The sequence below is a fragment of the Streptomyces sp. NPDC045998 genome, assembly GCF_056430285.1.
Map to the genome: position 1 here is coordinate 285,341 of NZ_JBWKLJ010000003.1, position 230,686 is coordinate 516,026.

The window sequence follows — 230,686 nt, forward strand, 5'->3', positions numbered from 1 at the left end:
GCAGCGGCCGACCGCAGCGCGTCGTGCACGGCGGGAGAGAGCGGGGCGGCGAGATCGGTGACGCCCGGCACGATGATCGTGTCCGCGCCCTGAAGGCCCTCTAGACCCCAGGGGGCGCGCAGGACGAAGGCTCCGGCGTCGACCTCGTCGCGCTCGGCGCACACCCGGACCTGGTAGCCGGGCCGCCCGTCCGGCAGGCGGGTCCGGGAGAAGACCTCGATCGGGGTGGACAGGTCGAACGGGATCACCCGATCCAACGCGAGAACGGCGACCGTATGCATGGCCGGTACCTGCCTCCCCATCAGCTTGACGGACCTGGGCCGCCCTTCCGGAAGCTCCATGTCATCGCAGTTCACGCCCTTCGAGAAGGTGTTGGCACTATTCCGTCGAAACGTGTCACCAGTGCCACTGGGCGAGGACCCGGGAAGCCGGTTGACTTCGGAGCATCGCCGGCCGGCCGCCTTCCGTCTTCGAAGGTCACCGGCGAACGCCAGGCCACCCCGGAGCAGCCGACGTGAAGGAAGAAGTCATCCCCTCATGAACCTCGTGTCACCGGTGATCGTCGGCATCATCTACTGCCTGCTGATGTCCCTGATCAGAGAACCGCACCGACGCCGCTTCAACGCGATCATGGTGGGCGGAGCCGGCGCTGCCTATCTGAGCGGGGGCGGATTCGGCCCGTGGGAGATCCCCTTCGTCGCACTCATGGCCTATGTCGCCTACCGCGGCCTGGACTCCTGGGCCTTCATCGGCGTCGGCTGGCTGCTCCACACGGCCTGGGACATGGCCCACCACCTCAAGGGCCATCCGATCCTGCCGTTCTACCACGACGCATCCCTGGCATGTGCCATCTGTGATCCGGTCATCGCCCTGTGGTGCTTCCGCGGAGGGCCTTCCCTGATCAAGGTCCGGAGGCTGCTCGGAGGCGGCGTGAAGAGGGTGTGGAACAAGTCCGAGCCGACCGGGAACTGAAGCTGCGAGCTCTCGGCTCATGCCCCCGGTCCCGATGACGAACAAGCTAAGGCCGCTGGTAGAACGGCCGCACTTTGTCCAGCATCCAGTCGCCCACCGGGTCCTGCGCGATGTCGAGCAGGACCAGGTTGACCGGCCAGGGCACCGCCACGCGGCCGAGCGCCCGGCCGAGGGCGTCCATCGGTACGGTGCGGTCCGCGCCCTCCCAGGAGGAGAGCTGGACGCCGACGAAGAGCGTGGGGGCGCCGCCCTCGATGGAGGCGAGGGCCCGGCGGGCGGTGAGCACGGTGCCGGTGGCCTCGAACTCGGCGGCCGCCGCGGCGAGGAAGTCGACCGGGTCCTCCTGCCAGTCGGGCTCGAACAGCCGCACCCGGGCGCCGCTCGCGGGCCCGTCCAGCGGCGTACGGCCCACCCGGCACAGCTCGGCGACGGCCGGAGGCGGCAGGGGTGCGCCCACGGCTCCGCCGGGGTTGACGGCGATGCCGAGCTGCGGGGGCAGACCGCGCGCGAACTCGACGGCGGGGGCGACGGTGTACGACATGTGGGGCCCGACGCACCGCAGGAACTGCTGCTCGGAACTGAAGACGGGGACGTACGCCTGGCCGTCCAGCTCCAGCGTGGGCAGGTCGAGGTCCGGGCTGTCGGGGCCGCCGCCCTTGGGGAGCGGGATCCACAGGGGGCTGCGGCCCAGGACCTCGACGAGCCGGGGTCCGGCGGCGGGGTTGCCGAGCGAGGCGGCGAGCACCTCTTCGAGCTCATTGGCCGGCCATGCGGTGTCCACTGGTGTCCCCTCGTCCTTCCCACCCGTGCGGCGCTTGTTCAGGGCACCCTAACCGCCCGGCTCAGCCGAACGTGATACGGGTCAGCGCCGTCGCCGCCGGCCGGTCGAGCAGGACGGCGGACGCGCAGCCGCCGGGCAGCACGCCCTTCTCGGCGTCCCGCACCAGCCGCCCCACCGCCCTGCGGTGCCGCGCGAAGGCGTATCCGGAGACGCCCCGGCCCCGCTCCCGCTGGCCCTCGCGGGCCGCCTGGGGTGTGACGTCCAGCAGGACCAGGTGCAGGGCGCGCCCGCGCCGCCGGGCCTCGCGGGCCAGCCAGCGCCGGACCCACGCCTGGGTGCCGCAGTCGTGGACGACGACGCTCTCGCCGGAGCGCAGGGCGCGCCGCAGGCCGGCGTAGTGGGCGATCCGGACGAGGGGGCGGTAGACCGCGTACGGCAGGAGGCGCGGCATGCGGCGCTCCCACCGCTCGCGGGCGTCCTGGGAATCTATGCCGCGTCCCTCGGCCGCGCGGGCGATCAGGGTGGACTTGCCGCTGCCGGGCAGGCCGGAGACGACCACCAGGTCGCCGGCGGCGAAGCCCAGCTCGCGCGGGCAGCGCCCGGCGCGGTCCCGCAGGTCGCGCAGCACGGGCGCGGGCGGGCGGGCGGGCGCGGGCACGGCGACCGCGCCCACACCGGTCACGGCGCCCGTCGCGGCGCCGCTCACCGCGCCGGGCACGGCGCCGGTCATCGCGCCGCTCACCGCACCGGTGGCCGCGCAGGCACCTGTCCGCTGGAACCTCATCGCGTACTCCCCCTGCTCGGGCTCGGCCTTCCCCGACCCTTGCCCAAGAAGTGTAAAGAAAGGGTAATAAGGCACAAGCGATTTGCCGATGAGACCCCGCGTGCAATGATGTGCGCGCCACCGCACGCAGGTGCGTACAACCGCATACCGGCCGCTTGAATCCGCGCGGGAGAGTCCCGGGTCCCGCCCGGGCGCCGAAGGAGCAAGTTCCTCCCTTGAATCTCTCAGGCCCCGTACCGCGTGGATGAGGCAGATCTGAAAAGCGGGCCGCCACGGCGGCTCCACCCAAGGTGCAAGCCGAAGGCCGTCCCCGTACGGTCACGGTGAACCTCTCAGGTTCCGATGACAGATGGGGAGGACCGTCTTCGAGCCATGCCCTGGGAGCCCTATCCATGAGCACTTCCCCCCGCCTCACCCCCCACCCGTCACCCGCCACCACCCCAGCGGAAGGCGCTTCGCGCCGCTCCCCCCTCCTGGCCGTGCATCGGGCGCTCGGCGCGACCATGACCGACTTCGCGGGCTGGGACATGCCGCTGCGGTACGGCAGCGAGCGCGACGAGCACAACGCCGTCCGCACGCAGGCCGGCCTCTTCGACCTGTCCCACATGGGCGAGATCACGGTCACGGGCCCGCAGGCCGCCGCCCTCCTCGACTTCGCGCTCGTCGGCAACATCGGCGGCGTCGGTGTCGGCCGCGCCCGCTACACCATGATCTGCCAGGAGGACGGCGGGATCCTCGACGACCTGATCGTGTACCGGCTCCAGGAGCAGGAGTACATGGTCGTCGCCAACGCCTCCAACGCCCAGGTGGTGCTGGACGCCCTCACCGAGCGGGCGGCGGGCTTCGACGCCGTCGTACGCGACGACCGGGACGCGTACGCCCTGATCGCGGTCCAGGGCCCGGAGTCCCCCGGCATCCTGAAGTCGCTCACCGACGCGGACCTGGACGGGCTGAAGTACTACGCGGGGCTGCCGGGCACCGTCGCGGGCGTGCCCGCGCTGATCGCCCGCACCGGCTACACGGGCGAGGACGGCTTCGAGCTGTTCGTGGAGCCTCAGCACGCGGAGAAGCTCTGGCAGGCGCTGACGGAGGCCGGCGCCCCGGCCGGCCTGATCCCCTGCGGCCTGTCCTGCCGCGACACGCTGCGCCTGGAGGCGGGCATGCCGCTGTACGGGCACGAGCTGACGACCGCCCTCACCCCCTTCGACGCGGGCCTCGGCCGGGTGGTCAAGTTCGAGAAGGAGGGCGACTTCGTGGGCCGGGAGGCGCTGGAGGCGGCCGCCGAGCGGGCGCAGATCGCCCCGCCGCGCAAGCTCGTCGGCCTGGTCGCCGAGGGCCGCCGTATCCCGCGCGCCGGGATGCGGGTGGTCTCCGAGGGCGAGGTCGTCGGCGAGGTCACCTCCGGCGCCCCGTCCCCGACGCTGGGCAAGCCGATCGCCATGGCGTACGTGGACGCCGCGTACGCCGCGCCGGGCACGGCGGGCGTCGGTGTCGACATCCGCGGTACCCATGAGCCGTACGAGGTCGTGGCGCTTCCGTTCTACAAGCGCCAGAAGTGACCTCCGGCCCCTTCCGGACCAGTCCCCCGTTCACCAGCACTCCCCCGCGTACAGGAGAATCCCAGTCATGAGCAACCCCCAGCAGCTGCGCTACAGCAAGGAGCACGAGTGGCTGTCGGCCGCCGAGGACGGCGTGTCGACGGTCGGCATCACGGAGCACGCGGCGAACGCGCTCGGCGACGTGGTGTTCGTCCAGCTCCCGGCGGTCGGCGAGACCGTGACCGCGAACGAGACCTGCGGTGAGCTGGAGTCGACCAAGTCCGTCAGCGACCTGTACTCGCCGGTGACCGGCGAGGTGACGGAGATCAACGAGGACGTCGTGGCCGACCCTTCGCTGGTGAACACCGCACCGTTCGAGGGCGGCTGGCTCTTCAAGGTACGCGTCGCGGAGGAGCCGGAGGGCCTGCTCTCCGCCGACGAGTACACCGAGTTCTCCGGCGAGTAAGGACCCCTTCCCGATGTCGCTTCTCAACACCCCTCTCCACGAGCTGGACCCGGACGTCGCCGCCGCCGTCGACGCCGAGCTCCACCGCCAGCAGTCCACCCTGGAAATGATCGCCTCGGAGAACTTCGCTCCGGTCGCGGTCATGGAGGCCCAGGGCTCGGTCCTGACCAACAAGTACGCCGAGGGCTACCCCGGCCGCCGCTACTACGGCGGCTGCGAGCACGTCGACGTGGTCGAGCAGATCGCCATCGACCGCATCAAGGCGCTCTTCGGCGCCGAGCACGCCAACGTGCAGCCGCACTCCGGCGCCCAGGCGAACGCCGCCGCGATGTTCGCGCTGCTCAAGCCGGGCGACACGATCATGGGTCTGAACCTCGCGCACGGCGGGCACCTGACCCACGGCATGAAGATCAACTTCTCCGGCAAGCTCTACAACGTCGTCGCGTACCACGTCGACGACAAGACCGGCCAGGTCGACATGGCCGAGGTCGAGCGCCTCGCCAAGGAGCACAAGCCGAAGCTGATCGTGGCCGGCTGGTCCGCCTACCCGCGCCAGCTGGACTTCGCCGCCTTCCGCCGCGTCGCGGACGAGGTCGGCGCGTACCTCATGGTCGACATGGCGCACTTCGCGGGCCTGGTCGCGGCCGGTCTGCACCCCTCGCCGGTGCCGCACGCCCACGTGGTCACGACGACGACGCACAAGACGCTGGGCGGCCCGCGCGGTGGTGTGATCCTGTCGACGGCCGAGCTCGCCAAGAAGATCAACTCCGCGGTCTTCCCCGGCCAGCAGGGCGGTCCGCTGGAGCACGTGATCGCCGCCAAGGCCGTGGCGTTCAAGGTCGCCGCGAGCGAGGAGTTCAAGGAGCGCCAGCAGCGCACCCTGGACGGCGCGCGCATCCTGGCCGAGCGCCTGGTCCAGCCGGACGTCACCGAGCACGGCGTCTCGGTCCTGACCGGCGGTACGGACGTGCACCTGGTCCTGGTCGACCTGCGCAACAGCGAGCTGGACGGCCAGCAGGCCGAGGACCGGCTCCACGAGGTCGGCATCACGGTCAACCGCAACGCCATCCCGAACGACCCCCGGCCCCCGATGGTCACCTCGGGCCTGCGGATCGGCACCCCGGCCCTGGCCACCCGCGGTTTCCAGGCCGAGGACTTCCGCGAGGTCGCCGACATCATCGCCGAGACGCTGAAGCCGGACTACGACGCGGCCGCGCTCAAGGCCCGGGTCACCGCGCTCGCCGAGAAGCACCCGCTTTACCCCGGTCTGTAAACTCTTCAAGCGTTACGTAACGTACGCAACAGACTGAACTGCGGGGCACCGCGCACACTGAACAGTGAGTGCGGTGCCCCGTCTCTTGCCCCCGCTCACGCCCCACCCGCCCCACCCCGCGTTGTCCCTGCACCACCCCGGCAGACAGCGACGTCTTCCACACAAGGAGTCCCCCGTGGCCATCTCGGTCTTCGACCTGTTCTCGATCGGCATCGGCCCGTCCAGCTCCCACACGGTCGGCCCCATGCGCGCCGCCCGGATGTTCGCCCGCCGGCTGAAGAACGAGGGCCTGCTCGCCCACACCGCCTCGATACGCGCCGAGCTGTACGGCTCCCTGGGCGCCACCGGCCACGGCCACGGCACCCCCAAGGCGGTCCTGCTGGGCCTGGAGGGCAACTCGCCGCGCACGGTGAACGTCGAGACCGCCGACGAGCAGGTGGAGCGGATCAAGAGCGGCGGGCGCATCAGCCTGCTGGGCGTCCACGAGATCGCCTTCGACTTCGACGCCGACCTGATCCTGCACCGCCGCAAGGCGCTGCCGTACCACGCCAACGGCATGACCCTGTGGGCGTACGACGCCGAGGGCGCGACGCTGCTGGAGAAGACGTACTACTCGGTGGGCGGCGGCTTCGTCGTCGACGAGGACGCGGTGGAGGGCGAGAACCCGATCGTCCCCGACGACACCGTGCTGAAGTACCCCTTCCGCACCGGTGACGAGCTGCTGCGCCTCACCAGGGAGACCGGCCTGTCGATCTCCGCGCTGATGCTGGAGAACGAGAAGGCCTGGCGCACCGAGGACGAGATCCGCGCGGGCCTGCTGGAGATCTGGCGCGTCATGCAGGCGTGCGTGGACCGCGGCATGTCCCGCGAGGGCATCCTGCCGGGCGGCCTGAAGGTGCGCCGCCGCGCCGCGAACACCGCGCGCAAGCTGCGCTCCGAGGGCGACGCGCAGGCCCTCTCCATGGAGTGGATCACGCTGTACGCGATGGCCGTGAACGAGGAGAACGCCGCGGGCGGCCGCGTCGTCACCGCGCCGACGAACGGCGCCGCCGGCATCATCCCGGCGGTCCTGCACTACTACATGAACTTCGTGCCGGGCGCCGACGAGGAGGGCGTGGTCCGCTTCCTGCTGGCGGCGGGCGCGATCGGCATGCTCTTCAAGGAGAACGCCTCCATCTCCGGCGCCGAGGTCGGCTGCCAGGGCGAGGTCGGTTCGGCCTGCTCGATGGCGGCCGGGGCGCTCGCCGAGGTGCTGGGCGGCAGCCCGGAGCAGGTGGAGAACGCCGCCGAGATCGGCATGGAGCACAACCTGGGCCTGACCTGCGACCCGGTGGGCGGCCTGGTCCAGATCCCGTGCATCGAGCGCAACGGCATGGCGGCGGTCAAGGCCGTGACGGCGGCGCGGATGGCGATGCGCGGCGACGGCAGCCACAAGGTCTCCCTGGACAAGGTCATCAAGACCATGAAGGAGACGGGCGCCGACATGTCGGTCAAGTACAAGGAGACCGCGCGCGGCGGCCTCGCGGTGAACATCATCGAGTGCTGAGCCGCGGGCCGGCCGCACGAGCGTGAGGGCCCCGGCCGGGGCCCTCACGGTCGTCATCCTCAGTTCACCGGCACGCAGTCGGTCTGGGGTGGCTGTTTTAGGCCACCTGTGATCACTGTTCCTCACTGCAGGGTGAGCCGGGTGCTGATCCAGTGCGGGTCGGGCACCACCGTCAGCAGCGCGGACACCACCACGACCCCCGCGAGCACCGCCAGCTCGGCGCGGGCGGGGCCCGTCGCGTCGCCGGCGTGCCGGGCCCGGCGGCGGAGCATGCGGCGGCGGGCGGTCAGCGCCAGGGCGCTCGCCACCGCGACCAGGGCGAGCTTGGCGATCAGCACCCTGCCGTACGCGCTGGAGAGCACGACGTCGGCGGGCAGGCGCCGCAGCGTGGAGCAGGTTCCGGTGGCGGCGAGCGCCGCGTAGAGCCAGCCGGCGAGGCGCGCGTATCGCGTCAGGGCCTCGCGGGCGCCCCGTACGCCGCCGCCGCGCAGGTGCGCCACGCGCAGCACGTACAGCAGACCGCCGACCCACAGGGACCCGGCGGTGAGGTGGACCACGGTGAGCGCCGTGCCGAGCTCGGGTGTGTACGGCTCCGGGTGCGCGCGCAGCGCTTCGGCGCCGATCACCAGGGCGAGCGGCACGAGCGCCCAGAGGGGCCGGGCGCGGACACGACCGGAGGCGGCGCAGGCGGCCGCCAGGGCGAAGCCGTTCGCCATGAGGAGCAGCAGCCCGCCCTCGCGGGTGCCGTACGCGGCGGTGAGGTCGAGGTCGCTCACCGCGGCCAGCAGCACGATCTGCCCGGCCGAGGCGGCGGCCCCGCCGAGCGCCGCCCACACCGCCCACGACCGGGGCCTGGGCCCCTCTCCGACGAGCCGGGCACCGGCGAGCTCTCCGAGGTGCACGGCGAGGGCGGCGAAGACGACGGCGCGCAGCAGGGTGGTGGCCCCGGGGGCCGGGATGCGCAGCTCTCCGGTGCCGTGCGCGGCGGCGCGGGCGCCGTACAGGGCGACCGCGAGCGCGACGAGCGTGCCCGCGCCGGCGAGGAGCGCCGTACGCGTACGGCGCCGCCCGGATCGCCGGACGGCGCCGTCGGGAGAGCGGACGGTCACGCCTTGTTGAGGTGCGCCCAGAACTCGTCGAAGGTGAGCAGGCCGTCGCCGTCGCCGTCCTGGTTGTTGATGACGGCCTGGGCGACCGTCTCGGTGACGTTGAAGTCGCCGAGCTGCGCCATGACGCTCTTGTACTCGGCGGCCGAGATCAGCCCGTCCCCGTTCACGTCGAACCGCTCGAATGCCTTGCGCGCCGACTCGATGTCCGCCACAGGTCCACCCCTTCTTGGTGCATAACTGACGCCGGTCAGATTATCGGGACGGCTCGTGCACCCGGTCCGGGGGCCGTACGGCACCATGGAACGCATGAACGACGCAGTGGCGGAGATCCTGGCGGCGGCGGCGCGCGGGCACTTCCCGCCGGCCGACGGCTCGGTGACGGTGGTCCCGCAGCCGAACGTCCGGGACGCCGGGGTGCTGGCCTTCACCGCGCACTCGGTGGTCTTCACGGAGGAGGATCCGGACTGGATCCGCGCCACCCTCGCGGCCACCGCGAGCGACCCGCTGGCCGCGACCATGAACCCGGTGTTCCTGGCGGCGGTCCTGGCCCGTACCGGCCGCCACATGAACACCGTCGACCTGCTGACGGTCGCCCCCGCCCTGCCCGGCGCCCCGGAGCTCGCCCTGCGGGAGATCGTCGACCCCGACCACCCCCGCGTCGCGCGCGCGTGGAAGTTCCGCGACGACGTACGCGTCTGGGCGGCCGACGGCGGCGTGGTGATTCTCGGGCGGGGTGTCGCCGGGCGCTGGGAGGCGGCGGTCGAGGTCGACGAGGAGGCGCGCGGCGGCGGCCTGGGCACGGCCCTCGCCGTCGCGGCCCGCCGTCTGGTGCCGGGCGCGGCGGTGTGGGCCCAGCAGTCGCCGGGCAACGCCCGCAGCGTGCGCGCCTTCCAGGCGGCGGGCTACCGCCCGGTCGGCTCGGAGGCGCTGTTCATCGCCGCCTGAGAGGCGGTCAGCGGAAGACGCCGGTGTGGCCGAGCGAGTAGCGGCCGGGCTGCGGGTAGACCGCCAGGCCGTGCGGGCCGCCGCCGACCGGGATGCGGGCGAGCTGCTTGCCGGTCGTCGTGTCGATCGCGTACACCTCGGAGTCGTACCGCCCGGACAGCCACAGCACCTTGCCGTCGGCGGAGACGCCGCCCATGTCGGGTGAGCCGCCGTCCGGCAGGTGCCACTTCTTGGTGAGCGTGCCGCGCGCGAAGTCGTAGACGGAGACGGAGCCCTCGCCCCGGTTGGAGACGTACATCTCCTTGGAGTCGCGCGAGACGTAGAGGCCGTGGCAGCCCTTGCCGGTCGGCAGCAGTTTCGGCGGGGCGAAGGTGTCGCCGTTCAGCACCCACATGCCGTGGGCCATCATGTCGGCGATGTAGAAGGTCTTGCCGTCCGGGGAGAGCTTCACGTCCTGCGGCATGGCGCCCCGGAAGGGCAGCCGCTGCTGGCCGATCACCTTCATCTTCTCGGTGTCGACCTTGAGGAGCTCGCCGGAGAACTCGCACGAGACGATGAAGTACCGGCCGTCGGCGGAGAAGTCGGCGTGGTTGACGCCGTAGCAGGAGACGGGCTCGGTGTGGACGCGCTCCATGGTGTGCGGGTCGCGGAAGACGAGCTCGCGGTCGAGGGAGGCCATGACGACGGCGTACTTGCCGTTCGGCGTGAAGTAGAGGTTGTACGGGTCGTGGACCTCGACCGGCTTGCCCGCGACGCCGGTGCGCGGGTCGATGGGGGTGAGGGTGTGGCCGCGGTTGTTGTTCACCCAGAGCGTCTTGAGGTCCCACGACGGCACGACGTGCTGCGGCTGGACGCCGACCTTGATCGTCTCGATGACCTTGTACGTCTTCGGGTCGATGACCGAGACCGTGTTGGAGTTCGTGTTGGGCACGTACACGCGGGACGGGAAGCCCTTGACCACCGGCGAGAGCCGGTTCGGGCGGTCGGCCGCGTAGACGTCCTTCGGGTCGAGGAGCGGCGGCATGCCGGGGAGTCCACCCGCGGCCTTCGCCTTCGCCTTGGCCTTCGGTACGGCGGCGGGCGGGGCGGCCTTCGTCGACCGCGCCTCGGTGCGGTCGGTGCCGGCGCCGGCACAGCCGGCGAGGGCCGCGAGCACGGCGAGCGCGGCGGCCGCGAGGAGGCTCTTCGATCGCTGCGAGAGGGTCGTCACGCGACATGTATGGCGCGGGCGGGGCGGGTCGTAACGATGGGGGAAAGCCGGGATGCGGGCGAGTCGCCGAGGAATCAAACAGCGTGACCCATATTTATTCATGGTTTGGAAGGCGGGTGGCCTACCTCACCTGCGTTTCCGTCGCCCGATGTCCCGATTTACACACTATTGGGCCGGTAGGGTCGTTTGGCGACAAGGCCCCCCGTCTGCCATAGTCGGTGCACACGACCCCCATTGACCCGGGCGAGGTCGCATACGCGCCGTGGGCACACCCCACTCCCCGTTCACGGCGCTCCACGAGAAAGCCCCCGCGGCGCCGCATCACGGCGCGAGGGGGCTTTCCTCGTGTGTGCTCGCGGTGCGCGCTCGCGGTGTTCACCGGTCCGAGACGCGCATCTCGAACCAGGTGGTCTTGCCGCGCGGGAGCAGGTCGACGCCCCACCGGTCGGAGAGCTTGTCGACGAGGAAGAGCCCGCGCCCACTGGTGTCCATCTCGCGCACCGGCATCAGACAGGGCAGCCCGCGCGAGGGGTCGCGGACCTCGATCCGGATCCAGCCGCGCCGCCGCAGCATCCGCAGGCCGAAGACGCGGGCCCCGGTGTGGCGGACGGCGTTGCCGACGAGTTCGGAGACGAGCAGGATCGCGTGCTCGGCGATCTGCGGGCCGAGCGCCCACTGCCGCAGGACGACGCACTGCGTGAGCCGGCGGGCCGTGGCCGCCGACTCCGGCAGGGACGGCAGCCGCACCTCGTCCTCCGTCGGATTGCCGAACAGCTCCAGCGCCTTGAGCGCCTCTTCGTCGTCCGCGACCGGCACCCACCGCGCGGCGGTGGCGCTGCCGCGCTGCCGTGGTTGCTCCACACCTTCCAACCCCGCCATGCCCCCATCATGGCCGCCCGGCCGCCGCCGCGGGGGCGTTCCCGGGGAATCGGTCCGTTCCCGGCGGCGACCCCGGAGACCACTCTTGGCATATGCCTTCGGCATAAAGATCTCCCATGTGGCGTGTGACCTGCGGTGACGCAGGTCACACCCGCCCGGCGAACGGGGCCCGGGGCATACCCCCGGGCCCGTCCACCTCTCCGTCAAACCACCCACACGGCTGACACGCGAGGCCCCGGAACGACGGCAGACCGCAACAGGCCTGTGCTCAGAGGAACTTGGCCTTACCGGGACCTTCCTCCACGAAGCTGCGCATACCGCGCTCCCGGTCCTCGGTGGCGAACAGCCCGGCGAACCAGTTGCGTTCGATGGTCAGGCCCGTGTCGATGTCCGTCTCCAGACCCGCGTCGACGGACTCCTTGGCGGCGCGCAGCGCCAGCGCCGGGCCCTGCGCGAGCTTCGCGGCCCACGCGTGCGCCTGCTCGTACACCTCGGCCGCGGGGACGACACGGTCCACGAGCCCGATCGCCAGCGCCTCGTCCGCCTTCACGTGACGGCCCGTGAAGATCAGGTCCTTGGCCTTCGACGGGCCGACGAGCCGGGCCAGGCGCTGTGTACCGCCCGCGCCCGGGATGAGGCCGAGCAGGATCTCGGGCTGGCCCAGCTTGGCGTTCTCGCCGGCGATCCGGAAGTCGGCGCACAGGGCCAGCTCGCAGCCGCCGCCGAGCGCGTACCCGGTGACGGCGGCGACGACGGGCTTGGGGATGCGGGCGACGGCCGTGAAGGAGTCCTGGAGGGCCTTGGAGCGCAGCACCATGGCCGCGTGGTCCATCGCCTGCATCTCCTTGATGTCCGCACCGGCCGCGAACACCTTCTCGCCGCCGTACAGCACCACCGCCCGCACGTCGTCGCGGCGGGCGGCCTCCTCCGCGAGCTCGCGCAGGCGGTCCTGCGTGGCGATGTCCAGCGCGTTCATCGGCGGGCGGTCCAGGCGGAGGGTGCCGACGCCTTCGGAGACTTCGAGTGTGACTGTCATGCAGGGAAGGTTAGTGCCCGTTAACGGCAAGGGGCCCGGTGCCGTCGGTCACTTCCGCGGCACCGGGCCCCAGGGGCGGGGGGTTACCCGATCGGGCTTACTTGATCCACTCCGACCAGGACATGTTCCAGCCGTTGAGGCCGTTGTCCGGCTTGATCTGCTTGTCCTTGGAGTTCTTCACGATGACCACGTCACCGATGAGGGAGTTGTCGTAGAACCAGGCCGCCGGGGTGTTCGGGTCGCCCGCGCCGCGTGCGTCGCGCAGACCCACGCAGCCGTGGCTGACGTTGGCCGAGCCGAAGGTGGAGCTGGACGCCCAGTAGTTGCCGTGGACGAAGGTGCCGGACGTCGACAGACGCATGGCGTGCGGCACGTCCTTGATGTCGTACTCGCCGCCGAAGCCCACGGTGGCGCCGTTCATCCGGGTCACCTTGTACTTCTCGCTGATGACCATCTGGCCGTTGTACGTCGTCGTCGACGGCGCGCCCGCGGTGATCGGGATGGTCTTGATGAGCTTGCCGTCGCGGACGACCTTCATGGTCTTCTCGCTCGCGTCGACCGTGGAGACCTGGCTGCGGCCGATGGTGAAGGTCACCGTCTTGGACTGCTTGCCGTACACGCCCGGGCGGCCCTCGACGCCGTCCAGGTCCAGCTTCACGGTCACCTTGGTGCCCGCGGCCCAGTAGTTCTCGGGACGGAAGTCGAGGCGGTCGTTGCCGAACCAGTGGCCCTCGATGGGCACGGACGGCACGGCGGTCACCTTGATGGCCTTCTCGACGGCCTCCGGGTTGGTGATGCCGCGGGTGAAGTTGATCGAGACCGGCATGCCGACGCCGACGGTCGAGCCGTCCTCCGGCGTGTAGTGGCCGATGAAGGTGTTCTTCGGGACGAGGGTGGTGAACGTGGTGTCCTTGGCGGACTCACGGCCGTCGGCGTCCTTGGCGATCGCGTGCACCTTGTACTTGGTGCCGGAGGCCAGGTGCCGGACCGGCTCCCAGCTGGTGCCGTCGGCGGCCAGCTTGCCCTCGACCTGGTTGCCCTTGGAGTCGGCGACCGTGACCGTGGTCAGCTTGCCCTTCTCGGCGGTGACCTTCAGGGCCCCGCTGGTGGCGACCGACGCGGCGCCGTCCTTGGGCGTGACGGTGACGACCGCCTGCGAGGCCGCGTTCCCCACCGCGGCCGCGTCCTGCTTCTTGTCCCCGCCCTTGCCGCCGCCGCTGTCGGAGCCGCCGCCCCCGCACGCCGTCGCCAGCAGCAGCAACGCCCCCATGAGGAGGGCCGTGCCCTTGCGCTTGCCCGTGCCCGTGCGGCGCGTGCCGCCCGCTCCGGCCGATGCCCCCGATATCGGCTGCCCGTTCACTGTGGTGTTCTCCCCTCGCACCGGCCTGGCACCGCCACGGCCCGCACCCCCGCGCGCTTCAACCGCGCGCACCGCGTTAGATAATCACATCGCGGGCACCACGAAGCGCCCTCGAATGTCACCGTTCAGTCCCAACTTGTCCAGGACGTGAACGGGCCATGCGGGGCGCGCTCGGGCGGTCGGGGGTGAAGTCGGGGGTGCGGGGAGCACTCAGGACAGCGCGGAGCCCGCCTTCCAGCGCTTCCAGTCCATGTTCCAGCCTCCCAGACCGTTGTGGGCGGCGACCGTGCGGTCGCGGGAGTTGACGACTTCCACCACGTCGCCGATCAGGGTGCGGTCGAAGAACCAGCCCGCCGGGGTGTCCGGACTGCCGCCCTTCACATCGCGCAGGCCCACGCAGCCGTGGCTGACGTTCGCCGCGCCGAACGTCGACGCCGGGGCCCAGTAGTTGCCGTGCAGGAAGGTCCCCGAGTCGGTCAGCCGCATCGCGTGCGGCACGTCCTTGATGTCGTACTCGCCCTTGCCGGTCTTCTTGTCCGTGAAACCGACCGTGGCGCCGTTCATCCGCGTCACGTCGAAGAGCTCGCTGACCACCATCTTGCCGTTGTACGTGGTCGTCTTGGGCGCCCCGGCCGTGATGGGCAGCGTGGTGACGAGCCGGCCGTCGCGCCGCACCTCCATGGTGTGCTCCTCGGCGTCCACCCGGGACACCTGGGAGCGGCCGATGGTGAAGCCCACCGTCTTGTGCTGGATGCCGTACACGCCGGGCGCCGCCTCGACGTCGCGCAGCCGCAGCTCGACGGTGACCCGCGTGCCCGGCTTCCAGTACGCGCGCGGCCGGAAGTCCAGCCGGTCCTTGCCGAACCAGTGGCCCGCCACCTCGACCGGCGGCCGGGCGGTGACCCGGATGGCCCGCTCGACGGCGGCGCGGTTCTCGATGGGGCGGTTGAAGCCGAAGGAGACGATCATCCCGGTGCCGACGACGGAGCGGTTCTCGGGCTTGAAGTAGCCGATGAAGCGGTGCTCGGGGACCAGGGTGGTGAAGGTGGAGTGCCGCGCCGAGCGACGGCCGTGCCCGTCCAGCGCGACGGCGTCCACGCTGTACTTGGCCGCCAGCTCCAGGCGCGTGCCGGGCGCGGGGCGCCAGCGCAGCCCGTCCTCGGAGAGCGAGCCGGGCACCTCGGCCGGCCGGTCGTCCTCGACCTTCCTCACCCGGACGCGCTCCAGCCGGCCGCTGGGCACGCGCACCTCCAGGCGGCCGTCCGGCGCGACGCCCTTGGCGCCGTCCTCCGGGGTCACCCGGATGGTGTCACCGGGCGCCCGGGCCTTGTCCCCGACGCCGAGGTCCAGCGAGGCGCCTGCGGTGCAGGCCGCCAGGCCCGCCACCAGCCCCGCCACCAGTCCTGCCCATGTCACGGCCGCGGCCGTGCCGAGCCCTGCCCGTCTCAGTACGTGTTTCACGATGCGCCCAACGAGTGCGGCCTCCAGGGGAAACGTCGGTGCGGGCCATGTTGGGAGCCGGGCCCTGCGGGCAGAACAGGTGGAGGACCATGTGCGGACGAGCCGCGGCCGGGACGCCGCGGCTCGTCCGCACATGGTCCGGAAGCCGGGGCGAGTGAGCCGAAAGGGCGTGGCGGTGTCGAAAGGGAGAACGCGCGGAGGTTCCGAGGAACGAGGAACCGAGCACGATCGACCGTCGACACCGTCTTAGGCGCCCTGGAGGAGAACCGAGCCCTTAAAAAAGGGGAGCCGCGGGAGGCCGCAGGTGTCGAGCGCAGCGGAGCAGGAGGCGGTGCGGCGTGCGCGGAGCGCGCACGGTGCGCCGCGAGTGGTACGCGAGCTGAACGGGCGCCATAGGACGGCCCCGGGGCCACCGGTGTGGCCGGGGGCGCCGACGCCGCTGGGGGCGCGGTTCCGGGTGGGGCCGGACGGCGTCGCCGGAACGAACTTCGCCCTGTGGGCGGGCGGCGCGGAGGCGGTGGAACTCTGCCTGTTCGACGAGGACGGCACGGAGCGGCGCTCCGCGCTGACCGAGCTGACCCACCAGATCTGGCACGGCTTCGTGCCGGGCGTACGGCCCGGGCAGCGGTACGGCTTCCGGGTGCACGGGCGCTGGGACCCGTGGACGGGGGCGCGCTGGAACCCGGCGAAGCTGCTGCTGGACCCGTACGCGCGCGCGGTGGACGGTGACTTCGCCCTGCCGGCGGAGGTGTACGGGCACGTACGGGACTGGCCGGACCAGCACGTCGCCGACACCGTGCGCGACGACCGCGACTCCGCGCCGCACGTCCCCAAGGGCGTGGTCGTCCACGATGACGACGACTGGGCGGACGACCGGCGGCCGAAGACGCCGTGGGCGGACTCGGTCATCTACGAGCTGCACGTGAAGGGCTTCACCCGGCGCCACCCGGGCATCCCGGAGGAGCTGCGCGGCACGTACGCGGGCCTCGCCCATCCGGCCGCGATCGAGCACCTCGTACGGCTCGGGGTGACGGCGGTGGAGCTGCTGCCGGTGCACCAGTTCGCGCACGAGGACCACCTGCTGCGGCGGGGGCTGCGGAACTACTGGGGCTACAACTCCATCGGCTACTTCGCGCCGCACGCCGCGTACAGCGCGTCCGGCACGGCCGGGCAGCAGGTCGGCGAGTTCAAGCGGATGGTGAAGGCGCTCCACGCCGCGGGCATCGAGGTCATCCTCGACGTGGTGTACAACCACACCGCCGAGGCGAGCGAGCTGGGCCCGATGCTGTCGCTGCGCGGCATCGACAACCGCGGCTACTACCGGCTGGCCGCCGACCCCCGCCGGTACGCCGACTACACGGGCTGCGGCAACACCCTCCACGTGGTGCAGCCGCACGTGCTGCGCCTGATCACCGACTCGCTGCGCTACTGGGTCACCGAGATGGGCGTGGACGGCTTCCGCTTCGACCTGGCGGCGGCGCTGGCCCGCTCCATGCACGACGTCGACATGCTGTCGCCGTTCCTCGCGACGATCGCCCAGGATCCGGTGCTGCGGCGGGTGAAGCTGATCGCCGAGCCGTGGGACGTGGGCAGCGGCGGCTACCAGGTGGGCGCCTTCCCGCCGCTGTGGGCGGAGTGGAACGACCGCTACCGGGACGCGGTGCGGGACTTCTGGCGCGGCGCCCTGCCGGACGTGCGGGAGATGGGCTACCGGCTGTCCGGGTCCAGCGACCTGTACGCGTGGGGCGGGCGGCGTCCGTACGCCTCCATCAACTTCGTCACCGCGCACGACGGCTTCACGCTGCGCGACCTCGTCTCGTACGAGCGGAAGCACAACGAGGCGAACGGCGAGGGCAACCGGGACGGCACGAACGACAACCGGTCCTGGAACTGCGGCGCGGAGGGCGAGACCGACGACGAGGGGGTCAACGCGCTGCGGCGCCGGCAGCTGCGGAACCTGCTCACCACGCTGCTGCTGTCGACGGGCGTGCCGATGCTGGTCGCGGGCGACGAGATGGGCCGTACGCAGGGGGGCAACAACAACGCCTACTGCCAGGACAACGAGCTCGGCTGGGTCGACTGGTCGCTGCCGGAGCAGCCGGGACCGCGCGGTCTGCTGGAGCTGACGACCCGGCTGCTGGAACTGCGCCACACCCATCCGGTGCTGCGGCGCCGGGCGTTCTTCTCGGGCCGGCCACAGGCGGCGGACGGGCTGCGGGACCTGGCGTGGTTCACCGCGCGGGGCGAGGAGATGACGGAGGGGGACTGGTACGCGCGGACCGCGACGATCGGCCTGTACCTGTCGGGCCGGGACATCCCGGGCCGCGACGCGCGCGGGGAGCCGGTCACCGACGACAGCTTCCTGGCGATCCTGCACGCGGCCGCCGACCCGCTGGACTTCCGGCTGCCCGGCCCGCCGTGGGCCGCGTCGTACGAGCTGGTGGTGGACACCTCGCGGGAGGACCAGGCGGAGGCGCCGGGGACGGTGCACGAGGGTGGCGGTGCCCTGACGGTCCCGCCGAGGTCGGTGCTGCTGCTGCGCGTCCGGGAGTGATGCGGAAGCAGGCCTGATCCAGGGCCGGTCGGCCGAAAACCAGGCGAGCGATGTCAGTGGTGAACCGTAGGCTCGGTGCTGATGGCTGACCATGAGACCAACCGTTCGAGCGTGCGCTCGTTGCTGCGCCTGTGGCCGTACGTGCGGCCGGTCCGGGCGCGGCTGTCCGTCGCCGCCCTCGTCGCCGTGGTGGCGTCCTGTCTGAGCCTGGTCATCCCGCTCGTCCTGAAGTGGATCGTGGACGGTCCGGTGACGGAGCGCGATCCGGACGGGGTGTGGCTGGGGGCCCTGGTGGTGCTGGGGCTCGGCATCGCGGAGGCCGCGCTGTTCGGGCTGCGGCGGTGGCTGGTGGCGCGGCCGCTGGCCGGGGTGGAGGCGGCGATGCGCGCCGACCTGTACCGGCATGTGCAGCGGCTGCCGGTGGCGTTCCACGACCGGTGGGCGTCGGGACAGCTGCTGTCGCGGGCGACGACGGACCTGTCGCTGCTGCGGATGTTCCTGGCGTTCCCGCTGACGTTCCTCTTCGTCAACGGCGTGACGGTGCTGGTGGGCTGCGCGGTGCTGCTGGCGCAGGACCTGGTGCTGGGGCTGGTGCTGCTGGTGCCGGTGGTGCCGCTGATCGTGGTGTGCGCGCTGTTCGAGACGCGGTACTCGGTCGCCGCGCGGCGCGCGCAGGACCAGGTGGGCGATCTGACGACGGTCGTCGAGGAGAGCGTGCTCGGCATCCGGGTGATCAAGGGCTTCGGGCGGCACCGCAGCCAGGCCCGGGCGTTCCGCGCGCTGGCGCGGCGGCTGCGCGGTACGGAGCTGGTCAAGGCACGGCTGCTGGCCGCCATCTGGGCCGTCATCACCGTCGTACCGGAGCTGGCGATCGGCGCGGCGCTGGTGCTGGGCAGCGTGCGGGTGGCGGACGGGGAGCTGTCGGCGGGGACGCTGGTGGCGTTCCTGTCGACGGCGCTGGCGCTGCGCTGGCCGGTGGAGTCGATCGGCTTCCTGCTGGCGATGAGCCAGGAGGCGGCGACGGCGTCGGACCGGTACTTCGAGGTGATGGACGAGCCCGAGGAGGACGGCGGCGGTGCCGCGCCGGCTTCCCCGTCGTCCGGGGGGCTGCGCTTCGAGAACGTCTCCTTCCGCTATCCGGACGCGCCGCCCGACGCACCGCCGGTGCTGGCCGGTGTCGACCTGTGGGTGCGGCCCGGCGAGACGATGGCGCTGGTCGGCGCGACCGGCTCCGGGAAGACCACGCTGACCGCGCTGGTGCCGAGGCTGCACGAGGTGACGGGCGGCCGCATCCTCCTCGACGGGGTCGAGGTGGCGGCCCTGCCCCGGGAGCGGCTGCGCGAGCTGGTGTCGGTCGCCTTCGAGGAGCCGACGCTCTTCTCGGCGACCGTCGGCGAGAACGTCCTGATGGGCGCCGGCCCGGCGGGCGCGGGCGAGGCCGAGCTGCGGCGGGCGCTGGAGGTGGCCCAGGCGGACTTCGTGGGCGCGCTGCCGCACGGCACCGCGACGCAGGTCGGCGAGCAGGGCCTGAGCCTGTCGGGCGGCCAGCGCCAGCGGCTGGCCCTGGCCCGGGCGGTGGTGGGCCGCCCGCGCTTCCTGGTGCTGGACGACCCGCTGTCCGCGCTGGACGTGCACACCGAGGGCCTGGTCGAGGCGGCCCTGCGCGAGGTCCTGCGCGACACGACGGCCCTGGTGGTGGCGCACCGGCCCTCCACGGTGCTGCTCGCCGACCGGGTGGCCCTGCTGTCGGAGGGCCGCGTCGCGGCGGTCGGCACGCACCAGGAGCTGCTGCGGACGAACGCGGAGTACGCGTGGCTGATGTCGGGTGCGGAGACGACGAGGGGCGGTACGCGGTGACGGAGACGGAGGCGGGCCTCGACGGCGCGAGGCCGGCGGACGGCACCCGCGAGGACGCGAAGGTCCCGGGGGCGGCCCCGGGGTCGGCACCGGCACCGTCGGCGCCCGGCGGCGGCGACGCGTTCGACCGGGACGCGCTGCCCGCCGCGCGCGGGGCGACGGGTGCGCTGCTGCGGTCGCTGCTGCGGCCGCTGCGCGGGCGGGTCGTGGTCGCCGCGCTGCTCCTGCTGGTGCAGCAGGCGGCCGTGCAGGCGGGACCGCTGCTCGTCGCGTACGCCATCGACACCGCCGTGCCGGCGCTGCGGCGCGAGGCGTACGGGCCGCTGGTCGCGGTCGGCGCCGGGTACGCGGCGTGCGCGGTGGGGGCCGGGCTGCTCCAGTACGCGTTCATCCGGGCGTCCGCCCGGGTCAACCAGGACGTGCTGCTGGACCTGCGGGGCCGGATCTTCCGGCACGCGCAGGCCCTGAGCGTCGACTTCCACGAGCGGTACACCTCGGGCCGCCTGATCTCGCGCGCCACGACCGACGTCGAGGCGCTGCGCGAACTGCTCAGCGAGGGGCTGCAGGAGCTGGTCGGCGTCCTCGTGTCCTTCGTCTCCATCGCGCTGCTGCTGCTCTGGCTGGACCTGGGCATGGGCGCCGTGGCCGTCGCCTCCTTCGTCCCGCTGTACCTGCTCGTACGGCTCTACCAGCGGCGCGCGGCGGTCGCGTTCAGCGCGCGGTCCACCGCGATCTCGTCGGTGATCGTGCAGTTCGCCGAGACGATGAACGGCATCCGGCCGGTGCGGGCGTTCCGCCGCGAGCGGGCCAACGACGCGCGCTTCGGTGAGCTGAACCACCGCCACGAGCGGCGCAACGGCGACGCGATCCTGGAGATGGCCCGCTATGTCGTCGGCTCGCGCCTGGTCGCCAACACGGCGGTCGCGGGCATGGTCCTGTGGGGCGCGTACCGGGTGGCGGACGGCACGCTGGCGCTGGGGGTGCTGGCGGCGGCCGTGCTGTACGTGCGCCGGCTGTACGACCCGATCGACCGGCTGGCGATGTTCCTGAACTCGTACCAGTCGGCGGCCGCGTCGCTGGAGAAGATCGCCGGGCTGCTCGCCCAGACCCCCACGGTCCCGGAGCCCGCCGCGCCGCGCGCCCTGCCGCCGTCGCGGTCGGAAAGCCCGGGCCGGGAGGTGGTCTTCGACGGCGTCCGGTTCGCGTACCGCACGGGCGGCGAGGTGCTGCCGCGCTTCGACCTGACGATCCCGGCGGGGCAGACGGTCGCGGTGGTCGGCGCGACGGGCGCGGGCAAGTCGACGCTCGCGAAGCTGCTGGCCCGCTTCTACGACCCGACGGACGGCCGGGTCCTCCTCGACGGCGTCGACCTGCGCCGGCTGGCCAACGCCGAGCTGCGGCGCGGCGTGGTGATGGTGACGCAGGAGGCGTTCCTGTTCTCCGGGACGGTCGCGGAGAACATCGCCCTGGGCCGCCCGGACGCGAGCCGCGAGGAGATCGAGCGGGCCGCGAAGGCGATCGGCGCCCACGACTTCATCGCGGCCCTGCCGGACGGCTACGACACCGACGTACGCAAGCGGGGCGGGCGCATCTCGGCGGGCCAGCGGCAGCTGGTCTCCTTCGCCCGCGCCCTGCTCGCCGACCCGGCGGTGCTGATCCTGGACGAGGCGACCAGCTCCCTCGACATCCCGGGCGAGCGGGCCGTGCAGCGCGCGATGGACACGGTGCTGAACGGCCGCACGGCGGTGGTGATCGCCCACCGCCTCTCCACGGTGGAGATCGCCGACCGCGTGCTGGTGATGGAGGCGGGCCGCATCGTGGAGGACGGCCCGCCGGCCGAACTCATCGCGGGCGAGGGCCGCTTCGCGGACCTGCACCGCGCGTGGCGGGACAGCGTGGTGGGGTGAAACCCTCTTAGAGGCGCGACACGTCGAAGGCCGAGGTGTGGGCGCTCGGGGTCGTGCCGGCCATGCCGCCGGGGGCGTAGAGACAGGTATGGGCGACGTCGTCGGAGCAGGGTGCGGCGGTGGCGCCGAAGCCGAAGCGCGCCTCCGGGAGGGACGGGACGGCCGACCAGCTGTTGGTGCGCGGGGCGAAGATCTCCGTGGTGGCGACCGCGGTCATCTGGGTGGAGGGCGACCCGCCGATGCCGTACACGCACGTGGTGCCGACCATCGAGGTGGAGCCCGGGCACGGGCCGGACGTCACGCCCATGGCGCGGCGGGCGGTCGGGGTCGAAGGGAGCTTCACCCAGGCGCGGGACTCGGGGTCGAAGACCTCGACGGTGCTCAGGGGCTCGGCGGTGTCGGCGCCGGTGCCGCCGACGGCGTACACGCAGGACGGCGCGGTGGAGATCACGGCGCGGGGGCAGGTCGCGGCGGTGACGCCCAGGCTGCGGCGGGGGCTGGGGAGCTGGGGCAGCGTCGTCCAGGTGTTGGTGGCGGGGCTGTACGCCTCGACGGTGGCGAGGGTGGTGACGGTGCTGCCGGAGCCGGTGCCGGGGACGTGGGCCCCCTGGCCGGAGCCGGTGCCGGTGCCCGGGGCGGGGTCCTTGTCCGGGGCCGGGTCCTTGGCGGACGCGGATGCCGGGGTCTTCGCGGGGGCCGTGCCCGTGCCGGTGCCCTTGGCGGCGGCCTGGGCCGCGGCGTGGCCGGCCGCGCTCGTGCCGCCGGCCGCCGACCCGCTGCGGGCCGCGCCGCCGACGGCGTACACGCACAGGCCGCGCAGGGACGTCTCGCCGGGCGGGCACGCTGCGGTCGCCGCGCCGAGGAAGGCGCGGGCGCTCTTCATCCCGGGGACGGTCGCCCATGTGTTGGTGGCCGGGCTGTACGCCTCGACCGTGGTGAGGGAGCCGCCGCCGTTGGTACCGCCGACCGCGTACACGCAGGTGCCGCGCAGCGCCTTGACGCCTCCGGGGCAGGGCGCGGTGGCGGCCGCGAGGCCGGAGCGGCCCACGGTCATCGAGGGCAGCTTCGCCCAGGTGCGCTTTTCGGGGCTGTACGCGTGGAGCGAGAGCGCCGCTTCGAGGGGGTGGCCGCCGACGACGTACACGCACTGGCCGTCCCCGAGGGCGCCGACGGCGTCGGGGCAGGGCGCCGTGGTGGTGCCGTGTCCCGTGCGGGCGAGCTTCATGTCGGGGACGGGCACCCAGTCGCCGCCGTCGGCGTGCGCCGGGGAAACGGAGGCGGTGAGCGCGGACGTCACGGCGGCGGCGAGGAGCCACCGCCGCCGACGCCGTCCGCTGGGCGTACGCCCGGGGCCTCTGGAGAAGATCCGCACCTTGATCCCTGCCTTCTGTTCCGACGTTCTGATGGGGCATTCGGGACCATTAAGACATCGCGCCCCCCGACACGCGGGGCGGGCGGCGACCGAACGACTGACGCGGTGCGGCCGGAAGACGGGCGGGGCGGAACGAGCCAGAGTTTCCGCCCGGCCACCCCCACGGGGGCGCGCACACCGGCGCGGGAGGCGCTCCAGGGCACGCGCCCCGGCGCTCCCGGCGCATCTGACGAAACGTCCGCTTAACGAACATGACGATGCGAGCAACGGACGATTTCCGGCCAAGTTGTTGACGCGGTCCTGACAGCAACCCCCCGCTGCTGCCACTCTTCCACCGTTCTTGCGCACAGCTGTTCGCCCCGCGGTCACCACCGCGTTCCGACCCGTTCCACCAGCTCTGTTTGCTCCGCCGAGCGGCCCACCCAGCCGCCCGTACCCCCCTCGCAAAAGGAGTCTGCGTGAGATCCACGCCAAGCCGTCGCGCCACCGCGACCGGTGCTCTCATCGCCGCCGCCATGCTCGCCGTGGGCGTGCAGACCGGTACCGCCGCCGCCGACGACGAGTGGGGCCCGGTCGCCCCGAAGGGCCAGGCCGCCGGCAAGGCCGACCCCGGCGCCCTGCCCGCCGACCTCTCCCCCGCCCAGCGCACCGCGCTGATACGCGCCGCCGACGCCGACAAGGCGGCCACCGCCAAGCAACTCGGCCTCGGCGCCCAGGAGAAGCTCGTCGTCCGCGACGTCGTCCAGGACCGCGACGGCACCACCCACACCCGTTACGAGCGCACCTACGGCGGGCTCCCGGTCCTCGGCGGCGACCTCGTCGTCACCGAGACGAAGGCGGGGAAGACGGAAGGCGTCAGCAAGGCGTCCCCGGCGCAGCTCAAGGGCGTCGACACCACCGCGGACGTCACCCCGGCCGCCGCCGAGAAGCAGGCGCTGGGCGCCGCCCGGGCGGAGGGCTCCAAGGCGACGGACGCCGAGCGCGCCCCGCGCAAGGTGGTCTGGATGGGCCAGGGCACGCCGGTCCTCGCGTACGAGACGGTCGTCGGCGGGCTCCAGCACGACGGCACCCCGAACGAGCTGCACGTCATCACCGACGCCACCACCGGCAAGAAGCTGTACGAGTGGCAGGCCGTGCACACCGGCACCGGCAACACCCAGTACAGCGGCCAGGTCACGCTGGGCACCGCGCCCTCGTACACGCTGACCGACACCGCGCGCGGCAACCACAAGACGTACAACCTCAACCGCGGCACCTCCGGCACCGGCACGCTCTTCTCCGGCGCCGACGACATCTGGGGCGACGGCACCCCGTCCAACCCGGAGACCGCGGGCGCCGACGCCCACTACGGCGCCGCGCTCACCTGGGACTACTACAAGAGCGTGCACGGCCGCAGCGGCATCAAGGGCGACGGCGTCGGCGCGTACTCCCGCGTCCACTACGGCAACGCCTACGTCAACGCCTTCTGGCAGGACAGCTGCTTCTGCATGACGTACGGCGACGGCGCCGCCAACGCCAAGCCGCTGACCTCGATCGACGTCGCCGCGCACGAGATGACGCACGGCGTCACCTCCAACACCGCGGGCCTGGTCTACAGCGGCGAGTCCGGCGGCCTCAACGAGGCGACCTCCGACATCTTCGCCGCCGCCGTCGAGTTCTACGCCAACAACCCGAAGGACCCGGGCGACTACCTCGTCGGCGAGAAGATCGACATCCGGGGCAACGGCACCCCGCTGCGCTACATGGACAAGCCGAGCAAGGACGGCTCGTCCAAGGACTACTGGTACTCCGGCATCGGCGGCGTGGACGTCCACTACTCCTCCGGCCCGGCGAACCACTGGTTCTACCTGCTCTCCGAGGGCAGCGGCGCCAAGACCGTCAACGGCGTGGCGTACGACTCGCCGACCTCCGACGGGCTCCCCGTCACCGGCATCGGCCGCGACAAGGCCGCGCTGATCTGGTACAAGGCGCTGACCACGAAGTTCAACTCGCGGACCGACTACGCGGGTGCCCGCGCCGGCACCGTCGCCGTCGCGACCGAGCTGTACGGCGCCGGCAGCGCCGAGGTGAAGGCCGTCGAGCACGCGTGGGCGGGCGTCAACGTCGGCTCGCGTCCCGGCGGCGGCGACCCGGGCACCGGCAAGGTCTTCGAGAACACCGCCGACGTCGCGATCCCCGACAACGGCGCGGCCGTCACCTCGGCCGTGAGCGTCACCGGCGTCGCGGGCAACGCGCCCGCCACCCTCAAGGTGGACGTGGACATCGTCCACACGTGGCGCGGTGACCTGGTCGTCGACCTGGTGGCCCCCGACGGCACGGCGTACCGGCTGAAGAACTCCAGCTCCTCCGACTCAGCCGACAACGTCAAGGCGACCTACACGGTCAACGCCTCCAGCGAGGTCGCCAACGGCAGCTGGAAGCTGCGCGTGCAGGACGTCGCCGCGCAGGACACCGGTTACATCAACAGCTGGAAGCTGACCTTCCCGTAAGCCCTGCCGAGCTTCGGCTCAGGAGTTGTCCGCGACCGCCCGGTGGTAGTCCGACTGCCACCGGGCGGTCGTGCACGTGTGGCGGTGGTAGACCAGCGGGGTGCGGTCGGGATGGTGGGCGCTGTGCAGGACGCGCCCCACCAGCAGGGTGTGGTCCCACACGTCGTAGCAGCTGTCGACGGCGCACACGACGCTGGCGGCGGCCCCGATCAGGACCGGCTGCCCCTGCTCGTACGCCCACGGCACCCCGTCGAAGCGGCGGCAGGGGGGCTCCTCGGCGAACCGGCGCGTCAGGTCGCGCTGTTCCCAGCTCAGCAGGTTGACGGCGAACCCGCCGGCGCGCCGGATCGCGCGGACGGTACGGCCGGTGGACGCCAGCGAGACCAGCAGGCTCGGCGGGCGCAGGGAGAGCGACAGGACGGCGCTGGCCGTGCAGCCGACGGGCCCGTGGCGGGAGCCGTCGGCGGCGTACGCGGCGTACGCGGTGACCACCGTGACCGAGGTGGGCATGTGGGCCATCGCGGCCCGGAAGGCCGCGGTGTCGGTCATGTGCCGCTCCCCGGCGGACCGTACGGCGCGAGCGCGGCCCGCAGCTCCTCCGGTACGGGAACGGGTCGTACGCCGCCGGCGCCGGTGCGGCGCGTGCAGGCCACGGTCTGGCCGCCGCGCGCGACGAGCTGGGGCACCGCGCCGTTGACGCGGTAGTAGTCGAAGCCCATGCTCACGCGGTGCTCGTCGGCCGCGGTCAGCGACATGCGCAGGGTGACCCGGTCGAGGGCGTACAGCTCGCTGAAGTACTCGCAGTGGCAGGACGCGGTCACCAGGGCGAGGTCGCCGTGCAGCGCCCGGAGCACCCCGGGAGCGTGCTCGGCGAGGAACCGCTCCCGGCAGTGGCCCTGCCAGCGCAGGTAGTTGGTGAAGTACACGTTGCCGACGAGGTTGGTCTCCTCGAAGGTGACGAGGTGTTCGTACGCGTACGTCCGCGTGCGGGTCTCGGTCGTCATCGGTTCTCCTCCGGTCCGCTCAGCACCGCCACCGCCACCGGCCGCCCGACGCCCGCCACCCGCACCACCGCCGAGGCGATCAGCGCGTCGCCCGAGCGCAGCAGCGCCCAGCCGCCGTCGAAGACCCCGCCGAGGGTGAGCGGCGCGCGCGCCGGGCGGCCCGCCTTGGCCAGGCACTCCGCGGCCGTCCACACCCGGGTGGCCGCCGCGTCGAAGGGCTCCCCGCACTGGTGGCGCAGTACGTCGGCCAGGGCCCGCTGCTCCGGGTCGAGGATCCGCCGCCACTCGCTCTCCGGGCGCGCCGCAACGGTCTCCCAGTCGCAGGCGAGGGGCCCCTTGGACGCCGCGTCCTCGACCTGGAGCACCCACCGGTCGCCGAGGTGGCTGCGGGAGACGCCGGGCTCCGGCGGGCGGGCCGACGCGGGGCCCGTCGCGGGGCGGATCGTCACGCCGAGGCGGCTGTCCAGGCCCAGCGCCGTGGTCGCCCGCTCCAGGAGCACCGCGAGGAGCGGGACCGGCCACGGGTGCTCGCCGCGCGGGAGCGGGCCGACGTCCCGCAGCCGCAGCCCGCGCCACCGCAGCACGGTGCGGCCCGAGGCGTCGAGGCCCTCCGCGTCCCACTCGTACGCGCCGTCCGCGGCGGAGCGTTCGGTGCCGCGGACCCGCTCCACCGGTCCCCCGCCGGGCCGGATCGTCAGCGACCCGGCGGCCACCGGCAGCAGCCTGCGGTGCGGTACGCACGCCTGGAGCGCGTGCAGGGAGGCGTCGTTGGTGGCCGGGTCGCCGAGCAGCGGGGCGGCGAACGGCGCCGCGAACCACGGGTCGTCCGCGCCCCGTTCCGGCGGTGCCAGCGTGGCGCGGCAGTCGCGCGCGGAGGGCGCCGCCAGGCCGCTGACCCTGCGGAAGCGCCCGGTGTGGAAGAAGAGCGGTCCGTACAGCTCGTCGGGGTGGAGGTCGCCCTCGGCGTCCGCGGGCGGGGCGGTCCGGTGTCCGTTCAGGGACGGTACGGCGAGGGGGAACACGGCACGGAAGTGGTCCACGCAGAAGTCGTCCTCGTCGCTGCGCAGCACCGTCTCCACGGCGTCCCCCCGGCGCAGGGCACACACCCGTACGGTGCGGGCGCCCTCCTCCGGCACGGTCACGGGGTGCGCCCACACGATGTCGCGCGCCTCGTACAGCGGTTGGCCGCCCGCCACCGCCGAGGCCGCCTGGGCCATGGCCTCCAGACCGAGGACGCCGGGGAGCCAGACCACCCCGTCCAGCCGGTGCCCGGCGAGGTGGCGGTCGGTGCCGCGCAGGTCGAGCCGCGCCTCGGCGACCAGTTCCACGGCCGGGTAGTGGACGCGTACCTCCTCCAGGAACCGCTGCGGAGGGCCCGCCGGTGCGGGGGCGGGTACGTCGCGTCCCAGCCGGCCGTGCACGGCGATCGCGGTCGGGGTCCGGGCGGCGAGGAGGCGCAGGAACAGGTCCGTGCCGGTCTCCGGGGCGATGGGCGTGACGCCCTCGCGCAGGAGGGAGTCCAGGACGCCGAGCCGTACGCCCATGCCGGTGCCGGTCCACACAGACCAGTCGATGGTCAGGACCCGGCAGGAGGCGGGCAGTGCGGCGGCCAGCCGCTCGGTCTCGGCGCGCAGCAGTCCGTTGGCGAGGGCGTAGTGGCTCTCGCCGGGCAGCCCGTACCGGCCGATCACCGAGCCGAAGCCGACCAGCACGCGCAACCGGTCCGTGGGCAGCGCCGCGAGGAGGTGGCGCAGGCCCGTCACCTTGGGCGCGAGGTGCGCCTCGACGCGCGCCTCGTCCAGGTCCGCGAAGCGGGCCGGTTCGTTGACGCCCGCGGCGTGCAGGACGCCGGTGACCGGGCGGCCGAGCCGCTCGGTGAGCCGGCGTACCGCTGCCGCCACGGCGGCGGCGTCGGCGAGGTCGGCCGCCTCGTACGCGGTGGTCACGCCCGCTTCCGCCAGCTCCGCGAGGCGCGTGCGCAAGGGCTCGTCGTCCTCCGGGCGGGCCCGGCCGAGCAGGGCGAGGCGCGCGCCGCAGGCCAGCGCCAGCGCCTTGGCGCAGGTGTGGCCGATGCCCTTGCCGCCGCCGCTGACGAGCAGCACGTCGTCGGGGCCCAGGGGCAGCGGGCGGGAGGGCCCGGGCTCGGGGAACCGAGCCACCTGCGCGACCGGGGTGTGGGGCCTGCCGCGTTCGTCCACGACCAGCTCCCGGTACCGGCCCGGCTCCGCGGCGGCCCAGCGGGCGGCGTGGCGCAGGCCGGCCGCGGTCGGCGGGACGCGCAACAGGGTGACGCCCAGGGCCGGGTGCTCCTTGTGGAGGCTGTGCGCGAAGCCCGTGAGCGCGGTGTCGTGCGCGACGACCACCAGCCGCCCGGTGGCCAGCGCGGCCCGGGCGGCGGCCAGCAGGCGGCCGACGGGTGGCGGGGCCGCGCCGGGGGGCGCGTACAGCAGCTCGGTGTCGGAGGCGGTCGCGGTGCCGGCGCCGGTGCCGGTGCCGGTGAAGACGCGCGGCGCCAGGGTGGCGAGGTCGCCTTCGCCGTCGCCTGCACCGAGGACGGTGAGACGCCATCCGGCGCCGGTGGGCTCCGGCGGGCCGTCGTGGAGGCGCCGCAACCGCTCGGTGAAGCACTCCACCCAGGTGTCCACGCCGGGGACGGTGGTGTCGGGCGCGCCCCCGGTGTCGGCGGCGGTGGCGGGCGGCAGGGCGTCGAGGGCCTCCACGAGGTCGCCCACGCGGGCGTCGGCCAGCGACAGCGGCGCGGCCGGGGGGCGGCGGCCCAGGCGGTGCGCGGCGGTCGCGGCGAGCTGGGTGACCGTCAGGGAGGTGAGGTGCAGGTCGGTCAGGAGCCGCGTCTCCATGCCGATGAGCTCGGGCTCCAGCTCGGTGGCCCGGGCGAGCAGGTCGCGTACGGCGGCGGCGGGCTCCTGGACCGCGGCCTCCCCCGCGCGCGGGGCCTGCGGGGACGGGGCCGTCACCACCGGCTCCGTCACCACCGGAGCCGCCGGGATGTCAGGGAGCGCCGGTGCCGCCGCGCAGGGGCTGCGCAGGAACGTCCGCTCCCTACCGAGGTCGATCGGCCGCGCCCCGCACCCGGCCGTCAGCGCGTCGGTCCGGGAAAGCGCGCCCGCCGCGAAGAGCGCGGCCACCGCGTCCGCCGTGTCGGCCGCGTCCGGGTCACCGGTCCCCACGGTGACGACCGGGACACCGCAGCCCTGGTCGGTGAGGAGCGAGGCGAGCCCCCGCCCGGGCCCGCAGGCGCAGAACAGGTCGGTGTCCGGGAGTACGCCGCCGACCGCGTCCCAGAACCGTACGGGTGCGGTGACCTGGTCGCACAGCAGCTCCACCAGGTCGTCGTCCGGGGTCAGCGCCCGCCCGTGCACGGTGGACAGCAGGCGGCGCGCCGGACGGCCGAAGTCCACGTCGGCCAGGGCGCGGCGCAGCGGCGGCACGCAGGGCAGGACCGCCGGGGAGTGGAAGCCGTGGGACACGGGGAGCGGGGTGTGGGCGATGCCGGCCCGTCCGGCGCGGGCCGCGACCTCGCGCAGCTCCTCCTCCGGCCCGGCGAGCACGACCGAGCGGGGGCCGTTGTACGCGGCGATGACCAGCCCGGTCCCGTCGCACAGGCCGAGCGCCGCGGAGGGTTCCGCGCGGAGGGCGAGCATCCCCGTTCCGGGTGCGCCGAGGGTCGCCATGAGCCGGCCCCGGGCGCGTACCAGACGGATGCTGTCCCGTACGGGGAGCGCGCCCGACCACACCAGCGCGGTGATCTCGCCCAGGCTGTGCCCGACGGCGGCCGCCGCCGTCACGCCGAGGGCGTCCAGCGCGCGCAGCCCGCGCAGGGCGGCGCGGTGGATCGCCGGCTGGGCGGTCCCGGTGGAGGCGGAGGACGCGGATGGCGCGCCCTGGCCGGGGAAGAGGAGCGTGACCCGGCCGCGTACGCCGTGCCCCAGCCATACGCCCGGCAGGTGCGTGAGGGAGCCGGGCGCGTCGGTGCCGGAGGCGAGGCGGGCGGCCGCCGAGGCGGCCCGCCGGGCCAGTTCGTCGGGGGTGGCGGCGACCACGGCGGCCCGGGCCGGACCGCCGGTCGTCACCGGGCGCCGCGCGAGCTGGGCCGCCAGGTCGTGCAGCTCCGCGAAGGAGAGCCGGGGGGCCGCCGTGGCGATGTCCTCGAACAGCGCGCGCAGCTCGCCCGGTTCGGCCGCCGTGGCGGCGATGACGGCGTGCTCGGGCGCCGGGCGGCGTACGCGTACGGGGCTGCGGGGGCCGCGGGGGGCGGGCAATGCCGGAGTGTCGGGCGCGGCGAGGACCACATGGGCGTTGATGCCGCCGAAGCCCATCGAGCTGACCCCGGCCAGCCGGGGGCCCTCCGGCCAGGGTTCGGCCCGGCGCAGCACGCGCAGCCGGGTTTCGCCCGACCGCAGCAGCGGGTGCGGGTCGCGGCATCCGGTGGTCGGGGGCAGCACCGCGGTGTGCAGGCTCATGGCCGCCTTGATGACGCCCGCCGCCCCGGCCGCCGCCTTGGTGTGGCCGATGTTCGCCTTGACCGTGGAGAGCGCGGCGCGGTGGCGGGCGCCCGCGCGCAGCGCCGCCAGGGCGCTGAGCTCCACCTCGTCGCCGACGCGCGTACCGGTGCCGTGGCCCTCGTGGAGGAGGACGTCGGCGGGGTCGGCGCCGGCCCGTTCGTACGCGCGGCGCAGCGCGAGGAGCTGCCCGTCCCGGTCGGGCCGGGTGATGCCCCCGGCGCCGTCGGAGGAGACGCCCCAGCCGCGGATCTCCGCGTACACGCGCAGCCCGGCGGCGCGCGCGTCGGCCGCCCGCATCAGCGCGAGCATGCCGCAGCCCTCGCCGGGCCAGAAGCCCGCCGACCGCTCGTCGTACACGCGCATCCGGTCGGCGGCGAGCGCGCCGGTCTTGGCGAAGCCCACCAGCTCGAAGGGGTCGAGGCTCAGGTCGACCCCGCCCGCCAGGCCGAAGTCGACGCTGTGGTCGCGCAGCGCGCGGCACAGCTCGACGACGGCGAGGAGGGAGGAGGCGCAGGCGCCGTCGACGGTGTGGCCGCCGCCGTGGAAGTCGAAGTGGTTGCAGATCCGGCCCGCGATGGTGGTGGACAGCGCCCCGGCGAGGGACTCCTCGGTCGTCGGCGGGAACGGCGCCAGGTAGTCGGCCGCGGCGCGGCGCAGCACCTCCTCCCGTACGTCACCGGGCAGTCGCGCGTCCGCCAGGGCGGCGGCGAGGACGCGGCGCACGTACGGCCAGCGCAGCCGCAGCGTCCCGGCGCGGGTGGCGTCGCCGGTGAGGCTGTTGCCGAGGATCACGCCGACGCGGTCGCGGGCCAGTCCGGCGCCGCCGGGGAAGCCGGCGTCCTCCAGGGCGCGGGCGGCGGTCTCCAGGGCGAGCCAGTGGGCGGGGTCCCCGGCCCGGAAGACCGGGCCGGGGATGCGGAACGCCGAGCGGTCGAAGGTCCAGCCCTCCAGGACGGCGGCGTACAGGCTGTACGTCTTGTCGGGGGCCGCCGGATCGGCGTCGTAGTAGTCGTCCGGGTCCATCCGCTCCGCGGGGAGGCGGCGGAACGCCCGGCGCTGCTCCAGGGCCATCTCCCAGAGCCGGTCGGGGCGTTCGGCGTCGGGGTAGCGGCAGGCCATGCCGACGATGGCGAGCGGGGGCGCGGTCTCGTCGGCGCCCTCCGTTGCGTACGGGCTCATCGTGTCTCCGGCTGGAGTGAGGGGCGGCCCTGCGCGGGGACGGAAGCGGACACGACAGGGGGGCCGGCGGCGGAGGCCCGCGGCAGCCGCTCGGCGGCAACCAGGACGACCGCCCGCAGCACGCATGTGATCACCAGCGCGAAGAACAGGCCGAAGACGATGTGGAAGTGGACGAGCACGCCGTACACGGCGGCCGTCGCCGCGCCGAAGACGGCCTGGTGGCGTGGGCGCCACGGGGTCGTACCCGGGTCGGTGATCATGTAGTTGGTGAAGAGCACGAACGCCACGCCCGTCATCGGCAGCAGCGCGCTCACCAGCGAGAGGTCGCCCAGGGACAGGGCCCAGCGGAGCACCGCCTGGGCGATGAATCCGCCGCACCAGGCGGCGATGAGCGGCATCTTGCCGGTCAGCTTGGCGTTGAGCATCGTCCCGGCCGCCAGCACCACCACCGGGATCAGCCAGTCCACCGGACCGGCCGTCCACTCGGTGAACTGGTAGGGCGGCGCGATCCCGACCCACGGGAAGAGCAGCAGGACGAGCACGATCCCGGTGTTGCTGGGGTTGAGCACGTGCCGGGCCCGCCCGGCGACGCGCACCCGGACGACGTACTTGCTCGCCACGCCCGCGACGGTGGCGAGCACCGTCGGCATCAGCCGGTCGTTGGCGTACAGCAGCATGGCGCACGCCAGGGCGGTGATGTAGGCGGGGAGCAGCAGGTCCACGACGGCCCCGGCGGAACCGGCGGCGTACCAGGGGCGCACGCCGCGGGCGTGGGCGTCGATGGCGCCGAGGACGCCTTCGGCGAGCAGGGCCGCGGCCACCGCGACGACGGGGGTGAGGTACGCCTGCTCGAAGCCGAGGACGGTGTGCCCGACCACCGTCAGGACGGTGATGGAGAGGCCGAACCGGCGCAGTGCGGCGCTGCGCGGGTCGTCCGGGCCGCCGAGCACGGAGCGCGCCGTGCGACCGAGCCGGGTTCCGATGCGGGTGCCGAGTCGGTTCATCGTGTCTCCTCGGTGAGAACCAGCTCGTGGTGGCCGGGCCGGAGGGTGGTGGTGCGGGTGTGGACGCGTCCCTGACCGTCGCGCCAGGTGAGGCGTACCGGCAGGGCGGTGGAGGGCGGGGTCTCGGCGGCGTCGCCGAGGCCGAAGGTGAGGTCGGGGGCGTTGACGCCGTTGTGGCCGTTGGCCGGGTACAGCTGCTCGGTGCGGACGGTGCCGTCGGGCAGCGTGACGGTGGCGGTGGCGCCGATGGCGGGCCGGTTCGGACCGCCGCCGTCGGCGGCCGGGAGGCGCAGCCGGAGCGCCAGGAAGGCGCCCGCGCGGCCGGTGTTGCGGTACATCACCGACGGCGCCCACTGGTTGGCGACGACGAAGTCGAGGCGGCCGTCGGAGTCCACGTCGCCGATCGCGAAGGCCCGGCTGACGGCGTCCGTGCCGACCCCGGCCTCCCGCGCCACGTCGGTGAAGCGGCCGTCGGCACCGCGTACGAAGAAGGTGTTGCGGTCGTGGCCGGACAGGTCGATGCCGGGCTTGAAGTGGGGCCAGAGCCGGGGGTTGTCCAGGATGAGGTCGTTGGACATGGCCGTCTCCTGCAGCTGCGCCCAGCGGTCGGTGTGTCCGGCGACGAAGCCCGTGGCGTGCATGATCTCGGGGCCGCCGTCGTTGTCGAAGTCGGCGGCCTTGACGTCCCAGGTCCAGCCGGTGCGGGACAGGCCCAGCGGCTCGCTGTCGTCGTCGTACGGGGCGGTGCCCCGGTGGAGCGCCCGCCCGGCGTCGCGGAGGGTGCCGGTGGCGGTGAAGGCGAAGTTGCTCTCGTGGAGGGCGTACGCCTCGCCGATGTTGCTGACCAGGATGTCGGGGACGCGGTCCGGGCCGAGGTGGGTGAAGGCGACGCCCATGCCCTTGAACGAGTCGCGGCCCAGCACCTTGGACTTGGGGGTGGTGGCGTGCCGCTGCCCGACGGCCTCGCGGAACCGGACGCGGCCCGGGGACGACTCGTTGACGAGCAGCTGGTCGGGCCCGAAGTCGTTGGCCACGTACAGCTCGGGGCGGTGGTCGCCGTCGAGGTCGTACGTGCCCAGGGCCAGGGTCCAGCCGCGCGCGGCGTCCGGCGCGAAGGCGTCGGGCACCTCGGTGAAGCGGGCGTCGGGGGCGGGGCCCCGGTCGGCGCCGGTGAAGCGCAGGAGGCGGTTGGTGCCGCCGTTGCGGGCGTTGGAGAGGGAGGCGTTCATCACCAGGTGGCGGGGCTGGTGGGCCTTGGGGTCCAGGACGCGGGCGCCGTCGGGGAAGTAGTTGCCGAAGACGAGGTCGAGGTGGCCGTCGCCGTCGTAGTCGCCGACGGTGGCGGCGTTGGTGTTCCACACGGCGCGCGGGCGGACGAGCTCGCGCGGGAGGAACGCCGCGGCGCTCGGCGGCCGGTCGGCGAGGCGCAGGAAGAGCACGGGCGAGCGGCCCCAGTAGTAGACGACCACGTCCTGCCGGCCGTCCTCGTTGAGGTCCGCCGGAAGGCAGCCCATGGGCGCGGCGTACGAGGGCAGGTCGCGCGCGGGCGGGCTGAGGGTGAAGGGGGCGTACCGCCGGCCGGTGCCGGGGGCCGGGCTGACGGTGACCGTGTCGGTGCGCGGGTCGACGAGGCACAGGTCGCGCGCGGCACTGCCGCCGTCCGCCGACCACAGGGCCACGCCGGCGCCCACGGAGGAGATCCACGACGGGATGTCGCGGTAGGCGGGGGCGACCGGCCGCAGGGCCCGGTCGGCGGGGTGGCGCGCGGGTGAGACGAGGTGCGGCGTGAAGGAGAACCGCTGGGCGAGGCGTTCGCGCATCGCCGGTGAGGCGTCCGGCGGCTGGGAGAGCTGCCACAGCAGCAGGCAGGTGAGGAGCGCGGCGACCCGCGCCAGGTTGCGGCGTACGAGGCTCACGAGGGGTGCGGGCATGGTCAGTGGTCTCCTCGGCGGCTGCGGAGGTACAGGTGGCGGATCCCGGCGCGCCAGCGCTGGTAGTCGCCGGTGCCGGTCGCGGCGGGGCCGAGGGCGGCACGGGAGCGGTCGGTCCACGCGGCCGCCTCCTCGGCGGTGGTGCCCGTCAGGACGCGTGCCGCCGCGCGGGTGTGGTCCGGGACGGTGCCGGAGACGTGGTGGGCCGCGCAGGCGAAGGCGGAGCCCTGGGCGAGGTCGGCGCGGTGGTCGCCGGCCGCTTGGGCGAGGCGGTGCAGCTCCGCGGGGGTGGCGCCGCCCGCGTAGGTGGCGGCGAGGCCGGCGCCGCTCCACAGGTCGCCGCGGCGGCCGGGCGCGAACTCGGCGATGCGCAGGGCGATGCCCTCGGGGTCGGCGCACTCGTGGAACCAGAGCGCGCGGCCCAGCCCCTGGTCCCGGATGGCGCGCTCGTCGGCGGTCAGGCCGCGCTCGACGTGCCGGCGCCCGATGACCCGGTCCGGGTGGAAGAACCCCTGGTGGAAGCCGTACCCGTCCCAGGCGAGCCACTGCTCGGGCGGCTGTGCGGCCGGGAGGCCGTTGCGGGGCCGCAGGCCCAGGCGCGCGTACGCCCATCCGGCGCCGACGTGCACGAGGTGCGGGTACGGGGCGGCGGGCCCGGACACGAGGGCGGCGAACCGGCGGCCGCGTGCGCCGGTGAGCAGGTCGAGGACGGAGCAGGCCATGCCGGCGCCTTCGTAGGCGAAGCCGCGCCGCTCGGGCGGGAGGCGCTCCACCTCGGCGGCCAGCTCGGCCGGGGTGCGGGTGTCGAGCGCGGCGTGGAAACCGGTGAGGAACGCCTGTCCGGCCGCCTGGAGGATGTCGCGGGCGGGTCCGGGTCGCAGGCGGAAGCGGCGTACGCCGAAGTCGACCTGCGCGGTGTCCTGGCGCAGCAGCGGGATGACGATGCGGCGCAGGGGGCGCGGCACCACGGGGGCGGCGCGGGGTGGCCGGGGCGGCGTCGCCTCCTCGGAGGCGGCGGTGTCCGGTCCGGGCGGCGAGGGAGGGGAGAACATGTCAGCCGGACTCCTGTTTCTCCTGCTTTCGCTGGGCTTTTCTCTGGGCGGTGAGGATCGCGCGTTCCATGAGGGCGGTGATCAGGTACGGCTTGGCGACGGCCTGGAAGTCCAGGTCCGGGCCGAGGTCCCGTACGGTGCCCTCCAGGACCAGCAGCGACAGGATCGGGAAGACGAACTGCGGGTCGGCGTACAGGCCGTGGCGGCGCTGGAGCGCGAACAGCCGGGCGGCGAAGGACATCAGGTCGAACGTGGCGGCGGTCGCGTCCCCGCGGGAGGCGATGAGCTCGGCGAGCTCGCGCCGGAAGCCCTCGGTGTCGGTGCGCGGCCCGGGGTGCGTGGTGGAGAGCACGATGTCGGCGCAGGTCCGGCCGTCCCCGGCTCCCATCGCCCCGAAGAAGTCGGTGAACTTCTCCCGGGCCTGTTCGGTCAGGCGCACGGTGAAGCCGGCGTCGACGACGGTCACCGCGCGGCCGGGCCCGCAGACGAGGTTGCCGGGGTGCAGGTCGCAGTGGACGAAGCCGTCGAGGAAGAGCATGTGGAAGGCGGCGCGCAGGGCTGTCACGGCGGCCTGCGCGCCGCCCGCTCTCCTCTCCCCGTCGTGCAGGTCGTCGAGGTACTCCATGACCAGGACGTCCGGTCCGCAGAGCTCGTCGTAGACCTCCGGGACGCGTACGTGCGGTTCCTCCGCGAGGTTCTCCCGCAGGAAGCGGAGGCTGCGCCGCTCGCGGTCGAAGTCGAGCTGCCCGCGCAGGGAGTCCGTCAGCTGCCGCACGATGTCCACCACCGGCACCCCGCGCAGGGGCGGCAGCGGCGCGACGAGCCGGGCGAGCGCCAGCATGATCGCCAGATCGGTGGTGAGCAGCCGGACGACGCCGGGGCGGCGGACCTTGAGCGCGGCGGTGCGGCCGTCGGCGAGCTCGGCGCGGTAGACGCAGGCGATGGTGCCCGCGGCGACCGGAGGACGGGTGGGCAGACCGGGATCGTCCTTCAGGGCGCGTCTCAGCGCGGGTGGGAAGCGGCGTGTCCCGTCCCCGAGGGGAAGGGGGGACACCTGGTCGTGGAGGGTGCTCAGCACCCGGGCGACATGACGGGGGACCACGTCGGCGCGGGTGCTGAGGATCTGGGCGGCCTTGACGAAGGCCGGCCCGAGTGCGGTCACCGTGGCGAGGAGCCAGGCGTCGCGCCGGGGCGCGAAGCGGCCTTTGCCCGGTGACAGGGAACAGCGCACGGCGATGAGGCCCAGAAGGGCCAGCCGGACCGTGAGGACGAGACAGGCGCGCACACTTCGTACGACGCCGGCGGTGAGCGTCACCTTGGGAATCCGGGCATGGCTCATCGGGGCACCCCGTGCTCGCTGTCGGTGGTGGCCGGTCGGTGCGTCGCTACCGGGCGGGGTAGTTCAGCCGCCGACCCGGACCGGGAACTTGTCGATCGTCGCGACGACCTGGTCGGTGTCCGGGTGGACGAGCTTGATCGGGTTCTCCAGCCGGTAGAAGTCCCCGTCCGGCGGGAACTTGCTGAGCTCCGGGCTCAGGAGCTTCGCGGGCTCCTTGGTCCGCAGGACCAGCGGCTCCGGCCGGGCTCCCTCGTTGGCGCCCTGGCCGGGGGGCCGCTCGACGGTCAGCTTGAACGACAGGAACATCACGGCGCTCAGCTTCGGCGGGAAGTGCTGGACGATGTTCAGGAGGCTGTCCGGCGTCGCCTCCATGTTCTCCTGCTCGATGGTGATCTTGCCGAGCTGCGGGTGGTCGGCCTCGACCTTGTGGCCGATGACCTTGAGCACGACGGCCTTGTGGGGCGGCTGGTCGGGGTGGGCCTCCACCCGGACCTTGATGCCGCCCTTGAACTCGACGTTCACCAGGGCGGTGCGGATCTTGAGCGGCACGTTGGCCGCGTAGCAACTGCAGGGGATTTCGGCGCCAACCGACGGCAGGATGGTGGTTGAGGGCACGGGAAGAACCTCCGAACGTTACTCGGGGAGTGGGCGATGTGCACTTACGACATTCCCGAGTGCCGCCATTCGGACCATTTTCACGGCCAAATTCACCCATCCGCGTGACGAACGCGAGAGGGGGCGGTAGTGCGCCGGTAGATTTCAGAGGGCGCGCGCAGAATTAGTGGTGATATTTACATACGAATTCCCTTTTGAATTGGCGAGAATACGCCAATTCAAAAGGGAATTCGGAACTCCGTGAGTTCAGCCCTCGTCCAGCCCCCGCCCCCGGGTCTCCGGGGCGAAGAACGTGAACGCCAGCGCCGCCGCGGCCAGCGGCGCCGCCGCGACGAGCGCCGTGACCTCCATCGGCGGGACGGCCGCGGCGGCCACCGACAGGGCGAGGATCAGCACCCCGCCCACCTTGCTCACCGCCGCCGCCCAGCCCGTTCCCCGCGCCCGCAGGGCCGTCGGGTACACCTCGGAGCTGTACGCGGCGACCACGGCCGCGGTCGCGCTGATGCCCCACAGCGGGACCAGGAGCAGCAGCCGCATCAGCGACGCGTTCCCGGCGACCTCCTCGCCCGCCGCCGCGAGCACCACCAGGGCGGCCGCCGCGGTGCCCGCGACGACGACCGCCGTGCGCCTGCTGCTCCACAGCCCGTACAGCAGCGCCGTCACCACGTTGAGCGGCAGGCTGATCAGGGCGCTGTCCCGCAGGACGCGGGCCGACGACGCCTCCAGGTAGCCGATCCGGGCCAGGTTGACGGGCAGCCACATCTGGAACCCGTACGTGAGCAGCCCGGCGCCCGCCGCGAGGACCGTCAGCACCGCCGTACGCCCGCCGAATCCCCGCTCCCACAGGCGCGCGTACCCGGGCCGGGGCCCGCCCTCCGCGCCCTCCGGCTCCGGCTCCGGCGAGGACTCCACCGGCACCAGCGCCGCGCCGTACCGCGCCAGCACCTCACGGGCCTTCTCGGCGCGTCCGGTGGCCAGCAGGAACCGCGGCGACTCCGGGATCCAGCGGTTCAGCACCAGCAGCGCCAGCCCAGTCGGCAGCCCCACCAGCCACAGCGCCCGCCACCCGAACTCCGGGGTGAGCACCGCCGCCAGCCAGCTCGTCAGGGCGTACGCGACCGTGACGTTCCCGCCGATCAGCACCATCAGCCAGCCGCGGTGCCGGCGCGGGACCGTCTCCGCGATCAGGGTGAAGGCGATCGGGATCATCCCGCCGGCCGCCGCGCCCATCACCAGGCACATCAGCACGTTCCACCAGAACCCCGGCATGGCCCCGCAGACCGACGTCGTGGCGAACAGCACCCCGGCCAGCAGGATCGCGTTGCGCCGGCCGATCCGGTCGCCCAGCCAGCCCCACACGAAGGAGCCCACCATGGTGCCGGTGATCCCGGCCAGCGGAAGCCAGGCCACCGGTACGCCGCCCCCAGGGCGCAGCGGCGACGCGAGACCGTACTCGGCGGCGACGCCGGGTACGACGAGCGACAGGGTGAGCGGCTTCATGACGTCGATCGTCACGGCGAGCGAGAGCACCACCAGCAGCGCGACGTGGGCGGGCCTCAGCGGGGCGTCGTCCTGCGGGCGCACCCGGACCGCGGAGACGGCGGCCTCCCGGCGCAGGGCCTCGTCTCGGGGCGGCCACAGCCCGGCGAGCACCGCCCCCACGCCGCCCACGATCAGCGCCATGCCCGCCACCATGGCCGGGTCCGGCGCCATGCCGGCCATCCGGTACCCCATATGACGGGAGGCCAGGAACATCGGCAGATGCAGCACCGTGCCGACCGTCCCGGCGGTCACCCCGAGCCAGAACAGGCCCGGGCGGGGAAATCCCCCTCCGCCCGCTCCCTTTCCCTTGCGCGGCACCCTTTCCATATCCGCCCCCTCCCCCGGCCCCGCCCCTGGTTCCTTCATGAATGCCCGGCACGCCCGCCGCCCATACCGCGCCGGAAAGCGATCCGCATATGAAAGGGAAAAAGGCCCGGCCGCACGGCGGGCGGCCGGGCCTCTTCTTCTCCGGCCGGCTCAGCGCATCAGCACGCCGGCGCCCTCCCCCGTCGTCTCCGTCGGCAGCGCCACCAGGCCCAGGTCCGCGCCCGCCGGCAGCAGCCGGTGCGCGGGCAGTATCCGCACGGTGTAGCCGAACGGGCCCGTACGGTCGAGGGTCAGCGGTCCCTCGTACACCCAGCGGCCCTGCTCGTCCGGCCCTCCGGACGGTTTGAGCGGCACCTTCTGGGCGTCGCGGAGCCGGTCGTCGGTGTCGACCCGGCCGGCGACCGCCTGCACCTCGACGTCCTCGGGCCGCAGGTCCCCGAGGGTCACCCGTACGCGCAGCGCGAGCGTGGCGCCGAGCTCGGCGGTGCCGTTGGCCTCGTCGACCTCCAGGTGGTCGACGGCGACGCGCGGCCACGCGGCGCGCACCCGCGCCTTCCAGGCGGCCAGTTCGCGTGCCGCGTCCTCGTCCAGCGCGCGGTGGGCCAGGGCGGCCGGGGTGTACAGCCGCTCCACGTACTCGCGCACCATGCGCCCCGCCAGCACCTTGGGGCCGAGGTTGGCGAGCGTACGGCGGACCATCTCGATCCACCGCTCCGGCAGCCCGTTGCCGCCGCGGTCGTAGAAGCGGGGGGCGACCCGCTGCTCGATCAGCTCGTACAGCGCGGCGGCCTCCAGGTCGTCGCGCCGGTCCTCGTCCGTCGTCGGGCCGTCGGCGGTGGGGATGGCCCAGCCGAAGTCCGGCTCGTACCACTCGTCCCACCAGCCGTCGAGCACGCTCAGGTTGAGGCAGCCGTTGAGCGCCGCCTTCATCCCCGACGTACCGCAGGCCTCCAGTGGCCGCAGCGGATTGTTCAGCCAGACGTCGCAGCCGGGGTAGAGCTTCTGCGCCATGCCCATCCCGTAGTCCGGCAGGAAGACGATGCGGTGGCGTACGCGCGGGTCGTCGGCGAACCGCACCAGCTCCCGCACCAGCCGCTTGCCGCCGTCGTCCGCCGGGTGGGCCTTGCCCGCCACCACGATCTGCACCGGCCGCTCCGGGTCCAGCAGCATCCGGGTCAGCCGCTCGCGGTCCCGCAGCATCAGCGTCAGCCGCTTGTACGACGGGACGCGGCGGGCGAAGCCGATGGTGAGCACGTCGGGGTCGAGCACGCCGTCGATCCAGCCGAGCTCCGCCGAGCCCGCGCCGCGCTGCCGCCAGGAGGCGCGCAGCCGGGTCCGTACCTCCGTCACCAGCTGTTCGCGCAGCTCGCGCCGCAGCTCCCAGATCTCGGCGTCGGCGATGTCGGCGACGGAGTCCCAGCGCTGCGAGCCGCCGACGCTCAGCGCGTCCTCGGCGCGCTGGGTGCCGATCTTGCGGGCGCCGAGCCGGAACACCTCGGGGGCGACCCAGGTCGGGGCGTGGACGCCGTTGGTGATGGAGGTGATGGGCACCTCCTCGGGGTCGAAGCCCGGCCACAGGCCCGCGAACATCTCGCGGCTGACGGCGCCGTGGAGCGTGGACACGCCGTTGGCGCGCTGGGCGAGGCGCAGGCCCATGACCGCCATGTTGAAGAGACCGGGCTCACCGCCCGGATAGGTCTCCCTGCCCAGCTGGAGGATCCGTTCGACGTCGATGCCCGGCAGCTCCGCGCCGTCGCCGAAGTGGCGGGCGACGAGGTCGCGGTCGAAACGGTCGATGCCGGCCGGGACGGGCGTGTGGGTGGTGAACACGGTCCCCGCGCGCACCGCCTCCAGCGCCGCGTCGAACTCCAGTCCCTTCCCGGTCAGTTCGCTGATGCGCTCCAGGCCGAGGAAGCCGGCGTGGCCCTCGTTGGTGTGGAAAACCTCGGGCTCCGGATGGCCGGTCAGCGCGCAGTACGCCCGGACGGCCCGTACTCCCCCTATCCCCAGCAGCATCTCCTGCAGCAGCCGGTGCTCGCTGCCTCCGCCGTACAGCCGGTCGGTGACGTCCCGCTCGGAGGTGCCGTTCTCCTCGACGTCCGAGTCGAGCATCAGCAGCGGTACGCGTCCGACGCGGGCGATCCAGACGTGCGCGTGCAGCCGGCGGCCGGCGGGCAGCGCGAGGGAGACGCGGACGGGGCAGCCGTTCTCCTGCCGCAGCAGGCTCAGCGGCAGCTCGTTGGGGTCGAGGAGCGGGTAGTGCTCCTGCTGCCAGCCGTCGCGGGAGAGGGACTGGCGGAAGTAGCCGTGGCGGTAGAGCAGCCCGACGCCGATCAGCGGGACGCCGAGGTCGGAGGCGGCCTTGAGGTGGTCCCCGGCGAGGATGCCGAGGCCGCCGGAGTACTGCGGCAGGGCCGCGGTGACGCCGAACTCCGGCGAGAAGTAGGCGACGGCGGCGGGGAGTTCGCCGTCCGAGGCGCCCTGGTGCTGCTGGTACCAGCGGCGGCCGTGCAGATAGTCGTCGAGGTCGTCGGCGGCGGCGGCCAGGCGGCGCAGGAACCGCCGGTCCCTGGCGAGCTCGGCGAGGCGCGCGGCGGGCACCGAGCCGAGCAGCCGTACGGGGTCGCCGCCGGCCGCCCGCCACCCGTCGGGGTCGACGGACTGGAACAGCTCGCGGGTCTCGGTGTGCCAGGACCAGCGCAGGTTGCGTGCGAGGTCGCTGAGGGGGCGCAGGGGTTCGGGGAGGACGGGGCGCACGGTGAATCGACGGATTGCCTTCACGTGTTCCACCTTCGCAGGGCAGGTACGTATCGGGGCGGACGCACCACGGTGTGCGTCCGCCTTCACCCTTCGACGGTAGTGGCACGGCGCCCCCGTCAACCACGGCGCACTCAGGGGAGCACGCTCACCGCCACCTCGTAGGGTGAGCCCGCGTTGACGGCCGCCGGGTCGAAAGCGCCGGTCAGGGCGTAGCGCGCGGCGATCTCGGCGCGCTCCTCCGGCGGGATGACGGTGTCGATGTCGGTGAAGCCGCCGGGCGCGCGCTGGTGGGCCAGGTTGATGACGACCTCGGGGCCCAGGCTGCGGTTGGCGCGCTGGAGCTCCGTCATGGCGGGACGCCGGTCCGCCTCGTAGGCGGCGAGGGCGTCGGCCGGGTCGCGGTACAGCGCCATGGCGTGCGCGAGGGCGCGGCCGTCGATGATGGACTGCGTCGCGCCGTTGGAGCCGATGGGGTACATGGCGTGGGCGGCGTCGCCGATCAGGGTGGTACGGCCGTGGCTCCAGCGGGGCAGGGGCTCGCGGTCGACCATGGGGTACTCGTAGGCGCCGTCGGAGGCGCGCAGGACGTCGGGGACGCTGACGCCGTCGAACTCCCAGCCCTCGTAGTGGTGGAGGAAGTCGCCCACCGGCACGGGCCGGTTCCAGTCGCCGCGTATCGCGTCCGTGCCCGCGGCACCGGCGATGCGGTCGGCGGGCATCGCCAGCGCCCAGTTGACGAGGACGTCCGGGCTGCGCAGGGTCGGCTCGGTCATCGGGTAGACGACGGCCTTCTGGCGGTCGTCGCCCGCGATGAGCATGAAGGAAGCGGTGTCCTTCGCCGCCATCGACGACACGCCGCGCCACACGAGCATGCCGTTCCACGGCGGCGCGCCCTCGCCCGGGTAGAGCGCGGCGCGGACCGCCGAGCGGATGCCGTCGGCGCCGATCAGGACGTCCGGTTCGAGCGAGGCGAGGCCGCGGGTGGCGCCGGTGCGGTGTTCGAGGCGGACGCGCGGGCGGCCGTCCGGGAGGAGCTCCAGGCCGGCGACGCGGACGCCGCCGACGATCGCGGCGGGGCCGAGCCGTTCCCGTACGGCCTCGGCGAGGACGAGCTGGAGGTGGCCGCGGTGGATCGACAGCTGGGGCCAGCGGTAGCCGGCGCGCAGGCCGCGGGGCTCGCGGGAGACGAGGCCGCCGGAGCGGTGGTAGTAGCGCAGCTCCCGGGTGCGTACGGCGTCGGTCTCCAGGCGGTCGAGGACGCCGAGCGCGTCGAGTTCGCGGACGGCGTTGGGCATGATGTTCAGCCCGGCGCCGACGGGGCGGATCTCGCGGGCGGCCTCGACGACGGTGACGCGCTGGAAGCCCGCGGCGTGCAGGGAGAGCGCGGCGGTGAGGCCGGCGACGCCGCCGCCGGCGATGAGTATGTGCGGGGTCATGGGGGGGCGCTCCTCTTACGCGGCCGGTGCGGGACGGTGCGGCGCGACGGCGGGCGCCGCGGCCGCGGGTGCGTTCGCCGCGGGCGCGGTGGCCGCGGGCGCGCCCGCCGCCCGCGGGGGTTGGACCGAGCGCCGCACCAGCGTCTCGTTGTCCCGGGTCAGGTCGAGGACCTCGCGCAGCAGCGCCACCGGGGCGCCGCCGCTGCCCTCGTCGTACAGCCGCAGCTCGTCGCTGTACGCCTTGCGCGCGATGCCGATGTGCCGGGCGCGGAACGTCTTGAGGATGCGCAGCACGCGGGCCAGCGAGCGGGCGGAGGCCATGAGCTGGGGCGGCAGCCGGTGCACGGTCTCCCAGCTCAGGGCGGCGGACAGCTTGCTGACGGCGGAGACGCCGCCCTTGTGGGCCGCGTAGAAGGCGCGCCAGGACGGCAGGCTGTACTGGACGGACTCGTCCAGGAAGGTGTCGTACGCCGGCTGGGAGCGGTCGCACTGCCAGAGCGTCAGGTCCACCAGCCACAGGGGGACCTGCGCGGCGGCGGGGCCGAGGTAGTCGCGGCCCGCGACGTCGATCTCCTCGAAGTAGGAGCGCAGCGTCTGGGCGAAGAAGGCGGGCGAGACGTTGGCGACGGTGAAGTCGATGGAGTCGACCATCGACTGGACGTGCTGTGCGGTGCGGTCCAGTGCGAGGGCGAAGCCCGGGTCGTACGGTTCCAGCCGGGCGAGCTGCGCGCAGGTGTCGAGCGCGGCGACGAGGCTGGGGAAGACCATCCGGACGGCCTCCTGGAGGTGGGCCTCCATCTCGTGGCCGGTGTACATCCGCTGGCGCCGGCCGAGCGGGTTCCAGGTGGTGTAGTGGTGCACGGTGTCGCGCGGGATCATGTCGGTGCGGCGGGCCAGCTCCTCCAGGACGGGCAGCGTCTCCGGCACGGCGGCGAGGGGTTCGGTGCCGTGACGTTTCAGCGAGCCGAGGAACATGCCGATGTCGCGCATCCCGGCGAGCGCCTCGACGACGCTCCATTCGGCGACCCGGTCGAGGTCGGGGATGAGCGCGCGCAGGGCGACGGTGAGCGCCGGGACGTCGGCGTCGCGGTTCATCGCGGGGAGCGCGGCGAGCAGCGCATCGGCGCCGAGTGGATCGGCCGCGCGTATCTCGGCTATGCGGTAGCGCGGTTCGGCGACGGTGTCCAGACCGGGCGCGACAAGGTCGTACAAGGTCAACGGGAAGCCCCCCTCGGGCAGTCTCGGGTCGGGGTGGTGGCGGGCCGCGTGGTCAGGCGGCCGCGCGGTTACCGCAGGTCACCCACCCGGTCCTGGCGTGGCGGCGCCGGTACGGGCGCGGGCGGGGTCAGCCGTACGGAGAGCAGTGCGGCCACCGCCGCGAAGGCGGCGCCGACGAGCAGGGCGGCCTGGAAGCCGGCCGTCTCGGCGGCGGGGGTCACCGCGCCGGACGCCGCCGTGCCCGTACGGGCGGTGGCGACGGCCACCAGGACGGCGAGGCCCAGGACGGAGCCGAACTGCTGGCTGGTGTTGATGAGCCCGGAGGCCAGGCCCGTCTCGGCGGGCGAGGCCTCGGCGGTGGCGGCCACGTTGGTGGTGACCATGACCAGCGGCAGGGCGACACCCAGCAGGAGGCTGGGTGCGAGGACGGTGGTGTAGAAGGTGCCGTCGGCGCTGAGGGCGAGGGCGAGCCACACCATGCCGGCGAGCAGGAGGACGAAGCCGAGGGTCGTGGCGGCGCGCAGGCCGAGGCGTCCGATGATCCGGCCCGTCTGCGGGGCGGTGACGACGACGACCACGGAGAGCGGCAGCAGCCCGAGCCCGCCGCCCAGCGGGGAGTGTTCCAGCACGCGCTGGAGGTACAGGCTCACCAGGAAGAACATCGGGAACAGCGCCATCTGGGCGAGCGCGCTGAGGCCGTTGGCGAGCCGCAGCGTGGGCCTCTTGAGCACGGCGGGCGGCACGAGCGGCCGCGCGATGCGGGTCTCCAGCACCGCGAAGGCGGCCAGCAGGACGAGCCCGGCCGCGCCCGCGGCGAGGCTGCGGCCGACGAGGGCGTACGCGACGAGGCCGAGGCCGCCGGTGGCGGTGAGCGCGCCGAGCAGGTCGAAGCCGCGTTCGGCGCCGCGTGTCCCGCCGTCGAGGAGGCGGAGCGCGAGGACCGCGAGGAGCCCGGCGACGGCGACGTTCAGCCAGAAGGTGGAGCGCCAGCCCAGCAGGTCGGTGAGGACTCCGCCGAGTACGGTGCCGAGCACCCCGCCGAGCCCGCCCATCGCGGCGAACGCGCCGAGCGCCTTGTGCCGCGCGGGCCCGTCCGGGAAGAGGATCAGCAGCAGCGCGAACGCGGCGGCGGCGGCGAGCGCGGCGCCGACGCCCTGCACGGCCCGCGCGGCGACGAGCGCCCCGGCCGACCCGGCGAGCGCGCCCACCGCGGAGGCGGCGGCGAGCAGCCCGAGCCCGGCGACGAACAGCCGCCGGTGGCCGAGCAGGTCGGCGGTGCGCCCGCCCAGGAGGAGCAGGCCGCCGAAGGTGATGAGGTAGGCGTTGGCGACCCACGACAGCCCGGCGGAGCCGGAGCCGAGGTCCTCGCCGATCGACGGCAGCGCCACGTTGACGATCGCCGTGTCCATGATCAGCAGCAACTGCGTGGCCGCGAGCAGCGCCAGCGCGCCGCGCAGCGGCCGCGTCCGGGTCCCGCTCACCGCTGCACCTCCCGCGCGACGCCGTGCCCCGCGCCCACGCCCGGGCGCGAAGCCGCCGGGACGGGCATCCCGGCACCGCGACCCCGGGCCACCCGGCGCGAAGCCGCCGGGACCGGCCGGGCGGCAGCGGGCCGCGCCGCGGGCGCCGAGCGCCGAGCGCAGCGCGACGGGCGCGGCACCGCCGCCCCGGCCGGGGGCGGGGCCGGGTCCGGGTACGGCCGCCGGGCGGCGGCCACCGCCACGGGAGCCGACGACGGGCACGAGGGGCGGGAAGGGCTCGAAGGGAGGGACGACCTCGGCGTCACTGGGACGCCTCCAGCCCGTAGCCGTCCAGGCAAGCCTGCGCCAGGGACTCGCACGCGGCGGTGTCGCCCTCCCAGGCCTGCTGCATCAGGTAGATGTGCGGCGCGCCGTGGTAGAAGCGCTCGTACTGCTCGTGGCGGCCGGCGAACTCCGAGCCCAGCGCGTCCCACGCCAGCTTCAGCAGCTTGATCCGCTCCTCGGCCGGGGTGCCGGGCGAGCGGATGTACTTGCGGACCAGCGGGCCGAGCTCCGGGTGGAGCAGGTCCTCGCCGGAGGCGGGGAGCTGGATGAGGCCGCCGCCCGCGAGGAGCTTGATGTCCTGGACGGTCTGCGGGTAGAGCTCGCCGGCCATGATGCGCTGCGCGAAGGAGATCTCCTTGCCCGGCATCACCCCGCCGCGCCCGCCGTCGACCTGTTCGTACGACGCCTCGGCGGCCAGCACGAACGCCTTCGCCTGCGCGACCCGCCCCATCAGCCGTCCGATCGCCTGGGTGACGGGCGGCAGCTGGTACGTGTTGTTGGCCTTGGTCAGCAGGATGGCGACGCCCGTCAGGAACTCGAGCTTGGTCCAGAAGCGGGTGGCCGCCTGGTGCACGAAGTTCAGGTAGGCGGGCGTCTGCCACCACATCCGGAACGACACGTCGACGTTCCGGTAGGCGAGCACCCGCTCCCAGGGCACGAAGACGTCGTCGCAGACCAGCAGCGCGTCGTTCTCGTCGAAGCGCGAGGAGAGCGGGTTGTCGAAGACGCTGCGCGCCTGCGCCTCGTAGGAGGTGCGGGAGAGGAACTTCAGCCCGGGGGTGTCGATCGGGATCGAGAAGCAGACGGCGTGCTCGACGTCCTGCGGGGCCAGCGGTTCGATGGTGCCGACGATGACCTCGTTGCCGAAGACGGCCGCGGTGCCGATCATCTTGGCGCCGCGCACCACGATCCCGCCGTCCTTCTCGGCGACGACCCGCACCACCAGGTCGTCCTCCTCCTGCTCGGAGGCCGACTTGGTGCGGTCGATCTGCGGGTTGGTGATGGTGAAGGTCGGGTACAGGTCGCCCTCGGCGAGCCGCCGGTGGTAGGCGAGGGCGGCGCCGGAGCCGTCGTACTCGTCCGTCGTGAAGAGCCCCGGCACCGCGGCGAAGCCGGCCGCGCCGCCGGCCATGTAGTCGGGCGTACGGCCCAGGAAGCCGAAGCTCGCCTCCGCCCACACCTTGTACGCCCGCCGGCGGGCCACGAGGTCCTCGTACGAACGCGGGATGGCGTACGCGCGGTGGACGCCGCCCTGGGTGAGGACGGGCGTGTGCTCGGAGTCGTTCGCCAGGTCGTACAACCGCGCGATCGACGCCGCGGTGTTACGGAAGGCGGGGTGCGAGGTGACGTCCTCCACCCGCTCGCCGTCGAGCCATATCTCGCGCCCGTCGCGCAGCGACGCCAGATAATCCTGACCGGACCTGGTCACCTGTTCTCCTCTTGCGTAACGGCATTGCCGCAGCAGAGCCTGTCTGGCCGTAACGGCCTGCGGCAATGAACGTCCGTCCAGCCGCACTTAAGAACCTGCCAGTGCCGTTGACCTCCATACCGGCTGGTATCCGGCTTATATCCCCCCACCGAACCGCCGATTTCACGCCTCCGTACCGTCGGGATCAGGCCGGTCACATCGGCCGTACGCGGGCCGTCTCACGCCGCCGTCGCACCCGAGCGGTACTCCCCCGGAGTCACGCCGAACCACTTGCGGAACGCGAGGTGGAAGCCGACCGCGCTCTGGTAGCCGACGCGCTGGGGGACGGCCGACTGCGGCAGTGACGTCTCGCCGAGGAGCCGCGCCGCCTCCTGCATCCGCCGCCCCGTCAGATGGCGGGCGGGGGCCTCGCCCACCAGCTCGCGGAAGGCGGCCGTGAAGGCCGAGCGGGACATGCCGACCTCCTTGGCCAGGGACTCGATGGTCCACGGCTCGGCGAACCGCGTCGCGATCATCACCAGCGCCCGGCTGATCCCGGGGTGCCGCAGCACCGGCAGGGAGGCCGGGTTCTCCGCGAACTCGCGCAGCAGCGGCCGCAGCGCCAGGACGAGGGCCATCTCGAAGGCGCGCAGGGTGATCAGCCGGTCCCCGGGGCCGACGGGCCGGTCCGGCGAGGCGAGCAGCCGCAGCGTGTCGCGCAGCAGCGGCTCCCGGTCCACCTGGGAGCGGTCGAGCACGAGCACCCAGGGCAGCGCCTTGTACAGGCCGGTCGCGGCGCTGGCGTCGTAGTGCAGTCCGGCGCACAGCAGCCGGCTCTGCGGGCCGCCCCCGGAGATGCGGATCTCGCCGGACGTGCCGGGGACCCGCTCGGGCAGCATCGCCTTGAGCGGCACGCCCTGCCGTTCGGGCCGGTCGGCGAGGCGGTGCGCCGTGCCCGTGGGGAAGACGGCCAGGTCCCCCGCGTGCAGCTCCTGCGGCGCCTGGCCCTCGGCGGTGATCCAGCAGCCGCCCTGGACGATGTAGTGCAGGACCGCGCAGCTCTGCTCGGCGTCGCCCTCGATGGCCCACGGGGCGCTGACGTGCCATCGGCTGTCGAAGACCCCGGTCAGGCGCAGCGGCTGCAACAGCTCGCTGAGGAGGTCGTCACTGTCGGTACCTGCTTTTGCGGTGCGTACGGTGTCCATGGACGATCCTTCAACCCCCGCCCCGGTTTGTTAATTGATCGGCCAAAGCCGTCGCCGCCAGCCTGTGGAGTGCCGTCATGGCAGCAGAGACACCCTATCGAAGGGCCCTTCAGGCACATGTCCGATCACCTTTCCCAGCCCATGCAGACACCCGCGCCGATGCGGGTCGCGGTCGTGGGGGCGACCGGTTTCCAGGGCGGCGCGATCGCCCGTCTCCTGGCGGAGCGGCACCACCGCGTCCGCACGCTGACCCGCCGCCCGGAGGGCGACCGGCCGCCGCTGCCGGGCGTCTCCTTCGCCTCCGGTGACCTGGCCGACGCCGAGGACGTACGGCAGCTCTTCGACGGGGCGACGCACGCGGCGGTGACGATGCCGCTGGTGTACGAGCCCCAGCGGGTCCGCCGGTACGCGCGCAACATCGCGGCGGCCGCCCTGGACTCCGGGGTGCGGCGCCTGGTCTACAACGCCAACACCCGCGTTCCGTCGGTCTCCACCGACGTGGCGGCGTTCGAGACGCGGCGGATCACCGAGGAGGTGCTGCGCGACAGCGGCGTCCCGCTGGTGGTGCTGCGCCCGCCGGTCTACCTGGACAACCTCTTCAGCCCGTGGAACGGCCCCGCCCTGGTGAACGACGGCGTGCTGGCCTACCCGCTGCCCGCGCACACGCCGACGGCGTGGCTCTCGCACCGGGACCTGGCGGAGGCGGTGCTGGCGGCGCTCACCGCGGACGGCGTGGAGGGCCGGACGTTCGACGTCGGCGGCGAGCGGACGCTGACGGGCGAGGAGCTGGCCCAGTGCTTCGCGCGGGGCCTGGGCCGGCCGGTGCGCTACCAGGCGCTGGATCCGGTCGCTTTCGAACAGGGTCTGGCGGCGGTCCTCGGTCCGGCCGCGGCGGCCGGCGTGGCGGGCATCTACCACTACATGGCGTCGGGCACGGACGAGACGCTGATGGCGGGTGACGACGGCGTTTCGGCGCGGGCGTTGTCGCTGCGGTCGGCGCCGGTGGACGAGTGGGTCAGCCGGCAGCCGTGGCAGGTGTGGGCCAACGACCCGGAGGAGCACAACGCCCAGTCGCGGGCGTGAGGACGGCTTCCCACCGGCCTCCACCAGCTCCTCGACGGCTTCTCGACGGCTTCTCGTCACCCATTCGACGGAATCCGGCCAACCGGTCCCGAAATCAACCATACGGGGCCGGTTTCCCGTTTCCCTGTTACACCGGAGTAGTTAACAACGCGCCGGATTGCCCACCCGAAGGGTGTGGGAAGGCTCCTGCGGTACCCGCCCACCCGAGTGAACCCGGACAGGAGCGGTGATGCCTGCGCCCCGCCACTCGTCAACGGAGCAGCTACAAAGAGCGATACCCCGTACGCAACCCTCAGGTGATGCCGTGAACTCGCTGATTGGTCGCATTCCCGTCCTCGATGTCCGCCCTCTGGTCGACTGTGGCAGAAGGCCAGCCAAGGCGGTGGTCGGTGAAACCTTTCAGGTTACGGCCACCGTGTTCCGCGAAGGCCACGACGCCGTGGCCGCCAACGTCGTCCTGACGGACCCGGCCGGCCACGAGGGCCCCTTCACGCCGATGCGCGAACTCGCGCCCGGCACCGACCGCTGGGGCGCCGAGGTCACTCCGACGGCCGAGGGCCGCTGGTCCTATCGGGTCGAGGCGTGGAGCGACCCGGTCGCCACCTGGCGCCACCACGCCTCGATCAAGATCCCGGCGGGCCTCGACACCGAGCTCGTCCTGGCGGAGGGCGCGGCCCTGCACGAGCGCGCCGCCGAGGGCGTACCGAAGAGCGAGGGCCGCGAGGCGGTGCTCGCGGTGGTGGACGCGCTGCGGGACGCGCGGCGCTCACCCCAGGAGCGGTGGCGGGCCGCCCTCGCGCCGGAGGCCGTGGACGCCCTGTCCCGGCACCCACTGCGCGAACTGGTCACCTCCTCGCGCCCGTTGCCGCTCCTCGTGGAGCGGGAGCGGGCGCTCTTCGGTTCCTGGTACGAGATGTTCCCGCGCTCCGAGGGGGCCCGCTTCGAGAACGGCCGGCTGGTCTCCGGCACCTTCCGCACCGCGGCCGAGCGGCTGCCGGCGATCGCCGCGATGGGCTTCGACGTGGTGTACCTGCCGCCGATCCACCCCATCGGCACCACGCACCGCAAGGGCCCCAACAACTCCCTCACGGCCGGCCCGGACGACGTCGGCGTGCCGTGGGCGATCGGCTCGCCCGAGGGCGGCCACGACGCGATCCACCCGGACCTCGGCACCCTGGAGGACTTCGACGCCTTCGTGGCGCGCGCCCGCGAGCTGCGCCTGGAGGTCGCGCTGGACTTCGCGCTCCAGTGCTCGCCGGACCACCCGTGGGTGCGCAAGCGGCCGCAGTGGTTCCACCACCGGGCCGACGGCACCATCGCGTACGCCGAGAACCCGCCGAAGAAGTACCAGGACATCTATCCGATCGCCTTCGACCAGGACATGCGGGGCATCGTCCGCGAGACGCTGCGCGTGCTGCGGCACTGGATGGCCCACGGCGTGCGCATCTTCCGCGTCGACAATCCGCACACCAAGCCGGTGGTCTTCTGGGAGAAGGTCATCGCCTCCATCCGCCGCACCGACCCGGACGTGCTCTTCCTGGCGGAGGCCTTCACCCGCCCGGCGATGATGCACACGCTCGCGGCGGTCGGCTTCCACCAGTCGTACACGTACTTCACCTGGCGCAACAGCAAGCAGGAGCTCACCGAGTACCTGACGGAGCTGTCCGGTGACGCGGCCGCCTACATGCGGCCGAACTTCTTCGTGAACACCCCGGACATCCTGCACGCCTACCTCCAGCACGGCGGCCGGCCCGCCTTCGAGGCGCGGGCGGTGCTCGCGGCGACGATGTCGCCGACGTGGGGCGTGTACGCCGGGTACGAGCTGTGCGAGAACACCCCGCTGCGCGAGGGCAGCGAGGAGTACCTCGACTCGGAGAAGTACGAACTGCGGCCGCGCGACTGGGAGTCGGCGGAGCGCGAGGGGCGGACGATCACCCCGCTGATCACCGCGCTCAACCGGATCCGGCGGCGCAACGCGGCGCTGCGCCAACTGCGCTCGATCCACTTCCACCAGGTGGACGACGACGCGGTGATCGCCTACAGCAAGCGGTCGGGCTCGAACATTGTTCTGACGGTCGTCAACCTCGACCCGCACCATACCCACGAGGCGACGGTCTCGTTGGACATGCCGGAGCTCGGCCTCGACTGGCACGAGACCGTACCGGTGCGCGACGAGCTCACCGGCGAGACCTATCACTGGGGCAGGGCCAACTATGTGCGCCTGGAACCGGGCGTCACGCCCGCGCACATCCTCGTCCTGCGACCGTCCCCGCCGATCGGAGGGTCACCCACATCATGATCGTCAACGAGCCCGTCCACGACACCTTCGAGGACACCCCCGCCAAGGACCGCGACCCCGACTGGTTCAAACGAGCCGTCTTCTACGAGGTGCTCGTCCGCTCCTTCCAGGACAGCAACGGCGACGGCGTCGGCGACCTCAAGGGCATCACGGCCAAGCTGGACTACCTGCAGTGGCTCGGGGTCGACTGCCTGTGGCTGCCGCCTTTCTTCAAGTCGCCGCTGCGCGACGGGGGTTACGACGTCTCGGACTACACGTCCGTCCTGCCGGAGTTCGGCGACCTGGCCGACTTCGTCGAGTTCGTCGACGCCGCCCACCAGCGCGGCATGCGGGTGATCATCGACTTCGTGATGAACCACACCAGCGACCAGCACCCGTGGTTCCAGGAGTCCCGCACGAACCCCGACGGGCCGTACGGCGACTACTACGTCTGGGCCGACGACGACAAGCAGTTCCAGGACGCCCGCATCATCTTCGTCGACACCGAGACGTCCAACTGGACCTTCGACCCGGTGCGCAAGCAGTACTACTGGCACCGGTTCTTCTCGCACCAGCCGGACCTGAACTACGAGAACCCCGCCGTGCAGCAGGAGATCCTGTCGGCGCTGCGCTTCTGGCTGGACCTGGGCATCGACGGCTTCCGCCTGGACGCCGTGCCGTACCTGTACCAGCAGGAGGGCACGAACTGCGAGAACCTCCCGGCGACGCACGCCTTCCTCAAGCGGGTGCGCAAGGAGATCGACGCGGCCTACCCCGACACCGTGCTGCTCGCCGAGGCCAACCAGTGGCCCGAGGACGTCGTCGACTACTTCGGCGACTACGCCGCCGGCGGCGACGAGTGCCACATGGCGTTCCACTTCCCGGTGATGCCGCGCATCTTCATGGCGGTGCGCCGCGAGTCGCGCTACCCCGTCTCCGAAGTCCTGGCCAAGACGCCGGCGATCCCGGCGAACTGCCAGTGGGGCATCTTCCTGCGCAACCACGACGAGCTGACCCTGGAGATGGTCACCGACGAGGAGCGCGACTACATGTACGCGGAGTACGCCAAGGACCCGCGGATGCGCGCCAACATCGGCATCCGGCGGCGGCTCGCCCCGCTGCTCGACAACGACCGCAACCAGATCGAGCTGTTCACCGCGCTGCTGCTGTCCCTGCCCGGCTCGCCGATCCTCTACTACGGCGACGAGATCGGCATGGGCGACAACATCTGGCTCGGCGACCGCGACGGCGTGCGCACGCCCATGCAGTGGACGCCCGACCGCAACGCGGGCTTCTCCTCCTGCGACCCCGGGCGGCTGTACCTGCCGACCATCATGGACCCGGTCTACGGCTACCAGGTCACGAACGTCGAGGCGTCCATGGCCTCGCCGTCGTCGCTGCTGCACTGGACCAAGCGGATGATCGAGATCCGCAAGCAGAACCCGGCCTTCGGCCTCGGCTCCTACACCGAGCTGCCGTCGTCCAACCCGGCGGTCCTCGCCTTCCTGCGGGAGTACGGCGACGACCTGGTGATGTGCGTGCACAACTTCTCGCGCTTCCCGCAGCCGACGGAGTTGGACCTGCGCCTGTTCAACGGCATGCACCCGGTGGAGCTGATCGGCGGGGTGCGCTTCCCGGCGATCGGCGAGTGGCCGTACCTGCTCACCCTGGCGGGCCACGGCTTCTACTGGTTCCGGCTGCGGAAGGACATGGTCCAGAAGTCGGCGAAGTCCATCAAGCCGGGCGCCGCACAGGCGACGGCCCCGAAGCCGGCGGCGCAGGGGCCGACGGGCCCGCGGGCCGCGGCGAGCTGACTCCCCGTTGGCGGTCCCCCACCGGGCCCGCCAACGACGTCACGAAGGGCCGCCGACGGCATCACGGAGGCCCGCCCACAAGGCGTCACCGCAACGGCGTAACGGGCTTGGACGGCGGCCGCCCGTCCCTCGCGCGGGCGGCATACCGAGGGGGCATATCCGCTCCGCAAGGCTCCGGCCAAAGGCGGGACGGTTCCTTCCGGTCGGGCGTTTCCGATGGGCCGCCCTGGGAACTCTCCCCCTCATACGTCGACGGGTCTATCCGGACCATCCCCGCCCGACACGTCCCGCACAGCCGGACAGCAATCGCCGCATTCCGGGACACTCTGCACGTTCTGTGCATTCTGTAGTGCCCGGGGAAAGGACGCGCTGCCATGTCGGAGACCGCATCCACCGCCCGGGCACCGGTCGCCCTACTCCCTTCCCTGGTGCCCCTGCTCCACGAATGGCTGCCGAGGCAGCGCTGGTTCGCCGGGAAGGGACGCCCCGTCACCGGCTTCACCCTGGTGTCCGCCACCGAGCTGCTCCGGGTCGACACCACGGGCCCCGGCCTGCTGCACCTGCTCGTGCGCGTCCAGCAGCCCGGCCTCGCGCCCTCGGCGCAGGCCGACTGCTACCAGCTGCTCCTCGGCGTACGGACCCATCTGCCGCCGCAGCTGGCCCCCGCCCTCATCGGCCGCGTGACCGACGGGCCGCTCGCCGGACGCACGGTGTACGAGGGGCTGAGCGACCCGCGCCTCGCCTCGCTGCTGCTGGAACGATTGCGCACACCCGGCCCCATGGGCCCGCTGCGCTTCTCGCGCACGGTGGGGATCCCGGACGGGCTCGCGCCGCGCGTCCTCGACGCCGAGCAGTCGAACTCCTCCCTCGTCTACGGTGACGCCTACATCCTGAAGGTCTTCCGCCGGATCTGGTCGGGCGCCAACCCGGACCTGGAGCTGCCACTGGCGCTCGCCCGCGCCGGCTGCGGGCGGGTCCCCGCGCCCGTCGCCTGGTACGAGACCGTCAACAACCACCCGGAGGCCAGCACCCTCGGCGTACTCCAGCCGTATCTGCGCGGCTCCCAGGACGGCTGGCAGCTGGCGCTGGACGCGCTCGCCGCCGGGCGGGACTTCACCGCCGAGGCGCGTGCGCTGGGCCGGACCACCGCCGAGGTGCACACCGCGCTCGCCGACGCCCTGCCGACCGTCGCGCTCGGCCGCCCGCAGACCGAGAACCTCGCCATCCAGATGACCCGCCGCCTCGACGCCGCCGCCCAGGCGGTGCCGGCGCTCCTGCCGTTCGTGCCCGGTCTGCGGGCCGCCTTCGACGCGGTCGGCAAGCTCGCCGCCGAGGACGTCACCTGGCGCGCGCAGCGGGTGCACGGCGACCTCCACCTGGGCCAGACGCTCCGCACGGAGGACGGCGACTGGTCGGTGATCGACTTCGAGGGCGAGCCCGCGAAGCCGCTCGCCGAGCGCCGCCGCCCGCAGCCGCCCGTCCGCGACGTGGCCGGGATACTGCGCTCCTTCGACTACGCGGCCCGCTCCTACCGCCCCTGGAACCCGGACTGGGCGGAGCGCTGCCGCGACGCCTACTGCACCGGTTACGCCGAGGCCTCCGGCACCGACCCGCGCGACGAGCCCGCGCTGCTGCGCGCGTACGAGACGGACAAGGCGGTGTACGAGGTCCTCTACGAGGCCCGGCACCGGCCCGACTGGCTCCCGGTCCCGATGGCGGCGATCCGCCGTCTGGCCGCACAGCCCACCCCCTGACGCCCTGACGCCTTCGAGGAGGCCCTGTCCCGTGACCCCCCGTCGTCCGACCCGCAATCCGGCAGCCCAGAAGCCCCGGCCCGTGAAGCAGACCCCCGTCGGGGAGGCCACCGCCCTGCCCACACCGCCGCCCGGCGCCACGCCCAGGCCCCGCGCGGGCGCGGACGGCGTCGTCCCCGCGCCCCTCGATGCCGCCGACCGGGGGCGGCTGCTCGCCGGGGAGCACCACGACCCGCACGCGCTGCTGGGCGCGCACCCGGTCGACGGCGGCGTCGCGATCCGGGCGCTGCGCCCGTACGCGGCCGGCGTGACCGTGCTCGTGGCCGCCGACGGGTCCCGCACCGAGCTCCACGACGACGGCGACGGGCTCTTCTCCGGCGTGCTGCCGCTCTCGGAGGTCCCGGAGTACCGGCTCCTGGTGACGTACGAGTCGGGCGTCGTCGAGGTCGACGACCCGTACCACTACCTTCCCTCGCTGGGTGAGCTGGACCTGCACCTGATCGGCGAGGGCCGGCACGAGCAGCTGTGGACGGCGCTGGGCGCGCACCCGATGACCCATCAGGGCACGGAGGGCACGCGCTTCACGGTGTGGGCGCCGAACGCGCGCGGGGTGCGGCTGGTCGGGGAGTTCAACTACTGGGACGAGGCCACCGGCCTGCCCATGCGGTCGCTGGGCGCCACCGGCGTGTGGGAGCTGTTCGTGCCGGGCCTCGGCGAAGGGGCCCTGTACAAGTTCGCCGTCACGGGCCCCGACGGCCGCTGCTCGCTGCGCGCGGACCCGATGGCGCGGCGCACCCAGTGCCCGCCGGAGACCGCGTCCATCGTCACCGCCTCGCACTACGAGTGGCAGGACGACGCGTGGATGGCGCACCGCGGCGACCGCCCGGTCCACGAGGCGCCCTTCTCGGTCTACGAGGTGCACCTGGCGTCCTGGCGCCCGGGGCTGACCTACCGGGAGCTGGCCGAGGAGCTGCCCGCGTACGTCAAGGAGCTCGGTTTCACGCACGTGGAGCTGATGCCGGTCGCCGAGCACCCGTACAGCCCGTCGTGGGGCTACCAGGTCACCTCGTACTACGCGCCCACGGCCCGCCTCGGCACACCCGACGACTTCAAGTACTTCGTGGACGCCTGCCACCGCGCCGGGATCGGCGTGCTGGTGGACTGGGTGCCGGCCCACTTCCCGAAGGACGACTGGGCGCTGGCCCGCTTCGACGGCACCCCGCTGTACGAGCACCCGGACCCGCGGCGGGCCGAGCACCCGGACTGGGGGACGCTCGAGTTCGACTACGGCCGCACCGAGGTCCGCAACTTCCTCGTCGCGAACGCCGTGTACTGGTGCGAGGAGTTCCACATCGACGGGCTGCGCGTCGACGCCGTCGCCTCGATGCTGTACCTCGACTACTCGCGCGAGGGCGGCGAATGGGCGCCCAACGAGTACGGCGGCCGGGAGAACTTCGACGCGGTCTCCTTCCTCCAGGAGATGAACGCCACCGTCTACCGCCGCTGCCCGGGCGTCGTCACGATCGCCGAGGAGTCCACCGCCTGGGAGGGCGTCACCCGCCCCACCGACAGCGGCGGGCTGGGCTTCGGCCTGAAGTGGAACATGGGCTGGATGCACGACTCGCTGGTGTACGTCTCCAAGGAGCCGGTGCACCGCAAGTACCACCACAACGAGATGACGTTCTCGATGGTGTACGCGTACAGCGAGAACTACGTCCTGCCGATCTCGCACGACGAGGTCGTGCACGGCAAGCAGGCCCTGGTGACGAAGATGCCCGGCGACTGGTGGCAGCGGCGCGCCACCCACCGGGCCTACCTGGGCTTCATGTGGGCGCACCCCGGCAAGCAGCTGCTCTTCATGGGCCAGGAGTTCGCCCAGGGCGCCGAGTGGTCCGAGGCGCACGGCCCCGAGTGGTGGCTGCTGGCGGACGACTACCACTCGGCCGGCGACCACCGGGGCGTACGCGACCTGGTGCGCGACCTGAACCGCGTGTACACCGCGACGCCCGCGCTGTGGGAGCGGGACACCGTCCCGGAGGGCTTCCAGTGGGTGCTGGGCGACGCGGCGGACGACAACGTCTTCGCGTTCCTGCGGTACGACGCCAAGGGCGAGCCGCTGCTGGCCGTCAGCAACTTCTCGCCGGTGGTGCGCGACGCCTACCGGCTGTGGACGCCGGAAGGGGTCTCCGCCTGGACGGAGGTCCTCAACACGGACGCGGCGCAGTACGGCGGCAGCGACGTGCGCAGCGCCGCGCCGGTGCAGCGGGAGGCGGAGCACGACGGCATCCGCCTCACGCTGCCGCCGCTCGCGACGGTCTACCTCAGGCCGGCGTGACGCTGCCGGCGGTCCGGACGATCCCCAGCCGCTGGGTCGCGCGGGTCAGCGCCACGTAGAGGTCGTTGACGCCGTGCGGCCCGGCGGCGCGGATGGCGTCCGGGTCGGCGACGATCACCGTGTCGAACTCCAGGCCCTTCGCCTGCCGGGGTTCGAGGAGGACGACGGGCCGGGTGAGGTCGGGCACCGGCCCGTGGGCGGCGTCCGGCAGCGCCGCGCGCAGGGCCTCGTGGTGTCCCGCCGGGGCGATGACCGCGAGGCGTCCCTCGGCGGGCAGTTCGCGCCGTACGGCTCCGGCGACCGCGCCCGGCAGGTCGTCGGTCTCCGTCTCCCAGGGCGGGACGCCGGTGGAGCGCACCGAGCGCGGCGGCTCGAAGTCGGGGTCCTCGGCGCGGCGCACCCGGGCCGCGACCTCCATGATCTCGGCGGGGGTGCGGTAGTTGACGCCGAGGCGTACGTGCTCGTAGCGGTCGCCCACGTACGGGTCGAGGATCTCCTGCCAGGAGCCGCAGCCGGCGGCGTCGCCGGTCTGGGCGGGGTCGCCGACCAGGGTCATGGAGTGGGTGGGGACGCGGCGCATCAGCAGCCGCCACGCCATCGCGGACAGCTCCTGCGCCTCGTCCACGATGACGTGCCCGAACGCCCAGGTGCGGTCGGCCGCGGCCCGCTCGGCGGCGCTGCGGTGGTCGGCCTCCTCGTGGCGCTCGGCGAAGCGCTCGGCGTCGATGATGTCGTGGGCGCCGAGCACCTCCGACTCCTCGTCCTCGAACTCGTACGTCCGGGAGGCGTACGCCACGTCGAGCACGCCCTGCGCGTACGCGATGCGCAGGTTGCGCTCGCGCTCGGCGGCGGCGCGCTCGGCGGTGTCGTCGTGCCCGAGGAGCTCGGCGGCCTCGTCGAGCAGCGGTACGTCGGCCTCGGTCCACTCGCCCTCCTCCCGGCGGACGAACTCGGCCTCGCCGTCCGGGAGGTAGCCGTCGGGCTCCGCGAGGAAGCGGGCGACGAGCTGCTGCGGGGTGAGCGTGGGCCACAGCTCCTCGATGGCGGCGTGGATGTGGGGGCTGGCGGCGATCTCCTTGCGCATCTGGGTGATGTCGGAGGCGTCGAGGAGGTTGGGGCCGCCGAAGGGGTCGGCGCCGAGGCGCTCGGCGAGTTGCTCGGTGAGGGCGTCGATGACGCGGAAGGCGAAGCGCGGGCGGGCGAGGTTGTGCGGCAGGCCGGTGGCGCGGGCGTCCCAGCGGGCGTCCTCGGCCGTGTTCCGGTCGAGCAGGAGGGTGCCGTAGTCGTCGTGGTCGATCTCCAGCGGCGCCTCGGTGGGCGGCACCGTCTGCTGGTCGCGCACGTACCGGGCGAGGACCTCGGCCATGCTCGCGCGGCCCTTTATCTCGGCCGCCTCGGGGGTGTCGGTGCCGGTGGCCCGTACGCCGGGGAAGAGCTCGCCCAGGGTGGCGAGCAGCACGCCGGTCTCGCCGAGTGCGGGCAGCACCTCGCCGATGTAGCCGAGGAAGGCGGGGTTGGGGCCGACGATGAGGACGGCGCGGCGGGCGAGCTGCTCGCGGTACGCGTAGAGCAGGTACGCGGCGCGGTGCAGCGCGACGGCGGTCTTGCCGGTGCCGGGGCCGCCCTCGACGACGAGGACGCCGTGGTGCGGGGCACGGATGATGCGGTCCTGCTCGGCCTGGATGGTCTGGACGATGTCGCCCATCCGCCCGGTGCGGGCGGCGTCGAGCGCGGCGAGGAGCACGGCGTCGGCGTCCGGGTTCTCGTGGCCGGTGCGGGTGGGGTCGTGCAGGTCCAGGATCTCATCGTGCAGCGCGGTGACCTCGCGCCCGCGGGTGGTGATGTGCCGACGGCGCTTGAGGCCCATGGGCTCGTAGCCGGTGGCGAGGTAGAAGGGCCGGGCGACGTCGGCGCGCCAGTCCACGACGAGCGGCGTGCGCTCCTCGTCGTCCTCCCGGATGCCGATGCGCCCGATGTGATGGTCGCGCCCGTCCCGGAATTCGAGCCGCCCGAAGCAGAGGCCGTTCTCCCCGGCGTCGAAGGCGGCGAGCAGCCCGGACTGCTCGGCCACGAGCACGTCCCGCTCCAGCCGCGCCTGGAAACCGCTGCCGCGGTCCTTGAGGGCGGCCTGGACGGCGCGCTCGGCCTGGTCACGCAGGTGGTCGAGTCGCGCGTAGAGCTCGGTGATGAATCGCTGCTCTTTCCGCATGTCCTCGGTTGACAATTCGACTCCTGCTGCGATAGAGTTCGCTTATTCGACTTCCGCGTGCGCTTCTTCATGCGCGCATGCGAACCATCAAATATACGCGAGAAAGAGCCCCGGCCGCCATTGCGGACCGGGGCTTTTCCGTATGCGGTGAGGGCCGTTCAGGCCAGCACGTCCTCCAGCTCCTGCAGCAGCCGCCGCTTCGGGCGGGCGCCGACCATCGAGCGCACCGGCTCACCGCCGTCGAAGACCATCAGCGTCGGCGTCGACAGCACCGCGTACCGCGACACCGTCCCCGGGTTGGTGTCGACGTCGATCTCGACCACCTTCAGCCGGTCGGCCTCCTCGGCGGAGATCTCCTTCAGCACCGGGGCGAGCTGGCGGCAGGGGCCGCACCAGGTCGCGGTGAACTTCACCAGGACCGGGCGGTCCGCCGACAGGACCTCCGTACCGAACTCCGCGTCCGTCACCTCGATCATGGGGTACCTCCGAATTCGCAGCGTGGTTCGGGCGTTTCGGTCGCCAGCGTGAGCCGGGCGGCGACCTCGGCGCGGATCGACTGCAACTGGCCGATCAGGCCGTCGAGCTCGGCGAGCTTGCGGCGGTAGACGTCGAGCGACGCCGGACAGGCGTCCCCGGCCGGATGCCCGGCGCGCAGGCAGTCGACGAACGGCCGCGTCTCCTCCAGGTCGAACCCGAAGTCCTGGAGCGTGCGGATCTGCTGGAGCAGCCGCAGGTCGGTCTCGTCGTACGTGCGGTAGCCGTTCTCCGCCCGCCGGGCGGGGAGCAGGCCCCGGGATTCGTAGTACCGCAGGGTGCGCGTGGTCGTTCCCGCGCGCCGAGCGAGCTCGCCGATTCGCATGCCCTCGAACGTAGGCCTTGACGTCGGCGTCAAGGCAAGAGGGGTTTACGGGGCACCGGTGACGACAGCACGACGGAGGTGGTGGTCCGGCCCAGCGCCGACGTCTGCTCCAGCACGTCCTCCAGGTGGACCGTGTCCGTCACCGCCACCTTGAGGATCCAGCAGTCCTCGCCGACCACGTGGTGGGCTTCCAGGATCTCCGGGCGGGTGAGCAGCTCCAGCGTCCGCGGGTGCTTGAAGGTGTAGCCGCCGTGCGGGTTGACGCGGATGAACGCCTGGATGCCGTACCCGAGGCGGGCCGGGGAGACATGGGCGCCGTAGCCGGTGATGGCCCCGCACGCCTCCAGCCGCCGCACCCGGTCGGCGACGGCCGCCGGGCTGAGGCGGACCCGGCGGCCGAGCTCGCTCAACTTGATGCGGCCGTCGGTCTGGACGAGCTCCAGGATCTGCCGGTCGACCTGGTCGAAACCGGCTGCCGCGGTTTCGTTGGCGGCGGGGCGCGGATGCCGTTGTTCTTTCGGTACGACGGCCGGATGTCCCATGTTTCCCCCTTCAGACTGCGACCGGCCAACGTAACACTTGATCACATGCTTCGCATATGCGTGATCGGCGGCAGCCGGTATTTCGGAAAGCGCCTCATTCGGCTCCTGTCGGCGGCCGGGCACGACGTGACCGTCGTCAACCGCGGCCTTTCCGCGCCGCCGCCCGCCGGGGTCCGCCATATCGTCGCCGACCGCGACGACGAAATGGCCCTGGGAAAGGCGCTCGGCGCGCTCTCCTTCGATGTGGTCGTCGACCAGGTCTGCTACACCCCGCGCCAGGCCGACATCGCCCGCCGCGTCCTCGGCCCGCGCACCCGGCGGTACGTCCTGACGTCGACGGTCGAGGTGTACGCGGACGAGGACGCGGTCACGCCGGTGCGCGAGGAGGCGGTGGACCCGCTCACCGTGCCCGTCGACCTCGGCGCGGAGCACCTGCCCTACGGCGAGGGTAAGCGGCAGGCGGAGGCGGTCTTCGCGCGGGACCCGGACTTCCCGCCGTACGCCGCCGTGCGCCTGGCCCATGTGCTGGGCGGCGCCGACGACTTCACGGGGCGCCTCGCCCACTACACGGAGCGCGTCCGGCGCGGCGAGCCCATCGCCGTGCCCGTACGCGACCGCCCGGCGACGTACCTCCACGTGGACGAGGCCGCCGACTTCCTGGCGTGGGCGGCCGAGGCCGTCTTCACCGGCCCGGTGAACGCCGCCTCGCACGGCCCCCTCACCACCGCCGCCCTCTGCGCGGCGGTGGAGGCGCGGGTCGGTGGCCGGACCGTGTTCCAGGAGGTGGAGGTGGGCGAGGTGTCGCCGCTCTCCTTCCGGCGCGCGTACCCCATGGACAACTCCCGCGCCACGCGGCTCGGGTTCACCTTCCGCCACACCGGCGACTGGCTGGAGCAGGCGATCGACGAGACGCTGGGAGGCGTTGCGGTATGAAGCGGACCATCGGCGACATCGAGGTCGGGGCCGTCGGCCTGGGCGCGATGCCCCTGTCCATCGAGGGCCATCCCGACGAGGCGCGGGCCATCGCGACGATCCACGCGGCGCTGGACGCGGGGACCACGCTCATCGACACGGCCGACTCGTACCACGCGCCGCTGGACGGTGAGCCCGGCGACGGCGAGCGGCTGGTGGCCCGCGCCCTCGCGGCGTACGGCGCCCCCACCGATCACGTGCTCGTCGCCACGAAGGGCGGCCGGGGCCGGACCCCCGACGGCGGCTGGACCGTCGACGGCGACCCCGCGCACCTGCGCCGCGCCGCCGAGGCGTCGGCCCGGCGCCTCGGCGTCGAGGCGATCGGCCTCTACCAGCTGCACAAGCCGGACCCCGCGGTGCCGTACGCCGAGTCACTCGGCGCGCTGCGCGACCTGCTGGACGCGGGCACGATCCGCCTGGCCGGCGTCTCCAACGCCGACACCGCGCAGATCCGCCTCGCCCACGAGATCCTCGGCGACCGGCTGGTCTCCGTGCAGAACCGCTACTCCCCCGCCGTCCGCGACAGCGAGCCCGAGCTGCGGCTCTGCACCGAACTGGGCCTCGCCTTCCTCCCCTGGAGCCCCCTCGGCGGTCTCTCCCGCAGCTCCCTGGACGGCCCGTCCTCCTCCCAGTCCCCGGACCCGCGCTTGGCCGCCTTCCACGAGGTGGCCGCGGCTCGGGGCGTGACCCCCCAGCAGGTGGCCCTCGCCTGGTCCCTGGCCCGGTCCCCCGCGGTCATCCCCATCCCGGGCGCGAGCCGCCCGGAATCGGCCCGCTCCTCGGCGGCCGCGGCGGGCCTGGTGCTGGAGGAGGCGGAGCTGGCGCTGCTGGGGTAGGGAGGGGGTGGTGACCGCTGTGGTTTCCTGACCTGATGTCTGACCTTCGCTTCGAACAGCCCCGCGGTGACGCCGCGTTCTCGGACTGGCAGCACGTCCACAACACGGTCATCCCGACGCACCACCTCTCCCTCGACGACGTACGGGAACGGGCGCGGCGCCACCGTCTCGAAGTCGCCTACCTCGGTGGGGAGCTCATCGGGTGCAGCACCGTGCGCCCGCCCGAGGCGGACTCGGTGACGGCCACCGTGATCGCGCGGGTGCTCGCCGCCTACCGGCAGCGGGGGTTCGGGGAGGAGCTGTACGCGCGCGGGCTGGAGCGGGCGCGGGAGCTCGGGGCCGAGGTGGTCGAGACGTGCGTGCTGGCGTCCAACGAGGACGGGCTCCGGTTCGCGCTGAAGCACGGGTTCGTGGAGACGGAGCGCTACCTGCTGCCGGGGGACACCATCCCGTGGATCGACCTGCGGCTGACCTGAACCGGCGTCCGCTCCCCCGCCGCCGTGCCGCGCTGGATGACGGAAAGCAGGCCGCGATCCGGTTGCCGTGCGGGACGATGGACGCGCCTCGAAGGGCACGGCGCAGAGCCGATGGGCGTCAGGCGAAAGGTGGGTAGCGCATGGACATCGCGGTGATCGCAGCGACCGCCAGCACCGCGTTAGTGGGTGCCATGGCGACGGACGCGTGGGGGCAGGCGGTGCGCGGGATGACGGCGCTGTGGCAGCGGGTGCACCCCGGGCGGGCCGAGGCGGTGGGCGAGGACTTGGAGGAGGACCGACGGCGGGTTCTCGCCGCCCACGGGAGCGGTGACGAGGAGGCCTTGCGCCGCCTGCGGGCGGAGTGGGAGAGCCGGCTGCACCGGCTGCTGAGTTCCGGGGGCGAGGAGGTCGCCGATGAGCTGCGCCGGCTGGTGGCCGATCAGCTCCTGCCCCACCTTCCGGCCGGGCAGCGGGCCCAGTACGTGGAGATGTACGCCGAGGCCCGCGACAACGGCCGCATCAACCAAGCCGTGAACAATCAGATCAACTTCGGTTGATGAGCACCGACGAGCGGCAGCCGTCCGTGCGCCAGGAGGCCACGGCATCCGGCAACGGGCGCGTCCATCAGGCGGCCAGGGACCAGTACAACGTCCACGTGGCTCCCGCCCGGGCCTTCTCCACCGTGGTCGCCGTGCTCGCCCTGCTCGTGCTGCTGGCGGATTCCGGCGGTGAGCGGAACGCGCCGGCCGATCCGGGGGCCCCGGCCCTGATCGAGACGGCGGGTGGAAAGCTGACGGCCCGGTCCGGTGGCGGCGACGCCCCCTGCGTCGTGTTCACTCCAGCCACCGTGCGGGTCGTCTTGGACCGATGTGAGAGGGGCGCGTCGGAGTGGAGGATGTCGCGCTATTCCGACGGCTACGTCCGCTTCGACATCCCCCCCGCACGAGAACACCTGTCTGGGCATGGGGGTGGACCACCACCAGCGGAAGATCGTGGGGAGCTGGAACTGCGGCGACTACAACTCCTCCTGGAGGCTGGAGTCCCGCCCGGACGGCTTCTACCGGCTGCACAACCGGCTCGCCGAAAGCAAGAGGTGGGCCGAGGAATGCCTGACCCACGAGGGAGCGACGCTGCTCCTGGACCCCTGCCAGGAGCACGACGCCTACCAGTGGAGGTTCCCCGTTCCGTAGCCGACGCGCGTCGCCCCCGTGCGCGTCAAGAACACCCCGCCGGGGTGGGGCTCGCCCCCGTAAGGTCCGTCCAGTGCCGCAGGGTCTCCCGGTGCGAGCCGGTCCCCGTCGCGCGGGTCACCTCCTCCGCCGCTTCCGGCGCGCACGGTGAGCCGTCGCGGGTGAGGAGCGCCAGTGGCCACTCGGGGACCTCGGAGTGCGGCGCGCCGTCGAAGGCGTGCCAGTCCCAGGGGCCGTCGTACCGCCAGGCCCGCCCGGCGGCGTCGGCGACTTCGTCGCCGGGGTGGAGGAACGCGTACGGGCGGAACAGCAGCTCGAAGGTGAACGGGATGCCGTTGTCCGGGTGCAGTTCGTACCCCGTGCCGTTGAGATGGCTCCTGTCCGGATACTCGCGGTAGGACAGGCCCCGGGGCAGCACCGATACGGCGAGGTGCGGGCGGGGCAGCCAGCCGGTCTCCTGCGGTGGGTCGAAGTGGTCGATCGCCGTCACATGGACCAGGGTCGGCGGCACCCCCACCCGGCACGCGTCTCCCGGCTCCAGGAACTGCGGAGCCGGGTCGGTGCGGAACAGCTCCATCTCGTCCCAGACGCGGGTGCGCGCGTCCAGCCCCAGGGCGACGATGCCGTTCCAGTGGACGAACTCACTGTCCAGGTCCCGTTCCCACCAGGGCCAGGGGACCGACAGGTAGTCCCACTTCAGGTCCTTCACCCGCGTCTCCACGAACGGGCAGGCGACCTTCAGTACGTCGCCCACCCGGAAACCGGCGTCCTCGCTCATGGCCCCGAGGCTACGACGGGCCTAGCGGCGGAGCCCCGGCAGGGCGTCCTCCGCGACCTTCCCCGCGCGCTCGCGCTGCGGGTAGTCGCCGACCTTCACGCGGGCGACCTCCTTGGCCGTGCGGTAGTCGACGACGGAGACCTCGTCGCGGTTCGAGAGCGTGACGAAGCAGTGGGTGCCGCCGGGGGCGGTGACGGCCCAGTACGGGAGGGCGCCCGGCTCGTAGTGGACGAAGCCGTCGGTGGTGAGGGAGGGACGGGAGACGACGGCGGTGTAGTCGTCGATGGTGCCGGCCATGCAGAGCTTGTCGTGGGTGCCGTTCATCGCCATGCCGTGGTGGGCGGAGTTCTGCGGGTAGTCGTCGGGCTTGAGGGCCGCGCCCGCCGCGCTGAACGGCATCTGGACCGTGCGGACGGTGCGGCCGGCGACGAGGTCGTACTCGATGAAGCCGTTGAGGTACGAGAGCTGGGCGTACATCGTCTTCTCGTCGGGCGTGATGACCGCCGGGCGGACGCCCTTGTCGAAGGTGTACGTGCGCAGCACCTTCAGCGTCCTGGCGTCGGCGACGGTCACCTGCTTGGCGCCTTTGAGGCCGTCGAGGGCCTTGGGCAGGGAGGTGACGCCGATGGACATGTTGTAGATGCGGCTGCCGTCGGGCGAGTACATGTTCTCGTGCGGGTACGTCCCGGTCGGGAACTCGCCGGTGATGCGGCCGGTCGCGGTGTCCAGGGTCTGGGTCTTGGCGGCCGTGATGGCCGAGACGACGAAGGTGGAGCCGTCCGCCGAGAGCGCCGCGTGGTCGGCCTTGAGGCCGTCGAGGTGCGTGCGCCAGAGCTGGCGGCCGGTGGCGATCTCGTACGCGGCGGCGTCGCCGAGGTTGCCGCGCGAGACGTACAGGGTGCGGCCGTCGGGCGAGAGGTGGGCGTCGTCGACGAACTTGTCGCCCCCTGCCTGCTGTTTGACGATCTCGTACGCGGCGCGGCGCAGGGGCCCCATGCCGCCCAGGACCTCGTCGAGGTCGGGGACGACGTCGAGCGAGCCGAGGTTCTCGTACGTGCGGGAGTCGAGGAAGCTGACGGTGCCGTCGGCGCTGTTGCCGACGAGCACGACGTCCCGGAGGGGCCGTTCGGCCGCCGTGGCGGTGGAGGTGGTCACGGAGCCCAGGGCGAGCGTGAGGGTGAGGGCGAGCAGGGTGGGGAGACGCGACATCGGACCATCCCTTCATGGGCATGCCAAATTGCTCGGCACCACGATGACACGTTTCCGTTACCGGCGGTAAGCCCGGGAAACGGAAACCGCGCGGGAGGCGCCCTCCCTCCGGAGGCCGCTCGCGCGCGGTGTCCCGACTCCGCTCAGACCTTGACCGGCTCCGCTCAGACCTTGACCGGCTCCCGCTCCTCCGGGGCCTCCGGCGCGTCCGCCGCCGGCCCGTGGTCGTCCACCAGCGTCTGCTCGTCGAACGGCACCCGCCCCGCGAGGACCTCCGCCACCCGGGCCTTGTCGATCTCCTTCGTCCAGGTGCCGACCAGCACCGTCGCGACCGCGTTCCCCGCGAAGTTCGTCAGCGCGCGGGCCTCGCTCATGAAGCGGTCGATGCCGACGATGAGCCCGACGCCGTCGACCAGTTCGGGGCGGTGCGACTGGAGGCCGCCGGCCAGCGTGGCCAGGCCCGCGCCGGTCACGCCCGCCGCGCCCTTCGAGGCGATGATCATGAAGACGAGGAGCGAGACCTGCTCGCCGACCGAGAGCGGGTTGCCCATCGCCTCCGCGACGAAGAGCGACGCCATGGTCAGGTAGATCGCGGTGCCGTCCAGGTTGAAGGAGTAGCCCGTCGGCACGGTGATGCCGACGACCGGCTTGCTCACGCCCAGGTGCTCCATCTTGGCGATGAGCCGCGGCAGCGCCGACTCCGACGACGAGGTCGACAGGATCAGCAGGAACTCGCGCCCCAGGTACTTCAGCAGCGCCAGGATGTTCACGCCCGCCACCAGCCGCAGCAGCAGGCCGAGGACGACGAAGACGAAGAGCGTGCAGGTGAGGTAGAAGCCGATCATGATGACGGCGAGCGACTTCAGGGCGTCGACGCCGGTCTCGCCGACCACGGCGGCGATCGCGCCGAAGGCGCCCACCGGAGCCGCCCACATGATCATGGCGAGGATCCGGAAGACCAGCCGCTGGATGTGCCCGATCCCGCGCAGCACCGGCTCGCCCGCCCGGCCCATCGCCTGGAGCGCGAAGCCCGCGAGCAGCGCGACCAGCAGCGTCTGGAGGACCTCGCCCTCGGTGAAGGCGGAGACCAGCGTCTTGGGGATCACGCCGAGGAGGAAGTCCACCGTGCCCTCGCTCGCGCCCGCCGCCTGCTTCTCGCCGGCCTGGCGCGCCGCGTCCGTCAGGTGCAGTCCGGCGCCCGGCTCCAGCAGGTTCCCGACGAGCAGGCCGATGGCGAGGGCCACGGTCGACATGACCATGAAGTAGCCCAGCGCCAGTCCGCCGACCGCGCCCACCTTGGCCGCCTTGCGTACCGAGCCGACGCCCAGCACGATCGTGCAGAAGATGATCGGCGAGATCATCATCTTGATCAGATTCACGAAGCCGGTGCCGAGCGGCTTGAGCTCGACGGCCACCCCGGGGGCGGCGAAGCCCACGATGATGCCGAGCACGACCGCCCCGATGACGGCCAGATACAGATAGTGGGTACGGTCCCGGCGTGCGGCCACGGGTCCCTCCTCGGTGAGTCGCTCCACGTCCCGGTGGAGCCGTCCCTTCGGACCTGTCCCTGCTGGATCAGATCCCGGAGACCATCTCTCACCCGGTGGCCGCGGTCACCGTTGCGTACCTTTCGTTCATACGATTCCGGCCGCGTTTTCCCGCCAGGCAGACTTACCGCCATGCGCAGACCCCGCGTACCCCGCGTACCCGGCGTACCCCGCCCCCACAGCCGCCCGCGCAGCCGCACGCGCCCGAGCCCGCGCCCGCGCAGCCTCGCCGGCCAGCTCTTCGCAATGCAGGTCGTGCTGATGGCCGCCGTCGTCGCGGGGTGCGCGCTCTTCGCGTACCTCACCGACCGGAGCCAGGCCGAGGAGACCGCGCGCCGCCAGGTGACGGCGACCGCGACCGCCGTCGCCCGCTCCCCCGCCGTCGTCGCGGCGGCGCGCTCCGCCGACCCCACGGCCGCGCTCCAGCCGTACGCCGCCTCCCTCACCGGCGCCACGGGCGTCACCTTCGTGACGATCATGGCGCCGGACGGGACCCGCTGGACGCACCCGGATCCGGACCGGATCGGCGGGACGTACCTGGGCAGCATCGACCAGGCGCGGCGCGGGGAGACGTACACGGAGACGTACCGCGGCACGCTCGGGCGGTCCGTGCGGACGGTCACGCCGGTGTACGACGGCGGGCGCCTGGTCGCCCTCGTCAGCGCGGGCATCACCGTCGACCGGATCAGCGAGCAGCTGAGCAAGCAGGTCACCGCGCTGCTCGGCATGGCGGGCGCGGCGCTCGCGCTCGGCGGGCTCGGTACGTACGTGATCAACGCGCGGCTGCGGCGCCACACGCACGGCATGAACGCCGCCGAGCTGAGCCGGATGCACGACTACCACGAGGCCGCGCTGCACGCGGTGCGTGAGGGGCTGGTGATGCTCGACGGGCAACGGCGCATCGCGCTGATCAACGACGGGGGGCGGGAGCTGCTGGGCCTGGACCCGGAGGCCGTGGGCAGGCCCGTCGCCGAGCTCGGGCTGCCGCCCTCCCTGACGAGCGCGCTGCTCTGCGCCGAGCCGCGCGTCGACGAGCTGCACCTGACGGCCGACCGGGTGCTGGTGGTCTCCACCCGGCCGGTGGTCGGCGGGGAGCGGCGCGGCACCGTGGTGACGCTGCGGGACCACACCGAGCTCCAGGCGCTCTCGGGCGAGCTGGACTCGGAGCGCGGGTTCACGCAGGCGCTGCGCTCGCAGGCCCACGAGGCGGCGAACCGGCTGCACACCGTCGTGTCGCTCATCGAGCTGGGGCGGGCCGAGGAGGCGGTGGAGTTCGCGACGGCCGAGCTGGAGCTGGCGCAGGCGCTCACGGACCGGGTCGTGGACGCGGTCGCCGAGCCGGTCCTCGCGGCGCTGCTGCTCGGCAAGGCGGCGCAGGCCAACGAGCGGGGCGTCGAGCTGGTCCTGACCGAGGACAGCCGCATCGACGACGGCGTCCTGCCGCCGAGCCTGCCCGCCCGGGACCTGGTCACCATCCTCGGCAACCTCGTCGACAACGCCGTGGAGGCCGCGCAGGGCAGCCGGCTGGCCCGCGTCACGGTCACCGCGCGCGCCGACGACCACGGCGGCGAGGTGCTGTTGCGCGTCGCCGACAGCGGCCCCGGCATCGGGACCGACGACCACGACGCCGTCTTCGAACGCGGCTGGTCCACCCGGGGCCCGGGCCGCGGCCTCGGCCTGGCGCTCGTACGGCAGGCGGCGCACCGGGGGCGGGGCACCATCGAGCTGGGGCACGGGCCGGACGCGGGCGCGGAGTTCACCGTACGGCTGCCCCTGCGCCCGGCGGAGGTGGTGTCATGACCGCGGCCGGGGCCATCAGGGTCCTGGTGGTCGAGGACGACCAGGTCGCCGCCGACGCCCACGCGCTGTACGTCGGCCGGGTGCCGGGCTTCGAGGTCGTCGGGGTCGCGCACACGCGGGCCGCCGCCGGGCGGCTGCTGGAGCGCGTGGCCGTCGACCTGATCCTGCTCGACCTCTACCTGCCGGACGGGCACGGCCTGCACCTGCTGCGCTCGCTGCGGGCGGCCGGGCACCAGGCGGACGTCATCGCCGTCACCTCGGCGCGCGACCTGGGGATCGTCCGCGAGGGGGTGTCGCTGGGCGTCGTCCAGTACGTCCTGAAGCCGTTCACCTTCGCCACGCTGCGGGACCGGCTGGCCCGGTACGCCGAGTTCCGGGCGGCGGCCGGCGAGGCGTCGGGCCAGGAGGAGGTGGACCGGGCGCTCGCGGTGCTGCGTACGCCCCGGCCGGCCGCGCTGCCGAAGGGGTTGAGCGCGCCGACGCTGGCAGCCGTGACGCGCACGCTGCGGGAGGCGCCCGGCGGGCTGACCGCCGCCGAGGCCGGTGCGGCGGTCGGCATCTCGCGGATCACGGCGCGGCGCTATCTGGAGCATCTGGTGGAGACGGGCCGGGCGGCGCGCAGCCCCCAGTACGGGCAGGTGGGACGGCCGGAGCTGCAGTACCGGTGGATCACCGCGGTACGGTAAATTACCCGCAGGTATACCACTAGGTAGTGGTTTGTCTGGACGTTCCTACGACTTTCGGTGTTGGCTGAACGCACCGTAGCCAGAGGTAACCCTCCGCACCTACCGTGTGCCGCGTGCACCCCTCCCCACCCACACCCCCGTTCAACGCGCTCGCCGCGCGCCGACTGCGCGAGGCGCTCGGCATGGGGCCCGCCCACGTCGCGTACGGCTTGCGCGCGCAGTACGGACTCGCCGTCCCGCCCGAGACGGTGATGGCCTGGGAACGCGGCACCGCCGCGCCCACCGCCCAGGAGCTCACCGCGCTCGCCGGTGTCCTGTGGTGTTCGCCGGGCGAGCTGCTGGCCGCGGCGACGACCCTGCGCGAGCACCGCATCGCGCGGGCCATGGCGCCCGAGGACCTGGCCCGCCGGATCGGGCTCGACACCAAGGCGTACCTCCGCATGGAGGAGTCCGGCCGCTGGCGCGGCAACGAACGGCAGACCGCGGCGCTCGCCGACGCGCTGGCCCTCGGGCCGCGCGAGCTGCTGACCGTCACGGGCCGCCACGCGCAGCTCGCGGACCTGCTGCGCAGCGCCGCCACCACGCGCTGGCAGGCGTACGTCCGGCCGCTCGCGAAGCTGCTGCCCATCGACCGCGGCCGCCTGGAGCAGGTCCTCCAGCAGCTGCACGCCGACTACCAGGCGCGGATGGTGTCCACCAACAGCTGGGGCGTGGACCTCACCGACAGCAGCGACGGCCAGGCGGGCAAGGAGTTCCTGGAGCGGATCGACGAGCACTTCTGGGCGCTGGTCCAGTACTGATCACCGATCACGGCGCGTCGGCGGGGTCCAGGCTGAACAGCTGCCCCTCGCCGTCCTCCCGGCACGCCTCCTGGATCACGTCCGTCCACGGCTCGCGCGAGGCGTCCCGTATGCGCAGGCACAGGTCCGAGTGCGCGGATCTGAGGCGGTAGCCCGCCACGGGGTCGCCGAACGCCTCGATCCGGAAGGCCTCGCGCGGGCCCCGTTTGCCGCACTCCTGGTCGATCAGGGGCGCGCCGTGCTGTTCCGTCGCCTCGACGGGGATGCCCGAACAGCCGGGTCCGAACTCGGGGTGGTCGGAGCGGATGCGCCACAGTCCGCCGCCGAGCCGTACGAGCGCGTAGCGCGGCACGGTCGCCCCCGCGCACGGCACCTGGTAGACCTGCCCGCTCTGCTGACCGGGCCGTTCGTTCAGGCAGAGCCCGGAGTGCACCGCCCGTATCAGTACGGGGCCGGGCGCGGGGGCCGCGGCGTCGTCCTTCACGTGGTCCTCGTCGCCACCCCGCAGGAACGCCACGACGGTCGTCGCGGCCACGACGAGCGCCAGCACCGCGACGAGCGGGACGAACCACGCCTGTAACGCACCGCGCGCCGGGGCCCCTCGCTCCTCCCGCTCCCCGGCGTCCGGACCGGCCTCCGGCGCGAGCTCCGGCTCCGGCGTCGACTCCGCCCCTGACTCCGACCCCGGCTCCGACCCCGGCTCCGACAGTTCGGACCACCGCTCGCGGCCCGCCAGCTCCTTGCGGACCGCGAGCCAGGACTCCAACGCCTCGGGGCCCACCCCGCACGCCCGGACGAAGGCCGACAAGAGCTCCTCGCGCGGCACCGTCGTACGGGCCAGCATGTTCGCGACCGTCGAGCGGGGCAGCACCTCCCCGAGCGCCTCGGCGCGCGCCGACAGCTCCCGGTAGGTGAGGCCGGACCAGCCCTTGAGGTCCTGCAGCAGCGCGATGAACGCGGCAGGGTCCCGGGCCTCCCTGGGGTCGGGAGCTGCTCTCTCCCCGTCGGTCACCGCGGCCCTCCCCCGTTCTGGGACATGTCCCGGACAGGCGTAAGCCTTGTTGAACCGGCGCCTCGGCTCAAGAGTGGAAACCGGCAATTCCGGTCGACGTCCGCCGGCCGACGGAAAGGCCGCGGCCCCGGTCGTCCACGGGGGAGCCGACCGGGGCCGCACGCACAGGGGGGCGGGGAGGCGCGGGTCAGAAGACCGACTCCGCCTCGTACATCCGGTTCGCCGGCACCGTCTTCAGCTGCGTGACCGCCTCCGCCAGCGGCACCATGTGGATGTCCGTGCCCCGCAGGGCCGTCATCCGGCCGAACTCCTTGCGGTGCGCCGCCTCCACCGCGTGCCAGCCGAAGCGGGTCGCGAGGACGCGGTCGTATGCGGTCGGGGTGCCGCCGCGCTGGACGTGGCCCAGGATGACCGGGCGGGCCTCCTTGCCGAGGCGCCGCTCCAGCTCCTTCGCGAGCCGGTTGCCGATGCCCTGGAAGCGCTCGTGCCCGTACTGGTCGATGGCGCCCTTCTCGTACTCCATCGAGCCCTCGGCCGGGTGCGCGCCCTCGGCGACGCAGATGACGGCGAACTTCTTGCCGCGCGAGAAGCGCTCCTCGACCATCTTCACCAGGTCGTCGACCTCGAAGGGCCGCTCCGGCAGGCAGATGCCGTGCGCGCCGCCCGCCATGCCGGACTCCAGCGCGATCCAGCCGGCGTGCCGCCCCATCACCTCGACGACCATCACGCGCTGGTGCGACTCGGCGGTGGTCTTGAGACGGTCTATGGCCTCGGTCGCGACCATCACGGCCGTGTCGAAGCCGAAGGTGCGGTCGGTGGAGGAGATGTCGTTGTCGATGGTCTTGGGTACGCCGACGACCGGCATGCCCGCCTCCGACAGCAAGCGCGCCGCGGTCAGCGTGCCCTCGCCGCCGATGGGGATGAGGACGTCGAGGTCGTAGCGCTTCTGCAGCTCCTCGCAGTTCTCGGCGGCCTCCTGCAGCCGGGCCCGCTCCAGGCGGGCGGAGCCGAGGATCGTACCGCCGCGGGCGAGGATGCCGCTCACCGCGTTGAGGTCGAGGGGCCGGTAGTGGCCGTCGAGGAGACCCTTGAAGCCGTCCTCGAAGCCGATGACCTCGTCGCCGTGGCCCGTGAGCGCCCGGTGCACGACCGACCGGATCACTGCGTTCAGCCCGGGGCAGTCGCCGCCTGCGGTGAGGACTCCGATGCGCATCGTGCTGTGTCTCCTGCTCGTAGTGGTACGTGTGAGCCTTACCGAATTGTCCCACGGCACGGCCACGCAGCGTGCTCTCCGCGCCGCCCCCAGGGCCAGGCGCCGGGTGGGCGCTCTACCCACCGCCAGAGGTATTGTCAAGAGGGTATCGGGCACCCGAACAGAGATTTTTTATCCGCACCGGCCTGACAGGAGAGCTTGCGTGGCGCGCAGCGTGTACGTGACGGGGATCGACCGGGGGGACGGCCGCCAGGTCGTCGAGCTGGGAGTCATGGAGCTCCTGACCCGCCAAGTGGACCGGGTGGGGGTGTTCCGGCCACTGGTGCACGACGGTCCCGACCGCCTCTTCGACCTGCTGCGGGTCCGCTACCGGCTCTCCCAGGACCCCGCCACGGTGTACGGCATGGACTACCACGAGGCGTCCGCGCTCCAGGCCGAGAAGGGCACCGACGAGCTGGTCTCCCGGCTGGTCGACCGGTTCCACGCGGTGGCGCGCGACTACGAGGTGGTGCTCGTCCTCGGTACGGACTTCCACGCCACGCAGCTGCCCGAGGAGCTCGCGCTCAACGCCCGCCTCGCCAACGAGTTCGGCGCCTCCGTCATACCCGTGGTCGGCGGCAAGGGCCAGGACGCCGACTCCGTGCGCGCCGAGACGCGCAACGCCTTCCGGGCGTACGAGAGCCTCGGCTGCGACGTCCTCGCCATGGTCGCCAACCGCGTGGCGCCCGAGGACCGCGACGCCCTCGCCGAGCGGCTCGCCGCGCGCCTGCCGGTGCCGGTGTACGTCCTGCCGGACATGCCCGCGCTCTCCGCGCCGACGGTCGCGCAGATCCGGCACCACCTCGGCGCCGAGGTCGTCCTCGGCGACGACTCGGGGCTCGCGCGCGACGCGCTGGACTTCGTCTTCGGCGGCGCGATGCTGCCGAACTTCCTCAACGCCCTGACCCCCGGCTGCCTGGTCGTCACGCCCGGCGACCGCGCCGACCTGGTCGTGGGCGCGCTGGCCGCGCACTCCGCCGGCAACCCGCCCATCGCGGGCGTGCTGCTCACCCTGAACGAGCGCCCCAGCCGGGAGATCCTCAACCTGGCGGCGCGGCTGGCGCCCGGTACGCCGGTGCTGTCGGTGAGCGGCAACAGCTTCCCGACCGCCGCCGAGCTGTTCTCGCTGGAGGGCAAGCTGAACGCCGCCACGCCGCGCAAGGCGGAGACCGCGCTGGGCCTCTTCGAGCGGCACGTCGACGCCGCCGACCTGCTCAAGCGGCTGTCGGTGGCGCGCAGCGGCCGGGTCACGCCGATGATGTTCGAGCACGAGCTGCTGGAGCAGGCGCGCGCCGACCGCCGCCGCGTGGTCCTGCCCGAGGGCACCGAGGAGCGGGTGCTGCGCGCCGCCGACGTGCTCGTACGCCGTGACGTGTGCGCCCTGACGCTGCTGGGCGATGTCGAGGTGATCCGCAAGAAGGCCGCCGACCTAGGCGTCGACCTCGGCGCGGACACCCAGCTGATCGACCCGGCGACGTCCGAGCTGCGCCAGCTGTTCGCGGAGCGGTACGCGGCGCTGCGCGCGCACAAGGGGGTCAGCGTGGAGCTGGCGTACGACGTGGTGTCGGACGTCAACTACTTCGGCACGCTGATGGTGCAGGAGGGCCTGGCCGACGGCATGGTGTCGGGCTCGGTGCACTCCACGGCCGCCACCATCCGCCCCGCCTTCGAGATCATCAAGACCAAGCCGGAGGCGTCGATCGTCTCCTCGGTCTTCTTCATGTGCCTGGCGGACAAGGTGCTGGTGTACGGCGACTGCGCGGTCAACCCGGACCCGAACGCCGAGCAGCTCGCCGACATCGCGGTGCAGTCGGCGGCGACGGCCGCCCGCTTCGGCGTCGAGCCGCGCATCGCGATGCTGTCGTACTCGACGGGCACCTCCGGCTCGGGTGCGGACGTCGACAAGGTGCGCGAGGCGACGAAGCTGGTGCGCGAGCGGCACCCGGAGCTGAAGATCGAGGGCCCGATCCAGTACGACGCGGCCGTCGAGCCGTCGGTCGCCGCGACGAAGCTGCCGGGCTCGGAGGTGGCGGGCCAGGCGACGGTGCTGATCTTCCCGGACCTGAACACGGGGAACAACACGTACAAGGCCGTGCAGCGCTCGGCCGGCGCCGTGGCCGTCGGCCCGGTGCTCCAGGGCCTGCGCAAGCCGGTGAACGACCTGTCGCGCGGCGCGCTCGTCAGCGACATCGTCAACACGGTCGCGATCACCGCGATCCAGTCCCAGCAGAAGGCAACGCAGTCGTGAGCAACCCGAATTCGAACTCCGCCACCGGCGCCACCCGCGTCCTCGTCCTCAACTCCGGCTCGTCGTCGGTGAAGTACCAGCTGCTCGACATGCACGACGGCGCCCGCCTGGCCGTCGGGCTGATCGAGCGGATTGGTGAAGAAACGTCCCGCCTGGTGCACACCCCGCTGACGGACGGCGGCGAGCAGCGCGAGCGCACGGCTCCGATCGCGGACCACGAGGCGGCGCTGAAGGCGGTCGCGGAGGAGCTGGCGGCGGACGGGCTGGGCCTGGACTCCCCGGAGCTGGCGGCGATCGGCCACCGGGTGGTGCACGGCGGTCTGCAGTTCTCCGCGCCGACGGTCATCACCGACGAGGTGCTCGCCGAGATCGAGCGGCTGGTGCCGGTGGCGCCGCTGCACAACCCGGCGAACATCACCGGCATCCGCACCGCGCAGGCGCTGCGGCCGGACCTGCCGCAGGTCGCCGTCTTCGACACGGCGTTCCACACGACGATGCCGGAGTACGCGGCGCGGTACGCGATCGACGCCGAGACCGCGGACGCGCACCGCATCCGCCGGTACGGCTTCCACGGCACGTCGCACGCGTACGTGTCGCGGAAGGTCGCGCAGCTGCTGGGCAAGGACCCGGCCGAGGTGAACGTCATCGTGCTCCACCTCGGCAACGGCGCCTCGGCGTCGGCGGTGTCGGGCGGCCGCTGCGTGGACACCTCGATGGGACTGACCCCCTTGGAGGGGCTCGTCATGGGTACGCGCTCCGGTGACATCGACCCGGCGGTGGTGTTCCACCTGAAGCGGGTCGCCGGAATGTCGACCGACGAGATCGACGTACTACTGAACAAGAAGAGCGGTTTGGTGGGGCTTTGCGGTGACAATGACATGCGTGAGATCCGGCGCCGGATCGACGAGGGTGATCAGCGGGCGCAGCTGGCCTTCGACATTTACATCCACCGGCTGAAGAAGTACATCGGCGCCTATTACGCGGTGCTGGGCCGGGTGGACGCGGTGGCGTTCACGGCGGGCGTCGGCGAGAACGCGGCCCCGGTGCGGGAGGCCGCCGTCGCCGGGCTGGAGGAGCTGGGGCTGGCGGTGGACGCGGGTCTCAACGCCGTACGGTCCGGGGAGCCGCGGCTGATCTCGCCGGAGTACGCGCGGGTCGCCGTGGCGGTGGTCCCGACGGACGAGGAGCTCGAAATCGCCCGGCAAACCTACTCGCTGGTCAACTCCGCGGTCGACGACTGAGCGCACACGCGCCCATTTGTACATTCCACCAGACGGAATATTCCGCAGTGAAACAAACCGATAGGATCCGCCTTATGCGCCGTTCCAAAATCGTCTGCACACTGGGCCCCGCCGTCGACTCGTATGAGCAGCTGAAAGCGCTCATCGAGGCCGGTATGAACGTGGCCCGCTTCAACATGAGCCACGGATCCCACGCTGAGCACGAGGAGCGGTACCACCGCGTCCGCCAGGCCGCCGAGGACACCGGCCGCGCCGTGGGCGTGCTCGCCGACCTCCAGGGCCCGAAGATCCGTCTGGAAACCTTCGCCGAGGGGCCGGTCGAACTGGTCCGCGGTGACGAGTTCACCATCACCACCGAGGACGTCCCCGGTGACAAGTCCATCTGCGGTACCACGTACAAGGGCCTGCCCGGCGACGTCTCCAAGGGCGACCAGATCCTGATCAACGACGGCAACGTCGAGCTGCGCGTCACCGAGGTCGACGGCACCCGCGTCCGGACGATCGTCGTCGAGGGCGGCGTCATCTCGGACCACAAGGGCATCAACCTGCCGGGCGCCGCCGTGAACGTCCCGGCCCTCTCCGAGAAGGACGTCGACGACCTGCGCTTCGCGCTGCGGATGGGCTGCGACCTGGTCGCGCTCTCCTTCGTGCGCGACGCCAACGACGTCAAGGACGTCCACAAGGTGATGGACGAGGTGGGCCGCCGGGTCCCGGTCATCGCCAAGGTGGAGAAGCCGCAGGCCGTCGAGAACATGCAGGACGTCGTGATGGCGTTCGACGGCGTGATGGTGGCGCGCGGCGACCTGGCCGTCGAGTACCCGCTCGAGAAGGTCCCGATGGTGCAGAAGCGGCTCATCGAGATGTGCCGCCGCAACGCCAAGCCGGTGATCGTCGCGACCCAGATGATGGAGTCGATGATCACCAACTCGCGCCCGACCCGCGCCGAGGCGTCCGACGTCGCCAACGCGATCCTGGACGGCGCCGACGCGGTCATGCTGTCGGCGGAGTCCTCGGTGGGCGCGTACCCCATCGAGACCGTCAAGACGATGTCGAAGATCGTCACCGCGGCGGAGGAGGAGCTCCTCGCCAAGGGCCTGCAGCCCCTGGTCCCCGGCAAGAAGCCCCGCACCCAGGGCGGCTCCGTCGCCCGCGCGGCCGCCGAGATCGCCGACTTCCTCGACGGCAAGGCCCTGGTCGCCTTCACCAAGTCCGGCGACACGGCCCGCCGCCTCTCCCGCTACCGCGCGGCCCAGCCGATCATGGCCTTCACGACGGAGACCTCGACCCGCAACCAGCTCGCCCTGAGCTGGGGCGTCGAGTCCTTCGTGGTCCCCCACGTCGACAACACCGACGCGATGGTCGACCTGGTCGACGCGGAGCTGTCCAAGCTCCAGCGCTTCAACGCGGGCGACACCATGGTCATCACGGCGGGCTCGCCCCCCGGCGTCCCGGGCACCACGAACATGGTCCGGGTGCACCACCTGGGCGGGGAGCACCGGGACTGACGGTCCGGCTCCCGATCAGGCACGAGGGCGGTGGCCCGGTTCCGGAAGGAACCGGGCCACCGCCCTTTGTGTGCTGACCTGAACCGCTAGTCGACCTGGCCGGACTGGACCGGGAAGTCCGGGGGCCAGGGCTGGGACGCGTCGTACAGGAACCGTCGGTCACCCATCAGCTCGTACTCCGCCTCACGCCAGCTGGGATTGCTGCCGACGACGAAACAGCCGCCGTCGCGTTCCAGCATCCATGTCCACTGGGCGTCCTCGGCTTCGAGACCGTGCCGCTCCTTCAGTGCGGAGAACTCGGCGGCGGTGGCACGCCGCACGTGCAGCCCGTCGCGGAAGTACGGCTTCAAAAACATCAACCGCACGTGCGCGAAGGAGACCTCGACGTGTGTCGTGGTCCGGTCCACCGCCAGCGCGTCGCTCTGCAGGAAGAGCTGACGGTGGGAGGGGTTGAAGCCGGAGATCCGGAAAAGGCGCCTCTCGCGGGTGAAAGCCTCTATGGGGATCATTCTCCTCTTGTCAGGGCAGCTGCGGGACCAGCCGCTGCCAGGCCGCGAACTCGCCGCTGCGCGGGTGGTCCCGCAGCAGGTGCGCGATGTGACGTGGGGGAGCGAGGAGTTGCTTGATCCTGCGCAGCTCCAGCATCTGCCCACGGTCGAGCGTGCGCCAGCCCGGGGCCACCAGATCCGAGGCGGTCTGCCGGCTCATGGGCATGGCGTCCAGGGCCTCGTCCAGGACCCGTCCCGCGTCGAGCAGCGGGACGTCGGGGCGTGGGCTCACGCTGTCCACCAGGGACACACGCAGCCACAGGTCCCGCAGCAGCCACTCGTTGCCCAGGCGGCCCGTCGTCCGCTCGGCCGCTCCCAGGAGGGACGACCAGGCCGCGGCCGCGGCCTCCCATTGTCCGGCCGAGAGCCGTGCGCACTGGGCCTGGAGCTCCGCGGCGAACATCTGAGCCGCCGCGATCCAGTCGTTGACCTCGCCGTCGGCAGCGGCCACATCGGGGCCCGACCACCGGCGGACATGCGCGTCGAGGTCCAGCCGGCCGAGATCGTCAAACAGCATGCTCATGGTTTTCCCTCAGGTGCCGGGCGCTGCCCCGGTCCCGTGGGGAACGGGGCAGCGCCCCCACAGCCGTTCTCCGTCCCCGTCAGGTGGTGACCTCCACTCCGGCGGCGTTCCAGGCGCGGCTGAAGCCGCGGCCGCGTTCCACGATGGTCACCGTCCCAGGGCCGTACTCGAGGGACAGCTTGCGTCAACGTCTCTGTCGCAACGGCCGATTGCCGCAGCCTCCCCACCCGGCTCGGGCAAGGAGGCCACGGCATTGCGAGACTCCGATCAGGGCCGTTCCGCTCAACCCTCGATGAAGTTCTTGAGGCCCGGCACCGTCAGCGTGCCGCCGAACTGGGCGGCCTGCGTGACCTTCACGTTGGTGAAGAAGGCGAACGGGACGTTCAGCGGGGGCGGGGTCTCCGGGCTGAAGGTGATCGGGATGATGCCGAAGAGGTTGCCCTTCAGCTCCTCCGTGTACATGGTCACCGTGCCGCCCCGAATCGTCGACGTCGAGCCCGGGCGGGAGGTGACGTGACCGGTGCGACCCTCGGAGTGGACCGTGAGCTGGTGCAAGTCCTTGATGTCGACCTCGTCGGCCGTGAACTTGAGGACCTTCTTCACCTTCCCACTGCCGGTCTTCACCTCGACGATGCCGTGGTAGTCCAGGCCGCGCAGGGTGAGCAGCGAGCTCTCCAGCTTCCACGGGTCGTCCGGGAGCAGCGGGATCCCGGGCTCCAGCTCGGCGTCCGCGAGGGCCTCGGGGTCGGGGGTCGGGCAGGGGAAGCGGGGCTTGGCGCCCTCGGGGATGTCCTCGTCCTTCTTGGGGTCGAGTCCCTTGACGTCCTCGGGCAGCTCCTCCACCGTGGCGCCGGCCTCGTCGGCGGCGTCCTTGATGGCTTGCTTGGTCTTGTCGAGGGTGTCGTCCACGGGCTTGGTGGACGGCTTGGCCGCGGGCTGCGTGGTGGGCTGCGCGGACGGCTTGGCGGACGGCTTCGCCGCCGGCGGGGTGGTCGGGGTGGGCGCGCTCGTCGACGGGGTGGGCGTCGGCTCGTCGTCGTCCGGACCGTCGAAGATGTCCTCGATCGCGTCACCGACACCCAGCGGGTCCAGCGGGTTCCTGGTCTCCGTCGGCGTGGGCGTCGGGGTCGGGGTGGGCGTGGTGGCCGCGGAACCGGTCCCTCCGGTCTTGGGGTCGGCCGTCGGCACGCTCGGCTTCGTCGCTCCGCTCGCGCTCGCGCTCGCCGACGGGCTGGCGCCGGGCGCCGGCTCCTCGGTCGCCTTGTCGTCGTCGCCCTTGCCCGTCCCCTCGCTCGCGGACGGCTTCGGCGACGGCGACTCCGACGCGGACGGCTTCGCCGACTCCTCGTCCTCGCGCGGCTCGTCCGACCGCGTCACGCACGGGCCGGGCGCGAAGGGGATGTCCTTCTCGTCGGCGAGCGCCAGCTTGGGCGTGAGGCCGAGCCCCACGAGTACGGCGGTGGGCATCGCGGCCAGGGCTATCGCCTTGCCCGCCGGTGCCTGGAGCTTGGTCAGCAGCGACTTCTTCGGGGCCGCGTGGCGCGGCCCCCTTCTCGCCAGAGTGTTATCGCCCCCAGTCGTCGCCGACTGCGTTTCGTCACCCCGCACTGTTCCTCCCGCCGTTGGCGTCGACCGTCGTCTCTGTCTCGTGCGCGTCCACTGCTGCGGGCACTTCAGTCGCTGCCGGCGGCTCGACGCCCGCGGCCTCCGGCTCGCCCGGCGCCCAGGCGATGGACAGGGCACCACCGATGAGCGCGAGCAGGAAGCCGATGCCGAAGCCGCCGAAGTTGGCCACGGGGATGGAGACCAGCGCCAGCAGGATCGCGGCGACGCCGGCGAACACCCGCACAATGGCCTGGAACCACATGGTGAGGCCCAAGGTCATCAGCAGAACACCGATGATCAATGCCGCTGAGCCCGTGGTGGTCGCCATGGAAAGCGTCATCTGGCCGAGCTTGAGGCTCGCGTACGGGAAGTAGACAATGGGTATTCCGCCCAGCAGCGTCAACAGGCCCGCCCAGAACGGCCGGGTGCCCCGCCAGTCGCGGAATCGCCTCCGGAAGACGCGAAGGTAGTGCTCGTTCTGGCTCGCTGACTCGGCGCTCATGGAAAGCTCCCTGGGACGTGCTTTGCTGTGTGAAGAGGGAGACGGGCGGGCACAGTTGCCGACGGCATCCCTGCCCGCCCGAATGGATCACCGGTCAGTAGCACTCAACGCCAGGACCGTCACCCTTGAGCAGCTCCATCTTCAGGCCGCTCAGCTGGAACGAGCCGGCGGTGGTCGCCCACGCCTTCTGCTCGACGCCCGTCAGGACGGCCCTGTCCGCCTGCTGGGCGAAGCCGTTCTGGTTGATGTTCTTGTCCTTGACGGCCGGACCCTTGCCGAGGCCCGGGTTGTCGGTGTCCTTGGCCGCCAGACCGATGTCGATGTTGTAGAACTTGGCATCGGCCTTGAGGTCGGTGACGTCGAGGTACAGGTTCTCCGCGACGACCGGGTTCTTCCCGCCGCCCGCCTTCAGCTTCAGCGTGATCTTGCCGAACACCGGGACGTCCGGCGTGACCACCGACTGGCACATGTCGGTGATCTTGGCGTGCTTGAACGTCGAGATGGCGACCGGCCGCGGGACGAGCTTGTCGCCTTCCTTGACCTCGGCGTAGCCCATGTCGACCCCGCCGTACTGGGCGAAGCCAGTGCCGTCCAGGTAACCGGCCTTGACCTTGAACTCCTGCCCCGACACGGCGAACGACGCCGCCAGCGCGCCCTGCGCCAGTCCGACGCCGATCGCGGCCGTCGCGGCCACGCTCGGCACCATGACGACGGCGAACCGCTTCCATCTGGTCCCACCACGAACCTGGGACTTCATAGTTCCTCCTTCTCGGACGTACATCTCCGGAAGGGCCGGGGGCCCGTCCTGGGATGGGAGAAGTGCTACGTCCTCGGGAAGGAGAGCGCCCGTGGATCAGGCGCGAGCTGCGTCCGGATCACCGGCGATCACCCCCGAGCGACAACCACTGGCCACGCCTTCGCGCAACCTGATCGGACAGGTCCTGCCGGTGAGGGCGGGAACCCCCCTGTCCGGAGCCGGCGTCATCCGTGTCGTCGCCGGCCCGCTCGGTGGGGACCCAAGACCGCGGCTCGGCGGGTGGCCGGGCTGTACGGAATTGGACCGAGCGTCGCCGATCGTGGTGCATTCCGCGCCGGGGCACAAGGGGCTCGTTACCGACTAGTAACGGGCGGATAACCGTGCCGCGACAGGGCGGCGTCGGGCGGGCACTCAGGGTGCTACCGGCCAGTTCGACAGAAGCTGATATCAGCCGAGAAAGAGGGACATAAGGCTGGCATCGCCTTACTGGAAGTAACAGCGGCCGCGTTTGCCAAGTTTTGGCAAAACGCGGCCGCGTTTTATCACTGTGTCGCCAAATCGGCGGCGTACGCCGCACCCTCGGACGGACGCGTCAGGCGCGTCAGGCGCGTCAGAAGAGCACGCGCGCCAGCGCCGAACGGGCCGCCGTCACCCGCGGGTCGTCCGAGCCGATGACCTCGAAGAGGTCCAGCAGCCGCAGGCGCGCGGTGTCGCGGTCCTCGCCCGCGGTGCGGCGCACCGTCTCGATCAGACGGCCGAACGCGTCCTCCACATGACCGCCGACGAGGTCGAGGTCGGCCGCGGCCATCTGGGCGCGGACGTCCGCCGGGTCGTCCGCGGCGTCCTTGCGGACCTGCTGCGGGTCCATGTCCCGGACCCGGCCGAGCAGTTCCGCCTGGGCGAGGCCCAGCTTGGCCTCGGTGTTGTTCGGGTCGTCCACCAGGACGTTCTTGTACGCCTGGATCGCGCCGGCGAAGTCGTTCGCGTCCAGCGCCTGCGCCGCCGCCTCCAGCAGCGCGTCGTACGGGCCCGCCGGCCGCGCCGGAGCGGCGGCCGGTGCGGCGCCCTCGGCGTCCGCCTCGACCGTGAGCCCGGTGAGGCCGAAGCGCTGCTCGGCGACCTGGACCAGCTGGTCCAGGGTCTGGCGGATCTGGGCCTCCGGGGCGGCGCCCTGGAAGAGCGGCAGCGCCTGGCCGGCGACCACCGCGAAGACGGCCGGGATGCCCTGGATCCCGAACTGCTGCATCAACAGCTGGTTGGCGTCGACGTCGATCTTGGCGAGGAGGAAACGGCCGTTGTACTCGACGGCCAGCCGCTCCAGCAGCGGCCCGAGCTGCTTGCAGGGCTGGCACCACTCGGCCCAGAAGTCGAGGACGACCGGGACCTCGGCGGAGCGCTGGATGACATCGCGCTCGAAACCGGCCTCGTCGACATCGATCACCAGCGCGGACGGGGGTACGGCCCCGGCGCCGCCGTGCCGGGCCGCCTCGGCCCGCGCCTGCTCCGCCTTCGCCTTGGCCTCTCCGGCCGCCTTCACCGCGGCGAGGTCGACGACGCCGCTCATGGACATGTTCCTAGGCTGCATGGGTACATCCTCCCCCCTCCGCGGTCGTAACCGGTAAGCACCGGTGCGTGATGGCGCACTCGGACGCCACCACGGCCGAACCGCGCCGTCCGCAAGCCCCTCCGCCGGTCTATGCGGGCGTACGGACGTACGCGATCCTGAACATGTTTTCGGCGCCGGGTCCCCACCGTGGCGCCGGGGTGTGGTTGTCGCTGGGGCCGCTCAAGCCTTTCGCTACAGGTCGTAGCGTAACTGCCCCGGGCTGGTTCCGCAGGAGTACCCCCCGGTGAACTCGATCACACGCGCGGCACCGGGCGACGGGACCTACTCGCCGGTATGGTCGGGCGTCATGTGCAGCAGCCCCACCAGTCCTCGCAGCCGTACCGGCCGCCCCCGCAGCGCCGAGGCCGACACCGCGATCCTGGAGGCCACCCGGGCCGCGCTGGTCGAGCTGGGCTGGTCCAAGCTGACGATGAGCGACGTCGCCACCCGCGCCAAGGTCGCCAAGACCACCCTCTACCGCCGCTGGGCGAGCAAGAACGAACTCGTCGTCGACGCCGTCGCCGTCCTCTTCGACGAGCTCGAACTCCCCGACCGCGGCAGCCTCATGGCCGACATCGAGGGCGTGGTCCTGCAGTTCGCCGCGCTCCTGGAGCGACCGGAGACCAAGACGGCGCTGATGGCCGTCATCGCCGAATCCACCCGCGACGAGCCGCTGCGCGAGCGCATCCGCACCTCCATCGTCGAGCGCCAGAAGCGGCTCGTCCTGGAGGGCCGCCGCCGCGCGCAGGACCGCGGCGAACTGCCGCAGGCACCCGGGCCCGCCCCCGGCACCGACGACCTGATCTTCGACGTCATCGCCGGCGCGGTGGTCCACCGCGCACTGGTGAGCGCCGAACCCGTCGACGCCGACTGGGTCCAGCGCTTCACCGCGCTCCTGCTCGGAGGGCTCGCGGCGGCCGCCGCCCCCGCCCGGGACTGACGCCGCTCAGGCCGCCCCGCTCAGAGCGGACGGTGCATGACGTGCAGGCCCACGTACCCCTTCTCGGGGTGGTGGAAGGCCTCCGGCACCGTGCCGACGACGCGGAAGCCGAGCCGCTCGTACAGGCGCACCGCGTGGACGTTCGCCTCCACGACGGCGTTGAACTGCATGGCCCGGAAACCGGCCGCCCGCGCCCACTCCAGCGAGTACTCGACGAGCGCCCGCCCCACGCCCCGCCCGCCGTACTCCGAGTCGGTCATGTAGCTGGCACTGGCGATGTGGGCGCCGTTGCCGGCCTGGTTGCGGTTCATTTTCGCCGTGCCGACGACCGCGCCGGTCTCCTCGTCGACGGCGACGACCGTCCGGTTGGGGGCGGCGAGCAGCCACCAGTCGCGGCCCTCCTCCTCCCCCAGGTCGACCGGGTAGGTGAAGGTGTCGCCCGCGGCGACGATGGTGTGGAAGAACGGCCAGATGGCGGGCCAGTCCTCGGCGGTGGCTTCCCTGATCACGATGTGCACGCCGACAGGATGTCCGACGCACCCGCGACCTGCCACACCGTGCAACGGGCCAACGCCCGGCTGGGGCTGTTCCTTCCCTCTCGGACGCCGTGAAGTCCTAAGGTGATCGGGTATGTCGGTCGAGTCTTTCCGGGGGTGGACATGGCGCGCGTCGTCGTGGTGCATGGGGTGGGCAGGGAGCTGGACACCGCCGAGACCCTTCTGGCGTCGCTGGGTCCCGCTCTGACGGGCGGGGTGAACCTCGCCCTGCGACACGACACCGGCTTCGCGGGCCGCGTCACGCCGCTCGTACCGGGGGACATCGCCTGTGCCGCGTACGGGGACCTCTTCCGGCGGCCCGGCGCGCGGGGCGGCATACCGCAGTACGAGGCGGAGGACGTGGCCGACGGCCTGGAGACCGAGCTGCTCATGGCGTGGTGGGCGGAGGCGGCCCGCGTCGATCCCGCGGTGCTGGGCCCGGACGCCGCCGGACGGGGCGTCCTCGCGTACGCCGCGTCGCGCCCCCTGCGGCTCGCGGCCGTACGGCGGGCCCTGGACGCGCTGACGCGCACGCGCTTCTTCGGGGCCGTCTCGGACGCGTTCCTCATCGCCGCGCTCAAGCAGTTCCGCCGGTACTTCGAGGAGCCCCGCGTCCGCGCCGCCGCACGCGCCCGCGTCCTCGAGGGCATCGGGCGGGACACCAGGGTCGTGGTGGCGCACTCGCTCGGATCGGTCGTCGCGTACGAGGCACTGTGCTCGGGGGCGGTCCAGGGACCCCTGACGCTGGTGACGCTCGGCTCTCCGCTCGGCATCCGCAACCTCGCCTTCGACCGGCTGGACCCCGCGCCGGCAGCCGGCGTCGGCGTGTGGCCGAAGCCGGTGGACCGCTGGCACAACGTCTCCGACGCCGGCGACATCGTCGCCCTCGTCCACCGGCTCGCCCCTCGGTTCGGACCCGGGGTAGACGATCACCACGTGCACAACGGCACCACCATGCACGACCTCTCGGCGTACCTGACCGCGGTGGAGACCGGAGCGGCCATCGCGGACGGGCTGGCCGCGCGATGAGCGCACTGCCCGCGGCCCCGGGTGAACCGCCCTTCCGCCGGTACGTACTGGCGGCCGGCACCCGTCACTATCCCGACGACGCGCACCTGACCGAACTCCCCGGCGTGGACGCCGACGTCGAGCGTGTCGCCGCGCTCTTCGAGGGACTCGGGTACACCCGGATCCTCCCCCACCTCGGCAGCTCCCCGCGGTCGCAGGACTTCCTCGGTGATCTGGAGGAATGGCTGGCGCACCCGGACCGCACGGACCGGGACGTGCTCGTCCTGTACTACGCGGGACACGGCATCAAGCACCCGCAGCGGCGCGACCACTACCTCATGTGCGGCGGCAGCAGGATCAGCCGCCCGCAGCGCACCGCCATCAGATCGAGCGACCTCGCCGGGATGGTGACCACGTCGCCCGTCGGCCACGCCCTGCTGATGCTGGACACGTGCTACGCGGGCGCCGGGACCGCCGAAATGGCCTCCGTGGCACTGGATCTGACCGCGCTGCGCGGCAACGACAGCGACGGCTTGTGGCTCCTCGCCGCCGCCCGCGCCAGGGAAGAGGCCGTCGACCAGGCCTTCGTACCCGCGCTCGAGGAAGCACTGCGCCGCAGCCGGGCGGGCATGCGCCAGCCGCATCTCGACGTCCTGGACGTCACCGGACGTATCGACGCCTACCTGCGGGAGCACCACCCCCACCAGAGCGCGCGGTGCAGCGCCACGGAGGTCCGCACGCCTCCGCCGTTCTTCCCCAACCCGGAGTACCGGCCCGGGCTCGCGCCGGCTCTCGTCGACGTGCAGACCGCCCGCGAGTGGGCCGCCCACTTCGACCCACGCAGTCGCGGCGTTGAGTACGCCGGCGAGAAGGGCGACTTCTTCACCGGACGCCTCCAGGCCCTCGCCACGCTCGCCGTCTGGCTCCGGGAACCCCAGCACGACGGCCGCGCCCGGGTGGTGACCGGCGGCCCCGGTGCCGGGAAGTCCGCGGTGCTCGGGCGGCTCCTCGCGCTCGCCGACCCCGACCCCGGGAAACGGCCCGCGGTTCCCGAGTACGCCAGGCCCCCGGCCGGTTCCATCACCACGGCCGTGCACGCCCGCGGCGCGAGCCTCGAATCGCTCACCAGCAGGCTGGCCGCGGCGCTCGGCGTCGACGCGGACTCGCCCCATGAGCTCCTCGCGGAGCTCTCCGACCAGACCACGCCCTCCACGATCCTCATCGACGCCCTGGACGAGGCCGGTACGGGCGTGGAGGGCAGCGAGCCGCGCCGCATCGCCCGCGAACTCCTGCGGCCGCTCACCACCCTCCCCCATGTCCGGCTGATCGTCGGCAGCCGTCGTGAGCCGATCGCCGCGCTCGGCAGCGCGGTCGAGGTCATCGACCTCGACACGGACGCGTACGCACGGCAGGCGGACATCGAGGAGTACGCGCACGCGTGCCTGGCGGCCTCGGCCACGGCACGCGCCCGCTACTCCGCTGACACGCTGCGGACCCTCGCCGGGGCGGTCGGCGAACGCGCCGGTCTGTCATTCCTGGTGGCGAGGATGACCGTCCGGGCCCTCTCCCACGGCGACCTGGTGGTGGATACCTCCGAGCCGGGCTGGCGGAAGAGTCTGCCCACGGAGGCGGGTCAGGCCTTCGACGCCTATCTCGCGCGCTACGGCGACGAGGAGGCGAGGGTGCGCCGCCTCCTCGCCCCGCTCGCGTACGCCGAAGGGGAAGGGCTGCCCTGGGACTCCCTGTGGGCTCCGCTGGCCACCGCACTGTCCGGTGTGCCGTGCTCGGATGACGACGTCGACTGGCTCTTCCGGCACGCCGGCGCGTACGTCGTCGAGGTGCCGGTGGACGACGAACGCTCCGTCTTCCGGCTCTTCCACGAGTCCCTCGCGGAGCACCTGCGCCCGCCTCGCCGCGACGGTGAGAACCAGCGCCGCCTCACCGCCGCGCTGCGCGACACGGTGCCGACGGGCCAGGAAGGCGACCCGGACTGGGCCCGTGCGCACCCCTATGTCCTGGCCCATCTCACGGGCCACGCGGCGGCGGCCGGTGAACTGGGCCAGCTGCTGGAGGACTCCCACTTCCTCGTACACGCGGACCCGGACGCGCTGCTCTCGGCCATGGGCGGCAGCACGATCCCCTCCGTGCTGCGCACCCGCGCGATGTACCGGGCCTCCTCCCACCTGCACCGCGACGGCCCTGCCGAGTCCCGGGCGCAGTTGCTGGCCATCGACGCGACCCGCTTCGGGATGGAGCGGCACCGACGGGCACTGACCCGGCGCGCGGCATGGTCGCCGCGCTGGGCGACCCGATCGCAGACGAGCAGCGCGCTGCGGAGCACCATGGGCAACCACGGCGGCACGTTCTCACCCCTCGACCGCACGACCTTGGACGGTGTGCCGCTCCTGGTGTCTCCCGGTCCGGCCGGGGCCGTGTGGCTGTGGGACCTGGCGTCGGACTCCCTGCACTCCTCCCTCACCGGACACGCGGGCCCGGTCTCCGCCGTCCATTGCACCCGGGTTGACGGCGAAGCGGTCGTCGTGTCGGCGGACGCGGAAGGGGAGGTACGCGTCTGGAACCCGAACGACGGCACCTGTGGGGTGCGGTTCGTCCTCCCCCCACCCCCCGGTGATTCCAGCGGGCGCAGTCGCTCCGATGGCGTGATCAGAACCTCGCGGAGCGCGGATCCACAGGACGAGCCGCGGCAGGACTACGTGGTGTCGCTCGCCACCACCGTGCTGGACGGCGTCCCCGTCCTCGTCGGCTACACCTTCAACGGCGAGGCATGGCTCTGGGACCTGCGCACCGGAGCACCGGTTCGCCATATCGCCATCGAGGCACAGGTGCTCTCCATCGACGCCACCGTCAGCTGCGTGGACTTGGAGGGGGTTCCGCACGCGCTCATCACCAGTGGTGGGCAACCCGCCGTGGCATGGAACCTCTTCGGTCACCGAACGGTCCACCTGCCCCCGCGCGGCTCCACACCTGTGTCCATCGAGGCCCACTGGGCGGGGCGGGTGAACGGACGCGCGGCGGTGCTGCTGGGCGATCGTCAGGAAGGGGTGCTCTGGTGGGACCCGGACTCGGCGACGGAGCTCACCAGACTTCCGGCCCACAGCAGTCACCCGACCGCCGTCACCGTCGTGCCCCTGGAGAGCGGGGACCTCATCGTCGTCGGCCACGCCGACGGAGTGATCCACATCTGGGGCGCCCGGAACGAGACGCTCGTGGAACGGCTCAACGGGCATGACGAATGGGTGCACGCCCTGTTGTCCACGGTCGTCGACGGAGCGCCCGTAGTGGTGTCGTCGAGCTCCGACCAGACGACCCGGGTGTGGGATCTCCCCGACGCGGACGGACCCGCATCCTCGCCCGGCCACACCAGTCAGGTGCGGGCCGTGACCTGCCTCGTCGCCGACGGCTCGCCGATCGCCGTCACCGGCAGCGCGGACTCGACGGTCCGGGCCTGGGACCTCGGGTCCGGCGCCGAGCTCGGCGTCGGCCGGGGACATGCCGAGGACGTGCTCTCCGTCGCTCACACGTTCCTCGACGGGGTGCCCGTCGCCATCAGCAGCGGCTACGACCGGGCGCTGTGCTCCTGGTCCCTCCCGGACTGCGCGCCCCTCGCGGGGATCGAGGACCCGCTCAGGTCGTGGACGGTCGTCTCCACCACGACGCGCGAGGGGGTGCCCGTCGTGGTGGCCGGCTCCCAGTTCCCGCGATGGCGCGCGCAGGCCAATGCCCTGACGGTGCGGGACGCCACCTCGTTGCGGGAACTCACGGCCACCGCTCCCTCCCCGCAGGATCTCTTCTCCGCCGTCGCGGGCGTGGCCTGTACGACGATCGGCGTCCGGCCGGTCGCGGTCGTCGCCGACGGCGGCGGCATTGCCGAGGACGAGCCGTCCACACCGCGCGTACAGCTCTGGGCCCTGGACACCATGACGCTCCTGGGCACCCTCGAAGGGTGCACCACTCAGGTCAACGCCATCGCGTGCACGACCGTGGGCAGGACTCCCGTCGCGGTGCTCGGCACCACTGACGGCGTCCAGGTGTGGGACCTGTCCACCCTCACCCTGCGGCACGCTCTCGGCAGAAGGACCGGCTGGGTGTCGAGCGTCGCCTGCGCGGTCATGGACGGCCTGCCGACCGCCGTCACGGTCGGCGACACCCTTCACCTGTGGGATCTGGCGAATGCCCGGCTCCTCCACCAGCACGCCCTGCCTCATCGAAGCAGTGCCGTGGCCGTGGGCCCCGGGGGCGAGCTGGTGGTGGGAACCGGCTTCGAGGTCCTCGTCCTGGAACGAGCCCTCCGGACCGTGCCCGGCTCCTAGAAGCCCGGGGGCTCGGTGTACGTGCCCCACTCGTCGCGCAGGGCGTCGCAGATCTCGCCGAGCGTGGCCTCGGCCCGTACGGCTTCCAGCATGGGCTCGATCATGTTGGCGCCGCCCCGCGCGGCGTCCAGCATGGCGTCCAGCGACGCCCGGACGCGCGCGTCGTCGCGGCGGGCCTTGCGGTCGGCGAGGACCCGGACCTGCTCGCGCTCCACCTCGTGGCTGACCCGCAGGATCTCCAGGTCGCCGGTGACGGAGCCGGTGTGGACGTTGACGCCCACGACCCTCTTGTCGCCCTTCTCCAGTGCCTGCTGGTAGCGGAAGGCGGACTCGGCGATCTCGCCGGTGAACCAGCCGTCCTCGATGCCGCGCAGGATGCCGGAGGTGATGGGGCCGATGGGGTGCTGCCCGTCGGGGTGGGCGCGCAGGCCGCGCTCCTTGATCCGGTCGAAGATCTTCTCGGCGTCGGCCTCGATGCGGTCGGTGAGCTGCTCGACGTACCAGGAACCGCCCAGCGGGTCGGCGACGTTGGCGACGCCGGTCTCCTCCATCAGCACCTGCTGGGTGCGCAGGGCGATCTCGGCGGCCTGCTCGGAGGGGAGGGCGAGGGTCTCGTCGAGGGCGTTGGTGTGCAGCGAGTTGGTCCCGCCGAGCACCGCCGCGAGGGCCTCGACAGCCGTGCGCACGACGTTGTTGTAGGGCTGCTGCGCGGTGAGCGAGACACCGGCGGTCTGGGTGTGGAACCGCAGCCACTGCGCCTTGTCGGTCTTGGCTCCGTAGACCTCCTTCATCCAGCGGGCCCAGATGCGGCGGGCGGCGCGGAACTTGGCGATCTCCTCGAAGAAGTCGACGTGCGCGTCGAAGAAGAAGGACAGGCCCGGCGCGAAGACGTCGACGTCCAGGCCCCGGGACAGCCCCAGCTCGACGTAGCCGAAGCCGTCGGCGAGCGTGTACGCCAGCTCCTGCGCGGCCGTCGCACCGGCCTCGCGGATGTGGTAGCCGGAGACGGAGAGCGGCTTGTACGCGGGGATGCGGGCGGCGCAGTGCTCCATCAGGTCGCCGATGAGGCGCAGGTGGGGCTCGGGCTGGAAGAGCCACTCCTTCTGCGCGATGTACTCCTTGAAGATGTCCGTCTGGAGGGTGCCGTTGAGGACGGACGGGTCGACGCCCTGCCGCTCGGCGGCGACCAGGTACATGCAGAAGACGGGCACGGCCGGACCGGAGATGGTCATGGACGTGGTGACGTCGCCGAGGGGGATGTCCTTGAAGAGGACCTCCATGTCGGCGGCGGAGTCGATGGCGACGCCGCAGTGGCCGACCTCGCCGAGCGAGCGGGGGTCGTCGGAGTCGCGGCCCATGAGGGTCGGCATGTCGAAGGCGACGGACAGGCCACCGCCGCCGTTGCCGAGGATCATCTTGTAGCGCTCGTTCGTCTGCTCGGCGTTGCCGAATCCGGCGAACTGGCGGATGGTCCAGGTACGGCCCCGGTAGCCCGTCGGGTACAGGCCGCGGGTGAAGGGGTACTCGCCCGGCCATCCGATCCGCTCGAAGCCCTCATAGGTGTCTCCGGGCCGGGGCCCGTAGACCGGCTCGACCGGGTCACCGGAGAGCGTGGTGAAGTCGGCGTCGCGCTTGTGCGCGGCGTCGTAGCGGGCCTGCCAGCGTCGGCGGCCTTCCTCGATGGCGTCAGCGTCCATACCTTCGAATTTACTAGGACGTCCTAGTAAATGTCGATGGCCGACCGCCGCGGGCGTGGCCCACGGCGGTGGGGATCAGACCTTGGCGGCCGCCGGAGCGGCGTCGGCGAGCAGCGGCTCGACGTCGCGGACGACCGTGCGCTCGACGAAGAAGGCGGCGAAGGGGATGGTGCCGGAGAGCAGGATCCACAGGAGCTTGCCGAACGGCCACTTCGCCTTGGAGCCGAGGTCGAAGGCGAAGATCAGGTAGATGATGTAGAGGACGCCGTGGGCCTGGGAGACCATGAAGGTCACGTCCTCGCCCGTGTCGAACCCGTACTTGAAAATCATGCACGTGCAGAGCACGAGCAGCATGACGGCGGTCACATAGGCCATGACCCGGTAGCGGGTCAGCACGCTCCTCTTCATGGCGTCGAGCGTAACGTGACGTTCCGGGCGATCTTCGCGCGGGGCGGGCCCCCGGGAGCGGGGGCCTACTTCTCCTCGAAGTCGTGCGCCGCGATCCGCAGCGGCCGCAGCATCGCGAAGATCTCCGCGCACTCCTCGGCGTCGTACGCGCTCAGCCCGAAGTCCATCGCCATCAGGTCGCGCGTGGCCGCCTCCACCACCTCGCGGCCCTTGTCGGTGATGGAGGCGAGGGTGCCGCGGCCGTCGTTGGGGTTGGGGCGCTTGGCCACCAGGCCGGAGCGGACCAGGCGGTCCACGGTGTTGGTCACGGAGGTCGGGTGGACCATCAGCCGCTCGCCGATCTTGGACATCGGCAGCTCGCCGGCCTTGGAGAAGGTGAGCAGCACCAGCGCCTCGTACCGCGCGAAGGTCAGCCCGTACGGCTTGACGACCGCGTCCACCTCGGCGAGCAGGATCTGATGGGCGCGCATGATCGAGGTGATCGCGGCCATCGAGGGGACGGGGCCCCAGCGCTGCTGCCAGAGTTCGTCGGCGCGGGCGATGGGATCGAACGGGAGACTGAGCGGCTTGGGCACGTCACCGACCTTACCGAGTGGTCACATGCTGGTCAGCCCCGTCTCGCTTTTCGGTCGATCTCGCTCCGGCCCGCGGTCACCGGGCGGTACGGCGCAGCCGGTGCCGCACCGCGCGCTGGGCGAGCGGGCCGAGCTCCTCCAGGGCGGCGGCCAGCGCGGCGAGCTGCTCCAGCGCGCCGAGGGCGCGTGCGGCGCCGTCCGCGTCGACGCCCTCGTACAGCTCGAGGCCGATGAAGGAGGCGGCGACGGCGCGGGCGAGCCCCGCCGAGTCGGTGAACTCGGCGATCGGCGTCCCCGCCAGCACGCGGACGAGGACCTGCTCGATCTCGTCGATCCAGAGGTCCAGCCCGGCGGCGGTGGCCGGCGCCAGGCGCTGCTGTGCCTGGGCGCCGGCGAGCAGCTGACCCAGGAAGGCGACGTTGCCGGCGGCCCGTTCCTCGGCGTGCATCTCGCGCCCGAAGTCGAGGAGCTCCGCGAGCGTGGAGACGCCGCGGAGGCGGTCGCGGTGGCGGGCGACGCGCTGCTCGGCGCCGTGGCGGCAGGCGGCGGCGAGCAGTTCGTCGACGGAGCCGAAGTGGTAGAAGACGAGGGCCTGGTTGACGCCGGCGGCCGCGGCGATGGAGCGGGCGGAGGTCTTGGCGATGCCCTGCTCGGCGAGCGTGCGCAGCGCGCCTTCCAGCAGCTTGACCTTGGTGTCCTGGCTCACGCCCGTATCTCCTCCCGCACCGGGCGCAGCCCGGCCCGCACCCCGTGTGAGCGTACGTCGGTGTACGCGGCCGTGAAGGAGCCCTCGTAGCCGAAGAGCGGCCCGAAGCGGCGGTTGGCGACCCGGACCCGGATGCGGAAGCGGCCCGTCGCCTCGTCGTACGACTCGCGCACCTCGGCGTCACCGCCGATCAGCTCCGGTACGCGGACGTCCACGGGCCCCTCGCGGAAGCGGTGCTCGCCCGAGCGGATGAGCAGGGAGCCGTCGGGCTCGGCGGTGAAGCGCAGGTCGCTGGCGAGGTGCTGGTGGGTGCCGAGGTAGTCGAGGACGCAGTCGCGCTCGCCGCTGTACACCATCGTGGCGTCGAAGCGCCGGGGCCCGCCGGGCAGCGCGAAGGTCCGTACGAAGGTGACCGTCTCGCGGCCGTGGGAGTCGGTGTAGGGGACGTTCTCGATGGTGAAGGGGATGTCGCGGCCGGTGCGCGGGATCAGGATGTTGCGCGTCCCGCCGAGCGCGAGGAACGGCTTGACGAAGGCGCGGCCGTGCCAGATCCGGTCCATCACGCCGTGGCCGGTGCAGGCTTCGCCGCTGTCGAGGCCGACCGAGAAGCGACGCCGCAGCTGCGGGTGGAGGCGGTCGAAGTCGGCGCCCATGGCGCGGGCGAAGATCGAGGTCACGAGGGGTGCTCCAGCGTGGCGAGGAGGCGGGGCGCCGCGCTCCGTGGGGGTGGGGTGCGCAGACAGCGGCGGGCGGCCGGGGTGCGGGGCGACGGCGGCACGAGCAGGGCGACGGCGGTGAGCGCGAGGGCGCAGAGGGCGACCACCGGGCCGCCGCCCCCGGCCACCAGGCCACCGCCCCCGGCAACCAGACCACCGCCCCCGGCCACCAGGCCATCACCCCCGGCACCCGGGAGGAGGCCCGCCGACACCCCCGCGGCGCCCGCGAGGACGGCCGCGGTCCGGACCGCCACCTCGGCGAGCGCGTACGCGAGGGAGCGGGCCGGGCTGATGCCGCGCTCGCACCACAGGCGGAGCCGGTCGAAGGACCAGGCGGTGGCCCAGCCCATCAGGGGCCGGAACACCAGCCGGTCGGCGAGTACGCCGAAGCGGCCCCAGCGTGGCCGGTAGTCGTAGCCGGTGAGGAAGCGGATGCCGTCGGGGGTCGGTACGTACCGCCAGTAGCCGCTGCCTTCGGCGAGCAGGGAGAGCGGGTGCGCGGAGGAGAACCGCAGCGCGGAGACCCGCTCGCCGCCGGCCCGGTGGCGCTCCCCCGCGGAGACACCGGTGCCGGCGACGGTCAGGAAGGGCAGCACCCGGGTGGCGTACCGGAACCGCTGCGGCGCGCCGGGCGCGGAAGGCAGCGGGGCGATCTCCGTGAAACGGAGGTCCCACCGCTGGTGCCGGGCCGGGTCCTGGGTGCGTTCCCAGAGCTCGTCCAGGTCCGCGCGGATGCGCGCTTCCACGTACAGCACGGCGTTCTCCCCCCGGAGCCGGAGCCACCCCTTTGAGCGACCGCTCAAAAGGAACCTAACAGCATTTGAGCAGTCGCTCAACAGGGGGTGTGAAAAAACCCCGGTCCACGTGGACCGGGGTTCACACCGAGACGCTCAGGCGGACAGGTGCCGCTCCACCGTCTCGACCTTCGAGGTCAGGCCGTCCGTCACGCCGGGGCGGACGTCGGCCTTGAGGACGAGCGAGACGCGCGGCGCGCGCGCCTCGACGGCGGCGACGGCGCGCTTGACGACGTCCATGACCTCGTCCCACTCGCCCTCGATGGAGGTGAACATCGCGTCGGTACGGTTCGGCAGGCCGGATTCACGGACGACGCGGACGGCGTCGGCGACGTACTCGCCGACCTCCTCCCCGACGCCGAGCGGGGTGACGGAGAAGGCGACGATCATGCGGACTCCACCACACCCTTGCGGCGGGCGCGGGAGGCGATGACCGCGTCGTCCGCGGCGCGCTTGAGCTTGCGGTCGGCGAAGAAGCCGCCGAAGGGCAGCACCGACAGGACGAAGTAGAGGGCGGCGGTCTTCAGCTCCCACTTGGTGCGGTTCCAGGCGTCGAGCCAGAAGAGCACGTACAGGATGAAGAGCACGCCGTGGATCGCGCCCATCACCGGGACCGCGTTGAACTCCGTCGTGCGCTTCAGCACCGAGCACACGAGCAGCAGGAGGAACGAGACGGCCTCCGGACCGGAGACCAGTCGGAGGCGGTGGAGGGAGGAGGCGGTCTTGATGTCCACGGGCAGCACCTTCGTCGTCATCGATCTTGTGAATCGACTCACAAGCGGGTTCGCCCCATTGTGCCAGGCGACTTTGCCTGCGCTTTATCAGGGTCGGGATCCTCCCCAGGGCCCTGTCCGCGCCTTGGACCACCGGTTACCGTCGTGGCGTGGCAACGTTCCGACTCCAAGGCAGCAAGGTGCTCGCCGTCGACCTGACCGGTGACGCCGTCAAAGCGAAGAACGGCTCGATGGTCGCGTACGACGGCCAGATGGCCTTCAAGAAGATGTCCGGCGGCGGTGAGGGCCTGCGCGGCATGGTCACCCGCCGGCTCACCGGCGAACAGATGGAGATGATGGAGGTGAAGGGGCAGGGCACCTGCTTCTTCGCCGACCGCGCCTCCGAGATCAACCTCGTGCGGCTCCAGGGCGACAAGCTCTACGTCGAGTCCAGCAACCTGCTGTGCGCGGACGCCGGGCTGCGCACCGGGACCAGCTTCACCGGGCTGCGGGGCGGGGCCACCGGCACCGGGCTGTTCACGACGACCGTCGAGGGCACGGGCCAGGCGGCGATCATGTCGGACGGCCCGGCGGTCGTGCTCCGCGTGACGCCGCAGTACCCGCTGTCCGTGGACCCCGGCGCGTACATCGCGCACCAGGGCAACGTGCAGCAGAGCTTCCAGTCCGGTGTGACGTTCCGCACGTTCCTGGGCGAGGGCGGCGGCGAGGCGTTCCAGATCCGCTTCGAGGGCGACGGGCTGGTCTACGTGCAGCCGAGCGAGCGCAACACCGTGGGGGGCGAGATCTGATGCCGTTCCGCGAGATCAACGCGAAGATGGTCGAGGCGACGATCGCGCCCGGCCAGAAGATGTTCAGCCAGCGCGGCGCGATGCTCGCCTACCGCGGCGACGTCACTTTCACGCCGAACACGGCCGGCGGCCAGGGCGGCCTGATGTCGATGATCGGCCGCCGCGTGGCCGGTGAGGCCACCCCGCTCATGACGGTGGAAGGCAGCGGCACGGTGATGTTCGGGCACGGCGGCCACCACATCCAGGTGGTCCGGCTGTCCGGCGAGACGCTGTACGTGGAGGCCGACCGGCTCCTCGCCTTCGACGGGACCCTGGAGCAGGGCACGATGTTCATGGGCGCACAGGGCGGCGTCATGGGCATGGTGCGCGGCCAGGTCACCGGGCAGGGCCTGTTCACCACGACCCTCAAGGGCCACGGCGCGGTCGCCGTGATGGCCCACGGCGGGGTCATCGAACTGCCGATCGCCCCGTCCCGCCCGGTGCACGTCGACCCGCAGGCGTACGTGGCCCACCGCGGCGACGTGCGCAACAAGCTCTCCACCGCGCTGGGCTGGCGCGACATGGTGGGGCGCGGCTCGGGTGAGGCGTTCCAGCTGGAGCTGAGCGGCAACGGAGTGGTGTACGTCCAGGCGTCGGAGGAGAAGCTGTGAGCAGCGCACTTGTCATGCACGACCCCTCGACTCTGCCGAGCGACGACAACGTCAATCCGTACACCTTCTGTGTGGAGCTGAAGGGCTCCCAGTGGTTCCTGCAGAAGGGCAAGATGATCGCCTACTACGGGCGCATCGACTTCAACGGCATCGGTCACGGCCGTCTCGACCGGCTCGTGCGCACCTCCTTCCACTCGCCGCTCCACGCGAGCGACTGGGTGGTGGCGGAGGGCAGCGGCAAGATGCTGCTGGCGGACCGGGCCTTCGACGTGAACTCGTACGACCTGGACGAGGGCAACCTCACCATCCGGGCCGGCAACCTCCTGGCCTTCCAGCCGAGCCTCGCCCTGAAGCAGTCGATCGTGCCGGGGTTCCTCACCCTGATCGGTACGGGGAAGTTCGTGGCGGCGTCGAACGGGCCGGTGGTCTTCATGGAGCCGCCGCTGCGCGTGGACCCGCAGGCGCTGGTCGGCTGGGCGGACTGCCCCTCGCCCTGCCACCACTACGACCACGGCTACATGAGCGGGGTCATGGGCGGGCTGCGGCAGCTGACGGGGATCGGCGGGGCGTCGGGCGAGGAGCACCAGTTCGAGTTCGTGGGGGCCGGCACGGTGCTGCTGCAGTCCTCGGAAGCGCTGATGGCGGAGCAGGCGACCGGGGTGGTGCCCCATGAGCCGGGGGTTCCGGGCGGCGGCGGAACGCATGGATCCGGCCACGGTCAGCACGGGTCCGTACCGCGCCTTCCCGGTCAGCTGGGGGACCTCCAGCGTCGCTTCGGGCTGTGAGCGGTAGTCTGCGGAGTGTGACGCCCTCGAACGTCTGCACCCTTGGCACCCCCTGTCACGGGGCCGCCGCCCAGTCGTCGAGGACGGGGGGCCGGAGAAGCCCGGCGTCACTGACCCTCATTTCGTCCAGCATTCAACTTCTTAGGTAGAATCCATACATGGAGACCGAGACGGCCATCCCCTGGCTGACCGATGCCGAGCAGCAGGCCTGGCGTACGTATCTGGACGTCAACAGGCTGCTGACGTACCAGTTGGAGAAGGACCTCCAGCCGTTCGGCCTGACCATCAACGACTACGAGATCCTGGTGAACCTCTCGGAGTCCCTCGAACGGCGCATGCGGATGAGTGACCTGGCGGCGGCGACGCTCCAGTCCAAGAGCCGCCTCTCCCACCAGATCACCCGCATGGAGAACGCGGGCCTGGTCCGCCGGGAGAACTGCGAGTCGGACCGGCGCGGGCTGTACGCGGTCCTCACCGACCAGGGCATGGAGACCATGCGGAAGGTCGCGCCGCACCACGTCGAGTCGGTGCGCAAGCACTTCATCGACCTGCTCAACCCGGACGCGCTGGAGCAGCTCCACGCCTCCCTGCACCCCATCGCGGAACAGCTGCGCGGTCTGCGCGGCAAGCCCTAACGGGCACCGGGCAACCGCAGTTCGAACAGCGCTCCGCCGGAGGGGGACCGGCGGACCGCGAGGGTGCCGCCGTGCCCGGCGGCGACGTCCCGGGCGATGGCGAGGCCGAGCCCCGCGCCGCCCTCGTCGCGGCTGCGTGCGTCGTCCAGCCGGACGAACCGCTCGAAGATCCGCTCCCGCTCGTCCTCCGGCACACCCGCCCCGTCGTCCTCGACGGCCAGGACGACCTCGCGCCCCTCGGACCGTACGGTCACGGCCACCCGCGTGGCCGCGTGCCGCTGCGCGTTGTCCAGCAGGTTGCCCAGCACGCGCGCCAGCTGCCCGCGCGACCCGCTGACCACCGCGCCCTCCGGCGCCGCCGCCACCCGCACCGGTACCCGGTCGCCGCCGCGCCGCGCGACCTCCTCCCGTACGAGCTCGGCCAGGTCGAGGCGCGTCCGCCCCGGCCGCTCCCCCGCGTCCAGGCGCGCCAGCAGCAGCAGGTCCGCCGCCAGTTGCTGGAGCCGTACGGTGTCGGCGACGGCGCCCGGCACGTCCAGCAGCCCCGGGTGGGCCGCGCCCACCTCCAGCTGGGTGCGCAGGCTGGCGATGGGACTGCGCAGCTCGTGCGAGGCGTCCGCGACGAACCGCCGCTGCCGCTCCACGCTCGCCTCCAGGGCGGCCAGCGTCTCGTTGGTCGTCCGGGCCAGCCGGGCGACCTCGTCGTGCGTGGACGGCTCGGGCACCCGGCGCGACAGGTCCTCGGAGGCCGTGATCGCCGCCATCTCCCGGCGGATGCCCTCCACGGGCTTCAGCGCCCGCCGGGTGACCAGCCACGTCACCCCTGCGACGACGAGCAGCAGGCCCGGGAGGGCGGCGAGCATCGCGCCGCGTACGCCCGCGACCGTCGCCGACGTGGTCGCCAGCGGGGCGCCCGCGTACACGGTGGCCTCGCCCTGCGGGCCGGACGCCCGCACGGCGGCGAAGCGGTAGGTGGCCCTCTCGCCGTCCACGGTGACGTCGCCGGTCGAGTACGTGGCCTCGTCGGAGACCTCGCCGGCCTCCGTCTCGCCCTCGCCGTCCGCCGGGGGGACGGCCCGGGTCGCCGTGCTCGCCGTCCCGCCGATGGCCTGGATGTCCTCGCCGATGGCGACCACGCGGCCGTCCTCGTCGACGACCTGGACCGGGTGCTCCTCGGTGTCGTCGGGCAGGTCCAGCCGGCCGAGGGGCGTGCCCCCGGCGATCTGGGCGGCGACGGACCGCGCGGAGACCTCCGCCTGGAGCCCGGCCTGGTCGACGAGGTGGGACCGGAGGACGGCCAGCAGCGTCACCCCGGCGACGACGAGCGCGACCGCGACGACGAGCGTGGCACCCAGGGCCGTACGGGCGCGCACGGAGCGCAGGAGGTTCACCGCTCCTCCAGCCGGTAGCCGGCGCCGCGCACCGTCGTGATGAGCTCCGGGCCCAGCTTGCGGCGCAGGGCGCTGACGTACACCTCGACGATGTTCGGATCGCCCTCGTACGCGAAGTCCCAGACGTGCTCCAGGATCTCCGCCTTCGACACCACCTCGCCCGGCCGGGTCGCGAGCTGCTCCAGCACGGCGAACTCCTTCGCCGTGAGGCCCACCTCCGTCCCGTCCAGGCGTACGCGGTGGCTCGCGGTGTCCACGGTGAGCGGCCCGGCCCGCAGCACGGGCGACGCGGTGCGGCCGCGCCGCCGGAGCAGGGCCTTCACCCGGGCCACGAGCACGACGTACGAGAACGGCTTGGTCAGGTAGTCGTCGGCGCCGGTGTCCAGCCCCTCGGCCTCGTCGTACTCGCCGTCCTTGGCGGTCAGCATCAGGATCGGCACGTCGTGCCCGGCGGCGCGCAGGGCGGCGCAGACGCGGTAGCCGTTCATGCCCGGGAGCATGATGTCGAGGACGACGAGGTCGTACGAACCGGTGCCGGCGCGGTGCAGCCCTTCGAGCCCGTCGTGCACGACGTCGACGGCGAACCCTTCGGCGCGCAGTCCGGCGGCGAGGGACAGGGCGAGCCGCTTCTCGTCCTCCACGATCAACAGGCGCATGGGTTCAGGGTCGCAAACGGAAGCTGAAGAACGCTTCAGGCGGCTTCAGGCCGCGTTCAGCCGCCGGGGCGCAGGGTGGTTGCCGTACCGCAGGAATCACCGACCCACCCACGGGAGGCCACTCCATGAAGCGCAACCTGATCATCGCGACCGTCACCGCGGCGGCCCTGCTGACGGGCGGCACGGCGGCGGCGTTCGCCGCGTCGACGGACGAGGACGCCCCGAAGGGCAAGCAGACCGCGACGCAGGTGGTCACGGACGGCCACGACGCCGAGGGAACCCCGAAGGCGCCGAAGGTCACCGCCGAGCAGGCGCTGAAGTCGGTCGCGGGCCACGGGACCGTGGTCTCGCTGGACCTGGACGACGATGACGACACGGGCCACCGGAACTGGGACGTCGAGCTGCTGACGAAGGACGGCAAGGTCCAGGAGTGGACGGTCGACGCGACGACCGCGAAGGCCACCCAGGACAAGGACCAGGACAACGACCAGAACGACGACCAGGACCAGGACGACAAGGGCCAGGACCAGGGCCAGGACGACTGACGCGTCCCGCGCCCGGCGCACGGCGAGGCCCCGCGACGGGGCCTCGCCGCGTCGGCGGTCAGTTGCCCGTCAGGCCCGCCACCAGTTCGTCGGCGGCCGCGTACGGGTCGAGGCCGCCCGTCACGATGCGTTCGGCGAGGGCGTCCAGGCGGCGGTCGCCGTGGAGGTCCCCGATGCGTTCGCGCAGGGCCGTGACGGCGATGGTCTCGACCTCGTGCGCCGCCCGTGCCCGGCGGCGCTCCGCGAGGACGCCCCGCTCCTCCATCCAGGCGCGGTGCTTCTCCAGCGCCTCCACGACCTCGTCGACGCCCTCGCCCCGCGCCGCCACCGTCTTGACGATGGGCGGGCGCCAGTCACCCGGCCCGCGGGACTCGCCGAGCCCGAGCATGTGGTTCAGCTCACGCGCCGTGGCGTCGGCGCCGTCGCGGTCGGCCTTGTTGACGACGTACACGTCGCCGATCTCCAGGATGCCCGCCTTCGCCGCCTGGATCCCGTCGCCCATCCCAGGGGCGAGGAGCACGACCGAGGTGTCGGCCTGGGAGGCGATCTCCACCTCCGACTGGCCCACGCCCACGGTCTCCACCAGCACCACGTCGCACCCGGCCGCGTCCAGGACGCGGATGGCCTGCGGCGCGGCCCACGCGAGGCCGCCGAGGTGCCCGCGCGTCGCCATGGAGCGGATGTAGACGCCCGGGTCCGACGCGTGCTCGGACATCCGCACCCGGTCGCCGAGGAGCGCGCCGCCGCTGAAGGGCGACGAAGGGTCGACGGCGAGGACGCCGACCCGCTTCCCGGCCCGCCGGTACGCGGAGACCAGCGCCGACGTCGAGGTCGACTTGCCGACACCGGGCGAGCCGGTCAGGCCGACGACGTACGCCCTGCCCGTCAGCGGGGCCAGCGCCGCCATCACCTCACGGAGCTGCGGGGACGCCCCCTCCACGAGCGAGATCAGCCGGGCCACGGCGCGCGGCCGGCCCTCCCGTGCCTGGGCCACCAGTGCGGGGACGTCCACCATCACTTACACAACTCCCTTACTTGCCGTTGCCGGGAACGCGGAGGATCAGGGCGTCGCCCTGGCCGCCGCCACCGCACAGCGCCGCGGCGCCGATCCCGCCGCCGCGCCGCTTGAGCTCCAGCGCCAGGTGGAGGGCGAGACGGGCACCGGACATGCCGATGGGGTGCCCGAGGGCGATCGCGCCGCCATTGACGTTCACCTTTTCGGGCGTAACCCCGAGGTCCTTCATTGACTGGACGGCGACCGCCGCGAACGCCTCGTTGATCTCGATCAGGTCCAGGTCCGACACCTCCAGCCCCTCCTTCTTCAGGGCGTGGGCGATGGCGTTGGACGGCTGGGACTGGAGCGAGTTGTCCGGCCCGGCCACGTTGCCGTGGGCGCCGATCTCGGCGATCCACTCCAGGCCGAGCTCCTCGGCCTTGGCCTTGCTCATCACGACGACGGCGGCGGCGCCGTCGGAGATCTGCGAGGAGGAGCCGGCCGTGATCGTGCCGTCCTTGGCGAAGGCGGGGCGCAGCTTGCCGAGCGACTCGGCCGTGGTCTCGGGGCGGATGCCCTCGTCCTTGGAGAAGATCACCGGGTCGCCCTTGCGCTGCGGGATCTCGACGGGCGTGATCTCGGCCTCGAAGACGCCGTTCTTCTGCGCGGCGGCGGCGCGCTGGTGGGAGAGGGCGGCGATCTCGTCCTGCGCCTCGCGGGGGATGCCGAGCCGCGTGTTGTGCTTCTCGGTGGACTCGCCCATGGCGATGCCCTCGAAGGAGTCGGTGAGGCCGTCGTACGCCATGGCGTCGAGCATCTCGATCGCGCCGTACTTGTAGCCCTCGCGGGACTTGGGCAGCAGGTGCGGCGCGTTGGTCATGGACTCCTGGCCGCCGGCGACGATCACGTCGAACTCGCCGGCGCGGATCAGCTGGTCGGCCAGCGCGATGGCGTCGAGCCCGGAGAGGCACACCTTGTTGATGGTGAGCGCCGGGACGTTCATCGGGATGCCGGCCTTGACGGCGGCCTGCCGGGCGGGGATCTGGCCGGCGCCGGCCTGGAGCACCTGCCCCATGATCACGTACTGCACCTGGTCGCCGCCGATGCCGGCACGGTCCAGCGCGGCCTTGATGGCGAAGCCGCCGAGGTCCGCGCCCGAGAAGGACTTCAGGGAGCCGAGCAGGCGGCCCATGGGCGTGCGTGCGCCCGCGACGATGACTGAGGTGGTACCGGTCGTTCCAGACATGAGGCACGATCCCCTTCCAGCACGGGGGCTGAGGAGTGAACGAGGGTTTACTGCCAATGTACTGAGCGGTACGGGCCCGGTCACCGGGCAGTCGGTGTGATCGCGCGCACGTTGCGTAACCACCTCCTTCGGCGCTGCACTGGTCCCATGCTGACGCGAATCGACCACATCGGGATCGCCTGTTTCGACCTCGACAAGACCGTCGAGTTCTACCGTGCCACGTACGGTTTCGAGGTCTTCCACACCGAGGTCAACGAAGAGCAGGGCGTGCGCGAGGCCATGCTCAAGATCAACGAGACGTCCGACGGCGGCGCCTCCTACCTGCAGCTGCTGGAGCCGACCCGCGAGGACTCGGCCGTCGGGAAGTGGCTGGCCAAGAACGGGGAGGGCGTCCACCACATCGCCTTCGGCACGGCGGACGTGGACGGCGACGCCGCGGCGATCCGGGAGAAGGGCGTGCGGGTGCTGTACGACGAGCCCCGCATCGGCTCCATGGGGTCGCGGATCACGTTCCTGCACCCCAAGGACTGCCACGGGGTCCTGACCGAACTCGTCACATCGGCGAAGCCGTCCTCTGACCAGTCCTCAACGGAGCACTGACCTCCGGATTCCCGGCCCGGTAGAGTGGGCGGCTCCGGGCCGGGGACGGACCGGGGCCGCGCCGCGTCCCCGACAGTGGTCTGACACCATTCCCCGGGGGGCCGTTCGCCGGCGAACGGTGCTCGTACAAGAGAGTTGCGACCAGGGGACGGATGGGACCGCGCAGTGCGGGGCTACGAACGCCAGGAGAGCCACCGGGCTGACGACCACCTTTCGCGGTTCGAAGCCGAGATGGACCGGCTGAAGACCGAGCGGGAGAAGGCCGTCCAGCACGCCGAGGACCTCGGTTACCAGGTCGAGGTCTTGCGCGCCAAGCTCCACGAGGCGCGCCGCACCATCGCCACCCGGCCCGCCTACGACAGCGCGGACGTCGGCTACCAGGCCGAGCAGCTGCTGCGCAACGCGCAGATCCAGGCCGAGCAGTTGCGTTCGGACGCCGAGCGCGAGCTGCGCGAGGCGCGCGCCCAGACGCAGCGGATCCTCCAGGAGCACGCCGAGCACCAGGCCCGGCTCCAGGCGGAGTTGCACGCGGAGGCGGTACAGCGGCGCCAGCAGCTGGACCAGGAGCTCGCGGAGCGCCGGCAGACCGTCGAGGCGCACGTCAACGAGAACGTGGCGTGGGCCGAGCAGCTGCGCGCCCGCACCGAGGCGCAGGCCCGCCGCCTGCTGGAGGAGTCCCGCGCGGAGGCCGAGCAGTCCCTGGCGGCGGCCCGCGCCGAGGCCACCCGCCTCGCGGAGGAGGCCCGCCAGCGGCTCAGCTCCCAGACGGAGACCGCCCGCGCCGAGGCCGAGGCGATCCTGCTGCGCGCCCGCAAGGACGCCGAGCGGCTGCTGAACGCCGCCTCCACCCAGGCCGCGGAGGCCACCAGCCACGCCGAGCAGCTGCGCAGCGCGACGACCGCCGAGTCGGAGCAGGCCCGCCAGCAGGCGACCGAGCTCAGCCGGGCGGCCGAGCAGCGGCTCCAGGAGGCCGACGAGCGGCTGCGCGAGGCGCGCGCCGAGGCGGACAAGGTCGTCACGGAGGCCCGGGAGGCGGCGGCCAAGCGGCTGTCGACCGCCGAGTCGGAGACCGAGCAGCGTACGCGTACGGCCAAGGCGGAGATCGCCCGGCTGGTCGCGGAGGCGACGAAGGAGTCCGAGGCGCTCAAGGCGGAGGCCGAGCAGGCGCTCGCCGACGCGCGCGCGGCGGCCGAGAAGCTCGTCGCGGAGGCCGCCGAGAAGGCGCGTACGAAGGCGGCGGAGGACTCGGCGGCGCAGCTGGCCAAGGCGGCGCGGACCGCCGAGGAGGTCCTGTCCAAGGCGTCCGAGGACGCGAGCGAGACCACCCGCAAGGCGGCCGAGGAGGCGGAGCGGATCCGCCGCGAGGCCGAGGCCGAGGCGGACCGGCTGCGCGCGGAGGCGCACGACACCGCCGAGGAGCTCAAGGGCGCGGCGAAGGACGACACCGCGGAGTACCGCGCCAAGACGGTCGAGCTCCAGGAGGAGGCGCGCCGGCTGCGCGGCGAGGCCGAGCAGCTGCGGGCCGACGCCATCGCCGAGGGCGAGCGGATCCGGGGCGAGGCGCGGCGCGAGGCCGTCCAGCAGATCGAGGAGGCGGCGAAGACCGCCGAGGAGCTGCTGACCAAGGCGAAGGCGGACGCGGACGAGCTGCGCACGGCGGCCGCCGCCGAGACCGAGCGGCTGCGTACCGAGGCGGTCGAGCGGGCGACGGCCCTGCGCAGGCAGGCCGAGGAGGCGCTGGAGCGCACCCGCGAGGAGGCCGACCAGCTGCGCGGCGAGGCCGAGGAGCAGGCCGAGTCGGTGCGGGCCGCGGCCGAGGAGGCCGCCGCCGCGCTGCGCGAGGAGACCGAGCGGGGCATCGCGGCCCGGCAGGCGGAGGCCGCCGAGGAGCTGGCCCGGCTGCACTCGGAGGCGGAGGCCCGCCTCACGGCCGCCGAGCAGGCGCTGACCGACGCCCGGGCGGACGCCGAGCGGCTGCGCCGGGAGGCCGCCGAGGAGGCCGAGCGGCAGCGCGCCGAGGCCGCCGAGCGGATCCGTACGCTCCAGGCGCAGGCCGAGCAGGAGGCCGAGCGGCTGCGCACGGAGGCGGCGGCGGACGCGTCCGCCGCCCGCGCGGAGGCGGAGAACGCCGCGGTCCTGCTGCGTTCGGAGGCCGCCGCGGAGGCCGAGCGACTCAAGAGCGAGGCGCAGGAGTCGGCGGACCGGGTGCGGGCCGAGGCGCAGGCCGCGGCCGAGCGGGTCACGGCGGAGGCCGCCGAGGAGCTGGCCGCCGCGCAGGAGGAGGCGAACCGGCGCCGCCGCGAGGCGGAGGAGACGCTCGGTTCGGCGCGCGCGGAGGCCGACCAGGAGCGGCAGCGGGCCCGCGAGCAGAGCGAGGAGCTGCTGGCGTCGGCGCGCAAGCGCGTCGAGGAGGCGCAGACCGAGGCGCAGCGGCTGGTGGAGGAGGCGGACCGGCGGGCCACCGAGATGGTCGCCGCCGCCGAGCAGACCGCGCAGCAGGTGCGGGACTCGGTCGCCGGGCTCCAGGAGCAGGCCGAGGAGGAGATCGCCGGGCTGCGGTCGGCCGCCGAGCACGCGGCGGAGCGCACCCGCACCGAGGCGCAGGAGGAAGCCGACCGGGTCCGCGCCGACGCGTACGCGGAGCGGGAGCGGGCCGCCGAGGACGCGGCCCAGCTGCGCGCCCGTACGCAGGAGGAGACGGACGCCGCCAAGGCGCTGGCCGAGCGGACGATGGCGGACGCCATCACCGAGTCCGAGCGGCTGAAGAAGGACACCGCGGAGTACGCCCAGCGGGTGCGGACCGAGGCGTCCGACTCGCTCGCGTCGGCGGAGCAGGACGCGGCCCGGACGCGCGCGGACGCCCGCGAGGACGCCAACCGCATCCGGTCGGAGGCCGCTACGCAGGCCGACCGGCTGGTGGGCGAGGCGACGAGCGAGGCCGAGCGGATGACGGCGGAGGCGGCCGAGCTGCTGTCGACCGCCGAGCAGGACGCGGCGCGGCTGCGTACCGAGGCCGAGCAGGTCAAGGCGGAGGGCGAGGCGCAGGCCGAGGCGCTGCGCGCCGCCGCCCGCGCGGACGGCGAGCAGGTCCTCGACGAGGCCCGCAAGGCCGCCGACAAGCGGCGCGCCGACGCGGCCGCGCAGGCGGACCAGCTCATCGGCGAGGCCACCGCTGAGGCGGAGCGTGTCGGTGCCGAGACGGCCGAGCGTGCCGAGCGGCTGGTCGCGGAGGCGACGGCGGAGGCGGAGCGGCTGGTCGCCGAGGCGACGGGCGAGTCGGAGCGGCTGCGCGCCGACGCGGAGCGCGAGGCCGAGCGCGTACGGAACGAGGCGACCGACGAGGCCGAGCGGCTGCGGGCGGAGGCGGCCGAGACGGTCGGTTCGGCGCAGCAGGCGGCCGAGCGCATGCGGGCGGAGGCCGAGCGGCACCGCGCGGAGTCGGAGGCGGCCGCCGAGCGGATGCGCGCCGAGGCGCGGGCCGAGGCCGACCGGGTGGTCGACGAGGCGCGCGAGGCGGCGGCGAAGCGCCGCGCGGACGCGGCCGAACAGGCGGACCAGCTCATCGCGAAGGCCCAGGAGGAGGCGCTGCGCGCCACCGCCGAGGCGGAGGCGCAGGCCGACACGATGGTGGGCGTGGCCCGCAAGGAGGCCGAGCGGATCGTCTCCGAGGCGACCATCGAGGGCAACACTCTCGTGGAGAAGGCCCGGACGGACGCGGACGAGCTGCTGCGCGAGGCGCGCGGTGACGCCACGGCCATAAGGGAGCGCACGGAGGAGCTGCGCTCGCGGACCGAGTCGGAGATCGAGGAGCTGCACGAACGGGCCCGTCGGGAGGCCGCCGAACAGATGAAGTCGGCGGGCGAACGGGTGGACAAGCTGGTCAAGGCTGCCACCGAGCAGCGCGCCGAGGCGGAGGAGAAGGCGAAGCAGCTGCTGTCGGACGCCAATTCGGAGGCGGCGAAGGTCCGTATCTCGGCGGTGAAGAAGGCCGAAGGGCTGCTCAAGGAGGCCGAGCAGAAGAAGGCCGAGCTCACCCGTCAGGCCGAAAAGATCAAGGCGGACGCGGAGCGCGAAGCCGAGAAGATGATCTCGGAAGGGAAGCGGGAACTGGAGGTTCTGGTGCGCAGGCGCGAGGACATTCAGGCGGAGATTTCGCGCGTTCAGGACGTATTGGAGGCATTGGAGTCGTTCGAAGCGCCGTCAGGGGGTACCAAGGACAGCGGAGTCAAGGCGGGCGCGACGGCCGGGGTTACCCGTTCGAGTAGCAAGTCATCCGACGGTTAAGCCACTCAAAAGGCTGGACATTCTGTAGTTTGAACGGGCATCCGCTCGAAGACACGCCGCCTCGGCCCCTAGGATTCCCCCTAACACCTCACCGGTCTCATTCGACAGGAACCCCATGAGCGACACTTCCTCCCCCTTCGGCTTCGAGCTCGTGCGGCGTGGTTACGACCGCGGTCAGGTGGACGACCGCATTACCAAGCTCGTCGCCGACCGAGACAGTGCTCTGGCCCGTATCACCTCTCTGGAAAAGCGCATCGAGGAGCTCCACCTCGAGACCCAGAACGCCCAGGCCCAGGTCAGCGACGCCGAGCCGTCGTACGCCGGCCTCGGTGCCCGTGTCGAGAAGATCCTCCGCCTGGCCGAGGAGGAGGCGAAGGACCTGCGCGAGGAGGCCCGTCGCGCCGCCGAGCAGCACCGTGAGCTGGCCGAGGCGGCCGCGCAGCAGGTGCGCAACGACGCCGAGGCGTTCGCCGCCGAGCGCAAGGCGAAGGCCGAGGACGAGGGTGTCCGGATCGTCGAGAAGGCCCAGGGCGAGGCGAACACGCTGCGCTCCGAGGCGCAGAAGGACGCGCAGTCCAAGCGCGAGGAGGCGGACGCCCTCTTCGAGGAGACCCGCGCGAAGGCCGCGCAGGCCGCCGCCGACTTCGAGACGAACCTCGCCAAGCGGCGGGAGCAGTCCGAGCGCGACCTGGCCGCCCGTCAGGCCAAGGCGGAGAAGCGCCTCGCCGAGATCGAGCACCGGGCGGAGCAGCTGCGCCTGGAGGCGGAGAAGCTGCGTACGGACGCGGAGCGCCGGGCCCGCCAGACGGTGGAGACCGCGCAGCGCCAGGCCGAGGACATCGTGGCCGACGCGAACGCCAAGGCGGACCGGATCCGCAGCGAATCGGAGCGCGAGCTGGCCGCGCTGACGAACCGTCGCGACTCCATCAACGCCCAGCTGACCAACGTCCGCGAGATGCTGGCCACGCTGACCGGCGCGGCGGTGGCCGCGGCGGGGTCCCCGGTCGACGACGAGCCGGTCTCGCGCGGCGTCCCGGCGCAGCAGGGCCGCTGACCCGGCGGCGTACGAGCTGATCGCTCCTCACGGCCCCCCGACTTTCCGGTGCGTACCGGTGGCGGGGGGCTTGGTGCGCCCGTAGCGTGGTCGGATGATCGAGCTCGAGGGGCTGACGAAACGGTTCGGTACGAAGACGGCGGTCGACCACCTCTCCTTCCGGGTGCGCCCCGGCGTGGTGACGGGCTTCCTCGGGCCGAACGGCGCCGGCAAGTCGACCACCATGCGGATGATGCTCGGTCTGGACCATCCGACCAACGGGACGGTCCGGATCGACGGCAAGCACTACCGGGACCTGGACGAGCCGCTCAAGTACATCGGCGCGCTGCTGGAGTCGAGGGCCATGCACGGCGGGCGCAGCGCGTACAACAACCTGCTCTGTCTGGCCCAGTCCAATCGCATTCCGGAGCGCCGGGTGGGCGAAGTTCTCGATCTTGTGGGACTCACCGCCGTGGCCAAGAAGAAACCGAAAGGTTTCTCGATGGGAATGGGCCAGCGGCTGGGAATCGCCGCCGCGCTGCTGGGTGATCCACAAGTCCTCCTCTTCGACGAACCCGTCAATGGTCTGGACCCCGAGGGAATTCACTGGATCCGCAATCTGATGAAGACGCTGGCCGCCGAAGGCCGGACGATCTTCGTTTCCAGCCATCTGATGAGTGAAATGGCGCTGACCGCCGACCACTTGATCGTGATCGGGCAGGGCAAGCTGCTCGCCGACACCTCGATGGCGGATTTCATTCACCAGAACTCCAGAAGTTACGTCCGGGTACGTTCACCGCAGCGCGCCGAGCTCCGCGAGGCCCTGCTCGCCGCCGGTCTGACGGCGACCGAGACGGCCGGCGGCACGCTGGAGGTCGACGGCACGACGACGGAGGCGATCGGCGAGCTGGCGGGCCGGCACGGGATCACGCTGCACGAACTGAGTGCGCAGCGGGCCTCGCTCGAAGAGGCGTTCATGCAGATGACGGCGGCTGCGGTGGAGTACCACGCGCACGCCGCGGACGCCCCGCAGTGGGCCCCGAGGGAGGTCTGACGACGATGGCATCGGTCCCCGCGGTCCTGCGCTCCGAATGGACCAAGATCCGTACGGTCTCGTCGACGGTCTGGACACTGGCGAGCGCGCTCGTGGTGACGGTCGCGATGGGCGCGGCGCTCAGCGCGCTGGTGAAGGCGACCTTCGACGACATGCCGCCCATCGAGCAGGCGACGTTCGACCCGACCGTGGTCAGCTTCTCCGGCATGCTGCTGGGCCAGCTGGCGATGGTGGTGTTCGGGGTCCTGGTCGTCGGCACCGAGTACAGCACCGGCATGATCCGCACCTCGCTGGCGGCCGTGCCCCGGCGCGGTACGTTCCTCTTCGGCAAGATCGCGGTGGCGGGCGTGCTCGCGCTGGCCGTCGGCCTGCTGACGAGCTTCGCCTCGTTCTTCCTGGGCCAGGCGCTGCTGGGCGAGCACCGCACGGGCATCGGCGAGGAGAACGTCCTGCGCGCCGTGGTCGGCGGCGGTCTCTACATGGGCCTGATGGCGGTGTTCTCGATGGGCGTGGCGGCGATGCTGCGCTCGACGGTGCTGTCGCTGGGCATCCTGGTGCCGTTCTTCTTCCTCATCTCCCAGATCCTGTCGGCCGTGCCGAAGGCGAAGGAGGTGGCGGAGTACTTCCCGGACCAGGCGGGCTCCACGATCATGCAGGTGGTGCCGGGTGCGATGGGCAGCGATCCGGCGCCGTACGGCCCGTGGGGCGGGCTCGGCATCATGGTGCTGTGGGTGGCGGCGGCGCTGGCCGGCGGGTACGTGGTGCTGAAGCGGCGGGACGCGTAGACGGTGTGCGGCGGCGCGAATCCGAGGTGACGCGCCGCCGCACGAGGTGGATCAGAGCGTGGTGCGGCTGACGCTGACGAGCTCGCAGGAGCCGCCGCTGCCGTCGCCGTCCTTGGCCCAGTACGGGGTGGCGACGTCGGTCTTCTCCAGCTTGCCCGGCTGCACCCACGGGATCATGGAGTCCCGGGTGCCGAGGACGTTGCGCTCCGGGTCGGTGAAGCGGACCTGGAACTTGTAGGTGTACTGCTCCGAGGTGCTGGTGTTGTGGGCGCTGACGCGCGCCACGATGCCCCGGCTCGGGTCGTAGAAGCACTCGGTGATGGAGACGCCCTTGTCGTCACCGGCCTTGCCCTTGCTGCCGCCGCCGCTGCTGCCGCTGCTGCCACTGGTCGAGGTGCCGCTGGTGGTGTAGCCGCTGGTGTAGCCGCTGTCGCCGTAGCCGGAGGTCGAGCCGGAGGTGGAGTCGGTGGACCCCGTGGTCCCGGTCGAGCCGTCGTAACCACCGCTGGTGCTGGTGCCGCCGTCGCTGCCGCCGCTGCTACTGCTACTGCTGCTGCCACTGCTGCCACTGCTGCTGCCGCCGCAGGAGCCACCGTGCGAGCCACGGGCGCCGGTCAGGGTGACGAGGACGATGCCGAAGACGGCGACCGCGCGGACATGGCGAAGCTTCACGTTCAACCCCCGTTGAAGGTGTGAGTGGGTGCGGAAGGGGCCCGTCCTTGACGAGCGCACGTCACCCTAGCAGCGATCAGGGAGGGGTCCGTGACCCTCGGGGAGAGGGCGGCAACGCGTACGCGCGGCCGGTTTCCCCGACCGCGCGTACGCACCGGCTGCGCCTTACCGCTCTCAGCCGAGCTTGGCGACCTGCGCCTCGATGACGGCGGTGGGCAGCGGGAAGTCCTTGCCCTGCGCGCTGATGAGGTTGAACGAGGAGAAGGACCCGATCACGGCGCCCTTGCGCACGGCGGTGATCTTGTACGTCACCGTCTCGCCGTCCTGATCCAGGGCGACGCCCCAGGCGGCGGCCTCGTCGCCACCGGCGGCCTTGAGCTCGGTGACCTTGGCCACCTTCGACTGCTCGCCCTTCCACGTGGTGGTGAACCCGCCGACGCAGTCGGCCGCGGCCTTGCGCAGCGCCGCGAAGGCTCCTTCGGCGCCCTTGCCGTCGTACGAGCCGAGGACGACCTGGGTGGTCGTCAGGTTGAACGCCGCCATGATGTCGCCCCCCTCGACCGCCTTCTTGTTCTTCTCGGGCTTCTCGGTCACCCGCCGCGCCTCGGTGGTCCCCGCGGGCTGCCCCTGCGCCACGCCGGCCACCGCGTGGGCGACGGGGAGGCACTCCGGCTTGTCGGTCGTGATCTCGGCGGCCGTGATCTTCTCGGCGGCGGTCGCCGGCTTCACCTCGTGCAGCTGCACGTCCCCCTCGACGAGCGCGAGCTTCTCCAGCTCGGCGGAGGACGGCGCCTTCGCACCGGACGCCTCGGCGGCCTCGGCGGGCGCGGACGCCTTGCCCTTGTCGCCCTTCTGCCCCGCGTCCCCGCCCTTCTCTGCCGAACCGCTGCAGGCGGTGGCCAGCACGGCCAGGGAAACCGCGGTGGCGGCGACGGCGGTACGACGGACGAGGGTGCTTCGCATGACGCAACTTTCGCTGAGTGGGGGTGCCGCTTGTCGCGACTGCGTCAACACTAGGCAGTTGTGAAATTGAGTGATCACGCCTGCGCAAATCGGGATCCCGGCGTGACGACAACGTGATCAGACCTGCTCGAAGGGCCCGTATCGCCCTACGGCGACGGCCCCGACGAACCGCCGCATCACCTCGCCCCGCACCTCGATGACGGTCTCGGGCACCTTGCTGTCCCGGAGGCGCACGACCCCGTCGGGCGCGACGGCGACGCAGACGCAGTTCGAAGCGTCGCCGCTGTAGGAGGACTTACGCCATTGATACACAGGCAACGCCGGTTCCCCTCTCAAAGGTCTCGGATGATCCGGTGGATGAAGTCACGGGATTCGGCAGGGTTCAGGGCCGCCGCCTCCATGCGATCGAGGACGGAGCTGTACTTGGCCAGTTGAGCCCTTGAGTCGAGGAACTCACAGCCATGGTGCGTGTCCAGCTGAACCGTATCGAGCTGCGGCACCGGCCCCGAGACGTAGTCGATGGACTGACCCGTGCCAGGGAATCCGCTGCCGAACGGGATCACATGGACCGCCACGTTGTCCCGCTCGCCCATGTCGATGAGGTGCTGGAGTTGCGCTCGCGTGACGTCCCGCCCGCCGAAGCCCATGCGCAGGGCCGCTTCATGGATCAATGCCGTGTAGGGGACAGGGCGACTGCCGTGCAGGATCCCCTGTCGCTTGATGCGGTGGGACAACCGATGCTCCACCTCGTACGGGAGGAGCGGCGGAGCCACGGTCTGGAACAGGGCGCGCGCGTGGTCGACGGTTTGCAGCAGCGCCGGGATATGGATGACCAGGCTCACGCGCAGTTCCCTGGCGTGGTCCTCCAGTTCCGCCAGGTCCACCAAGGCCGCAGGGAGATGGTCGCGGTACTCGTCCCACCAACCCCGTGGCCGACCTCCGGTCATGGCGCACAGCGCGTCGACCAACGCCTCGTCAGCGCAGTCGTAGGCGCGCGCGAACGCCCGCACCCGTTCGGCACTCACCGCATAGCGCCCTGACTCGATGCTGCTGACCTGCGCTTGATTCACCCCGAGGCGCTGAGCGGCACCGGTCGACGTCAGGCCTGCGTGCTCACGCAGCTTCCGCAGCTCGGTTCCGAGCCGCCGTTGGCGGAGGGTGGGGGCAAGGGTCGGGGGCACGGCTCTCCGTTCTGCACCTACATGCGTGCGGACGTGTCACCCACACGTGCACACTTGAGATAATTGGCCATGAATCACTGTTAGATATAACAGCGATTGCTCTACGGTGTGACTCACGCCACTCGCCAGGCCCGACCGGCATACCGGAAGCGCACCGCACCCCGCGGCATTGCCACCGCGCGGTCTCGCCATCGAGTGATCCAACTCCACCTCCCCACAGGAGACTTCCGTGGACACCGTATCCCCGCATGCCCCGTGGTCGTACCTGCTCCAAGTCCCCCACACCCCCCGCGCACCACGCGTGGCCCGGATGACCCTGCGGGCGGTGCTCGCCGGTCACGGCATGGATGAACTCACGGACACCGCCGAGCTGCTGGCGTGCGAGCTGGTCACCAACGCGTACCGCCACTCCGACGGTCCGGCGACGCTGCGGCTGCGGCGCATGGAGGAGGGGTGGCTACGGATCAGCGTGTGGGACACCAACCCCCACATCCCCGCACCCTTCGACCGACCTCCGGGCATGCGACAGCCCGCGCCCGCTCCGTCAGACGCGGACAGCGGGCGCGGGCTGCTGCTGGTGCACATGTACGCGGACAACTGGGGCGGTTACCCGCTGGGGGACGACCTGTTCGGCCGGAACGGCAAGCTCCTGTGGTGCGAACTGGCACCGAGGGCGCAGTCGGAGTTCGCGCGGCCGCGCCTTTCCGGCTCCTAGGGGTGGGGCGGCTGCGGTTGGTCGCGGTGCGGGGCCGCCCTCGCTCCGAGTGTGGCGGGCTCCAGCGACCCGTCAAGGGCGCTCCCGTTGGTCGCGTCGCTTCGCGATGGGCTTCGCCCACCCTTGACGGCCCGCCTCCACCCGCCTCTTCACACTCAGAGGGCGGCCCAGGGGAGCGGGCCCCGGCGGAGGTCTGCTTGTGGTGCGGGCGCGCTGCCGGGCGACGGGAGCGTGGGTGGGACTGCGCGGCAGCGCAATGTGGCGGCAGGTCCCTGCTTGGCGCCTGCGGCCCGTCCGTCGGCTGAGGCACAAGACCTCGCTCCTGCCCGGTGGTGGGTACGCGGTCGTGGTGTGGGGTAGCTGGGGCCGGTTGGGCGTGATCACGACCCCCCAGGCCATGGATGGCCCGGGCAGACTCAGCGCCTAGATGCTCTCGGCCCCGCGAGTGCGCGAGCCCCAAGTCGGCGAACGATGCCGAGCCGCACGCGGAGCCGAGAAAACCCGCCCGAGCGGGCGGACTGAAAGTCTCGCCCGCACCAGGGCTCCGGCCTGGCGTGTGGGCGCTTCGGCCGCGACGAGCTCCCTCGGGCGCCGCCGGGTAGCGGTCCTCAGGCCAGACGGCGACCAAAGTGCCCACGCACCACACCCCCACGCCCGGAATCCGGCTATATGCCCGGCCCCGCGACGGCCTCACGGCCGGTCTGGTCCGGTTGGCGCACGCCCCTCATCCCACGCATGTGGAACCCGCCCAAACCAGACCCCGGCCACGCGCCCCGACCACCGACCAACCCCAGCCATCAGCCTGCACCCCAGCCGACCACCGGATTGCGGTCGCCGAAGAACCCCTGCCGCCCCACACCACCACCGCGCACCCACCACCGGCAGAAGCGAGGTCCTGAACCCGGCCGCCCACGGGCCGCAGCCGCTGAGCCGAGCCGGGCCACCCCGTTCCACCGCCGCGGACCACCAGCCCCACCAGACATCCGGCAGCGCACCCCCGCCATCAGCAGACCTTCGCCGCCGGCCCTCACCCCCCGGCCGCCCTCCCGAGAGGAAGATCGCGGGTGGAGGCGGCCTGTCAAGGGTGGGCGAAGCCCATCGGCGCAGCCGACGCGGCCAGCGGGAGCGCCCTTGACAGGGCGGCGGAGGCCGCGACTCTCGGGAAAGGAGGGCGGCCACACCTCGCCCCCACGCGGACGTCCGCGCCCCGGCACCCCAGCACGCCCGGGGCCACGCCCCTACCCGGGCGGCCCGGCCCGCCGCCCTCCACCGCAGCCAGCCGCGCAGCTTTTACGGCTTGGCCGGAACCGTCAAGCGCTCGATACGCTCTTACCTCCTACGGGGGCTACGCGCCCTGACTTGAGCTGACCTGTCGATGGGGCTGGAGAATGATCGAGGCAGTCGGCCTGACGAAGCGCTACGGCGCCAAGACGGCCGTGTACAACCTTTCCTTCCAGGTGCGGTCCGGCACCGTCACCGGCTTCCTGGGGCCCAACGGCTCCGGGAAGTCGACGACCATGCGCATGATCCTGGGCCTGGACCAGCCGACGGCCGGCCACGTCACCATCGGCGGGCACCCCTTCCGCAAGCTGCCGAACGCGCCCCGGCAGGTCGGCGCGCTGCTGGACGCCAAGGCCGTCCACGGTGGGCGCAGTGCGCGCAACCACCTGCTGTCGCTGGCGCAGCTCGCCGGGATCCCGGCGCGGCGGGTCGACGAGGTGCTCGGCGTCGTCGGGCTCCAGGACGTGGCGAAGAAGCGGTCGAAGGGCTTCTCGCTCGGCATGGGGCAGCGGCTCGGCATCGCGGCCGCGCTGCTCGGTGACCCGCAGGTGCTGCTCTTCGACGAGCCCGTCAACGGCCTGGACCCCGAGGGCATCCTCTGGGTGCGCAACCTGATGAAGGCGCTCGCCGCCGAGGGCCGGACCGTCTTCGTGTCGTCGCACCTGATGAGCGAGATGGCGCTGACCGCCGAGCACCTGATCGTGATCGGGCGCGGGCAGCTGCTCGCCGACATGAGCGTCAAGGACTTCATCTCGGCCAACTCCGCCGACTTCGCGCGCGTGCGTACGCCGCAGACGGAGCCCGCGCAGCGGGACAAGCTGATGGGCGTGCTCGCCGAGGCCGGCGGGCAGGTCATGTCGGAGCCGGACGGCGCCCTGCGCGTGACCGGGCTGCCGCTGCCGCGCATCAGCGACCTCGCGCACGACGCGGACGTACGGCTCTGGGAGCTGTCGCCGCACCAGGCCTCGCTGGAGGAGGCGTACATGCGGCTCACGCAGGGGGCCGTGGACTACCGCTCCACCATCGACCAGCGGTCCGGGCTCATGCAGCCGCAGCAGCAGCCGGCGATGGGCGGGTACGCGCCGCCGGCGGTCCCCGAGGTGCCGCAGCAGGGCTGGTACGCCCCGCCGCCGCCCGGACAGAACCCGTACGCGGCCGGCGCTCCGGCCCCGAGCGCCCCGAGCGCCCCGGCTCCCGGCGCCCCCGCCCCCCAGGCGGCACCGCCCGCCGCGCCGTCGGCACCGCCCGCGCAGCCGCCCGTCGCCCCGCCCGCCCCGGCCTCCCTGACCAAGAGCGACCCCGAGGACGCCCGATGACCACCCCGCCGTACTCCTACAGCTCCCCCATCCCCGTCCGCCGCGCCCACCTCGGGGACGCGCTCGCTTCCGAGTGGACCAAAATCCGATCCGTCCGGTCCACGATGTGGACGCTCGGCGTGATGATCCTGCTGATGATCGGCATCGGCCTGCTCTCCGCCTTCGCCGTGGCCGGCACCAACACGGACCTCCAAGGCGAGTCCGTGCTCCCGCTCGGCTTCTTCGGCGTGCTGCTGGGCTCGATCTGCGTGATCACGCTGGGCGTGCTGACCATCTCGTCCGAGTACGGCACCGGCATGATCCGTACGACCCTCACCGCGTGCCCCAGCCGCGCCCGCGTGCTCGCCGCGAAGTCGATCGTCTTCTTCCTGGTGGTCTTCCTGGTCACCACCACCGTCGCCGCGCTCGTCGGAGCGATCCAGACCGCGATCGTCGACTCGGGCACGTCGACCGGCGAGGACTGGTTCCGCGCCACCGTCGGTGTCGGCCTGTACGTGGCGACGCTCGGCCTGCTGTCGCTCGCCGTCGGCGCGCTGCTGCGCCACTCGGCCGGCGCGATCACGGTGATGCTCGGCATCGTCCTGCTGCCCCTGGTCCTGGCGCTGTTCATGGTCGCGGAGTCGCTCCAGGACGTGCGGCAGGCCCTCTTCGAGTACTCGATCCCGAGCCAGCTCGGCGTCCTCTACGACAACGCCGTCACCGAGACCGGGCCGTCCGGCTGGGAGCCGCTGTGGATCATGCTGGGCGTGACGGCGGTCGCCATGGTCGGCGCCTTCCTGGCGCTCGACAAGCGGGACGTCTGACACCGGCACACGACAGACAGACCTTCACTCGTCCGGGTTAGTACCGGGGCGCGTTACGGGACCGCTGCACCCGCGTGGTGCGGCGGTCCTTCGCGTTCCAGCACGCCTTGTGCCAGTGGCGCCGGTCCTCCACGCCGCCGTACGACGACGGCCACGCCACCACGTGCGGAACCGAGGAGGGGATCTCCTGGTCGCAGCCGGGGCACCGGTACCGCTTGCCCGCGGCGCTCGCGCCCGCCACGTGCCGGACGGCCCAGTCCTCGCCCTGCCAGGTCTCGCTGCGCTGGAAACCGCCGTACCGGTCGCCCGTCTCGGCGGCGCGCTCGTTCGGCTTCTCGCCGCCACGGGGGCGGTTGCGGCGCGGAGACACGGGACACCTCACTTGGCGGGCACGAATTGGGTCGGTCAAGCCTACGACAGAGGCAGTTAGCGGAAAATCAGAACAACTTGCCCGTCGGCCGTTGCCTTTGGCACCTGCCAGGCGTTGTTGCCGTGAGGGGAGTCGCGTCGGCCGCTCTAGGAGGCATCAGGCGATGCGTGTGGGAACTTTCGTACTGGCCGCCCAGTTTCCCGGCCAGGGACAGGGCGAAACGCTGCACCGCGCGATCCGCTCGGCCGAGGTCGCCGAGGAGGCCGGGCTGGACTCGGTCTGGCTCGCCGAGCACCACTTCGTCCCGTACGGCGTGTGCCCCTCGGCCGTCACCCTCGCCGCACTGCTGCTGGGCCGCACCCGCCGGATCCGCGTCGGCACGGCGGTCAGCGTCCTGCCGACCACCCACCCCGTCACGCTCGGCGAGCAGGCGGCGCTGCTGCACGTCACCTCCGGGGGCCGGTTCACGCTCGGCGTCGGCCGGGGCGGGCCCTGGGTCGACCTGGAGGTCTTCGGCTCGGACCTCGCGGCGTACGAGCGGGACTTCCCGGAGTCGCTGGACCTGCTGCTGCGCTGGCTGCGCGAGCCGCGCGTGGGGGCGGACGGGCCGCGCCACCGGTTCCGCGAGGTGGCCGTCGTCCCGAGGGCGGACGAGCTGATCGACGGCGACCCGGTCCCCGAGACCGTCCTCGCGTGCACCTCGCCCGCGAGCGTACGGCTGGCGGCCGAGCGAGCCCTGCCGATGCTGCTCGGCATGCACTGCGGCGACGACGAGAAGGCGGAGATGGTCGCGCTGTGGCGGGCGGAGGCGCGCGCCGCCGGACACCCTCCCGAGGTGATCGCCCGCGCCGCCGCCGGGCACGTCTCGGCGGGTGTGGCGCAGATCGCGGACCGGGCGGCGGACGCGGCCCAGGCGCTGCTGAAGGCGATGCCCGGCTGGCTGAAGCAGGGGCTGGACGCCCATGTGACGGTCGACGGGCGGCACCGTGCGATGCGCGACCCGGTCGCGTACACGGAGCTGCTGTGCCGGCTGCACCCGGTGGGGACGGCCCGAGGGGCGGCGGACCGGCTCGCGGCGACGTCGGAGCGGACGGGCATCAGGCGCTTCGCGCTGCTCGTCGAGGGCTCGGGGGACGTCCTGGCCACGGAGGAGAACGTACGGCGGCTGGGCTCGGAGGTGCTGCCGCTCCTCACCTGAACCCATGAGGCACGAGGCCGTGAAGATCGAGGCCATCGGTGCTGCCGCCCCGGTGCGAGGCGCGCCTCCCGCGAGGCGGAGCGGCAGCACGGGCTCAGCAGTCGCGCAGTTCCGGCGACTGGTTCAGCAGCTGGGCCCGTACGGAAGTGAAGCGGCTGTACCGCTCGTCCACCGAGGAGTCCAGCGGGAACACCGCGACGCGGTGGCAGTTCTGGAACGCCAGACGGACCCCGAAGTGCCGCTGGAGCGCACCCCGGATCGCGTCACTCGCGAGCGCACGCAGCAGCTGGCCGCGTGCCTGCTCGTCCGGCGGCGGCGTCTGGTTGTCGGCGAACGCGCCGCCGTCCACCTTCAGCTGGGCCACCAGCGAGCTGATCATCTCCCATGCGTAGGGCAGGGAGGTCCGGACGCAGTCGACGAAGTCGGCTTCGTCGACCTCGCCTCGCTCGGCCTGTTCCAACAGCGCCGGTGAGACGTCGAGCGACATGGGTTCTCCTCTCGCGGCCCCGGACGGAACCGAGGCCTTACGGGCAGGGAAGGAGGACGCCCCGTACGCCACGCAGAGTGCCCGGGCGACGACCTCCCGCGTCCACGGTAAGCGCGCTGTCCGGAGCGCACCAGGAGAATGGGGCCACAACCGGCCATGTACGTACGGGGGTTTAGGACCGAATCGCGCGGAAGAGCGGCTGTCTTGTAGCGTTGCGCACCATGCGTCTCGTCATCGCCCGCTGCTCCGTGGACTACGCGGGCCGGCTCACCGCCCACCTGCCCTCCGCCCCCCGTCTGATCCTCGTCAAGGCAGACGGCAGCGTCTCCATTCACGCGGACGACCGGGCGTACAAACCGCTCAACTGGATGTCCCCGCCGTGCACCCTCAAGGAGGGTGACGACAGCGTGTGGACGGTCGTGAACAAAGCGGGCGAGAAACTGATCATCACGATGGAGGAGATCCTCCACGACTCGTCGCACGAGCTCGGTGTGGACCCCGGCCTCATCAAGGACGGCGTGGAAGCGCACCTCCAGGAGCTCCTCGCCGACAGGATCGAGACATTGGGGGACGGTTATGCGCTGATCCGGCGCGAATACCCCACTGCCATCGGTCCCGTGGACATCCTCTGCCGCGACGCGGACGGGGCCACGGTCGCCGTGGAGATCAAGCGGCGCGGCGAGATCGACGGTGTGGAGCAGCTCACGCGCTATCTGGAGCTGCTCAACCGCGACCCGCACCTGGCGCCGGTGCGGGGCATCTTCGCGGCGCAGGAGATCAAGCCGCAGGCGCGCGTGCTGGCGACGGACCGCGGGATCGGGTGCGTGGTGCTGGACTACGACGCGCTGCGCGGCATCGAGGACGACAAGCTGCGGCTGTTCTGAGCCGTTCTCGGCTCCTCTGACCAGCGGTACGCGGAAGGCCCCGGGCGACGTTTTCGGTCGCCCGGGGCCTTCCGTGTGTTCCGCGGTCCGTGTTCCGCGTCTCAGGAGCTGCTGGGCGCGCCCCCGTCGGTCGTCGTACCGCCGGTGGTGTCGGCGCCGCCGCCGGTGGTACCGCCGCCCGCGCCGCCGCTCGTGGTGTCGGTGCCGCCGCTGTCGGCGCCGCCGTCCGCCGTGCCTCCGGTCGTGGGGTCGCCCGTGGTGGAGCCACTCGTGCTGCTGCCGGCGTCGCCCGTCGTGGCGCCGCCGCTCGTGGTCGGCGGCGAGGTGGTGCTGCCGCCGGAGGTGCTCGGCGAGGGGTCGCCGCTGCTGCCGCCGGTGGTGGCCGGCGAGGAGCTGCCGCCGCCGGTGCTGCTGGGCGAGGAGCTGCCGCCGGTCGACGTGGAGCTGCTGCCGCCGGACGTCGGTGAGGTGCCGCTGGTCGACGTCGAGCCGGTCGTCGCGGAGGGGGTGCCGCCGCCCGGAGCGGTCGGGCTGCCCGCCGAGCCCGACTCACCCGGCCGGGCCGAGGCGCCGGGGCCGCCGGAGCCGCCCGGACCGCCGGTACCGCCGGAGCCTCCGGTGGAGCCGTCGGCGGGGTCGCGGGTGGAGTCCTGGCCGGGCTCCTCGGTGTCCGAGCCGCCGCCATTGCCGTCGTCCACGGTGGCCGTCTGGTCGGAGGTGACGCGGCCCGAGCCGCCCTCGTCCTCCTCGCCGCCCGAGGTGGCGCCGAGCGTGACGACCGTGCCGAGCACGGCGGCGAGGAGCGCGCCCGCGCTCGCCGCGACGAGATTGCGCCGGGCGCCGGTGAGCAGGGTGCGCCGCGCGGAGGAGCCGAGCCCGGAGAGGCCGGGGCGCGAAGCACCCGGCCGCGGGAAACCGGGGCCCGCGGAGCCGGGCCCCGAAGAACCGGACGGTGAGGAGCCGGGCGCGGACGGGCGGGGCCCGGCGGCCAGGGGCCCGGCACCCACGGGCCCGGCACCCAGGGCGGCCTGCCCCGGCCGCGCACCCGCTGCACCCGCTGCACCCGCCGCCGACCCCGGCGTACCGGGAGCGTCCTTGCGCAGGGCGCCGGAGGGGGTCTCGCGCGACAGGCCCGGCAGGTACGGGAGGGCCCCAAGGCCGCCGGCGGGGGTCGGTACGCCGCCGGAGGGGGTCTCCGGCCCTTCGCGCCGCGCCACCTCGGCCGCCGCCGGACGGCCGGCCGACAGCGCGCCCCGTTCGCGGTCGACGACCAGGGCCAGGGCCCGGCGCCCGGCGACCGTGCCGCGCTTGTCGGCGAGCGCGCCGCGCATGCCGATGGACGCCTCCAGCTCGGCGCGGGCCCGGTCGAGGTTCCCGGAGCAGAGCGCGAGGACACCCAACTCGTGATGGAAATACGCTTCTTCGGCCACTTCGCCCGAAATGCGGGCCGCTTCCTGGCCGGTGCGGAGCGCCCGCTCCCAGGCGGCCCAGTGCAGCCCGGCCGCGAAGGCGGGCGCCGCGCTGCGGGCCAGCAGTACGGCCGCGCTCGCGTGGCCGGCCTCTCCCCCGGGCACCAGCGCGGCCATCGCGGCGAGCACCGCGTCCGCCTCGGCGCAGGCCCGCTCGGAGGTGACCGACGGGTGCGCGGCCCACCAGGCGTAGTGCTGCGCGGCGGTGTGGGCGCGGGCGACCGCGCCCTTGTCGTACCCGCTCCGGGTGAGCTGGGCGAGCACCCCGGAGGCGAGCCGGTGGCGTGAGCCGACCGGGGTGAGCAGCCCGCAGCCGAGCAGCTCGGCGAGGGCGGCGTCCGCATGGGTGTCGCCGACCAGCGCCGGCAGGTGCGCCTGGTGCGGCACCTCGCCGCCGAGGGCGACCGCGAAGCGCAGGGTCTCGCGCGCCGACTCGGAGAGCCGGGAGGCGAGCAGCGCCGCGGGCGCGGCGCCTTCGGCGAGCGTGGGCAGAGGGAGGGCTCGGGTGCCGGTGAAGACGTCGGCGTCGCCGGACGCGTCGTCCGCGAGCTCCTGGTCGCCGTCCTCGTCCGCGTCCGCGCTCCTGGTCCCGGCGCCCGCGCTCAGCTCGTCGCGCTGCCGCAGCAGGGCGCCGGCCTGGACGAAGCGCAGGGGCAGGCCCTCGGACTCGAACCAGAGGTCCGCCGCCCAGTTCGCCTCCTCGTCGGTGAGCGCACGGTCGACGCCGCGCTCCAGCAGCTCCAGGACGGAGCCCCGGCCGAGCCCGCCCAGGAAGACCTCTTCGAGGTGCGAGTCGGGCGAGGGCGCGGCGACGTCGGGCGTGGTGGCGAGCAGGAAGGCGCACTCGGGCGCGGCCTCGAGCAGCTCGTCCAGCGCGGTGCCGCCGAACTCGAGGTCGTCGACGACCACGACGGCGCCGATCTCCCGCACGGCGGCCGGCAGCCCCGCGCGGTCGGGCCGCTGCCCGGGCGCGCGGTACACGGTGGCGTAGAGCTCGTACAGCAGCTCGGCGGCCGTGCGGCGGTGGCCGCTGAGCCGTACGACGCCGTCGGGGGCGAGGTCGGCGCAGTCGGTCGCGACGGCGTCGAGCAGCGCGGTGCGGCCGGAGCCGTGGGGCCCGGTCAGCCGGACGGAGCGGCCGCGCGCCAGGAGCCGTACCAGCCGCTCGCGCTCCTCCTGGCGCTCCAGCAGCGTCAGGTGGCGGGCGGCGGGGCCGGGGGGCACGGGCGGGCCCGCGGCGCGGGCCCGTTCGACGCGCTCCTCGGCGGTGCGGCGGCCCGGCGGTGCGGGCTGCCGGCCGGGCGGGCACGGTTCGATCTCGCTGCCGTCTATCGGGTTGACGGTGAGCAGCAGGTCGCCCGCGACGATCTGGGCGGTACGGGCGGGGCCGGCCGGCAGGCCGCGCTCGGCACCGCGTTCACCGCCGCGTTCGCGCGGCGGCGCGTCGTCGCGCGACGCGGAGTGGGCACGGCGGGAACCGTCGCCGCCGGTGTCGTTGTCATCCTTGTCGTGGCCGTACTCAGCCGGCCCTCGGTTCATCGGGTTCATGGTGTGTGCCCCCAAAAGCGGTGCGCGCCGAAGTCCCTCCCGGCCGTTCCGCACGCCGCTGGCGCTTCTGGTCCGGTGCCCGCCGGTGGGTTCGTCATTCGGCAGGCGACCGAACCCTAGACGTTCGCCCAGTATCGAGGAAGCGCCGGGGTGCCGTGCCGCCCAAGACGTCACGGTCTTGTGAGGATTGTGCGCCTGTGGCGTACGGCCACGGCCTGCGACGGGCCGCCCGGTGTCAGACGCGGGGCAACGTTTCGGCGGCGATGCCGCCCTCGATGGCGAGGATGCGGTGCAGCCGGGTGGCCACCAGCAGGCGCTGCATCTGGGGCGGTACGCCCCGCAGCACCAGCCGGCGGCCGCAGCGGCCCGCACGCCGGTGAGCGCCCATGATGACCCCGAGTCCGGTGGCGTCCCAGGAGTCGAGGCCGGTCAGGTCGAGCACCAGGTCCCCGGCGCCGTCGTCGACGGCCGAGTGCAGGACCGTACGGGCGTCCGCCGCGCTGCGGACGTCGAGGCGGCCCCCGACGACCAGCTCGGCGTGGTCGCCCCTGATATGCATATGCGCTCCCCGAGAGTGCTGTGATGGTGCTGTGGTCGTCAGGTTCTTTCTATGCATCAACTGACTGCCGTACCGGTGGAGCAGTTGCGCCTTGTAAGCGAACCGATACCGAATTCACCCCTCGGGGTGATGGCGTAACCGCCGACACGGCTCAGTGCTTGTAGAAGCCCTGCCCGCTCTTGCGGCCGATGTCACCGGCGTCCACCATCCGGCGCATCAGCTCCGGCGGCGCGAACTTCTCGTCCTGGGTCTCGGTGTAGATGTTGCCGGTGGCGTGCAGCAGGATGTCGACGCCCGTCAGGTCGGCGGTGGCGAGCGGGCCCATGGCGTGCCCGAAGCCGAGCTTGCAGGCGATGTCGATGTCCTCGGCGGAGGCGACGCCCGACTCGTACAGCTTCGCTGCCTCGACGACGAGCGCGGAGATGAGACGGGTCGTCACGAACCCGGCGACGTCGCGGTTGACGACGATGCAGGTCTTGCCGACGGACTCGGCGAACTCGCGGGCGGTGGCGAGGGTTTCGTCGCTCGTCTTGTAGCCGCGTACCAGCTCGCACAGCTGCATCATCGGGACGGGCGAGAAGAAGTGGGTGCCGACGACGCGCTCCGGGCGCTCCGTCACGGCGGCGATCTTGGTGATCGGGATGGCGGACGTGTTGGAGGCGAGCACGGCGTCGTCGCGTACGAGCTTGTCGAGCGTACGGAAGATGTCGTGCTTGACCTCCAGCTTCTCGAAGACCGCCTCGACGACGATGTCGGCGTCGGCGACCGCGTCGAGGTCGGTGGTCGTGGTGATCCGGGCGAGGGCGGCCTCGGCGTCGGCGGCGTCCAGCTTGCCCTTGGAGACGAACTTGTCGTACGACGCCTTGATGCCGTCCGTACCGCGGGTCAGGGCCGCGTCGGTGACGTCACGCAGCACGACCTCCCAGCCCGCCTGGGCCGAGACCTGCGCGATTCCGGATCCCATGAGTCCGGCCCCGATGACGGCGAGCTTCCTGGCCACGTTCTACCCCTTAACGCCTGTTTACTTTTCGGCCCTTCGGCGGGAGGTTAGCGTCCGGCGGCGCCCGTGTGGCGGCGAAGAGATGCGCGTCACGTCTCACATGACGGACATCACACTGATACGGCCCGTCAGGTGAGACTTCCGGCGGGTCATCCCCGGCTTTTCACCCCATAGGTGAGCACCCGCTCGCCCAGCAGCTCCTCCATCTCGTCGAGGAGGACGAGCGCTTCGCGCGAGACCTCGGCGGGGTCGCGGCGGCGCAGCATCTGGGCGGTGATCCAGCGCATGAGGGTGGAGTGCAGCCAGTTGAGCTGGCCGGCGACGAGGAGGGGCACGGGGTCGGCGTCGTCCGCGCCGACCTCCGCCCGCACGGTGCGTTCCAGGTTCTCCAGGGCCTGCCCCTGGATCTCCCAGAGACGGGAGCGCAGGGTGGGCGCGTCCAGGATGACCTGCATGAAGTCGGCGTAGCCCGGGAAGAGCCCGACGGCGTTGGAGAGGCCCTCGACCGCCTCGCGCAGCTCGCGCAGGACGGCTTCGGCGGCCGACTCCCCCGGGCGCCGGCCCCTGACCCACCGGGAGACCCGGTCGACGAGGTCCTCGCTCCGGTCGAGGAAGAGGTCCTCCTTGGCGGGGAAGTAGTTGTAGACCGTGTTGACGGAGACGTCGGCGGCCCGGGCGATCTCGGCGATCGTCACCGCGTCGAAGCCGCGCTCCAGGAACAGGCCCGTGGCGACATCGGAGATGTGGCGCCTGGCCTGCCGCTTCTTGCGCTCCCTCAGCCCCTCGGGCGCCTCGGGCACCTCACGCGCCTCGCGCCCCCCACGCCTCTCGCTCGCCCCGTTCGGCTCCCCGGTGGTCGTCATGCCCTCATCCTAGCTTTCCTGGGATGACTGAAAACTTGGAGACATTGCAAAATTTAAGTCGCTCTGCTTTTCTGGGGTCATGCCCATCATCAGCGCGGCCGGACTGGCCCACACCTTCCGCACCCGCAACGGCCCCGTCGAAGCCGTGCGCGGCGTCGACCTGACCGTGCGGCCCGGCGAGATCCTCGGCTTCCTCGGCCCCAACGGGGCCGGCAAGACCACCACCCTGCGGATGCTCACCACGCTGCTCCCGCCGACCGGCGGCGCCGCCACGGTCGCCGGGCGCGACCTGGTCGCCGACCCCGCCGGCGTACGGCGGAAGATCGGGTACGTCGCCCAGTCCGGCGGCGTCGACCCGCAGATCTCGGTACGCGAGGAGCTCGTCACCCAGGGCCGCCTCTACCGGCTGTCCAAGGCCGAGGCGGCCGCCCGCGCCGAGGAGCTCGCGCGGGAGCTGGACCTGGCCGAACTGCTCGACCGGCCGTGCGCGGCCCTCTCCGGCGGGCAGCGGCGGCGGCTCGACATCGCCCTCGGGCTCGTCCACCGCCCCGAGGTGCTCTTCCTCGACGAGCCGACCACCGGCCTCGACCCCGGTAGCCGGGCGGACCTGTGGCGGCTGGTGCGGCGGTTGCGCGACGAGCACGGCACCACCGTCTTCCTCACCACCCACTACCTCGACGAGGCGGACGCGCTCGCGGACCGGCTCGTCGTCGTCGACAAGGGCGTGGTGGTCGCCGAGGGCACCCCGGCGGAGCTCAAGGAGCGGTACGCCGGCGCGGCGGACGCGTCCCTGCAGGACGCCTTCCTCGCCATCACCGGGCGCCGCCCCGCGCCCACCGACCCCACACCCCTCGCGGTCTAGGAGCCTGCCTTGTTGCTGCACGACACCGCGCTCGTCTTCGGGCGGTACGCCCGCGCGACGCTGCGCTCGAATTTCCACATGCTCTTCGGCGTGCTGATGCCGCTGCTGTACCTGCTCTTCTTCGGGCCGCTGCTCACCGGGCTGCCGCTCGGTGCGCAGGGCGACTCGTGGCAGGTGCTCGTCCCCGGGCTGCTGCTTCAGCTCGGGCTCTTCGGGGCGTCGTTCGCCGGTTTCTCGGTCATCGTGGAGAAGCAGACGGGCGTGGTGGAGCGGCTGCGGGTCACCCCGGCCAGCCGCCTCGCCCTGCTGCTGGGGCGGGTCCTGCGGGACGCGGCCCTCCTCGTCTTCCAAGCGGTGCTGCTGGTGCTGGCGGCGGTCGCGATGGGCCTGCGGGCGCCGCTCGGCGGGGTCCTCATCGGTTTCGGCTTCGTCGCCGTCCTGACGATGGCGCTGGCCTCGCTGTCGTACGCGCTGGCGATGAAGGTCTCGGCACCCCACGAGTTCGGGCCGGTCGTCAACGCCGTCACCATGCCGTCGATGCTGCTGTCGGGCCTGATGCTGCCGATGGCGCTGGCCCCCGCCTGGCTGGACGGGCTGTCGCACCTCATGCCGTTCCGCTACCTGGTGGACGCGGTGCGGGCGGCGTACGTCGGGGAGTACGCGAGTACGGCGATGCTGTACGGGGTGCTGGTCGCGGTCGCGTTCGCCGGGCTGGCCGTGACGGTGGGCACACGGGTGTTCCGGAAGGCCGGCGCGTAACTAGGGTGGCCGTATGGTCAATCTGACGCGCATCTACACGCGCACCGGCGACAAGGGCACGACGGCGCTCGGCGACATGAGCCGGACCGCCAAGACCGATCTGCGGATCGCGGCGTACGCCGACGCCAACGAGGCCAACGCCGTCATCGGCACGGCGATCGCGCTGGGGAAGCTCGACGCGGACGTCGTCAAGGTCCTCGTCCGCGTCCAGAACGACCTGTTCGACGTGGGCGCGGACCTGGCGACCCCGGTCGTTCCGGACCCGGAGTACCCGCCGCTGCGCGTGGAGCAGTCGTACATCGACAAGCTGGAGGCGGACTGCGACCGCTTCCTGGAGGACCTGGAGAAGCTGCGCTCCTTCATCCTCCCGGGCGGCACGCCGGGCGCGGCGCTGCTGCACCAGGCGTGCACGGTGGTCCGTCGCGCCGAGCGCTCGACGTGGGCCGCGCTGGAGGTGCACGGGGAGACGATGAACGCCCTGACGGCGACGTACCTGAACCGGCTGTCCGACCTCCTGTTCATCCTCGCCAGGACGGCGAACAAGGAGGTCGGCGACGTGCTGTGGGTCCCGGGCGGGGAGCGCTAGCTACGGCTCACCCGGATCGGTTCGCGCTGCTTCTCCGGCTCCTCCGGGCCCTTCCTCGGCCAGACGAAGTACGACAGGGCGATCAGCCCGTGGATCCCGGCGGCCCGCCACGCGCCGCCCATCCAGCCGCCCAGCGTGCCGGTGCGGCTCGGGTCGTCCACGTACAGGATCGCCAGCCACAGCAGGACCGTGGCGACCGCCGCCCCCACGAGGGTGCCGAGCCAGATGCGGCCCTCGTGGCGGGCGCGGGCCATGCCGTAGCGCGGGGGCGGCACCGGGCGGGGGCCGCCGCCGAGGCGGTGGGCGGCGTGGCCGTCGAGCCACTTCACGGTGCGGTGGCCGTGGCCGACGGTGTAGCCGATGTAGAGCGCGGCCAGGCCGTGCTCCCAGCTCGGCTCGGCGCCGTTCTTGAGGTCGATCGCCGTGGCGACCAGCAGTACGACCTCCAGCAGCGGTTCGCACAGCAGCAGCGCGGCGCCCGTGCGGGGCATCTTCAACAGGTAGCGGGTGGCGAGCCCGGCGGCCAGCAGCACCCAGAAGCCGACCTCACAGATGACGATCAGTGCGACGACCACAGCGGTTCTCCCTCCGGCGGCCCTCCGGCGGGCCTTCTGTACCCCTCCAGCCTCCCGGCGCCCGGCCGCCGTTTCGTCGTCGCCGGTGACGAATCGGTACTGCATCCTTCGATGTAGTCGACGCTCCGCCCGCGCGTGGACGCCCCCGGGCGGGCCACCGTGTTGGATGGACCCGTGAGACTCCCCCGTACGCATCGCGCCGATGCGCTGATCGCCGCGGCCGGGCTGGCCTGCGGCCTGGTGCTGTGGGCGTTCGGGCTGTACTCGCAGGGGCCGAGCTCCGGGCTGCCGGCCGGTGCGGTGGTGCTGGTGCCGCTCCTCGTGATGACCGCGCTGGCGCTGGTGCGCCGGACCATGCCGCGCACGGCGCTGGTCGCCGGCACGGTCGCCGTCGTCGGGGACCAGTTCACGCGCGGCAACCTGATGACGATCGTGATGTTCGCGGACATCGTGTACGCGGCCGTCGTGTACGGCCCGCCCGCCTCGGCGCGCCGCATCCCGGTCACCACCGGCCTGATCACCATCGGGGTGACGCTCGGCTTCCTGGCCTGGTACCGGGAGCCGATCGCCCTGCTGATCGGGGTGGTCACGGCCCTGATCTCCTTCTTCCCCGCGATCACCGGCGCGGTCGTCCGCAACCACCGGCAGGCCGCCGACACCGCGCGGCTGCGCGCGGAGCAGACGGCGCTGCTGGCCGAGCGGGACCGCCGGGAGGCGGTGATCGCCGAGCGGGCGCGGATGGCGCGGGAGCTGCACGACCTGGTGGCGGGCCACCTGTCCGCGATCGCGATCCACTCCACCGCCGCGCTGTCGCTGGACGACCCGAAGACCTCGCGGGAGGCGCTCGGCGTCATCCGGGAGAACAGCGTCGAGGGCCTCGCGGAGATGCGCCGCCTCATCGGACTGCTGCGCGACCGGGGCGAGCACGACGAACCCGCCCCCGCCCCGACCCTCGACGGCCTGGACACGCTGGTGCGCCACGCGCGGACGAACGGTGCCGGAAGCGGCCTGACGTTCCGGCTGTTCGACGGCCGCGCGCCGGACACCGTGCTGCCGGCGCCGGTCGAGCTGGCGGCGTACCGCATCGTCCAGGAGTCGCTGACGAACGCGCTGAAGCACGCCGACCCCGGCGAGGTCGCCGTCGTCCTGCGGTCGGCGGACCACGCGCTGACGGTGGAGGTGACGAGCCCGTACGGCGTCCGGCCCGGCCCGCGGGTGCCGGGCTCGGGCGCCGGGCTGGTGGGGATGCGGGAGCGGATCGCCCTGGTGGGCGGGGCGTTCGAGGCGGGCCCGGTGGTGGAGCGGGACGAGAAGATCTGGCGGGTACGGGCGGAGCTGCCCGTGACGGAGGACGACAAGGAGCCGGACGCATGACGGACAGCCGACACGGGCAACGGGTGCGCGTGCTCGTCGCGGAGGACCAGAGCGCGGTACGGGCCGGGCTGGTGCTCATCCTGCGCAGCGCGCCGGACGTCGAGGTGGTCGGGGAGGCGCGGGACGGCGAGGAGGCGGTGCGGCTCGCCCGGGAGCTGCGGCCGGACCTGGTGCTGATGGACATTCAGATGCCGCGGCTCGACGGGGTGTCCGCGACCCGGCAGGTGGTGACCGAGGGCCTCGCCGACGTCCTCGTCCTCACGACGTTCGACCTGGACGAGTACGTCTTCGGCGCGCTGCGCGCCGGGGCCGCCGGCTTCCTGCTGAAGAACACCGAGGCGCAGGACCTGATCGAGGCGGTACGGACGGTGGCGCGCGGCGAGGGCCTGATCGCCCCGGCGGTGACACGGCGCCTGATCGCGGAGTTCGCGGCCCCGTCGCGCCCGTCACGCCCGTCGGCGCGGAACGGCGCGGGCCCGGATCCGGCCGCGCTCGACGCGCTGACGCGGCGCGAGCGCGAGGTGCTGTCCTGCCTGGGCGAGGGGCTGTCGAACGCGGAGATCGCGGTACGCCTCGACATGGCCGAGGCCACGGTGAAGACGCACGTCAGCCGCCTGCTGGGGAAGCTGGAGCTGCGCAGCAGGGTGCAAGCGGCGGTGCTGGCGCAGGAGTTGGGCGTCTGACACAGCGGCCAACGACAGTCGAACTCTAATGGTCTGGACCTATTGACGATTGGTCCAGACCTTCCTACGCTCACGGCGCGCACCTTTCACGGACTCAACCGACCCCCACCATGTCCGTCCGCATCTTGAGGAGCACCGTTGAGCACTCAAGCACTCCCGCGCAGATCGCGATTCCGGGCCAGAGCCACGGCCGGACTCACCGCCCTTCTGCTGCCGCTGGCCGCCATGGTCGGCCTCGCCTCCCCCGCCCAGGCCGCGGCCTCCGCGACCGCCTCGTACACCAAGGTCTCCGACTGGGGCTCCGGCTTCGAGGGCAAGTGGACGGTGAAGAACACCGGTACCACCACCCTCTCCTCCTGGACCGTCGAGTGGGACTTCCCCTCCGGCACGTCGGTCACCTCGGCCTGGGACGCCACCGTCACCAACAGCGGCACCCACTGGACCGCCAAGAACGTCGGCTGGAACGGAACCCTCGCCCCCGGCGCCTCCGTCTCCTTCGGCTTCAACGGCACCGGCACCGGCTCGCCCACCGGCTGCAAGCTGAACGGCGGCTCGTGCGACGGCGGACCCACCGTCCCCGGTGACGCCCCGCCCTCCGCGCCCGGCACCCCCGCGGCCTCGGACATCACCGACACCTCGGTGAAGCTCAGCTGGACCGCGGCCACCGACGACAAGGGCGTCAAGAACTACGACGTGCTACGCGACGGCGCCAAGGTCGCCACCGTCACCGGCCTGACGTACACCGACACCGGCCTGACCGCCGGCACGGACTACTCGTACGCCGTCCAGGCCCGCGACACCGCCGGCCAGACCGGCCCGGCCGGCGGCTCCCGCGCGGTCCGCACCACCGGCGGCGGCACCGACCCCGGCCCCGGCCCCGGTCCCGGCTCCAAGGTCAACCTGGGCTACTTCACCAACTGGGGCGTCTACGGACGCAACTACCACGTCAAGAACCTGGTGACGTCCGGCTCCGCCGCGAAGATCACGCACATCAACTACGCCTTCGGCAACGTCCAGGGCGGCAAGTGCACCATCGGCGACGCCTTCGCCGACTACGACAAGGCGTACACCGCCGACCAGTCCGTCGACGGCAAGGCCGACACCTGGGACCAGCCGCTGCGCGGCAACTTCAACCAGCTGCGCAAGCTCAAGGCCCAATACCCGCACATCAAGGTGCTGTGGTCGTTCGGCGGCTGGACCTGGTCCGGCGGCTTCCCCGACGCCGTGAAGAACCCGACGGCCTTCGCCCAGTCCTGCTACGACCTGGTGGAGGACCCGCGCTGGGCCGACGTCTTCGACGGCATCGACCTGGACTGGGAGTACCCGAACGCCTGCGGTCTGTCCTGTGACACCACCAGCGGCCCGACGGCCTTCAGCACCATGATGAAGGCGATGCGGGCGAAGTTCGGCCCGAACAACCTGGTCACCGCGGCCGTCACCGCCGACGCCTCCGCCGGCGGCAAGATCGACGCGGCCGACTACGGCACCGCGGCGCAGTACATCGACTGGTACAACGTGATGACGTACGACTTCTTCGGCGCCTGGGCGGCGAAGGGCCCGACGGCCCCGCACTCCCCGCTCACCTCGTACCCGGGCATCCCGCAGGCGGGCTACAACTCCGCCGAGGCGATCGCCAAGTTCAAGGCGAAGGGCGTACCGTCCGCCAAGCTGCTCCTCGGCATCGGCTTCTACGGGCGCGGCTGGACGGGCGTGACCCAGAAGGAGCCGGGCGGCACGGCGACGGGCCCGGCGGCCGGCACGTACGAGCAGGGCATCGAGGACTACAAGGTCCTCAAGACCTCCTGCCCGGCCAACGGCACCGTCGCGGGCACGGCGTACGCGCACTGCGGCACCAACTGGTGGAGCTACGACACTCCGGCGACGATCGCCGGGAAGATGGCGTGGGCCAAGAACCAGGGCCTGGGCGGCGCCTTCTTCTGGGAGTTCAGCGGTGACACCGCCAACGGCGAGCTGGTCGGCGCGATCAGCAACGGGCTGAAGTAAGCCCCCCACAAGAAAGAAAAGAGGAGCCGCACCCCTCGGGGTGCGGCTCCTCTCGCGTCTCACGACTCACGTCTTACGACTCACGCCACATTGACTCGCTGGCCGGGGGGGGCCGCCTCCAGCCACGCCAGGAAGCCGGTCAGCGCGTCCTCGCTCATCGCCAGCTCCAGGCGCGTGCCGTGGTGCAGGCAGCCGAGGATCACCGAGTCCGACAGCAGCGCCAGCTCCTCCTCGCCCTCGGGCATCCGGCGCGCCAGCACCTCGATGCCGGAGCGCTCCAGGAGGCGGCGCGGACGGGGCGCGTAGGAGAAGACCCGGAACCAGGCGATGCGGTCGCCGCTGTAGCGGGCGACGCCGTAGACCCAGCCCTTACCGGAGAGGTCGCCCTCCTCCGGGACGTTCCAGCGCAGGCTGCAGTCGAAGGTGCCGCCGGAGCGCTGGATCAGCCGCCGGCGCAGTCCGAACAGGAAGAGCCCGATCACCAGCACGGCGACGACCACGGCGCTCACAAGCAGAGCGAGGAACATCTCCACCGACCTCCTCGCATCGTCCCGTACCGGCCGTACCGGAATCCGTATCGGATCACAACCTGCACCTGCACTGCACCTGTCTGCACTGCATCTGCATCGCCTCAGCCGCGGCCCGGTCTGGATGGTTCCAGCCGGGGCCGCGGCTGAGGGCACAACTGTTGGTGCGGTGCGTCAGCGTACCGCTGCCGTCACCGCACGCAGCCGGACGTCGGCGCGGCGCTCGGCCGCGGCGTCCGACTCCGCCTTCGCGCGCTCCAGCGCACGCTCGGCGCGCTGGGGGTCGATCTCGTCCGCCAGCTCGGCGATCTCCGCGAGCAGCGACAGCTTGTTGTCCGCGAAGGTGATGAAACCGCCGTGCACGGCGGCGACGACGGTCGCGCCCTCACTCGTACGGATGGTCACCGGGCCCGACTCCAGCACACCGAGCAGCGGCTGGTGGCCGGGCATGACGCCGATGTCGCCGGACGTGGTGCGCGCGATGACCAGGGTGGCCTCGCCGGACCAGACACTCCGGTCCGCGGCGACCAGCTCGACGTGCAGCTCAGCAGCCAAGGGTGGCTCCTCGGGTCACCACCCGGCCGCTCGGCCGGGTGTTGGGTCAATTCTACGGGGCGTGGAGAAGGGGGCGGGACGGACCCGCCCCCTTCCTTGAGTCAGCGGCGCTCGGAAGCGCGTGGCTCAGGAGACGCCCAGCTCCTTGGCGTTCTTCTTCAGGTCCTCGAGACCACCGCACATGAAGAAGGCCTGCTCGGGGAAGTGGTCGTACTCGCCGTCGCAGATCGCGTTGAACGCGGCGATCGACTCGTCGAGCGGCACGTCCGAGCCGTCCACACCGGTGAACTGCTTCGCCGCGTGGGTGTTCTGCGACAGGAAGCGCTCGACGCGACGGGCACGGTGGACAACGAGCTTGTCCTCCTCGCCCAGCTCGTCGATACCGAGGATCGCGATGATGTCCTGGAGGTCCTTGTACTTCTGCAGGATCCCCTTGACGCGCATGGCGGCCTCGTAGTGGTCCTGCGCGATGTAGCGCGGGTCCAGGATCCGGGACGTGGAGTCCAGCGGGTCCACGGCCGGGTAGATGCCCTTCTCGGAGATCGGACGGGAGAGAACCGTCGTCGCGTCGAGGTGGGCGAAGGTGGTGGCCGGGGCCGGGTCGGTCAGGTCGTCCGCGGGGACGTAGATCGCCTGCATCGAGGTGATCGAGTGACCACGCGTCGAGGTGATGCGCTCCTGCAGCAGACCCATCTCGTCGGCCAGGTTCGGCTGGTAACCCACCGCGGACGGCATACGGCCGAGCAGGGTGGACACCTCGGAACCGGCCTGGGTGAACCGGAAGATGTTGTCGATGAAGAAGAGCACGTCCTGCTTCTGCACATCGCGGAAGTACTCCGCCATGGTCAGACCGGCCAGGGCGACGCGCAGACGGGTGCCCGGGGGCTCGTCCATCTGGCCGAAGACCAGGGCGGTCTTGTCCAGAACGCCGGACTCCTCCATCTCCGCGATGAGGTCGTTGCCCTCACGCGTACGCTCACCGACACCCGCGAAGACGGAGACGCCCTCGTGGAGGTTGGCGACACGCATGATCATTTCCTGGATCAGCACGGTCTTGCCGACACCGGCACCACCGAACAGACCGATCTTTCCACCCTTGACGTACGGGGTGAGAAGGTCGACGACCTTCAGGCCGGTCTCGAACATCTCGGTCTTGGACTCGAGCTGGTCGAAGGCGGGGGCCTTGCGGTGGATCGGCCAGCGCTCACCGACGTTGGCGTTCTCCTCCGGGAGGTTCAGCACCTCACCGAGGGTGTTGAACACCTTGCCCTTGGTGAAGTCGCCGACCGGGACGGAGATGCCCGCGCCCGTGTCGGTCACCGGGGCCTGGCGGACCAGACCGTCGGTGGGCTGCATGGAGATCGCGCGGACGATGCCGTCGCCGAGGTGCTGGGCGACCTCGAGCGTCAGCGTCTTCTTCTTGCCGGCCTCGGCCGGGTCCGCGACCTCGACGGTCAGCGCGTTGTAGATCTCCGGCATCGCGTCGACGGGGAACTCCACGTCGACGACCGGGCCGATGACCCGGGCGACGCGGCCCGTGGCGGCGGCCGTCTCAACAGTGGTCGTCATTACTTGTCACTCCCCGCGGTCGCGTCGGCCAGGGCGCTGGCGCCACCGACGATCTCGCTGATTTCCTGGGTGATTTCGGCCTGGCGGGCCGCGTTGGCAAGTCGGGAGAGCGTGTTGATCAGCTCGCCCGCGTTGTCGGTCGCCGACTTCATCGCCCGGCGACGGGCCGCGTGCTCGGAAGCGGCGGCCTGCAGCAGGGCGTTGTAGACCCGGCTCTCGACGTAGCGCGGCAGCAGGGCGTCGAGGACGTCCTCCGCCGACGGCTCGAAGTCGAACAGCGGAAGGATCTCGCCCTTCTTGCCGTCCTCCTCCGCAGCCTTGTCGAGGCTGAGCGGCAGCATCCGGTTGTCCACCGGCATCTGCGTCATCATCGACACGAACTCCGTGAAGACGATGTGCAGCTCGTCGACGCCACCCTCAGCGGTGTCCTGCTGGACGGCCGCGATGAGCGGCGCGGCGACCTTCTTGGCGTCCGCGTAGCTCGGGCTGTCGGTGAAGCCGGTCCACGACTCCGCGACCTTGCGCTCGCGGAAGCCGTAGTAGGCGACACCCTTGCGGCCGACGATGTACGTGTCGACCTCCTTGCCCTCGCCACGCAGCCGCTCGGTGAGCCGGTCGGCCTGCTTGATGGCGTTGGAGGAGTAGCCGCCGGCCAGACCGCGGTCGCTCGTGATGAGCAGGACCGCGGCACGGGTCGGGGTGTCCGCCTCCGTGGTGAGCGGGTGGTTGGTGTTCGATCCGGTCGCCACCGCCGTGACCGCGCGGGTGAGCTCGGTCGCGTACGGCGTGGAGGCCGCCACCTTGCGCTGCGCCTTGACGATGCGCGAGGCGGCGATCATCTCCATCGCCTTGGTGATCTTCTTCGTCGCGGTGACGGACCGGATGCGACGCTTGTAGACCCGGAGCTGCGCTCCCATGAGTCAGGTCCCTTCCGTCGTCACTTAGAGGCGGCCGGGGCGTCCTCGGCAAGGAGCTTGCCGTCCGACGTCTCGAACTGCTTCTTGAACGCGGCGATGGCGTCGCCGACGGCCTGGAGGGTGTCGTCGGACATCTTGGCGCCCTCGCGGATGGAGGTCATCAGGCCCTTGTGGTCGCGGTGCAGGTAGTCCAGCAGCTCGCGCTCGAAGCGGCGGATGTCGTTGACCGGGACGTCGTCCATCTTGCCCGTGGTGCCGGCCCAGACGGAGACGACCTGGTTCTCGGTCGGCATCGGCTGGTACTGCGGCTGCTTCAGCAGCTCGACCATGCGCTTACCGCGCTCCAGGGCGGCCTTCGACGCGGCGTCCAGGTCGGAACCGAAGGCGGCGAACGCCTCCAGCTCGCGGAACTGGGCGAGGTCCACGCGCAGACGGCCGGAGACCTGGCGCATCGCCTTGTGCTGGGCCGAACCACCGACGCGGGAGACCGAGATACCGACGTTCAGGGCCGGGCGCTGACCGGCGTTGAACAGGTCGGACTCCAGGAAGCACTGGCCGTCGGTGATGGAGATGACGTTGGTCGGGATGAACGCCGAGACGTCGTTGGCCTTGGTCTCGACGATCGGCAGACCGGTCATCGAGCCGGCACCCATCTCGTCGGAGAGCTTGGCGCAGCGCTCCAGCAGACGCGAGTGCAGGTAGAAGACGTCACCCGGGTAGGCCTCGCGGCCCGGCGGGCGGCGCAGCAGCAGGGACACGGCGCGGTAGGCGTCGGCCTGCTTCGACAGGTCGTCGAAGATGATCAGGACGTGCTTGCCCTCGTACATCCACTGCTGACCGATGGCCGAGCCGGTGTAAGGCGCGAGGAACTTGAAGCCGGCCGGGTCGGACGCCGGGGCGGCGACGATGGTCGTGTACTCCAGGGCGCCGGCCTCCTCCAGCGCGCCGCGCACGGACGCGATGGTGGAGCCCTTCTGGCCGATGGCGACGTAGATGCAGCGGACCTGCTTCTTCGGGTCGCCCGAGCGCCAGTTGTCGCGCTGGTTGATGATCGTGTCGACGGCCAGGGCGGTCTTGCCGGTCTGGCGGTCGCCGATGATCAGCTGACGCTGGCCACGGCCGATCGGGGTCATCGCGTCGACGGCCTTGTAGCCGGTCTCCATCGGCTCGTGCACCGACTTGCGCTGCATGACCGTGGGGGCCTGCAGCTCAAGGGCGCGACGGCCGCTGGTCTCGATCTCGCCGAGGCCGTCGATCGGGTTGCCGAGCGGGTCGACGACCCGGCCCAGGTAGCCCTCGCCGACGGCGACGGACAGGACCTCGCCGGTACGGGTGACCGACTGGCCCTCCTCGATGCCGCTGAACTCACCGAGGACAATGGCACCGATCTCGCGCTCCTCGAGGTTGAGGGCGAGGCCGAGGGTGCCGTCCTCGAACTTCAGCAGCTCGTTCGCCATGGTCGAGGGCAGACCCTCGACCTTCGCGATGCCGTCGCCGGCCAGGCTGACCGTACCGACCTCCTCGCGCGAGGCCGCGTCCGGCTTGTACGACTGGACAAAGTTCTCCAGCGCGTCCCGGATCTCCTCCGGCCGGATCGTGAGCTCCGCCATCTGGGTTCCCTGCTCTCCTTGTTGGGCCCGAAGTATCTTTGGGGGATCTGGGGGCTCCCCCCAGAACTTCTGCATCCTGTGCACGGCCCAACCGGGCCGTAGGTAACGCTTGTTGAGTTGGTGGCCTCAGCCGGCCAGCCGCCGGGCCGCCTCTGCGAGACGGTTGACGACGGTGCCGTCGATGACCTCGTCGCCGACGCGCACGGAGATCCCGCCGAGGACCGTGGGGTCCACGTCCAGGTTCAGGTGCATCTGCCGGCCGTACAGCTTCGCCAGCACGGCGCCGAGGCGCTGCTTCTGCTGGTCGCTGAGCGGCACCGCCGAGGTGACGACCGCGACCATGCGGTCCCGGCGCGCCGCGGCGAGCTTGGACAGGGATTCGAGTCCCGCCTCCAGGCTACGTCCCCGCGGCTGCGTCACAAGACGCACGATGAGCCGCTCCGTGGCCGGATCGGCCTTGCCGCCGAGCAGGCTGCGCAGCAGCTCGCTCTTGGCGGACGTGGTGGCGGCCTTGTCGGTCAGCGCGGCCCGCAGCTCGGTGCTGGACGCGACGATCCGGCCGAACCGGAACAGCTCGTCCTCGACGTCGTCCAGCGCGCCGGCCTTCTGCGCGGCGGAGAGGTCGGCGGTGTTCGCCAGCTCCTCCAGCGCGTCGACCAGGTCGCGCGAGTACGACCAGCGGGAGCGGACCATGCCGGAGACCAGGTCGACGGCTTCCCCGCCCACCTGACCGCTCAGCAGTCGCGCGGCCAGCTCGGCCTTGGCCTCGCCGGCCTGCGCCGGGTCGGTCAGGACCCGACGCAGCGATACCTCGCGGTCGAGCAGCGCGGTGACGGCGGCCAGCTCGCCGGCGAGCTTCGCCACGTCGACCGACGTGTTGTCGGTCAGCGCGTCGAGACGCTCGCGTGCGGCGGCCAGTGCCTCGCGGCTCGCTCCGTTCATCGGGCGGCCTCGGCCTTCTCCTCGAGCTCGTCGAGGAAGCGGTCGATGGTGCGGCTCTGGCGGGCGACGTCCTCGAGGGACTCGCCGACCAGCTTGCCGGCCAGGTCGGTGGCGAGCTTGCCCACGTCCTGACGCAGCGCGGTCGCCGCGGCCTTGCGGTCGGCCTCGATCTGGGCGTGGCCGGCCGCGATGATCTCCTCGCGCTGGCGCTGGCCCTCCGCCTTCATCTCCTGGATGATCGCGGCGCCCTGCTCCTGCGCCTCCTGACGCAGCCGCGCGGCCTCGTGACGGGCCTCGGCGAGCTGAGCCTTGTACTGCTCCAGCACACTCTGGGCTTCGATCTGGGCCGACTCGGCCTTCTCGATGCCGCCCTCGATGGCCTCGCGACGCTCGTCCAGAACCTTGTTGATGTTCGGGAGGAGCTTCTTGGCCAGGAAGCCGAAGACGATGACGAAGGCGATCAGGCCGATGACGAGCTCGTCGAGATGCGGGATCAGAGGAGGCTGGGGCTCCTCCGCTGCCGCAAGGAACAGAGCGTTCACATCAGTGCCTTCCGTGAAAGGGGTTGGTCTGCCGGTCCGGATCAGGCGGACGGGTAGACGAAGCCCATGACGATGCCGATGAGGGCGAGCGCCTCACAGAAGGCGAAACCCATGATCTGGTTGGTACGGATCAGACCGGCCGCCTCGGGCTGGCGGGCGAGGGCCTGGGTGCCGTTACCGAAGATGATGCCGACGCCGACGCCGGGGCCGATGGCCGCGAGGCCGTAGCCGATGGAGGCGACGTTTCCGGTGACAGCGGCGAGGTTGTCGAGAGCGGACATGCCGGTTCTTCCTTCTCTTTCAAGGATCCGGTGGGGGTTGGCCACCGGACGTCTGGTGGTTTGGGGGGCGGGGGGCCCAGGCCGATCAGTGGTGCTCGGCGAGCGCGCCCTGCACGTAGTTGCAGGCCAGGAGGACGAAGACGTACGCCTGGACCGCCTGGATGAAGAGCTCGAAAGCGGTCATCACGACGACCATCACGAACGACGTGGCCGCGTAGGCGATGCCGATGCCGTTCAGCAGGTACCAGCTCGCCAGCGAGAACATCACGATCAGCAGGTGACCCGCGAACATGTTCGCGAAGAGTCGCACCGCGTGCGTGAACGGCCGGATGATCAGGTTCGAGAAGAACTCGAGGAAGACGATCAGCGGCAGGATCGCGCCGAGCGACTTGTCATAGCCGGTGATGTTCTTCCAGCCGCCCACGAAGCCGTGCTTCTTGAAGGTGAGGCTGACCCACATCACGTAGACGATCAGCGCGAGACCGGCCGGGAAGGCGATCAGCGAGGTGACCGGGAACTGGGCGAGCGGAATGATCGACCAGAGGTTCATGACCCAGACGAAGAAGAACAGCGACACCATGAAGGGGACGTACTTCTCGCCGTCCTTCTTGCCGATGATCTCGTAGACGATGCCGCGGCGCACGAAGTCGTACCCGGCCTCGCCGACCATCTGGAGCTTGCCCGGGACGAGCTTCGGCTTCGCGAAGGCGGCCCAGAAGAACCCGACGATCAGAATCGAGCCCAGCAGGGCCAGCAGCATCGGCTTCGTGAATTCGAAACCGCCGATGTTGGCGATGGGCTCGTACATGAACGTGTGGAGGCCCGGCGCCGGGAAGCCGCATCCGGTGAAGATGTGACAGCTCGGGTCGAAGGCAAGCGTCTGGTCAGCACTCACCGCGGGCTCCTTCAGCGTGGCGCATAGGTACGGCAACCTCGTTGTGTCGGCGCGGCACGCAGCCGCGGTTCGGCACTGGACTGGTCTTACGGTTGGGGGGGCGGCGGGTCGGCGTCTCGCCTCGCGCTGGGACAGGCGTCAGCTCGGATGCCCGCGCCCGCAGTGCCGCAGTTGGCACCGGACGATAGCAGCATCTCGAACGCGCATTTATCCCGGCCCTACCTCTCACGTCGTGGACCCCGATTTCTCGGGCTCGACGTAGAGGACCTTGGCTTTCATGTACGCACGCGCCTGCGCCGCGACCCACACGATGGTCGTCGCGAGCAGCGTGAGACTGAATGCCTTGAAGTCGAAGAGCGTGGTGCCCTTCAGCAGGCTCAGGAAGATGAAGAGCACCAGCAGCTGGGCCGTGTAGAGCATGAGGCCCATGGCCTGGAAGAGCTGCGGCATGGACTTCGCCGTCCGCTGGAGCACCACGAGCCCGATACCCATGAAGAGGACGACCACGAGCGTGCCCGCCACCGCGCCGATGGCTCCCTCGCCACCGGCGACCACACCGCTCACGACGGTCGCGATGGCGCCGGCGGCAACGGCTGGTACGGCGGTGTGCAGGAGGGTGCGGACGTCGTTGGAGGGCATGGCGGCATCTCCGCTTGCTGGTGGGGGCAGTGGTGTCGTCATGGACGAGCGTAAGCCCGGTCCGAGGTGGGTCTCGGGGCCAAGGGGCCGTCGCACTACGGCCCTTCGGCGGTGTCGCCGGGTACTCGTGAACGGTATCACAAACTATTTGAATAGGTCTTTACTCAGAGGTGTGCCAACTCTCACACATGAGAGTGACCCTGCGCGTGTGTGCGCGGCGGCGCGCCGTTCTGGGTGGTAATGGGCGCGTCCGCGGCGTTCGTCAACCGCGCGTTCCCGCCTTCCGCCGGTCGGGGAGGGTGGAACGGGCGCCCAGCGCGGTCGCCCCGTTGACACCCGCCGGGACGGGCACGCGCTCCTCGCCCTCCCCCTCGTACGCGAGCGGGGGCAGCGGCTCCACCGCCGGCTTGCGGCGTCGGTAGCGCGGCGGAACGAACGACTCCGCCCAGCGCGGGGCGCGCGGCGTGAAGCGCGGTAGCAGCAGGAGCACCAGGCCGATCGCGGAGAGCGCGACGATCACCAGCACGATCCACATCGACGCGGAGTGCACCGAGTAGGCCAGCGTGCCGAAGGCGATGAGCGCCGACCAGAAGTACATGATCAGAACGGCGCGGCTGTGCGAGTGCCCGATCTCCAGCAGCCGGTGGTGCAGGTGCCCGCGGTCCGCGGCGAACGGCGACTGGCCGTTCCAGGTGCGGCGCACGATGGCCAGGACCAGGTCCGCCATCGGGATGGCGATGATCGTCAGCGGCAGCAGCAGCGGGATGAAGACCGGCAGCGCGGCGTGCGTGGCCTGGCGGGTCGAGCCCTCGAAGATCTTCAGCGCGTCGGGGTCGACCTGGCCGGTGATGGAGATGGCGGAGGCGGCGAGGACCAGGCCGATGAGCATCGAGCCGGAGTCGCCCATGAAGATCCGCGCCGGGTGCATGTTGTGCGGCAGGAAGCCCAGGCACATGCCCATGAGGATCACCGCGAAGAGCGTCGCGGGGGCGGCGGCCTCGATCGTGTAGCCGAACCAGATCCGGTACGCGTAGAGGAAGAACGCGGCCGCGGCGATGCACACCATGCCGGCCGCGAGGCCGTCGAGGCCGTCGACGAAGTTCACCGCGTTGATGGTGATGACCACCAGGGCGACCGTCAGCAGCGTGCCCTGCCACTGGGTGAGCGCGACCGTGCCGACGCCGGGGATCGGCAGCCACAGGATCGTCAGGCCCTGCATCACCATGACGCCCGCGGCGATCATCTGCCCGCCGAGCTTGATCAGCGCGTCGATCTCGAACTTGTCGTCCAGCACGCCGATCAGCCAGATCAGCGCGGCGCCCGACAGCAGGGCGCGCGGCTCGTTCGACAGCTCGAAGACGCTGTTGAGGTTCTGCAGGTGGTCCGCGACGAGCAGCCCCGCGCACAGTCCGAAGAACATGGCGATGCCGCCGAGCCGCGGCGTCGGTTCTCGGTGCACGTCGCGGGCGCGGATCTCGGGCATCGCTCCGGCCGCGATGGCGAACTTCCGCACCGGACCGGTCAGCAGATAGGTCACCGCGGCCGTGACACAGAGCGTCAGCAGGTAATCACGCACGGGCTGCCCCACAGGAATCGCTGGCCATCTCAGCCCCACACCCTAGTCCCGGTCGCCCTGTGCTTGAGGACACGCGGACGGCCGCGACGGTTCCACGGCCCCGCTTCTACCCCCGATACGGGGGAAATCCTTCGGCGAGTTCCCGCACATCGGAGCGGACGCGCGGTGCCTTCTGCGCGTCGTCCGCCCGCAGCGCCGCCGTGAACAGCGCGGCGATCCGCGCCATCTCCGCGGGCCCCATCCCCTGCGTCGTCACCGCGGCCGTGCCGAGGCGGATGCCGCGCCCGTCGCCGTACGGCAGGGCGCATGTGTCCAGCACGATGCCGCAGGCCGCGAGACGGGCCTTGGCGACCCGTCCGTCCACGCCCAGGGGCGTGGCGTCGGCGCTGATCAGATGGGTGTCGGTGCCGCCGGTGGTGAGGGCGAACCCCTCGGCGGCGAGCGCCTCCGCGAGCGCCCGCGCGTTCGCCACGACCCGCCGGACGTACGCGCGGTACGCGTCGGTCGCCGCCTCCCCGAACGCCACCGCCTTCGCCGCGATCGTGTGCATCTGCGCGCCGCCCTGCGTGAACGGGAACACCGCCCGGTCCATCCGCTCCGCGAGCTCCGCGCCGCACAGCACCATGCCGCCGCGCGGCCCGCGCAGCACCTTGTGCGTGGTCGCGCACACCACGTCGGCGTACGGGACGGGGCTGGGCGCCATGCCGCCCGCCACCAGCCCGATGGGGTGGGCGGCGTCGGCGATCAGGCACGCCCCGACCTCGTCGGCGATCTCGCGGAAGGCCGCGTAGTCGATGTGCCGCGGGTACGAGATCGAGCCGCAGACGATCGCCTTCGGCCGGTGCTCGTGCGCGAGGACGCGGACCTGCTCGTAGTCGATGAGCCCGGACTCGGCGTCGACGCCATACGGGACGAAGTCGAACCAACGGCCCGAGAAGTTGGCCGGCGCGCCGTGGGTGAGGTGTCCGCCGTACTGCAGGCCCATGGCCAGCACGGTGTCCCCGGGCCTCAGCAGCGCCGCGTAAGCCGCGAGGACGGCCTGCGAGCCGGAGTGGGCCTGGACGTTCGCGTGGTCGGCCCCGAAGAGCGCGGTGGCCCGCTCGACGGCGAGCCGCTCGGCGGCGTCCGCGAACTCGCAGCCGCCGTGGTAGCGGGCGCCGGGGTAGCCCTCGGCGTACTTGTTGGCGAGCGGCGAGCCGAGGGCGGCGAGCACGGCGGGCGAGGCGAAGTTCTCGGCGGCGATGAGCTGCAGCCCGTCGGCCTGCCGCCGCGCCTCCCCGGCCAGTACGTCGGCGATCTGCGGGTCCTGCCGGCGCAGGGCGTCGGCGTCCGGACCGTACGCGGCGAGACGCGCGTCGGCGGCGGCAGCAGCGGTGACCGGCATCTGTGGCTCCAGGCGTGGGCGGGCCCCCGTCTACGCCCCAATGTAGGCCCGCACCGGGCTCTGCGCCGCACGGGAACACCCGTGAGGGGCTCAGCGCGGCGTGGGCACGCCCCCGACGGCCCTCAGCGCGGCGTCGGCACACGCACGAGCGGCCTCAGCGCGGCGTGGGCACGCCCGTCAGCGCCGTCACCACCGGGTCCAGCGCCTGCTGGAGCACCTTCCCGATGCGCCCCTCGCACTGCTCGGCCCCGGGGGGCCTCCCAGGCCGCGGAGCGCGCGCCGGACTCCGCCCGGCGGGAGATCCGGTCAGCGCGGCGTGGGCACCCCGGTCAGCGCCGTCACCACCGGGTCCAGCGCCTGCTGGATCTCGTCGCCGATCGAGCGGAAGAAGGTGATCGGGGCCCCGTACGGGTCGTTGACCTCGTCCGCCTCCGCGCTCGGGGCCAGCAGCCAGCCGCGCAGGGCCGCCGCCGCGCGGACCAGGGCGCGGGCGCGTTCGACCACGCCGTCGTTCGACGGGTCGGGGAGCGTGGCCGGATCTATCGCCCGCACCAGGCGGGTGAACTCCTTCAGGGTGAAGGTGCGCAGGCCCGCGCTGTGCCCCATCGAGATGACCTGCGCCCGGTGGTCGCGGGTCGCCGTGAGGACCAGGTCCGCGCGGATGACGTGCTCGTCGAGCAGCTCGCGGCCGACGAAGCCGCTCGCGTCCGCGCCGAAGTCGGCGAGGACGATCTCGGCGTTGGCCTCCATGGGGGCGCCTTCGTGGCCCCAGGTGCCGGCGCTCTCCACGACCAGGCCGCCGCCCAGGGGGTCGCCCAGGCGGTCGCAGAGGAAATGGCGGGTCAGCCGCTCGGTGATGGGCGAGCGGCAGACGTTGCCGGTGCTGACGTGGAGGATGCGGAAGGTGTCGGTCTCCGTGCCGCCTATGCCACGCCCCTCAGGGGCGGTCAATTGGCCACCTCGAGATCGGGTACCACCTTGTGCAGCTCGTCCGCGGAGAGCGCGCCCGCGCGCAGCAGGACCGGGACCTTGCCGGTGACGTCGACGATCGAGGACGGGACGTTGCCGGGGGTCGGGCCGCCGTCGAGGTAGACCGAGACCGAGTCGCCGAGCATGCCCTGCGCGGCGTCGCAGTCCTCGGGCGACGGGTGCCCGGTGAGGTTCGCCGAGGAGACGGCCATCGGGCCGACCTCGGTGAGCAGTTCGATGGCGACCGGGTGCAGCGGCATCCGGATCGCGACGGTGCCGCGGGTGTCGCCGAGGTCCCACTGGAGGGACGGCTGGTGCTTGGTGACCAGGGTGAGCGCGCCGGGCCAGAAGGCGTCGACGAGCTCCCACGCCTGCTCGGAGAAGTCCGTGACCAGGCCGTGCAGGGTGTTGGGCGAGCCGATCAGCACCGGGGTCGGCATGTTGCGGCCGCGCCCCTTGGCCGCCAGCAGGTCGGCGACGGCCTCCACGCTGAAGGCGTCCGCACCGATCCCGTACACGGTGTCGGTGGGCAGCACGACGAGCTCGCCGCGGCGGACGGCGGACGCGGCCTCACGCAGGCCGGTCGTGCGGTCGGTCGCGTCGTTGCAGTCGTATCGCCGAGCCATTTAACGGGCCTCCTCGTACACGTACACGGTCTCGTGTGTCATGGGGTCGCCTTGCGCGCGGTCGCGAAGCGCGGGCGGTTGTTCAGGTCCGGGTGGTCGGCAGCGTCCGTCCAGCCGGCTTCCTCGTTGAAGATCCACGGCACCTGGCCGCCCTGCGTGTCGGCGTGCTCGATGACGACGAGGCCGCCGGGGCGGAGCAGCCGGTGGGCGGTGCGCTCGATGCCGCGGATGGTGTCGAGGCCGTCCTCGCCGGAGAAGAGCGCCATCTCCGGGTCGTGGTCGCGGGCCTCGGGGGCGACGTACTCCCACTCGGTGAGCGGGATGTACGGCGGGTTGGAGATGACCAGGTCGACCTGGCCGTCGAGCTCGGGCAGGGCCGTCAGGGCGTCGCCGTGGTGGACGGTGACCCTGGACCCCTCGGCGTTCTTGCGCGCCCACACCAGTGCGTCCTCGGACAGCTCCACGGCGTGCACGCGCGAGCGCGGCACCTCCTGGGCCATGGCGAGGGCGATGGCGCCGGAGCCGGTGCACAGGTCGACGATGAGCGGCTCGACGACGTCCATCGCGCGGACGGCGTCTATGGCCCACCCGACGACCGACTCGGTCTCCGGGCGCGGTACGAAGACGCCGGGGCCGACCTGGAGCTCCAGGTAGCGGAAGAAGGCCCGTCCGGTGATGTGCTGGAGCGGCTCGCGGGCCTCGCGGCGGGCGATGGTCTCCCAGTAGCGGGCGTCGAAGTCCGCGTCCTTGACCGTGTGCAGCTCTCCCCGCTTGACGCCGTGCACGAACGCGGCGAGCTCCTCGGCGTCGAAGCGCGGTGAGGGTACGCCGGCGTCGGCCAGCCGCTGGGTGGCCTGGGCCACCTCGGCAAGCAGCAGAGTGCGGGGGCCTGGGGGTCGTCCCCCAGAATGTCGCTGCACGCTGGTCCTCCGTACGGGGTGTGTCTTACGCGGCCGCGGCGAGCTTCGCCGCGGAGTCGGCGTCGACGCAGGCCTGGATCACGGCGTCCAGGTCCCCGTCGAGCACCTGGTCCAAGTTGTACGCCTTGAAGCCGACCCGGTGGTCCGAGATCCGGTTTTCCGGGAAGTTGTACGTACGGATCTTCTCGGACCGGTCGACGGTGCGCACCTGGCTGCGGCGCGCGTCCGCAGCGTTGCGCTCGGCCTCCTCCTGGGCGGCGGCGAGCAGCCTGGAGCGCAGGATACGCATGGCCTGCTCCTTGTTCTGGAGCTGGCTCTTCTCGTTCTGGCAGGAGGCGACGATGCCGGTCGGCAGGTGGGTGATGCGGACGGCGGAGTCGGTGGTGTTGACGGACTGGCCGCCGGGACCGGAGGACCGGTAGACGTCGATGCGCAGGTCGTTGGCGTGGATCTCGACGTCGATCTCCTCGGCCTCCGGGGTCACCAGGACACCGGCGGCGGAGGTGTGGATGCGGCCCTGCGACTCGGTGGCCGGCACGCGCTGCACGCGGTGCACGCCGCCCTCGTACTTCAGGCGCGCCCAGACGCCCTGGCCGGGCTCGGTGGCGCCGTTGCCGCCCTTGGTCTTCACGGCGACCTGGACGTCCTTGTAGCCGCCGAGCTCGGACTCGGTGGCGTCGATGATCTCGGTCTTCCAGCCGACCCGCTCGGCGTACCGCAGGTACATGCGCAGCAGGTCGCCGGCGAAGAGGGCGGACTCGTCGCCGCCCGCGCCGGCCTTGATCTCCAGGATGACGTCCTTGTCGTCGCTGGGGTCGCGCGGCACCAGCAGCAGGCGGAGCTTCTCGGTGAGCTGCTCGCGCTGCTTCTCCAGCACCTTGACCTCGGCGGCGAAGTCGGGGTCGTCGGCCGCGAACTCCTTGGCGGTCTCGATGTCCTCGCCGGTCTGCTTCCAGGAGCGGTACGTGGCGACGATCGGGGTCAGCTCGGCGTAGCGCTTGTTGAGCTTGCGCGCGTTGGCCTGGTCTGCGTGGACGGAGGGGTCCGCGAGCTTCTTCTCGAGGTCGGCGTGTTCGCCGATCAGTTCCTCGACCGCCTCGAACATCGGTGCTCCTGGTTTTCGTACGCGGGTGGTGGCTGCTGCGGGAGTGAGACGGCAAACGCCGGTCCCGGCCGCCCCTCGCCGGGGCGGCCGGAGACCGGCGCAGGGGCTCGCTACTTGGCGGAGCCGGCAGCCTTCTTGCCGAAGCGGGCCTCGAAGCGGGCCACACGGCCACCGGTGTCGAGGATCTTCTGCTTGCCCGTGTAGAACGGGTGGCACTCGGAGCAGACCTCGGCACGGATGTTGCCGCCCTGGATCGTGCTACGGGTGGTGAACGACGCGCCACAGGTGCAGCTGACCTGCGTCTCGACGTACTCGGGGTGGATGTCGCGCTTCAAGGTGTCTCCTAGTTTCGGGAGGGCGCCGGGTCGCACGGGCGGGATGCGCGTGCGTGAACCGGGGCCGACGTACCAGTCTGCCAGGACTGGCCGTATCTCCCAAAACCGGGGTGGGTCCGGATCTATTCCGGGGCCGGGGCGGAGGGGGTGCGGGCTACTGGACCACGCCCTGGGCCGTGCCCGTGGCGGCGTCCTTCGTCGCGGACGCGGGGATCGGCCGGTCCTGCCGCAGGGCGGTCCACACCTGCCGGGACTGGGCCTCCAGCGGTACGACGCGGTTGAGGTCGGCGGGGTCGTACCGCACCGGCATCGTGATCATGTGGACGTCGTCGGGGCCGAGCTGCTGCAGGCCGCGCGCGAAGCCGACGAGCTCCTTGACGGTGTCGAGCTCCGCGTCGGGCGTGATGGCCTTGGTGGCGGTGTCGGCGAGGCCCCAGAGCTTCTGCGGGCTGGTGAAGACGCCGACGCTCTTGACCTGCTCGATGAAGGCCTTGATGAACGCCTGCTGGAGCTGGATGCGGCCCAGGTCGCTGCCGTCGCCGACGCCCTTGCGGGTGCGGACGAGGCCGAGGGCCTGCTCGCCGGAGAGGGTGTGGGTGCCGGCCGCCAGGTCGAGGTGGCTGGACGGGTCCTTGATCGCCGCGGTGGTGGTGACCTCGACGCCGCCGAGCTCGTCGATGAGCTTCTTGAAGCCGGTGAAGTCGACCTCGATGTAGTGGTCCATGCGGATGCCGGACATCGCCTCGACGGTCTTGACCGCGCAGGCCGGGCCGCCGACCTCGTACGCCGTGTTGAACATGGCCTTGCGCTGGCCGGGCACGGGGCGGCCGGCCTTGTCGGTGCAGTCGGGCCGCTCGATGATCGTGTCGCGCGGTACGGAGACGACGCTGGCCTTCCGGTGGCCCTCGTGGACGTGGAGGATCATCGCGGTGTCGGAGCGGGCGGCGCCCTCGTCACGGCCGTAGGCGCCGTTGGCGCCGGCGCGGGTGTCGGAGCCGAGGACGAGGATGTCCATCGAGCCGTTGTCGACGTCGTCGGGGCGGTTGTCGTCGCGCAGCTGGGCGTTGATGTCGACGCTGTCGATGTTGCCGTTGAGGGTGACGTAGCCGTACGCCAGCCCGCCGCCGCCGACCACCGCCAGTCCCGCCGCCGACCAGGCGGCGACGCGGAGCGCCCTGCGGCCCTTGGCGGGCGGCTTGCGGCGGCGCCCGGTGGCGCGTATTCGGCTGTGGCTGCGGTCCTGCTCGGCCATGGGTGTCCTCGGTCTCGTGGTCTTCGGGTCTCCCGTCCTTCCCCTGCCGCGTCAGACGGGGAAGCGGCCCACAGGGTTGCACGCGCCGATGAGGGGGGTTCCGGGAAACACCTGTGCCCACCGTGCGGCGCACGGTGGGCACAGGTGCTTGTTTTCCCAGGTCACAGCCAGGTCACGGGGGTGATGCGGGCCGACTGCCCGCCCGCGCCGACTGTGACACGGATCTCCGGCGGAGGGGGACCGAGGTCACGCCGCGGTCGGCCTCAGCCGAAGATGTTGAACGCGTTCCAGCCGCTGCCGATCTTCGTACGCGGCGAGAAGGGCGCCGAGGCGGAGCCACGGCCGGCGTAGAACCACAGGACGCCGTCCCGGTCGCGGGCGAACAGGTCCGCCCGGCCGTCACCGTTCACGTCGCCGGTGGCGGCGTACGCGGTGAAGTTCCAGCCCGTGCCGACGAAGGTCCGCTTCCCGAAGGGAGCGGTCGCCGAGCCACGGCCCGGGTAGACGTACAGCGACCCCGAGGAGTCCCGCGCCAGCAGGTCGGCACGGCCGTCTCCGGTGTAGTCGCCCTTGCCCGTGAGGGTGAGGACGCCCCAGCCGGAGCCCACCTGGACGCGCTTGCCGAAGGTGCCGTTGCCACGGCCCGGGTAGGTCCACATGACGCCGGCGGTGTCGACGGCGAGCAGGTCGGCCTGCGCGTCGCCGGTGACGTCACCGGGCAGGGTGATGGACTTCATCGCCCCCCAGCCGCCGCCGATGCGGGTCGCGACGTACTCGCCCGCGGCGAAGTCCGGGTGGAACCAGTGGAGGTCACCGTTGGTGGTGCGCACGATGAACTCGGCGTGGTTGTCCCGCTGCAGGTCGGCCTGACGGATCAGGTTCGTCCCGCTCCAGTCGCCGAGCGAGACGCGTCCGCCGACGGTGGTCCCCCGCGAGTAGTACTCGAAGAGCTCGCCCCCGCTCGTCCGGGCGAGAAGGTCCGCCCGGCCGTCGAAGTTGAGGTCCGTGTCGTCGATCCGCGGGTTGATGCGGCCCGCGTACGTGCTCGTCTTGGCGTAGACGCCGTACGCGCCCGACTCGACGCAGTCCTTGACGCCCCACGAGACCACACCGGCGATACGGCCGTTGACGACCAGCGGGCCGCCGGAGTCGCCGTTGCACGGCGACACGGTGCCGGCGTCCTGGCCGGAGGCCGGTTCGCCCGCGCAGACCATGTTGCCCGCGACGAAGTCGGTGCCGAAGTACGCCGAGCAGGAGCTGTCGGCCCGCATGGGCACGGTGGCCTTCTGCAGGGTCTCGGCCGACTCGTCGCTGGTGGAGCTGATCCGGCCCCAGCCGTAGACGGTGCCCGGCGTGCCCGCCTTGTACGACAGGGTGTCGTCGGCCGACGTCGTCTGGAGCGTCTTGTACGGCAGCGGCTCGGTGAGCGTCAGGACCGCGACGTCACCGTTGATGGTGGCGTCGTTGTACGCCGGGTTCACCCACTGGCGGGCGACGCCGACGGCCATGCCCTCGTCGGTCGTGGAGAACAGCTTCTCCGTACCGCCGATGACCGTGCCGTTGAGGGCCCAGTTGGTGCCGTACACGCAGTGCGCGGCGGTGAGGACCTTGTTCGGCGCGACCAGCGAGCCACCGCAGAAGAAGCCGGTGCCGTCGGCGGGGTCGTAGTAGTACAGCTGCACCATCCACGGCGCCTCGGCGATGGTCGCCGGGGTACCGCTGATGATCTTCGGGTCGACCGTGGAGGACGACGACGAGCCGCTCGGCGCGGGCTCGGGCGCGTCGCTCGACGCGTCCTTGGACGTGTCGCTCGACGTGCCCTCGGACGCGTCCTTCTTCAGGACGGATTCGACACCCTCGACCCGGGCCCGCAGCTCCGCCTCGGAAGACGTGGGCAGCGGGCGCACGGTCCGCTCGCCGGAAAGCGGCTGGGTGTCGGTCGCCTGGGCGGGGGCGCCGCCGAGCAGCGCGCCTCCCAGGGCGAATGCGGCGGCAGCCGCGGGGAGGGCTATGCGCGCCCTCCGCTGAGCAGATGTCACTCAGAAACTCCTCTCGATGTCCGCGCAGGGAGGAGAGGAGCCACGGAAGGCCACCGGAAAAGGACAACGGCGCGGAGCGGCCCGGTTCTTCAGGGCCCGGCTCCGTCGACTCAGTGAGCGCATTCGTAAATGCGTTCCCCCCCACTACGACGCGCTGATCCTACAACGCCGAACCGCCCCCGTCACTGGCGTAACGGGGGCGGTTCAGTGGTTCCTGACGGAGCGTCAGTCGTTGCCGTTTCCGGCCGACGGCGTCGTCTTCTGGATCTGGAGCAGGAACTCGGCGTTCGACTTCGTCTGCTTCATCTTGTCGAGCAGCAGCTCGATCGCCTGCTGCTGGTCGAGCGCGTGCAGCACCCGGCGCAGCTTCCAGACGATGGCGAGCTCCTCGCTGCCGAGCAGGATCTCCTCCTTGCGCGTACCGGACGCGTCGACGTCGACGGCCGGGAAGATGCGCTTGTCGGCGAGCTTCCGGTCGAGCTTGAGCTCCATGTTGCCGGTGCCCTTGAACTCCTCGAAGATCACCTCGTCCATGCGCGAGCCGGTGTCGACCAGCGCGGTGGCCAGGATGGTCAGCGAGCCGCCGTCCTCGATGTTGCGCGCGGCACCGAAGAAGCGCTTCGGCGGGTAGAGCGCGGTCGAGTCGACACCACCGGACAGGATGCGGCCGGAGGCGGGGGCCGCGAGGTTGTACGCGCGGCCCAGGCGGGTGATCGAGTCGAGCAGGACGACCACGTCGTGGCCCAGCTCCACGAGGCGCTTGGCGCGCTCGATGGCCAGCTCGGCGACGGTGGTGTGGTCCTCGGCCGGGCGGTCGAAGGTCGAGGAGATGACCTCGCCCTTGACCGACCGCTGCATGTCGGTGACCTCTTCCGGACGCTCGTCGACGAGGACGACCATCAGGTGGCACTCGGGGTTGTTGTGGGTGATCGCGTTGGCGATCGCCTGCATGATCATGGTCTTGCCGGTCTTCGGCGGGGCCACGATCAGGCCTCGCTGGCCCTTGCCGATCGGCGACACGAGGTCGATGATCCGCGTGGTCAGCACACCCGGGTCGGTCTCCAGACGGAGGCGGTCCTGCGGGTAGAGCGGCGTCAGCTTGTTGAACTCGGGACGGCCGCGGCCGGAGTCGGCGGCCATGCCGTTGGCCGAGTCCAGGCGGACCAGCGCGTTGAACTTCTCGCGGCGCTCGCCCTCCTTCGGCTGGCGCACGGCGCCGGTGACGTGGTCGCCCTTGCGCAGGCCGTGCTTGCGGACCTGGGCGAGGGAGACGTACACGTCGTTCGGGCCGGGCAGGTAGCCGGAGGTCCGGATGAACGCGTAGTTGTCGAGGATGTCCAGGATGCCCGCGACGGGGATCAGGACGTCGTCCTCGGAGACCTGCGGCTCGCCGGCCGCGAAGTCGTCGCGGCCACGGCGGCCACGGCGGTCGCGGTAGCGGCCGCGACGGCCCCGGCGGCCGCCCTCGTCGTCGAAGTCGTCCTGCGGGCCGGTCTGGCCCTGCTGGCCGCCCTGGCGCTGCTGGCGCTGGCCGCCGCCCTGCTGGTCGGCGCCTTCGCCCTTGCCGCGGTCACGGCGGTCGCGCTGGCGGTCACGGCGCTCGCCGCGGTCGCCGCGCTCCCCGCGGTCACGCTGGCGGTCACGGCGGCCCGCCTCAGCGGTGTCGACGGAGGCCTCGGCCTTGGCGTCGCCCTGCGCGTCGGTACGGGTCTCGGTGCGGGTCTCGGCGCGGACGTCGGTCCGCACGTCGGCGCGGGCCTCGGTGCGGGTGTCGCCCTCGGGGCTGCCGGCCGGCGCGGTGGCCCGGCGACGGCGGCGCTCGCCCATGCCCTGGTCGTCGGCGGCCGGCTGACCGGGGATCTCGATCTGCTGCTGCGCGACGGGCTGCCCGGCCTTCACGGTCTTGGGCGCGGCGTCGATGTCCTCGGCCTTGCCGGCCTTCTCCGCCTTGTCCGCGGCCTTGGTGGCGGCGGCCTTGCCGGCGGTGGCGCCCTCGTCGCCCGTACGGGCCTTGGAGGTGGCGCGGCGCTTCGGCTTGGTCTCGGCGGCTCCGGCCGCACCGGCGCCCGGCGCGGTGGCGGTGCCCCCGGCCTGCGCCTCCTTGATGACCTCGATCAGCTGGCTCTTGCGCATCCGCGCGGTGCCCCTGATGCCGAGGCCGGACGCGACCTGCTGCAGCTCGGCCAGGACCATGCCCTCGAGGCCGGTGCCGGAGCGGCGGCGCCGTGAGGTGGTGCCAGTGGCAGCACCTGCGGCGGGCGCGGGGGTGTCGACGCTGGTGTCGGCAGTCACGCCCATCAGATCGGTGGTGTCGCTCACGAAGGGTCCTTCCCTGGAGCGGACGTCGGCCTTCTGGCTCGGCGACCGGTTGTGCTGTCCGACAGCGGTCCCTGATCTGTGGTCCGTGTCGGGGCGGTGGTCCCGCCGGGTGCGGCGGAAAGAGAGATACGTGCTTGGGTCCGGCCCGAGGCCCCCTGCTCGGCCCGCTCCTGGGAAAAGCGAGGGGTGTCGCGCGCCGGTTCCGGAGCGTGCTCGAAACTGCTCAGGCAGGCTGCTCAGGCAGTGGAGGAGGCTCCCGGAAGAATGGTGGTCCCGGAAGGGGACACTCAGCACCGCGCCACAAAGACGTCGGGTGCAGACTTGAGGTTAACACTACCGGCTCCAACAAACATTCCCCCTCTCCAACACCGGCAATCCGTGTTCCGGCGGAGACCTACGGCGCGAGCGGCAGCACGCTCGCACCGGAGAGGTCGAGGGTGAGCCGGTTGGCCGCCCAGCCCTCGCCCGCCAGGAGCGCGACCTTCTCCGCCGCGCCGTCCTCGGCCAGCGCGAGCACCGTGGGGCCCGCACCGGAGATGACCGCGGGGACGCCGTCCGCGCGCAGTCGGTTCACAAGCGCGATGCTCTCCGGCATCGCGGGGGCCCGGTACTCCTGGTGGAGCCGGTCCTCGGTGGCCGCGAGCAGCAGCTCCGGGCGCCGCGTCAGCGCCTCGACGAGCAGGGCCGCGCGGCCGGCGTTGGCCGCGGCGTCCACATGGGGGACGGTGCGCGGCAGCAGGCCACGGGCGGTCTCGGTGAGCACCGGCTTTCCGGGGACGAAAACCACCGGAACGATGGACCGCGACGGCTCCATCCTGATCGCGCGGGCGGCGCCGCCCTCGGTCCAGGCGAGCGTGAAGCCGCCGAGCAGACAGGCGGCGACGTTGTCGGGGTGGCCCTCGATCTCGGTCGCGAGCTCCAGCAGCGCCGCGTCGTCGAGCTTGGCGTCGCCGCCTATGGTCACCGCGCGGGCGGCCACGATGCCGGCGCAGATGGCCGCCGAGGAGGAGCCGAGGCCCCGGCCGTGCGGGATGCGGTTGGCGCAGACGACCTCGAGGCCGCGGGGCTGCCCGCCGAGCAGGTCGAAGGCCGTGCGCAGGGAGCGTACGAGCAGGTGGCTCTCATCGCGCGGGAGCGAGTCGGCGCCCTCGCCGGCGATGTCGATGTGCAGCCCGGAGTCGGCGACCCGGACGACGACGTCGTCGTACAGCCCCAGCGACAGGCCGAGGGCGTCGAAGCCCGGGCCGAGGTTGGCGCTGGTGGCGGGGACGCGCACCCGGACGGCGGCGGCGCGGAACGCGGGACCGGCCATCGCTCGATGACTCTCCTTGACTCTGACGACGGGGTTTGTACGAGGTGTACGCGGGACCCGGGGGCCGTATCGGTGTCAACGGCATCAGTACCGCGGCATATGCGGACGCATACGCGACGGGGTGGGTTCGGTACAGCCTATCGAAGGAAGGTTCTGTGGCGACATAGGGCGCACAGGAGGCGCACGATGCGTGTCGCGAGCCGTCCTGTGCTCCTGTGTCCACAGCCGCCCGATGTGCGGCTTTTCCCCGCGCGGTCGCGCGGGGAACCGCTCACCGGCGGGTTACGCGAGGCCGAGCCGCTCGGCGGCCGCGGCCGCGTCGACGGGGACGGTGACCGGCTGGGGCGCTCCGGCGACCGCCCAGTCGGGGTCCTTCAGGCCGTTGCCGGTGACCGTGCAGACGATCGTCTGGCCCGGGTCGACCTTGCCCTGCTCGGCGGCCTTCAGCAGGCCGGCCACGGAGGCGGCCGACGCCGGCTCGACGAAGACGCCCTCCTGGGAGGCCAACAGGCGGTAGGCCCGCAGGATCTCACGGTCCGTCACCTCGTCGATGAAGCCGCCGGACTCGTCGCGGGCGGCGATCGCGTAGTCCCACGAGGCCGGGTTGCCGATCCGGATCGCGGTGGCGATGGTCGACGGGTCCTTGACGACGTGACCGCGCACGAGCGGCGCGGAGCCGGAGGCCTGGAAGCCCCACATGCGCGGCCGGCGGGTGGCGAGGGCGTCCGCCGCGTACTCGGTGTAACCCTTCCAGTACGCGGTGATGTTGCCGGCGTTGCCGACGGGCAGGACGTGGATGTCGGGGGCGTCGCCCAGCATGTCCACGATCTCGAACGCGGCGGTCTTCTGGCCCTCGATGCGGACCGGGTTGACCGAATTGACCAGCGCGACCGGGTAGTTGTCGGAGAGCGCGCGGGCGAGGTCCAGGCAGTCGTCGAAGTTGCCGTCGACCTGGAGGATCTTGGCGCCGTGGACGAGCGCCTGGCCCATCTTGCCGAGGGCGATCTTGCCCTGCGGCACGAGGACGGCGGAGACCATCCCGGCGCGCACGGCGTACGCGGCGGCGGAGGCCGACGTGTTGCCGGTGGAGGCGCAGATGACGGCCTGCGCGCCCTCCTCCTTGGCCCGGGTGATGGCCATGGTCATGCCCCGGTCCTTGAAGGAGCCGGTGGGGTTGGCGCCCTCGACCTTGAGGTGTACGTCGCAGCCGGTGCGCTCGGAGAGGACCTGGGCCGGGACGAGCGGCGTACCGCCCTCACGGAGCGTGACGACCGGCGTCGTGTCCGTGACCGGAAGGCGGTCCCGGTACTCCTCGATGATGCCGCGCCACTGGTGGGTCCTGGTCATGGGTCCTTACTCCCCTTCAACACGCATGATGCTGGCGACACCGCGCACGGTGTCGAGCTTGCGCAGCGCTTCGACGGTCCCGGAGAGGGCGGCGTCGGGCGCGCGGTGGGTGACGACGACGAGGGAGGCCTCGCCGTCCTTGCCCTGCTGGCGCACCGTATCGATGGATACGCCGTGCTCGGCGAAGACCGTCGCGACCTGGGCGAGGACGCCCGGCTTGTCGGCCACGTCGAGGCTGATGTGGTACCGCGTCACCACGTCGCCCATGGGGCTCACGGGCAGCTGGGTGTACGCGGACTCGCCGGGCCCCGTCGCGTCGTTGAGGCGGTTGCGGCAGACGGCGACCAGGTCGCCGAGGACGGCGGACGCGGTCGGCGAGCCGCCGGCACCGGGTCCGTAGAACATGAGCTGCCCGGCGGCGTCGGCCTCGACGAAGACGGCGTTGTACGCGCCGCGGACGGAGGCCAGCGGGTGGCTGAGCGGGATCATCGCGGGGTGCACGCGCGCGGTGACGGACCCGCCGTCGGCGGCGCGCTCGCAGATGGCGAGCAGCTTGATGGTGCAGCCCATGCGCTTGGCGGAGGCGAAGTCGGCGGCGGTGACCTCGGTCATGCCCTCGCGGTAGACGTCGTCGAGGCGGACCCGCGTGTGGAAGGCGATCCCGGCGAGGATGGCGGCCTTGGCGGCCGCGTCGAAGCCCTCGACATCGGCGGTCGGGTCGGCTTCGGCGTACCCGAGGGCCGTGGCCTCGTCCAGCGCCTCGGAGTACCCAGCGCCGGAGGTGTCCATCTTGTCGAGGATGAAGTTGGTCGTGCCGTTGACGATGCCGAGCACCCGGTTGACCTTGTCACCGGCGAGGGACTCGCGCAGCGGCCGGATCAGCGGGATGGCGCCGGCGACGGCGGCCTCGTAGTACAGGTCGCGGCCGTGCTGCTCGGCGGCGGCGTACAGGCTCTGCCCGTCCTGGGCGAGGAGCGCCTTGTTGGCCGAGACGACGGAGGCGCCGTGCTCGAAGGCGGTGGTGATGAGCGTACGGGCGGGCTCGACGCCCCCGATGACCTCGACGACGACGTCGATGTCGCCCCGTTTGACCAGGGCCATCGCGTCGGTCGTGATGAGCTCGGGGGCGATGCCCGCGCGCACCTTCGAGGGCCGGCGGACGGCGACACCGGCGAGCTCGACCGGGGCGCCGATGCGCGCGGCGAGGTCGTCGGCGTGCGTCGTCATGATGCGCGCCACCTCTGAGCCGACCACTCCACAGCCCAGCAGCGCCACCTTCAGCGGACGCGTACGCATCATCCGACCTCACTTCTCATACTTCTACGGTGTGGACCAGTCTCACTCACCGGACGGAAGTTTCTCCCTTCCGTCCGGATTATGAGACGTCTATTTCATCAGCCGACATCGAGACGCAGGAGATCTTCCTCCGTCTCACGCCGGACGATCACCCGCGCCTCACCGTCGCGGACCGCGACGACGGGCGGGCGAAGCGCGTGGTTGTAGTTGCTGGCCATGGAGCGGCAGTACGCCCCGGTGGCCGGCACGGCGATCAGATCGCCCGGCGCGACGTCCGCGGGGAGGAACGCGTCCTTCACCACGATGTCACCACTTTCACAGTGCTTGCCCACCACGCGGCTCAGCATCGGCTCGGCGTCGCTCGTCCGGGACACCAGCGCCACGGTGTACTCGGCGTCGTACAGGGCGGTGCGGATGTTGTCCGACATGCCGCCGTCGACGCTCACGTACGTCCGCAGCCCCTCGAGCGGCTTGACCGTGCCGACCTCGTACAGCGTGAAGGCGGTGGGGCCGACGATGGCGCGCCCGGGCTCGACGGAGATGCGGGGCGTGGCGAGACCCGCCGCCTCGCACTCCCGCGTCACGATCTCGGTCAGCGCCTTGGCGATCTCGTGCGGCTCGCGGGGGTCGTCCTCGGAGGTGTACGCGATGCCGAGCCCGCCGCCGAGGTCGATCTCGGGCAGCTCGACGCCGTGCTCGTCGCGGACCTCCTTGAGCAGGCCGATCACGCGGCGGGCGGCCACCTCGAAGCCGGAGGTGTCGAAGATCTGCGACCCGATGTGCGAGTGGATGCCGATGAGCTCGAGGCCGTCGAGCTTCAGCGCCCGCCGTACGGCTTCGGCGGCCTGCCCGCCGGCGAGCGCGATGCCGAACTTCTGGTCCTCGTGGGCGGTGGCGATGAACTCGTGGGTGTGCGCCTCGACGCCGACGGTGACCCGGATCTGGACCTTCTGCCGGACGCCGAGGGACTGGGCGATGTGGGCCACGCGCACGATCTCCTGGAAGGAGTCGAGGACGATCCGCCCGACACCGGCGCGGACGGCGCGGTCGATCTCCTCCACGGACTTGTTGTTCCCGTGGAAGGCGATGCGCTCGGCGGGCATCCCGGCGTCGAGGGCGGTGGTGAGCTCGCCGCCCGAGCACACGTCGAGGTTGAGCCCCTCCTCCTTGAGCCACCGGACGATGGCGCGGGACAGGAACGCCTTCCCGGCGTAGAAGACGTCGGCCTCGGCGCCGAAGGCATCGGCCCAGGCCCGGCAGCGGGCGCGGAAGTCGGTCTCGTCGAGGAAGTAGGCGGGGGTGCCGTACTCCTCGGCGAGGGTGGTGACGGGAATGCCGCCGACCGTCAGCACACCGTCGCCGTCCCGGGCGACGGTCCGGGACCAGACCTTGGCGTCGAGGCGGTTGAGGTCGGCGGGCGGAGCGGTGTAGTGCCCCTCGGGCAGGACGTCGGCGTGGCGGGGCCCGGCGGGGTGTGCGGAACGGCTCATGTCTCTCTCACAAAGTCACAAGTAGTCGGGAGCGCTGATGCCGAGCAGTGCCAGGCCGCCGGCCAGCACCGTCCCGGCGGCTTCGGCGAGGGCGAGCCGGGAGCGGTGGGCGGCCGAGGGTTTCTCGTCGCCGAGGGGCAGCACGGTGTGCTGGAACCCCAGGAACGCGTCGGCGGTGGCCTCCAGGTGCCGGGCGACCCGATCGGGGGCGCGGTGGCGTGCGGCGGCTTCGAGGACGGCGGGGTGGTCGCCGAGGGCGGTGAGGAGGCGGCCGGCGTCGACGTCCTCCTCGTACGCGGCGGTGACGCCGAGCTGCGCGGCGTTGCGCAGCAGGGCGCGGGCGCGGGCGTGCGCGTACCGCACGGTGAAGAGCCCGTTGGCCTCGGTCTGCGGGAGTACGTCGCGCGCTTCGAGGGCGCGGTCGTGCGCGGCGGGCCGGAGCAGCGCCCAGCGGGCGGCGTCGCGCCCGAGGGCGTACACGTCGTAGGTGACGGGCAGGGGCCTGACGGCTTCGGGCAGCGGGGTGGGCGGGGTGCCCTCGGCGTCGACGCGCACGCCGAGCGCGGCCCAGGCGGGGTCGACGGCGTCGCAGCCGACGCGGACGCGCGCGCCTTGGGCGGTCTGGAGGCGGGCCACCGCCTGGGTGACGACGGCGGCCCGCACCTCCCGCCGGTGGTGGTACTGCAGGATCTGCCCGGCCAGGGCGCTGCCGTGGCCGTAGCGGTCCCCGTGCTCGCGCACGCGGGCGATCAGCTGCGCGTGGCTGTCGCCCCGCAGGGTGAAGTTCAGGAACCCGGGCCCGGTGATCTCCACGGCCTCGATCCCGGGCACCCCGTCGAGCCGGTCCCGCAGGACCTCCGCGACCCGCCGCGCCGGCAGCCCGGCGACCCCGGCCAACTGGAGGGCGGCGCTGGTCGCGTAATCCCCTCTCCCGCCGGGGCGGGGCCGCTCGACCTTGACGCGCTCGGGGAGGGGGGCCTCCACCCGCAGGGCACCGTCACCGACCGCGCGGCGCACGGCGTGCAGCACGGTGAGGGAGAGATCTGCGGGGGTCACGGGACAAGCGTATGGGAGGAGGGGGGTGGGCATGCGAACCGGTTTCGCGATGCGGGCAGAAGGGGGCGGCGGCAGGGCTTGTACCTAGCCCCAGGGTGCCCCTGTCCCGGTCCCGCTCCCGGTCCCCGACCCGGACCCTGTCCCGGTCCCGGCATGGCCGGCGCCGCGGCGGCCCTCGGGGTCGCGCTCCATGAGCTGCCGCACGAGCCGCACGAGGTCGGCGGGCTCGAAGGGCTTCGCCAGGAACGCGTCCACCCCGGCGGCGAGCCCGCCGTCCATCTCGTGCTGCGTGCAGGCGCTGATGATCGCCACCGGTAGGTGCCCGGTCCGCGGATCCTCCCGGAGCCGCGCGGCGGTCCGCAGCCCGTCGAGGCGCGGCATGACGACGTCGAGCGTCACGACATCGGGGCAGACCCGATGCACGACATCCAGACACTCGGCACCATCGGCCGCGGTCACGACCTCGAAGCCCTCAAGCTCGAGATTGACCCTGATCAGCTGCCGGATGACCCTGTTGTCGTCCACGACGAGCACCCGGCCGGACGCGCCTGACACAACTCGAGAGTAGGTCGCGATCCGGCCCTGCGTCCGGGTTTTCCCCACTTCCACCCCTCACGGGCGACAGCCCGCGTGTCGCCCTCCGGAAATACCTGTTCACAGGCACCGCCCGAGAGCTGGTAGGGTTCTACCCGTCGCCGCCGATCACGGCGGACACGCCCCCGTAGCTCAGGGGATAGAGCAACGGCCTCCGGAGCCGTGTGCGCAGGTTCGAATCCTGCCGGGGGCACTCCAGCTCGGACTGCGTGATCAAGCCGCTGACCAGCGAGAGTGCCAAACATGGAGACCCGGACTCAGTCCCACTGAGTCCGGGTCTCTGTCGATGTGTGTCACTGATCGCGAGTGAGCGGCGAGTGACTCTACTTAGCACTCGCCCCTGCCAAGCCGTCGGTATCCCACCCGACTATTCGTATCCTGAGCAGCAGCGAGGCCCCCTCCACGTCGCATGTGAAGGGGGCCTCGCTGCTGTCCAATGGATCAGATAGCGGCAGGTGCCTTTTTGTACCAGTCGGTGATCACCTTGGTCAGGTGGACGATGTTCTGCTGGCGCATGATCGGGGCGGAGGCGTTGGGCTCGAAGTCCTCGTTCGCCGCGGTGGTGCGCCAGATGCTCTGCTCGGTGACCGGGGCGCTCATGTGGCGGTCGAGCCGCTTGAAGAACTCCTGGATGTCACCGTCCTCCACTCCGTCCTCCTTGAGGTTGCGGTAGACGCCGCCGAGGACGCGGAGCATTCCAACGGAGCCGAGGAGGGAGGACTCGCGGAGCTGCATCGCCTTGGTGGGGGGCGCCGGCGGCTCGTTCTTGCGCTTCTCGGAGAGAGAGGGGTGGTAGTTGTCGACGTCCTCCTCGGTGATCGCCGCCAGGTCGGTGAAGGCCGTGGAGATGACGTCCAGGAAGCCGCGGACGCTTTCGATCACCTCGTTGTCGGTGAGGGACTCGACCTTCTTGTTCACACGTCCGCCGGGACCGGCGATGACGGAGCGGGTGATGTCGGCGACGTGCTTGGCGCCCATCAGGTTGCGGTTAGCCAGAGTCATGCGGTCGCGCTCGATATCGATCTTCCCCGCGAAAAGGGGGTGGGCGACGATGTCGGTGAGCGTACGGTTGGCGATGCGCGAGGTGTCGAAGCGGGCACGGACAGCGCCGGAGATGCCCTTGGCGTTGTCGGCCACGTCGACGAACATCTGCTGCCCGCGGACGCCGTCAACCTCCACGTAGATGTCGACGCCGATGAACTCTTCCTTGAGGCGCTGGAGCCGGAGGATCAGGGCCTCGCGCTCCTCGTCAAGCTTCTGTCTCTTGGCCTCGTTGGCGCGGACTGCCTCACGGTCAATGCGTGCGATCTCGTCGGTGATGCGCTTCTTCTCCAGATGGACCCCGAGCACGCGGTGCTGACCGTCGATCGTAATCAGGCGCCCGATGCCACCGATGGCCCACGGCACAGTGAGGTAGCCGACGGTCCCATCCTCACTGATCGGCTCGAAACGGCAGCCGCCAGTGTCACGGATAAGGAGGGCCGGAGCTACCCAACCGGGGTTTTCAGCGAGGTAGTTGCCGAACCCCTTCGCGTGGTTGGAGTCGACACGGCGGTTGTCCGGGTCTGGCTTAGCCGGGTCCGGGATCGTGAGGATAACCGGGAGCTCGGACAGAGGGATGCGGGTCGTGTAGACCGTGCGTCCGCCTTGCGTAGTCCGAATCGCCAGGTAGGTGGACTCCTCGCGAGTCAGCGACAGACGGGAGGGATCGACGGTGATGCTCACCTTAACGTCCTTTCCAAGCCGGGGCGTTGATCCCCAGCCGTGACAGGGCGCAACCGTAGAGCTTTTGCTGATTAGCCGTCAAGATGACTTATTATCCTCGGCAGTTAGTGAACTAATGTTCGCCACTCCAGCCCATCGCTTTCTCGGTCTTCTGTTGTTCAGCTCCTCGTGGCCATCGATGCATCCCTCGTAGCGACGGTGGATGACCTCCGGCGAGTGGCCCGCACGACGGGCGACCTCGGCGACGGGGACACCCGCGTCAGCCAGTTCGTGATACACGTGTGCCGCAGGTCGTACGGGCGATTGGCAAGTGGGGACTCCGCCTTGCCCAGTGGCAGGGCAATCGGCCGGGCCTCCTGCCAGATTCTCCAGTAACTGGATGTCCCGAGTACGGCCCCGCGCTCGTTGGCGAAGAGCCGACCGCTCTTCGCCGTGCCGAACTCCGCTCTACAGGCCCGATGTCGGAGCCATGCGGTAGAACTGTCGTCGTACGATCCGTTGTTCGCGCCCGCAATGCGGGAAACGGGGAGGGCGACACAATGAGCGGACTGGCACCAGACCTCAGGTTCATCGCAGAGGGCATGATCAAAGGAGCGATGGGCCTGACAGACACCATGCGTGGAACCCGGGACACGGCCATCGCCCTGTTCCACGAGCTCGGTGAGCAGCTCGGTATGGCAGGAGACGACGACGCGGGGCGCGCATTCGCGAAGGTCTACCGATCGGCCGCCGCCGCCACGTTGGACAAGATCGGATCCAGCGCCTACGTCGTTGGCGAGGCCAGTCGTGGGCTCATGCGCACTGCGCGTGAGTTCATGGCGCAGGAGAGCGCCATGGTGGCAGCGCTGCTCGGAAAGCAGGTGGACCTGACCGCCGGTATGGGCGACCCCGGGCAGGGCTGCCCCGAGAACTACCTCGGTCTGGGCCGAGAGCTTCCCGAGGTGGTGGGCGAGACGGCGTGGTACGAGCAGTACGTCCCCGGCGGCGGCAGCGACCGTTACCGGGGCTCGCCGGAGAAACTGCGCGTGGTGGCGGGCTGCTGGCGGCGTGGCGGCAAGCTGATGCTGCGTTTCCTGGAAGATGCGCAGGCAGCCGCGATGACGGCGGACAAGGCGCATTCCGGGGAAGCTGCCGACGCCTTCCGGGCCTACTTCACGTTGTGCGTCGGGCTGGCCTGCCCACCCGCCCAGGCCCAGGAGGACGAACCACTCGTCGCCAACCTCGTGGCGGCCTGCAACGAAATCGCCAAAGCCTGCGACCGGTACGCCGAACACGTCGAGGTGGCCCAGAAGGCGATTCAGCAGCACCAGTTGGATCTCTTCGCAATGGACATGCCGTGGGACAGCCCCATGTTCGGTGGCAACGGCTTCGACGGCGGCCTCCTGGACGCCGTGCTGGGTGATCCCTGGATCCGGCGTCTCGGGGAGGTGGGCCATGCCCTGGACTCCGCCGAGAAGCGGGTCCGGCTCCCCGAGAGCGGTGGCGGCCCCACCACCCCCGGGCTCCCCTCCGTCCCCCCTCTCATTCCCCTGCCGGTTCCCGGGCCGAGGCCGGTGCCGCTCGTCCTCGCCTCGTACACCGGCGGCATGCCGGGGATGGTCCCCGCGATCTACCGGGACCCCGACCCTGGCATCCCGTGGCGAGATCCGATACCTCCGGCGGCCGTCCCTCCGCCGCGGCTCCTGACACCGGCCGAGCGGCAGGATTTCGTCACCTGGGTCAATACGCTCAAGCCGGCCGGATTCGGGGGAAAGGCAGATCCCCACACCAAGGAGAACCAGTACCAGTTGAGGATCGCCGGCTATCCCGAGCGAATCGTCCCTCTGCCCAAGGATTACGAGAAGCCGGCGATCGGAGCCGACGGGATGCGGCCGGCGGACGGAATGATGGTCGACGCCAAGTACGTGGAGGACGCGGACGATGACTGCAGGAAGACGACGTGGCGCCGCCCCTCTACGTTCGAGATCCAGGATGAATTCAAGCCGGACGGAACCAAGAAGTGGAACAAGAAGGACATCCTGATCGGTAGGGACGAGGCCGAACTCGAGAAGTACCGGCAGGCGATGATCGAGCACAAGGAGATTCGAGGTCTGGAGATCGTCACCAATGACAAGGAGGCCGCGGCTTATTGGCAGACACTGATGGCCCTCCAGCAGGTTTCCGGCTCGGCCCGGTACGTGAAGTGATCCAGCGCCGAGGAAGGACGATGCCCACATGACGCACGACGACGACCCGACCACCTTCCTGTTCTACGCGCCGGAGCGGGAGCCCCATGCCTGGGGGCTGGAACTAGCCGGCCTGGGCGAAGCTCTTAGGGAGGCGTTCCACGAGGCCCGCTACAAGGTCCGCCAGGACCGCACGCATCAGGGCGAGCCGTACCTCTCCTTCTGGGCGGCCGCCGAGGACGGCACCGAGTACGACGGCGCGGCCACGGTCCACGGGCGTGACTGCGTGATGCTCGCGGACACGACAGCGGGTGCGGCGGCTCCCTTCCTGGTCTGGCTACGGGACGGATATCTACCCGCCCGCAATCTCATCCGCTTCAGCAGTGAGCCGGCCGTGGAGCGGGGCATCGAGTCGGACTGGCGACTTCCGGCCGACGGGGACGCGGAGCGGGTGGCCGATGAACTCAGGCACCATCTGGCCGTGGTGAAGGGGACCTGAGTCAGGCGGCTGCACCGGTGTCGTTACGGCAGTCCGCGCAGAGCGCGGCCGGCCGGAGCCGGGGGCGGGTCGGTTCGGAGTCCGGCGGTCGCTGTTCTGAGGGAAGCGGTGGCGGCTGGAAGTGGCTGAGCCGGTACTCCACGGACCGCGCCGGGTGATGGATCCGCACGCGCCCGGACGGCAGGCCCGCCGCGGGGTACGGGTGATCTGCGCGGGCGTTACCGAGCGGGCGGGCCGGTGTGATCAGCCGGAGCGCGTGCCCGAAGGGGGATGCCCAGTCGACGTGCAGTGGCTGGAAGTGATCGTCGCCGCCGTTACCAGCAGCCCCTCCCCGCACAGCCACGTCCCCGTCAGCGTCGGGAACGGCGACGGGACCAGGATGCGGGCCGTGAAGGTGGAGGTGGTCGGGTCCAGGGTGAGGGTGGCCTCGTGGAAGTCGAGCCAGCGGTGGGTCAGGGGGTACCAGACCTTGTAGACCGTCTCCTTGGCGCTGAAGAGGAGGCGGTCCCACTGGACCTCGGGGTGGCGTGACGCCAGGGACGTCAGGTGGCGGCGTTCCTCGGGGAGGGTGACCAGGTCGAGGACGCCTTCGTCGGGGAGCGGGAGGTTCGGTTCGGCGTCGATGCCGAGGGCCGTGAGGGCGTCGGCGCGGGTCACCGCGGCCGCGCGGTAGCCCGCGCAGTGGGTGATCGAGCCGATGAAGCCCGACGGCCACTGGGGGGCGCCCTTGGGGTCGCGGAGGAGCGGGGCCGGCGGGGCGCCGAGTTTGGCGAGGGCCTCGCGGGCGCAGCGGCGGGTGGTGGCGAACTCGCGGCGGCGTGGCTCGACGGCGTTCGCCACCAGGGCCGCCTCTTCCGGGAAGAGGGAGTCGGCGGTGTCGTCGGTGAAGGATTCGACCGCGACGACCGAGGCGGGGAGGAGGGATTCGATCATTCCGGGTGTCCCAGGACGCGTACGGGCCGGTACTCCGCGCCGCCGCGGGGCTTCCACTCGCGGGGGTAGCCGAGCGACACCTCGTGGTGCGGTACGCCGTCCCGGTGGATGAGGCGCGGGATGTGGAGGTGGCCGTAGACCACCGCGGCCGCGCGGTAGCGGACCGGCCAGTCCTCCGTGGCCTCGGTGCCGCACCACAGCGCGAACTCGGGGTAGCGCAGGGCCCGGGTGGGTTCGCGTACGAGGGGGAAGTGGTTGACCAGGACCGTCGGCAGGTCCGGCGGGAGCTGCGCGAGCCGGGCCGCCGTGGCGGTGACGCGGGCGCGGCACCAGGCCTCCCGGCTCGGGTACGGGTCGGGGTGGAGGTAGTACTCGTCGGTGCCGACGATCCCGGCCCGCTCGGCGATCCGCAGGGCCTCCTCCTGGGTGCGGGCGCCCTCGGGGCGGTAGGTGTAGTCGTACAGCAGGAACAGCGGCGCGATCACCGCCGGGCCGCCCTCGCCCTCCCACACCCGGTACGGGTCCTCGGGGGTGGTGATGCCGAGGCCGCGGCACAGGTCGACGAGGTGGAGGTAGCGCTCCTCGCCGCGCAGTTGTACGGCGTCGGAGGGGGTCGTCCACAGTTCGTGGTTGCCGGGGGCCCAGATCACGTGGGCGAACCGGTCACGGAGCACGCCGAGCGCCCAGGCGACGTCCTCGACCGACTCGCTGACGTCACCGGCCACCAGGAGCCAGTCGTCGTCCGTCTCCGGCCGCAGCTTCTCGACGACCGCACGGTTCTCGCCGTGCCGTACGTGCAGGTCGCTGACCGCGAGGAGCCTTCCGGCCATCAGACGGTCTCCAGTCGCGTACGGATGATGCCGGCCACCGCGTCGGTGTGGTGGTCGAGGTAGAAGTGGCCGCCCGGCAGGACCCGCAGGTCGCTGCCGGCCGTCGTGTGTTCGCGCCACGCCGCCGCGGCCTCGACCGGGACCACCGGGTCGCTGTCACCGACCAGGACGGTCAGCGGGGTGCGCAGCGGCGGGCCGGGCTGCCAGGCGTACGAGCGCAGCGCGCGGTAGTCGGCGCGCAGGGGCGGCATGACGAGCTCCATCAGTTCGGGTTCGTCGAGGATCTCCCCGGCGGTGCCTCCGAGCAGGCGGATCCTCGCGAGGATCTTCTCGTCGGTGTCGAGCAGGTCGGTCACGGTGGCGTGCCGCGCCGGTGCGGACCGGCCCGACAGGAACAGGTGCCGGGGGCCGGGCAGTCCGCGCCCGTCCAGGGCGCGGGTGAGTTCGTACGCGAGGAGCGCGCCCATGCTGTGGCCGAGGAAGGCGTACGGCCGGCCGTCGTCGCACAGGGGTTTCAGCTGGTCGGCCAGGGCCTCGACCAGGCTGCCGACGTCCTCCAGCGGTGGCTCGTCGCGGCGGTCCTGCCGGCCCGGGTACTGGGCCGCCAGCACGTCGAACTCCGGTGCCAGCCGCCGGCTCAGCGCCAGGTAGGCACCGGCCGCGCCGCCCGCGTGCGGGAAGCAGAACAGCCGTACGCCGCTGCCGGGCGTCGTCGCGAACCGCCGGAACCAGTCACTGGCCATGTGCTTTTCCCCGTTTCCCCGATGACTGGCGCTCACATTACCGAGGCCGCCGCGGTTCCTCCGGCGAACGGTTGATCGAGTCGTTCTCGTGTGCGAAAGTTCGAGCCGCTGAGGAACCGTCAACGGAACCGTGAACGGAACGTCGGGGTCGTCATGCACAAGTCCTTACGTGTCAAGGGCGGCACCGAGTCACAAGCTCCCCGCCCCGGTCGCTTCGCGGGGATGGGGGGTTTCTCGGTCATCTGGGCCGGGCAGGTCGTGTCGCTGGTCGGCAACTCCGTGCTCCGGTTCGCGTTCGTCATCGAGGCCTGGTCGGCCGGTGAACGGGCGACCGCCGTCACCCTGCTCTCGCTGTGCGCCCTGCTGCCGCAGGTGGTGCTCAGTCCCGTCGCCGGAGCGCTGATCGACCGGTCCAGCAAGCGGACCGCCCTCCAACTCGCCGACGGCGGCGGACTCGTGGTCGTCGCCGCCCTGTGCGCCGTGCACTTCGCCGGGGACGGACTGCAGGCCTGGCAGGTGTATCCGGCCGTCGCCCTCCTCGGGGTGAGCGCGGCCTTCCAGTTCCCGGCGATGGCCTCCGCCGTGCCCATGCTGGTGCGTACGGACCAGCTCCAGCGGGCCAACGGCATGCTGGCGAGCGCCAAGAGCACCGCCGAGGTGGGCGGGCCCGCGCTGGGCGGCGTGCTCGTCGCCCTGTCCGGGGTCGGGGTCGTACTCGTCGCCGACCTGATCAGTTTCGTCCTCGCGCTCGTGACCATCCGGCTCGTGCGGTTCGCGGGGGACGCGAGGAAGGCGCGCGCGGCGGCCACCGGGCGGAAGCGGATCCTCCCGGACGCGGTGGCCGGGCTGCGGCACCTGTTCCGGCAGCCGAGCCTGCGCGATCTGATGCTGACGTTCTGCGTGGTGAACCTGGTGATGGTCTTCGGGTTCGCCGCCGTACAGCCCATGGTGCTCGCCCGCACCGGGAACGACGCCGCCGCGCTCGCCGCCGTCAACACCGCCATCGGCGTCGGCGGTGTCGCGGGCGGGCTGCTCATGGCCACCTGGGGCGGGCCGCGGGACCGGGGGCGCGGCATGATGCTCGGCATCATCGGCATGTGCCTGACCTCGCAGGTGGCGATGGCCCTGGCCGACGGGGTCGTGGGCTGGTGCGCGGCCATCTTCGCCGGGGCGCTGCTCATGCCGCTCGTCAACGGCGCCATGCACTCCCTCGTGCAGACCAAGGTGGAGCCGGAGTGGCACGGCCGGGTCTTCGGCGCCGTCATGTTCCTGTCGCAGCTCTCCGTGCCGATCGCCACCGGCGTGTCCGGGCCGCTCGCCGACACCGTCTTCGAGCCGCAGGCGGGCGCCGGGACCGGGCTGTTCACGGTGCTCGGGCCGGTCCTCGGGGACGGGCCCGGCAGCGGCATGGCGGGGATGCTGCTCATCGCCGGGCTGCTGGGCGTCGCCGTGGCCCTGTGGGGGCTCGCGCGGCGCTCCATACGCGAGATCGACGTACTGCTTCCGGACGCCGAGCCCGAGAAGCCGGAGAAGGGGGAAGAGGGATGAGCGACGTACGGACCAATCCGTTCGAGGACGAGGAGGGGCTGTATCTCGTCCTCGTCAACGGCGAGGGGCAGCACTCGCTGTGGCCCGACGGGATCGACGTCCCTGCGGGGTGGACCGTCGCCTTCGGGGCGAGCCCCCGCACGGACGCCCTCGCGTACGTGGAGGAGCACTGGACCGACCTGCGGCCGGTGTGACCGACATGGAGCGTGTGCACGAGCGGTTCGCGGAGCGGGCGCGCCGCGCCCCGGACGCCGTCGCGCTGGTCGACGGCGACGAGCGGCTGACGTACCGGCGGCTCGACGAGGCGGCGGAACGGTTCGCCGGGGCGCTGGCCGACCGCGGGGTGGTGCGGGGCTCGCGCGTGGGCGTGTACCTGGAGCGGTCCGCCGCGATGGTGGTGGCGCTGCTCGGCACGCTCAAGGCGGGCGCCGCGTACGTGATGCTCGACCCGGACTTCCCGGCGGCGCGGCTGCGGGCGATGGCGGCCGACGCGGGGGTCGGTGTCGTCGTGGACCGCGACGGCGCCCGGTGGGGGCACGGGCCGTCCGTCGACGTCGCGGCCGAGGGCGGGCCGTACGCCCTCGTCGGCGGCGACGCGGGTGACGCGGCGTGCGTGATGTTCACCTCCGGGTCCACCGGGCGGCCCAAGGGCATCGTCGCCTCCCACCACGCCGTCACCGCCACGCTGACCGGGCAGGACTTCGCCTCCTTCGGGCCCGGCGCGGTGTGGTTGCAGTGCGCGCCGGTGTCGTGGGACGCGTTCGCGCTGGAGCTGTGGGGTCCGCTGCTGGGCGGAGGGACCTGCGTGCTGCATCCCGGCCAGCGGCCGGACCCGGTGGTGATGGGCCGGCTCGTCGCCGAGCACGGCGTCACGTCCGCGTACCTGTCCGCCGGGCTCTTCAACGTGATCGTGGACGAGTATCCGCGCGCGCTGGAGGGCGTACGCGAACTCGTCGTCGGCGGCGAGGCGCTGTCGGCGGCGCACGTGGCGCGGGCGCTGGAGCGGTGGCCCGGGCTGCGGATCAGCAACGGCTACGGGCCCGTGGAGGGCATGGTCTTCCTCACCACCCACCGCGTCGAGCCCGCCGATGTGCGGGACGGTGCGACGTCCGTGCCCATCGGGCGGCCGCTGGCCGGCAAGCGGGTGTACGTCCTCGACGAGCGGCTGCGGCCCGTGCCGGACGGGGCCGTCGGCGAGCTGTACGCCGCCGGGGCCGGGCTCGCGCTCGGGTACGCCGGTCAGGCCGGGGCGAGCGCGGAGCGGTTCGTCGCCGATCCGTACGGGCCGCCGGGCGGCCGGATGTACCGCACCGGGGACCTGGTGCGGCGGCGGGCGGCGGACGGTGCGCTGGAGTTCGTGGGGCGGGCCGACGCGCAGGTCAAGATACGCGGCTTCCGCGTGGAGCCCGGCGAGGTCGAGGCCGTCCTGGGGAGCCGTCCGGGCGTCCGCCGGGTCGCGGTCGTCGCCCGCGAGGACCACTCCGGGGAGCGGCAGCTGGTGGCGTACGTCGTCGGGCACGAGGGCTGTCGGCAGGCGGAGCTGGAGGCCGGGCTGCGCGCGTACGCGAAGAGCGTGCTGGCCGACCACTTGGTGCCGGGGGCGTTCGTGACGCTGGACGCGCTGCCGCTGACGGGGAACGGCAAGCTGGACCGGGCCGCCCTGCCCGCGCCGGGGGCCGTGGCGGGAGGCCGGGGGCGGGCGCCCGGTGACGCGCGCGAGGCGGCGCTGTGCGGGCTGTTCGCCGAGGTGCTGGGCGTGGAGTCGGTCGGCGCCGACGACGACTTCTTCGCGCTGGGCGGGCACTCGCTGCTCGTGGCCCGGCTGCTGGGGCGCATCCACGCGGAGCTGGGCGCCGAGGTCGACGTACGGACGCTGTTCGAGGCGCCGACGCCGGCGGCGCTGGCGCCCCGGCTGGCGGCGGCCGTCTCCCCCGTGGAGCCGGGCGCCCCTGATGACGGTACGTCGGTGTCGTACGCCGAGCGCAGGCTGTGGTTCCTGGACCGGCTCGACGCGGGCGTCGCGTACAACATGCCCATGCTGGCCCGGCTGCGCGGGCCCGTGGACCCCGGCGCGCTGGGCGCCGCGCTCGGCGAGGTCGTCGCGCGGCACGAGGCGCTGCGGACGGTGTTCGACGCGGTGGACGGCGAGCCGGTGCGGCGCGTGCTGACGGGGGACGCGGCCCGGCCGCCGTACCGGCACCTGGTCGTGGGCGGCGAGGAGCTGGAGCGGCGGATCCACGAGGAGGCGCGGCACCGGTTCGACCTGAGCGCCGAACTCCCCGTGCGCGGCGCGCTGTTCACCGTGCGGGAGCGGCCCGACGAGCACGCGCTGCTCCTGGTCCTGCACCACATCGCGGCGGACGGCTGGTCGCTGCCGCCCCTCTTCCGCGACCTGTCGCGGGCGTACGCGGGTACGGCGCTGCCCGCCCTGCCGGTCGGGTACGCCGAGCACGCGCGGCGCCGGCGGGAGCGGCTGGCGGAGCTGCGCGAACCGCAGCTGGCGTACTGGGAGAAGGCGTTGGCGGGCGTACGGCCGCCGGAGCTGCCGTGGCGCGGCCGGAGCGCTGCGGAACGTGACGCCGGCACCGTCGTACGGAGCCTGGACGGCGAGGCGCACCGGCGGCTGGTGGAGCTGGGCCGCGCGCAGGGGGCCACGCTCTTCATGGTGCTGCACGCGGCGCTGGCCGCCGTGCTCGCCCGGGCGGGCGCGGGCGAGGACACCGCGGTCGCCGCGCCGGTCGCGGGGCGCGGGAACGACGGGACCGTCGACGACGTCGTCGGCTTCTTCGTCAACCTGCTGGTCCTGCGGGCCGACGCGTCCGGCGACCCGACGGTACGGGAGCTGCTGGCGCGCGTCCGGGACACGGACCTGTCGGCGCTCGCGCACCAGGACGTGCCGTTCGAGGAGGTCGTCGACACGCTGAACCCGGCGCGGCGGCCCGGGCGGCAGCCGTTCACGGACGTGGTCCTGGCGCTCCAGAACAACGCCCGCGCGGAGGTGGACCTGCCGGGCGTCGACGCCTCGGTAGAGGTCGTCCGCACGGGCGCGGCGCGCTTCGAGCTGCTGGTCGACGTGACGGACCGCTACGGGGCGGGTGGTGCGCCACAGGGCGTGGACCTCACCCTGGAGTACCGCACGGCCGCGCTGGACCGCGCGGTGGTGGAGTGGTTCGCCGACGCCCTGGTGGGGGTGTTGGGCGCCGCGGCCGCAGACCCCGACGTCCGGCTCTCGCAGCTGGGCCTCGGCGAGCCGCCCCGCGCCGCGGCCGCCGAGCCCGGTCGGCCCGTCCCGGCGCCCGCGCCGCGCCCCGCTCCCGACGCCGCGCTCGCGCGGCGGGTCGCGGCGGTGTGGCGCGACGTGCTCGGGGTCGAGGAGGTCGGTCCCCACGACGACTTCTTCCTGCTGGGCGGCAACTCCCTGCGCGCGGTGCGCGTCGCCGCGCGCCTGACGAACGAGGGGCTCGGGGGCGGGGCCGTCACGGCGGCTCAGGTCTTCGAGACCCCCACGGTGGCCGGCCTGGCCGCCGCCGTGGAGGCCGCGGCGGGCCGCGAGCGCCCCGCCGACGCGCCCATCCCCCGCCGGGCCCGGGTGCCCCGGCAGCGGAGGCCCGAGCCGGAGCAGGGCCAGGACCAGGACCGGCAGGGGGGCGAGCGGTCGTGGACCTGAGCGTGATGTTCTTCGGCGCGGACGCGCCGGCGGGTGGCGCGGAGGCCGGGGCCCCGGGCGGCGCTGAACGCGGGCGGCATGTGGGGGCGTACGACGACATCCTCGCCATCGCCCGCGCCGCCGACCGGCTCGGGTTCCACGCCGTGTGGACGCCCGAGCGGCACTTCCAGCAGGTCGGGCAGGTGTTCCCCAGTCCGCCCGTCCTCAGTGCCGCGCTCGCCGTCGCCACCGAGCGGATCGGGATCCGGGCCGGGAGCGTCGTACTGCCGCTGCACCACCCGTTGCGCGTCGTCGAGGACTGGGCGGTCGTCGACAACCTGTCGCGCGGGCGCGTCGGGCTGTCCCTCGCCACCGGGTGGCACTCCGCCGACTTCGTCGTCTCCCCCGGCGCGTACGCCGACCGGCGGGAGCGCATGCTGCGGGACGTGCCGCTGCTGCGGCGGCTGTGGGCCGGGGAGGCGGTGGAGTTCGAGGACGGCGTCGGCGAGGCGGTGGCCGTGCGGCCCACGCCCGCGCCCGTGCAGGACGCGTTGCCCCTGTGGCTGACCACCTCCGGGAGCCCGGAGACCTGGGAGACGGCCGGCCGGCTCCGGGCCGGGGTGCTGGGCGCGACCGTGGGCCAGAGCCGCGACGAGCTGGCCGGGAAGATCGCCCGGTACCGGGCGGCCTTCGCCGCCGCGCCCGGGCAGGGCGGGAGCGGGGCCGGGCCGCGTGGGCGCGTCACGCTCATGGCGCACACCTTCGTCGGGGAGGACGACGCGCACGTACGGCGGCTGGTGGCGGAGCCGTTGACCGCGTACCTGCGGTCGTACGTGCGGCAGACCTCCGCCAACCGGTCCGCCGACCGGCGCACCGCCGGGCTCACGGACGAACAGACGGCGCTGATGGCGGAGTTCGCCTTCCGCCGCTATCTCACGTGGGGCTCCCTGCTCGGCTCCGCCGAGACCTGCCGCACGATGCTCGCCGACCTGCGCGAGCTGGGCGTCGACGAGGTCGCCTGCTTCATCGACTTCGGCCTCGGCCGGGACGAGGTGCTGGCCGGGCTGCACCGGCTGGCGGAACTCCAGGAGGAGCTCTAGATGGTGTCGACGGCTGACCGCTTCCGCGCGCTCGGCTCCGAGCAGCGCGTACGGCTCATGCGGCGCCTGGTGGAGTCGGGGTGGGCGGGGACCGTACCCGCCGTCGTACCGGTGCGGGAGGGGGACGGTGGCGCTCCGGTGCGGCTCAGTCCCGCGCAGGAGGACCTGTGGGTGTACGACTCGCTGTATCCGGGGACCCCGGCGCTGAACCTGTGCTCGGCGTACCACTTCGACGGTCCGGTCGACCCCGCGCACCTGGCGGCGGCGCTCACGCTGGTGCGGCGGCACCACGACGTCCTGCGGGCGCGGATCCGGGGCCGGGCCGGGGACCTGTGGCTGGAGTTCCCGGACGAGGGGCCCTTCGTGCTGGAACGGGAGGACCTGCGGGGCACGGGCCGGGACATCGCACAGGCGCTGGAGGCTTTCCGGCGACGGCCGTTCGACCTGGCGGGCGACCGGCTGATGCGGGCGCGGTTCGTCACGGTCGACGACCGGCGGTCCACGCTGATGCTGAGCCTGCACCACATCATCACCGACTGGTGGTCCTTCGACGTGCTGCAGAGCGAGTTCGCGGAGGCGTACCGGGCGGTGCGGGACGGGACCGCGCCCCGGCTGACGCGCCCCGCCGTGCAGTACGCCGACTTCGCCGCCTGGCAGGGCGAACTGGAGGCCGCCGGGGTCTTCGAGGCGCGGCTCGGCTTCTGGCGGCGTTACCTCGCCGAGCCGCCGGGGGCGCTGACCGTGCCCGGTACGCCGGCTGGGTCCGGCCCCGGGATCGCGCAGGTGCCGTTCCGGGTGGAGCGGGAGACGGCGGACGCGGTACGGGCGCTGGCGCGGGAGCGGGGCGCGTCGGTGTACGTGGTGCTGATGGCGGCGTTCGCGGTGCTCGCGCACCGGCTGTCGGGCGCCGGGGACCTGGTGCTGGGCACGCCGACCGCGAACCGGGCCGCCAAGGGCCTGGAGCGGGTCATCGGATACGTCATGAACGCCGTGCCCACGCGGTGGCGGATCGGGCCGCAGGACTCCTTCGGGGAGGTGCTGGGCCGGTTCGCGGCCGACTTCCCGGAGCTGATGGCCCACGCCGACGTGCCGGTGGGGCGGATCGTCTCGGCGGTGGCGCCGGAGCGGGACGCGGGGCGCTCGCCGCTGTTCCAGTGGGTGTTCATGCACCTGGCGCAGCAGCGCAGTGTGCGGGCACTGAGCGAGTTCGCCGTACCGGAGCGCATCCACACGGGCGGTGAGCACGACCTGGTCGGCATCGTCCGGGACGCCGCCGACCCGGCCGAGGGCATGACGGGCAGCTTCGAGGTGCGGACCGAGCTGTTCGCGCCGGAGGCCGTGGCGCGGTGGGCCGAGGCGTACGTGGAGCTGCTGCGGCGGGTCACAGCGGCGCCGGACACGCCGGTGCGCGACCACGAGCTGATGCCGGCGGCGGAGCGGGCACGGCTGCTGGCCGCCTCGGCGGGACCGGCGGGGCCGGAGCCGGTCGCGCTGCCCGGTCTGGTGGCGCGGCAGGCGGCGCGTACGCCCGATGCCGTGGCGCTGGCCTGCGGTGAGGTCGCGCTGACGTACGCCGGACTCGCCGACCGGGTGGACCGGCTGGCCGGGCTGCTCGCGGCGCGCGGCGCCGGGCCCGGGCGGCTCGTGGCGCTGGCGCTGGGGCGGACGCCCGCGATGGTGGTGGCCGCGCTGGCGGTGCAGCGGGCAGGGGCGGCGTACCTGCCGGTCGACCTCGACTATCCGGCCGAGCACGTGCGGTACGTGCTGGAGGACGCGGCGCCGGTGCTTCTGGTGACGGACGGTCAGAACGTCGGCGTGCCCGGTGAGGTGCCGCTGCTCGTCCTGGACGAGGGGGTGTACGCGGCGCACGAGCCGCTCCCGGTACGGGAGGTGGGCCCGGACGACACCGCGTACGTCATCTACACCTCCGGCACCACCGGGCGGCCCAAGGGGGTCGTCGTCACGCACCGGGGCATCGCCGCGCTGGGGCACAGCTACGCGGAGCGGTTCGGGCTCGGGCCCGGCGACCGGGTGCTCCAACTGGGGTCGCCCGCCTTCGACATCTCGGTCGGTGAGGCGGCGATGGCGTTCGCGGCCGGGGCGACGCTGGTCGTGGCGCCGCCGGGGCCGCTGGTGGGGGCCGCGCTCGGGGACGTACTGGCCCGGGAGCGGATCACCTGCACCCTGCTGCCGCCGTCGGTGTTGGCGACCGTGCCGGAGGGCGCGTACCCGGACCTGCGGGTGATCGCCTCGGGCGCGGAGGCCTGCCCGCCGGACCTGGTGGCCCGCTGGGCCGGTCCCGGAAGCGGGCGGCGGTTCCACAACGCGTACGGGCCCACCGAGTCGACCGTCGGCGCCACCGCGTCGGGCCCGCTGGTGCCGGACGGGCGGACGCCGTCCATCGGGACGCCGGTGGCGGGGACGCGCGCGTACGTTCTCGACGCGCGGCTGCGGCCGGTGCCGGCGGGGGTGCGCGGCGAGCTGTACCTGGCGGGTGACGGGCTGGCGCGCGGCTATCTGGGGCGGCCGGGGCCGACCGCCGAGCGGTTCGTCGCCGACCCGTACGGGCCGCCGGGCGCGCGGATGTACCGGACAGGGGACCTGGCGCGGTGGCGCGAGGACGGGTCGCTGGACTGCCTGGGCCGCGCGGACGACCAGGTGAAGCTGCGCGGCTTCCGGGTGGAGCCGGGCGAGGTGGCGGCCGTGCTCGCGGAGCATCCGGCGATCGGGCGGGCCGTGGTGGTGGCGCGCGGCGGGCGGCTGGTGGCGTACGTGGTGCCGAACGGCTCCCTCGGTGCCGGCGACGTGCTCGCGTACGCGGCCGGGCGGCTGCCCGCGCACATGGTGCCCGCCGATGTGGTGGTGCTCGACGCTCTGCCGGTCGCCGCGAACGGCAAGCTGGACCGGGACGCCCTGCCCGAGCCGGGCGGCGTTGCGGAGGGCGGACGGGCTCCGGCCACCGGGCGCGAGGAGGTGCTGTGCGGCCTGTTCGCGGGCGTCCTGGGCAGGGCGTCGGTCGGCGCGGACGACGACTTCTTCCGGCTCGGCGGCGACAGCATCATGGCGATCCAGCTGGCCGGGCGGGCGCTGACGGAGGCGGGGCTCGCGTTCACGCCCCGGGACGTGTTCACGGCGCGGACCCCGGCGGGGCTGGCGCGCGTGGCGCGGGAGGCCCGGGAGGCGGCTCCGGCATCCGGGGACTCCGGGGTGGGGCGGCTGCCGCTCACGCCCGTCATGCGGTGGTGGCGCGAGCAACTCCGTGAACACGGCGGTGATCCGGCCGCCTTCACGCAGTCGATGGTCTTCCCCGTACCGGACGGGGTGCCGTACGAGCGGGTGACCGCCGCCGTGCAGGGGCTGGTGGACCGGCACGGGGCGCTGCGGATGCGGCTGGTCGGGGGCGGCCCGGGGCCAGCGGGCCCGGACGCGGAGGAGGAGTTGGAGGTCCGGCCCGTCGGGGACGTACGGGTGGAGGTCCTGCGCGCGGCTCCGGAGGACGAGCGGCTGGACCCGGCGCGGGGCGAGATGCTGAGGGCCGTCCTGGACGGTGACCGCTTGCTGCTGACCGTGCACCACCTCGCGGTCGACGGCGTGTCCTGGCGGGTGCTCGGGCCCGAGCTGGCCGCCGCGCTGGCGGGGTCCCCGGTCCGGGAGGCGGGCGGTACGTCCTTCCGGCGGTGGGCGCGGCTGCTGCGCGAGGAGTCGGCGAGGCCGGAGCGGGTGGACACCGAAGCGCCCTGGTGGGAGCGGGCGTTGGGGGGCGGCGGTCCGGACGGCCGGATCGCGGGCGGCCGCGGTGCCGGGGCGCCCCGGGCCGGCTTCACCGTGGAGTTCGGCGCCGGGGTGACGGAGGCCGTGCTGGGCGCCGTACCGGCGGCGTTCCACTGCGGTACGGACACGGTGCTGCTGGCCGCGCTGACGGCCGCCGTGGAGCGGTGGCGCGGCGGCGGCTCCGGTGTGCTGGTGCACCTGGAGGGGCACGGCCGCGAGGCGCCTGCGGACGGGGTGGGCGGGGTGGACGTGTCCCGGACCGTCGGCTGGTTCACCACCCAGTACCCGGTACGGCTGGACGCGGGCGGTACGGCGGGGGCCGCGGCTCCGGGCGAGGCGCTGAAGCGCGTCAAGGAGCAGCTGCGCGCGGTGCCGGACGGGGGCCTCGGGTGGGGGCTGCTGCGGTACCTGAACCAGGACACGGCGCCGAAGCTGGCGGCCCTGCCCGTGCCCGACCTCCGCTTCAACTACCTGGGGCGGCTGGGCGGGGCCGATGTGGCCGGGGGTGAGCTGCTGGGCGCGGCGGCCGCGACGATGCCGCTGGGGCACGCGCTGGAGATCGACGCGGTGGCCCTCGACCGGGGCCTGGTCGCCGGGTGGTCGTACGCGGAAGGCGTCCTGGCCGACGGCGAGGTGCGGCGGCTCGCGGAGCTGTGGCGCGAGGCGGTCGAGGCGCTGGTCGCGGAGGCGGCCCGGGAGGGCGCGGGCGGGCACACGGCGTCGGACTTCGACCTGGTGGAGCTGTCGCAGGAGCAGCTGGAGATGCTGGAAGGGGACTGGTGAGCGGGAGCGGGGACCACGGGGGCGGGGCCCGCCGGGTCGCGCCGCACGGTGGCGGGCCCGGCCCCACGGCCGGCAGCGGGGATCACGGCGGCCGGTCCGGCCCGATGGCCGGCAGCAGGGGCCACGGCGGCCGGTCCGGCCCGACAGCCGACGGCCGGTCCGGCCCGGCAACCGTCGGCGGGACCCACAGCAGCCGGTCCGGCCCCACAGCCGACGGCGGGTCCGGCGGCGGGCGGATCGCGGACGTCCTGCCGCTGGCGCCCGCGCAGGAGGGGCTGTACTTCCACGCCGTACGGGACGCCGGGGACGGCGAGCCGGACCCGTACGTGGTGCAGGCGCGCTTCCGGGTCGCCTGCGGCACCCCGGTCCCGGTGCGGCAGGCCGTGGCGGCGCTGCTGGAGCGGCACCCGAACCTGAAGGCGGGCTTCCGGCACGAGCGGCTGGCGCAGCCGGTGCAGCTGATCCCGCGCGAGGTGGCGGTCGAGTGGCGGGAGGTCGCCGACGGGGACGTACGGGAGGTGATGGCCGAGGAGCGGGCGCGGCGGTTCGACGTGCGGCGGCCGCCGCTGGTGCGGGGTGCCCTGGTGGCGGGCCGCGACCTCGTCCTGACCTTCCATCACCTGCTCCTCGACGGCTGGTCGCTGCCGCTCCTGGAACGCGACCTGGCCGCGCTCTGCGCCGGCGGGCCGCTGCCGCCGCCCGTCCCCTACCGGGACTACCTGGCCTGGCTGCGGCGGCAGGACGCCGACGCGGCGCGTGCGGCGTGGCGCGAGGCGCTGGCGGGCCTGGAGCGGCCCCGGCTGCTGTCCCCGTCCGGCCCCGCCGACGCGGCCGAGGTCCACGACGTGGAGCTCTCCGCCGCGCTCACGGCCGCGGTGGCGCGGCGGGCCGCCGCGTGCGGGGTCACCGTCAACACCGTCGTCCAGGCCGCCTGGGCACTGGTCCTGCACCGCATGACGGGCGGCGGCGCGCGTGACGTGGTGTTCGGGGCCGTGGTCTCCGGCCGGCCGCACGACCTGCCGGGCGTGGAGAGGATGGTGGGCCTCTTCGTCAACACGCTGCCGGTACGGGTACGGCTGCGCGACCGCGAGCCGGTGGGCGGGCTGCTGGCCCGCCTCCAGACCGAGCAGCTGCGCCTCGCGCCGTACCACCACGTGCGGCTCGCGGAGGTGCAGCGGGAGGCGGGGGCCGGGGACCTCTTCGACACGGTGCTGGCGTTCGAGAACTTCCCGCGCTCCGGCGCGGACGGTGCCGCCGCCGTGAGCCTCGTCGAGGCGGTGGACGCCACCCACTACCCGGTGACCGTGGCCGTCGTCGCGGGCGAGCACATGCTGCTGCGCATCGGCTGCCGCCGGGGCATCGCGCCCGGCGCGGTGGCGGCGCGGCTGGCGCACGCCCTGGAGGAGCTCGCGGGCGACCCGGGCCGCCCGGTGGCCCGGCTGGACATCCTGCCGCCCGAGGAGCGCGCCGCGCTGCGGGCGGCGGAGGCGGGGCCGGCGCGTCCGCCCGCCGAACCGGCGACGGTGGTGGAGCGGTTCGCGCACCAGGTCTCGCGCGCCCCCGGGGCGGTGGCGCTGCGCGCCCCCGACGGCGCGCTCTCGTACGCCGAGCTGGCGGCCGCCTCGGACGCGCTCGCCGGGCGCCTGGCCGCTTCCGGGGTCCGGCGGGGCGACACCGTGGCGCTGCCGCTGCCGCGCTCGCCGGGGCTGGTGGTGGCGCAGTTGGCGGTGGTCAAGGCGGGCGCCGCGTACCTCCCCCTGGACCCGGCCCAGCCGTCCGCCCGTCTCAGCCGGCTCCTGGCCTCCTCGGGGGCGCGCCTCGCCGTGACGGCGGGCCCCACGCCGTGGCTGCCGCGCGAGGTGGCCGAACTCCGCCTCGACGCGCCGGGCGCTGCGGAGGCTGCCGTTTCCTCACCGGCTCCCGCCCCCGACGACGCCGCCTGCGTCATGTACACCTCGGGCTCCAGCGGCGAGCCGAAGGGCGTGGTCGTCCCCCACCGCGCGATCGTCGAACTCGCCGCCGACCGGCGCTTCGAGGGCGGGGCCCACCGCCGCGTGCTGTTCCACAGCGCGCACACCTTCGACGCCGCCACCTACGAGGTGTGGGTGCCGCTCCTCACCGGCGGGACCGTCGTCCTCGCGCCCCCGGAGCCGGTCACGCCCGGCCTCCTCGAGCGGTTGCTGCCCGACGAGGGCGTCACCGCGCTGTGGCTGACCGCCGAGCTGTTCCGCGTGGTCGCCGACGTCGCGCCCGAGGTGCTGTCCGGTCTGCGCGAGGTGTGGGCCGGCGGCGACGTCGTGGCACCGGAGGCCGTACGCCGCGTACGGGAGGCCTGTCCCGGCACCCGGGTCGTCATCGGGTACGGGCCCACCGAGACCACCGTGTTCGCCACCGCCGGGCCCGAGGGCATCGGGCGGCCCCTCGACCGGACCCGTACGTACGTCCTCGACGCCGCCCTGCGCCCCGTCCCGGACGGCACCATCGGCGAGCTGTACGTCGCCGGGGCCGGTCTCGCGCGCGGCTACCTGCACCGGCCCGGGCTCACCGCCGAGCGGTTCGTCGCCGACCCGTACGGGCCGCCCGGCGCCCGCATGTACCGCACCGGGGACCTGGTGCGGCGCCGCCCCGACGGGGTGCTGGAGTTCGAGGGCCGCGCCGACGCGCAGGTCAAGGTGCGGGGCTTCCGCGTCGAGCCCGCGGAGGTCGAGGCGGCGCTGGGGCGCTGCGCCGGGGTCGTCCGCGCGGTCGTCACCGCTCGGGCAACGGGTCCGGACGGCGGCAGTGGTGGCGGCGGCAAGGTGCTCGCCGCGCACGTCGTCCTCGCGCCGGGCGCCGCGCTGAGCGCCGTACGGCAGGAGGCGGCGCGGGCCCTGCCGCGGCACCTGGTGCCGTCGCTGTGGGCGCGCGTCGACGCCGTACCGCTGACGGCGCACGGCAAGGTGGACCGGGCGGCGCTGCCGGAGCCCGGGGCACCGGCGGAATCGCGCCGCGCGCCCCGGCCCGGGCGGGAGGCGGCGCTGTGCGCGCTGTTCGCCGAGGTGCTCGGCGTGGACGCGGTCGGCCCCGACGACGACTTCTTCGCGCGCGGCGGCCACTCGCTGCTCGCGCTCCGGCTGGCCTCGCGGATCGAGACGGCGCTCGGCGTCCGCGTCCCCCTCGCCGCGCTGTTCGAGGCCCCGTCCCCGGCCGCGCTCGCCGACCGCCTCGGCCGGGACGCCGACGACGGGTTCGGGCCGCTGGTCACCCTGCGCCCCGGGCGGCCGGACCGTACGCCGCTGTTCTGCGTGCACCCGGGCTTCGGCCTCGGCTGGGCGTACACGGCGCTGCTGCCGCACCTCTCCCCCGGCGTCCCGGTCCTCGCCCTCCAGTCCCCGGCCATGCGCGGCGGGACGGACCTGCCCGCCGATCTGGGCGCGATGGCGGAGGGGTACGTCGAGCGGATCCGCGCCGTGCGGCCGCACGGCCCGTACCTCCTCGCCGGGCGTTCCTTCGGCGGGGCGCTCGCCCACGAGATGGCCGTCCGGCTGCGGCGGGCGGGCGAGGAGGTGGGACTGCTGGCGGTGCTGGACGCGATGCCGAAGCCGGCGGCGGCCGGGCCGCTCGACCCGGCGGCCGTCGAGCGGGAGGCGCTGCGGCTGCTGCTGCGCAACAACCAGGTGCCGCCGGGCGCGGGACCGCTGGTCCGGGCCGAGGTGTTCGCGCGCGTACGCGACGGGGACGGCGTCCTCGCCGGGTTCGACGACGCGCGGCTCGCGGCCGTGGCGGACTCGTTGGTCCACCACATCCGGCTGGCGCGCGCCTGGCGGCCGTCGCCGTACGACGGGCGGGTGACGCTCTTCTCGGCGACGCGCGCGGCCGAGGCGACGACGGAGGAGAAGGCGGCGGCGTGGCGGCCGTGGGCGGCGGCGCTGGACGTCCACGAACTGGACTGCGCCCACAGCGAGGTGCTGGACGCGGGACCGGCGGCGGCCGTCGCCGCCGTCCTCGACGACGTACTACGGGGGAAGTCGTGACGGATCCGGAAGAGCTGGACGAGGTGGAGGAGTACGAGTTCCCGGTCTCGGACGCGCAGAGCCGGCTGCTCGTCCTGGACCAGCTGGACCCGGGCTCCGCGCAGTACAACGTGCCCGCCGCCTTCACCGTGCGCGGCCCCTTCGACGTGGCCGCCTTCCGCCGCGCGATGGACGCGCTGGTGGCGCGGCACGAGGCGCTGCGCACCGTCTTCCGGATGTCGGAGGGCGCGCCCGTACAGATCGTCGCGTCGGCCGGCCGGGCGGCGGTGCGGGTGGAGACCGGCGTCCCGGCGGGCGAGGCGGACGCGCGGATACGGGCGGAGGCGGCGCGGCCGTTCGACACGGCGGCCGGGCCGCTGCTGCGCGCCACCGTGTACGTGCTGGACGACGGCTCGCACCGGGTGCTGCTCGTCGCCCACCACCTGGTGTGCGACGGCTGGTCGCTCCAGGTGCTCCTGCGGGACCTGTCGGCGGCGTACGAGGCGGAGGTGAAGGGGGTGCCGTCCGGCGCCGGCCCCGACGCGCTGCCCGAACCGCCGCTGCAGTACCCCGACTACGCGGCCTGGCAGCGCGAGCGGATGGAGGAGGGCGCGTACGACCGGGCCGTGGCGCACTGGGCCGAGCAGCTGCGCGGGGCGCCCGGCACGGTGGCGCTGCCGCTGGACCGGCCGCGCGCGGCGGTGCGGTCGGCGGCGGGCGGGAGCGTGCGGTTCCGGATCGGCGCGGTGGTGCGGGAGCGGCTGGCGGCCGTGGCCCGGACGCGCGGGGCCACGCCCTTCATGGGGCTGTTCGCGGTGTACGCGGCGTTCCTGGGGCGGCTTTCGGGGCGCGAGGACCTGGTGATCGGGTTCCCGGTGTCGGGGCGTGACCGGCCCGAGCTCCAGGAGACGGTCGGCATGCTCACCAACACGCTGGCGCTGCGCGTCGACCTGTCCGGCGACCCCTCGTACGGCGAGCTGGTCGCCCGGCTGCGCGAGCGGCTGGTGGCGGGCCGGCCCTACGAGGACGCGCCGTTCGAGGCGGTCGTCGACGCGGTCGCGCCGGCCCGGGAGACCAGCCACGACCCGGTGGTGCAGGTGGTGTTCGCGTACGACGACGACACCGAGCTGTCGGTGGCGCTGGCGGGCGCGGAGGTCTCGCGTGCCGAGGTGGAGGTGGAGGCGGCCAAGTTCGACCTGCACCTGCACGTGGAGCGGTGGGGGGAGGAGCTGGCGGCGCAGTTCATCTACCGCGCGGGGCTGTTCGACGCGGCGACGGTACGCGCGTGGGCGCGGTCCTTCGAGACGCTGCTGTCGAGCGCCCTGGCCCGGCCCGACGTGCCGCTGTCCCTGCTGGACGCCGTCCCGGCGGACGAGCGCGCCCGGGTACTGGCGGCGGCCGACCGTACGGCCGAGGCGGCTTGCGTGGACCGCCTGGTGCCGGACCTGGTCGCGGACCGCGCGGCCGAGCGCCCGGACGCCACGGCCCTCGTCTGCGGCGAGGTCCGCCTCACCTACCGCCAGCTGCTGGCCCGCGCCGACGCCCTGGCCTCCCGGCTCCGCGCCGAGGGCGCCCGCCCCGGCGTCCGCGTCGGCCTGCTGCTGCCGCGCTCGGCGGACATGGCGGTCGCGGCCCTCGCGGTCCTGCGCGCGGGCGCCGCGTACGTCCCCCTGGACCCGGCGAACCCGGACGCGCGGCTGCGCTACATGGCCGGGGACTCGGGCATGTCGCTGCTGCTGGTGGCGGCGGGGACGGCGGACCGGGACCTGGGGGTGCGGGCGCTGCGCGTCGACGAGCCGGACGGGGAGGCGAGTTCGGGCCAGAGGGCCGAGAGCCCCGGCCCGGGCGGCGCCCGAGGGGCCGGCACCGCGGCGTCGGCGCATGCCGCCCGCTTCGCGGCGGCCGAAGGCCCGGCCGGGGCGGCTGTGGCGAAGCCACCCGCCGTAGACCCGCCCGCGCCGCCGGGCGAAGCCCAGGCGGCCGGCGGGGCCCGGGGCGAAGCCCCGGCGCCCGCACCCGGGCCCGACGACCTCGCGTACGTCCTCTACACCTCCGGCTCCACCGGCGTGCCCAAGGGCGTGGCCGTGGCGCACCGGGCGCTGGTGAACCTGGCCGTCGCCGTGCGGCCGGTGTTCCCGGTCACGGCCGAGGACCGGGTGCTGCAGTTCGTGTCGTTCGGGTTCGACGTGGCCGTCTCCGACCTGTTCTTCCCGTGGGTCGCGGGGGCCGAGCTGCACGTCGCGCAGGAGCACGAGCGGCTCGGGGACGGGCTGTTCGCCCGGTTGCGGGACAGCGGGATCACCTACGTGTTCCTGCCGCCGTCCGCCGCGATGATGCTGCCCGAGGGGGCGGGGGGCGCGCTGCCCCGGCTGCGGACGCTCGCCGTCGGCGGGGAGGCGTGCCCGGCGGAGCTGGTGGAGCGGCTGGCCGCGCCCGGGCGGCGGATCGTCAACGCGTACGGGCCCAGCGAGGCCACCGTGTACTCCACCACCGCCGAGCTGCGCCCCCGCGAGCCGGTCGTCATCGGGCACGCCGTACCCGGCGCCCGCACCTACGTGCTGGACGCGCGGCTGCGGCCGGTGCCCGTCGGGGTCACGGGCGAGGTGTACGTGGCCGGGGCCTCGCTGGCGCGCGGCTACATCGGCCGCCCCGGCATGACCGCCGAGCGGTTCGTCGCCGACCCGTACGGTCCGCCCGGCACCCGCATGTACCGCACCGGGGACCTGGGCCGGATCGACGCGCACGGGGTGCTGCACTACCTCGGGCGGAGCGACGCGCAGGTGAAGCTGCGCGGCTTCCGCGTCGAGCTCGGCGAGGTCGAGGCGCTGCTGGCGGGCGTGGACGGGGTGGTGATGGCGGCCGCGGCCGTGCGCGGTGACCGGCTGGTGGCGTACGTCGTCGGGGACGCGCCCGACGAGGCGCTGCGCGCCCGGCTGGCGGAGCGGCTGCCCGGCTACATGGTGCCCGAGGTCTTCGTGCGCCTGGACGGGCTTCCGCTGAACCGCTCCGGCAAGATCGACCGGGCCGCCCTGCCCGAACCCCCGGCCGAACGGCCGCCGTTGGCGGAGTCGTACGCCGCGCCGGGCGGGGACACCGAGCGCCGCGTCGCGGAGGTGTGGGCGCGGGTGCTGACGCTCGACCGGGTGGGCGTGCACGACAACTTCTTCGAACTGGGCGGCAATTCGGTACGGCTGCTGGCCGTCCTGGCGGCCCTGCGCCGCGCCGGGTACGGCGAGGACGCGCTGACCCTCGTCGACCTCTTCCGGCACCCGACGGTCGCCGCGCTCGCCGCGCACCTGGACGGCGGCGCACGGCCGGCCCGCGGGACGTCCACGCGGCGGGACCGCGCCGCCACCGCACGAAGGCTCCGCAGCAACCGGAAAGGCCACTGAACGATGGACCAGCAGGTTCCCGAAGGCGCGATAGCCGTCGTCGGCATGAGCGGGCGCTTCCCCGGCGCCCCCGACCTGGCCGCCTACTGGGCGAACCTCCGGGGCGGCGTCTGCTCGCTCACGGACTTCGACGCCCCGGCGGGCGAGGTCGGCACCAAGGGCCTCCTCGCGGACGCCGACCGCTTCGAGGCGGACCTCTTCGGCTTCCACCGCACCGAGGCCGCCGTGCTCGACCCGCAGCACCGGCTGCTGCTGGAGACGGCGTGGGCGGCGCTGGAGGACGCGGGGTACGACCCGCTGCGGGCGCCCGCCCGCACGGGCGTGTACGTCGGCGGCTCGCCCACCGAGCACGCGCTGGCCGCCGCCACCGACCGCGAGTCGGCGGCCCGGATCGGCGCGACGCAGGTGCGGATCCTCACCGACCGGGAGTTCCTGGCGCCGTGGATCTCGTACCGGCTGGGGCTCGACGGGCCGAGCATGAACGTCCAGACGGCGTGTTCGACGTCGCTGACCGCCGTGCACCTGGCGGCGCAGGCGCTGCTGCTGGGCGAGTGCGACACCGCGCTCGCGGGCGGCGTCTCGGTCGACGCCGTACGGCCCCGGGGGTACGTCCACGTCGACGGTGGGATCTACGCGCCGGACGGGAGGTGCCGGCCCTTCGACGAGAAGGCGGCGGGGACCGTGCCCGGCAACGGCGTCGGCGTGGTCGTCCTGCGGCGCCTGGAGGACGCGCTGGCGGACGGCGACCCGGTGCGCGCGGTGCTGCGCGGCTCGGCGGTGACGAACGACGGCGCGACGAAGGTCGGGTTCACGGCCCCGGGCGTGGACCGGCAGACGGCGGCGATCGCGGAGGCGTGGGAGGCGGCCGGCCTGGACCCGGCGCGGGTGCAGTACCTGGAGGCGCACGGGACGGGCACGGAGCTCGGCGACCGGATCGAACTGGCGGCGGCGGGCGCGGCGTTCGCCGGGGCGTCCGGCGTGCGACTGGGGTCGGTCAAGTCGAACATCGGACACCTGGACGCGGCGGCGGGGGTGGCCGCCCTCATCAAGACGGTGCTGATGCTGGAGCACGGCGCGCTGGCGCCGACGGTCAACGTCGAGTCGCCCCATCCGGACCTGGAGTCGTCGCCGTTCCGGCTGGTCACGGAGGCGGGCGCCGCGTGGCCGCGCCCGGCGGACGGCTCGGGCCGGCTGGCGGGCGTGACGTCGGTCGGCATCGGCGGGACGAACGTGCACGTGGTGCTGGAGGAGGCGCCGCCGCGACCGGCCCCGGCACCCGCCCCTGGCGGTGGTCCGTTCGTCCTGCCGCTGTCGGCCCGGACCGAGGGGCAACTCCAGGTGCTCGCCGGGCGCTTGGCGGAGTGGCTGCGCACGGAGGGCGCGACCTCGTCGCTCGCCGAGGTGGCGCACACCCTGCGCACCGGGCGCACCGCCCTGCCGGTGCGGACGTACGTCGTCGCCTCCGGCCCGGCCGAGGCCGCGGAGAAGCTGGCCGCCGGGGTGCGGGACCCGCATCCGCTGGGCGAGACGTGGCTGGCGGGCGGGGAGGTGGCCTGGCCCCAGGCGGCGGAGGGCACGCGGCGGGTGAGCCTGCCGACGTACCCGTTCGCGGGCGAGAGCCACGGCGCGCTCACGCTCGACCGACCCGTACCACAGCCCGCCGCACCGGAGGCGGATCCGGAAGGGGACCTGGAGGCGGCGGTGGCGGGGGCGCTGCGGGAGGCGCTGGGGCTCGACGCGTCCGAAGCGGCCTTGGACCGGACGTACTTCGAGGCGGGTGGCGACTCGCTGACCGCCGTGCACCTGGTGTCCCGGATGAGCGACGATTTCGGCGTCGACGTACCGATCGACCTGTTCCTGGAGCAGCTGACGCTCGCCGAGCTGGCGGCCCGGATCGTGGAGCTGCGGTCCGGGGACGACGAACTCGGGGCGCTGCTGGACGAGTTCGAGGCGGAGGCGTGACCGTGGGGCGGGCGGCGGTGGACCTGCTCGATCCGCGCGTGCACGCCGAGGAGGACCTGCGCGGCGTGTGGCGGGAGTTGCGCCGCCGCGATCCGGTGCGCTGGCAGCCCGTGGACCCGGCGCGGGGCGCGGCCGTGCCGGGCTTCTGGGTGGTGACGCGCCACGCGGACGTGGTGCGGGCGCTGCGCGACGCGCGGACGTTCTCGTCGGAGGGCGGGAACATGCTGGCCACGCTCCTCCAGGGGTACGACCGCGGGGCCGGGAAGATGCTCGTGGTGACGGACGGGGAGCGGCACGCGGCGCTGCGGCGGCTGCTGTCCGGCGGGTTCGGGCCCCGGCAGCTGGGGCCGGTGACGGAGTCGATCGCGCGCGCGACGCGGGAGCTGCTGGCGGAGGCGGTGACGCGCAGTGGCTCGGGAGAGCCCGTCGACTTCGTGGCGGAGGTCGCCGCGCAGGTGCCGCTGCGGGCGATCTGCGAGCTGCTGGGTGTGCCGGCGGCGGACCGGGCGCGGGTGCTGGAGCTGACGAACGCGGCGATGCTGGGCGAGGAGAGCGCCTCGGCGTCCGTCGAGGTGCGGATCGCGCAGAGCGAGCTCCTGCACTACTACCTGCGGCTGGCGGCCGAGCGGCGCGAGGCGCCCGGCGGCGACATCGTCAGCCTGCTGGTGACCGGCACGGTCGACGGGCGCCCGCTCACCGAGGAGGAGACCCTCCTCAACTGCTACAACCTCATCATCGGCGGGGACGAGACGGCCCGGCTGTCGATGGCGGGCGGGCTGCTGGCGCTGGCCGCCCACCCCGAGCAGTGGGCGCGGCTGCGGGCGGACGCGTCGCTGGTCGGCCCGGCCGCCGAGGAGATCCTGCGCTGGACGACGCCGGTGGCCCACGTGGGCCGCACGGCCACGGCGGACACGGAGCTGGGGGACGGCACACGGATCGCGGCGGGTGACGCGGTGACGCTGTGGTGCGCGTCGGCCAACTTCGACGAGGAGGCGTTCGACGGCCCGGACCGCTTCGACGTGGGGCGCGACCCGAACCGGCACGTCACCTTCGGCTTCGGCCCGCACTTCTGCCTGGGGGCGCAGCTCGCCCGGGTGGAGATCCGGGCGATGCTGGCCGAACTGCGCGCCCAGGTGACCTCCTTCGAGGTGACGGGCCCGGCGCCGCGGCTGGCGTCGAACTTCGTACGCGGTGTGAGCGCGCTGCCGGTGGCGTTCAGCAGGTGACGCCGCGCCGCGCCTTCAGGAGGTGACGCGGCTCCGGTGGCGCTCCCCGGCGGAAGGCGCCGCGAGCGCGAGACGACGCCCCGCCCCCCCCGGCAGACCGCCTCTCAACCGCCCGCCGCCCGGCGCCGGTTGGCTGCCCGCGACTGGGCCGACGCCGCCCTCGCCGCGATCGGCGAGGGCGGCGAGGGCGGCGAGGGCGGTCTCGCGGCGGTCGCGGTGGAGCCGCTCGCCGCGCGCCTGGGCACGACGAAAGGCAGCTTCTCCTGGCACTTCGCCAACCGGGAGGCGCTGATCGAGGCGGCGCTGCTGCGCTGGGAGGAGACCGGCACCGAGGCGGTCATCACCGCGCTCGCCGCCGAGCCCGACCCGGAGAAGCGGCTGCGCACGCTGTTCCTGAACGCCACGGCCTCGGCGGCGGAGAACCCCCTGGAGGTCTCCCTCCTCGCCACCCCCGACCACCCCCAGGTCGCCGCGGTCCTGCACCGCGTGACCGAGCGCCGCGTCGCCTACGTCTCCCGGCTCTTCGAGGAACTCGGCTTCCCCCCGGCCGCCGCCGCCCGCCGGGCGCTGCCGGCCTACACCTCGTACCTGGGTCACACCCATCTGACGCACGCGGCCCCGGGGGCGCTGCCGCGGGACCCGGAGTACCTGGAGTCGGTGCTGGAGACGCTGCTGCGGAGGGGATGAAGGGCGCGGGCCGGACCGCCGTCACGCCGAGCGCTTGCGCGGAGTCGCCTTCTTGGCGGGGGCCTTCTTCGCCGCCGGCTTCTTCTCCGCCGCCTTCGCGGTCTTGGAGGTGGACTTGCGGGACGCGGCCGGCTTCTTCGCGGCGGACTCGGCGGACTTGGCGGTCTTCGCGGTGGACTTCTTCGCGCCCGTCTCCTTCGGCGCCGCCTGCGCCTTCTTGCGCGGCCGCGGGGACAGCTCCGTCACCGAGGCCTCGGCGGGGGCGGGCTCGCCGCGGGCCTCGCGGGCGGCGCGGACGCTGTTCTCCAGGGCGGCCATCAGGTCGATGACCTGGCCGCCCCCTTCCTTCTTGGGCTCCGCCGGGACCTCCAGGCCGCCCTCCGCCTTGGCGGCGATGAGCTCCTCCACCGCCTCCCGGTAGTCGTCGTGGAGGCTGTGGATGTCGACCTCGCCGAGCGTGTCCATCAGGGCGTCCGCGAGGTCGAGTTCGGCGTCCCGGACCGTGACGGCGGTGTCGGGGGCGACGCCCTCGGGGGCGCGGATCTCGTCCGGCCAGAGCAGTCCGTGCATGGCGATCACGTCGTCGACGACGCGCAGCATGCCCAGCCGCTCCCGTCCCCGCAGGGCGAACTTGGCGATGGCGACCCGGTCGCTGCGCTTGAGCGCCTCGCGCAGCAGGGTGTAGGGCTTGGCGGCCGGGACGCCGTTCGCCGCGAGGTAGTACGCCGCGTCCATCTGGAGCGGATCGATCTCCGACGACGGGACGAAGGCGACGATCTCGATCGTCTTGGCGGTCGGCAGCGGCAGCGCGGACAGGTCCTCGTCGGTGATGGGGATCATCGTGCCGTCGGCCTCTTCGTACGCCTTGCCGATCTCCGACGTCTGGACCTCCTCGCCGTCCAGCTCGCACACCTTGCGGTAGCGGATGCGGCCGCCGTCCTCGACGTGGATCTGCCGGAAGGAGACGGACTTGTTCTCGGTGGCGTTCACCAGCTTGATGGGGATGCTGACCAGGCCAAAGGAAATCGCACCATTCCAAATGGACCGCACGGCTCGTCCCTTTCATCCCGTTCGTCCCGGTTTCATGGGATTCTCATCGTATGACGCCGATCACCGAGGTGGAGGGGCGACGGCTGGCGCTCAGCAACCTGGACAAGGTCATCCACCCCGCCACCGGCACCACCAAGGGCGAGATCCTGCACTACTACGCGACCGCCGCCGCCTGCCTGCTCCCCCACCTCCAGGGCCGCCCGCTGTCCTTCCTGCGCTACCCCGACGGCCCCGACGGCCAGCTGTTCTTCACCAAGAACCCGCCGCCCGGCACCCCCGCCTGGGTGCGGACCGTGCCCGTCCCCCGGACGGAGGACAAGGGCACCCGCCAGGTGGTCGTCGAGGACCTGGCCTCCCTCATGTGGGCGGCCAACCTGGTGGTGGAGTTCCACACCCCGCAGTGGCGGGCCGACGCCCCCGCCGAGGCCGACCGGCTCGTCCTCGACCTCGACCCCGGCGCGCCCGCCACCGTCGTGGAGTGCTGCCACGTCGCCGTCTGGCTGCGCGAGCGGCTCGCCGCCGACGGCCTGGAGGCGTACGCCAAGACCTCCGGCGCCAAGGGGCTGCACCTGTACGCGGCGCTGGAGCCCGCGCCCTCCGAGCGGGTCTCGGCGTACGCGAAGAAACTCGCCGTCGAGGCGGAGGCGGAGCTCGCCGGGCTGGTCGTGCACCGGATGGCCAAGGCGCTGCGGCCCGGCAAGGTCTTCGTCGACCACAGCCAGAACGCCGCCGCCAAGACCACGGCCGCCCCCTACACCCTGCGGGCCCGCCGCGAGCCGGTCGTCTCCACGCCCGTCACCTGGGACGAGGTCGAGGCCTGCGGCCACCCCTCGCAGCTCGCCTTCCGCATCGAGGACCTCGCGCCACGCCTCCAGCGGTACGGCGACCTCCTCGCGCCGCTGCTCGACCCCGACCGCGCCGGGGTCCTGCCATGACGACGGCCGCCGCTCTGCGACCGCCCGTGCGGGTCGCGCTCGCCGAGACGGTGGGCGCACTGCCGCGCGAGGCGGGGCTCGCGTACGAACCGAAGTTCGACGGGCACCGGATGGTGATCTTCCGCCAGAGCGGTGACGACGTGGTGCTCCAGGCGCGCTCCGGGCGGATCATCACCGCCGCGTTCCCCGACCTCGCCGCGGCCGCCCGGCACCTCCCGGCGGGGACGGTCCTCGACGGCGAGGTGGTGGTCTGGCGCGAGGGCCGCACCGACTTCGCCGCCGTCCAGGGCCGGGCCTTCGCCACGCCCGGCCGCGCCCCCGCGCTCGCGCGGCGGCTGCCCGCCTCGTACGCCGCCTTCGACGTGCTGGCGGCGGACGGCGCCGACCTGCGGCAGGTGCGCTACGACTGGCGGCGCGAACGGCTGGTGGAGCTGCTCGCGGAGCTCGGGCCGCCGATCCAGGCGGTGCCGATGACGACCGACCCGGAGCTGGCGGAGACCTGGTACGAGACGCTCCCCGAGATCGGCGTGGAGGGGCTGGTGATCAAGCGGCTCGACCAGCCGTACAAGCCGGGCAAGCGCGTCTGGCGCAAGTACCGGCACACCGACACCAAGGACGCGGTGGTCGTCGGGTATACGGGCGCGCGGGAGCGGCCGGCCGCGCTGGTGCTGGTCCTGCCGGACGACGACGTCCCGGTGGTCTCCAGCCCGCTGCCGCCCGTCCTGCGCTCCCGCGCGGGCGCGGCGCTGCGGGAGCTCACCCCCGGCGAGCCGGCGACCGCGCAGGCGGTCGGCATCGGCGACGTCGCCTACCGGTCCGTGCCACCGGAGCTGACGGCGGAGGTGGCGACGGGCACGACCCGGCACACGGTGACGACGGTGCTCAGGCTGAAGGACTAGCGCTCGACCCGGAAGGCAGGCCCTAGACGGCCGCCCACGTGCGGCGGTCGCGTGCCGTCGCGTACAGCGCCTCCACGTCCGCCGGCTTCACTACACCGCCGAGCGCCGCGAGCGACGGGATCTCGCCGTCCCGCACCACCCGCACGTCCCGCGGGCCCCGCACGTCACGGACCGGGTCCAGGCGGGCCGCGTCCACCACCGCGAGGAGCGGCCGCACCGCCGTGGCCAGGGCATGTGCGGCCCGCTCGGCGTCGCGGCGCAGCCACCGCAGGTGCGGGCGCGGCTCGGCGCGGCCCACCACGACGTCCGGGTCGGCGATCCGCACCCGGTGGCCGCGCGCGGCGAGGGTGCGGACCGCGAACACCCCGCCGGGGCCGATCGCCAGGTGGTCCAGGTGCGACGCGCCCGGCAGCGGGACGGAGTGCAGGACGCGCCAGCCGGCGCGGTCCAGCCGGTCGAGGGCATCGCCGACGCGCTGCCGCGCCGCGAGCTCGGCGGGGCGCGGATCGCGCCCGAAGCGGCGCGGCGGGGTCCGGCCGAGCGCCAGGTGCAGGGCCTCGCCGGGGCGGTTGGGGGCCAGGTCGTCGTCGGGGTGGAGGGAGAGTCGCCGCAGGTCGGCGGGGGTGGGGACGGGCGGCGGCCCGATGGTGACGGTCCCGGTGACGAAGGGTGCGAGGGCCGCCATGACGGCGTCGGCGTACGCGTCCTGGAGCAGGCTGATCCGGCCGCTGTCCCGGTCGTACCAGGCGACCGCCCGGCCGTCGGGCAGGCTGACGTGCAGCCGGTCCCGGCCGTACCGGCGGGTCGGCGTGACCCGCAGTCCGCTCATGCGGCACCACCCCCACGCCCATGGGAACAGCCCCGCTCACGGGCGGCAAGACGCGGTACGGCGGGTTTCGGCGCCGCGTGCCGCGCGTGTCGGAAGGGTGGCGATGCGTGTCCGATTGGCAGGTCATGGTTGCCGCCCGTGTGGTGCACTATTGCCCCCAAGTGCAGTGTTCACGGGGAGGGATGGGCATGTTCACGGGGATCGACGAGGTCGACTGGGCCTCGCTGGGTCATGCCTACGGACCCGCCGACGACGTGCCCGCGCTGCTGCGCGGGCTGGCCTCCGGCGACCCGGCCGAGCGCGAGGCCGCGCTGGACGGGATGTACGGAACGGTGCACCACCAGGGGGACGTGTACGACTCGACGCTGGCCTGCATCCCGTTCCTGCTGGAGCTGGTGGCCTCCCCGGAGGTGCAGGACCGCGGCTGCATCATCGAGTTGCTGACCAGCATCGGCGGCATCGACCTGGGCGGCGACGACGAGGTGGCCGCGCTGGACCCGGAGGACGAGGGGTTCGAGGACGCGGCCAACTACGCGATGGCGTCGGCGGCCATCGCCGCCGGGTCGGACGTGTTCCTCGGGCTGCTGGGCGACAAGGACCGCGAGGTGCGGCTCGCCGCGCCCGGCGCGCTGGCCTCGCTGCACGGCGACCCGGCCCGGGTGCTGGTGCTGCTGCGGGAGCGGCTGACCGTCGAGACCGACACGGAGGTGCGGCTCGCGCTGGTCGAGGCGGTGGGCCGGATCGCCCTGCGCTACGAGTCGCTGCGCGACGAGACCGCCGAGTGGCTCGCCTGGCTGACGGACGCCGCGCAGGACCCGGCGCTGCGGCTGGCGTCGCTGGCGCAGCTGGCGCGGTGCGCGCCCGCGCGGCTGCCGTCGGACGTGGTGGGGCGGGTGACGGGGCTGCTGGCGGCGCTGCGGCGGACACCGCGTACGGAGCCCGCCCTGGAGGTGAGGCCCGCGCTGGAGGTGTGGCCCGCCCTGGAGGTGGAGCCGGCCCGGGAGACCGAGCCGTTCGGCCGCGCCCTGTGGTCCCCGTTGCCGGCCGGGTACGCGTGGGAGGAGTACGACGAGCACGGGTCGGGGGCGGGGACGGGGGCGGGCTGCGGCACGGCGTGGGCGGACGACCTGCTGCGGACGCTGCACTGCGCCCTGGACGACCGGGTCGACGACCGCATCGGGCTCGTCACGTACCAGCTGCGCAGCCCCGACTGGGGGCAGCGGGCCGACGCCGTGTGGATGTGCGGGGGCCTGGTCCAGACGTGGCGGGGGGCGTACGACGAGGTGGTGCGGCTCGTCGGGGCGCAGCTGACCGACCCCGAGCCGCGGCTGCGGACCGCGGCGGCGGCCTGGCTGGAGGGCCTGTTCGAGCTGGCGCGCCCGGCCGCCGACGCGCTGGCGGCGCGGGTGGCTGCGGATCCGGCGCCCTGGGAGCCGGAGCGGGTGGGCGGCCCGGCGTGGCTGGGCAGCGCGCTCCTCGCGCTCACGCGCGCGGGCGACGCCCGGGCGGTGCCCGCGCTGGCCTGCGCCCTGGACGAGCCCGAGCTCAACGTGCACCTGATGTACGCGGTGCCGCACCTGGGGGAGGCGGCCGCGCCGCTCGCGCCCGCGCTTCGGCGGCGGCTGGCCGGGCTGCCGCTGGACGACCGGCTGAGCGAGCAGGCGGGGCCGCTGCTGCTGGCGCTGGCGCACCTGCGGGCGGTGGAGGCGCTGCCGGAGGTGGTGCGGGTGCTGCGCGGGGCGCCCGCCTTCCGCCGCGAGTGGGTGGTGGAGTCGGCGCTGCGCGCGGTGGCGGCGTTCGGGCCGGCGGCCCGTGAGGTGGCCGGGGACCTGCGGGCGCTGCTGGGCGGCGGCTCGGCGGGGCTGGTGAGCATGGCGGCCCGGGCCCTGTGGGCGGTGGACGGTGACGCCGGGCCCGTACTGCCGAGACTCAGAGCCCTGCTGCGGGCGCCGGACGCGCACGAGCGGCGGGAGGCGGCGTGGGCGGTGGGCGCGATCGGCGGGGCGGCCCGCTCGGCGGCGCCGGAGCTGCGCGCCTGCCTGACGGCACCGGACCTGTGGCTGCGGGTGGACGCGGCGGTGGCGCTGTGCCGGGTGACCGGGGACGTACAGGAGGCGCTGCCGGTGCTGGTGGCGGCCTGGCGGGAGAACCGTTACACGCGGGTGGAGATCGCCGAGTGCCTCGCCGAGCTGGGGCCCGTCGCGGCCCAGCCGGCCGCGCCGCTGCTGCGCAGCGAGCTGGCCCGGCAGCGCAGGCACAACGTCTCGGAGGGCAGCTCCGGCGACCACGACATCCACCATGACGAGAAGCTGCTGGCGCTGTGCCGCCGGGGGCTGGGGCACCGGCCGGCCGCCGCCGGTCGGCAAAAAGGGCTTCCCCCCGAATAAGGTTGACGGGACGAACGAGGTCGACGAGACCGCCCCCGGCCGAGAGGCCGCCCGGCCGAGAGCAGGAGCACCAGGACCACCGTGAGCCGCCCGCACCGCCGCGCCGCGTACGCGGCGTTCCTGCTGCCCGCCGCCGCTTCGCTCGGCGCGCTGCTGCTGGCGGGCTGCGACGACCCGGGCGCCCTGGAGAGCGCGGGCCCCACGCCGACGGCGGTCGGGCCGGTACGCCTCTGGCCCGACCTGCCGCCGGTGACGGCACCGCCGATCGACTACGGCGAGAGCGACGCCGAGCGCGTCCCCGGCATCCGCGTCCCGGACGGCGATGTGCGCAAGGCGGACCCGGTGGCGGTGGTCCGCGCGGAGGTGGCCGCCCACCCGGACCAGTACAGCGGCCCGGACGGCATGTACGAGGAGACGGCACGGGCCGTCGAGCGGTGCGGCAGCGCGCCCAGGGCGTGCCCGGTGCTCACGCCGTACTACCGGGACCTGACCGGTGACGGCAGGGAGGAGCTGATCGTCGGCATCCGGATGCCGGACCAGCAGCTGGGGCTGCGCGTCTACCTGCCCGAGCGGGGCGGGCTCACGCGGATCATGTCGACGGTGGAGCAGATCGTGAGCGTGGAGCTCGCGGGCAAGGACCTGGTGACGCGCGTGGTCTCGGCGGGCATCCCCGGCTACGAGTACCGCACGGCGTGGACGTGGGACGGGCAGCAGCGGACGATGCTGCCGACGCGCGACGAGATCATCCGCGTCAAGCCGTCCGCGCCGCGCCCGGACACGGCGGCCCCGCGCCCGTCGGAGCCGCCGACCCCCGCGCCCGTGCCCTCCGGGGAGACCCCGTGAGCGCGGAGCGCAGCCGCCGGACCGGAAGGGCCCCGCGCCGGCCCCGCCGGCCCCGGCTCCCCGCCTGGACCGCGACGCTGACCTGGAAGGCCGCCGTCTTCATCGCCGTCATGTGCTGCGCCCTGGCGGCGCTCCTCGGCGCCCTCGTCCACGTCTCCGTGAGCCGCCAGACCGTCGAGACGGCCCGCGAGAAGGCCCTGGACCGGCTGGAGGAGGTCACCGACGCGTACGAGGCGGGCGAGCCGCTCCCCCGGTTCGCGGGCGTGGACCCGCCCGGCCTGCCGCCGTCCCTGCGCGACCTCGCCACCGGCGGCCGCCGCGGCACGGTGGTGGCGGACTTCGAGAACCGGCCCACCATGTGGGCGGCCGGGCCCGCCGACGGCCGGGCGCTCGCCGTACGCGTGGACTACTCGCTGAGCGCGCGCACCATCAGCGGCCTGGACCAGGCGATCGTCGGCTCCTCGGTGCTGGCGATCGGCGCGACGCTGCTGGTGGGCGCGTTCGCGGTCACCCGGGTCACGCGGCGCCTGCACCTCACGGCGCAGGTGGCGCGGCGGATCAGCGCGGGAGACCTGGACGCGCGCGTCCACGATCCCCGTACGAAGGACCCGTCGCGCCCCCAGGACGAGGTCGCGACCGTCTCGGTGGCGCTGGACACGATGGCGTCGAGCCTCCAGGACAAGCTGCTGAGCGAGCAGCGCTTCACGGCGGACGTGGCGCACGAGCTGCGCACGCCGCTGACGGGCCTGTCGGCGGCGGCCGAGCTGCTGCCGCCGGGCCGCCCGGCGGAGCTCGTGCGGGACAGGGTGCGGGCGATGCGCGCGCTGACCGAGGACCTGCTGGAGATCTCGCGGCTGGACGCCCGCACCGAGCAGGTCGACCTCGACGTCCACGACCTGGGCCCCCTCGCCGAGCGCGCGGCCCGCGCGGCGGGCGGCGAGACGCGCGTACACGTGGTCCGCGACGCGCGCGTGGAGACCGACAAGCGGCGCCTGGAGCGCGTGCTGGGCAACCTCGTCGCCAACGCCCACAAGCACGGCCGCCCGCCCGTCACCCTCACCGTGGACGGGCCGGTGGTGACCGTCCGGGACCACGGGCCCGGTTATCCGCCCTACCTCCTGGAGCACGGTCCGCAGCGCTTCCGCACGGAGAGCGGCACCAAGGGCCACGGCCTCGGCCTGACGATCGCGGCGGGCCAAGCGGCCGTCATCGGCGCGGAGCTGACGTTCGCCAACGCCCCCGACGGCGGCGCCGAGGCCCGCCTGACCCTCCCGGAGTACGTCGACCTCACGGACGACACCGCCTGAGTCGACATGGCGGGAAGCAACACGGCAGGAAGCGACACGGCGACAGGCGACACGGCGGGAAGCAACAGGGCGGGAGGCGACACCGCCCGAGGGCACAAAATGTGACATAACGCCAAATTCCACCCACCTCTTGCTACGTTGCGGAGCATGACCGCACCGAGTGCCCCGCCCCCGAGCAAGCGCCGCGGCGTGGAACTGTCGCTGCTCGTCGCGGCCACGCTCATCGCCGTGTACGGCTACGCCGCCGTCGGCCTCGCCCGCCACGGCGCCGTGCCCCCGGACACCGCCACCTACGGCGCCGGGCTCGGCCTCCTCGCGCTGCTCGCGCACCTCGCGGTCCGCCTCCGCGCGCCGTACGCCGACCCGCTGCTCCTGCCCATCGCGGTCCTGCTCAACGGCCTCGGCCTGGTCCTGATCTACCGCCTCGACCTGGAGACCCCGGGCGACCACGCCGCGCCCACCCAGCTCGTCTGGTCTACCCTCGGCGTCGGGCTGTTCATCGTCGCCGTCGTCTTCCTGCGCGACCACCGGCTGCTCCAGCGGTACGCGTACGTCTCGGTCGCCGCCGCGCTGGTGCTGCTCTCCGTGCCGATCTTCTTCCCGGCCGTCAACGGCGCCAAGATCTGGATCCGGATCGGCGGCCTGTCCTTCCAGCCGGGCGAGTTCGCCAAGATCCTGCTCGCCGTCTTCTTCGCCGCCTACCTCGCCGTCAACCACGAGGTACTGGGCCGGGTCCGGGGCCTCCGGCTGCCCGCCGGGCGCGTCCTCGGCCCGGTCGTGGCCATCTGGGTGGTGAGCGTCGGGGTGCTGATCCTGGAGCGGGACCTCGGCACCTCGCTCCTCTTCTTCGGCCTCTTCGTGATCATGCTGTACGTGGCGACCGGCCGCACCGGCTGGATCGCGGTCGGGGTCCTGCTCGCCGGGGCCGGCGCCTTCGTCGTCGGCAGCCTGGAGCCGCATGTCAACGGGCGCGTCGAGGACTGGCTGGACCCCTTCGCCTCCATCGAGGCGGGGCAGGGCCCGGGGCAGCTCGCCCAGTCGCTGTTCGCGTTCGCCGCCGGCGGGGTGCTCGGCACGGGACTGGGCCTCGGCGAGTCGACCCTCATCGGCTTCGCCGCCAAGTCCGACTTCATCCTCGCCACCGTCGGCGAGGAGCTGGGCCTCGCGGGCCTCACCGCGCTGTTCATGCTGTACGCGCTCCTCGTCGCACGCGGCTACCGCACCGGCCTCGAACTGCGCGACCCCTTCGGCCGGCTCCTCGCGACCGGGCTCGCCTCCATCGTGGCGCTCCAGGTCTTCGTCATCGCGGGCGGCGTGATGGGGCTCATCCCGCTCACCGGGATGGCGATGCCGTTCCTCGCCCAGGGCGGCTCGTCGGTCGTCACCAACTGGATCATCGTGGCGCTGCTGATCCGGGTCAGCGACTCGGCGCGCGCCCCCGCCGAGCCGGCCCCGGAGCCCGCCCCCGTACCCGCGCGGGGCCCTGGGGACAGGGCCCTGACGTCCGCCACCCGCACCGCCCCGACCGCCCCGAAGGACGCCCGGTGATCCGCTACATCCGCCGCGCCGCCGCGCTGAGCTTCGTCCTGCTCGTCGCGCTCCTCCTCAACGCCGCGCGCGTCCAGATCGTCCAGGCGCCCTCGCTCGACAAGAACCCCGCCAACCGCCGCCCCACGATGGCCCGGTACGCCCAGCCGCGCGGCGACATCGTCGTCGGCGGCCAGGCCGTCACCGGCTCCCGCGACACCCGCCAGCCACTGCGCTACGAGCGCACCTACCGCGACGGCCCGCTCTACGCGCCCGTCACCGGCTACGCCTCGCAGACGTACGGCACCACGCTCCTGGAGAACGCCGAGGACGCCGTCCTGTCCGGTACGAGCCCGCTGCTGGCGCCCTTCCCCTTCTGGAACGACCTCAGCCGCACCCGCCGCCCCGGCGGCCAGGTCGTCACCACCGTCGACCCGGTGCTCCAGCGGGCCGCGTACGAGGGGCTGGACGGCCGGCGCGGCGCGGTCGTGGCCCTCGAACCGTCGAGCGGCCGGGTCCTGGCGCTGGTGACGAGCCCTTCGTACGACCCCGGGCTGCTCTCCGGCACGGGGGAGGCGGTGACCGCCGCGTGGACGCGGCTGAACGCGGCGCCGGGGCGGCCGATGCTCAACCGGGCGCTCCGGCAGACGTACCCGCCGGGCTCCACCTTCAAGATCGTGACGGCGGCGGCCGCGCTGGACGCCGGGATCGTCACGGACGTCGACGCGCCGACGGGCGCCCCGGACCCGTACCTGCTGCCCCACACCCGCACGCCGCTCCCGAACGAGGCGAAGGGCTGCGCCGACGCCTCGCTCGCGTACGCCATCCGCTGGTCGTGCAACACCGTCATGGCGCACCTCGGGGTGAAGGTGGGGCTGGCCGGGATGCTGGACGCGGTGGCGCGCTTCGGCTTCAACGACGACGCGCTGCGCATCCCCTCGCGGGTGGCCCGCTCCAACTTCGACAGCGACATGACGGCGGACCAGCTCGCGCTCTCGGCCATCGGCCAGTACAACACGACGGCCACCCCGCTGCAGATGGCGATGGTCGCGGCGGCCGTCGCCAACGGCGGCGACCTCACCCACCCGTACCTCGTGGACCGCACCACCACCTCGGGCGGCCGGACCGTCGCCCAGACCGTACGCCGCTCCTACCGGCAGGCGATGCGGCCGGTGACGGCGATGCGGCTGCGGCAGCTGATGCTGGACGTGGTGGAGCACGGCTCGGGCGGCAAGGCGGCCATCGAGGGCGCCCGCGTCGGCGGCAAGACCGGCACCGCCCAGCACGGCGTGGGCAACACGGGCACGCCGTACGCCTGGTTCATCGGCTGGGCGGAGGCGCCGAACGCGGGCCGTCCGGCGGTGGCGGTGGCGGTGGTCGTGGAGGACGCCAGCGCCAACCGCGAGGACATCAGCGGCAGCGGCAGCGCGGCGCCGATCGCCCGCACGGTGATGGAGGCGGCGCTGGGCGCGAGTGATCGTCTCGCTCCGCGGAACGACCCCGGGCGGCCGTCCCGGCCGTGATTATCGTGCGCCCATGTCGACTGAACCCGCTTACGAACTCGCCCAGGTGAACATCTCCCGCCTCAAGTCTCCGCTCGACTCCCCCGAGTTGAAGGACTTCGTCGACGCGCTCGACCCGGTGAACGCGGTGGCCGACGCGGCGGACGGCTTCGTGTGGCGGCTGCAGAGCGAGGGCGGCAACGCCACGGACGTGCCGGTCTTCGGGGACGAGTGGCTGATCGTCAACCTGTCGGTGTGGCGGGACGTCGACGCCCTGACCGCCTTCATGTACGCGGGGCTGCACCGAGAGCTGCTCGGCCGCCGCAACGAGTGGTTCGAGCGGATCAAGGAGGCGATGACCGCGCTGTGGTGGGTGGAGGCGGGCCACCGCCCCACGGTCGAGGAGGCCGAGAAGCGCCTCGTCCACCTCCGGGAGCACGGCCCGACACCGCAGGCCTTCACCCTGCGCACCACCTTCCCGCCGGGAGCGGACCTGGGCTGACGGTCGAGCCGCCCGGGCTCAGCCCAGCGGCTTGCGGAGCTCCGCGCGCACCTTCGCGGTCGTCTCGGCGAGCGCGGCCAGGTCGACGTCCTCCGGTTGCTGCTCCGCGATCTCCGGCGTGACCAGGGCGACGAAGGAGGCGGTGTTGCCGTCGCCCCAGGCGCACATCGGCAGGGTGCTCGTCGTCCCCATGTCCGTGGAGCGCGTCACCTGGCAGCTGATGGTCACGTCCGCGCCGGACGGCTTGAAGTCCTTCGGCCGCACGGCGAGGGTGGTGCCCTGCCCGGTCGCGCCGCCCTCCAGGATCTGGCGCCGCGTCAGGTCCGGGGACCTGAGCTGCCCGTAGAACCCGGAGACCACCAGCGCGCTGCCCGGCTCGCCGGTGTAGGTGGCGACGACGGACTTGGTGACCCGCACGCTGGGGTCCTTCGCGTCCTCCGCCTCGACGTCCTTGCCGTCCTTCTCGGAGGTGTCGCTGGTCAGTTTGTACGTGCCGTCCAGCACGGTGACGGGGGCCGTCAGCTTGTACTCGGCGGCCGGGAAGGTGCCACCGGCCTCGGAGACGGCCTTGACGGCCTGCGTGCCGAGCCAGGCCAGCAGGCCCAGCACGGCGACGGACCCGGCGACGATCCCGATGACGAGCCCGGTCCGCTTCTTCCGCGGCGCGGGCGGCGGCGCCCCGTACGGGCCCGGCGCCTGGCCGTAGGGCCCGGGGCCGTACGCGCCGGGCTGCGGCGGATACGGCTGCGGCTGCGCCTGCGGGTGGGCCTGCGGCGGATACGGCTGGGGCGGCCCGTACGGGCCCGGACCGGGCGGCTGCTGGTGCGGCGGAGGCGGCATGCTCATGCCCGCAGGCTACGACACGGGTACGACAGCGGGCCGCGCCCTCGCCCGCGCCCACGGCTCGGGCCGCGCCCTCCCTGGCCGCGCCCACGGCCACGGCTCAGGCCGCGCCCGCGCTCTCGCCCTCGGCCTCGCCCTGGGCGATCGCTTCGGCCACCTCGGCCACGCGCTCCGCCTCCTCCGCCGCGAAGCGCTCGCGGTCGAGCCGTTCGGCGATCTCCTCGTCCTGCGTCATCAGCAGGTCCAGGTTCGAGTCGCCGAGGTCGAAGACGCCCAGGTCGAGGTACGCCCTCTGGAGCCGCTCGCCCCACAGGCCGATGTCCTTGACGCAGGGCACGATCCGGCTGAAGAGCAGCTTGCGGAAGAGGCGCAGCGTCCCGGACTCCTCCGCGACCTGCGCCGCCTCCTTCTTCGAGACGCCGAAGTTCTCCAGCACCTCCACCCCGCGCAGCCGGTCGCGCATCAGGTAGCAGCCCTCGATGACGAACTCCTCGCGCTCGCGCAGTTCGGCGTCGGACAGCTGCTTGTAGTAGTCGCGCAGCGCCATGCGCCCGAAGGCCACGTGCCGGGCCTCGTCCTGCATCACGTACGCGAGGATCTGCTTGGGCAGCGGCTTGTTCGTCGTGTCGCGGATCATGCCGAAGGCGGCGAGCGCCAGACCCTCGATGAGCACCTGCATGCCGAGATAGGGCATGTCCCAGCGGGAGTCGCGCAGGGTGTCGTTCAGCAGGCCCTGCAGGTTGTCGTTGACGGGATAGAGCATCCCGATCTTCTCGTGCAGGAAGCGGCCGTAGATCTCGGCGTGCCGCGCCTCGTCCATCGTCTGCGTGGCGGAGAAGAACTTCGCGTCCATGTCGGGGACGGACTCCACGATCCGGGCGGCGCAGATCATCGCGCCCTGCTCACCGTGGAGGAACTGGCTGAACTGCCAGGAGGCGTAGTGCCTGCGCAGCTCGGACCGGTCCCTTTCGGTCATCTTGGACCAGTGGGGCGTGTGGTAGAGGGCGAGCGCCTCGTCCGGTGTGCCGAGGGGGTCGTACGGGTCGACCTCCAGGTCCCAGTCGATGCGCAGGGCGCCGTCCCACTGCTTGTCCTTGCCCTTCTGGTAGAGGGCGAGGAGACGGTCACGACCCTCGTCGTATTCCCAGCTGAAGCGCGCGGCACCGGAGGCCGGCACCTCCCATATGCGCTCCCCCGGGGTCCCGGTGTAGAGGTCGTGCGTCGACACGGACGGCTCCTTCCTGTGCACAAGCGGTGGTTGGCAGGCTCACACGGTGGTAGACGCCGGGTCAACAAGTTCTCGCACAGGGGATTGACGGCCTTGCTGACACGCAGTCTTATAAGGGATGACCCCCAGTAACCCCAACTGCGTGAGGTGCCGTCCACCATGACCACCGTGACCGAACGCGACATACGACTCCTTCGCGACGCGCTCGGCCCGCTCCGGGACCGCGAGCAGGTCGCCGAGCGCCTGCTCGAATCCTCCGCCAAGCACTCCTTCGACCCCGACAAGGAGCTCGACTGGGACGCCCCCCTCGAAGAGGGCAAGTGGTTCTGGCCGCCGGAGCTCGTCTCCCTCTACGACACCCCGCTGTGGCGGAAGATGTCCGAGGAACAGCGCATGGACCTGGCCCGCCACGAGGCCGCCTCGCTCGCCTCCCTCGGCATCTGGTTCGAGATCATCCTGATGCAGCTGCTGGTGCGGCACATCTACGACAAGTCCGTCACCAGCAACCACGTCCGGTACGCGCTCACCGAGATAGCGGACGAGTGCCGCCACTCGATGATGTTCGCCCGCATGATCCAGAAGGGCGGGGCGCCGACGTACCCCGTGCCCCGGCTCTACCACAACCTCGCGCGCGTCCTGAAGACCGTCTCCACCACCCCCGGTTCGTTCGCGGCGACGCTGCTCGGCGAGGAGATCCTCGACTGGATGCAGCGCCTGACCTTCCCCGACGAGCGCGTCCAGACGCTGGTGCGCGGCGTCACCCGCATCCACGTCGTCGAGGAGGCGCGCCATGTGCGGTACGCCCGCGAGGAGCTGCGCCGCCAGATGGTGACGGCGCCGCGCTGGGAGCAGGAGTTCACCCGGCTCAGCTGCGGCGAGGCGGCCCGCGTCTTCTCCGTCTGCTTCGTCAACCCGCAGGTGTACGAGAACGTCGGCCTGGACCGCCGCGAGGCCGTCGCCCAGGTCCGGGCCAGCGGCCACCGCCGGGAGGTCATGCAGTCCGGCGCCAAGCGGCTGACGGACTTCCTCGACGACATCGGCGTGCTGCGCGGCCCCGGCCGCAGGCTCTGGAAGAGCTCGGGACTCCTCGCCTGAGCGGGGGTGCAACGGGCGTACGGGGCTACGCTGCGGGCATGACGAGTGCCGCCACGCCCGCGTCCAGTGCCGCCACGCCCGCCTACCGACGCCTCAGCGTCGGGGAGCGCCGCAGCCAGCTCCTCGGCGTCGCCCTCTCGCTCTTCGCGCACCGGGCGCCCGAGGACGTGTCGCTGGACGACGTCGCCGAGGCCGCCGGGGTCTCGCGCCCGCTCGTGTACCGCTACTTCCCCGGCGGCAAGCAGGAGTTGTACGAGGCGGCCCTGCGGTCGGCCGCCGACGAGTTGGAGCTGTGCTTCGCGGAACCGGCCGTGGGCCCGCCGACCGAGCGGCTCGCGCGCGTCCTCGACCGGTACCTCGCCTTCGTCGACGGGCACGACGCCGGGTTCAGCGCCCTGCTCCAGGGCGGCAGCGTCGCGGAGACGTCCCGGACGACGGCGATCGTGGACGAGGTGCGGCGCGCCGCCGCCGAGCAGATCCTGTTCCACCTCGGCGTACCGGAGCCCGGGCCCAGGCTGCGGATGATGGTGCGCACCTGGATAGCGGCGGTCGAGGCGGCGTCGCTCATCTGGCTGGACGAGGGCAAGCAGCCGCCCGCCGCCGAGCTGCGCGCCTGGCTGGTCGACCAGCTGGTCGCGCTGCTGACGGTGACGGCGGCGACGGACGAGGGGACGGCGCGCGCGGTGGCCGCGCTGCTGGCGCGCGAGACGGCGGACGGACCGGTGGCCACGCTGGCGCGCCGCGTGCTCCCCGTGGTGGGCGGGGCCGCGCACCTGCTGTGACACTGGGGGCGTGCGAAGCGAGAACACCCCCTTCTACGGCGGCCCGCTGGACGGCCGGGTCCTGCCGGTGCTGACCGGCCTCACCGGCCATCCGCCCAAGTGGTACGTGGTCCCCGTCCCCGCCGACGACGGCGGCCCGGCGACGGTCCACGCCTACCGCCGCGTACCGGCCGGGTACACCAGGCGGCTGGGGCTGCAGCGGGGGTGGAAGTACGAGTACGCGCCCGGGGGCCGGGAGCGGCGCGAGCTGAAGTGGCCGTGGTCCAAGCCGTCCCCGAAGCCCTCCCCGAACCCCTCCCACCGGGAGGACGACCACCCGTAGGAAGCCCTGCGCGGTGCCGCCGTTCTGGCGTACGCTCGCTGATCGTCGGGGCGTCCGGGCAACCGCCCGGGGGTGCGAGGGCGTTGGGGCGGAGGGACACGTGGAGCCGCTGCGCGACGAGGATCCGCGGGAGGTCGGGCCGTACACGGTGCTGGCCGGAGCCGGCGAGTCCGCCACCACCCGGCGGTACCTTGCCCGGGACGCCGCGGGGCGCACCGCGACGCTGCACGTGCCGCACGCCCGGCTCGTGGGTTCCGCCGCCTTCCGCAAGCGGTTCCGCGCCGAGGCCGAGCCGGCCGGGCGGCTCACCGGTGGCTGGACCGTGCCCGTCCTGGACGTCGGCCCCGACCCGGACGATCCCTGGCTGGCCACCGCGTACGTCCCCGGGGTGCCGCTGGGCACCGCCGTCGGCGCGCACGGACCGCTGCCCGAGCTGACCGTGCGCTGCCTGGGCGCGGCGCTCGCCGAGACGCTCGCCGTGCTGCACACCGCCTTGGGCGGCGCCCACCGCGGGCTCGCCCCGCACACGGTGCTGCTCACGGCGGACGGCCCGCGGCTGAGCGGCTTCGGGCCGCTCGCCGCCGCGTCCGCCGCCATGATCGGGGACGGCGGGCGGCCCGCGCTGACGCTCGACTTCCTGACGCCGGAACAGGTCGGCGGCGCCGCGCCCGGCCCGGCGTCCGACATCTTCGTGCTCGGCATGCTGCTGGTGTACGCGGCGACCGGGCGCGGTCCCTTCCCGGACGGCGGCGACCCGGCGCGCGGTGTCGCCGACGCGCCGCCCGACCTCGGGGCCGTACCGCCCCGTCTCCGCCCGCTGCTGGCGCGCTGCCTGGAGAAGGACCCGGCGTTGCGGCCCACGGCCGAGGTGGTCGCGGCCGGGTTCGCGCCGGGCGGCGCGGCGGCGCTGCTGCGGGAGGACGGCGGCTGGCTGCCGGCCGCGCTGGTGGAGCGGGTCACGGCGGAGGCGGCCGAGGTGGTGGCGCTGGCCGGCCTGGACGAGCCGGGCGGGCCGGACGGGGGCGCGGGTACGCGGCTGTCCGCCGTGCCGCCCGTGCCGCCTCCTCGCCCGGCGCACCCGCCCGCGGTGGCCGGCCGGACGGATTCGGCGGCCCGCCCCGCGACCGGCCCGGTGTCACGCAGGCAGGTGCTGGCCGTCGCGCTCGCCGGGGCGGCGGGGCTCGCGGCCGGGGCGATGGGCGCCTGGGCCCTGAGCGGTGGCGACGAGCCCGCCGCCGCCGCCGCGCCGCCGAAGCCGCGCCCGAAGCGGGTCCCCGGGACCTCGCCCGCCGCCCTGTGGCACTACCGCGTCGGCGCGTCCGGCCGCGGCGGCATCTCCGCCGACCCGGTCGTCTGGCAGGACAGGATCCTGCTCCTGCCGGTGGCGGGAGCCGTCATCGGGCTCGACCTGCGGACCGGGCGACCGGCGTGGGAGCAGCCGCTCGCCGTGCTCTCCCCGCGCCCCGTCCTCATCGAGGGCGGACTCGCCGTCTTCCCCACCCAGCGGGGGCTGGCCCACGTGGCCGTGGCCGACGGCACCGTCCGCTCCACGGACCCGGCGTACGCCGTCACCACACCCGCCCGCGTCCTGGAGGCCGGCGCGCTCCTGGGCACGGACGGCACCCGGATCTGGATGACCGCCACCGTGAGCAAGGCCCGCGCCCGCAAGTACAACGGCCCCTTCCTGATCTGCTACGACGCCGTCGCGCGCCGCGAGGTGTGGCGCGTGGCGCTGCCCCCGGGCTATCCGGGCGACGACCGCGCCGCGGGGGTGACGGGCGCGGTGCAGCCGGGCCAGGTCCTCGTGCGCCGCGAGCAGCCCGGCCGGCTGCCGCGCAGGGGCCCCGCGGAGTTCGCGGCCTTCCACCGCGACACCGGAAAGCCGCTGTGGCGCCGGCCGCTGGGCCGCGTGACGGCGTCCCGGCAGGCGTGGGCCGAGGCCGACGGGCGGGTCTACGCGAACGCGGACGGGCTGCGGGCGTACGACGCCACGGCCGGCAAGGAGCTGTGGGTCGCGGCGGAGGCGAGCGCCGTCGCCGCCGTGCTGCCGCGTGGCGACACCGTGTACGCGTCCGGCGGTTCGTACGTCCACGCCCTCGACGCGCGGACCGGCACCACGCGCTGGCGATCGAAGGCCGTGCGCGAGGTGACCGCCGGGGGCCCGGGGGGCGGCGCCTCGCTCTTCGCCGACCCGGCCGGGCGCACCCTGCTGACCGGGGACAGGCAGTCCGTCACGGCGCTCGCCGCGGACGACGGCGAGGTGCTGTGGAAGTTCGCGGGTGTCAGCGAGCAGTTCGGGTCGGCGTGGGCGGGGGCCGCCCTGCGGGAGCGGACGGTGGTCTGGCAGGGCCGGGACGTCTACGCGCTGCCTGTCGGGTGAACACGATGCCCCGGAACGCCCAGTAATCAGTTATTCGCACCATTGCCGCCGCAGGATGGGCGGCGGAGGTGACGACGTGTCAGGACGATTGCTGCGGAGCGTCTGTACGGCGGCGGTGGCGGCGGCGGTGCTGATCGCCGCCGGCGCCCCACCGGTCGCGGCCGAGCCCGTACCCGACGAGCCGACGACCGCCGGGTCGACGGCCGAGGAGCCGACGGCCGAGGAGCCGACGACCGGCGAGCCGACGACCGCCGGATCGACGGCCGGCGAACCGGGGGTGGCCGAACTCCTCGCCCGCCTGCGCACCCTGTACCAGCGGGCGGAGGAGGCGACCGAGGCGTACAACGCCGGCGAGGAGGCGCTCGCGGCGCACACCGCCGAGACCCGGCGGCTGACCGGTGACCTGGACAAGGCCCGCGAGGAGCTGGCGCGCGGCCGGGCGGACGCGGGACGGCTGGCGCGGGCGCAGTACCAGGGGCGTACGGACTTCTCCGCCTCCCTGCGGCTGCTGCTCGCCCGCGACCCGGACCACGCGCTCGACCAGGCCCACGTGATGCGGCGGGCCGCGCGTGAGCAGGCCGCGACGGTCGCGCGCCTGGAGCGCGGCGAGCGGCGGGCCGACGCGCTGGCGGCGGAGTCGCGCCGCGCGCTGGACCGCGAACGGGCCCTCGCCGAGCGGCTGCGCGAGGCCCGCGACGAGGCCGTGGCGCGGCTGAAGGAGGTCGAGGAGCTGCTCGCCTCCCTCACCGAGGAGCAACTGGCGGAGGTGACGGCCCTGGAGAACGCCCAGACCGCCGACGCCCAGGAGGAGCTGCTCGCGGCGGGCGCGCCGGACGCCGCCCTGACCCCGTCGGAGGAGGGCGACGAGGCGCTGGAGTTCGCGGCCGGACAGATCGGCAAGCCGTACGAGTGGGGCGCGGAGGGTCCGGACTCCTTCGACTGCTCGGGCCTCACCTCACGCGCCTGGGCGACGGCGGGCCGCCCGATCCCGCGCACCAGCCAGGAGCAGTGGCGCACCCTCCCGAAGGTCCCGCTGCGCGCGCTGCGCCCCGGCGACCTGGTGATCTACTTCCCGAAGGCCACGCACGTGGCGATCTACCTCGGCGACGGCAAGGTGATCCAGGCCCCGCGCCCCGGCGCCCGCGTCAAGGTCTCCCCGCTCGCCGCGAACCCCCTGCTGGGCGCGGTCCGCCCGGACCCGGACGCCCGCCCCCTGCGCGCGTACACCCCGCCGAGCCTGCCGACGGACGCGTCGACGGGCTCGGACGAGGGCTACGACGCTACGACCCGCTGACCGAGGCGAGGTACGCCGCGGTCTTCTCCGGCTCGTAGAAGAAGTTCTCGAAGTCGGCCGGGTCGTTGAAGCCGTTGGCGAAGCGGTCCGCCACCGGCGGGAGCTGCCCGGCCGCGCCGATCAGGTTCAGCACGTGCTCCGGCGGGACGCCCAGCATGGCGTTGGTCCACTTGGTGACGTGCTGCGCCGTCTCCCAGTAGCGGTCGAACGTCTGCTGCATCCAGGCCTCGTCGAACGGCCGGTCGCCGTGCGACACGATCGAGTCGAGGTACGACGCCGCGCACTTGGACGCCGAGTTGGAACCCTGGCCGGTGATCGGGTCGTTGGCGACGACGACGTCCGCGACGCCGAGCACCAGGCCGCCGCCGGGCAGCCGGCCGATCGGCTTGCGGACGGTCGGGGCGTAGCGGCCGGACAGCGTGCCGCCGGCGTCGGTCAGCTCGACGTTCGTCGCCCGCGCGTACTCCCAGGGCAGGAACTTCTCCATCAGCTCCAGCGTGAGCGCGAGGTGCTCGCCGGGGTCCTTGACGCCCTGGAAGACGTCGAGCGGTCCGCCCGGGATGCCCTCCCAGAAGAGGATGTCGGCCCGGCCGGTCGTGGTGAGGGTCGGCATGATGAACATCTCGCCGACGCCCGGCACCAGGTTGCACCGCACGGCCTCGAACTCCGGGTGCTCCGGGCGCGGGCCGAGCCCGTGCACGTACGCGACCGCCAGCGCGCGCTGCGGCTCGGCGTACGGGGAGCGGGCGGCGTCGCGCTCGAACATCGACACGAGCTCGCCCTTGCCGGCCGAGACCAGCACCAGGTCGTACGTGCGCGCGAAGTAGTCCAGGTCGGAGACGGCCGCGCCGTGGATCACCAGCTGGCCGCCGCGCTGGACGAAGGTCTCCATCCAGCCGGCCATCTTCACCCGCTGGTCGACGGACTGCGCGTACCCGTCGAGCTTCCCGACCCAGTCGATCACCCTCTGGGACTCCGGCCCCGCGACGGAGACGCCGAGGCCCTCGATCTTCGGGGCCTGCGTCTCCCAGAAGTTGATGCCGAGGTCCCGCTCGTGCTGGAGCGCCGTGTGGAACATGCACTGCGTCGACATGACCCGGCCGGCCCGGATCTCGTCCGCCGTGCGGTTGGACATCAGGGTGACCTCGTACCCCTGCGACTGGAGTCCGAGGGCCAGCTGGAGACCGGACTGACCGGCTCCGACGATGAGTATCTTCCGCATCGGGAGGGGTTCCTTACTCGTTGCTCGGGGTTACTCGGGGGTGGTTTCGAGCGCGCGGGCGACGAGCGCCAGCAGCGACTCGACGACCGTGTTCCGCTTCCGGGCGTCCATGATCACGACCGGCACGTCGGGCGGCACGGTCAGCGCCTCCCGGACGTCCTCGGCCTCGAACAGCTCCGTCCCCTCGAAGTGGTTCACGGCCACGACGTACGGCAGTCCGCAGCTCTCGAAGTAGTCGAGCGCCGGGAAGCAGTCCGTCAGCCGCCGCGTGTCGGCCATCACCACCGCGCCGATCGCGCCGCGCACCAGGTCGTCCCACATGAACCAGAACCGCTGCTGGCCCGGCGTACCGAAGACGTACAGGACGAGGTCGTCATCGAGCGTGACGCGGCCGAAGTCCATGGCGACGGTCGTCGTGGTCTTGCCGGGCGTGGCGGCGAGGTCGTCCGTCTCCGCGCTGGCCTGGGTCATCAGCGCTTCGGTCTGGAGCGGGGTGATCTCGGAGACCGACCCGACGAAGGTCGTCTTGCCGACGCCGAAACCGCCCGCCACGACCACCTTGGTGGCGATGGGAGCGCGGGTCCGGTCGAGCTCCCAGGCCTGGAGCCCCTCGTCGCGGAGCCCCTCGTCGCGGAGCGTGTCGTCGCGGACGACGTCAGAGACGGCGGAGTCCACCCAGCACCCTTTCGAGCAGTGCGCGGTCGGGCCGGCCGGTGCCGTGCTTGGTCCCGTACACACGTATCTTTCCCTGGTCGGCCAGGTCGCTGAGCAGCACCCGGACGACCCCCAACGGCATCTTCAGCAGCGCGGAGATCTCCGCGACCGTACGCATCCGGCGGCAGAGCTCGACGATGGCCCGCATCTCCGGCATCCCCCGGAGCCCCGGGCCGCCGTTGGCGAGCTGCTTTCGCTCCTCCGAGGCTTCGAGCGCGGCGACGAACGTCTCGACGAGCAGCACGTGACCGAAGCGGGTGCGGCCGCCGGTCAGCGAGTACGGGCGGACACGGGCGGGGCGCCGGCCCTCGCCGCGTATCGGGAGTTTGCCGGCGGCGGACGCGGCAGCGGCGGACATCACTGGGCGGCCTCCATCGACTTGCGCAGTTCACTGCGGAGTTCGGGGGTGAGGACGTGTCCGGCACGGCCGACGAAGAGCGCCATGTGGTACGCGATGACGCTCATGTCGCAGTCGGGCGTGGCGTGCACGCCGAGCAGCGAGCCGTCGCTGATCGACATCACGAACAGGCTCCCCTCCTCCATGGCGATCATGGTCTGCTTCACCCCGCCGCCGTCCATGAGCTTCGCGGCGCCGATGGTGAGGCTGCCGAGGCCGGAGACGATGGTGGCGAGGTCCGCGCTGGAGCCCCGCGGGCCGTCGGAACGGCGCGGGGAGGGGGCGGCGGGGGTGGTGCCCTCGGGGTCGGACGAGAGCAGGAGCAGCCCGTCGGACGAGACCACGGCTACGGAACGGACTCCTGGCACCTCCTCGACGAGGTTCCCCAGCAGCCAGTGCAGATTACGGGCTTCGCTGCTCAGCCCGGGTGTGCCGGTCGTCGCAGTCAACTGCGTGCCTCCTCGACTGTGTCCCCCGTCCGTTCGGTCTGGTTGTTGTCTCCTGTACGTACTGCCGCCTCGGCGATCTCGGCCTCGGCGTCGCGGCGCCCTTCCAGGGCGCCCCGGTGGAACCCGCCGAGCCGGCGGCGGAGCGCCTCGGCGTCGACGCCGCCCTTGCGCTCGGTACGCGGCTCGGACGTCGTCACGATCTTGGGTGTGCGCTTGGGCAGGCCCTTGTCGGTGAGGCGCTGGGGCTGGGACGCGCCGCCCGTCTCGTCGTCCGGCTCGCCGCCCGTCTCGTCGTCCGCATCGGCGGATGCCTCGTCGGACTCCTCGTCGTCCGGCAGGCGCGGGGCGCGCACCTGAAGGGTGGCCTCGGCGACCGTGAGGTACTGGTCCACCGCGTCCGTCTCCTGCGACTCCCGCGGCTCCTCGACCTCCTCGGTCTCTCCCGCCTCCTCGGCCTCCTCCGCCTCGCGGATGGCCGACTCCGCCGCCTCCACCAGCGGATCGGCCTCCGGAGCCGTGTCCGGAGCCGCAGCCGGTACGTCGCGGACGGCGGCCCGGCCGCCCGGCAGCGCGTTGGAGTTCGCCTCGGCGACGGAACCCGGCAGGTTCACCGTGGCCGCGGGCCCCGCGACGGGCTGCGGTGCCGTGGGCAGCAGCGCCTTCGGCAGCACGACGACCGCCGTGACACCGCCCTGCTTCTGCTCACGCAGCTGTACGCGGACGCCGTGCCGCGCCGCCAGCAGCGCGGCCACCCGCAGCCCCAGCCCCTCGCCCTCCTCGGCCTGCGGGTCGTGGCCGTCGGCCGGGTCGGGGTCGGCGAGGCGGGCGTTGAGCTCGGCGAGCCGGCCCTCGGTCATCCCTATGCCCTCGTCCTGGACGGAGAGCATGACCTCGCCGCTCTCCAGCAGCCAGCCGGAGAGCTGGACCTTGGCGTCCGGCGGCGAGAAGGAGGTGGCGTTCTCCAGCAGTTCCGCGAGCAGGTGGCTCAGGTCGTCGGCGGCGAATCCGGCGACGTACGCGTGCGGCGGCAGCGACTGGATCGTGACGCGCTCGTACCGCTCGATCTCGCTGACGGCGGCGCGCAGCACGTCCACCAGCGGCACCGGGCCCTGGTGCGCGTGGTTGTGCTCGTGCCCGGCGAGGACCAGCAGGTTCTCGCTGTGGCGCCGCATGACCGTGGCGAGGTGGTCGAGCTTGAAGAGGGTGGCGAGCCGCTCGGGGTCCTGCTCGCGCTCCTCCAGCTTCTCGATGACGCCGAGCTGCCGCTCGACGAGCCCCAGGGTGCGCAGCGAGAGGTTGACGAAGGTGTGGTGGACGCTGTGCCGCAGCCGCTCCAGCTCCGCGGTGACCTCGGCGGTCCGCTCGCGCAGCTCGGCGCGCTGCCCGGCCAGTTCGGCGGCGAGCGCCTCGCGGGCGGCGACCGCGTCCGCGCGCTCGGCGTCCAGCGCCTCGGCGCGCGAGCCGAGGTCGAGGAGCTTGCCGTGCAGCGTGTTGAGGGACCGTACGACCTGGGCGAACTCGTCGTTGCGGCCGGTGAAGCGGACCGGCTCCTCGACCTCGGGCGCGGCGGCGACGCGGGCGGCGCCGATGCGCAGCACGGCGAGCGGCCGGGTGAGCGTGCGGGCCACGGCGGTGGAGACGCCGATCGCGATCAGCAGACAGCCGCCGAGGAGCGCGATGCGCAGCTCCAGCGCGGTGACGTCGTCGTCGCGCAGCCGTTCCATGCGGGCGACCTCGCCGGTGGCGAGGGCGGACTCGACACCGCGCATCTGCTCGATGCGGGCGGTGAGCGCGGCGGCGGCCTTCTCCGCGTCGGTCTTCCGGTCGGCGCCCGACAGCTTGGGCTGGTCGGTGAGGCGGTCGAGGTAGTCCTCGGCGCTCTTGACCTCGGGGCCGGTGACGGTGCCCGCGAGCCGGTCACGGGCGGCGGGCGAGGCGTCCCGGCCGAAGTCGGCGAGGGCCGCCTGCTCGCGGACGCGGGCCTGCTGGGCGGCGGCGCTGAGCGCGTCCCGCGTGCGGTCGGCCTCGGCGGCGGCGGGGTCCTCCCGCTCGACGAAACGCCCGGTGGCGGGGTCGTAGACGGTCGTGCCGCCGTTCTTCTCGCCGGGGACGGCGAGGGCGGCGAGGAGCAGGCCACGGGTGGCGGAGGCCTGTTCGGTGGCGTGGCCGAGCTGGGCGGCGGCGCGGGTCCCGGCGTCGGCGGCGCGGGCGGGGGTCTTGTCGGCCAGCTCGGCGGCGAGCGCCTGGAGGCGGACGATGACCTCCGTGTAGGCGCGGTAGGCCTCCATGGCGGTGCCCTTGCCGGTGAGCGCGGCGCTCCGCAGGGCGGGCACGGCGTCGAGCTGCCGGCGCAGGTCGGCGGGCGCGTCGGAGCCCTCGGCGGTGAGCTCGTCGATCTGCCGGTCGACGCGGGCGGTGTGCTCGGCGCCGACGGCCTTGCCCTGGTCCTTCTCCTCCCGCCCGCCCGCGAGGTACGCGGTGACCTCGTCGCGCTCGTCGGCGAGCGAGTGGGCGAGGGTGACGGCCTGCCGGTTGAGCTGGGCGAGCGTCACCAGCCGCTGGGAGTCGTTGAGGTCCGCCGAGGCGGTGAGGACGGCAGGGGTGCCCGCCCCGATGACGGTGATGCCGACGAGCGCCACGCCGGCCACGAGCCGGCTGCGGACCCGCACGCGGCGGCCGCCCGGTGCCTGCTGAGGGTCGCCGGGAGTGTCACTGCGCTTCTGCACCGGTGCTCACATTCTTGAACTCGTCCACCCATGAAGCAGAGGTGACGGCCGCTCACCCGCGTCGACGGCCCACCCCTGGTACCTCACGTACCCCCTGGTACGGCTTCCGACCATTCCAGCGCTTTTGGGTAGGCAGCACGCATCGGCCACTCCGCCACCCGAACGAGTGAACAACACTCCGGAGTTGGCGAACAACTCGCCCGGAGGCCCGGCGTCCGGCCGTGTGCGCACCGGGCTGGATCTTCGGCGCGGGCTTTGGCAGGATGCGCGCCCGCACCTTCCCGGAGTCCGGCATTCCACGCGTACCGCATCCGCTCGCAGCGGCGCGGACCCACGGGTACAGGCCACTTCGCGCTCCTTGTGGGCCCTGTGAAGGAGTCGTGTGCGGTCCGGCAGACTGGGCGCCATGCACACCGAGATCTCCTGCGTCCCGGGCGACCGGGAACGCCCCAACGAGGACTGGGCTTCCGTGGTCGTACCGGCGTCGGGGCGGGGTGGCGTGGCGGTCGCGCTGGACGGGGTGACGCCACCGGAGAGCGCGGTCGGTTGTGTGCATCCGGTCCCGTGGTTCACGGCCCGCCTCGGTGGCGCGCTGACCGAACTGTCCGCTTCGCGGCCGGACATGGCGCTGACCGCCGTCCTGTCGGAGGCAATCCGGCGCACCGCGGACGCCCACCGCGACAGGTGTGACCTTTCTCACGTCCGCACGCCTCAGGCGACGGTGGTCGTGGCGCGTTGGGACGCGGAGGCCGTCGACTATCTGGTGCTCTCCGACTCCGTACTGTTGCTGGAGGGCTGGGACGGGTCGGTGCGGGCCGTGGTGGACGACCGGCTGGACCGCCTGCCGCCCGGTTCGCTCGCCTCGAACGCGATCGCCGACGCGACCGTGCGCAACCGGGAGGGCGGCTTCTTCACCGCGGCCGCCGACCCGTCCGTGGCGGCCCGGGCGGTGACGGGCCGTACGCCCCTGAGCGGGGTGCGGGCGCTCGCGGCCCTGACGGACGGGGCCACCCGCTGGACGGAGGTGTTCGGCGCGGGCGACTGGGGGGCCTGCTTCGCGGTGCTCCGCAAGGAGGGCCCGCGCGGCCTGATCGCCCGCGTACGGGAGCTGGAGCGTACGTGTCCGCCGCGGCGCGGGAAGCGGCACGACGACGCGACGGCGGTGTTCGTGGAGCTCGGATCCGGGGAGCTCTGATCCGGGGAGCCGTGAGGCATGGCCGCCCCTGGGACGGCAAGGGCGGCGGCACTCACTCACGCGTACGGCGACTCACGCGTACGGCGCCCGTGTCCCGTCACGGGCGGCAGAACTCCGCGGCGGCGACGTACCCGCCCTCGTTCTCGTCGTCCGTGGCGACGACCCCCTTGCGGGAGTGCGGCAGGCACGCGAGGGCCTCGATCTTGTGGCCCGGGAAGGTGGCGAGCCGGCGCGGGGAGCGGTGGACGGCCAGGTGGACCCGGTCGTCGCCGCCCGGCGACGCGGTCACGCGGCCCGCGTCGAAGAGGGCGGAGTCGAACGGGCCGTCGTCGCCCGGGTCGGACGCGGACGAGACGGTGATGCGGCCGGTGGCGGACACCTCGACGTCGGATATGTGCCGTACGTCGTTCGCCGGGTACGGGACGCGGAACGCGACGGAGGCCGGCGTACCGAAGGCGTTCCCGGCCGGGTTCCACTCCGCCGCGGAGAGGGTGGCGGGACGCTCGTCCTGCCCCCGGTCGGCCCACACGGCGATGATCGTGCCGTTCCGGGCGGCGGTGAGGGCGAAGCCCTCGTAGTTGGCGTCCGGGGAGACGCCGGGCACGGGGAACGCCGCCAGCACCCGGGCGGTGTCGCCCTTCCAGTGGATGCGGTACGCCGTGCCGTCGCTGGCGAGCGCGACGTACTCGTGCGGCCGGCCCGGGACGCCGTCGATGGCCTCCAGGTCCACGGCGGGCTCGCCGATCCAGGCCACGGGACGCTGCCGGGGCTGGGCGCCCGGGCGGTAGCTCAGGGCGACGAGCCGGTTCTCGCCGGGCTCCTTGTTGTCGCGCACCGCGAGCAGTTCCGCCGTGCCGTCGTGGCGGGTGGAGTCGACGGCGATGCCGCTGATGCCGGTGGTGATGTCGTGGCCCACGCGCTGCCAGCCGGCGGCGTGGGGGGTGGTGTGGGTGGTGGCGTGAGCGGTGGGGGTGAGGAGCGCGGCGCCCGCGAGGGCCGCGCTCAGCGCTTTCTTGATCATCAGTCGATCATGGACGGGAGGGAGTGCTTCCGACCACCGGCGGCCGGTGAGGACTTCGCAAAAACTCAGCGGGGGCGGGGGAGTTCGAAGCGCGGGTCCGTCCGGGTCGGGAGGCCCGTCCTCGGGGCCGCGTCCCACAGCGCCGCCAGTTCGCCGGCGAGCGTCTCGGCGAGGCGCCGTACGTCCTCGGTGCCCGTCTCGTGCATCGCCTCGGCGACGATGAGGACGCGGCTCGTCTCCTCCCGCACGGCGGACGCGCCGCTCTGCCGGTTGGTCCAGCGCCGGGCGTGCGCCTGTCCCTCCCGGTCCGCGAAGACCACTTCGCCGGGCGCCGGGTTCTCCTTCTCGCCGCCGAACGTCACGTACGTCTCGTCGCCGTGCGCGTACCGCACCTCCAGCGGCAGCGCGAGCGCGGAGACGTCGAAGACGCCGACGGGGATGGCGTACGCGACGGACACGGCGTTGCACAGGTCGATGAGGGGGTGGATCCGGGGCAGGGAGCCGTCCTTGCGCAGCCGCCGCAGCAACGACTCGGAGGCGCAGCGGTACTGCGTCGGCCTGAGCCCCATCCGGGAGAAGGCGCGTCGCCAGGCCTGGATCTCCGGCAGCCTCCCCTCGCCGCCGGAGGCGGCCGCGAGCCGGTCCGCGGCCCGCGCGGTGTACGCGGCCACCCGGTCGTCCACGGTGACATCGGGCGTGATGCCCTCGGCGTGGATCACGGCGGGTGCGAGCTCGGGGAAGTCACGCCAGAGCGCGCTCGCGTGCTGGAGGTACATGAAGGGCTCCATTCCAGAATCTCGTCAGAGGAAGGCGAGGCGGGCGCCGAGGGCCGCGAAGGCACCCGCGAAGACCCGGCGCAGCCAGGTCAGGACGCGGGGGCGGGTCAGGACGCGGCTGCGCATGGCGGCGGCGAACCGCCCGTAGGCGAGGAAGACGACGAAGGTGAGCGCCATGAAGGCGGCGCTGAGCTGCACCATGCGGGGCAGCGCGCCGGGCTCCCCCGGCGTGACGAACTGCGGCAGGAAGGCGAAGAAGAAGAGGGTCAGCTTGGGGTTGAGCAGATTGACCAGCACCCCGGAGACGATGACCCGCGCGGCGGACGGCGGCGCGTCCCGGTGCCGGTCCTCCACCGTGAACGCGTCCTTGTCGCGCAGGGTGCTCCACGCCATGAAGAGGAGGTAGGCGACGCCCAGGTAGGTGAGGATCCGGAAGGCCAGGGCGCTGGTGTGCAGCAGCGCGGCGAGGCCGGTGAGGGCGGCGGCCATGTGCGGCAGGGTCCCGAGCGTGCAGCCGACCGCCGCGACGGCGGCGGCGCGGGTGCCGCGGGACAGGCCGGCCGCGACCGTGTAGAGGACGCCCGTGCCGGGGGTGGCCACGACGACCAGCGACGTCAGCAGGAACTCGGTGTTCATGGCTCAACCCTCGCGCCACAATGGCCGGGTGCCCAGGTCCAATGGTGACGCTTCCGGCCGGTCCATAACGGCCGCCGGGGCGGACTTCCTCCAACTGAACCTCGCCGAGGCCCCGGTGGGCGGAAGGTCCGCCTGGCTGGCCGACCGGCTGCGCCGCGCGATAGCGGACGGCAGCCTGCCGGTCGGCAGCCGCCTGCCCGCGACGCGCGTGCTCGCGGCGGAACTGCGCGTCTCGCGCGGGGTGGTGACGGAGGCGTACCAGCGCCTGACGGAGGACGGTCACGTGGTGGGCCGTCGGCGGGGCGGGACGATCGTGGTCGCGTCCCCGGTACCGCCGCCGGCCCGGCCGCCGGCCACCACCGCGCGGCCCCCCGCGCCGGTTCCGTCACCGGCCCCCGCGGAGGGGTCGTCCGCACGACTGTTCACCTGCGCCCCCGCCGCCGACGTCTTCGACGCGCTCCGGGCCGCGCCCGCGCGGATCAACCTGGCGCCCGGCGTGCCGGACCTCGCCGCGTTCCCGCGCACGGCGTGGCTGCGCGCCGAGCGGGCCGTGCTGTACGAGCTGTCCGCGTACGACCTCGGGTACGGCGACCCCCGGGGCGCGCCGGAGCTGCGGCGGGCGGTGGCCGACTGGCTCGCCCGGAACCGGGGGTTCCGGGCGCATCCGGACGAGGTGGTCATCACCTCCGGCACCGCGCAGGCGTTCGGGCTGATCGCCGAGGTGCTGCGCGACCGGGACGGCGTCACGGCCATGGCGGTGGAGGACCCGGGGGCGCTCGGCGCCCGCCAGCACCTGGCGGACCGGCGGCTCCGGACGCCGCCGGTGCCGGTCGACGGCGAGGGCGTACGCGTGGACGCGCTGCGCGCGACGGGAGCGGCGGCGGTGCTGCTGACCCCGGCGCACCAGTTCCCCACGGGGGTGGTGCTCAGCGGGGCACGGCGCCGGGAGCTCATGGGCTGGGCGACCGGCACGGGGGGCCTGATCGTCGAGGACGACTACGACGCGGAACACCGCTACGACCGGCCGCCGGTCCCGGCGCTGCGGTCGGTGCTGCCGGACCACGTCTGCTACGCCGGCAGCGTCTCCAAGCTGCTCGCCCCCGCGCTGCGGATCGGCTGGATGGTGCCGCCGCCGGCGTACCGGGACGCCCTCGTGGACGCCAAGCGGTTCGCGGACCTGGGGAACGCCGTCCTGCCCCAGCTGGTGCTGGCCCGCCTGATGGAGTCGGGCGCGATGGAGCGGCACCTGCGCCTGCTGCGCCGCCGGCACCGGCAGCGGCGGGACGCGATGATGGCCGCGATCGGGGCGCACCTGCCGGGTGCGGTGGTCCACGGCGCGGCGGCGGGCCTGCACCTGACGGTCACGTTCGAGGGCCGTTTCGCGGACACGGAGCTGGCGGCCGCGGCGCTGACGCGCGGCGTGAAGACGCAGCCGCTGTCCTGGCACCGCCAGTCGCCCGGGCCGCCCGGGCTGGTCCTCGGTTACGCCGCCGGGACGCCCACCGCGGTCGGCGAGGGCGTCGCGCTCATCGGCGCGGCCCTGCGCGAGGTGGCCTGACGCCCTACGACGCCTCTTCCCCGCCCGCGTTCAGCTGGTGCAGCAGCCGGGCGAGCTCGGCGACTTCCGCGCGGTCCCAGCCGGCGAGCTTGCGGCGGTAGCGGGCGCGGCGGGCGTCGCGTACGTGGCGGAAGCGGGCGCGCCCCTCGTCGGTGAGGCGTACGAGCGAGGCGCGGCCGTCGTCGGGGTCGGGCTCGCGGGTGACCAGGCCCAGGTCCTCCAGGGCGCGCAGCTGGCGGCTCATGGTCGCCTTGCCGACGCCGAAGTACGCGGCGAGGTCGGTGGCGCGCTGGCTGCCGGTGGCGTCGAGGCGTACGAGCAGCCCGTACGCGGCAGGCTCCAGCTCCGGGTGGACCTCGCGGGCCATCTCACCGGACTGGGCGCGGGCACGGCGCAGGAAGACGGACAGTTCCCGTTCGAGGGCCAGGAACTCCTGGTCCGCTCCCGTTTCGCTTCCCGTACCGCTTCCGTGCACGTCAGCACCCCTCGCGCTTGCCTACTGAATCTGAAGGTCTCTCCCGGCGGCAGGGCGTCGCCGCAGCGTGCACAGTATTTCGCAGGCGCGGACCAACGGCGGTCCCCGGCTCCTCCTCCCCACCGCGTCCTCCGCACCGCAGCCAAGGGCCCGCTCGCCGGGGTACGGCGAGCGGGCCCTCGGTGCGGGGTGGGGTCAGGCCGCCGCCTCCACCGGGACCTCGGAGGTCGCCGGGGAGAGGGCGAGCTCCAGCACCTGGCGGACGTCCGTCACCGGGTGGACCTCCAGCTTGTCGAGGATCTCGGCCGGGACGTCGTCCAGGTCGGCCTCGTTCCGCTTGGGGATGATCACGGTCGTGATCCCGGCCCGGTGGGCGGCCAGCAGCTTCTGCTTGACGCCGCCGATGGGCAGGACGCGCCCGGTCAGCGAGACCTCACCCGTCATGGCGACGTCCGTGCGGACCAGGCGGCCGCTCAGCAGGGAGGCGAGCGCCGTCGTCATGGTGATGCCCGCGCTCGGGCCGTCCTTCGGGACCGCGCCCGCCGGGAAGTGGATGTGCACGCCCCGGTCCTTCAGGCCCGTGACCGGCAGTTCGAGCTCGGCGCCGTGCGAGCGCAGGAAGCTCAGCGCGATCTGCGCGGACTCCTTCATGACGTCGCCGAGCTGGCCGGTCAGGGTCAGGCCGGCCGCGCCCGTCTCCGGGTCGGCCAGGGACGCCTCGACGAACAGCACGTCGCCGCCCGCGCCGGTGACCGCGAGACCCGTCGCCACGCCCGGCACGGCCGTGCGGCGCTCGGCCGGGTCCTGGGCCGACTCGGGCACGTGGTGCGGCCGCCCGATGAGCCCGCGCAGATCGCCCTCGCCGATCGTGAAGGGCAGCTCCCGCTCGCCGAGCTCGTGCTGCGCGGCGACCTTCCGCAGCAGTCGCGCGATCGACCGCTCCAGGTTCCGCACGCCCGCCTCACGCGTGTACTCGCCGGCCAGCCTCCGCAGCGCCGGTTCGTCGATGGCGACCTCTCCCGCCTCGATGCCCGCCCGCTCCAGCTGGCGCGGGAGCAGGTGGTCACGGGCGATGACGATCTTCTCGTCCTCGGTGTAGCCGTCGAGGCGGACGATCTCCATGCGGTCGGCCAGCGCCTCCGGGATGGCCTCCAGGACGTTGGCCGTGGCCAGGAAGACGACGTCGCTCAGGTCGAGCTCCACCTCCAGGTAGTGGTCGCGGAACGTGTGGTTCTGGGCCGGGTCCAGCACCTCCAGCAGCGCCGCCGCCGGGTCGCCGCGGAAGTCGGAGCCCACCTTGTCGATCTCGTCGAGCAGCACCACCGGGTTCATGGACCCGGCCTCCTTGACGGCCCGTACGATCCGGCCCGGCAGCGCGCCCACGTACGTACGCCGGTGGCCGCGGATCTCCGCCTCGTCGCGTACGCCGCCGAGGGCGACGCGCACGAACTTCCGGCCCATCGCGTGGGCGACGGACTCGCCCAGCGAGGTCTTTCCGACGCCCGGCGGCCCCACCAGCGCCAGCACCGCGCCCCCGCGCCGCCCGCCCACGACGCCCATGCCGCGGTCGGTGCGCCGCTTGCGCACCGCGAGGTACTCGGTGATCCGCTCCTTCACGTCCTCCAGGCCCGCGTGCTCGGCGTCCAGCGTCTCCTTGGCGCCCTTGATGTCGTACCGGTCCTCGGTGCGTTCGTTCCACGGCATCTCGAGGACCGTGTCCAGCCAGGTGCGGATCCAGGAGCCCTCGGGCGACTGGTCCGAGGACCGCTCCAGCTTGGCGACCTCCTTCAGCGCCGCCTCGCGCACCTTCTCGGGGAGGTCGGCGGCCTCGACCCGGGTCCGGTAGTCGTCGGCCTCGTCGCCGTCCCCGGAGTCGCCGTTGAGCTCGCGCAGCTCCTTGCGTACGGCTTCGAGCTGACGGCGCAGCAGGAACTCGCGCTGCTGCTTGTCGACGCCCTCCTGGACGTCCTTCGCGATGGACTCGGCGACGTCCTGCTCGGCGAGGTGCTCGCGCAGCTGCTCGGTGGCGAGCCTCAACCGGGCGACCGGGTCCTCGGTCTCCAGCAGCTCCACCTTCTGAGCGGTGGTCAGGAAGGGCGAGTAGCCGGAGTTGTCCGCGAGGGCGGACACGCCGTCGATCTGCTGGACGCGGTCCACGACCTGCCAGGCGCCGCGCTTCTTCAGCCAGCTGGTGGCGAGGGCCTTGTACTCCTTGACGAGCTCGGTGACCGCGCCGGGCAGCGGATCCGGGACCTTCTCCTCGACCTGCGCGCCCTCGACCCACAGGGCGGCGCCCGGCCCGGTCGTGCCGGCGCCGATCTTGACCCGGTGCCGGCCGCGGATGAGCGCGCCGGGGTCGCCGTCGGAGAGCCGGCCCACCTGCTCGACCGTGCCCAGGACGCCGATACCGGCGTACGTGCCGTCGATGCGCGGCACCAGCAGCACCTTCGGCTTGCCCTTGGCGTCCCCCTCGGTCCGGGCCGCGGCCTGGGCGGCCTCGACGGCGGCGCGCACCTCGCTGTCGGTGAGGTCCAGGGGCACCACCATGCCCGGCAGGACGACCTCGTCATCGAGCGGCAGCACGGGCAGGGTGAGCGGTGTGGACGACGAAGCCATGATCTCCCCTTCGGCAGTCAAGTTGAGCTGTACCCACTCAATGCTTGCCAGCCGCCGAGTGTTCCCCGGTTCGCGTTCGCTGTCAGCGATCATCTGCGCGACGTCGCCGGAGCCCGCGGTTGTCAGAGGCGCCTGCCACCATGCGCGGACACCACCACACCGGGGAGAGCCGCATGGGCACCTGGGGCACCGGACCCTTCGACAGCGACACCGCCGCGGACTTCGCCGACGACCTCGACGAGGCGGCGGAGGGCGAGCGCGAGGGCCTGATCCGCGGCGCCCTCCTCCGCGCCGCCGACACCACCGGCCAACTGGACGCCGACGTGGCCGACACGGCCGTCGCCGCGGCCGCCCTGGTCGCCGCGCAGTGCCCCGGCGGAGAACCCGCCCACCCGGTCTACGGCCCGGAGGAACCCCTCCCCGACCTCACACCGCTGCGCGGCCTCGCCCTCGAAGCCCTGGACCGGGTCGTGACGGAGCCGTCCGAGCTGCTGGAGCTCTGGGCAGGGCGGGACGGCGCGCCCTGGCGCAGGTGCGTCGAGCGCATGCGGAACACGCTCCTCCCGCCACCGCCCGGCGAGCAGCTCGCCTTGTCAGTGGTCCCGCCTAGCATCCGCCCATGAGCATGATGGGAACATACGTCCGACTGTCCCCCGCCGAGCTGGAGCGCGCCCTCGGCGACCCCGCCTGGGCGAGGGAGTTCGTCGACGAACTGCTCAACGCGGAACCGGGCGACGCGCGGCGCCACAGCACCGACAAGGCGTGGGACGCCGTCCGCTTCCTCACGCGGCGTGCCGGCTTCCCCGTCGACGTCGTGCACGGCGAGCAGTCGGTGCCGTGGGACGAGGACTGGGGGTACGGGCCGCCCCGCTATCTGACTCCGGACCAGGTCCGGACGGCCGCCGAGGTCCTGGCGGCGACGGAGGGCGACCGCCTGACGGCCGGTGTCGGCCCGGCGGACCTGGCGCGGGAGCAGGTCTACCCGGCCATGATCTGGGAGCGCGGCGAGCCCCTGGACAACGTGGTCCTGCACTACGAGGCGCTGCGGCCCTTCTTCCGCGAGGCGGCGGAGGCGGGTGACGCGGTGCTGGTCTGGATCTCGTAAGGGCCGTGACACGGGTACGGCCCGGGGCGCGGGCGCCGCGCGGGGAAGCGCGGCCGCCACGCCCCGGGCCGGGAGGCCGGGAGGCCAGGCTCAGACGTCCTCGTAGAAGACGTACTCGTGACGGCTTGTGCACCATTGTCACACTGTTGCGCATCTGGCCACGTCATCGGCGCCAGCACCCGCCCCCACCAGGGGTTTCGTCAGAATCGGGGCCCCGGCCGCGCCGGCCCGCGTCGGGCCGCCCGCCGCACCAGGGGCCATCCGCCGACGCCGACCAACAGCGCCAGGGGGTGGCCCCAGTTGGTGAGGGGGTCCTCGAGCGCCAGCAGGTCGTGGAGCAGCATCACGGACACCCACGCCAGCACGACGGCGCGCGCCACCGGGGTCAGCAGTCCGGCCAGCGCGCCGACGCTCGCCATCAGGCCGAAGCTGATGCCGTAGTCGAGGCGGTGCAGGGACGTGTGGGGCAGATGGCCCGCCAGGACCGACAGCGCCACCGGGATCTCGGTGGCCAGCGTCGCCACCACGTGCCCCACCAGGAACACGGCGGCGGCCCGCCAGGCCCCGATGCGGCGCTCCAGCGCGGTGAGCACGAAGACGAAGCCGATGGCGTACGGCGAGAAGAGCCCGCCCGCGACCCACAGCGCGCTCGCGGCCAGCACGAGCAGCGGCGTCCGGGAGAGGTGGGCGACGTCCGTGCTGGAGCCGTGCAGCAGCGCCGAGACGGTGGCGGGGTCGCCGTACTCGGCGAAGAGGGAGGTGGCGACGAGGACGAGGGCGTAGCAGAAGGTGAAGGGCGTACCGGTGGGCGTGGGCAGCAGCCGTCCGGCGCCGCGCCACCGCCGCCGCTGCTCACGGAGAGCGGGTGCGTGCGCGGGCGCATCGCGGGTGGCGGCTGCGCGCTGGCGCGGAATGCCGCGGAGCAACTCGCCCCGCGCGAACCCGTCGTCCGCGAGCCGCGCGGCCACGCCGCCGTCGTCCGTCTCGCGCGCCGCCTTGAGCCGGTGCACCGCGGGCCGCCTTTCGCCTCTCCTCGACCAACCCCCTGGACACTCCCCCGACCACACCTTGCCCCATCACCCGAGGCGATCATCAACCGGCCGTCCATGATGTGGGTCACACCGGCGCCACGTCCCGCCCCAAGTCCCTGACCTGGGGCGGGACTTCCTCCGCCGCCGCCCCCGACTCACTAACCTGGACCCATGGCTGTAACGACGCTCGACCGACGCGAAGGCCCGTACGGCGAAGTGGTGCTGCGCCGACGCGACGACGACCACTTCGAGATCATCGCCAACGGCACCTTCCTGATGGACACCTCCGACGGCCGCTCGGAGCGGCTGCTCGTCGACGCGGCGCTCGCCGCGCTGCAGGCGCACGGGGAGCGCCCGGGCGCCTCCGTCCTCATCGGCGGCCTCGGCGTCGGCTTCTCCCTCGCCCACGCCGCCGCGAACCCCGTCTGGGGCCGCATCGCGGTCGTCGAGCGGGAACAGGCGATCATCGACTGGCACCGCGAGGGGCCGCTCGCGGCGATCTCGGGCGCGGCGCTCGCCGATCCCCGTACGGTCCTGGTCCACACCGACCTGGTCGAGTACGTCCGCACCTCGCCGGACACGTACGACGCACTCTGCCTGGACATCGACAACGGGCCGGACTGGACCGTCACCGAGGACAACGACGGCCTGTACGCACCGGCCGGCCTGGCGGCCTGCGCGGCCCGCCTCAACCCCGGCGGAATCCTGGCCGTCTGGTCCGCGCAGCCGTCCGCCGATTTCGAAGAGTCATTGCGGAATGCCGGATTCAGCGGGGTAAGAACCGAAGAAATCCCGGTTGCCCGGGGCGTACCGGACGTGGTCCACCTCGCCGTTCGCCCTGCGTAGCCGGGAGCCGGTCGGTGCCTTTAGGCTGCTGGCCTGACACACGGATCTACACGCGGTTCGCGACGTATGCGAGACGTATGCGAACAGGGGCGGGGCGATGGAGCAGACACACACCAGCAACACCGGTACGGCGGTCACGCCGGGTGCCCAGCGCCGCGTGCTGGTCGTCGAGGACGACACCACCATCGTCGAGGCCATCTCCGCCCGGCTGCGGGCCGAGGGCTTCCTGGTGCAGACGGCGACGGACGGCCCGGCGGCCGTGGACGCCGCCGAGGCCTGGCAGCCCGACCTGATGGTCCTCGACGTCATGCTGCCGGGCTTCGACGGCCTGGAGGTGTGCCGCCGGGTGCAGGCCCAGCGGCCGGTACCGGTACTGATGCTCACCGCCCGCGACGACGAGACCGACATGCTGGTCGGGCTCGGGGTCGGGGCGGACGACTACATGACCAAGCCGTTCTCGATGCGGGAGCTGGCGGCCCGGGTGCACGTACTGCTGCGCCGGGTCGAGCGGGCGGCGCTGGCCGCGGTGACGCCGCGCAGCGGCATCCTCCGCCTCGGCGAGCTGGAGATCGACCACGCGCAGCGCCGGGTCCGGGTGAAGGGTGACGACGTGCACCTGACCCCGACCGAGTTCGACCTGCTGGTCTGCCTGGCCAACACGCCGCGCGCGGTGCTCTCGCGCGAGCAGCTGCTCGCCGAGGTGTGGGACTGGGCGGACGCCTCCGGCACCCGGACCGTGGACAGCCACATCAAGGCGCTGCGCCGCAAGATCGGCGCGGAGCGCATCCGTACGGTCCACGGCGTCGGGTACGCGCTGGAGACCCCGGCGCCATGAGCCGGCGGCCAGCGCGGCCCGGCTCGCACCTCCGGACCGGTTCGCACCCCCGGCCCGGCTCCCGGCCGCCGCTCGGGCGCCGGCTCCGCTCGCGGCTGCGGCTCCGGCCGGTCACGATCTCGATCAAGACCAAGCTGGGCACGCTCGTCGTCGTCTCGGTCTTCATCACGACCGGGCTGCTGATGGTGGCCCTGCGCACCGAGACCGAGCTGCGCTTCATCACCGTCTTCTCGGTGATAGCCACGCTGCTGATCACCCAGTTCGTGGCGCACGGCCTCACCGCGCCGCTGGACGAGATGAACACGGTCGCGAAGTCGATCTCCCACGGCGACTACACCCGCCGGGTGCGCGGCGCCGACCGCC

Annotated in this window: 192 protein-coding genes, 1 tRNA gene and 1 riboswitch (2 of these 194 cut by a window edge); of the genes, 83 read left to right on the top strand and 110 right to left on the bottom strand. The window is 72.9% G+C overall.

From position 1 onward, the window contains the following. Positions 1-281 carry the 5' portion of a GlxA family transcriptional regulator gene (locus AC07FJ_RS10300; protein WP_479047365.1) on the bottom strand. The gene continues 739 nt to the left of window position 1, outside the view, so 281 of the gene's 1,020 nt are visible here — the first part of the coding sequence; the start codon lies at positions 279-281; the stop codon falls past the left edge of the window. Positions 282-537: 256 nt separating this feature from the next. On the opposite strand from AC07FJ_RS10300, the gene AC07FJ_RS10305 reads away from it, so the two are divergent. Beyond that, the gene (locus tag AC07FJ_RS10305; protein ID WP_479047368.1) at positions 538-972 is read left to right on the top strand and encodes a DUF6010 family protein; all 435 of its coding nucleotides are present in this window, start codon (positions 538-540) and stop codon (positions 970-972) included. A 46-nt stretch (positions 973-1,018) separates the two neighbouring features. Here the strand turns inward: AC07FJ_RS10305 and AC07FJ_RS10310 are convergent, their stop codons facing one another. After that, positions 1,019-1,753, bottom strand: a complete 735-nt coding sequence (locus AC07FJ_RS10310) for an enhanced serine sensitivity protein SseB (RefSeq protein WP_468285011.1) — start codon at positions 1,751-1,753, stop codon at positions 1,019-1,021. A gap of 61 nt (positions 1,754-1,814) precedes the next feature. After that, complete coding sequence (locus AC07FJ_RS10315) at positions 1,815-2,537, bottom strand: AAA family ATPase (protein WP_479047371.1); 723 nt, start codon at positions 2,535-2,537, stop codon at positions 1,815-1,817. A gap of 156 nt (positions 2,538-2,693) precedes the next feature. Then, positions 2,694-2,786, top strand: a riboswitch (glycine riboswitch). A gap of 143 nt (positions 2,787-2,929) precedes the next feature. On the opposite strand from AC07FJ_RS10315, the gene gcvT reads away from it, so the two are divergent. The 4 genes from gcvT (at position 2,930) to AC07FJ_RS10335 (ending at position 7,360) form a co-directional block, all read left to right on the top strand. Beyond that, positions 2,930-4,096, top strand: a complete 1,167-nt coding sequence (gene gcvT / locus AC07FJ_RS10320; RefSeq protein WP_479047374.1) for a glycine cleavage system aminomethyltransferase GcvT — start codon at positions 2,930-2,932, stop codon at positions 4,094-4,096. 67 nt (positions 4,097-4,163) lie between these two features. After that, a complete protein-coding gene (gene gcvH / locus AC07FJ_RS10325; protein WP_479047377.1) occupies positions 4,164-4,541 on the top strand; it encodes a glycine cleavage system protein GcvH in 378 nt (125 codons plus the stop codon). 13 nt (positions 4,542-4,554) lie between these two features. Beyond that, a complete protein-coding gene (glyA, locus tag AC07FJ_RS10330; RefSeq protein ID WP_361418731.1) occupies positions 4,555-5,814 on the top strand; it encodes a serine hydroxymethyltransferase in 1,260 nt (419 codons plus the stop codon). 175 nt (positions 5,815-5,989) lie between these two features. Further along, entirely contained in the window at positions 5,990-7,360 is a 1,371-nt protein-coding gene (locus AC07FJ_RS10335; RefSeq protein ID WP_479047380.1) for an L-serine ammonia-lyase, read from the top strand. A 122-nt stretch (positions 7,361-7,482) separates the two neighbouring features. Here the strand turns inward: AC07FJ_RS10335 and AC07FJ_RS10340 are convergent, their stop codons facing one another. Both AC07FJ_RS10340 and AC07FJ_RS10345 read right to left on the bottom strand, forming a co-directional pair. Next, the gene (locus tag AC07FJ_RS10340; RefSeq protein ID WP_479047382.1) at positions 7,483-8,469 is read right to left on the bottom strand and encodes a CopD family protein; all 987 of its coding nucleotides are present in this window, start codon (positions 8,467-8,469) and stop codon (positions 7,483-7,485) included. Next, complete coding sequence (locus tag AC07FJ_RS10345; RefSeq protein WP_355358579.1) at positions 8,466-8,681, bottom strand: EF-hand domain-containing protein; 216 nt, start codon at positions 8,679-8,681, stop codon at positions 8,466-8,468. The genes AC07FJ_RS10340 and AC07FJ_RS10345 overlap by 4 nt, the downstream gene beginning before the upstream one ends. A gap of 94 nt (positions 8,682-8,775) precedes the next feature. On the opposite strand from AC07FJ_RS10345, the gene AC07FJ_RS10350 reads away from it, so the two are divergent. Beyond that, positions 8,776-9,414: an N-acetyltransferase gene (locus AC07FJ_RS10350; protein ID WP_479047385.1), complete on the top strand. Its 639-nt coding sequence runs from the start codon at positions 8,776-8,778 to the stop codon at positions 9,412-9,414. A 7-nt stretch (positions 9,415-9,421) separates the two neighbouring features. Here AC07FJ_RS10350 and AC07FJ_RS10355 read toward each other — a convergent pair whose 3' ends face one another. The 5 genes from AC07FJ_RS10355 to AC07FJ_RS10375 form a co-directional block, all read right to left on the bottom strand. Continuing rightward, the gene (locus AC07FJ_RS10355; protein WP_479047388.1) at positions 9,422-10,624 is read right to left on the bottom strand and encodes a YncE family protein; all 1,203 of its coding nucleotides are present in this window, start codon (positions 10,622-10,624) and stop codon (positions 9,422-9,424) included. A gap of 375 nt (positions 10,625-10,999) precedes the next feature. After that, positions 11,000-11,503, bottom strand: coding sequence for an ATP-binding protein (locus tag AC07FJ_RS10360; protein ID WP_361418749.1), 504 nt, complete (start codon positions 11,501-11,503; stop codon positions 11,000-11,002). 268 nt (positions 11,504-11,771) lie between these two features. Continuing rightward, positions 11,772-12,539, bottom strand: a complete 768-nt coding sequence (locus tag AC07FJ_RS10365) for an enoyl-CoA hydratase/isomerase family protein (protein WP_355358588.1) — start codon at positions 12,537-12,539, stop codon at positions 11,772-11,774. 97 nt (positions 12,540-12,636) lie between these two features. Then, positions 12,637-13,899 carry a L,D-transpeptidase gene (locus AC07FJ_RS10370; protein WP_479047391.1) on the bottom strand — a complete coding sequence of 421 codons (1,263 nt, stop codon included), beginning with the start codon at positions 13,897-13,899 and terminating at the stop codon, positions 12,637-12,639. Positions 13,900-14,109: 210 nt separating this feature from the next. Then, positions 14,110-15,360 (bottom strand): L,D-transpeptidase, encoded by a 1,251-nt coding sequence (locus AC07FJ_RS10375; protein ID WP_479047394.1) that lies wholly within the window; start codon positions 15,358-15,360, stop codon positions 14,110-14,112. 304 nt (positions 15,361-15,664) lie between these two features. Between AC07FJ_RS10375 and glgX the strand changes: the two genes are divergently transcribed. From glgX to AC07FJ_RS10390, 3 genes are all read left to right on the top strand, one after another. Beyond that, entirely contained in the window at positions 15,665-17,914 is a 2,250-nt protein-coding gene (gene glgX / locus AC07FJ_RS10380) for a glycogen debranching protein GlgX (protein ID WP_479047397.1), read from the top strand. An 81-nt stretch (positions 17,915-17,995) separates the two neighbouring features. Further along, positions 17,996-19,771: an ABC transporter ATP-binding protein gene (locus AC07FJ_RS10385; protein WP_479047400.1), complete on the top strand. Its 1,776-nt coding sequence runs from the start codon at positions 17,996-17,998 to the stop codon at positions 19,769-19,771. Continuing rightward, positions 19,768-21,678 (top strand): ABC transporter ATP-binding protein, encoded by a 1,911-nt coding sequence (locus AC07FJ_RS10390; RefSeq protein ID WP_479048293.1) that lies wholly within the window; start codon positions 19,768-19,770, stop codon positions 21,676-21,678. Before AC07FJ_RS10385 ends, AC07FJ_RS10390 begins: the two co-directional genes overlap by 4 nt. A gap of 7 nt (positions 21,679-21,685) precedes the next feature. On the opposite strand, the gene AC07FJ_RS10395 is transcribed toward AC07FJ_RS10390, so the two are convergent. Then, entirely contained in the window at positions 21,686-23,050 is a 1,365-nt protein-coding gene (locus AC07FJ_RS10395) for a Kelch repeat-containing protein (protein WP_479047403.1), read from the bottom strand. A 458-nt stretch (positions 23,051-23,508) separates the two neighbouring features. Between AC07FJ_RS10395 and AC07FJ_RS10400 the strand changes: the two genes are divergently transcribed. Next, positions 23,509-25,539, top strand: coding sequence for a M4 family metallopeptidase (locus AC07FJ_RS10400; protein WP_479047406.1), 2,031 nt, complete (start codon positions 23,509-23,511; stop codon positions 25,537-25,539). Between the two features lie 18 nt (positions 25,540-25,557). Here AC07FJ_RS10400 and AC07FJ_RS10405 read toward each other — a convergent pair whose 3' ends face one another. From AC07FJ_RS10405 to AC07FJ_RS10475, 15 genes are all read right to left on the bottom strand, one after another. Then, a complete protein-coding gene (locus tag AC07FJ_RS10405; RefSeq protein WP_479047409.1) occupies positions 25,558-26,088 on the bottom strand; it encodes a flavin reductase family protein in 531 nt (176 codons plus the stop codon). Continuing rightward, complete coding sequence (locus AC07FJ_RS10410) at positions 26,085-26,543, bottom strand: acyl-CoA thioesterase (protein WP_479047411.1); 459 nt, start codon at positions 26,541-26,543, stop codon at positions 26,085-26,087. Before AC07FJ_RS10410 ends, AC07FJ_RS10405 begins: the two co-directional genes overlap by 4 nt. Further along, complete coding sequence (locus AC07FJ_RS10415) at positions 26,540-32,245, bottom strand: SDR family NAD(P)-dependent oxidoreductase (protein WP_479047414.1); 5,706 nt, start codon at positions 32,243-32,245, stop codon at positions 26,540-26,542. The genes AC07FJ_RS10410 and AC07FJ_RS10415 overlap by 4 nt, the downstream gene beginning before the upstream one ends. Beyond that, positions 32,242-33,249, bottom strand: coding sequence for an enediyne biosynthesis protein (locus AC07FJ_RS10420; protein ID WP_479047417.1), 1,008 nt, complete (start codon positions 33,247-33,249; stop codon positions 32,242-32,244). Before AC07FJ_RS10420 ends, AC07FJ_RS10415 begins: the two co-directional genes overlap by 4 nt. Further along, positions 33,246-35,180 carry a CRTAC1 family protein gene (locus tag AC07FJ_RS10425; protein WP_479047420.1) on the bottom strand — a complete coding sequence of 645 codons (1,935 nt, stop codon included), beginning with the start codon at positions 35,178-35,180 and terminating at the stop codon, positions 33,246-33,248. The genes AC07FJ_RS10420 and AC07FJ_RS10425 overlap by 4 nt, the downstream gene beginning before the upstream one ends. Positions 35,181-35,182: 2 nt before the next feature. After that, positions 35,183-36,232, bottom strand: coding sequence for a DUF1702 family protein (locus AC07FJ_RS10430; RefSeq protein ID WP_479047423.1), 1,050 nt, complete (start codon positions 36,230-36,232; stop codon positions 35,183-35,185). A gap of 1 nt (position 36,233) precedes the next feature. After that, on the bottom strand, positions 36,234-37,571 hold the full coding sequence (locus AC07FJ_RS10435; protein WP_479047426.1) for an ABC1 kinase family protein: 1,338 nt from the start codon (positions 37,569-37,571) through the stop codon (positions 36,234-36,236). Positions 37,572-37,634: 63 nt separating this feature from the next. Next, positions 37,635-38,186 carry a hypothetical protein gene (locus AC07FJ_RS10440; RefSeq protein ID WP_479047428.1) on the bottom strand — a complete coding sequence of 184 codons (552 nt, stop codon included), beginning with the start codon at positions 38,184-38,186 and terminating at the stop codon, positions 37,635-37,637. A gap of 246 nt (positions 38,187-38,432) precedes the next feature. Next, complete coding sequence (locus AC07FJ_RS10445; protein WP_479047430.1) at positions 38,433-39,980, bottom strand: MFS transporter; 1,548 nt, start codon at positions 39,978-39,980, stop codon at positions 38,433-38,435. A 225-nt stretch (positions 39,981-40,205) separates the two neighbouring features. Continuing rightward, entirely contained in the window at positions 40,206-42,836 is a 2,631-nt protein-coding gene (gene glgP / locus AC07FJ_RS10450; RefSeq protein ID WP_479047433.1) for an alpha-glucan family phosphorylase, read from the bottom strand. Between the two features lie 110 nt (positions 42,837-42,946). Beyond that, complete coding sequence (locus AC07FJ_RS10455) at positions 42,947-44,251, bottom strand: flavin-dependent oxidoreductase (RefSeq protein ID WP_479047436.1); 1,305 nt, start codon at positions 44,249-44,251, stop codon at positions 42,947-42,949. Between the two features lie 15 nt (positions 44,252-44,266). After that, a complete protein-coding gene (locus AC07FJ_RS10460; protein WP_479047439.1) occupies positions 44,267-45,469 on the bottom strand; it encodes a monodechloroaminopyrrolnitrin synthase PrnB family protein in 1,203 nt (400 codons plus the stop codon). A gap of 68 nt (positions 45,470-45,537) precedes the next feature. Further along, positions 45,538-46,950: an MFS transporter gene (locus AC07FJ_RS10465; RefSeq protein ID WP_479047442.1), complete on the bottom strand. Its 1,413-nt coding sequence runs from the start codon at positions 46,948-46,950 to the stop codon at positions 45,538-45,540. A gap of 301 nt (positions 46,951-47,251) precedes the next feature. Next, complete coding sequence (locus AC07FJ_RS10470; RefSeq protein ID WP_479047444.1) at positions 47,252-48,703, bottom strand: 4-hydroxyphenylacetate 3-hydroxylase family protein; 1,452 nt, start codon at positions 48,701-48,703, stop codon at positions 47,252-47,254. A 218-nt stretch (positions 48,704-48,921) separates the two neighbouring features. Next, complete coding sequence (locus AC07FJ_RS10475) at positions 48,922-49,887, bottom strand: AraC family transcriptional regulator (protein ID WP_468284931.1); 966 nt, start codon at positions 49,885-49,887, stop codon at positions 48,922-48,924. Between the two features lie 117 nt (positions 49,888-50,004). On the opposite strand from AC07FJ_RS10475, the gene AC07FJ_RS10480 reads away from it, so the two are divergent. From AC07FJ_RS10480 to glgB, 5 genes are all read left to right on the top strand, one after another. Next, positions 50,005-50,970 carry an SDR family oxidoreductase gene (locus AC07FJ_RS10480; RefSeq protein ID WP_479047447.1) on the top strand — a complete coding sequence of 322 codons (966 nt, stop codon included), beginning with the start codon at positions 50,005-50,007 and terminating at the stop codon, positions 50,968-50,970. 313 nt (positions 50,971-51,283) lie between these two features. Then, positions 51,284-53,269: an alpha-1,4-glucan--maltose-1-phosphate maltosyltransferase gene (locus tag AC07FJ_RS10485; protein WP_479048295.1), complete on the top strand. Its 1,986-nt coding sequence runs from the start codon at positions 51,284-51,286 to the stop codon at positions 53,267-53,269. Beyond that, on the top strand, positions 53,266-55,062 hold the full coding sequence (gene treS, locus AC07FJ_RS10490; protein ID WP_361418817.1) for a maltose alpha-D-glucosyltransferase: 1,797 nt from the start codon (positions 53,266-53,268) through the stop codon (positions 55,060-55,062). The genes AC07FJ_RS10485 and treS overlap by 4 nt, the downstream gene beginning before the upstream one ends. Before the next feature lie 374 nt (positions 55,063-55,436). After that, complete coding sequence (locus tag AC07FJ_RS10495; RefSeq protein WP_479047450.1) at positions 55,437-56,816, top strand: maltokinase N-terminal cap-like domain-containing protein; 1,380 nt, start codon at positions 55,437-55,439, stop codon at positions 56,814-56,816. 82 nt (positions 56,817-56,898) lie between these two features. Beyond that, positions 56,899-59,151 carry a 1,4-alpha-glucan branching enzyme gene (gene glgB / locus AC07FJ_RS10500; RefSeq protein WP_479047453.1) on the top strand — a complete coding sequence of 751 codons (2,253 nt, stop codon included), beginning with the start codon at positions 56,899-56,901 and terminating at the stop codon, positions 59,149-59,151. On the opposite strand, the gene AC07FJ_RS10505 is transcribed toward glgB, so the two are convergent. From AC07FJ_RS10505 to AC07FJ_RS10520, 4 genes are all read right to left on the bottom strand, one after another. Beyond that, entirely contained in the window at positions 59,138-61,360 is a 2,223-nt protein-coding gene (locus AC07FJ_RS10505; protein WP_479048298.1) for a HelD family protein, read from the bottom strand. The genes glgB and AC07FJ_RS10505 overlap by 14 nt on opposite strands. Positions 61,361-61,518: 158 nt before the next feature. Then, positions 61,519-61,836: a thioredoxin gene (trxA, locus tag AC07FJ_RS10510; protein ID WP_479047456.1), complete on the bottom strand. Its 318-nt coding sequence runs from the start codon at positions 61,834-61,836 to the stop codon at positions 61,519-61,521. Next, positions 61,833-62,219 (bottom strand): MerR family transcriptional regulator, encoded by a 387-nt coding sequence (locus AC07FJ_RS10515; protein ID WP_468284915.1) that lies wholly within the window; start codon positions 62,217-62,219, stop codon positions 61,833-61,835. The genes trxA and AC07FJ_RS10515 overlap by 4 nt, the downstream gene beginning before the upstream one ends. A gap of 29 nt (positions 62,220-62,248) precedes the next feature. Then, entirely contained in the window at positions 62,249-62,761 is a 513-nt protein-coding gene (locus AC07FJ_RS10520; RefSeq protein WP_479047459.1) for an Lrp/AsnC family transcriptional regulator, read from the bottom strand. Positions 62,762-62,806: 45 nt separating this feature from the next. On the opposite strand from AC07FJ_RS10520, the gene AC07FJ_RS10525 reads away from it, so the two are divergent. The 5 genes from AC07FJ_RS10525 (at position 62,807) to AC07FJ_RS10545 (ending at position 66,235) form a co-directional block, all read left to right on the top strand. Further along, a complete protein-coding gene (locus AC07FJ_RS10525) occupies positions 62,807-63,694 on the top strand; it encodes an NAD-dependent epimerase/dehydratase family protein (RefSeq protein ID WP_479047462.1) in 888 nt (295 codons plus the stop codon). Next, the gene (locus tag AC07FJ_RS10530) at positions 63,691-64,569 is read left to right on the top strand and encodes an aldo/keto reductase (protein WP_479047465.1); all 879 of its coding nucleotides are present in this window, start codon (positions 63,691-63,693) and stop codon (positions 64,567-64,569) included. Before AC07FJ_RS10525 ends, AC07FJ_RS10530 begins: the two co-directional genes overlap by 4 nt. Before the next feature lie 35 nt (positions 64,570-64,604). Continuing rightward, positions 64,605-65,045 carry an N-acetyltransferase family protein gene (locus AC07FJ_RS10535; protein WP_479047468.1) on the top strand — a complete coding sequence of 147 codons (441 nt, stop codon included), beginning with the start codon at positions 64,605-64,607 and terminating at the stop codon, positions 65,043-65,045. 140 nt (positions 65,046-65,185) lie between these two features. Beyond that, positions 65,186-65,602 carry a hypothetical protein gene (locus AC07FJ_RS10540; RefSeq protein WP_479047471.1) on the top strand — a complete coding sequence of 139 codons (417 nt, stop codon included), beginning with the start codon at positions 65,186-65,188 and terminating at the stop codon, positions 65,600-65,602. A gap of 405 nt (positions 65,603-66,007) precedes the next feature. Then, on the top strand, positions 66,008-66,235 hold the full coding sequence (locus tag AC07FJ_RS10545; protein ID WP_479047474.1) for a hypothetical protein: 228 nt from the start codon (positions 66,008-66,010) through the stop codon (positions 66,233-66,235). Between the two features lie 25 nt (positions 66,236-66,260). Here the strand turns inward: AC07FJ_RS10545 and AC07FJ_RS10550 are convergent, their stop codons facing one another. The 3 genes from AC07FJ_RS10550 to AC07FJ_RS10560 all read right to left on the bottom strand — a co-directional run bounded on the left by AC07FJ_RS10550 (position 66,261) and on the right by AC07FJ_RS10560 (position 69,757). Then, the gene (locus AC07FJ_RS10550) at positions 66,261-67,013 is read right to left on the bottom strand and encodes a hypothetical protein (protein ID WP_479047477.1); all 753 of its coding nucleotides are present in this window, start codon (positions 67,011-67,013) and stop codon (positions 66,261-66,263) included. A gap of 21 nt (positions 67,014-67,034) precedes the next feature. Further along, a complete protein-coding gene (locus tag AC07FJ_RS10555) occupies positions 67,035-68,222 on the bottom strand; it encodes a YncE family protein (protein ID WP_479047480.1) in 1,188 nt (395 codons plus the stop codon). Positions 68,223-68,386: 164 nt separating this feature from the next. After that, a complete protein-coding gene (locus AC07FJ_RS10560) occupies positions 68,387-69,757 on the bottom strand; it encodes a cation:dicarboxylate symporter family transporter (RefSeq protein ID WP_479047483.1) in 1,371 nt (456 codons plus the stop codon). Positions 69,758-70,015: 258 nt separating this feature from the next. Between AC07FJ_RS10560 and AC07FJ_RS10565 the strand changes: the two genes are divergently transcribed. From AC07FJ_RS10565 to AC07FJ_RS10575, 3 genes are all read left to right on the top strand, one after another. Continuing rightward, complete coding sequence (locus tag AC07FJ_RS10565) at positions 70,016-71,569, top strand: sensor histidine kinase (RefSeq protein ID WP_479048301.1); 1,554 nt, start codon at positions 70,016-70,018, stop codon at positions 71,567-71,569. After that, complete coding sequence (locus AC07FJ_RS10570; RefSeq protein WP_479047486.1) at positions 71,566-72,255, top strand: response regulator; 690 nt, start codon at positions 71,566-71,568, stop codon at positions 72,253-72,255. Before AC07FJ_RS10565 ends, AC07FJ_RS10570 begins: the two co-directional genes overlap by 4 nt. Before the next feature lie 113 nt (positions 72,256-72,368). Next, on the top strand, positions 72,369-73,055 hold the full coding sequence (locus AC07FJ_RS10575; RefSeq protein ID WP_479047489.1) for a helix-turn-helix domain-containing protein: 687 nt from the start codon (positions 72,369-72,371) through the stop codon (positions 73,053-73,055). A gap of 7 nt (positions 73,056-73,062) precedes the next feature. Here the strand turns inward: AC07FJ_RS10575 and AC07FJ_RS10580 are convergent, their stop codons facing one another. Both AC07FJ_RS10580 and AC07FJ_RS10585 read right to left on the bottom strand, forming a co-directional pair. Then, positions 73,063-74,067 carry an RICIN domain-containing protein gene (locus AC07FJ_RS10580; RefSeq protein WP_479047492.1) on the bottom strand — a complete coding sequence of 335 codons (1,005 nt, stop codon included), beginning with the start codon at positions 74,065-74,067 and terminating at the stop codon, positions 73,063-73,065. 187 nt (positions 74,068-74,254) lie between these two features. After that, a complete protein-coding gene (locus tag AC07FJ_RS10585) occupies positions 74,255-75,280 on the bottom strand; it encodes an ATP-dependent 6-phosphofructokinase (RefSeq protein WP_479047495.1) in 1,026 nt (341 codons plus the stop codon). Positions 75,281-75,482: 202 nt separating this feature from the next. On the opposite strand from AC07FJ_RS10585, the gene pta reads away from it, so the two are divergent. The 3 genes from pta to pyk all read left to right on the top strand — a co-directional run bounded on the left by pta (position 75,483) and on the right by pyk (position 80,313). Next, positions 75,483-77,567, top strand: a complete 2,085-nt coding sequence (gene pta / locus AC07FJ_RS10590) for a phosphate acetyltransferase (RefSeq protein ID WP_479047498.1) — start codon at positions 75,483-75,485, stop codon at positions 77,565-77,567. Next, positions 77,564-78,808 (top strand): acetate kinase, encoded by a 1,245-nt coding sequence (locus tag AC07FJ_RS10595; RefSeq protein ID WP_479047500.1) that lies wholly within the window; start codon positions 77,564-77,566, stop codon positions 78,806-78,808. The genes pta and AC07FJ_RS10595 overlap by 4 nt, the downstream gene beginning before the upstream one ends. A gap of 74 nt (positions 78,809-78,882) precedes the next feature. After that, positions 78,883-80,313: a pyruvate kinase gene (gene pyk / locus AC07FJ_RS10600; RefSeq protein ID WP_361418868.1), complete on the top strand. Its 1,431-nt coding sequence runs from the start codon at positions 78,883-78,885 to the stop codon at positions 80,311-80,313. An 86-nt stretch (positions 80,314-80,399) separates the two neighbouring features. Here the strand turns inward: pyk and AC07FJ_RS10605 are convergent, their stop codons facing one another. The 6 genes from AC07FJ_RS10605 to AC07FJ_RS10630 form a co-directional block, all read right to left on the bottom strand. Then, positions 80,400-80,822 carry a hypothetical protein gene (locus AC07FJ_RS10605; protein WP_479047502.1) on the bottom strand — a complete coding sequence of 141 codons (423 nt, stop codon included), beginning with the start codon at positions 80,820-80,822 and terminating at the stop codon, positions 80,400-80,402. 10 nt (positions 80,823-80,832) lie between these two features. Next, positions 80,833-81,384 (bottom strand): hypothetical protein, encoded by a 552-nt coding sequence (locus tag AC07FJ_RS10610; protein ID WP_479047505.1) that lies wholly within the window; start codon positions 81,382-81,384, stop codon positions 80,833-80,835. Positions 81,385-81,666: 282 nt separating this feature from the next. Then, positions 81,667-82,992 carry a hypothetical protein gene (locus AC07FJ_RS10615; protein ID WP_479047506.1) on the bottom strand — a complete coding sequence of 442 codons (1,326 nt, stop codon included), beginning with the start codon at positions 82,990-82,992 and terminating at the stop codon, positions 81,667-81,669. After that, positions 82,982-83,491, bottom strand: coding sequence for a DUF6114 domain-containing protein (locus AC07FJ_RS10620; protein WP_479047509.1), 510 nt, complete (start codon positions 83,489-83,491; stop codon positions 82,982-82,984). Before AC07FJ_RS10620 ends, AC07FJ_RS10615 begins: the two co-directional genes overlap by 11 nt. Positions 83,492-83,585: 94 nt before the next feature. Next, positions 83,586-84,248 (bottom strand): DUF6230 family protein, encoded by a 663-nt coding sequence (locus AC07FJ_RS10625; RefSeq protein ID WP_479047512.1) that lies wholly within the window; start codon positions 84,246-84,248, stop codon positions 83,586-83,588. Positions 84,249-84,858: 610 nt separating this feature from the next. Continuing rightward, positions 84,859-85,833: a tetratricopeptide repeat protein gene (locus AC07FJ_RS10630; RefSeq protein ID WP_361418889.1), complete on the bottom strand. Its 975-nt coding sequence runs from the start codon at positions 85,831-85,833 to the stop codon at positions 84,859-84,861. Between the two features lie 328 nt (positions 85,834-86,161). Between AC07FJ_RS10630 and AC07FJ_RS10635 the strand changes: the two genes are divergently transcribed. Further along, positions 86,162-86,794: a TetR/AcrR family transcriptional regulator gene (locus AC07FJ_RS10635; RefSeq protein WP_479048304.1), complete on the top strand. Its 633-nt coding sequence runs from the start codon at positions 86,162-86,164 to the stop codon at positions 86,792-86,794. 20 nt (positions 86,795-86,814) lie between these two features. Here AC07FJ_RS10635 and AC07FJ_RS10640 read toward each other — a convergent pair whose 3' ends face one another. Beyond that, the gene (locus AC07FJ_RS10640) at positions 86,815-87,306 is read right to left on the bottom strand and encodes an N-acetyltransferase family protein (protein WP_479048307.1); all 492 of its coding nucleotides are present in this window, start codon (positions 87,304-87,306) and stop codon (positions 86,815-86,817) included. Positions 87,307-87,453: 147 nt separating this feature from the next. Here AC07FJ_RS10640 and AC07FJ_RS10645 point away from each other — a divergent pair, with 147 nt between their 5' ends. Further along, positions 87,454-88,359: an alpha/beta hydrolase family protein gene (locus AC07FJ_RS10645; protein WP_479047514.1), complete on the top strand. Its 906-nt coding sequence runs from the start codon at positions 87,454-87,456 to the stop codon at positions 88,357-88,359. Continuing rightward, positions 88,356-92,669, top strand: a complete 4,314-nt coding sequence (locus tag AC07FJ_RS10650; protein WP_479047517.1) for a caspase family protein — start codon at positions 88,356-88,358, stop codon at positions 92,667-92,669. The genes AC07FJ_RS10645 and AC07FJ_RS10650 overlap by 4 nt, the downstream gene beginning before the upstream one ends. On the opposite strand, the gene AC07FJ_RS10655 is transcribed toward AC07FJ_RS10650, so the two are convergent. From AC07FJ_RS10655 to AC07FJ_RS10690, 8 genes are all read right to left on the bottom strand, one after another. Beyond that, a complete protein-coding gene (locus tag AC07FJ_RS10655) occupies positions 92,666-94,366 on the bottom strand; it encodes a coenzyme B12-dependent isobutyryl-CoA mutase large subunit (RefSeq protein ID WP_403547265.1) in 1,701 nt (566 codons plus the stop codon). The two genes, AC07FJ_RS10650 and AC07FJ_RS10655, sit on opposite strands and share 4 nt — an antisense overlap. 75 nt (positions 94,367-94,441) lie before the next feature. Continuing rightward, positions 94,442-94,774, bottom strand: coding sequence for a DUF3817 domain-containing protein (locus AC07FJ_RS10660; RefSeq protein ID WP_479047520.1), 333 nt, complete (start codon positions 94,772-94,774; stop codon positions 94,442-94,444). 65 nt (positions 94,775-94,839) lie between these two features. Then, positions 94,840-95,349 carry a MarR family winged helix-turn-helix transcriptional regulator gene (locus AC07FJ_RS10665; protein WP_479047523.1) on the bottom strand — a complete coding sequence of 170 codons (510 nt, stop codon included), beginning with the start codon at positions 95,347-95,349 and terminating at the stop codon, positions 94,840-94,842. A 76-nt stretch (positions 95,350-95,425) separates the two neighbouring features. Then, positions 95,426-96,055: a TetR/AcrR family transcriptional regulator gene (locus AC07FJ_RS10670; protein ID WP_479047525.1), complete on the bottom strand. Its 630-nt coding sequence runs from the start codon at positions 96,053-96,055 to the stop codon at positions 95,426-95,428. Then, the gene (locus AC07FJ_RS10675; RefSeq protein WP_479047527.1) at positions 96,052-96,732 is read right to left on the bottom strand and encodes a DUF4166 domain-containing protein; all 681 of its coding nucleotides are present in this window, start codon (positions 96,730-96,732) and stop codon (positions 96,052-96,054) included. Before AC07FJ_RS10675 ends, AC07FJ_RS10670 begins: the two co-directional genes overlap by 4 nt. Beyond that, positions 96,729-97,526 carry a hypothetical protein gene (locus tag AC07FJ_RS10680; protein WP_479047529.1) on the bottom strand — a complete coding sequence of 266 codons (798 nt, stop codon included), beginning with the start codon at positions 97,524-97,526 and terminating at the stop codon, positions 96,729-96,731. The genes AC07FJ_RS10675 and AC07FJ_RS10680 overlap by 4 nt, the downstream gene beginning before the upstream one ends. Before the next feature lie 135 nt (positions 97,527-97,661). Continuing rightward, positions 97,662-97,955 (bottom strand): MTH1187 family thiamine-binding protein, encoded by a 294-nt coding sequence (locus tag AC07FJ_RS10685; RefSeq protein WP_215073818.1) that lies wholly within the window; start codon positions 97,953-97,955, stop codon positions 97,662-97,664. Next, positions 97,952-98,299, bottom strand: a complete 348-nt coding sequence (locus tag AC07FJ_RS10690) for a DUF3817 domain-containing protein (RefSeq protein ID WP_361419778.1) — start codon at positions 98,297-98,299, stop codon at positions 97,952-97,954. Before AC07FJ_RS10690 ends, AC07FJ_RS10685 begins: the two co-directional genes overlap by 4 nt. Positions 98,300-98,448: 149 nt before the next feature. On the opposite strand from AC07FJ_RS10690, the gene AC07FJ_RS10695 reads away from it, so the two are divergent. The 4 genes from AC07FJ_RS10695 (at position 98,449) to AC07FJ_RS10710 (ending at position 101,157) form a co-directional block, all read left to right on the top strand. Then, positions 98,449-99,087 carry an AIM24 family protein gene (locus tag AC07FJ_RS10695; protein ID WP_479047532.1) on the top strand — a complete coding sequence of 213 codons (639 nt, stop codon included), beginning with the start codon at positions 98,449-98,451 and terminating at the stop codon, positions 99,085-99,087. Continuing rightward, positions 99,087-99,737, top strand: coding sequence for an AIM24 family protein (locus AC07FJ_RS10700; RefSeq protein WP_479047534.1), 651 nt, complete (start codon positions 99,087-99,089; stop codon positions 99,735-99,737). The genes AC07FJ_RS10695 and AC07FJ_RS10700 overlap by 1 nt, the downstream gene beginning before the upstream one ends. A gap of 14 nt (positions 99,738-99,751) precedes the next feature. After that, complete coding sequence (locus AC07FJ_RS10705) at positions 99,752-100,522, top strand: AIM24 family protein (RefSeq protein ID WP_479048310.1); 771 nt, start codon at positions 99,752-99,754, stop codon at positions 100,520-100,522. A gap of 158 nt (positions 100,523-100,680) precedes the next feature. After that, complete coding sequence (locus tag AC07FJ_RS10710) at positions 100,681-101,157, top strand: MarR family winged helix-turn-helix transcriptional regulator (protein WP_361418922.1); 477 nt, start codon at positions 100,681-100,683, stop codon at positions 101,155-101,157. Here the strand turns inward: AC07FJ_RS10710 and AC07FJ_RS10715 are convergent. Both AC07FJ_RS10715 and AC07FJ_RS10720 read right to left on the bottom strand, forming a co-directional pair. Next, the gene (locus AC07FJ_RS10715; RefSeq protein WP_479048312.1) at positions 101,154-102,539 is read right to left on the bottom strand and encodes a sensor histidine kinase; all 1,386 of its coding nucleotides are present in this window, start codon (positions 102,537-102,539) and stop codon (positions 101,154-101,156) included. The genes AC07FJ_RS10710 and AC07FJ_RS10715 overlap by 4 nt on opposite strands. Positions 102,540-102,544: 5 nt before the next feature. Next, positions 102,545-103,204, bottom strand: coding sequence for a response regulator transcription factor (locus tag AC07FJ_RS10720; protein ID WP_468284852.1), 660 nt, complete (start codon positions 103,202-103,204; stop codon positions 102,545-102,547). Between the two features lie 125 nt (positions 103,205-103,329). Here AC07FJ_RS10720 and AC07FJ_RS10725 point away from each other — a divergent pair, with 125 nt between their 5' ends. Then, positions 103,330-103,749 (top strand): PepSY domain-containing protein, encoded by a 420-nt coding sequence (locus tag AC07FJ_RS10725; protein WP_479047537.1) that lies wholly within the window; start codon positions 103,330-103,332, stop codon positions 103,747-103,749. A 58-nt stretch (positions 103,750-103,807) separates the two neighbouring features. Here AC07FJ_RS10725 and meaB read toward each other — a convergent pair whose 3' ends face one another. Both meaB and AC07FJ_RS10735 read right to left on the bottom strand, forming a co-directional pair. Next, the gene (gene meaB / locus AC07FJ_RS10730; protein WP_468284848.1) at positions 103,808-104,764 is read right to left on the bottom strand and encodes a methylmalonyl Co-A mutase-associated GTPase MeaB; all 957 of its coding nucleotides are present in this window, start codon (positions 104,762-104,764) and stop codon (positions 103,808-103,810) included. Between the two features lie 16 nt (positions 104,765-104,780). Continuing rightward, the gene (locus tag AC07FJ_RS10735; protein WP_361418934.1) at positions 104,781-105,989 is read right to left on the bottom strand and encodes an acetyl-CoA C-acetyltransferase; all 1,209 of its coding nucleotides are present in this window, start codon (positions 105,987-105,989) and stop codon (positions 104,781-104,783) included. 147 nt (positions 105,990-106,136) lie between these two features. On the opposite strand from AC07FJ_RS10735, the gene mce reads away from it, so the two are divergent. The 5 genes from mce to AC07FJ_RS10760 all read left to right on the top strand — a co-directional run bounded on the left by mce (position 106,137) and on the right by AC07FJ_RS10760 (position 113,745). Continuing rightward, positions 106,137-106,589, top strand: coding sequence for a methylmalonyl-CoA epimerase (mce, locus tag AC07FJ_RS10740; protein WP_361418937.1), 453 nt, complete (start codon positions 106,137-106,139; stop codon positions 106,587-106,589). 165 nt (positions 106,590-106,754) lie between these two features. Beyond that, positions 106,755-110,873, top strand: coding sequence for a polarized growth protein Scy (gene scy, locus AC07FJ_RS10745; RefSeq protein WP_479047540.1), 4,119 nt, complete (start codon positions 106,755-106,757; stop codon positions 110,871-110,873). Positions 110,874-110,988: 115 nt separating this feature from the next. Next, entirely contained in the window at positions 110,989-111,927 is a 939-nt protein-coding gene (locus AC07FJ_RS10750; protein WP_361418943.1) for a coiled-coil domain-containing protein, read from the top strand. A gap of 94 nt (positions 111,928-112,021) precedes the next feature. After that, complete coding sequence (locus tag AC07FJ_RS10755) at positions 112,022-112,960, top strand: ABC transporter ATP-binding protein (RefSeq protein ID WP_479047542.1); 939 nt, start codon at positions 112,022-112,024, stop codon at positions 112,958-112,960. Between the two features lie 5 nt (positions 112,961-112,965). After that, complete coding sequence (locus AC07FJ_RS10760; RefSeq protein ID WP_468284839.1) at positions 112,966-113,745, top strand: ABC transporter permease; 780 nt, start codon at positions 112,966-112,968, stop codon at positions 113,743-113,745. A 51-nt stretch (positions 113,746-113,796) separates the two neighbouring features. On the opposite strand, the gene AC07FJ_RS10765 is transcribed toward AC07FJ_RS10760, so the two are convergent. The 4 genes from AC07FJ_RS10765 to AC07FJ_RS10780 form a co-directional block, all read right to left on the bottom strand. Next, positions 113,797-114,417, bottom strand: a complete 621-nt coding sequence (locus tag AC07FJ_RS10765; protein ID WP_479047544.1) for a hypothetical protein — start codon at positions 114,415-114,417, stop codon at positions 113,797-113,799. 174 nt (positions 114,418-114,591) lie between these two features. After that, positions 114,592-115,380 carry a hypothetical protein gene (locus AC07FJ_RS10770; RefSeq protein WP_479047547.1) on the bottom strand — a complete coding sequence of 263 codons (789 nt, stop codon included), beginning with the start codon at positions 115,378-115,380 and terminating at the stop codon, positions 114,592-114,594. A gap of 117 nt (positions 115,381-115,497) precedes the next feature. Further along, the gene (locus AC07FJ_RS10775) at positions 115,498-115,692 is read right to left on the bottom strand and encodes a DUF397 domain-containing protein (RefSeq protein ID WP_479047549.1); all 195 of its coding nucleotides are present in this window, start codon (positions 115,690-115,692) and stop codon (positions 115,498-115,500) included. Positions 115,693-115,712: 20 nt separating this feature from the next. Beyond that, positions 115,713-116,561, bottom strand: coding sequence for a helix-turn-helix domain-containing protein (locus AC07FJ_RS10780; protein WP_479047551.1), 849 nt, complete (start codon positions 116,559-116,561; stop codon positions 115,713-115,715). A gap of 229 nt (positions 116,562-116,790) precedes the next feature. Between AC07FJ_RS10780 and AC07FJ_RS10785 the strand changes: the two genes are divergently transcribed. The 3 genes from AC07FJ_RS10785 (at position 116,791) to AC07FJ_RS10795 (ending at position 120,676) form a co-directional block, all read left to right on the top strand. Continuing rightward, positions 116,791-117,276 carry an ATP-binding protein gene (locus AC07FJ_RS10785; RefSeq protein ID WP_479047553.1) on the top strand — a complete coding sequence of 162 codons (486 nt, stop codon included), beginning with the start codon at positions 116,791-116,793 and terminating at the stop codon, positions 117,274-117,276. A 1,388-nt stretch (positions 117,277-118,664) separates the two neighbouring features. After that, on the top strand, positions 118,665-119,873 hold the full coding sequence (locus tag AC07FJ_RS10790) for an ABC transporter ATP-binding protein (protein ID WP_479047557.1): 1,209 nt from the start codon (positions 118,665-118,667) through the stop codon (positions 119,871-119,873). Next, positions 119,870-120,676 (top strand): ABC transporter permease, encoded by an 807-nt coding sequence (locus AC07FJ_RS10795; RefSeq protein WP_479047559.1) that lies wholly within the window; start codon positions 119,870-119,872, stop codon positions 120,674-120,676. Before AC07FJ_RS10790 ends, AC07FJ_RS10795 begins: the two co-directional genes overlap by 4 nt. A gap of 37 nt (positions 120,677-120,713) precedes the next feature. Here the strand turns inward: AC07FJ_RS10795 and AC07FJ_RS10800 are convergent, their stop codons facing one another. Next, positions 120,714-121,046 carry an ATP/GTP-binding protein gene (locus tag AC07FJ_RS10800; protein ID WP_468284826.1) on the bottom strand — a complete coding sequence of 111 codons (333 nt, stop codon included), beginning with the start codon at positions 121,044-121,046 and terminating at the stop codon, positions 120,714-120,716. A 163-nt stretch (positions 121,047-121,209) separates the two neighbouring features. Here AC07FJ_RS10800 and AC07FJ_RS10805 point away from each other — a divergent pair, with 163 nt between their 5' ends. Continuing rightward, positions 121,210-122,244 (top strand): LLM class flavin-dependent oxidoreductase, encoded by a 1,035-nt coding sequence (locus AC07FJ_RS10805; RefSeq protein ID WP_479047560.1) that lies wholly within the window; start codon positions 121,210-121,212, stop codon positions 122,242-122,244. 94 nt (positions 122,245-122,338) lie between these two features. Here AC07FJ_RS10805 and AC07FJ_RS10810 read toward each other — a convergent pair whose 3' ends face one another. Beyond that, a complete protein-coding gene (locus AC07FJ_RS10810; RefSeq protein ID WP_479047563.1) occupies positions 122,339-122,731 on the bottom strand; it encodes an SCO5389 family protein in 393 nt (130 codons plus the stop codon). A gap of 221 nt (positions 122,732-122,952) precedes the next feature. Between AC07FJ_RS10810 and nucS the strand changes: the two genes are divergently transcribed. Then, positions 122,953-123,615 carry an endonuclease NucS gene (gene nucS, locus AC07FJ_RS10815; RefSeq protein WP_361418980.1) on the top strand — a complete coding sequence of 221 codons (663 nt, stop codon included), beginning with the start codon at positions 122,953-122,955 and terminating at the stop codon, positions 123,613-123,615. A 101-nt stretch (positions 123,616-123,716) separates the two neighbouring features. Here the strand turns inward: nucS and AC07FJ_RS10820 are convergent, their stop codons facing one another. From AC07FJ_RS10820 to AC07FJ_RS10835, 4 genes are all read right to left on the bottom strand, one after another. Further along, positions 123,717-126,632, bottom strand: a complete 2,916-nt coding sequence (locus AC07FJ_RS10820; RefSeq protein ID WP_479047566.1) for an ATP-binding protein — start codon at positions 126,630-126,632, stop codon at positions 123,717-123,719. Positions 126,633-126,867: 235 nt separating this feature from the next. Then, complete coding sequence (locus tag AC07FJ_RS10825) at positions 126,868-127,191, bottom strand: STAS domain-containing protein (protein ID WP_031073773.1); 324 nt, start codon at positions 127,189-127,191, stop codon at positions 126,868-126,870. Positions 127,192-127,342: 151 nt separating this feature from the next. Further along, positions 127,343-128,191 carry a 3-hydroxyacyl-CoA dehydrogenase family protein gene (locus tag AC07FJ_RS10830; RefSeq protein ID WP_361418986.1) on the bottom strand — a complete coding sequence of 283 codons (849 nt, stop codon included), beginning with the start codon at positions 128,189-128,191 and terminating at the stop codon, positions 127,343-127,345. A gap of 149 nt (positions 128,192-128,340) precedes the next feature. Continuing rightward, on the bottom strand, positions 128,341-129,054 hold the full coding sequence (locus AC07FJ_RS10835; RefSeq protein WP_479047569.1) for a TetR/AcrR family transcriptional regulator: 714 nt from the start codon (positions 129,052-129,054) through the stop codon (positions 128,341-128,343). A gap of 79 nt (positions 129,055-129,133) precedes the next feature. On the opposite strand from AC07FJ_RS10835, the gene AC07FJ_RS10840 reads away from it, so the two are divergent. From AC07FJ_RS10840 to AC07FJ_RS10850, 3 genes are read left to right on the top strand one after another with little or no spacing between them, the layout of a single operon-like run. After that, positions 129,134-129,916 (top strand): ATP-binding cassette domain-containing protein, encoded by a 783-nt coding sequence (locus AC07FJ_RS10840; RefSeq protein ID WP_479047571.1) that lies wholly within the window; start codon positions 129,134-129,136, stop codon positions 129,914-129,916. Between the two features lie 9 nt (positions 129,917-129,925). Continuing rightward, positions 129,926-130,675 carry an ABC transporter permease gene (locus AC07FJ_RS10845; protein ID WP_479047574.1) on the top strand — a complete coding sequence of 250 codons (750 nt, stop codon included), beginning with the start codon at positions 129,926-129,928 and terminating at the stop codon, positions 130,673-130,675. 13 nt (positions 130,676-130,688) lie between these two features. Next, on the top strand, positions 130,689-131,261 hold the full coding sequence (locus AC07FJ_RS10850) for a cob(I)yrinic acid a,c-diamide adenosyltransferase (RefSeq protein WP_361418998.1): 573 nt from the start codon (positions 130,689-130,691) through the stop codon (positions 131,259-131,261). On the opposite strand, the gene AC07FJ_RS10855 is transcribed toward AC07FJ_RS10850, so the two are convergent. After that, entirely contained in the window at positions 131,258-131,836 is a 579-nt protein-coding gene (locus AC07FJ_RS10855; protein WP_479047576.1) for a hypothetical protein, read from the bottom strand. The genes AC07FJ_RS10850 and AC07FJ_RS10855 overlap by 4 nt on opposite strands. Positions 131,837-132,010: 174 nt before the next feature. On the opposite strand from AC07FJ_RS10855, the gene AC07FJ_RS10860 reads away from it, so the two are divergent. The 3 genes from AC07FJ_RS10860 (at position 132,011) to AC07FJ_RS10870 (ending at position 135,897) form a co-directional block, all read left to right on the top strand. Next, the gene (locus AC07FJ_RS10860; RefSeq protein ID WP_479047579.1) at positions 132,011-133,210 is read left to right on the top strand and encodes a sensor histidine kinase; all 1,200 of its coding nucleotides are present in this window, start codon (positions 132,011-132,013) and stop codon (positions 133,208-133,210) included. Beyond that, positions 133,207-133,893, top strand: a complete 687-nt coding sequence (locus AC07FJ_RS10865) for a response regulator (protein WP_479047580.1) — start codon at positions 133,207-133,209, stop codon at positions 133,891-133,893. Before AC07FJ_RS10860 ends, AC07FJ_RS10865 begins: the two co-directional genes overlap by 4 nt. A 225-nt stretch (positions 133,894-134,118) precedes the next feature. Further along, positions 134,119-135,897, top strand: coding sequence for a glycosyl hydrolase family 18 protein (locus tag AC07FJ_RS10870; protein WP_479048314.1), 1,779 nt, complete (start codon positions 134,119-134,121; stop codon positions 135,895-135,897). An 80-nt stretch (positions 135,898-135,977) separates the two neighbouring features. Here the strand turns inward: AC07FJ_RS10870 and AC07FJ_RS10875 are convergent, their stop codons facing one another. The 26 genes from AC07FJ_RS10875 to AC07FJ_RS11000 all read right to left on the bottom strand — a co-directional run bounded on the left by AC07FJ_RS10875 (position 135,978) and on the right by AC07FJ_RS11000 (position 164,009). Next, the gene (locus tag AC07FJ_RS10875; RefSeq protein WP_479047582.1) at positions 135,978-136,424 is read right to left on the bottom strand and encodes a DUF2550 domain-containing protein; all 447 of its coding nucleotides are present in this window, start codon (positions 136,422-136,424) and stop codon (positions 135,978-135,980) included. Between the two features lie 174 nt (positions 136,425-136,598). After that, positions 136,599-136,979 (bottom strand): F0F1 ATP synthase subunit epsilon, encoded by a 381-nt coding sequence (locus tag AC07FJ_RS10880; protein ID WP_355362859.1) that lies wholly within the window; start codon positions 136,977-136,979, stop codon positions 136,599-136,601. A gap of 126 nt (positions 136,980-137,105) precedes the next feature. Next, on the bottom strand, positions 137,106-138,548 hold the full coding sequence (gene atpD, locus AC07FJ_RS10885; protein ID WP_361419011.1) for a F0F1 ATP synthase subunit beta: 1,443 nt from the start codon (positions 138,546-138,548) through the stop codon (positions 137,106-137,108). Further along, the gene (locus AC07FJ_RS10890; RefSeq protein WP_361419014.1) at positions 138,548-139,465 is read right to left on the bottom strand and encodes a F0F1 ATP synthase subunit gamma; all 918 of its coding nucleotides are present in this window, start codon (positions 139,463-139,465) and stop codon (positions 138,548-138,550) included. The genes atpD and AC07FJ_RS10890 overlap by 1 nt, the downstream gene beginning before the upstream one ends. 20 nt (positions 139,466-139,485) lie before the next feature. Then, on the bottom strand, positions 139,486-141,075 hold the full coding sequence (atpA, locus tag AC07FJ_RS10895) for a F0F1 ATP synthase subunit alpha (RefSeq protein ID WP_479047584.1): 1,590 nt from the start codon (positions 141,073-141,075) through the stop codon (positions 139,486-139,488). Positions 141,076-141,201: 126 nt separating this feature from the next. Next, complete coding sequence (locus AC07FJ_RS10900; protein WP_479047586.1) at positions 141,202-142,017, bottom strand: F0F1 ATP synthase subunit delta; 816 nt, start codon at positions 142,015-142,017, stop codon at positions 141,202-141,204. Further along, entirely contained in the window at positions 142,014-142,559 is a 546-nt protein-coding gene (locus AC07FJ_RS10905) for a F0F1 ATP synthase subunit B (RefSeq protein WP_031073811.1), read from the bottom strand. Before AC07FJ_RS10905 ends, AC07FJ_RS10900 begins: the two co-directional genes overlap by 4 nt. Before the next feature lie 41 nt (positions 142,560-142,600). Next, positions 142,601-142,840 carry an ATP synthase F0 subunit C gene (gene atpE / locus AC07FJ_RS10910; RefSeq protein ID WP_031073813.1) on the bottom strand — a complete coding sequence of 80 codons (240 nt, stop codon included), beginning with the start codon at positions 142,838-142,840 and terminating at the stop codon, positions 142,601-142,603. 85 nt (positions 142,841-142,925) lie between these two features. Continuing rightward, a complete protein-coding gene (atpB, locus tag AC07FJ_RS10915) occupies positions 142,926-143,735 on the bottom strand; it encodes a F0F1 ATP synthase subunit A (protein ID WP_355362870.1) in 810 nt (269 codons plus the stop codon). A 225-nt stretch (positions 143,736-143,960) separates the two neighbouring features. Next, positions 143,961-144,374 (bottom strand): Cg1360 family ATP-synthase-associated protein, encoded by a 414-nt coding sequence (locus AC07FJ_RS10920; protein WP_361419026.1) that lies wholly within the window; start codon positions 144,372-144,374, stop codon positions 143,961-143,963. A 262-nt stretch (positions 144,375-144,636) separates the two neighbouring features. Then, the gene (locus AC07FJ_RS10925) at positions 144,637-145,950 is read right to left on the bottom strand and encodes an MraY family glycosyltransferase (RefSeq protein ID WP_479047591.1); all 1,314 of its coding nucleotides are present in this window, start codon (positions 145,948-145,950) and stop codon (positions 144,637-144,639) included. Positions 145,951-146,056: 106 nt separating this feature from the next. After that, complete coding sequence (locus AC07FJ_RS10930; protein ID WP_479047592.1) at positions 146,057-147,334, bottom strand: serine hydroxymethyltransferase; 1,278 nt, start codon at positions 147,332-147,334, stop codon at positions 146,057-146,059. A gap of 306 nt (positions 147,335-147,640) precedes the next feature. Further along, positions 147,641-148,285, bottom strand: coding sequence for an arsenate reductase/protein-tyrosine-phosphatase family protein (locus AC07FJ_RS10935; RefSeq protein ID WP_479047594.1), 645 nt, complete (start codon positions 148,283-148,285; stop codon positions 147,641-147,643). Then, positions 148,282-148,929: an L-threonylcarbamoyladenylate synthase gene (locus tag AC07FJ_RS10940; protein ID WP_479047596.1), complete on the bottom strand. Its 648-nt coding sequence runs from the start codon at positions 148,927-148,929 to the stop codon at positions 148,282-148,284. Before AC07FJ_RS10940 ends, AC07FJ_RS10935 begins: the two co-directional genes overlap by 4 nt. 38 nt (positions 148,930-148,967) lie before the next feature. Beyond that, the gene (gene prmC, locus AC07FJ_RS10945; RefSeq protein ID WP_361419037.1) at positions 148,968-149,849 is read right to left on the bottom strand and encodes a peptide chain release factor N(5)-glutamine methyltransferase; all 882 of its coding nucleotides are present in this window, start codon (positions 149,847-149,849) and stop codon (positions 148,968-148,970) included. A gap of 25 nt (positions 149,850-149,874) precedes the next feature. Continuing rightward, the gene (prfA, locus tag AC07FJ_RS10950; protein WP_479047598.1) at positions 149,875-150,954 is read right to left on the bottom strand and encodes a peptide chain release factor 1; all 1,080 of its coding nucleotides are present in this window, start codon (positions 150,952-150,954) and stop codon (positions 149,875-149,877) included. Positions 150,955-151,064: 110 nt separating this feature from the next. Further along, a complete protein-coding gene (gene rpmE / locus AC07FJ_RS10955; protein WP_355362886.1) occupies positions 151,065-151,289 on the bottom strand; it encodes a 50S ribosomal protein L31 in 225 nt (74 codons plus the stop codon). A 154-nt stretch (positions 151,290-151,443) separates the two neighbouring features. Continuing rightward, a complete protein-coding gene (locus AC07FJ_RS10960) occupies positions 151,444-152,541 on the bottom strand; it encodes an LCP family protein (RefSeq protein ID WP_479047601.1) in 1,098 nt (365 codons plus the stop codon). Positions 152,542-152,804: 263 nt separating this feature from the next. Beyond that, on the bottom strand, positions 152,805-154,580 hold the full coding sequence (locus AC07FJ_RS10965) for a trypsin-like serine protease (protein ID WP_479047603.1): 1,776 nt from the start codon (positions 154,578-154,580) through the stop codon (positions 152,805-152,807). A gap of 225 nt (positions 154,581-154,805) precedes the next feature. Beyond that, positions 154,806-156,899: a transcription termination factor Rho gene (gene rho / locus AC07FJ_RS10970; RefSeq protein WP_479047605.1), complete on the bottom strand. Its 2,094-nt coding sequence runs from the start codon at positions 156,897-156,899 to the stop codon at positions 154,806-154,808. Positions 156,900-157,293: 394 nt separating this feature from the next. Next, positions 157,294-158,211 carry a homoserine kinase gene (gene thrB / locus AC07FJ_RS10975; protein ID WP_361419051.1) on the bottom strand — a complete coding sequence of 306 codons (918 nt, stop codon included), beginning with the start codon at positions 158,209-158,211 and terminating at the stop codon, positions 157,294-157,296. A 282-nt stretch (positions 158,212-158,493) separates the two neighbouring features. Beyond that, entirely contained in the window at positions 158,494-159,558 is a 1,065-nt protein-coding gene (thrC, locus tag AC07FJ_RS10980; protein WP_361419054.1) for a threonine synthase, read from the bottom strand. Positions 159,559-159,564: 6 nt separating this feature from the next. Continuing rightward, positions 159,565-160,854, bottom strand: coding sequence for a homoserine dehydrogenase (locus tag AC07FJ_RS10985; RefSeq protein ID WP_361419794.1), 1,290 nt, complete (start codon positions 160,852-160,854; stop codon positions 159,565-159,567). A 98-nt stretch (positions 160,855-160,952) separates the two neighbouring features. After that, on the bottom strand, positions 160,953-162,344 hold the full coding sequence (gene lysA, locus AC07FJ_RS10990; protein ID WP_479047607.1) for a diaminopimelate decarboxylase: 1,392 nt from the start codon (positions 162,342-162,344) through the stop codon (positions 160,953-160,955). 15 nt (positions 162,345-162,359) lie between these two features. Further along, positions 162,360-163,400 (bottom strand): ArgS-related anticodon-binding protein NrtL, encoded by a 1,041-nt coding sequence (gene nrtL, locus AC07FJ_RS10995; protein ID WP_479047609.1) that lies wholly within the window; start codon positions 163,398-163,400, stop codon positions 162,360-162,362. A gap of 84 nt (positions 163,401-163,484) precedes the next feature. Continuing rightward, positions 163,485-164,009: a response regulator gene (locus tag AC07FJ_RS11000; protein ID WP_479047611.1), complete on the bottom strand. Its 525-nt coding sequence runs from the start codon at positions 164,007-164,009 to the stop codon at positions 163,485-163,487. A gap of 106 nt (positions 164,010-164,115) precedes the next feature. Here AC07FJ_RS11000 and AC07FJ_RS11005 point away from each other — a divergent pair. Beyond that, positions 164,116-164,187, top strand: a tRNA-Arg gene (locus AC07FJ_RS11005). Between the two features lie 248 nt (positions 164,188-164,435). Here AC07FJ_RS11005 and AC07FJ_RS11010 read toward each other — a convergent pair. Then, complete coding sequence (locus AC07FJ_RS11010) at positions 164,436-165,719, bottom strand: DNA sulfur modification protein DndB (protein WP_479047613.1); 1,284 nt, start codon at positions 165,717-165,719, stop codon at positions 164,436-164,438. Positions 165,720-166,258: 539 nt separating this feature from the next. On the opposite strand from AC07FJ_RS11010, the gene AC07FJ_RS11015 reads away from it, so the two are divergent. Both AC07FJ_RS11015 and AC07FJ_RS11020 read left to right on the top strand, forming a co-directional pair. After that, complete coding sequence (locus AC07FJ_RS11015) at positions 166,259-167,905, top strand: restriction endonuclease fold toxin-2 domain-containing protein (protein WP_479047615.1); 1,647 nt, start codon at positions 166,259-166,261, stop codon at positions 167,903-167,905. Positions 167,906-167,933: 28 nt separating this feature from the next. After that, positions 167,934-168,383, top strand: coding sequence for a hypothetical protein (locus tag AC07FJ_RS11020; protein ID WP_479047617.1), 450 nt, complete (start codon positions 167,934-167,936; stop codon positions 168,381-168,383). A gap of 243 nt (positions 168,384-168,626) precedes the next feature. Here AC07FJ_RS11020 and AC07FJ_RS11025 read toward each other — a convergent pair whose 3' ends face one another. The 3 genes from AC07FJ_RS11025 to AC07FJ_RS11035 are packed head-to-tail and all read right to left on the bottom strand — an operon-like array spanning position 168,627 to position 170,889. Further along, the gene (locus AC07FJ_RS11025; protein WP_479047619.1) at positions 168,627-169,316 is read right to left on the bottom strand and encodes a 4'-phosphopantetheinyl transferase family protein; all 690 of its coding nucleotides are present in this window, start codon (positions 169,314-169,316) and stop codon (positions 168,627-168,629) included. Then, positions 169,313-170,146: a metallophosphoesterase family protein gene (locus AC07FJ_RS11030; RefSeq protein ID WP_479047621.1), complete on the bottom strand. Its 834-nt coding sequence runs from the start codon at positions 170,144-170,146 to the stop codon at positions 169,313-169,315. The genes AC07FJ_RS11025 and AC07FJ_RS11030 overlap by 4 nt, the downstream gene beginning before the upstream one ends. Next, positions 170,146-170,889: a thioesterase II family protein gene (locus AC07FJ_RS11035; RefSeq protein ID WP_479047623.1), complete on the bottom strand. Its 744-nt coding sequence runs from the start codon at positions 170,887-170,889 to the stop codon at positions 170,146-170,148. The genes AC07FJ_RS11030 and AC07FJ_RS11035 overlap by 1 nt, the downstream gene beginning before the upstream one ends. Before the next feature lie 222 nt (positions 170,890-171,111). Here AC07FJ_RS11035 and AC07FJ_RS11040 point away from each other — a divergent pair, with 222 nt between their 5' ends. The 10 genes from AC07FJ_RS11040 (at position 171,112) to AC07FJ_RS11085 (ending at position 192,996) form a co-directional block, all read left to right on the top strand. Continuing rightward, entirely contained in the window at positions 171,112-172,437 is a 1,326-nt protein-coding gene (locus AC07FJ_RS11040; protein ID WP_361419116.1) for an MFS transporter, read from the top strand. Continuing rightward, on the top strand, positions 172,434-172,631 hold the full coding sequence (locus AC07FJ_RS11045) for an MbtH family protein (protein WP_479047625.1): 198 nt from the start codon (positions 172,434-172,436) through the stop codon (positions 172,629-172,631). The genes AC07FJ_RS11040 and AC07FJ_RS11045 overlap by 4 nt, the downstream gene beginning before the upstream one ends. A 5-nt stretch (positions 172,632-172,636) precedes the next feature. Then, complete coding sequence (locus AC07FJ_RS11050; RefSeq protein ID WP_479047627.1) at positions 172,637-176,104, top strand: acyl carrier protein; 3,468 nt, start codon at positions 172,637-172,639, stop codon at positions 176,102-176,104. Next, entirely contained in the window at positions 176,095-177,183 is a 1,089-nt protein-coding gene (locus AC07FJ_RS11055) for a MupA/Atu3671 family FMN-dependent luciferase-like monooxygenase (RefSeq protein ID WP_479047629.1), read from the top strand. Before AC07FJ_RS11050 ends, AC07FJ_RS11055 begins: the two co-directional genes overlap by 10 nt. Then, complete coding sequence (locus tag AC07FJ_RS11060; protein WP_479047631.1) at positions 177,184-181,737, top strand: amino acid adenylation domain-containing protein; 4,554 nt, start codon at positions 177,184-177,186, stop codon at positions 181,735-181,737. Positions 181,738-181,841: 104 nt separating this feature from the next. Beyond that, positions 181,842-185,750 carry an amino acid adenylation domain-containing protein gene (locus tag AC07FJ_RS11065; RefSeq protein ID WP_479047633.1) on the top strand — a complete coding sequence of 1,303 codons (3,909 nt, stop codon included), beginning with the start codon at positions 181,842-181,844 and terminating at the stop codon, positions 185,748-185,750. Then, complete coding sequence (locus AC07FJ_RS11070) at positions 185,747-189,121, top strand: non-ribosomal peptide synthetase (protein ID WP_479047635.1); 3,375 nt, start codon at positions 185,747-185,749, stop codon at positions 189,119-189,121. Before AC07FJ_RS11065 ends, AC07FJ_RS11070 begins: the two co-directional genes overlap by 4 nt. A gap of 3 nt (positions 189,122-189,124) precedes the next feature. Then, positions 189,125-191,083: a beta-ketoacyl synthase N-terminal-like domain-containing protein gene (locus AC07FJ_RS11075; RefSeq protein WP_479047638.1), complete on the top strand. Its 1,959-nt coding sequence runs from the start codon at positions 189,125-189,127 to the stop codon at positions 191,081-191,083. Continuing rightward, the gene (locus AC07FJ_RS11080) at positions 191,080-192,309 is read left to right on the top strand and encodes a cytochrome P450 (protein WP_479047639.1); all 1,230 of its coding nucleotides are present in this window, start codon (positions 191,080-191,082) and stop codon (positions 192,307-192,309) included. Before AC07FJ_RS11075 ends, AC07FJ_RS11080 begins: the two co-directional genes overlap by 4 nt. A gap of 129 nt (positions 192,310-192,438) precedes the next feature. Beyond that, positions 192,439-192,996 (top strand): TetR/AcrR family transcriptional regulator, encoded by a 558-nt coding sequence (locus AC07FJ_RS11085; protein ID WP_479047641.1) that lies wholly within the window; start codon positions 192,439-192,441, stop codon positions 192,994-192,996. A 21-nt stretch (positions 192,997-193,017) separates the two neighbouring features. Here AC07FJ_RS11085 and ku read toward each other — a convergent pair whose 3' ends face one another. Further along, a complete protein-coding gene (ku, locus tag AC07FJ_RS11090; RefSeq protein ID WP_479047643.1) occupies positions 193,018-194,046 on the bottom strand; it encodes a non-homologous end joining protein Ku in 1,029 nt (342 codons plus the stop codon). Positions 194,047-194,096: 50 nt separating this feature from the next. Here ku and ligD point away from each other — a divergent pair, with 50 nt between their 5' ends. Both ligD and AC07FJ_RS11100 read left to right on the top strand, forming a co-directional pair. Beyond that, on the top strand, positions 194,097-194,981 hold the full coding sequence (ligD, locus tag AC07FJ_RS11095) for a non-homologous end-joining DNA ligase (RefSeq protein WP_479047646.1): 885 nt from the start codon (positions 194,097-194,099) through the stop codon (positions 194,979-194,981). Continuing rightward, on the top strand, positions 194,978-195,880 hold the full coding sequence (locus AC07FJ_RS11100) for an ATP-dependent DNA ligase (RefSeq protein ID WP_479047648.1): 903 nt from the start codon (positions 194,978-194,980) through the stop codon (positions 195,878-195,880). The genes ligD and AC07FJ_RS11100 overlap by 4 nt, the downstream gene beginning before the upstream one ends. A gap of 22 nt (positions 195,881-195,902) precedes the next feature. Here AC07FJ_RS11100 and AC07FJ_RS11105 read toward each other — a convergent pair whose 3' ends face one another. Then, entirely contained in the window at positions 195,903-196,709 is an 807-nt protein-coding gene (locus AC07FJ_RS11105; protein ID WP_479047651.1) for a nuclease-related domain-containing protein, read from the bottom strand. A 188-nt stretch (positions 196,710-196,897) separates the two neighbouring features. Between AC07FJ_RS11105 and AC07FJ_RS11110 the strand changes: the two genes are divergently transcribed. The 6 genes from AC07FJ_RS11110 (at position 196,898) to AC07FJ_RS11135 (ending at position 204,777) form a co-directional block, all read left to right on the top strand. Next, positions 196,898-199,096 (top strand): PBS lyase, encoded by a 2,199-nt coding sequence (locus tag AC07FJ_RS11110; RefSeq protein ID WP_479047652.1) that lies wholly within the window; start codon positions 196,898-196,900, stop codon positions 199,094-199,096. A gap of 81 nt (positions 199,097-199,177) precedes the next feature. Next, entirely contained in the window at positions 199,178-199,939 is a 762-nt protein-coding gene (locus AC07FJ_RS11115; RefSeq protein ID WP_479047654.1) for a hypothetical protein, read from the top strand. Next, positions 199,936-201,246 (top strand): ATP-binding protein, encoded by a 1,311-nt coding sequence (locus AC07FJ_RS11120; RefSeq protein WP_479047656.1) that lies wholly within the window; start codon positions 199,936-199,938, stop codon positions 201,244-201,246. The genes AC07FJ_RS11115 and AC07FJ_RS11120 overlap by 4 nt, the downstream gene beginning before the upstream one ends. Before the next feature lie 147 nt (positions 201,247-201,393). Continuing rightward, positions 201,394-202,794, top strand: coding sequence for an FtsW/RodA/SpoVE family cell cycle protein (locus tag AC07FJ_RS11125; RefSeq protein ID WP_479047658.1), 1,401 nt, complete (start codon positions 201,394-201,396; stop codon positions 202,792-202,794). Further along, on the top strand, positions 202,791-204,296 hold the full coding sequence (locus tag AC07FJ_RS11130; RefSeq protein WP_479047659.1) for a penicillin-binding transpeptidase domain-containing protein: 1,506 nt from the start codon (positions 202,791-202,793) through the stop codon (positions 204,294-204,296). Before AC07FJ_RS11125 ends, AC07FJ_RS11130 begins: the two co-directional genes overlap by 4 nt. A gap of 13 nt (positions 204,297-204,309) precedes the next feature. Continuing rightward, positions 204,310-204,777, top strand: a complete 468-nt coding sequence (locus AC07FJ_RS11135) for a DUF3291 domain-containing protein (protein WP_479047661.1) — start codon at positions 204,310-204,312, stop codon at positions 204,775-204,777. An 18-nt stretch (positions 204,778-204,795) separates the two neighbouring features. Here the strand turns inward: AC07FJ_RS11135 and AC07FJ_RS11140 are convergent, their stop codons facing one another. Both AC07FJ_RS11140 and AC07FJ_RS11145 read right to left on the bottom strand, forming a co-directional pair. Beyond that, entirely contained in the window at positions 204,796-205,623 is an 828-nt protein-coding gene (locus tag AC07FJ_RS11140; RefSeq protein ID WP_479047663.1) for a hypothetical protein, read from the bottom strand. A gap of 97 nt (positions 205,624-205,720) precedes the next feature. Beyond that, positions 205,721-206,848 carry a ferritin-like domain-containing protein gene (locus AC07FJ_RS11145; RefSeq protein ID WP_479047665.1) on the bottom strand — a complete coding sequence of 376 codons (1,128 nt, stop codon included), beginning with the start codon at positions 206,846-206,848 and terminating at the stop codon, positions 205,721-205,723. Positions 206,849-207,007: 159 nt separating this feature from the next. On the opposite strand from AC07FJ_RS11145, the gene AC07FJ_RS11150 reads away from it, so the two are divergent. The 5 genes from AC07FJ_RS11150 to AC07FJ_RS11170 all read left to right on the top strand — a co-directional run bounded on the left by AC07FJ_RS11150 (position 207,008) and on the right by AC07FJ_RS11170 (position 212,721). Further along, positions 207,008-207,943 carry an AurF N-oxygenase family protein gene (locus tag AC07FJ_RS11150; protein ID WP_355366486.1) on the top strand — a complete coding sequence of 312 codons (936 nt, stop codon included), beginning with the start codon at positions 207,008-207,010 and terminating at the stop codon, positions 207,941-207,943. Between the two features lie 38 nt (positions 207,944-207,981). Further along, positions 207,982-208,725 carry a TetR/AcrR family transcriptional regulator gene (locus AC07FJ_RS11155; protein WP_479047668.1) on the top strand — a complete coding sequence of 248 codons (744 nt, stop codon included), beginning with the start codon at positions 207,982-207,984 and terminating at the stop codon, positions 208,723-208,725. A gap of 10 nt (positions 208,726-208,735) precedes the next feature. Beyond that, positions 208,736-209,047 (top strand): hypothetical protein, encoded by a 312-nt coding sequence (locus AC07FJ_RS11160; RefSeq protein ID WP_479047669.1) that lies wholly within the window; start codon positions 208,736-208,738, stop codon positions 209,045-209,047. Positions 209,048-209,147: 100 nt separating this feature from the next. Continuing rightward, complete coding sequence (locus tag AC07FJ_RS11165; RefSeq protein ID WP_479047671.1) at positions 209,148-211,427, top strand: outer membrane protein assembly factor BamB family protein; 2,280 nt, start codon at positions 209,148-209,150, stop codon at positions 211,425-211,427. 76 nt (positions 211,428-211,503) lie between these two features. Further along, positions 211,504-212,721, top strand: a complete 1,218-nt coding sequence (locus AC07FJ_RS11170; RefSeq protein WP_479047673.1) for a C40 family peptidase — start codon at positions 211,504-211,506, stop codon at positions 212,719-212,721. On the opposite strand, the gene AC07FJ_RS11175 is transcribed toward AC07FJ_RS11170, so the two are convergent. The 5 genes from AC07FJ_RS11175 to AC07FJ_RS11195 are packed head-to-tail and all read right to left on the bottom strand — an operon-like array spanning position 212,708 to position 218,229. Continuing rightward, complete coding sequence (locus AC07FJ_RS11175; protein WP_479047674.1) at positions 212,708-213,943, bottom strand: styrene monooxygenase/indole monooxygenase family protein; 1,236 nt, start codon at positions 213,941-213,943, stop codon at positions 212,708-212,710. The two genes, AC07FJ_RS11170 and AC07FJ_RS11175, sit on opposite strands and share 14 nt — an antisense overlap. 30 nt (positions 213,944-213,973) lie before the next feature. Then, positions 213,974-214,618 carry a GTP-binding protein gene (locus AC07FJ_RS11180; protein ID WP_479047676.1) on the bottom strand — a complete coding sequence of 215 codons (645 nt, stop codon included), beginning with the start codon at positions 214,616-214,618 and terminating at the stop codon, positions 213,974-213,976. Next, positions 214,599-215,015: a DUF742 domain-containing protein gene (locus AC07FJ_RS11185; RefSeq protein WP_479047677.1), complete on the bottom strand. Its 417-nt coding sequence runs from the start codon at positions 215,013-215,015 to the stop codon at positions 214,599-214,601. The genes AC07FJ_RS11180 and AC07FJ_RS11185 overlap by 20 nt, the downstream gene beginning before the upstream one ends. Beyond that, on the bottom strand, positions 215,015-215,503 hold the full coding sequence (locus AC07FJ_RS11190; RefSeq protein WP_479047679.1) for a roadblock/LC7 domain-containing protein: 489 nt from the start codon (positions 215,501-215,503) through the stop codon (positions 215,015-215,017). The genes AC07FJ_RS11185 and AC07FJ_RS11190 overlap by 1 nt, the downstream gene beginning before the upstream one ends. Next, entirely contained in the window at positions 215,500-218,229 is a 2,730-nt protein-coding gene (locus AC07FJ_RS11195; protein ID WP_479047681.1) for a sensor histidine kinase, read from the bottom strand. Before AC07FJ_RS11195 ends, AC07FJ_RS11190 begins: the two co-directional genes overlap by 4 nt. Before the next feature lie 406 nt (positions 218,230-218,635). Between AC07FJ_RS11195 and AC07FJ_RS11200 the strand changes: the two genes are divergently transcribed. Continuing rightward, a complete protein-coding gene (locus tag AC07FJ_RS11200; protein WP_479047684.1) occupies positions 218,636-219,424 on the top strand; it encodes a hypothetical protein in 789 nt (262 codons plus the stop codon). Between the two features lie 97 nt (positions 219,425-219,521). On the opposite strand, the gene AC07FJ_RS11205 is transcribed toward AC07FJ_RS11200, so the two are convergent. The 3 genes from AC07FJ_RS11205 to AC07FJ_RS11215 form a co-directional block, all read right to left on the bottom strand. Beyond that, entirely contained in the window at positions 219,522-220,445 is a 924-nt protein-coding gene (locus tag AC07FJ_RS11205) for a hypothetical protein (protein WP_479047685.1), read from the bottom strand. A 65-nt stretch (positions 220,446-220,510) separates the two neighbouring features. Continuing rightward, positions 220,511-221,221 (bottom strand): B3/B4 domain-containing protein, encoded by a 711-nt coding sequence (locus AC07FJ_RS11210; RefSeq protein ID WP_479047688.1) that lies wholly within the window; start codon positions 221,219-221,221, stop codon positions 220,511-220,513. A 24-nt stretch (positions 221,222-221,245) separates the two neighbouring features. Continuing rightward, the gene (locus AC07FJ_RS11215; protein WP_479047689.1) at positions 221,246-221,857 is read right to left on the bottom strand and encodes a LysE family translocator; all 612 of its coding nucleotides are present in this window, start codon (positions 221,855-221,857) and stop codon (positions 221,246-221,248) included. 28 nt (positions 221,858-221,885) lie between these two features. Between AC07FJ_RS11215 and pdxR the strand changes: the two genes are divergently transcribed. Further along, positions 221,886-223,415 (top strand): MocR-like pyridoxine biosynthesis transcription factor PdxR, encoded by a 1,530-nt coding sequence (pdxR, locus tag AC07FJ_RS11220; RefSeq protein WP_479047691.1) that lies wholly within the window; start codon positions 221,886-221,888, stop codon positions 223,413-223,415. Between the two features lie 4 nt (positions 223,416-223,419). Here the strand turns inward: pdxR and AC07FJ_RS11225 are convergent, their stop codons facing one another. Then, positions 223,420-223,890 (bottom strand): MarR family winged helix-turn-helix transcriptional regulator, encoded by a 471-nt coding sequence (locus AC07FJ_RS11225; protein ID WP_479047692.1) that lies wholly within the window; start codon positions 223,888-223,890, stop codon positions 223,420-223,422. Positions 223,891-224,085: 195 nt separating this feature from the next. Beyond that, complete coding sequence (lon, locus tag AC07FJ_RS11230) at positions 224,086-226,506, bottom strand: endopeptidase La (protein WP_479047694.1); 2,421 nt, start codon at positions 226,504-226,506, stop codon at positions 224,086-224,088. Positions 226,507-226,679: 173 nt separating this feature from the next. On the opposite strand from lon, the gene AC07FJ_RS11235 reads away from it, so the two are divergent. Both AC07FJ_RS11235 and AC07FJ_RS11240 read left to right on the top strand, forming a co-directional pair. Further along, entirely contained in the window at positions 226,680-227,129 is a 450-nt protein-coding gene (locus AC07FJ_RS11235) for a DUF4259 domain-containing protein (RefSeq protein ID WP_479048316.1), read from the top strand. Continuing rightward, entirely contained in the window at positions 227,126-227,611 is a 486-nt protein-coding gene (locus tag AC07FJ_RS11240; protein ID WP_479047696.1) for a YfbM family protein, read from the top strand. Before AC07FJ_RS11235 ends, AC07FJ_RS11240 begins: the two co-directional genes overlap by 4 nt. A gap of 200 nt (positions 227,612-227,811) precedes the next feature. On the opposite strand, the gene AC07FJ_RS11245 is transcribed toward AC07FJ_RS11240, so the two are convergent. Next, positions 227,812-228,579, bottom strand: a complete 768-nt coding sequence (locus tag AC07FJ_RS11245; RefSeq protein WP_479048318.1) for a rhomboid-like protein — start codon at positions 228,577-228,579, stop codon at positions 227,812-227,814. A gap of 234 nt (positions 228,580-228,813) precedes the next feature. Between AC07FJ_RS11245 and AC07FJ_RS11250 the strand changes: the two genes are divergently transcribed. From AC07FJ_RS11250 to AC07FJ_RS11260, 3 genes are all read left to right on the top strand, one after another. Continuing rightward, positions 228,814-229,488, top strand: coding sequence for a spermidine synthase family protein (locus AC07FJ_RS11250; protein WP_479047698.1), 675 nt, complete (start codon positions 228,814-228,816; stop codon positions 229,486-229,488). Between the two features lie 97 nt (positions 229,489-229,585). Then, positions 229,586-230,323: a response regulator transcription factor gene (locus AC07FJ_RS11255; RefSeq protein WP_355366417.1), complete on the top strand. Its 738-nt coding sequence runs from the start codon at positions 229,586-229,588 to the stop codon at positions 230,321-230,323. Next, positions 230,320-230,686 carry the 5' end (the start) of a HAMP domain-containing sensor histidine kinase gene (locus tag AC07FJ_RS11260; RefSeq protein ID WP_479047700.1) on the top strand. 800 nt of this gene lie beyond the right edge of the window, so 367 of the gene's 1,167 nt are visible here — the first part of the coding sequence; its start codon is at positions 230,320-230,322; the stop codon falls past the right edge of the window. The genes AC07FJ_RS11255 and AC07FJ_RS11260 overlap by 4 nt, the downstream gene beginning before the upstream one ends.

Excerpts from the sequence above, each read along its gene's own strand:
- AC07FJ_RS10305 (WP_479047368.1), top strand. The coding sequence starts at position 538 with ATGAACCTCGTGTCACCGGTGATCGTCGGCATCATCTACTGCCTGCTG.
- AC07FJ_RS10315 (WP_479047371.1), bottom strand. The coding sequence starts at position 2,537 with ATGAGGTTCCAGCGGACAGGTGCCTGCGCGGCCACCGGTGCGGTGAGC.
- gcvT (WP_479047374.1), top strand. The coding sequence starts at position 2,930 with ATGAGCACTTCCCCCCGCCTCACCCCCCACCCGTCACCCGCCACCACC.
- gcvH (WP_479047377.1), top strand. The coding sequence starts at position 4,164 with ATGAGCAACCCCCAGCAGCTGCGCTACAGCAAGGAGCACGAGTGGCTG.
- glyA (WP_361418731.1), top strand. The coding sequence starts at position 4,555 with ATGTCGCTTCTCAACACCCCTCTCCACGAGCTGGACCCGGACGTCGCC.
- AC07FJ_RS10350 (WP_479047385.1), top strand. The coding sequence starts at position 8,776 with ATGAACGACGCAGTGGCGGAGATCCTGGCGGCGGCGGCGCGCGGGCAC.
- AC07FJ_RS10360 (WP_361418749.1), bottom strand. The coding sequence starts at position 11,503 with ATGGCGGGGTTGGAAGGTGTGGAGCAACCACGGCAGCGCGGCAGCGCC.
- AC07FJ_RS10365 (WP_355358588.1), bottom strand. The coding sequence starts at position 12,539 with ATGACAGTCACACTCGAAGTCTCCGAAGGCGTCGGCACCCTCCGCCTG.
- AC07FJ_RS10385 (WP_479047400.1), top strand. The coding sequence starts at position 17,996 with ATGGCTGACCATGAGACCAACCGTTCGAGCGTGCGCTCGTTGCTGCGC.
- AC07FJ_RS10405 (WP_479047409.1), bottom strand. The coding sequence starts at position 26,088 with ATGACCGACACCGCGGCCTTCCGGGCCGCGATGGCCCACATGCCCACC.
- AC07FJ_RS10410 (WP_479047411.1), bottom strand. The coding sequence starts at position 26,543 with ATGACGACCGAGACCCGCACGCGGACGTACGCGTACGAACACCTCGTC.
- AC07FJ_RS10415 (WP_479047414.1), bottom strand. The coding sequence starts at position 32,245 with ATGAGCCCGTACGCAACGGAGGGCGCCGACGAGACCGCGCCCCCGCTC.
- AC07FJ_RS10420 (WP_479047417.1), bottom strand. The coding sequence starts at position 33,249 with ATGAACCGACTCGGCACCCGCATCGGAACCCGGCTCGGTCGCACGGCG.
- AC07FJ_RS10425 (WP_479047420.1), bottom strand. The coding sequence starts at position 35,180 with ATGCCCGCACCCCTCGTGAGCCTCGTACGCCGCAACCTGGCGCGGGTC.
- AC07FJ_RS10430 (WP_479047423.1), bottom strand. The coding sequence starts at position 36,232 with ATGTTCTCCCCTCCCTCGCCGCCCGGACCGGACACCGCCGCCTCCGAG.
- AC07FJ_RS10435 (WP_479047426.1), bottom strand. The coding sequence starts at position 37,571 with ATGAGCCATGCCCGGATTCCCAAGGTGACGCTCACCGCCGGCGTCGTA.
- AC07FJ_RS10455 (WP_479047436.1), bottom strand. The coding sequence starts at position 44,251 with ATGACCCCGCACATACTCATCGCCGGCGGCGGCGTCGCCGGCCTCACC.
- AC07FJ_RS10475 (WP_468284931.1), bottom strand. The coding sequence starts at position 49,887 with ATGGACACCGTACGCACCGCAAAAGCAGGTACCGACAGTGACGACCTC.
- AC07FJ_RS10480 (WP_479047447.1), top strand. The coding sequence starts at position 50,005 with ATGTCCGATCACCTTTCCCAGCCCATGCAGACACCCGCGCCGATGCGG.
- treS (WP_361418817.1), top strand. The coding sequence starts at position 53,266 with ATGATCGTCAACGAGCCCGTCCACGACACCTTCGAGGACACCCCCGCC.
- AC07FJ_RS10495 (WP_479047450.1), top strand. The coding sequence starts at position 55,437 with ATGTCGGAGACCGCATCCACCGCCCGGGCACCGGTCGCCCTACTCCCT.
- AC07FJ_RS10505 (WP_479048298.1), bottom strand. The coding sequence starts at position 61,360 with ATGCGGAAAGAGCAGCGATTCATCACCGAGCTCTACGCGCGACTCGAC.
- trxA (WP_479047456.1), bottom strand. The coding sequence starts at position 61,836 with ATGATCGAGGTGACGGACGCGGAGTTCGGTACGGAGGTCCTGTCGGCG.
- AC07FJ_RS10515 (WP_468284915.1), bottom strand. The coding sequence starts at position 62,219 with ATGCGAATCGGCGAGCTCGCTCGGCGCGCGGGAACGACCACGCGCACC.
- AC07FJ_RS10520 (WP_479047459.1), bottom strand. The coding sequence starts at position 62,761 with ATGGGACATCCGGCCGTCGTACCGAAAGAACAACGGCATCCGCGCCCC.
- AC07FJ_RS10525 (WP_479047462.1), top strand. The coding sequence starts at position 62,807 with ATGCTTCGCATATGCGTGATCGGCGGCAGCCGGTATTTCGGAAAGCGC.
- AC07FJ_RS10530 (WP_479047465.1), top strand. The coding sequence starts at position 63,691 with ATGAAGCGGACCATCGGCGACATCGAGGTCGGGGCCGTCGGCCTGGGC.
- AC07FJ_RS10535 (WP_479047468.1), top strand. The coding sequence starts at position 64,605 with ATGTCTGACCTTCGCTTCGAACAGCCCCGCGGTGACGCCGCGTTCTCG.
- AC07FJ_RS10540 (WP_479047471.1), top strand. The coding sequence starts at position 65,186 with ATGGACATCGCGGTGATCGCAGCGACCGCCAGCACCGCGTTAGTGGGT.
- AC07FJ_RS10545 (WP_479047474.1), top strand. The coding sequence starts at position 66,008 with ATGGGGGTGGACCACCACCAGCGGAAGATCGTGGGGAGCTGGAACTGC.
- AC07FJ_RS10550 (WP_479047477.1), bottom strand. The coding sequence starts at position 67,013 with ATGAGCGAGGACGCCGGTTTCCGGGTGGGCGACGTACTGAAGGTCGCC.
- AC07FJ_RS10555 (WP_479047480.1), bottom strand. The coding sequence starts at position 68,222 with ATGTCGCGTCTCCCCACCCTGCTCGCCCTCACCCTCACGCTCGCCCTG.
- AC07FJ_RS10565 (WP_479048301.1), top strand. The coding sequence starts at position 70,016 with ATGCAGGTCGTGCTGATGGCCGCCGTCGTCGCGGGGTGCGCGCTCTTC.
- AC07FJ_RS10570 (WP_479047486.1), top strand. The coding sequence starts at position 71,566 with ATGACCGCGGCCGGGGCCATCAGGGTCCTGGTGGTCGAGGACGACCAG.
- AC07FJ_RS10585 (WP_479047495.1), bottom strand. The coding sequence starts at position 75,280 with ATGCGCATCGGAGTCCTCACCGCAGGCGGCGACTGCCCCGGGCTGAAC.
- pyk (WP_361418868.1), top strand. The coding sequence starts at position 78,883 with ATGCGCCGTTCCAAAATCGTCTGCACACTGGGCCCCGCCGTCGACTCG.
- AC07FJ_RS10605 (WP_479047502.1), bottom strand. The coding sequence starts at position 80,822 with ATGATCCCCATAGAGGCTTTCACCCGCGAGAGGCGCCTTTTCCGGATC.
- AC07FJ_RS10610 (WP_479047505.1), bottom strand. The coding sequence starts at position 81,384 with ATGAGCATGCTGTTTGACGATCTCGGCCGGCTGGACCTCGACGCGCAT.
- AC07FJ_RS10620 (WP_479047509.1), bottom strand. The coding sequence starts at position 83,491 with ATGAGCGCCGAGTCAGCGAGCCAGAACGAGCACTACCTTCGCGTCTTC.
- AC07FJ_RS10625 (WP_479047512.1), bottom strand. The coding sequence starts at position 84,248 with ATGAAGTCCCAGGTTCGTGGTGGGACCAGATGGAAGCGGTTCGCCGTC.
- AC07FJ_RS10630 (WP_361418889.1), bottom strand. The coding sequence starts at position 85,833 with ATGCAGCCTAGGAACATGTCCATGAGCGGCGTCGTCGACCTCGCCGCG.
- AC07FJ_RS10635 (WP_479048304.1), top strand. The coding sequence starts at position 86,162 with ATGTGCAGCAGCCCCACCAGTCCTCGCAGCCGTACCGGCCGCCCCCGC.
- AC07FJ_RS10645 (WP_479047514.1), top strand. The coding sequence starts at position 87,454 with ATGGCGCGCGTCGTCGTGGTGCATGGGGTGGGCAGGGAGCTGGACACC.
- AC07FJ_RS10650 (WP_479047517.1), top strand. The coding sequence starts at position 88,356 with ATGAGCGCACTGCCCGCGGCCCCGGGTGAACCGCCCTTCCGCCGGTAC.
- AC07FJ_RS10655 (WP_403547265.1), bottom strand. The coding sequence starts at position 94,366 with ATGGACGCTGACGCCATCGAGGAAGGCCGCCGACGCTGGCAGGCCCGC.
- AC07FJ_RS10660 (WP_479047520.1), bottom strand. The coding sequence starts at position 94,774 with ATGAAGAGGAGCGTGCTGACCCGCTACCGGGTCATGGCCTATGTGACC.
- AC07FJ_RS10685 (WP_215073818.1), bottom strand. The coding sequence starts at position 97,955 with ATGATCGTCGCCTTCTCCGTCACCCCGCTCGGCGTCGGGGAGGAGGTC.
- AC07FJ_RS10700 (WP_479047534.1), top strand. The coding sequence starts at position 99,087 with ATGCCGTTCCGCGAGATCAACGCGAAGATGGTCGAGGCGACGATCGCG.
- AC07FJ_RS10705 (WP_479048310.1), top strand. The coding sequence starts at position 99,752 with ATGCACGACCCCTCGACTCTGCCGAGCGACGACAACGTCAATCCGTAC.
- AC07FJ_RS10710 (WP_361418922.1), top strand. The coding sequence starts at position 100,681 with ATGGAGACCGAGACGGCCATCCCCTGGCTGACCGATGCCGAGCAGCAG.
- AC07FJ_RS10720 (WP_468284852.1), bottom strand. The coding sequence starts at position 103,204 with ATGCGCCTGTTGATCGTGGAGGACGAGAAGCGGCTCGCCCTGTCCCTC.
- AC07FJ_RS10725 (WP_479047537.1), top strand. The coding sequence starts at position 103,330 with ATGAAGCGCAACCTGATCATCGCGACCGTCACCGCGGCGGCCCTGCTG.
- meaB (WP_468284848.1), bottom strand. The coding sequence starts at position 104,764 with ATGGTGGACGTCCCCGCACTGGTGGCCCAGGCACGGGAGGGCCGGCCG.
- AC07FJ_RS10735 (WP_361418934.1), bottom strand. The coding sequence starts at position 105,989 with ATGTCTGGAACGACCGGTACCACCTCAGTCATCGTCGCGGGCGCACGC.
- mce (WP_361418937.1), top strand. The coding sequence starts at position 106,137 with ATGCTGACGCGAATCGACCACATCGGGATCGCCTGTTTCGACCTCGAC.
- AC07FJ_RS10750 (WP_361418943.1), top strand. The coding sequence starts at position 110,989 with ATGAGCGACACTTCCTCCCCCTTCGGCTTCGAGCTCGTGCGGCGTGGT.
- AC07FJ_RS10755 (WP_479047542.1), top strand. The coding sequence starts at position 112,022 with ATGATCGAGCTCGAGGGGCTGACGAAACGGTTCGGTACGAAGACGGCG.
- AC07FJ_RS10760 (WP_468284839.1), top strand. The coding sequence starts at position 112,966 with ATGGCATCGGTCCCCGCGGTCCTGCGCTCCGAATGGACCAAGATCCGT.
- AC07FJ_RS10770 (WP_479047547.1), bottom strand. The coding sequence starts at position 115,380 with ATGCGAAGCACCCTCGTCCGTCGTACCGCCGTCGCCGCCACCGCGGTT.
- AC07FJ_RS10790 (WP_479047557.1), top strand. The coding sequence starts at position 118,665 with ATGATCGAGGCAGTCGGCCTGACGAAGCGCTACGGCGCCAAGACGGCC.
- AC07FJ_RS10795 (WP_479047559.1), top strand. The coding sequence starts at position 119,870 with ATGACCACCCCGCCGTACTCCTACAGCTCCCCCATCCCCGTCCGCCGC.
- AC07FJ_RS10805 (WP_479047560.1), top strand. The coding sequence starts at position 121,210 with ATGCGTGTGGGAACTTTCGTACTGGCCGCCCAGTTTCCCGGCCAGGGA.
- AC07FJ_RS10810 (WP_479047563.1), bottom strand. The coding sequence starts at position 122,731 with ATGTCGCTCGACGTCTCACCGGCGCTGTTGGAACAGGCCGAGCGAGGC.
- nucS (WP_361418980.1), top strand. The coding sequence starts at position 122,953 with ATGCGTCTCGTCATCGCCCGCTGCTCCGTGGACTACGCGGGCCGGCTC.
- AC07FJ_RS10820 (WP_479047566.1), bottom strand. The coding sequence starts at position 126,632 with ATGAACCCGATGAACCGAGGGCCGGCTGAGTACGGCCACGACAAGGAT.
- AC07FJ_RS10825 (WP_031073773.1), bottom strand. The coding sequence starts at position 127,191 with ATGCATATCAGGGGCGACCACGCCGAGCTGGTCGTCGGGGGCCGCCTC.
- AC07FJ_RS10835 (WP_479047569.1), bottom strand. The coding sequence starts at position 129,054 with ATGACGACCACCGGGGAGCCGAACGGGGCGAGCGAGAGGCGTGGGGGG.
- AC07FJ_RS10840 (WP_479047571.1), top strand. The coding sequence starts at position 129,134 with ATGCCCATCATCAGCGCGGCCGGACTGGCCCACACCTTCCGCACCCGC.
- AC07FJ_RS10850 (WP_361418998.1), top strand. The coding sequence starts at position 130,689 with ATGGTCAATCTGACGCGCATCTACACGCGCACCGGCGACAAGGGCACG.
- AC07FJ_RS10865 (WP_479047580.1), top strand. The coding sequence starts at position 133,207 with ATGACGGACAGCCGACACGGGCAACGGGTGCGCGTGCTCGTCGCGGAG.
- AC07FJ_RS10870 (WP_479048314.1), top strand. The coding sequence starts at position 134,119 with ATGGTCGGCCTCGCCTCCCCCGCCCAGGCCGCGGCCTCCGCGACCGCC.
- AC07FJ_RS10875 (WP_479047582.1), bottom strand. The coding sequence starts at position 136,424 with ATGTTCCTCGCTCTGCTTGTGAGCGCCGTGGTCGTCGCCGTGCTGGTG.
- atpD (WP_361419011.1), bottom strand. The coding sequence starts at position 138,548 with ATGACGACCACTGTTGAGACGGCCGCCGCCACGGGCCGCGTCGCCCGG.
- AC07FJ_RS10890 (WP_361419014.1), bottom strand. The coding sequence starts at position 139,465 with ATGGGAGCGCAGCTCCGGGTCTACAAGCGTCGCATCCGGTCCGTCACC.
- atpA (WP_479047584.1), bottom strand. The coding sequence starts at position 141,075 with ATGGCGGAGCTCACGATCCGGCCGGAGGAGATCCGGGACGCGCTGGAG.
- AC07FJ_RS10900 (WP_479047586.1), bottom strand. The coding sequence starts at position 142,017 with ATGAACGGAGCGAGCCGCGAGGCACTGGCCGCCGCACGCGAGCGTCTC.
- atpE (WP_031073813.1), bottom strand. The coding sequence starts at position 142,840 with ATGTCCGCTCTCGACAACCTCGCCGCTGTCACCGGAAACGTCGCCTCC.
- AC07FJ_RS10920 (WP_361419026.1), bottom strand. The coding sequence starts at position 144,374 with ATGCCCTCCAACGACGTCCGCACCCTCCTGCACACCGCCGTACCAGCC.
- AC07FJ_RS10930 (WP_479047592.1), bottom strand. The coding sequence starts at position 147,334 with ATGCCGGTCACCGCTGCTGCCGCCGCCGACGCGCGTCTCGCCGCGTAC.
- AC07FJ_RS10940 (WP_479047596.1), bottom strand. The coding sequence starts at position 148,929 with ATGGCTCGGCGATACGACTGCAACGACGCGACCGACCGCACGACCGGC.
- prfA (WP_479047598.1), bottom strand. The coding sequence starts at position 150,954 with ATGTTCGAGGCGGTCGAGGAACTGATCGGCGAACACGCCGACCTCGAG.
- AC07FJ_RS10960 (WP_479047601.1), bottom strand. The coding sequence starts at position 152,541 with ATGGCCGAGCAGGACCGCAGCCACAGCCGAATACGCGCCACCGGGCGC.
- thrB (WP_361419051.1), bottom strand. The coding sequence starts at position 158,211 with ATGGCCGGTCCCGCGTTCCGCGCCGCCGCCGTCCGGGTGCGCGTCCCC.
- thrC (WP_361419054.1), bottom strand. The coding sequence starts at position 159,558 with ATGACCAGGACCCACCAGTGGCGCGGCATCATCGAGGAGTACCGGGAC.
- AC07FJ_RS10985 (WP_361419794.1), bottom strand. The coding sequence starts at position 160,854 with ATGCGTACGCGTCCGCTGAAGGTGGCGCTGCTGGGCTGTGGAGTGGTC.
- lysA (WP_479047607.1), bottom strand. The coding sequence starts at position 162,344 with ATGAGCCGTTCCGCACACCCCGCCGGGCCCCGCCACGCCGACGTCCTG.
- AC07FJ_RS11015 (WP_479047615.1), top strand. The coding sequence starts at position 166,259 with ATGAGCGGACTGGCACCAGACCTCAGGTTCATCGCAGAGGGCATGATC.
- AC07FJ_RS11020 (WP_479047617.1), top strand. The coding sequence starts at position 167,934 with ATGACGCACGACGACGACCCGACCACCTTCCTGTTCTACGCGCCGGAG.
- AC07FJ_RS11025 (WP_479047619.1), bottom strand. The coding sequence starts at position 169,316 with ATGATCGAATCCCTCCTCCCCGCCTCGGTCGTCGCGGTCGAATCCTTC.
- AC07FJ_RS11030 (WP_479047621.1), bottom strand. The coding sequence starts at position 170,146 with ATGGCCGGAAGGCTCCTCGCGGTCAGCGACCTGCACGTACGGCACGGC.
- AC07FJ_RS11035 (WP_479047623.1), bottom strand. The coding sequence starts at position 170,889 with ATGGCCAGTGACTGGTTCCGGCGGTTCGCGACGACGCCCGGCAGCGGC.
- AC07FJ_RS11040 (WP_361419116.1), top strand. The coding sequence starts at position 171,112 with ATGGGGGGTTTCTCGGTCATCTGGGCCGGGCAGGTCGTGTCGCTGGTC.
- AC07FJ_RS11045 (WP_479047625.1), top strand. The coding sequence starts at position 172,434 with ATGAGCGACGTACGGACCAATCCGTTCGAGGACGAGGAGGGGCTGTAT.
- AC07FJ_RS11050 (WP_479047627.1), top strand. The coding sequence starts at position 172,637 with ATGGAGCGTGTGCACGAGCGGTTCGCGGAGCGGGCGCGCCGCGCCCCG.
- AC07FJ_RS11060 (WP_479047631.1), top strand. The coding sequence starts at position 177,184 with ATGGTGTCGACGGCTGACCGCTTCCGCGCGCTCGGCTCCGAGCAGCGC.
- AC07FJ_RS11065 (WP_479047633.1), top strand. The coding sequence starts at position 181,842 with ATGGCCGGCAGCAGGGGCCACGGCGGCCGGTCCGGCCCGACAGCCGAC.
- AC07FJ_RS11075 (WP_479047638.1), top strand. The coding sequence starts at position 189,125 with ATGGACCAGCAGGTTCCCGAAGGCGCGATAGCCGTCGTCGGCATGAGC.
- ligD (WP_479047646.1), top strand. The coding sequence starts at position 194,097 with ATGACGCCGATCACCGAGGTGGAGGGGCGACGGCTGGCGCTCAGCAAC.
- AC07FJ_RS11100 (WP_479047648.1), top strand. The coding sequence starts at position 194,978 with ATGACGACGGCCGCCGCTCTGCGACCGCCCGTGCGGGTCGCGCTCGCC.
- AC07FJ_RS11105 (WP_479047651.1), bottom strand. The coding sequence starts at position 196,709 with ATGAGCGGACTGCGGGTCACGCCGACCCGCCGGTACGGCCGGGACCGG.
- AC07FJ_RS11110 (WP_479047652.1), top strand. The coding sequence starts at position 196,898 with ATGTTCACGGGGATCGACGAGGTCGACTGGGCCTCGCTGGGTCATGCC.
- AC07FJ_RS11125 (WP_479047658.1), top strand. The coding sequence starts at position 201,394 with ATGACCGCACCGAGTGCCCCGCCCCCGAGCAAGCGCCGCGGCGTGGAA.
- AC07FJ_RS11135 (WP_479047661.1), top strand. The coding sequence starts at position 204,310 with ATGTCGACTGAACCCGCTTACGAACTCGCCCAGGTGAACATCTCCCGC.
- AC07FJ_RS11140 (WP_479047663.1), bottom strand. The coding sequence starts at position 205,623 with ATGAGCATGCCGCCTCCGCCGCACCAGCAGCCGCCCGGTCCGGGCCCG.
- AC07FJ_RS11150 (WP_355366486.1), top strand. The coding sequence starts at position 207,008 with ATGACCACCGTGACCGAACGCGACATACGACTCCTTCGCGACGCGCTC.
- AC07FJ_RS11155 (WP_479047668.1), top strand. The coding sequence starts at position 207,982 with ATGACGAGTGCCGCCACGCCCGCGTCCAGTGCCGCCACGCCCGCCTAC.
- AC07FJ_RS11175 (WP_479047674.1), bottom strand. The coding sequence starts at position 213,943 with ATGCGGAAGATACTCATCGTCGGAGCCGGTCAGTCCGGTCTCCAGCTG.
- AC07FJ_RS11185 (WP_479047677.1), bottom strand. The coding sequence starts at position 215,015 with ATGTCCGCCGCTGCCGCGTCCGCCGCCGGCAAACTCCCGATACGCGGC.
- AC07FJ_RS11200 (WP_479047684.1), top strand. The coding sequence starts at position 218,636 with ATGCACACCGAGATCTCCTGCGTCCCGGGCGACCGGGAACGCCCCAAC.
- AC07FJ_RS11205 (WP_479047685.1), bottom strand. The coding sequence starts at position 220,445 with ATGATCAAGAAAGCGCTGAGCGCGGCCCTCGCGGGCGCCGCGCTCCTC.
- AC07FJ_RS11210 (WP_479047688.1), bottom strand. The coding sequence starts at position 221,221 with ATGTACCTCCAGCACGCGAGCGCGCTCTGGCGTGACTTCCCCGAGCTC.
- AC07FJ_RS11215 (WP_479047689.1), bottom strand. The coding sequence starts at position 221,857 with ATGAACACCGAGTTCCTGCTGACGTCGCTGGTCGTCGTGGCCACCCCC.
- lon (WP_479047694.1), bottom strand. The coding sequence starts at position 226,506 with ATGGCTTCGTCGTCCACACCGCTCACCCTGCCCGTGCTGCCGCTCGAT.
- AC07FJ_RS11235 (WP_479048316.1), top strand. The coding sequence starts at position 226,680 with ATGGGCACCTGGGGCACCGGACCCTTCGACAGCGACACCGCCGCGGAC.
- AC07FJ_RS11240 (WP_479047696.1), top strand. The coding sequence starts at position 227,126 with ATGAGCATGATGGGAACATACGTCCGACTGTCCCCCGCCGAGCTGGAG.
- AC07FJ_RS11250 (WP_479047698.1), top strand. The coding sequence starts at position 228,814 with ATGGCTGTAACGACGCTCGACCGACGCGAAGGCCCGTACGGCGAAGTG.
- AC07FJ_RS11255 (WP_355366417.1), top strand. The coding sequence starts at position 229,586 with ATGGAGCAGACACACACCAGCAACACCGGTACGGCGGTCACGCCGGGT.